We start from the raw sequence: 184,858 nt of genomic DNA, 5'->3' as shown, positions 1-184,858 counted from the left end.
ATGGTTGCGGGGCGCGCCAAATGGGCTTAGCCGCGCTGCCTCATGACGCATTCTGATCTTTCAGCGGTGGTGCTGGTATCGGGCGGCCTCGATTCGATGGTCGCAGCCGCGCGCGCGCGTGAAGCCGGGTTCCGGCTGCTCGCACTTTCGGTCGATTACAACCAGCGTCACCGGGTCGAGCTGGCGGCGGCAGCGCGCGTCGCCACGGCATTGGGTGCCGAGCGGCATGTCGTGCTGCCGCTCGATCTGTCGGCGTTCGGCGGTTCGGCGCTGACGGCCGACATTGCGGTGCCCAAGACCGGCGTCGAACCCGGCATCCCGGTTACCTATGTGCCCGCGCGCAACACGATTTTCCTGAGCCTCGCGCTCGGCTGGGCGGAGGCGGCGGGCGCGCGCGACCTGTTCATCGGGGTCAACGCGCTCGATTATTCGGGCTATCCCGATTGCCGCCCCGAATTCATCGCGGCGTTCGAGGGGCTGGCGGAACTTGCGACCAAAGCGGGTGTCGAAGGCGCGCCGTTCCGCATCCACGCCCCGCTCCAGCATATGACCAAGGCAGACATCGTCCGCGAGGCCGCGCGGCTCGGGCTCGACGCCGGGATCAGCTGGTCCTGCTATGATCCAACCCCGGACGGCCTGCACTGCGGGCTGTGCGATAGCTGCCGCCTGCGCCAGCGTGGGTTCGAAGAGGCAGGCATTGCCGACCCAACGCTCTATGCGACGCGGCCATGAGCTATGCCGTCAAGGAAATGTTCCTGACCTTGCAAGGCGAGGGCGTTCACGCTGGGCGCCGCGCGGTGTTCATCCGTTTCGCCGGGTGCAATTTGTGGAGCGGGCGCGAGGCTGACCGCCCGACAGCGATCTGCCGCTTCTGCGATACCGATTTTGTCGGCACCGACGGCGATGGTGGCGGCAAGTTCGCCGATGCGGCGGCAGTTGCTGAGGCAGCAGCCGCGCTGTGGGGGCAGGGCGAGGGCGCCTTCGCTGTGCTGACCGGCGGCGAGCCGATGCTGCAGGTCGACGATGCACTGATCGACGCGCTCCACGCGGCGGGTTTCACGATCGCGATCGAGACCAACGGGACTTTGCCGGTCCACCCCGGCATCGATTGGGTGTGCGTCAGCCCCAAGGCCGGGAGCGACATTGTTCAGCGCAAGGGCGATGAGGTGAAGCTCGTCTGGCCGCAACCGGGCAGCGACATCGACGCAATCGAGGCTTGGGATTTCCGTCACTGGCTGATCCAACCGATGGACAGCGCCGATACCGCCGCCAACACGCAAGCGGCGATTGATTTCGTGCTGGCGCGCCCGCGCTGGCGGCTATCGCTGCAGACGCACAAGCTGCTTGGCTTGCGCTGAGCGGCTTAGAAAGGCCCGCAGGCGCGGTAGTCGTAGTAATTCTGCTTGGTCCAGCACCGCGGATCAAAGCGCGGGAAGCGTGTGCGGCTCATGTCGAGCGCCCGCCGCCCGCCAAAGGCCTGCTCGCCGAGCAACTGCATCCCGTTACGCAGCTCGCGCATGCGGGTCTCGGCAACGACATAGAGCTTGCCGCGCGGTGCGATGATCGCCGCATAGCCGATGTCAGCGGCGGTCTGACAGAACAAATATTGCGAGCCGACATTGGAGAACATCGAATAAAGCCGTGTGCCATATTGATCGAGCCCCGCCACTCCGGATCGGCTGGACTTGGCTTTTGCCTTGGTCTTCGCGTTCGCCATCCGGTTGAAATATTTGCTGAGCGTATCGAGCGATTCCTTCAATTCGGCCTGATGGTCGAGTAGCATAGCGTTATATTTGGGCACGCTGAGCAAGGTCGGCTCGAACTGGCAGCGCAGCGCGGCGATGTTGAGTGCCGCGCGCAGCGACCACACCAGGCCGGCGCGCAACTCTACCGGGGTCGCGCCGGGGAGGGGAGTTGTGAGGCCGGGTTCGTTGCCGACCACCGGCGCTCCCGCCAGATCGGGGCTTTTGAAGAAGAACTGGGCGGAGGCGGGCGCGGCCGTGATCGCCGTCATCATCGCCAGCAACCCGCAAATGAACCGCGCTACCATTTTCGTCACATTCCCATCCCCGTCCACAGCCCGCGCTTCTCGCGCAGGACGCGCGGGTTTTCAACCGTGGGAGTCGATCGAACCGGCGCGTTGTCGAGGCAACCCGACTCGATTTGTGTCCACAAACCGCGCCTGCACGAAAAAGGCCGCCCGGAAACCCGAACGGCCTTTTCCTGATTGCTTGGCTGCCCGATTGAGGCAGCCGGCTTTCGAAAGAAGATTACTTCTTCTTTTCGGTGGCCATCGCGTCGTTCGACGACATCATGGCGTCGTTCGACGCCATCGCATCGCCCATGCCCATGGCGTCGTTCGACGACATCATGGCGTCGTTCGAAGCCATCGCGCCGTCGGTCGCCGTCATGTTGTCCGAAGCCATCGCGTCGGTTTCGTTGGTGGTTTCCGTCGCCATTGCGTCGTTACCGGCCGTCGGTTCGGTCTTGGCGCAAGCCGAGATCAACAGCGCCGCGCTGGCGATCATCGAACCCGTCACGACCTTGGAAATGAGTGCACGCATTTGAAGCTCCCTAGATAATGGTTTTGGTTGGCTTGACCGCCTTTAATCCCCAAACCGCAGTGGACATTAGTCGGATATCGTCTCGCCCTCAAGCCTCGTTTTCGATAGACAAAGAAAGACTATCGAGAAAATGCCCGAGTCTCGACACGAGCGCTGTGTCGAATGCCTTGAAATCGCCCCCTTTGCCAAGCTTTTTTACGCTGGTGACCGGAAATTCTGGCAGGCCGCAGGGGACTATGCCTGCGAAATCAGACAGTTCCGTTGCAATGTTCACGGAAAATCCGTGCATCGTTACCCAGCGGCGCACGCGCACACCAATCGCGCCGATTTTGGCCTCCGTACCGTTTTCGGACGTCCAGATACCCACCCGGCCGGGCACCGCATAGGCCGCGACATCGATCAGACCGAGCGCTTCGATCAGCCAATTCTCCAGTGATCCGATGAAGTTACGAATGTCGCGGCCGCGCTTGGCCAGATCAAGCACCAGATAGCCGACGCGCTGCCCTGGCCCATGATAGGTATAGCGACCACCGCGTCCGGTCGCGAAGACTGGGAAACGCGGGTCGATCAACTCTGCGGGGTCGGCGCTCGTTCCCGCCGTGTAGATCGGTGGATGTTCGAGCAGCCAGATCAGCTCGCGCGCGCTGCCCGCCGCCACCGCAGCCGCGCGCGCCTCCATCATGGCGAGCGCTTCGGGATAGGGGACGGGATCGGTGCTGATCCGCCATTCGATGTCGTCGCCGCCGTCAGTATCGGGGTCGGTGCGCGGGCTGGTCATGGTCGATCACATGCGGTCGCCGGGCGGCGCGCGCAAGCATTGGCATGCGCGCGCCGCTTGCGCTAAGCGCGCAGTCCACGGACAAGGCCGAACATTGGGACGCGCGGGAGTTAGGCGATGAGCAGGGTCGACATCAGCGCGGTCTGGGACCGGGCAACCGAATTTCTGGGCGATAATCTGGCAACGCTGATCCCGGTGGCGGTGCCGTGGATCTATCTGCCGCTGGTCGTCCAGAGTGCGCTGGCACCGCTTGCCAAGACGCCGGGGCCGCTCGCGATCGGGGTGCAAGTCGCGGCCTTTGGATTGACGCTGGTCGGGATATGGGGCCAGCTCCAGGTGCTGGCATTGGCGATCGATCCGGCGCGCGGCGCCGGCAGTGCGCGAGCGCAGGCGACGGCGGGCATATTGCCTGTGTTGGTCATCACGCTGGTGTTGGGCATCGGCGCGATCCTGCTCGCGACCCCCATCGGCATCGCGCTTGGCGTCGCCGGTGTCGATTTGCAGGCCCTCATGCGCGCGAGCGAGACCGGCGCGACGATTCCGCCGCCCGCTGGCATGACGCCGGCGATTGCGATCTTCATGCTGGTCTATGTGGTGGTGCTGCTCGTCGCGCTGCTGTGGCTGACGGCGCGGCTTTTGCTCGTGAACGCGGTGCTGCTGGCGGAGGGCAGCTGGTTCGCCGCGATCGGCCGCTCGTTCGCGCTGACGCGGGGGCGCGTGCTGGCGCTGATCGGGGTGCTGCTGTTGTTCGCGATCGTCAGCTTCGTCGCGACGCTGGCGGCGCAGACGGTGTTCGGTGCCATCTTTGCGCTGATCCTCGGCGGCGAGGGGCCAGTGACGATCGCGTCGGTGCTCGCCGCAGCCCTCGTCGCGATCGTGTCGACTGCATTCACTTTGTTATCCGCCGCGTTCATCGGCAAATTTTATGTCGCGGCGCGCGCACAGGAAGCCATCGGCACCGCATGACGATTGATTTGGGCGGCACCGCTGCCGATGCCTGGGCGCTGTGGCGGCGCGACCGCATAGTGCTGTTGCCGCTGGCGGGGCTGTTCCTGTTCGTGCCGACGCTCGCGCTGCTGTTGCTGGTCACGCCGCTGACCGTGCCCGCCGACACGGTGATCCGCCCGGGCACCGCCGAAACGGCGGCGTTTCTCGCGCAATATCGCGCCTGGATCGGCGCCAATGCCGGTTACTTCATCACGGTGAGCATCGTTTCGGCCTATGGAGCGCTGGCGATTTTCGCCTTCTACTTCGACCGGACCGCCGACACACTGCGCGACGCGTTGATCGGTGCGTTGGCGCTGCTGCCGCGCTATCTGCTCGCGGGCATCATCGGCACGGTCCTGACGATGGTCGGCTTTGCGCTGTTTTTCCTGCCGGGCATTTATCTCGCTGGGCGGCTGTTGCTGCTGGGGCCAGTACTGGTCGCCGAAGCGCCGCTGTCGGCGATCGATTCGCTGGTGCGGAGCTTCGGCATAACCCGCCGTCATGGCTGGATATTGGCCGGCGTGATGGTGATCGCGTTCGTTGCCGATGTGGTGCTGCCCGCGCCATTCCAGAATCTCGATGCGACGCTGCGCGGTCTCCGCGCGGCCAATCCGGTGGTGATCGTCGTGGTCGATGCCATGGCGGCAGCAATCGCGACGGCGGTTGCTCTGGGCCTGCTGCTGTTCAAAGTCGCGCTATACCGGCGGCTGGCCTAGAGCATCGGAATCTGCGGCGCGGCGTCGCGCGGCAGCAGCCCGCTCGCGCGCGGATCAGGGAAAGTCTCGATCGTCCGCATCACGGACTCGAACCCCTGCGCGCGGTAGAAATTGAGCGCCGAGGGGTGATCGAGCGTGCAGGTGTTGACCCGCACCAGCGCGACGCCCGGCCGCCACATCATGGCGAGCGCCAGACTCATCAGCCAGCGGCCATGCCCTTTGCCCGCCAGCTCAGGCACCAGCCCGAAGTAATCGAGCGCGCACCAATCGGCGGCGGGGTGGGTGAATTCGAGCAGCCCGACTTCGATCCCCGCGCGGTCGATCACCGCGTGGACCTGCGTCTCGGGCCGGTCGATCGCTGCGGCGAGCGAGGCATCATCCAGCGTGAGCCGCGAATACCAGAGCCACGGCGCGCCGACGCGGGCGAACAGGGCGCGATATTTGTCGGGCTGCGGTCGCGCCCAGCGCACCAGCCTTAGCGGGCTGTCGGGCAAGGGCCGCGCAGGCGGGCGCCGCCGCATTTCGAGCGTGGTGACGATCGTCGCGATTTCGCCCGGCGCGACCCGCGTCAGGGCCACCGCGTCAAGCCCAGGTGGCGCGCGGCGGCAGGCTCATCAGGATCGCGTCGATATTGCCGCCGGTCTTCAGCCCGAACAAAGTCCCGCGATCATAAACGAGATTGAACTCGGCATAGCGCCCGCGCCATTCGAGCATCCGGGCTTCGTCTTCGGGGGTGAAGGCGTCATGCATCCGCCGCCGGACGATTCTCGCGAAACTGTCGAGGAACTGGCGACCGATATCCTGAATGAACGCGAAATTGGCGTCGAAATCGCCTTCGAGATGGTCGCAGAAAATGCCGCCGACGCCGCGATGCACCTTGCGGTGCGGGATGTAGAAATAATCGTCGGCCCATTTCTTGTACCGGTCGTGATAATCGGCGCCGTGCGGGTCGCAGGCGGCCTTCATCGCCGCGTGGAAATCGGCCGTGTCCTCCTCGAACGGGATCGGCGGGTTCAGGTCCGCGCCGCCGCCGAACCAGCGCTTGGTGGTGACCAGGAAGCGCGTGTTCATGTGCACCGCGGGCACCATCGGGTTGGCCATATGCGCGACCAGGCTGATGCCGGTCGCGAAGAAGCGCGGGTCGTCGGCGGCGCCATTGATCGTCTTGCCGAATTCGCCTTCGAACGTGCCGCCAACGGTCGAGACGTTGACGCCGACCTTTTCGAACACTTTGCCCTTCATCACGCCGCGCACGCCGCCGCCGCCGGGCTCTCCTGAAGGGTCGATGCGGTCCCAAGCCGTATAGTCGAACGCGGCGTCGGAGCCGGCTTCGCGCTCGATCGCTTCGAATTCGGCGCAGATCAGGTCGCGCAGCTTTTCGAACCAGGTCCGTGCCGTCTGCTGTTCGGTATCGAGTTCCATCATCCCCCCGTGCTACACTCGCGTCTTAGCTGGCCGCGTCGGGCCATCCTTTGATCTGGCGCAAAGCCTCGCCCGTGGCGATGGCGGCTGCGACCGCGACATTCAACGATCGCCGCCCCGGCACAAGCGGAATTGTAAGGCGCAGGTCGGCCCGGTCGTGAACATCATCGGGCACACCGCTCGACTCTGCGCCGAACAGCAACACATCATCGGGGGCAAAGGCAGCGGCGTCGATGCGCACGGCGCCGCGCGTCGACAGCAGGACGATTCGCCCGGTCACCGTGCGTTCGAATGCTGCCCAATCCATGTGGCGCGTCACATCGGCCTGCGCCAGATAATCCATGCCTGCCCGCGCCAGCTTGCGGTCGCTCCACGCAAAGCCCATTGGCTCGATCAGATCGACCGCCAGATCGAAGCACGCGGCCAGCCGCAAAATCGTGCCGACGTTGCCCGCAATATCGGGCTGATAAAGTGCGAGACGGATTTGCGCGGGGCTTGCCATGCGGATAGGGCTTAATGCGGTATGGCCGCATTGGTCAAAATGCTGTTGGCAAATCGCATGGCCTGTGTCTATCAGGCCGCGAGTTTGCGTCCAAGCGACGCGCTAAGACGGCCAGTGGGTGCCCATTGCAGCGCCCTCTGGCACGGAAATGACTGACAAAGTTCGACACAAGGTTCGACAAGGGCAAGTGAATGGCAACCGTTGATACCCCGATTGCAGCCGGTGATGGCGCCCCGCACGGCGAAGACGGCGACTATCGCCGCCGCGACTTCCTCAGCATTGCTGCCGTCGCTTTTGGCGGCGTGGGCGTCGCGGGCATTCTCGTGCCGCTGATCAGCCAGATGGCGCCATCCGCCGACGTGCTCGCCGATTCGACCACCGAGCTTGACCTGAGCGCGATCGCGCCGGGGCAGGCGATCAAGGCATCGTTCCGCAAACAGCCGCTGTTCGTGCGCAACCTGACCCCGGAAGAAATCACCGAGGCGAACAAGGTGCCGGTCGCCTCGCTGCGTGACCCCGAAACACTCGCCCAGCGCACCAAGGAAGGCCACACCAACTGGCTCGTGACGATGGGCGTCTGCACGCACCTCGGCTGCGTGCCGCTTGGTGCGGGCGAAGGCGAAGTGAAGGGCGAATTTGGCGGCTATTTCTGCCCGTGCCACGGTTCGGTCTACGACACCGCCGCACGCATCCGCAAAGGCCCGGCGCCGAAGAATCTGATGGTGCCGCCGTACAAATTTTCCACCCCCACCACCATTGTGATCGGTTGAGGACAGCAGCATGAGCTTTCCCTGGGCAAAGCATTACGAGCCGAAAGCGCCACTGATGAAGTGGATCGACGAGCGGCTGCCGCTCCCGCGCTTCGTCTATAGCGCGGTTGGCGCGGGCTATCCGGTGCCGCGCAACCTGAATTATTTTTGGAACTTCGGCGTGCTCGCTGGCGTCGCTTTGATGTGCCAGATCGTCACCGGCATCGTGCTGGCGATGCACTTTGCAGCCGATGCGGGCCTCGCGTTCGACTCGGTCGAACACATCATGCGCGACGTCAATTTCGGCTGGCTGCTGCGCTATGCCCACGCCAATGGCGCGTCGATGTTCCTGCTGGTCGTCTACATCCACATCGGCCGCGGCCTCTACTACGGGTCGTACAAGGCGCCGCGCGAGATGATCTGGCTGCTCGGCGTGGTCATCTTCCTGCTGATGATGGCCACCGCGTTCATGGGCTATGTGCTTCCGTGGGGCCAGATGAGCTTCTGGGGCGCGCAGGTGATCACCGGCTTCTTCTCGGCGATCCCGCTGGTGGGCGAAAGCATCCGCATCTGGCTGCTCGGTGGTTTCGCGCCCGACGATGCCGCGCTCAACCGCTTCTTCTCGCTCCATTATCTGCTGCCGTTCGTCACATTGGGCGTGATCATCCTCCATGTCTGGGCGCTGCACATTCCGGGGTCGAGCAACCCGACCGGCGTCGAAGTGAAGGGCGAACAGGACACCGTGCCGTTCCACCCCTATTACACCGCGAAAGACGGCTTCGGGATCGGCGTGTTCATGCTGATCTATTGCGCGTTCATCTTCTTCATGCCCAACGCGCTTGGCCACCCGGACAATTATATCCCGGCGAACCCGCTTGCGACCCCCGCGCACATCGTGCCTGAGTGGTATTTCCTGCCCTTCTACGCGATCCTGAAGTCGTTCACGGCCGACTTTCTGTTCATCCAGGCGAAGCTGTGGGGCGTGCTCGCGATGTTCGGGTCGATCCTGCTGCTGTTCTTCCTGCCCTGGCTCGACACGTCGCCGGTGCGCTCGGCCAGTTATCGCCCGCGCTACCGCATTTTCCTCGTTGTGCTGCTCGTTGATGTGCTGGTGCTCGGCTATATCGGCGGGGCCGAGGCGACCGCGCGCAACGTGATCATCGGCCAGATCGCGTCCGTCTATTATTTCGCGCATTTCCTCATCATCCTGCCGATCGTCGCTGCGACCGAGCGCCCGCGTCCGCTGCCGAACTCGATCACCGAATCGGTGCTCGGCAAGCATGGTGGCGCAACCGCCGCGTCGGGCCTGTCCGGCAACGCGCTTCCGGCCGAATAAGGGGTTTATCATGGTTCGCTATATTGCCGGTTTGGTCGGCGTCGGTTTCGTCGTCGCGCTGCTGGTGTCGCTGTTCGGCAGCGTGTCGGGGCTGATCAACGATCCGCAGCCCGAAAGCGCGGCGGCTTTCCTGTACAAGCATCCCAAGGAGCTCGCGCTCGACAGCGACGGCTTCATGGGCAAGATCAACGTGCGCCAGGCGCAGCGCGGCTTCCAAGTCTATAAGGAAGTCTGCGCCAACTGCCATTCGCTGTCGCTTGTCGCTTTCCGCGATCTGAAGAAGATCGGCTACACCGACGCCGAGGTGAAGAAGATCGCCGCCGATTGGGGCACCAAGCAGTCGGTGCAGGATCCCAAGACCGGCGACCGCACCGAACGCGCGAACGTGCCGGCCGATCACTTCCCCAAGGTCTATTACCCCGGCACGGGCGTGCCGCCCGATCTGTCGCTGATCACCAAGGCGCGGCATGAAGGCCCGGCCTATGTCTATTCGCTGCTGACCGGCTATGCCGAACAGACGCCCGAGCTGATCGCCAAGCACCCCGATGCGAAGACGCCGGATGGGTCTTATTACAACCCGTACTTCCCGACCCTGAACCTCGCGATGCCGCCACCGCTCGCGCAGGACGGGCAAGTCACCTATGCCGACGGCACCCCGTCGACGGTTGCGCAAAATGCCAAGGACGTGGCCGAATTCCTCGTCTGGACGGCCGAGCCCGAACTCAACGACCGCCATTCGCTTGGCCTCGCGGTACTCGGCTTCCTGTTCGTCGCGACGATCCTGGCCTATGGCGCCTATCAGTCGATCTGGCGGAATGTGAAGCATTGAGCATTGCGACGGGCGCCGCCGCCAACGACGATCTGAAGGCGCTGATCCGCACGATCCCCGACTTTCCGAAGCCGGGGATCATGTTTCGCGACATCACCACCTTGCTGCTCGACCCGCATGGGCTTGCCCAGACCGTAGAGCGTATGGTCGCGGCGGTCGATGGTCCGGTCGATCTGATCGCGGGCATCGAGGCGCGCGGGTTCCTGTTCGCCGCCGCGATTGCGGTGCCGCTCAACGCCGGTGTGCTGCTGATCCGCAAGGACGGCAAGCTGCCCGGCGTGACGATCGCTGAGGATTATGCGCTCGAATATGGCCAGGACCGGATCACGATGCACGAGGATGCGCTGGCCCCCGGCCAGCGCGTGCTGCTCGTCGATGATCTGATCGCCACCGGCGGCACCGCGCGGGCCGCAATCCGCCTGCTGCGCAAGGCGGGCGCGAATGTGACGCAAGCGCAGTTCGTCGTCGACCTGCCTGAACTGGGCGGTGCGGACGCGCTGCGCAGCGATGGCATCAACGTCACCGCGCTGCTCTCGTTCGAGGGCCATTAATCTTCGCTTAGGCAATACCATTCGGCGCCCCGCGTATTGGGGCCGGATGGAGGCGTAGCGATGATCGCATCTTTGACGAAAGTGGCGCTGGGCGCCGCGCTGCTGGCGGGCCTTGGCGCCTGTGCCGATGATTATGCCGGTGGCTATGGCCGGGGCTATTATGGCGCGGTTGCGCCCTATTATGGCTGGTACGGCGACTATTATTACCCCGGCACCGGCTATTACGTCTATGATCGCTACCGCGTCGCGCGGCGCTGGTCCGACCGCGACCGCGATTACTGGAACGGGCGCCGGAACGGCTGGCAAGGCGGCCCGGTCCGCGACAATTGGCGCGGGTTTCGCGGTCGCCGCTGGCGCTAGTGCATGATGGCTTGAGGCTGAATGACGCCCCTTCCGTTCGTGTCGAGCGAAGTCGAGACACCCCGCGCGCCGCTTGTGGCCTGTTTCTCGACGTCGCTCGAAACAAGCGGGTCAAGGGAGCGTCACGAGACGCTAGGCAGCAGGGCGCGTCGCGATCAGCCCGATCGCGATCGTCGTCATCACCGCGACGCCGTCCTGGTTGAGCACGGTGATGCGGCTGCGATAGCTGCCCATTTCCGGGCGGCTGGCCGAGGCGCGCTTGTCGAGCACTTCGACCGACAGCGACAGCGTGTCGCCGGGGTAGACGGGCTTCAACCAGCGCAGCTCGTCCTGGCCCGGCGAGCCGAGCCCGGCTTGCTTGGTGCGCGTCAGATTCTCGACCAGCATCGCCATCATCATCGCGCAGGTGTGCCAACCGCTCGCCGACAGCCGCCCGAAATGCGTTTTCGCCGCCGCTTCGTCGGACAGGTGGAAGGGCTGGGGGTCAAACTTCGTTGCGAAGTCGATCACCTCGTCGCGCGTGACGGCGTAGCTGCCGAAATGGCTGACCTTGCCGACCTCAATGTCCTCGAAATAAATCATGGAGTCGGTGTCGCGTGCTTCGCCCGCCTTGGCAAGCCTAGCGGTTCAGCGCACCCCGAAACGGCGCATCGCTGCCGTCGAGATCCTTGCCCGCTGCCAGCCCGAGCAGATCGCGCAGCAACGGCGCGACATCGACATTGTCGAACCCGGCGATCTTGCCTGCGGGCTTGATCGCCGGACCGCTCGCAATGAACAGCGCGGCCATTTGCGGATCGGTGGGATCAAAGCCATGCGTGCCGCGATATTTCTCGGCCATATCGGCGGCGGGGGGCTTGTCGAGGATCAGCCAGCCAGTCTCGGCGAGACACACATAGGCCGGAACGCGCGGATTGCGGCCATAATGGTACGCCACCGGTACCTGCGCCTTGGGCCAGCACTGCGCGTGCGGCACCGGCTTGACGATGGCGGCGGCAAGCGCGGCGTCCTTGCCCGGCATTGGCTCGATCCCGGCATAGGCGCCGGTGACGACGAAGCGATAGCTGCCCTCCGGCAGGCTCTGGTCGAGCCGCACCACACGATCCGGGCTGATCGCCGCCATGCCGTGATCGGCGACAATCACGAAATTGGCAGGCTGGCCCAGCGCCGCGAGTTCGCTGCGCAACCGCCCGATCGCCGCATCGACCTCACCGACGACGGCGGTCGTCTTGGGGCTGTCGGGGCCATTGGCGTGCCCGGCCGAATCGACCGCGTCGAAATAGAGCGTGAAGAAAGCAGGCCGCGTGTCGACCGGCCGCCGCAGCCAGTCGATGATCGCATCGACGCGCTGGCGATTGCTGACCTCATGGCCATATTGCTGCCAGTCCTGCGGGCGCTTGCCGTCGAAGGCGACATTGGCGCCGGGCCAGAACATCGTCGCCGAATGGATGCCGGCCTTCTCCGCCGTGATCCAGATCGGCTCGGCCTGCGCCCACCAGAACGGCTCTTCGCTCTGCATGTTGAAGGTCATGCCGGGGTGGCCGGGGTCCTCGATCTTGTTACCGACGATGCCGTTGCGATCAGGCCGCAGCCCGGTGACGATCGTCCAGTGATTGGGAAAGGTGATCGACGGAAACGACGGTCGCATCGCCGCGCTGATCCCCGCATCGGCGAGCGCGTTGAGATTGGGCGTCACCCCCCGCGCGAGATAGTCGGGCTTGAAGCCGTCGATCGAGATCAGGATCGTGACGGCTTTACGCGCTTCGGCGGGCGCCACGGCAACCGTCTTCGGCGCCTCAAGCGGCTGCGTCACGCACGCCTGGAGCCCGGCGGCAAGGAACGCGGCGAACAGGCGGGATGACAGGCGCATGCATGTCGCAGTGCCGGACGAAAGGGACAGCATGATGACAGTGCAGAACGACGATTGACTACAAACATAGTTATGTTTACACTAGTAGTCGTAATATCGGGAGGAGAAAATCATGAATTTTCGTTTCGCTGCGTTGGCGATGCCGATTGCGCTCTGTGGCGCCGCGCCTGAGCCGGATTTGTGCGCGCGCGTGACGGCGATCACGCCGCTCGCGTGCGCTCAATCCGCGCGTGGCATCGCGCTGGCGGTCGACGATGCAACCGCGCAGCGGCTGTTGGGCGATGCCGAAGCCGGCGCCGAGCGATTCATGTCGCGCTTCGGTGCGGCGCCTCCAGGGCTTTATGCAGTCTATCGGCCCGAGGAGTCGCTGCCTGACGGCACCAAGGTCCAAGCCTTGCGTACGGCAGGGTTCACCGCAATATTGCCTTGGATTTCACCGAAGTTCCGCCGCGCGCAGATCGAAACATCGGTTCGCGCCGGGGTCACTGCCCGGATGCCGGGGCAGCCGCCAGAGGCCATCGACGCTGCCGTGAAAGCGGATATTGCGAAGCTCACGCTGCTGTTCAGCGACGAAGCGCAGGTCAAGCTCGAAAAAACGACCATTCCCCATGAGCTTGGCCATATGTGGTACGGTCGGCTTTATTGGCCGAATGCCTCGATCGACGGGCCGAGCCATTATGGTGCTCCGGGACCCGATTGGCTCGATGAAACGGCGGCGATCTTGATGGAAGATGATGCCAGCTTGGCGAGCCGCACCGAGCAATTCGCCATGAACTACCGCCGTTATCGCGCGGACCCGGCCAAGGCGACGCCTGGGCTGCGGATGTTAGTCGATCTCCCTGCCTTTTTCGAGGAGAAGCATCCCGGCGCCGATCGAGTGCGCGAGTTGCTCGAAAAGCGCAAGCAGCAAGGCGCGCAAAATTCGCCGGTAATCGTGCTTGGCGGGGCTGAGATAAAGTCGGCCAATAACCTCGATGACCGTTTCATAGGCTTTTATCTGCAGGGGACCGTGGCGTCGTCCTATATGATCGAGCGATCGGGCGACCCGAAAATTTTTGGGCGCATCGGCGCCGCATTCGGCCGGGGTGAGACGATGGCGCAATGGCTGGCGAACGCCGAACCCAAGGGCAAGCTGCCGCGCGACCTGAAGGCGCTGCAAGCCGACTGGCTGAGCTGGCTCGACAAACGTTTCCCGGCCGAGCCTGCCAAGCCGGCCTAGCGCATGATCCCGGGCGGCGTCGTGATCAGACGTTGAAGCGGAACAGCATAACGTCGCCGTCGTGGACGAGATACTCCTTGCCCTCGGACCGCAGCTTGCCCGCGTCGCGCGCGCCGGCTTCGCCCTTGCACGCGACATAATCGGCAAAGGCGATCGTCTCGGCGCGGATGAAGCCTTTTTCGAAATCGGTGTGGATCGCGCCGGCCGCTTGCGGGGCCTTGGCGCCCGCTTCGACAGTCCAGGCGCGGGCTTCCTTGGGGCCGACGGTGAAGAAGGTCAGCAAGTGGAGCAATTTATACCCCGCCGTGATCACGCGGGCGAGGCCGGTTTCGGTGAGGCCGAGCTCGGCGAGGAATTCGCCGCGATCCTCGGGCGGCATCGTCGCAATTTCGGCCTCGATCGCCGCTGACACGACCACCGCTTCGGCGCCCTCGGCCTTGGCTTTCTCAAACACCCGCGCCGACAGCGCATTGCCGTTCGCGGCATCGCCTTCGTCGACATTGCAGACGTAGAGCACCGGCTTTGACGTGAGCAACTGCGCCTGCGCGAACACGCGGGCTTCTTCCTCGTCCTTGGGCTTGGTGAGCCGGGCGGGCTTGCCTTCGCGCAGCAGTTCGAGCGCTTGCCCCAGCACCGACACGCCGATCTTGGCTTCCTTGTCGCCCTGCGCTGCCTTCTTGGCGAGATTGGGAACGCGCTTCTCAAGGCTTTCGAGGTCCGACAGCATCAGCTCGGTCTCGACGGTTTCGGCGTCGGCGATCGGATCGACCTTGCCCTCGACATGCGTCACGTCGCCGTTCTCAAAGCAGCGCAGCACGTGGACGATCGCGTCGACCTCACGGATATTGCCGAGGAACTGGTTGCCAAGGCCCTCACCCTTCGACGCGCCGCGCACCAGGCCCGCGATGTCGACGAAGCCCAATTGCGTCTCGATGATCTTGGCCGACCCGGCAATCGCCGCAAGGCTGTCGAGCCGGGGATCGGGGACGGCGACATTGCCGACATTGGGCTCGATCGTGCAGAAAGGGTAATTCGCCGCCTGCGCCGCCGCCGTTTCGGTCAGCGCGTTGAACAGGGTGGACTTGCCCACGTTAGGCAGCCCGACGATACCACAGCGAAATCCCATTTTCCGTCCCGATCAAAAGCAATGGCGCGCCTTAGTCAGTCGGCCGCCAATTGGCCAGAGTGGGCCGTGCCCAGAATGCTTGCAATGTCGCGCTGCCCGCGCAAACATTGACGCCAAAGAGTGGAGGGAGTCGATCATGATCAAGCAGATAAGCGCCGTCCTGCTGGCGCTCGCAGCAACCGGCGCGGTGGCGCAGAGCGCGCCCGGCGGCCCGCTCGGCACGCTCCAATGCACCGGCAAGCCCGTCACGATCCGGCTGAGCATCATCAAGCCCGGCCAGCTCGCGCTGTTCAAGAAGGCCGTTGCCGATCACCAGGCCTGGTATGCCAAGAACGGCAACGGCACCAAGGTCACGCTGGTGCGCGTCACCAAGCGCGGCGCGGGCGGGGCGCTCAGCTACGACGACAGCGCCGCGATGACGGTGGTGACCTATGACGCAAAGCCGCAACCGGCGCGGGATGCGGGTTATGCCGCGTTCGTGAAGGAATATCAGGACAGCTCGACCGTGAAGGACGAACATCGCGGGTGTTTGGGGTAGGGCCGCTGTGATCCGCCCCGACCGAGATTGGTGGGCAGCGGTCGGGCAGCCTCAATCCGCATATGTGCCTGACTCATTCCTTTCCTTTTGGTTCGTCGCCCCGTGCTTGACACGGGGCTTGGCTTTTCTTTTGCGCCGCCGCTTGCGATAACACGACATGGCGAAGGGCGGTTGGGTCTACAGTACCGCGGACCGCTATCGCGGGGGCATGTACGTCGGCGTGTCAGCCGACATCATCAGGCGCGTCTATCAGCATCGCGAAGGAACCGGGTCGGCGCATGTGCGCGACTTCGGCAAGACGCGGGTCGTCTATGTCGAGTACCACGCCGACATCGGGGCTGCGATCGTTCGCGAAAAACTGCTCAAAAAATGGCGGCGTGAATGGAAGTTCGCGCTGATCGAGGCGGACAATCCGGCGTGGCTCGACCTATGGGACCAATGGTTCACGGGTGGCGTCGACGAGAAAAGCCCAGCCCCGTGTCAAGCACGGGGCGACGGTGAACTTTGAGAGTCGTTCCGTACTCAACCAACGACCGTAACTGGAGCGCAAGTCGTTACCACCGATAATTAAAACTCACGCTCATCCGCTCGTCCTTCCCCGCATGCGGCATCACTTCATGCCGCAGCCAGCTTTCCCATAGCAGCAGCGTCCCCGGCGCGGGGTCGACGTAGATGAAGCGGCGCAATTCCTCGGCCGCGTCGTCGCGGCGTGACGGCGCTGCCATCATCAGGCCTAACCGGGGGTCCTCGAAGCGGATCGCGCCTGCGCCCGGCGGCACCGCGATATAGACCGTCCCCGACACCACGCTATGCGGGTGGATATGCCCGCTGTGCGTCGCCCCCGGCTTCATGACATTGACCCACAGGCTGTCGAGCTTGAGCTTGCGCCCTGCCAGATCGAACGCGCAAGCCTCGGCAAAGGCGGCGACATGACGGTTGAGCAGTTTGACCAGATCGCCGATGGCCGGATCGCGCTGCGGCAGATCGTTCAGCGACGCATAGGAGGTATAGCCGCGATAGCCTTGCGCCTTGCTCCACGCGCGGCCCGCGCGATCTTCCTCGGCCAGCATGCGGCACGACTGGTCGAGCTCGGCGATCAACGCTGCGTCGTCCAGCGCGCCCTGGTATAACCGGGTGGCGAACAGCGAGCGGATGGTCATGGTTGCAGCCTCAGCGCCACGTCGTTCATGAAGCGGACGTCATCGCCCTCGGCCAGCCACCGCGCTTCAGCGGCGACCGCGCCGAGCATGTCGGACAGCGGGTCCATCTCGGCCTTGGCGAAATTGCCGAGCACATGGCCGGTCACCTTGTCCTTGTGGCCCGGATGGCCAATGCCGAGCCGGACGCGGCGGAAATCCTCGCCGATATGCGCCACGGTCGAGCGCACGCCATTATGCCCGGCAGCACCGCCGCCGCGCTTCACCTTGACCTTGAACGGGGCCAGATCGAGCTCGTCGTAGAAGACGGTCACGTCCTCGGGTGCGAGCTTGTAGAAGCGCATCGCCTCGCCGATCGACTGGCCGCTGTCGTTCATGAAGGTGGCGGGTTTCAGAAGTAGCAGCTTCTCGCTGCCCAGCCGTGCCTCGATCGCCCAGCCGAGGAAGCGTTTCTTCGGCGCCTCGAAATCATGGAGCGCGGCAAGGGCGTCGATCGCCATGAAGCCAACATTGTGGCGGTGGAGCGCATAGTGCGCACCCGGATTGCCGAGCCCTGCCCAGAGTTGCATCAATTTTCTCCCTCCCCTTCAGGGGAGGGCCGGGGTGGGGCCTGTCCTTAGGCAGCATCGCTTGCGGCGCGGCCCCACCCCCAACCCCTCCCCTGAAGGGGAGGGGCTTGGCCCTCAACTATTACGCCGCAGCGTCGTCGGCTTCGCCGCCTTCGCTCGACTTGAGCGCCGACGGGGCGACGATCGTTGCGATCGTGAAGTCGCGGTCGTCGATCGCGCTCGACGCGCCCTTGGGCAGCGTCACGCTCGAGATGTGGATCGAATCGCCCACGTCAAAGCCCTTCAGTGAAACCTCGACATCGTCGGGGATTTCGGCGGCATCGACGATCAGTTCGAGCTCGTGGCGCACGACGTTGAGCACGCCGCCGCGCTTGATGCCCGGCGATGCGGCTTCATCGGTGAAGCGCACCGGCACCTGAACGGTGACGGTCGCATGTTCGGAGATGCGCAGGAAATCGACATGGACCGGACGATCGCTGACGGGATCGAAGGCCACGTCCTTGGGCAGCGTGCGCACGGTCTGGCCGTCAACCTCGATCATCACGACCGAATTCATGAAATGGCCGGTCATGAGGAGGCGGTACAGCGCCTTTTCCTCAACGTGGATCGCGGCGGGGTCTTGCTTGTTGCCGTAAATAACGGCGGGTACGCGGCCTTCGCGACGCAGCAAACGGGAGGCTCCCTTGCCAACCTGTTCGCGAGTCTCGGCCGCGAGCGTCAGTGCTTCGCTCATGCCAATCTCCGAAATATTCTGGTGTAACGGTGTGTTCCCCGGCCAAGCCTCCAGGGATGACCCTGGCCGGAAGCGGGTGCCCATAGCCGAACAGGGCCGCAGGAGCAAGCGGGCACTTGGTTTGCGAAACATCGACGATTTTTTGCGAATCTTGCGATCATCGGTTCCGGGGCGGCATTTTTTACGCCCTTCGCCAAGTGCCTATGCCGTATCGTTCGCGCGACCAAAGGCCATCGGGGCGCAAGGGAGCGAGTCAGATCATGCAGTCCGCCAGCACATCGACCGGCAAAATCCTGACAGGCATCGCGATCGCCGCATTGGTCGCCATCGGCGCCCGGGTTGCGGCCCAGGCGCTTCCCGAGGTCCATCCGGAGACCCCGGAGGCCAAGGCAGTCACGGTGGGCGTGGGCAGCCCGACGGCACATATCGAATGGGGCTATACCGGTCCGACCGGCCCGGAGCATTGGTCGGCGCTCAGCAAGGATTATGCGATCTGCAACGGCGGCCAGCAGGAAAGTCCCATCGATCTGAAGGATGCGATTGCCGCTGATCTGGGGGTGCTGGCAATTGCGTGGAAACCGCTGGCCATCAAGGCGACCAATAACGGCCATACGGTGCAATATGATGCACCCCCCGGCAGCAGCTTTGCCGTCGGCGGCAAAACCTATGCGCTCGCGCAATTCCACATCCACCACCCGAGCGAGCATTTGCTGAACGGGCGGCGCTTTCCGCTCGAAATCCATTTCGTCCATAAGCTCGCCGATGGCAGCTTTGGCGTGGTGGGGGTGCTGGTCGCGAACGGGGCGGGCAATCCGACGCTGCAAAAGATGATTGCCGCGATTCCCGCCGAACGTGGCGCGACGGCAACCGGCCCGATGATCGACCCGCGTGCCCTGCTGCCCGTCGCGCGCGGTTTTGATCGTTACGAAGGATCGCTGACGACGCCGCCCTGCGCCGAAGCGGTCGACTGGGTGGTGTTGCGCACGCCGATCACCGCGTCGACCGCGCAGATCGAAAAGTTCGCGGCATATTTTCCGTTCAACGCCCGCCCGATCCAGCCGCTCGACCGGCGGTTCCTGCTCGCGAGCCGATAAACATGCGGCGAAGCTTGCGGATCGCGGCGCTGACGCTGGCGGTCGGCGTGGCAGCGCCCGCCGTCGCCGAGGACCCGCCGACGCTTTACAAGGTGCTTGGATCACCGGAAAATCTGAAGATCGCCGGCAGTACGCGCGTCCGTTTTGAAGCGCTCGACGGTCAGGCGCGGCCCGGCTTTGACAATGCGTCGGAACTGGTCAGCCTGCGGACCACGCTGTTCGTCGAATATGATTTCAACCCGATCCGCATTGGTGGCGAAATTCGCGATGCCCGCGTTTATGATTCGGGGCCGCGCACACCGATTTCCACGAGCGAAGTCAACGCGGTCGAACCAGTGCAGGCCTATATCGCCGCCGATCTGGGCGGCGTGCTGGGCAAGGGAAGCACAACCTCGCTGCAGGCCGGACGGATGATCATATCGCTCGGGTCGTCTCGACTGGTGACGTCGGAGGAATTCCGCAACACCGCCAATGGCTATACCGGCCTGCGGTTCGATTATAAGGCCAGGTCGGGGGCGACCGCGACGGCGTTTTGGGTCCTCCCGCAGACCCGGTTGCCCAGCGACCGGGCCGGGCTTGCCGCCAATCGGGTCGAACTCGACCGCGAAAGCATCGACCTGGTGTTGTGGGGCGCCTATGTGGTGACGCCCAAGCTGGTCGCGGGCGGCAAGATCGATGTCGGTTACTTCCGGCTCGCCGAGCACGACAGCCGCACGCTTCAAACCCTTGACCGCAATCTCCACACGATTGACCTGCGCTTCTATCGCGATCCTGCGCCGGGCAAGCTCGACTGGGAAGCCGAAGGCGCTTTCCAATATGGCCGGATCTCGTCAAGCCTTGCCGCCAATGCGCCAACGCGTCCGGTGGCAGCAACATTCTATCACTTGCGCATCGGCCACAGTTTCAAGGGGCGGTGGGCGCCGCGCCTGTCGATCGAATATGATTATGCCAGCGGCACGCGATCAACCGGCAGTTTTGGCCGCTTCGATACCTTGTTCGGCGGGCGGCGGGCCGATTTTTCGCCGAGCGGCATCTATAACGAAATCAACCGCACCAATATCTCGTCACCGGGTGTCCGGCTTGAAGTGACGCCGACCAAACGCTGGGACGGCATGTTCGAAGCGCGCGCGTTGTTCGTGCCCGAAATCACCGATGTCTTTGCCACCACCGGGGTGCGCGATCCGCTGGGGCGGTCGGGCAATTATGCCGGCGACCAATTTGACATTCGCGCGCGCTATTGGCTGATTCCCAAAGTTTTGCGCGGCGAGGTGGACTTCACCTATCTGCGCAAAGGACCGTTTCTGCGCCAGGCGCCCAACGCCCCACGCAACGGCGATACCCGGTTCGCCGCGGTCAGCCTGATCGCCTATTTCTGACATCATTGCACGCGGCGGACCTTCCACCCGGCCGCGCGCAGCCGCGCGATCACTGATTTCGGCCCGGCGAGATGCCCCGCGCCGACCGCGACCAGCACGCGGCCGGGTGCTGCCATCCGCGCGCCGATCCACGCTGCCCAGCGCGCGTTGCGGCGGGTGAGCAACACCGCTTCGATCACCGGCGCATCGGCGAAGGGGTGCGCGACGAGCGCCGCGATGCGCGCTTCATCGCCCTTCGCCCAGGCGTCGAGTGTGGCCCGGTAGTTGCCGTCACCCGCAACCGCATCCGCGAGCAGCCGCCGCTGATCATCCTCGGTCAGCGCGTCGAACAGCCCGAGCTGGCCGGATAGCGTCTCAAGCCCGATGCGTGTTTTGCCCGCCAGCCGCTGGCCGATCACCGCATCGACGCCGTTCATCGCCGTCGCATCGCTGTCAGCCCCAGCGGTGGCGGCGCTCAATGTCAGCGCGGCGGCCCAGCTTTTCATGCCGCTCAAATCATCGAGCGATAGCTGCACGCGCGCCGCGAGCGCCTCAAGCTTCGGGCGGAGCGCGGGCGGCACGCGCTCGATAATCGGCGGCAATCCCGCGCCCTTGCCGATCCGCGCAAAAGTCTCGCTCGCGACATGCGGGTCAATCGCGGGCAATTCGGTCACCAGCGTATCGGCAGCGCGTTCGGCCTCGACAATCGCCGGAGTCTCCCACTGCACCCGCTCGGGCAGGACGTGCACCGTGCCCAGCAGCCAGATCACCGTATCGGCGTCTTGCAGCCGGTACAGCGCCGGCCGCGCCTCAATCGGGCGCGGTCGGTCGCAACTGGCGGGGAGGGCGGCGAGCCCGATCAAGACCCACCGCCACCGCGTCATTATCAGTACTTCACGCGCGTCGCGGTGATGCCATAGCGCTTGAGCTGGTGCTGCACGCTGGCGTTGCCCGCCAGATGCCCGGCGCCCACCGCGATGAAGGTCGTGCCGGGGCGCGTGAGCAGATCATCGATCACCACCGCCCAGCGCTTGTTGCGATCCGCCAGCAGCAGCTTGCCGAGCTCGGGCTGCGCATCGAGCCCTTCGTTCAATGTCTTGGCGAGCGCGTCGGGATCGCCAGCGGCCCATTCGGCGACCATCGTGTCGATCGTCGCGCCGGCCTTGGGCAGATCCTTCACGGTTTCGCCGAGATATTTGATCTGCAACCTCTCGGGCATCGTGTCGAAATAGCCGAGCTGTTGTTCGAGCGATTCCAAACCGGCGACGGGCTTCTTCACCTTTTTGGCGGCGGCAAGCAGCGTCTTTTCGGCGCCGCTGTTGGGATCATAGCCGAGCTTGAGCAGCGGGATCAGGCCCAGGTTGATCGCGGCGAACCACGGCTCGAACTTGTCGAAAGCAGCCGTCGGGATGCCGAGGCCGGTCAGCGCCTTTTCATAGGCAGCGCGGTCGGCAGCGGGCAGCTTTTGTGTCAGTGGCACGCCGCTGGTGTCGGTCGCGAGCTTCAGCACCAGCGGCTGGCTGGCGGCTTCGTCGACATCGGGCAGTTCGAGGATCAGCCGGTCGCTGCGGTCGAACGCGGCCTTCACTTCCTCGTCGAACCAGCTCAGGCCGGGCTTCAGCACATGAACCGTGCCGAACAGATAGACCGTCGCATCGCCCTTCTTGATCACCCACAGCGCGGGGTCGGCATCGACGGTCACCGCAGCGGCGGCGGTGGCTGGGGCGGTTTGTGCGGCGGCGGGGGCGGTGAGGAGGAGGGCGGCGCCACTCAGCAAAAGGCCCAATCGGTTCGTGCGCATGATTTATCGTCCTTTTCTTCGAGGGTTACTGGATGCGCCGTTAGCGAAATTTGCGCCACAGCCACACGGCGAGAAAGATATAGTTGAAGGCGAGAAAGATGATGGTGCCGTTCGCCGCCGGTGCCAGTCCGGCGCGCCCGAGGATCCACCAACACGGTGCCCCAATCAGCAGGGCATAGGCCGCCACCACAGCGCCGTCGCGATAGGCCTCGCGCTCATGCTCGTCGATCGAGCGATGCCATTGCCAACTCAGCCAGGGCAAGAACCCTGCCAGAACCAGGACGAACGCCAAGGCAATTGCCGGGTGCACCGGGCCGCTGATCAGCTCGGCGCCGATGTTGTGGCGGCCCGAACGGGTCAACATCAAAGGTATCGCCATGATCGCACCCATAGCACCGCCCAGCAGCATGGCGGCCAGGATGATCCTTTGGGCGCGCTGCTCGCGCGGCGCGATTAACGGATCGCGCGCAAGCAGCTTGCGACCGTGCCGGACGGCAAGCCCAAGCATCGCAATGCCGAGCACCACGAGGATCGCCGCAAGCGTCAATTGCAGGGCGGTGGGCGCCTTGTTTGCCGATACATTGTGCAGCAGACCCGCCAAAAAACCGCAAATCGCCGTGAGGCCCAGCAGCCAGGTAATCATCAACCCGGTAAGCCGCCAATCGTGGCCGCCGCCGCGCTCAGTCATGCGGCCCTCCAACAAAGCCATCGTCAAAAACCTCCTCAATGCGCATTTCGAAAAGCCGCGCGATGCGGAAGGCCAGCGTCAGCGAGGGATCGTGTTTGCCGGTCTCGACCGCGTTGACGGCCTGGCGCGAAACATTGAGTGCCAGCGCCAGCTCGGCCTGGCTCCAGTCGCGTTCGGCGCGCAGCACTTTGAGCCGGTTCTTCACGGCTCGGCTTAATGCGCCAAAATCGACGCGAGCGAAATCGCCATCGCCACCAGCGCGCCAAAGATCGCGACCCAATCGTCGCGGCTTGCGTCTGTCGAACGGGAACACATGGACTTCTCCGTCAGGGGTGCCTAACGAAATGTAAGGCACGCATGACTAAATGACAGCGAGTCGCGACTTTGTCAAGATGACCTGACTTATGGTCACTCTCGCCTGACTTTGACCCCGCAACAGCCATTGACCCGCCCCGACGCGCGCGCCAAAGGAAGGCAGATTTTACCGCATCTGCGAAAGACCGTCAGCCTTGGCCGCCCAGCCACTCAGTTTCCAGCGCATGATCCTGAAACTCCATGATTATTGGAGCGAACAGGGCTGCGTGATCCTGCAGCCTTACGATATGGAAATGGGGGCGGGGACGTTCCATACCGCAACGACGCTCCGCGCGCTCGGCCCCGATCCGTGGAACGCCGCCTTCGTCCAGCCGTGCCGCCGCCCGACCGACGGCCGCTATGGTGAGAACCCGAATCGGCTCCAGCATTATTACCAATATCAGGTGATCCTGAAGCCCAGCCCGCCCGATTTGCAGGCGCTCTATCTCGGCTCGCTGGCGGCAATCGGCATCGATTTTGGCCACCACGACATCCGCTTCGTCGAGGATGACTGGGAAAGCCCGACGCTCGGCGCGTGGGGGCTGGGCTGGGAAGTGTGGTGCGACGGGATGGAAGTGACGCAGTTCACCTATTTCCAGCAAATGGGCGGCTTCGACTGCAAGCCGGTCGCGGGCGAGCTGACCTACGGCCTCGAACGGCTCGCGATGTATATCCAGAACAAGGACAGCATCTACGACCTCGCGTTCAACGATGCCGGCGTCAGCTACGGCGACGTGTTCCTCGAAAACGAACGCGAGATGAGCGCGTGGAACTTCGAGGTCGCGAATACGGAGTCGCTGTTCGACCAGTTCCGCAAGCACACCGCGGAATGCGAAAATTCGCTCGCGGCGGGATTGCCGATCCCCGCCTATGAACAGGCGATCAAGGCGAGCCACGTCTTCAACCTGCTCCAGGCGCGCGGCGTCATCTCGGTGCAGGAGCGCGCAAGCTACATGGGCCAGGTCCGCGATCTGGCGAAAGGCGCGTGCGCGGCATGGATGGAGAAGCACGGATGGTCGTGATGCTCCCAAGCGCCGCAGGCACCAATGCTCTTCTTCGCGCCCTTCGCGACCCTTCGCGCACTTCGCGTGAACCACTTTTCTTATTTCACGCGAAGAGCGCGAAGAAGAAGGACGCGAAGCTCGCGAAGTCAGCAGTCCTTCTTCGCGCCTTCGTGGCTTTGTGTGAGGTAATTTTTCTCACACAAAGACGCAAAGCCACGAAGTCGCTGGCGAGTGCGACGGCATGAGCGATTTTCTGCTTGAGCTTCGCTCGGAAGAAATCCCCGCGCGGATGCAGGCCAAGGCGCGTGAGGAACTGGCGAAGTTGTTCGTCGCCGAACTCGCCAAGGGCGGGATTACCGCCAGCGACATCATCACCTACGCCACGCCACGCCGCCTCGCGCTGATCGCGCGGCGGTTGCCGATGCAGACGGCGGCGGTGTCGGAGGAGACCAAGGGGCCAAAGACTGGCGCGCCGCCGCAAGCGCTCGAAGGCTTCCTCCGCAAAACCGGCCTCACGCAGGACCAGCTCGTCGAGCGCGATGGGGTCTATTTCGCGGTGATCGAAAAACCCGGCCGCGCGACCGCCGATGTGCTCGCCGAAGCGATCCCCGCGATCATCCGCGCGTTCCCCTGGCCCAAATCGATGCGCTGGGGCGCCGCCTCGCTGTCCACCGAGAGCTTGCGCTGGGTGCGGCCCCTGCAAGGCATTGTCGCGCTGCTGGACGGTGTTCCGGTGCCGTGCGAGGTCGCTGGGATCGCCAGCGGGCGCAACACGCTCGGCCACCGCTTCATGTCGAGCGGGCCGATCAGCATCGACAGTGCCGCGAGCTATGTCGATCAACTCCGCGACGGCCATGTCATCGTCGATCAGGACGAGCGCGCCAACATCATCGCGCTCGGCGCGAAGATGGCGGCGCGCAAAGCCGGCCTCACGCTGATCGAGGACGCCGGGCTGCTCGCGGAAAATGCCGGGCTCACCGAATGGCCGGTGCCGCTGCTCGGCCGCTTCGACGAAGCTTTCTTGAGCGTCCCGCCCGAAGTGATCCAGCTGACGGCGCGGGTGAACCAGAAATATTTCGTCTGCACCGATGGGGCGGGGAAACTGGCCAACGCCTTCATCTGCACCGCCAACATCGATGCCGAGGACGGCGGCGAGCGCATCGTCGAGGGCAACCGCAAGGTGCTCGCCGCAAGGTTGAGCGATGCTGCCCACTTTTTCGAGGAAGATCAGTGGCATCACGATCCGGTCACGCGGCAGCGCACGGATCGCAAGACACTTGACGAGCATGCGACGCGTCTCGCGGATATCGTTTTCCACGAAAAGTTGGGGACGGTGGCGGACAAGGTCGATCGCGTGGCGAAACTCGCGCGCTGGTTGTGCGAGGAGGAAATCATCAAGCCCCTCCCCTTTAGGGGAGGGGTTGGGGTGGGGACTGTCCCCACAACCCAAGCTTTCGGTGAGACTGACACGCCCCACCCCAACCCCTCCCCTGAAGGGGAGGGGCTTAGCAAGCAACAACTCGCAGACCTCGCCGAACGCGCCGCGCGCCTGTGCAAGGCCGATCTCGTCACCGGCATGGTCGGCGAATTCCCCGAGCTGCAGGGGCTGATGGGCGGCTATTACGCCGCCGCGCAGGGTAAGGCTTTGGGCGAAGACCCCCGCGTCGCCGCCGCGATCCGCGATCACTACAAGCCGGTGGGGCAGGGCGACGACGTGCCGACCGATCCGGTGACGGTGGCGGTGTCGCTGGCGGATAAGCTGGATACGCTAATTTCGTTTTTCTTTATCGACGAGGCGCCAACCGGGTCGAAAGACCCCTTCGCGCTTCGGAGGGCGACGCTTGCGGTTAACCAGATCACGGCGACCAATAATCTTCGATTCTCCATTTCGCGAATAATGAAGGCGGCAGGGGCGCTGCTGGTCTTTAGAGCTTGGCTAGCCAATCAGCGCGACCCGAGGTTCCGCTCCATTCTGGACATCGCTTGGCCTGCCTTCCCTGAATGGGAGGATATGGACGCCGTTGATAAGAGGCTGGCGCAAATATGGGCTGAACCTCAAACGATCGAGGCAGCATTTGTTCGGTCTATGCGTTCGATTTTGCAAGAAGAGCGCGATCGGCATGCGTTGATGAGCGATATTGCGGAGACGATGCCCCGCTACTTCGCCGACCGCCTCAAAGTCCAGCAACGCGAGGCTGGCGTCCGCCACGACCTGATCGATGCCGTATTCGCGCTCGGCGGGGAGGATGATCTCGTCCGCCTCCTCGCGCGGGTGCGGGCGTTGCAGGCGTTTATCGGCACCGAGGATGGGGCGAATTTGCTCGCAGGCTATAAGCGCGCGGCGAATATTTTGAAGAAGGAGGGGGTTGCCTCCACCCCCACCGTCACCCCGGCCGCCGTGCCGGGGTCCACCGCGCCACCCGCGACGGCTTCCGAGGGGGCGCCGTGGGCCCCGGAACAAGTCCGGGGTGACGATGGGGCGGGGGAAGGCGCAATCACCACCGCACTCCCCTACACCCCCGAACCCGCCGAGGCGGCGCTGATCGCTGCGCTCGATGTCGCCGCCCCCGCCGCAGCCGCCGCCGTCGCCGCTGAAGACTTCGAAGCCGCGATGGCCGCACTTGCCCAACTCCGCGCCCCGATCGACGCGTTTTTCGAGCGCGTCACCGTCAACGATCCCGATCCCGCCAAGCGCGCCGCGCGGCTTTCATTGTTGGAAAAAGTGCGCGATGCCGTGCACGGCGTCGCCGACTTCTCGAAGATCGAGGGCTGAGTATTTTTTCCATATAGGTAATAACTTTTATCACCTTTGAACCACTTTCCGCATTGGCGGAGCAGACGGGAACGATTGATGAGCAGATATGTCTACCGCTTCGGCGGCGGGGTTTCGGACGGGCGCGGCGCCGATGGCAAGACGCTCGGCAAGGAACTGCTCGGCGGCAAGGGCGCCAATCTCGACGGCATGGCCTCGATCGGCCTGCCCGTGCCCCCCGGCTTCACGATCAGCACCGAAATGTGCACCCGCTATCTGAACGAAGGCCAGATCTTCCCTGACAGCCTGAAGGCCGAAGTCGCCGAAGGCCTCGCGCATATCGAGGGGATCACCGGCAAACGCTTCGGCGATGCCGCCGATCCGCTGCTGGTGTCGGTCCGCTCGGGCGCGCGCGTGTCGATGCCCGGCATGATGGACACCGTGCTCAATTTGGGCCTCAACGACGACACCGTCGTTGGCCTCGCCGCCACCAGCGGTGACGAGCGCTTCGCCTGGGACAGCTATCGCCGCTTCATCCAGATGTATTCGGACGTCGTGCTCGAACTCGATCATGGCGCGTTCGAGGAAGCGCTCGAAATCGCCAAGGAAGACCAGGGCTATTTCCTCGACACCGAGATGACCGCCAAGGACTGGCAGGCACTCGTCGCCGAATACAAGGCGCTGGTCGAAAAACTGTGGGACAAGCCGTTCCCGCAGGATGTCCATGATCAGCTATGGGGCGCGATCGGCGCGGTGTTCGGGTCGTGGCAGTCGGAGCGCGCGAAAGTCTATCGCAAGCTGAACGCGATCCCCGGCGACTGGGGCACGGCGGTCAATGTGCAGGCAATGGTGTTCGGCAATATGGGCGACACCTCGGCGACGGGCGTTGCCTTCACGCGCGATCCGGCGAAGGGCGACCGCGCTTATTACGGCGAATTCCTGATCAACGCGCAGGGCGAAGACGTGGTCGCGGGCATCCGCACGCCGCAATATCTGACGCTTGCCGCGCGTGAAGCGGCGGGTGCCAAGCCGCTCAGCATGGAAGAGGCGATGCCGGAGACTTACGCCGAGCTGGCGAAGGTGTTCGACCTGCTCGAAGTCCATTACCGCGATATGCAGGACATTGAATTCACCGTCGAACGCGGCAAGCTCTGGATGCTCCAGACCCGCTCGGGCAAGCGCACCGCGAGCGCCGCGCTCAAGATCGCGGTCGATATGGCCAATGAAGGGCTGATCACGCAAGAGGAAGCCGTGGCGCGGGTCGATCCCGCCGCGCTCGACCAATTGCTCCACCCGACACTCGATCCCAAGGCACCGCGCGACGTGCTGACCAAGGGGCTGCCTGCCTCGCCGGGGGCGGCATCGGGCGTGGTGGTGTTCGACAGCGAAACCGCCGAGCGCCGGGCAGGACTCGGCGATGCGGTGATCCTTGTCCGCATCGAAACCTCGCCCGAAGACATTCACGGCATGCACGCGGCGCGCGGCATTCTGACGGCGCGCGGCGGGATGACCAGCCACGCGGCGGTGGTCGCACGCGGCATGGGCCGCCCGTGCGTGTCGGGTGCAGGCACGATCTCGATCGACGCCAAGGCGCGGGTGATGCGCGTGACGATCGCCGGACAGGCGCGCGAAGTCCGTGAAGGCGACACGATCACGATCGACGGCGCGAGCGGTGAAGTCATGCTCGGCGAAGTGCCGACCGTGCAGCCGGTGCTGGCGGGCGATTTCGGCGTGCTGATGGGCTGGGCCGACCAGGTCCGCCGCATGAAAGTGCGCACCAACGCCGAAACGCCGCTCGATTGCCGCGTCGCGCGTGAATTCGGCGCCGAAGGCATCGGGCTGTGCCGCACCGAACATATGTTCTTCGACAGCACCCGGATCACGGCGGTGCGCCAGATGATCCTCGCCGATAGCGAAGCCGGACGCCGCGCGGCGCTGGAAAAATTGCTTCCCGAACAGCGCGCCGACTTTACCGAGATTTTCGAAGTGATGGCGGGCCTGCCGGTGACGATCCGGCTGCTCGATCCGCCGCTGCACGAATTCCTGCCGCACGCCGAAAGCGAATTCGCCGATGTGGCGGAGGCAACCGGCATTGGCATCGAGGCGCTGCGGCGCCGCGCGGGGGAACTGCACGAATTCAACCCGATGCTCGGGCACCGTGGGTGTCGGCTGGGCGTGACCTATCCCGAAATCTACGAAATGCAGGCGCGCGCGATCTTTGAGGCGGCAATCGATGTCGCCGAAAAGACCGGCGCGGCACCCATCCCCGAAGTGATGATCCCGCTCGTCGCCACCCGCCGCGAGCTGGAACTGATGAAGGCGGTGGTCGATGCGCAGGCCGAAGCGGTGTTTGCCGAGCGCGGCCAGCGGATCGACTATCTGGTCGGCACGATGATCGAACTGCCGCGCGCCGCGATCATGGCCGGGCAGATTGCCGAGGTCGGCGCGTTTTTCAGCTTCGGCACTAATGACTTGACGCAGACGACCTTGGGCGTGTCGCGCGACGACGCCGGGCGCTTCCTGACGACCTATGTCGACAAGGGCATTTACGCGACCGATCCGTTTGTCAGCCTCGATGTGGAAGGTGTCGGCGCGCTGATCGAAATGGCCGCCGAGCGGGGCAGGGCAACACGCCCCGACATCAAGCTCGGCATCTGCGGCGAACATGGCGGCGACCCCGCCTCGATCGCCTTTTGCGAGCAAATCGGCCTCGATTACGTCTCGGCGTCGCCCTATCGCGTCCCGATTGCGCGGCTCGCGGCGGCACAGTCGGCATTGCGCGAGCGCGGGTGACCGGTTTATGACGCCCCCGTGACAGCGTGAGCGCGTGACAGCGGGGGAGCGGGTGTGAGGAACTGGCAGCGCGTGGCGATCTGCGCGATCGTCGGGCTCGTCATTGGCGGCGGCGGCGCGGTGCTGAGCGTGCGCGCGGGCGCGCTGGGGACGCAGAACATGATCGGCCCCTGGGTGACGGGTCGGGACTTCGGCACCGAAGCGGCCAGCCGCTACACCCGCGCCGTGGTCGCGCTGCGCGGACTGCTCGCGCTCCCGGCGACCGAGGCGCGCTATTACACTGCCGCCACCGACGACAGCGGCGCCCCGCTCGACGGCGCGTGCCGCTACATCGTCACCGGCGGCACATTGCCTGCGAAATGGTGGAGCCTGACGCTCTATGATCGCGCGGGCTATCTCGTGCCCAATGATGCCGGCATCTATTCGGTCGGCAGCGCGGGACTGCCAGCGGCTGAGGCGGCGAACTGGCGGGTGATGATCGCGCCGAAGGCAGCGGCGGGGCATTGGTTGCCGACCGGGCGCATTGCCCGCTTCGAACTGACCTTGCGCGCCTATCTGCCCGCCGATCGCGGCACCGGCGATTTCTCGGCGGGGCAACTGCCGCGCATCGCCAAGGCGGGCTGCGCATGATTCGGCGGTGGATCGGCGCGGCGATGTTCGGCCTGCTCTGCGGGCTGCTGGCGTGGCAAGTGGCGCTCGCCAATTTCCCGACGGTGCTGATGCGCCTCGCCGTCGGGCGGATCGCCAGCCAGGGCGGCGCGATCAACGCGTTCGTGCACGCGCCGCTGGTGACCGCGAAGTCGCGTGCGATCGTGCGGCCGAGCCCCGATCTGCTCTATTCGTCGTGCCCTTATGATGTGTCGAGCGCGCCGCTGCTGATTGACGCCGTGCCGGTCGACGCGCCTTATTGGTCGCTCTCGATCTTCGACGCGCAGACCAATGCGGTGTTCGTGCGCAACAATCAGGGCGGGCTGGCGCCGCTGAAAGTCGCGGTGATCGGCCCGGGGCAGGCGGCACCGGCGGGCTATCGTTCGGTACCGGTCAAGGGCGCACGCGGTGTCGCGCTGATCCGCATCCTGATTGATCGTGGCGCCCCGATCACCGCGATCGACGCCGCGCGGCGGGCCACGCGCTGTCGGCTAGCGGGCTAGCGCAGCCGGACCCGAATCGAGCAACTGCGCCTGCGACCGCCACTGGTCGCGCGCGATTGTGCCCGCGTTCAGCCCGAGCCGCAGCTCAAGCGCCAACTCGTCCTCCAGGGTCAGCGTCGCAATGTCACGGATGGTGGTGACGCCCAGCGCTTCGAGCCGTTCGGCGAGCGGCGGATCGATGCCGATGATATGCGTAATCTCGCGGCCCGACTCCCGCTTGTCGATCGGCAGCGGTGGCTGAGGCGCGGGGTCGGCTTCGCGCGCCAGCGGCAGGGGCTCAGCCGCCGCGCGACCGGCGATCAACCGCGCATGCCGCGCTTCGCTGCGCGCGCGGTAATCGGCATAATGATCGCGCTCATCCTCGAACCGGCGGCGCCAGACGGCGGCGCGGTCGCTCCCGAAATAGCCAATCGCGATCCCGACGAGCAGAATCACCGCAGCAATCGCAATCAACGGAACCATCGTCAGCGGCATGGCCATCCTCAAGCCGGGAAGCGTGCTCCGGGCTTGTGCGACGGGCGCGTGCGGCGATCAAGCGCCCCGCGTGCGGCGGCGTGCGGGCACCTGTACCATTACTGAGCGCTTAGATGCCGCCCTTGAACGCGTCGGAGATTGAGCAAGCCGCTGGCCCCAGAATGACGACGAACAGCGTCGGCAGAATGAACAGGATCAGCGGGATCGTCATGATTGCAGGCAGGCGTGCGGCCTTTTCCTCGGCGCGCATCATGCGTTCATTGCGGAATTCAGCCGACAGCACGCGCAAAGCGCTGGCGAGCGGGGTGCCATATTTCTCGGTCTGGATCATCGTGGTCACGACGCCTTTGACGGCATCAAGCGCCACGCGCCGAGCGAGATTTTCAAAAGCCTGCCGCCGTTCGGCGAGGAAGCCTAGCTCGATTGCGGTCAGGGTGAATTCGTCGCCGAGCTCGGGATAGGCACGACCCAGCTCGCGCGCCACGCGCCCAAAGGCGGCATCGACGGTAAGGCCGGCTTCGGCGCAGATCACCAGCAGGTCGAGCGCGTCGGGCAAACCCTTTTGGATCGCCTTTGACCGATTATCGATCTTGTTCTTCAGATAAAGATCGGGCGCCTTGTAGGACAGGATGAAGCTGCCCGCGACAAGGCCATAAGCCTTGAGTGGCGACCAATCCGAAAACATGTCAGTGCCATAGACGAGATAGAGCATCAGCCCGCCGAACACGACGGGCAGCACCATCCGGCCAAAAATGACCGCAACAGCATATTCCTTCGATCGGATACCCGCTTGGAGCAGCTTGATCTGCGCCTGTTTGACCTGGCTGTCCTGCAAAACCTTCAGCGATTGCAGCATGCCGCGGATCACGTCGGTGGTCTGGTTCTGGCGCACCAGCTTTGCGCGTCGCTTCGATGTCGACGCGGTGATGCCGGCCTTCAGCTGTTCGCGGCGATCGTTGAGCGCCTTGACGCGCTTCGCCATCGGATCGCGCACCGTCGTTGCGGCATAGATCGCAAGCAGCACCATGAAGGCGGCGATGCCCGAAAGAAGTGTGGCCAGGGCAATCACGTCGACGCCCAGGATCTTGGGGCCGCCGCTGGCGGCGATGCTGGCAAGAAAGAACATGCGCGCGCCCCCTAAATCTCGAAGTTGACCATGCGCGCCATGATGAACGCACCGATCCCCATCCAGCCCATGCCACCCAGTCCGGCAACCATCAGCCGCTGGTCGGTGAAGAAGCCGTACATATAGCTCGCGTTGATCGCCCAGATCATGCCGAACACGATGAACGGCAGCGAGCCGACGATGTAAGCCGATGCTTTCGATTCGGACGACATCGCCTTGATCTTCAGCTTCATCTGGCCGCGCTGACGCAGCACGTTCGCCAGATTGGCCAGCGTTTCGGCGAGGTTGCCGCCGGTTTCGCGCTGGATCGCAATGGTGATGACGAAAAACTGGAATTCGGGCGTGCCGAGCCGGTCAGCCGTGTCCTGCAGCGCCGCGTCCATCGTGCGGCCGATCTTCATCTTGTCGGTAATCGCGCGGAACTCGACGCCCACCGGGCCGTCGACTTCGGCGCCGACGACCGCCATCGTCTCGCCAATTGGCAGACCCGAGCGCAGACCGCGCACGAGCAATTCGATTGCGTCGGGAAATTTGGCGGTAAACTGCTTGATCCGGCGGCCAACGAAGAAGCCGACCGTCAAATGCGGCAACCCGGCGCCGACAATCACGCCAAGCCCGAGCGCGAGCAGGATCGGCCCGCCGCGCAACCACACCAGCAGCGCAATGACGACGAACAGCCCCAGCGTCGCCATGCCATATTGGCCGACGGTCCAGGTCTTGCCGGTCTGCGACAGCCGTTTGCGCAGCAGCGCGGGATTGGGCAGGAAGCTGGAAAAGGCGGTTTCGACGCGGGTCGCGCGATTGGCGGTGATGCGGCGAAGCTGTGCTTCGACGACCGCGCCGGACGACCCATTGTGTCGATTGGCGACAGACTTCAGGCGGCGTGTTTTCGCGCGCTCGGGCGATGGGCCGGTAAAGGCGAAGACGAGCATCAGGAGCACCACCAGTGCTCCCGCTCCCATCATGGCGACCGTCAACAGCGGCACATCGACACTCCTACCTGTGCCCGCGCCTGCAGCCGCGGGCCAACCAACGTCACTTCGTCTTCGCAGCCCGCTTGGGCATCAGCGACTTGAGATCGCCGAACTTGCCCATCAGCGAACTCGATCTGCCTTCGGCCTTGGCGGGCTTGGCGCCTGCCTTGGCCTTGCCCTTGGCGACGGGCTCGGCGCCGCCATCGGCGATGGCGAGCAGGCGCGTTGCCAGTTCAGCGAGCGGGGCGATCGTCTTCGATCCCTTGCCGACTTCGGCCATCGGCTTGCCGAGCTTGGCGGCCTGCGACGCGAGCTTCTGGTCAAATGCGAGCGCGACATCGACCTTGCGCTCGATCGAGCCTTCAAAGTCCTTGCGATTGATTTCGAGCGGGGCGTTGGCATGCACCTTGTTCGCCACGACGAAGACCTGGGTCTGCGGCGCGTTCGACTTGAGCCACGACAGAATGCGAATCGTGTCGCGTGCCGCGGCCAGCGTGAATTCGGTGACGACCACTGCGGTTTGGACGTCGCTCATCAGATGCGGATGGTTAACCAGCATCGCGCGCGGCAGATCGGTGATCGTGCATTCGAACGCGGCGCGCATTTCTTCTTGCAACTGGTAGAAGGCCGAGCCATCGCTGATGATCGGTGCGTTGATCGGCGCTTCCGCCGACAGGATCGACAGGCGTTCGCTCGACTTCACCATCGCGCGTTCGATGAACAGGCCGTCGATGCGGCTGGGATTTTCGATCGCGTCGGTCAGGCCCCGGCCGGGCTCAAGGTCAAGCGCGAGTGCTGCCGTCCCGAAGTGCACGTCGAGATCGAGCAATGCGGTGGTCCGCGTTGCCTTGTCGCTCGTCAGCCACGCGATCGAGGTTGCAATCGACGAGGCGCCGACGCCGCCGCGCGTGCCGATCACCGCGACCGAGCAATGCGGGCGCTCTTCGCCCTGTTCGACCTGCTTGGGCGCGTTGAGCAGCGCCTGCGCAGTCGCAAAGGCTTCGCGCAGCATGTCGGGATTGAGCGGCTTCAGCAGATAGTCCTGGATGCCGCTCGCCACCAGATCGCGGTAGAGGCGGACATCATTGACCTGACCCGCTGCGATCACGACGGTGCCGGGTTCGCAGACTTCGGCGAGCGCGTTGATGTCGTTGAGCGGATCGCCGCTTTCGGAGAGGTCGACGAACAGCACATGCGGGCTGGCGGACACCGACAGCGTCTGCACAGCGTTGCGCAAACCGCCCTTGTTGACCTTTTCAGGCGCCCAGCCGAGCTCGATCGCGATCGGACGAATCGCCTCGGCGGTCGTCTCGTCGCAGACAAAGCCGACGAAGGGCTCGCGGGTGCCAGGGCGATTGGTCCAGGGTGCGTTCATTATTTGCCTCCGGTGCTTTCGGACTTGAGGCCATTGGCCCCGGTGTTGGTGGACCGGCGCAGCAGCTGGACCGCCTTGCTGCTCGTAACGGGATCGGCAACGCCGTTGCCCGACCGGCCCTGCACCAGATCTTCGGGCTGGGCGATCATCGCGGCGAGGTTTGAATTGATTGCGCAGCCGTGGTTGGACGATGTGTTGCCTTTGAATTCGGCATTGCCGTTACGGCTGAAGTCGGGGCAGCCAGGCACGCTGGCGACGGCGCGGGTGATGACGACGCGAATCGCGCCGGGTGTCATCGCTGCCGCCGTAATCGGCGCGTGGTCTTCGAGGAACAGGCCATAGCGTGCGACGAGCGTGCCGATTTGCGCGCGTGCGCCGGCCGACGTGCCGCTCGGATCGTCGACGGCGACGCGATCACCATAGCCGACGCGCAGCGCCGCCATCCAGCCAACCAGCCGCTGAAGTTCAGCGGGCGAGGCCTGGCCGCCATCGACCACGACGTCGAACACATAGTCAGTACGCGAGACGACCGGCTGGTGCACCGTTTCCAGGCCGCGGTTGGGCGTGCCCGCACAACCGGCGACCATCAGCGCGGGCGCGGCGAACAGGATCATCGAAAGACGGGGGCGCATGGCTTTCTCCTGAGGACGACGGGCGATCATTGCAGGTTGAATCCGGGGGCAGCGCTGGGCGACTTGCGCGGCTCAGGCAGCACGGCCTTTTCCTCGCGCCGAGCCGGCGTCGCCGGCGGCGCTTGCGGCGCAGGGGCGGTTTCGGGCACGGCGGCGACGCCGAGCGAGGGCGCAACAACGGTCCGCGGCGGCGCCATCGAAGGCTTCGGCCGTTCACCACCGCTCGTCCCGCCGCCCAACTGGCCCAGGAAAACGCGGCCAAGATCGGTCGGCGCCTTATAGCCATCGGTCGGCAGGGCGATGTCGTTGCCGTTGACCGGCTTCACCAGATAGGGGGTGATCACGATCACCAGCTCGGTTTCGTTGCGCTGGAAGCCGTTCGAACGGAACAGCGCGCCGACCACCGGGATATTGCCCAGGCCCGGGGTCTGTTCGATCGAATTATTGTGATCGTTCTGGAGCAGACCGGCAATCATCATGCTCTGGCCCGAGCCGAGCTCGACGGTCGTTTCCGCGCGGCGTGTGCTGAGCGCGGGGATCGTCGTGCCGTTGATCTGCACCGCGCCCGAACTCGTCAGCTGCGACACTTCGGGACGCACGCGCAGGCTGATCCGCCCGTCCGAAAGCACGGTCGGCGTATAGGCGAGGCTGATGCCATATTGCTTATATTCGATCGATACCGCACCCAGCCCCTGGCTGACCGGGATCGGGAACTCGCCACCCGCCAGGAACGAGCTGGTTTCGCCCGACAGTGCGGTCAGGTTGGGTTCGGCGAGCGTCGAGACCTGGCCGTTACGCTCACCCAGATCGATCGCCTGAAGAATATCGAGCCCGAACAGCTTGCCCGCAAGGCCAAGCGTGGTGAAGCCCGTCGCGCTCTTGGCGATTTCCGAAATGCTCGATCCACGCGGATTGATGAACTGGCCGGTCGAAGGGTCATAGGGGCCGGTGATCGTGCCGCCGTTCGCGGTCGGAATCGTCGCCGTCGGATAAGTGGCCAGATCGGACTGTGTCACCGCACCCGGCGAACGGCCCGAGCCGACACCGAACGAGAAACCGCCTGTCGCATCCCTGGTCGCGATGTTGCTGCTGATGTTCTTGACGAAGGTGCGGCTGACTTCGGCGATCTTGACGTGCAATTGCACCTGCAGCGGCGTTGCGGTTCGCAGCCGGTTGATGACGACAACCTTAAGCGCCACACCGGGGGCGCTGACGTCGATACCGGGATTGAGCAACGATGCGGCAAGCGCCTGCGCCTCTGAGATGTCGTCGGGCGTGCGGACGGTGCCGGTCAGCACCGCAATCTGGCCAACGGTGTTGATGCGGATGTCGGCATCGGGCATCGCGAGCTTCATCATCCGATCGATCGAGGTCAGATTCTGGCTGACGCGCACGCTGGCGGCATAAACGACCTGGCCATCGCCGGCGGTCGCGAAGATCGTTGCTTCGCCGGTATCCTTGCCGAACAGGTTCAGCTGGCGCGCGCTGCGGACATAGACGTCGGCGACGGTCGGGTTGGAAATCCAGACGTCGGTCGCGGCCGATGGCAGCGTGATCAGCTCGCCTTCGCCGATCGACAGCTTGACTTCGTTGGTCGGGCGCTGAACGCCGGCGGGCAACTGCGAATAGTGGGTCGCCATCGGCCGGGGCTGCACCGGACGTGCGTGAGGCCGGGTCGGCGTGGCGGGGCGCGGGCGCACCGTCTGCGCCCACAGCGACAACGGCGTGCTGATGATCAGCGCCGTTGCCACGGTCGTCCGCAGCGTGCGTTGCAGGATGGTCGGACGCATCTCAGTTCTTCCCCCCAATCGGAACTTCGGTCACATTATTGCCCCGCGTCACACGAATGACCGGACCTTTGGGCGCGCCAGCGCCGGGATAAGGTGCAGTGGCGGCGGGCGGCGGCGTCACCGGGCCGCCAAGTGCGTTGATGCCGCCGGCAGGCTTGCCGGGCACCGTCGAACGCTGGAAGCGCGAGACATCGGCGCCGGTTGCGTAGCTGGTCTTGCTCGCCGTGCCTTCGCCTTCAACCTTGTCCATCATCGCGCGCTCGGCCTTGGGATCATTGCCGGCGGGCACCGATACGGCGCCCGATGCAATGGCTTCTTCGAGTTCGGCGGCATTGTCGGCGATCGAGCGGAGCGCGACGGTGAGCGTGCCGCCCAGATTCTGGGAGACCGCAATCTTTTCAGCGAGCTTGGGCGTCGCTTCGACCGTGACGGTCGAATAGGTGCGCACCACCGTCTTGCCATTGTCGTCGACAGTGTTGTCGGTGCGCTGGTCGGTGGCGAGCACGCGCAGGTTCTTGAGCACCGTCTCGGTCACCTTCAGCGGCGGGCCATCGCCGCCACCGGGAACCGATTGCGTCAGCATCAGATCGATCCGGTCGCCCGGGAACACGAAACCGGCGACGGCCGACTGGGTCGACACCGGCACCGTGACCGCGCGCATGCCCGGTCCGAGCGCGGCGGCAAGGAAGCCACGGTCGCCCGGCTTCACCAGCGCACCCTGCGTCAGCGGCTGACCGGCAGTGATCGCGAAGCGCACCACCGTGCCCTGCAATTTCTTGAGATCGGTTTCGCCCTGACCTTTGACGAAATAAGCCTTGGGATCGACGAGTTCCTGCGGCCAGGGCTGGAACTTCACCGCCGTCGCATCAAGGATGGTGCCGATCGGCAGCGCGCGAGTCGCGACGAGGACCTCGGGGCCGTTGACCTGCGGCGCAGGCGCCCCCATTGCACTGGCGCCCGGTGCGCCGGTACCGACGATCAGGCTCCGCGCCATGAACGCGGTTACCGCAGCGACGAGCAATGCGCCTACGAGCAATATGATCTTGCGAACATCCATGACGTCTTGCACCCCTGTGGACGCGGATCACATGATCCTTCGTCTAGCCTTCACGTAAATTGGTTAAGAAGCGGTTCACGCACCGCCATCAGTCCGGCGATAGCAATCGCCACACCGTAAGGAACTTCGACCGGTCCATCGGCCTTTCGCCACCATCGCTCGACCGCAACGATGACCGTCAGGACGCCGCCGATCATCGACATCACCATCAGCAGCCCGAGCAGCGGCTGCCACGGGAACCACAGCGCCAGCGCGCCGATCAACTTCACATCGCCGCCGCCCATCTGGCCGATGGAGAACACGCCGACGAACAAGCCAAAAGCCAGCGACGCGACGCCGATCTGCAAGGCAACATCTGGCCATAGCGCCAGCCCCGTCGCCCACCACCACAGCGGCGCCAATGCGGCGATCGCTGCATTCTTCCAGTCGGCGATCGTGCGCTGGCGCGCGTCCTCGATCCCGCAGGAAAGAAGCAGCGCGGCCAGCACGACCGGCAGGATCACAGACAGATTGCCCCACATCATCGGATTACGTGCTAGACGACAGGGCTTTCCAAAAAGTAACCAACGACCATGGCCTCATCCGCGCTGTACCGCCGAGCGATTCCCGCTGCGGCGCGATTCACCCCCTGGACGGCGGCCGATGGCTGGCCGCTGCGCCGCTTCGACTGGCCTGCCGAGGGCAGGCCACGAGGGCGGATTTTGTTTCAGGGCGGGCGCGGCGACATCCCCGAAAAATATCTTGAGCTGTTCGCGCATTGGCACGCACAAGGCTGGTCGATCACCTCGTTCGATTGGCGCGGGCAGGGTGGGTCGGGGCGCTTGTCGCCCGATCCGCGGGTCGGCCATGTCGACGATTTCGCACTTTTTATCCGCGATCTTGCCGATTTTTGGGCGGCGTGGACGGCCGAAGGCGCTGGCCCGACCGTCGTGATGGGCCATTCGATGGGCGGTCATCTGATCTTGCGCGGGCTGGTCGAAGGCGTGGTGCGGCCTGATGCGGCGGTGCTTGTTGCGCCGATGCTGGGGCTCAAAAGCGCCTTCGGCCCTTGGCTCGGCGCGCGCATCGCGGGCATCATCGGCGGCATCGGCAATGGTGCGCGGGCCGCGTGGCGCGAGAATGAGAAGCCCGGCGCCACCGAAACGCGCCAGAACCTGCTGACGCATGATGTTGATCGCTATGCCGATGAACTGTGGTGGCAGCATGCCAATCCCGAGCTCGTGCTGGGGCCACCGAGCTGGCGCTGGGTGATCGCTGCCTTTGCCTCGACGCGGGCAGTGCGCGAGGATCCACGCCTGAAGACGCTGGCGGTGCCGCTGCTCGTGCTGGCGCCGATGGCCGATGCGCTGGTCGATGCGCGCGTCGCGGTTGCGGTGGCGGGGCAGTTGCCCGACGCTCGGCTGGTGCGCTTCGGCGACGAGGCCGCGCACGAAGTGCTGCGCGAAGTCGATCCGGTTCGCAACCGGGCGATCGCCGAAATCGATCTGTTCCTCGCCGCGCGCGTCCCCGCCGCATGAAGCGCTTCGATGTGGCAATCGTCGGCGCCGGGATTGCTGGTGCCAGCCTTGCGGCCGAACTCGCCGCGCACGCCAGCGTCCTGCTGATCGAGGCCGAGGATACCCCGGGCTATCATGCGACCGGTCGCTCGGCCGCGTTCTGGTCGGAAACCTATGGCGGGCCGGGGGTGCAGCCCCTCACGAGCGCGTCGGGGGCTTATCTGACGCAACATGGCTTTCTGGAACCGCTCGGCTCGCTGCACATCGGCCGCGCCGAAGACGCCGCCGCCGCCGATGCCTTCATCGCTGAATTTGCGACGAGCGGGATTACGCTCGACCGCGTCGACCCGCGCGCGATTGTGCCGGGGCTGCGCGCCGATTGGTCGATCGGTATCAACGAGCCGAGCTGCGCCTATATCGACGTCGCGGGTCTGCATCAGCATTATCTCGCGCGTGCCCGCCGAGCGGGTGCCGCAATCGTCCTGTGCGCCGGGTTGGTCGCGGCGTCGCGCGTCGGTGGTGACTGGCAGATTGAGACACCCGGTGGAAGCTGGCAGGCGGGTATCATCGCCAATGCGGCAGGTGCCTGGGCCGACGACGTCGCGCGCATCGCGGGCATCGCGCCGCTGGGTCTTGCTGCCTTCCGTCGCACGATGGCGCAGCTGCGCACCGACCCGGCTGCGCCCGACGGGATGCCGCATGTCGGCCACATCGGTGGCAGCTTTTACTTCAAGCCCGAGCCGGGCGGGCGGCTGTGGCTCAGCCCGCATGACGAAATCCCCTCGCCACCGTGCGACGCGGCGCCCGAGGAAATCGACGTCGCCATCGCGATCGATCGATTCGAACAGGTCGTCGACTGGCGGGTGGCAGCGGTCGAGCGGCGTTGGGCAGGTCTGCGGACCTTTGCACCTGATCGGCTGCCAGTGATCGGCTTTGACGGCGGCGCGGACGACTTCTTCTGGTTCGCGGGGCAAGGCGGCTTCGGGATACAGACTGCGCCCGCCGCTGCGATGCTCGCCGCGAGCCTGTTGCGCCGTGTCACGCCGCCGGACGCAGTCGCCGCGATCGACAGCGCGCGTTATGCGCCGACCCGTTTCGGCTGACCGCCAAGCCCCGACTGGCGCCGGACAAATCGCTGCGCTAACCTCGCCAAGCTCAAAACAACCGAGGGGAGCACAAAATGGCGCACAAATTCGTGATCGAAAAGAACAAGGCCGGCGAGTTCGTCGCAAAGTTTAAATATAACAGCGAGTTGATGTTCTGGACCGAAGGCTATTCGAGCAAGGCGTCAGCGATCAACGCCATCGAATCGATCAAGAAGAACGGCCCCGGCGCCGAGACCGAAGAGCATCTGGACTGATCATCGCGGTCGATCTGCCGACGCTGGTGCCTGACACGGGATCGCTTGCCCGCCGCCGCATGATGGCGGCGGGCTGAAGGCGCGAAGCACGTGGCACAAACCGGTTATTTCGGTTGGATCGGCGGCCTGTTCGGCGGGCAGGGCCTTGCGTGGCGCTTGCGCCAGCGCCCGCGCGGCGGCCAGCGGCGCGGCTGGCGCGGGCTGTTCGGGCGGCAGAGCGACGACCGGCTCGCCCCGAAAATCATCAGTTCACCCGCTGTTGCGCGGCCGCTTGGGACGACATCGCGTGCGCGGCGCGACGATCAGGCGTCAGCGGACACGCTCGCGCGGATCAAGCGGATGCGGCGGCGCGCGGTCGTCGACATGTTCGATCAGGTCGGGCTCGAACCCTTTCCCGGTCAGCTCTGGCGCTTCGTTGATGCCGAGCGTGATCCCTATCACGGCGTCACGACATTCCTGCAGGCGATCGGCATCGATCCCGAAGGGATCAGGCGCCGCGATCCGGCCGAAATCGAGCGCGCAAACACCGTGCTCGACCTGCTGTTTTCGATCGATCACGTGTTCGACCGGGTCGATCCCGAAGTCGCGGTCGCGCTTGAGGCACGGCTGTGCTCGGGCGATTACCGCGCGGTGCGGCTTGCGGCGCAGGTCATTGAAACTTTTGAAAAAATTGCGCGAATCGATGCGCGCTGGCCGTCCGATCAACGGCTCGCGGTGTTTGATGCGTTCATTCGAGACATGCGCGCAGGTGTCGCCAATCCGCTCGCGGTGCCAGCCGAGATCGCCGCCAATGCCGAACGCATCGCCGATGGGCTGAGCCAGCATATGCTGGCGTTTGATGCGGGCTGGGGCGAGCATCGACGGCTGGCGGCACTGCTTGAAGCGCGCTGGCCGCCGGTATGGAGTGCCGGACCGCAAGGCCAGCGACGGATGCAGGCAATGGCCGAGGCGGCTGGCGTCCGGCGCGCGCTGATGGGCAATCCTGCGCTGCGGGCGAGCGACGTCGATCGGCTGCTCGCGCGGCTCACCAAGGCCAACCAGAGCCTGTTCAGCTTGGCCGATGCGATCGAGGGCGCGTCGCGCGGTCGCGATTGGCGCGCGCGCGCGGTGGGTCCGCGATCGGACTACGACCGGGCGTTGCTGTTCTTCGGCTGGACAATCGACGAGCGGCCCGATGCGGTCGCGCTGCGTCGGCGTTTCCGTGAGCTTGCACGGACCGCCCACCCTGATGCGGCACAGGCGGACCCCGTTTCCCAAGCCGCCGCGCACCAGCGGTTCGTCGAGCTCAACCGCTATCACGACGTGCTGAAACTGCGGGTTTAGCGCGCCTCGCGGCGGCGCAGGCGCACTTCGATGCGGCGGCGCGATTCGTCGGCAGCCACGTCATCCGCCGTGATCACGCTATCGTCGGGCTTCAGGAACGGTCCCGCCGACAGCGGCACGAGGATAAAATCGCGCAACCCCGCGCCGCGCATGAAGCGCGCGACCGAAACGGCGCGGGCCATCCCCAATCCGGCGTTATCGACCGCCTCGGGCGCGACCGTTTCCTTGCCGAGCAGCAGTGGCACCAGTACGGCATCGAGATTGCTGCGGCCCGACCCGCTCTTGCGCGGGACCGCGTCGGTGTGGCCGATGACTTCGATCACCGACGCCTGATATTGCTGCCCGATCTGGCGGATGCGTGGGATGACCGAGCGTCGCAGCCGATCCTCAAAGCCCGGCGTCAGCGCGGCCGATCCGGCGGCGAACGAGAATCCCTGCGCTTCGGGCAGCACGATGATCGGCGGGTCCTCGCGTGGTTTGGCGCGCGCAATCGCGAGCAGATAGCCGCCGAGGATGATCGTCGTGAACATCGTCACAGCGAGCAGCAGGTAGATGGTTTCCTGCCCCATCTGCATGTGCAGCGTGCTGCGTGGCGAGCCCTTGCTCATGCGGGGCTCATTCGGCGTCGGCAGTCGGTTTGACGAAGCGTTCGACCGATTCGATCAAATCGCCCAGCGCGTGCAGCATCGTGCTTGCCTCGGTCGCGGTGGCGTTGAGCTTCGCGGTCTCGGTCGCCAGCCGGGCGACTTCGGCGCTGCTCGTCTCCGCCGAGATTCCCAGCAATTTGAGCTGCATTTCGCCCGCTTCAAAGGCGCGCGACAATTTGCCGGCATCGCCGCGCACTTCGTTCGCGAGCAGATGCGTCGCCATGGTCGCATCCTGTGCCGATTCCTGGAGCTGGCGGATCGCCTTGAACGCGGCGCGGACTTCGCGGGTCAGGTCGCGCGTCGCCGTCGCGAGATTGGACATATCGACGCTGGTGTCGAACGACGTCTCGACCTCATGCGCCTCAATCCGCAGCAGCACCGCGAAGAAGGGGGCGAGGCCTGCGGTCGCAAGCCCTTCGAGGAAGGGGACGGCGAGCGTCGCCAGCGCCGACAGATCGTCAACGCGCAAGCTGACGCTGCCCAAAAACAGCGGCAGGACCGCGCTGGTGATGCCCAGAATCAGCGACAGCACGCCAAAGGCTACCATCATTTCGGCGGCGATCACGGCGTCGAAATCGGCCCGGCCGCTGCGCATATAGCGCGTCGCGCGCGCGCGCAGATAGAAGAGCGCGGCGATGTTGACGATGAACAGCAGCGGATATGTCGTCTGGGTGACGATCTGGAGCAGATGCACGGCGATGCTGACTGCGAGGACCTGCAGCCCGAACTGGCTATAGGCGACGCGGCGCGTCCCCGAAGCGCGGCGGCGTGGCATCATGGACATCGCGCGTTCGATCCCTTTTTCGACTGCGGCGGGGACGCTATGTCCGATTCGCGCGGCGGACGCTAGGCGCCACGGCTTGCTGCCACCGCGGCATCGCTGGCGAGCTTGTCGGCGCGCTCATTTTCGGGGTGGCCGGCATGTCCCTTGACCCATTGCCACGCGATCTTGTGCGGCTTGGCGGCGGCGAGCAGTTCCTGCCACAGATCGGCATTCTTGACCGGCTTCTTGTCGGCGGTCCTCCAGCCGTTTTTCTGCCAGCCGTGGATCCATTTGGTCAGGCCGTCCATGACGTAGCGGCTGTCGGTCGACAGCGTGACGGCGCAGGGGCGCTTGAGGGCCGTGAGCGCCTGCACCACCGCCATCATTTCCATGCGGTTGTTGGTGGTGAGCTTTTCGCCGCCCGACAATTCCTTCTCGACAGCACCCATCCGCAGCACTGCGCCCCAGCCGCCGGGGCCGGGATTGCCCTTGCAGGCACCGTCGGTGAAGATTTCGACCTTGGGGAGTTCGGTCATGCGAAGGCGCCCTCCGACGCATAATGATGATAGCGGCGCAGATAGGCGAGCGGGTCCTTGCGCGTCACCAGCGCGTCGGCGGGGGTGTTCAGCCAATCCCATGCGCGGCTGAGGAAAAAGCGCAGACAGGCGCCGCGCGCGAGCGCGGGCAGGGCGGCTATTTCCGCTTCGGTCAGCGCGACTTCCGTCCGATAGCCGTCGATCAGGGCGCGCCCGATGGCGTCGCCATAACGTTCGCCGGTCGCGTCGAACGCCCAGGCGCTGTGCATCACTGCCAGATCAAAGCTGCGAAAATCGGTGCACGCGAAATAGAAGTCGATCAGCCCGGTCACCTTATCGCCGAGCATTAGCATGTTGTCGGGAAAAAGATCGGCGTGGATCGCGCCGCGCGGCAGGACGTCGTCGGCTGGCCAGGCGGCAAGCACGTTGTCGAGCATCCGGCCCGCATCATCATGAAGTCCGGGCGCGATCCGATCGAGGTTGGAGCCGCAGCGATCGAACAACGGTGCCCAGCTGTCGACGCCCATCGAATTCGTCCGAAGCAGCGCAAAATCGGAGACCGCTTGGTGCATCTGCCCGAGCGCGGCGCCCGCCGCACGGGCCTGTGCCGGGGTCGGGTGCGACGGCGACACCCCGGGCAGGAACTTGATGAGGCATGCGGGCCGCCCTGCCAGTTCATGAATCTCGACGCCGTCGCGGTCCTTGATCGCGGGCGGCACCGGCAAACCCTTCGCCGCGAGATGATCGAGCAGCGCCATGAAAAAGGGAAGGTCGCCCGCATCGACGCGCTTTTCGTACAGTGTAAGGAAAAAGCGCCCGCCGGTCGTGTCGACCATGTAATTGCTGTTCTCGACCCCCTCGGCGATGCCCTTGGCCGATACCAGATCGCCAACATCGAACCGCGTCAGGAAATCGGCCAATGCCTCGGCCGATACATGCGTATAGACCGCCAAATGCCTAGACGGTGGCGGCTTCGAGGCCGCGCGGCAGCTTGAACGAAATCGTCTCGCGCGTCGTTTCTTCTTCACGCTCGGTGATCGTGAAATGCTCGGCGAGCCGATTGACGAGTTCGCGCACAAGGATTTCAGGGGCGGACGCACCCGCCGTGATGCCCAGCGTGCGGATACCATTGAGCCACGCCAGATCGAGGTCGCTGGCGCGCTGGATCAGCCGCGCGGGGATACCGTGCCGCTCGGCGACTTCAACCAGCCGCAGCGAGTTCGACGAATTGGTCGCGCCAATCACGAGCATCGCATCGCAATGGTCGGCAATTGCCTTCACCGCCGCCTGCCGATTCGAGGTGGCGTAGCAAATATCCTCGCCGCGCGGCGCTTTGATCTCGGGGAAGCGGCGCTGGAGCACCGCGACGATATCCGCAGTGTCGTCGACCGACAGGGTGGTCTGTGTCAGGAAAGCGATGTTGCCCGGGTCGTCGACCACGACGGTTTCGGCATCTTCCGCCGTTTCGACCAAGGTCATCGCGCCATTGGGCACCTGGCCAAAGGTACCGATCACTTCGGGATGGCCGGCATGGCCGACGAAAATGATGTGGCGGCCCTGCTCGACCAAACGCTCGGCCTGGCGGTGGACCTTTGACACCAGCGGGCAGGTCGCATCGAGATAGGCAAGGCCGCGCGTTTCGGCCTCGACCGGCACCGATTTGGGCACGCCGTGCGCGGAAAATACCACGGGCACGCCGTCGGGCACTTCCTCAAGTTCCTCGACGAAGATCGCGCCCTTGGCCCGCAAACTGTCAACGACATATTTGTTGTGGACGATCTCGTGCCGGACATAGACCGGCGCGCCATATTTCTCGATCGCGAGTTCGACGATGTGGATAGCGCGGTCGACACCGGCGCAAAAGCCACGCGGGGCGGCGATCAACAGGTCGAGCGCCGGCTTTTCAGTGATAGTCATGGTCATGGTCTCTACGCGATTGCTTGCGCGTGCGAAAGCCGGTTCCTATGGTGCGTCGTATTGACGGGCGGCGCGCTACATCCCCGGTGGCGGCCCCAGTGTATGACAAAAGGTGCCCAGCGTGAACGCCGCGAAATCGATTCTCTCCATCACGCTCGGCCTGATGGCCGCAGGCTGCGCGACCAAGACCGGCGAAATCTCGGCTGAAGGGATCACCGCGATTCGCACGGCCTGCCCAACGGTCGCGGTGCCGGCAGCGACCGGCGACATCACCTTGTTCAACCCGCCGACGAGCGAAGACCAGAGCGCGCTCGACGTTTCGGCAACGCTCACCCGCGTGCGGTCGACGTGCAGCGATGTTGGCGATGATGTGTCGACCGCAATTACCTTCGACGTGCAGGCACGCCGCGCCAATGTGCAGGGCGCGCGCGACGTCGTGATTCCCTATTTTGTGACCGTGCTTCAGGGTGGAACGGTGGTAGTCTCGAAGCGGATCAGCCGGGTTTCGGTACATTTCGACGATGGCCAGGCGCGCGCTTCGACGAGCGGCCAGGCAACCGCCAATGTGCTGCGCTCGGCGGCGACGCTACCGCCCGACATCCGCAAACAGCTCACCCGCCCGCGCAAGGCGGGGAATGAGGATGCCGCGATCGACCCGCTCGCGCGCCCCAACATCCGCGCCGCCGTGCAACGCGCGACGTTTGAGGCGCTGGTCGGTTTCCAGCTCACCACCGAGCAGCTGAAGTATAACGCCACGCGATAGCCAAAGCGGCGTTGACTCGCTTGCTGCGGCGCGTCAAAGCTCGGCGCGTCGAAGGCTTTTAGCCTTGAGCATGTGCGGGAGAGTGTGGCTCCGAGCCACCGCCGAAGGAGCAACCGCCCCGGAATCTCTCAGGCAACCGGACCGCACGCGCCAAGACACTCTGGAAAGCGGCTGCGCGCACGTTTTGCGTGGCCCACCGAAGGGGTAAGCCGATTCGCATCAGGCGTGCGGCGAAAGCTCTCAGGTTCCGTGACAGAGGGGGCGGCTGACCAGTGCCGGGCGACCGGAATGGCATGCCGTCACCCATGCGAACGGAAGGCCTGCGATGAGCGACCAAATCGACTTCATCGATACGATCGAAAACCTGCCGCTCGACGCATGGCACCGGGCGCGCGGCGCGCGGATGGTCGAATTCGCCGACTATTACATGCCGATCCAATATGAAGGGATCATGGCCGAGCATCTGTGGACGCGCGCGCAGGCGGGCCTGTTCGATGTCAGCCACATGGGCCAGTTGCAGATCTCTGGCGATGGACTCGACGACGCGCTCGAAGTGTTGATGCCGGCTGATGTGAAGGGGCTGAAGCTCGGCGCGCAGCGTTACTCGCTGCTGCTCGACGAAAATGGCGGCATTCTTGACGACCTGATGTTCGCGCGCTGGCCCGACAGCATCTACATCGTCGTCAATGGTGCGGTGAAATATGACGACATTGCCCATCTGCGCGAAAACCTGCCCGATTCGGTGACGATCAACCATCTCGACGACCGCGCGCTCTTGGCGTTGCAGGGGCCGAAGGCTTTCGAGGTACTGAAGCGCCATACGGCGGGCGAATGGCCGCTCGATGCGCTGGTGTTCATGCGCGGCGGCAATTTCCAGATCGCCGGCGTCGATGCCTGGATCAGCCGCTCGGGCTATACCGGCGAGGACGGCTTCGAGATTTCGATCCCCGCCGAGTCGGCCGAGGTGATCGCCGACCTGCTGTGCGCCGAATCTGAAGTGAAGCCGATTGGCCTCGGCGCGCGTGATTCGCTGCGGCTCGAGGCGGGGTTGCCGCTCTATGGCCACGACCTCGATCCGGAAACGACGCCGATCATGGCCGATCTCGGCTTCGCGTTGTCGAAGCGGCGGCGCGAGGAAGGTAATTTCCCCGGCGCCGCGCGCATCCTCGCCGAGCGCGAGAACGGCCCGGTGCTCAAGCGGGTTGGCCTGTTGGTTGATGGCAAGCAGCCGGTGCGCGAAGGTGCGGCGGTGCTCGATGCCAGCGGCGCCGAGGTCGGCAAGGTCACGTCGGGCGGCTTTGCCCCCAGCGTCGGCGCGCCGATTGCGATGGCCTATGTCCCGCTCGCGCTGGCCGCGCCCGGCACCAAGATCACCCTTGCCCAGCGCGGCAAGGCGCACACCGGCATCGTCACCGCGATGCCTTTCGTCCCCCACCGCTACGTACGCTAACAGGAGGCCTTCATGAGCCGCTATTTTACCGAAGACCATGAATGGGTTGAACTCGACGGCGAGATCGGCACCGTCGGCATCACCGAATATGCGCAAGGTCAACTCGGCGACATCGTGTTCGTCGACGTGCCCGAAGAAGGCAAAGAAGTGACCAAGGGCGATGAGGCCGCGGTGGTCGAATCGGTCAAGGCCGCGTCCGACGTCTATTCGCCGGTGTCGGGGACGGTGATCGAGGGCAATGCCGCGCTCGCCGACACACCGGGCCTCGTCAACGAAGACCCCGAAGGCGATGGCTGGTTCTTCAAGCTGACCTTGTCCGACCCGACCGAGGTCGAGGGCATGATGGACGAGACCGCCTACGAAGCGTTCGTCGCGAAGCTTTAGCCAGTTTAGCCCCTCCCCTTCAGGGGAGGGGTTGGGGTGGGGACTCTCCGCAAGCGTACGGCTCGATGAGACATCCCCCACCCCCTACCGAGTGCAGGGTGAAATTGCCCCCGGCAATTTCAGTCTGTGCTGGGAGCACGGACGGCCCTGCACTCCTGAAGGGGAGGGGCTTGGAGAAAATGAATGCGTTACCTGCCGCTCACCCAGACCGATCGCACCACGATGCTCGCCACGATCGGCGCGTCGTCGATCGACGACCTGTTCGTCGATGTGCCCGAGGAAGCTCGCCTCGACGGGCCGATCCACGACTTGCCGATGCACGCCAGCGAAATGGCGGTCGAGCGGCACATGCGGGCGCTCGCCCGCAAGAATACCGTCGCGGGGGACGTGCCGTTCTTCCTCGGCTGCGGGGCGTACAAGCATCATGTGCCTGCCAGCGTCGACCATCTGATCCAGCGCGGCGAGTTTCTGACCGCCTATACGCCGTACCAGCCCGAAATCGCGCAGGGCACGCTGCAAATGCTGTTCGAGTTCCAAAGCCAGGTCGCGCAGCTGCTCGGCACCGATGTGGCCAATGCGTCGATGTACGACGGCTCGACCGCGTGCTGGGAAGCGATCGGCATGGCGCGGCGCATCACCAAGCGCGGCAAGGCGATCCTGTCGGGCGGGCTGCATCCGCATTATGTGTCGGTCGCCAGGACGATGGCGAAGTACACCGGCGATTTGCTCGAAACCTCGCTGCCGAGCTTGACCGCCGAGACCGACATCGACGCGCTGATCGCGGGCATCGATAGCGACACCTCGTGCGTCGTCGTCCAGTACCCGGACATCCTCGGTCGCATTGCCGATCTGAAACCGCTCGCGGACGCTTGCCACGCGCAAAAGGCGCTGCTGATCGCGGTCGTGACCGAGCCGGTCGCGCTCGGCGCGATCAAGTCGCCCGGTGAGATGGATGCCGATATCGTCGTCGGTGAAGGCCAGTCGATCGGCGTCGGCTTGCAATTCGGCGGGCCCTATGTCGGGTTGTTCGGCTGCAAGGAGAAATACCTGCGCCAGATGCCGGGTCGGCTGTGCGGCGAAACCGTCGACGCGACCGGCAAGCGCGGTTTCGTGCTGACGCTCAGCACGCGTGAGCAGCATATCCGGCGCGAGAAGGCCACGTCGAACATCTGCACCAACTCGGGGCTTTGCGCGCTGGCGTTCTCGATCCACATGACCTTGCTCGGCGAGGCGGGGCTGCGCAAGCTGGCGGGTGTCAACCACGCGCTGGCGGTGACGGCGGCGGCGCGGCTGGCGAAGGTGCCGGGCGTCACCGTGGTCAATGACAGCTTCTTCAACGAATTCACGCTGGTGCTGCCCAAAACGGCGCGCCCTATCGTGCGGCAACTGGCCGATCGGCAGATTCTCGCGGGTGTGTCGCTGGGGCGGCTTTATCCCGGCTCGGTCGAACTTGACCACGGCCTGGTGGTCGCCGTCACCGAAACGACGACACTCGAAGACATCGAAACACTCGCAACTGCGCTCGAAGAGGTGCTGGCATGACGATCAACGCAAGCGGCTGGCGGCCCGAAATCGGCGGCAGCAAGACCGAAGGCGCCGCGACCTTCACCGGCAACAAGGGGTTGATGCTCGAAGAAGCGCTGATCTTCGAGATCGGCGATACCGAGACGACCGGTGTCGACATTGCAGACACAGCACCCGCTGCCAGCCGCCTCGGTGGACTTGCGCGCGAACGCTCGATCGGCCTCCCCGGGCTGTCGGAACCCGAAACGGTGCGCCACTACACCCGCCTCTCGCGCCAGAACTACGGGATTGACCTCGGCTTCTTCCCGCTCGGCAGCTGCACGATGAAGCATAACCCGCGCTTGAACGAAAAAATGGCCCGGCTGCCCGGCTTTGCCGACATCCACCCGCTTCAGCCGGTCGATACGGTGCAAGGCGCGCTCGGCGTGATCAACGAACTCGCGGTGTGGCTGATCAAGCTCACCGGCATGCACGGCGTCGCGATGAGCCCCAAGGCGGGCGCCCATGGCGAGCTGTGCGGCATCCTGTGCATCAAGGCGGCGCTCGACGCGCGTGGCGAGGGGCATCGCAAGGTCATCCTCGTCCCCGAATCGGCGCATGGCACCAATCCCGCGACGGCGGCGTTCGCGGGTTACCAAGTTGAGGATATCCCCGCGACACCTGAAGGTCGCGTCGATACCGCCGCGCTGAAGGCTAGACTGGGACCCGACGTGGCGGGGGTGATGATCACCAACCCCAACACCTGCGGCTTGTTCGAGCGCGACCTGAAGGAAATCTCGGACGCGGTGCATGCCGTCGGCGGCTATGTCTATTGCGACGGCGCGAACTTCAACGCGATCGTCGGGCGCGTGCGACCGGGCGATCTCGGCATCGATGCGATGCACATCAACCTCCACAAGACCTTCTCGACCCCGCACGGCGGCGGCGGCCCCGGCTCCGGCCCGGTGGTGCTGTCGGAAGCGCTGTCGCCGTTCGGTCCGCTGCCGTTCACCGAACGCTATGAAGACGGCCACATCACCCTCGTCGAGGAAGAATCGGTCGGCGATCGCCATCCCGACAGCTTCGGGCGGATGACCGCGTTCCACGGCCAGATGGGCATGTTCACACGCGCGCTCACCTATATCCTCAGCCACGGCGCCGATGGTTTGCGTCAGGTCGCCGAGGATGCGGTGCTCAACGCCAACTACGTCCTGCGCAGCCTCGAGGACGTGCTCGACGCGCCGTTCGCGCACAGCGGCCCGTGCATGCACGAGGCGCTGTTCAGCGATAACGGTATGGCCGAAGGCTTTACCACGCTGGATATCGCCAAGGGGCTGATTGACGAAGGCTTCCACCCGATGACGGTGTATTTCCCGCTCGTCGTCCACGGCGCGATGCTCGTTGAGCCGACCGAGACCGAGAGCAAAGCCGCGCTCGACCAGTTCATCGGTGCGCTGCGATCGGTCGCCGAACGCGGCAAGGCGGGCGACCCGAGCCTGAAATCGGCGCCGCATTTCGCCCCCCGCGCGCGGCTCGACGAGACGCTCGCCGCGCGCAAGCCGGTGCTGACGTGGAAAGCGCCCGGCCTGCCCGTCGCGGCCGAATAGCATGAGCTGGGGCGGTCTCTTCCAGATCGTCAACACGGTTGCGCTGCTGCTGTGGCTGGTGCTGATCCTCGCGCCGCGCTGGACCGGTGCGATCGGGCAGTTGCGGATCGCGGGGGCAGGGGGCTTGAGCCTGTTCTACGTCGTGCTGGTGGGCACTGCGCTGACGGTCGGGTTCGGAGACGCGCCCGGCAAGGCGCCGGACTTCTCGACAATCGCCGGTATCCGCGCGATCTTTGCGACCGACGGCGGCGTGGTGACGGGCTGGACGCACTATCTCGCGCTCGACCTTTTCGCCGGGCTTTGGATTGCCGAGGACAGCGACGGACGGCGGATCAATCGCTTCGTGCAGGCGCCGGTGCTGCTGCTGACTTTCCTCGCGGGGCCTGCTGGCTTGTTCCTCCACCTGCTGCTCACGCGCGGGTTAAGGCTGGGCACGCACCCGGCCTGACATGACCGACCCAGCGCATCCCCATGGCTTTGTCGGCACGATCTTTCTGATCGCGTTCATTGCGTTCGTGCTGGCGATGCGGCTGCGGCGGATGCAGCGCGGGCGGCGGTTGCGGCTCGAATGGCTGTGGGTGGTGCCCGCGCTTTACGGCGCGCTGGCGGCGTCGCTGCTCTATGTGTCATCGCCCACAGCGGCGATCTGGGGGGCATGCGCGGTGGCGCTGCTGGTCGGCGCCGCGCTCGGTTGGCAGCGCGCGCGGTTCGTGACGCTGTCGATCGACCCTGACAGCCACGCGCTCAGCCAGCGCGAATCGCCGTTCGCAATATTGTTCATCCTGCTGCTGATCGCCATCCGCTTCGGCGTGCGCGCGCTGGGGGAGGCCGAAGCGGCGGCGTGGCACGTCAGTGTTATGGCGATCACCGACATACTGGTGGTATTCGCATTGGGCCTGTTCGCCGCGCAGCGCATCGAGCTTTGGCGGCGCGGGAGCGCGCTGCTCGCCGAAGCACGCGGCGGCTAAATCCAGCGTCGCACGCGCGCTTTATGGTCGAGATAGGCCGTGCCGAACTTCGCTTCCAGATAGCGTTCCTCGCGCGCGATCACTTGGGTGCGGATGATAGTCACCGCGATCGGCCAAAGCAGCAGCGCACCCAGGCTGTGGAGCAGGATCGCAAGGCCGGGATAGGCAATCGACATGCCCAGATACATCGGGTTGCGCGTGAGGGCGTAGATGCCGGTGTCGATGATGCCGCCGGTCACCGTCGCCGGATTGGGGTTCTCGCCGCGCCGCCGGAACAGGCCGATCGCGATGCCGATCAGGATGAAACCGGGAAACAGGAACAGCGCGCTGAAACCGCCCGGAATCAGGAGCGGCGTCAATCCCAGCAGCCTGTCGAGCACCGGCCCCAGCAGCCACAGCCCGAGATAGACGAACGGCGGCGGAAACATCACGCCCGCGCCCCGGTCGGTCTCGGCCATTGCTCGACTCCTGTCTGTTGTATCGCGTCCGAACCGTTTAGCGCTGCGCTCAGCAACACGCGAGGACGATGATGGCCGACCCGACCCCCTGGATTGCCGCCGAAGACCACGGCGACGTCCGCAAACATGCCCCCGCGACGCTGCGCAATCGTGGGGCGATTGCCGAGAGTCTGCGCGGCATTCTGCCACCCTCCGGCCTCGTTCTGGAAATCGCGAGCGGCAGCGGCGAGCATGCTGCCTATTTCGCCGAGGAATTTCCAACGATCGACTGGCAACCGAGCGATCCCGATCCGACCGCACTGGTCTCGATCGCGGCGTGGACCGAGGGACTGGCGAATGTCCGCGCGCCGGTGATGCTCGATGCCGCTGCCGACAGTTGGCCGGTCGTACGCGCGGAGGCGGTGCTGTGCATCAACATGGTCCATATCGCGCCCTGGGAAGCGACGCTGGGGTTGATGGCGGGCGCGGCGAAGCTGCTGGCATCGGGTGCGCCATTGATCCTCTACGGCCCCTATCGCCGCGCGGGCGTTCCAACGGCGGAGAGCAACGAAGCGTTCGATCAGTCGCTCAAGGCACGCGATCCGCGCTGGGGCCTGCGCGATGTCGACGCGGTGACGGCGGTCGCGACCGGCTTTGCGCTCGATCGGCTGATCGAAATGCCGGCGAATAACTTGATCCTGGTCTACCGGCGGACCTAGCCCGTTGTGCCCACCTCGACCCGTTCGTTTCGAGCGAAGTCGAGAAACAAGCCACAGGGGTTGCGCCTTAAGCCGACACCGCCTCATCGGTCATCGGCCGTCGCCGCACATGCTCGCGCCAGACGATGTAGAGCCCGCTCGCGATGATGATCGGCGCGCCGATCCAGGTCGCGGGCGTCGGCAACACCTTGAACAGCAGCCAGCCGAACAAGGTCGCCCAGAGCAGCGACGAATAGTCCATCGGCACCACCAGCGAGACCGGGCCGTGGCGGATCGACGAGGTCATGAAGATCTGGGCGATCCCGCCAAGCACGCCAATGGCTATCAGCGCCCCCCAGCCAAACGCGGTGTGCGCCTGCGCCACAAACAAATAGACAATGCCGAGCGGCAGCACCGACAGCGCGGAAAACCAGAACACCGTCGTCATCGTCGCTTCGGTCCTGGCGATCTGACGCAGCAGGATCGACACGCTCGCGGTCATCAACGCTGCCGCCAAGCCGCTGAGCGCACCCCAGAGCGGAAAATGCCCGCTCCCCGGCTGCGCGACGATCAATACCCCGACAAAGCCAGCAACCACCGCGACCCAGCGGTGCCAGCCGGTCGGCTCGCGCAGCACGATCGCGCCCAGAATCGTCGCGAAGATCGGCATGGTGAAGGCGATCGTCGTCGATTCGGCGAGCGGCAGTGCGAGGACTGCGGTGAAAGTCAGCACCATCGCCGTCAGCCCCATCACCGCGCGCAGCACATGCGCGCCGAAGCGTTCGGTGCGGACCGACGCCAGACCGGGGCCGCGCATGATCACCAGGGTGATCAGGCACGCCGCGCCGAACTGGCGGTAGAACAGGATTTCGCCAAGCGTCGCGCCGCTCGCCTCGGCAAGCTTGATCGCGCTGTTCATGCACTGGAACCCAAATACCGATCCCAGCCGCAGCGCGACGGCGAACAGGATGCGATCGGCGGTTGCGTCGGCCATAGCTGTCCTTGCGGCATGCTGCGTTGCGGGACAAGGCCAGTGTGAACACAGCGGGGTGACGCGCGAAATTTCCCACGCTATCGCCGGGGACATGATCAAACATGCTCTTTCCGTCACCCGCGAGGCCGATTTCGCTGCCTGGTATCAATCCGTCATCGCCGAGGCCGATCTCGCCGAGGAATCGGGCGTGCGCGGCTGCATGGTCATCCGGCCATGGGGCTATGGCATTTGGGAACGCATCCAGCGGCTGCTCGACGATCGCATCAAGGCGACGGGGCATGAGAATTGCTATTTCCCGCTGTTCATCCCCTTGAGCTATTTCGAAAAGGAAGCTGAGCATGTCGACGGGTTCGCCAAGGAAATGGCGGTCGTTACGCATCATCGGCTGATCGCGGATGGCAAGGGCGGGCTGGTGCCCGATCCGAGCGCCAAGCTGGAGGAGCCGCTGGTGGTGCGGCCGACGTCGGAGACGGTGATCGGCACGGCGTTCGCGCGCTGGGTGCAGAGCTGGCGTGACCTGCCGGTGCTGATCAATCAATGGGCCAATGTCGTGCGCTGGGAAATGCGCACGCGGATGTTCCTGCGCACCACCGAATTCCTCTGGCAGGAAGGGCATACCGCGCATGCGAGCGAGGCCGAGGCGCGCGAAGAGACGCTCAAAATGCTCGAAGTCTATCGCAGTTTCGCCGAGGATTGCGTGGCGCTGCCCGTCATCGCGGGCGAGAAGCCCGAAAATGAGCGCTTCCCCGGCGCGGTTGCGACCTATTCGATTGAAGCGATGATGCAGGACGGCAAGGCGCTGCAGGCGGGCACGTCGCATTTCCTCGGCACCAATTTCTCGCAAGCGCAGAATATCCGCTTCCAGAATGCCGAAGGGCAGCTTGAGCTCGCGCAGACGACGAGCTGGGGCATGTCGACGCGGATGATCGGCGGGCTGATCATGGTGCACGGCGACGACGATGGCCTGCGCGTGCCGCCGCGGGTAGCGCCGTGGCAGATCGTGATCGTGCCGATGCTGCGCGATGTGCCTGAAGATGAAGCTGTGGTCGATTACTGCAAGGCGCTTCAGACTGAACTCGCTGCGCTGTCGGCGTTCGGCGAGCCGGTGCGCGCTTTGCTGGATATGAAACCCGTCAAGGCCGCGACCAAGCGCTGGGGCTGGGTCAAGAAGGGCGCGCCGGTGATCGTCGAAGTCGGCGGGCGCGATGTCGCGGGCGGCAATGTGAGCGTGGTGCGCCGCGACCGGCTCTACCGCGAGGACGGCAAGCTCGATTCGGCCACCGTGGCACGGGGCGATTTCGTCGGCGGCGCGGCGGCACTGCTCGGCGAGGTTCAGGCTTCGCTGCACACCGAGGCACGCGTGCGGCTCGAGGCTAGCATCCGCCGCGACGTGACCGACTTCGCCGACCTCGAGGCCTATTTCGCGGAAAACGAGAGCAAGCCCGGTTGGCTCGAAATCCAGTGGGCCAAGCCCACCGGCGACGCGCTCGACAAGGTGGTCGAGCGGCTGAAGGCGCTGAAGCTGACCCTGCGCAATGTGCCGCTGGGTGCCGCTCCGGCGGATGGCGTCTGCATCTTCACCGGCGATGCTGCGGTCGAGCGGGTGCTCGTCGGGCGGAGTTACTAAGCGGCGGGGCGTGACGCCAGATACAGCCAGTCGCCCATGCCGACCCACGGGCCGATGATCGCCGTCGGCGCGAACAGGGCGGCATAGGCCAGCGACTTCGGGCTGATTTTCCACGCCGCGGGCGTGCCGAAGCTGTAATCAAGGCTGATCCGCGTCTGGTCCGCGCGGAAGGTGGTGTATCCCGCCTTCTCGGTCAACAAGCTGAGCGTGCGGCGGGAAAACTGGAACAGGTGGTATGGTGGCTCGGGATGGGGCCAGTAATCCAGGCGGTTCGCGAGCAGGAACGATAGCCGCGGAAACAGGCCGTCGATGTCGGGCGTCGATTGCAGCAGGATACCGCCCGGCTTCAGCAAGCGACGGATTGCCATCAGCTCGGCTTGCGGGTCGGCGAGGTGTTCGATGACGTCGAACAGCGTCACGACATCGAAGCTGTTATCGGGATATCCGGCGTCTCGCCAGTCGCCGACATGGACCGGCAGCCCGAAATGGGCGCGGGCGAATTCGCCGCTCTGGGGCGAGAGCTCCGCACCATGAACATCGAACCCGGCGGTTCGTGCCTCGTCAAGGAACAGGCCCGTCGAGCAGCCGATGTCTAGCAGCTTCAGCCCGTGCGGCACGGGCACGGCGCGCTTGAGGAAGCGCAGATGTTGTCGCGCGATGGCGCGCATCCGCCGCGCCTCTGGATCGGCCGGGTCGCGCAGCGCACCGTGATAGTCGTCGTCGCTGACATAGAGTGCAGCGATCGCGTCGCTGGAGGGCGGATTGGCGATATAGGCAAGGCGGCAGGACCGGCAGGCGACGAGCGCATAGCCCTTTTTGCGGAACAGGGGATCGTAGCGATCATCGCCACACAGCGCACAGCCGGGGCGAGCGTCGCTGGCGTCGGGAAGGTCCAGGGCGGGAGTCATGATTTGCCCTTATCCGCCAAGCGCTAAATGTCCGGTTAAGCCGGGGTTGCCTGCCGGTGAGGAGGCGTGCTTCGATCCCGATACTGCCTGCGACGGTGTTGATTTTGCTGGACCCGAGTGCGCCTTCACGGGCGCCCCGCTAGTTGAACGGGTACGGGTGGGGCGGCCTGCCGAGGCGGGTGCGGGCGTACCGACGGGGGACAGTTGTCCACCGCGCCGTGCGCCGCACCAATTGCTGCGGCGGTCTTTCGTTGCCAATGAAACAGATGTGGCGTGGCGAAGTAAACCAATCTGGCGATGGTGGCGCAGCCCGCTGTCGGGTGCGCTGCTGGCTGCCGTTCTCACGGCCAGTCCCGCTGGCGCGCAAACCGCGGCTCGCACGCCCGTCGACCCGCTGACCGTCGCCGACGCCGATTTCGCGCGAAACCGCGATCCGGCGATCTGGCGCGACCTCGCTGTCACGCGCCTCAGCGTCGAGGAAGGGCCGGTCAGCTGGCGGTTGTTCCGCATCGCGAGCCTCAGCAAGCCCGATGGGCCGCTGTGGGTGGTTACCCATGACAATGAGAATGCGACCTTCGCCGCGATGCTGGTCGCGATCAAAAGCTATGGCGGCGTCGCGATCATCGTCGATGGCGGCGCGCGCGACGATGACGATAGCGCCCGGTTCAACTGGTTCACCGGCGGACGTCCGATCGATCCCAACCGCCATTTTGACGACCGCCATCCGGGCTATACCGGCGCGGTCCTCGCCGATCTGGCCGGAACCCAGCGCCTGATCGTCGCGCTGCACACCAACGAACCCGATTTCGATCCCGGCCTGACGGGCTGCGGCGGCGTGCGGGGGCAGGGCGCGGGCAATATCTCGATCCGGCTGTGCTCGCAGCGCTGGCATCCGGTCGCAGCGCCCGTGCGCCGCTGGCCGTTCGACGATGACGACAGCGTTGCGCTGGTGCCCTATCTTGCGAGTCGGCCGCAGGCGAGCGCGATGTGTGGGACGGCGCTCGCGGCGGCCGGGTACAACGTCCTGTTCGAGCGGGTGGCGTCGAGCGATGGCTCGCTCTCCAACTATGCCGTCCAGCACGGCCTGCGCTACGTCAATGTCGAGACGCGCGAGCTAGGATCGAGCCCCGAAGGCATTGCCGCCGCACGCGACCGGCTCGTCGCGATGATCGACGGGGTGATCGAACGGTGCGACGCCTTTCCCGAGCTGCAGCTTCGGCTCGCGGTGCGCTGAGGCTATTGCGCGCTGCGCAGCCAGCCGGTGATCGAATAGCGGCGATAGGCAGCTGCACGCGTCACTTCGGAAACGCTGTGCACCTGCGGGACCGCGAACAGATTGAGCGTATTGAACGCAGGCGCATAGCCGTGAACCGCGTGCCCGTGAAACAGCAGCAGCCCGCCCCATTCGGTCCGCCACACCGGCGTCAGGCCGAATACATAGGCCGCATGACGGTGTTTCCCGACGACATCGTCATCGTGCCCGGTCAGGAAATCGCCGGGGGCATAGGCGGTCGCCTGGGCATCGGCGAAATCGATTCCGGCAGCCCCCGTCACCTGCCGCAGCAGATCGCGCGCCGCGCCGCTCGATAGCCAGGCCGCAAAGGCAGCGAGCGGATCATCGCTGGCTGCGCGGGCGGCGGCGGCATCGGGCACGCGGATGGTTTCATAGCGGTATTGGAAGCCGCTGCGGGCGCCGGCATAGACTGCGGTGTCGAGCGCCTCGCGCTGATCCGCCGACATCGCCGCCCGCGCAGGACGCGACAGTTCGAACGTCTTCTCGCCCGAATTGACGACGTGGACCCAATCGTCGCGCGCGCGCAGCATCGCGTGCAGCGCTTCCGCCGCGCGGATTTCGAGGAAATCGGCGATCTGGACGCGACCGTCGCGCGCAAATGCCTTTGCCAGCGCAGTTGCGTCGAGCGCCCGATTGAGGGCAAGGGGAATCGGGTCCGTCATCATCGTATGAGCGATCCTTGCCCAAGGCCCTGTTCACGATCAATCCCGCGCTTGACCGGGACGCGCTTGCGGCGCGTTTCGCGGCGGATCGGCGCGTGCAGATCCGCGACGTGCTGACCGACGAGGCCGCCCGCAACCTGCGCGACGTGATCGCAACAGCGACGCCGTGGGGCCTGGGCTGGCAGGCAGGCGCCGATGGCCCGCATGGCGTGACCGCCGCCGAGCTTGCGCGGATCGACCAGCGGCGGCGTGCCGAAATGAACGGCGGCATCATCCGCGCGATGCAGGGCAGCGATTATGGCTTTAGCTATGCCCGCTATCCGATTCTCGATGCCTATCTGCAGCGGTGGGCGCCGGGGGGCGCGCATGATCTCCTCCTCGAACATCTCAACGATCAGCCGTTCCTCGATCTGGTCCGCAGCGTCACGGCGATCCCCGAGCTGCTGAAGGCCGATGCACAAGCGACGCTGTTCGCACCCGGCCATTTCCTGGCGCGCCACGACGACAGCCATGTTGGCGAAGGCTGGCGAGTCGCTTATGTGCTAAGCCTGTGCGCGACCGATTGGCGACCCGACTGGGGCGGCTATCTGCTGTTTTACGACGCCGACGGTGATGTCGTCGCCGGTTATCGCCCGCGCTTCAATGCGCTCAGCCTGTTCGCAGTGCCGGCCTCGCATGCGGTGACGTTCGTGCCGCCGTTCGCGCCCGTTGCGCGCTATTCGATCACGGGGTGGCTGCGCGACCGTTGAGGGTCGAATACCGCGCCGACATGGGGTTCGCCGCGCGCTTGGGCGAGCTTGGCCTGGCGGTGGCGTTCGGCGTAGCTCGCGCGCTGTTCGGGGGTGCGGGTGCCGTGGCACACGGGGCAGGCGACGCCTTCTTCGTAGAGCGGCGACGCGCGGTCTTCGGGGCTGACGGGCATGCGGCAGGCCCGGCACAGTTCGTGACTGCCGGGGGACAAGCCGTGGCCGACCGCGACGCGTTCGTCGAACACGAAACATTCGCCGTGCCAGCGGCTCTCGGCCTGCGGCACCTCTTCCAGATATTTCAGGATGCCGCCTTTCAGGTGGAACACCTGCCCGCCATCGCCGCGCGCTGCTCGGCGGCCCAAGCGGGGAAGTCGCTGAACGCACGCGTGCCGGGGTCGATAGCGTGCTCGAGGCTGCCGATGCGGACCTCGTAATCGTTGCGGGTGTCGCCATAGCGCGGAATTCAGATCGCGCTCTTCATGGGTGCGTCATGCTCCAGCGCTTTGCCGCGCTCAACCGGGCTGATTTAGCGCATCGATATGCGCCAGTATAAAATCCACGCGCTGGGCTATGGCTAGCTTGGGAAGGTGGATCACCGTGTATCCCATGCGCGGATAAATGGCACTGAGCCGGGCATATTCGGTCACTGCCTGCGCAAAGTCGTGCGCGCGCTCGCTATCGCTGACATAGATTTCTGGCCACGGCGGCGCCAGAAAGACGTTGCTGTTATAGCGGAGCCCGCAGACCTGATCTGCCGCTGATGCGCCGGTTGCATGTTCAAGCGCGGCGATTGCATCAATCAGGCTGCGATCAAAAAACACAGGCCCTTCAAGTGTCTGTGCGGCTTGGTGATCGGATTTGGCCAGTGCGATGGCGCGGTCGGCAAATGCGGCAAGGTTGCGCCAGGGGAGCGCTTGGCCATCTCCAGCCGCTTCCGCGCGAACGATCCGACGGCCCGGTTCCTCGATCGTTGCATAGCCGCGCGCAGCAAGCGCCGCCACCAATGTCGATTTGCCGCCGCCTGAGCAGCCCGAAATCACAAAAAAGCGATCGGCGGGTGCACTACTCGTCATAAACCGCGCCGACATGGGGTTCGCCGCGCGCTTGGGCGAGCTTGGCCTGGCGGTGGCGTTCGGCGTAGCTCGCGCGTTGCTCGGGGGTGCGGGTGCCGTGGCACGCGGGGCAGGCGACGCCTTCTTCGTAGAACGGCGAGGTGCGGTCCTCGGGGCTGACGGGCATGCGGCAGGCCCGGCACAGTTCGTGACTGCCGGGGGACAAGCCGTGGCCGACCGCGACGCGTTCATCGAACACGAAACATTCGCCGTGCCAGCGGCTCTCGGCTTGCGGCACTTCTTCGAGATATTTCAGGATGCCGCCTTTCAGGTGGAACACCTGGTCGACGCCTTGCTCCTTCAGGAACGCGGTCGCCTTTTCGCAGCGAATGCCGCCGGTGCAGAACATCGCGACTTTCTTGCCCGCCATGCGTGCGCGCTGCTCGGCGGCCCAGGCGGGAAAGTCGCTGAAGGCACGTGTGCCGGGGTCGATCGCGCGCTCAAAGCTGCCGATGCGCACTTCGTAATCGTTGCGCGTGTCGATCATGATCGTGTCGGGATCGGCGATCAGCGCGTTCCAGTCGGCGGGGTCGACATAGGTGCCAACGATGCTCAGCGGATCGACGGGGACACCCATCGTCACGATTTCGCGCTTCAACCGGATTTTGAGCCGGTGGAACGGCATCGTGGCTGCCTGTGCATATTTGACGTCGAGCTCGGCGCAGTCGGGGAGGGCGCGGAGATGATCGATCAGCGCGGCAATGCCTTCGGGCGGTCCCGCGAGCGTGCCGTTCAGCCCTTCGGTCGCCAGCAGCAGCGTGCCCTTGATGCCGTGCGCGCGGCACAGCGCGTCGATCGGCTCGCGCAGTGCTGCGGGATCGGCAAAACGGGCGAAGCGATAAAGGGCGGCGACGGTGAGCATGTGATGTGGCTACTTACCTAACCCGTTCGGGCTGAGCCTGTCGAAGCCCTGTCCTTCTTCCGCCAGCGCTGGAAGAAGAAGGACGGCCCTTCGACAAGCTCAGGGCAAACGGGGAGTTGGGTCGGAAGTGTATGTCTTTACCCACCAGCTTTCAAAGGTGGCGCGTTCGTCGGTACTCAAATGCAACCCGATCTTGCTGCGGCGCATCAGCGCGTCGTCGGGCGAGCGCGCCCATTCGTGATCGCGCATCCAGCGCGCTTCGACCTCGGTGAAGCCTGCGCCGAACGCCAAGCCCATCGCCGCTTCATCCGAAATGTTGCGCAGCATTTCGTGCAGCATGGAACCATAAGCGCGCGCCATGCGCTCGCTGCGTACGTCGCCCAGGAACGGCCAGCGTGCTCGGATATCGGCCAGGAATGCCGCGAACCCGCCGATGTCGCCGCCCGGGAAAGCACGTTCGCGGGTTACCCGCTTGGCGGCGAAGCGCATCGGCCCCGCGAGCTTGCCGACGGCTTCCTCGGCGAGATGCCGTGCCGTCGTGATCTTGCCGCCGAACACGCTCAGCAACACCGGGCCGGTCGCATCAACCTCTAGCACATAGTCGCGGGTCACGGCCTTGGCCTCGCTCGCGCCGTCATCATAGAGCGGGCGCACCCCCGACCAGGTCGATCGCACATCGCCGGGGCTGATCTGCGCGGTGAAATGCCGGTTCACCGCCGCGCAGAGATAGGCGATTTCGTCCGCGTCGATCACCGCGTCCTCGGGTCGCTCGACGGGCACGTCGGTGGTCCCAATCTCGGTGAACTCCCCTTCATAAGGAATCGCGAACACGATCCGCCCGTCGGGCTGCTGGAGGATATAGGCCTGATCGCCCTCGAACAGTTTCGGGACGACGATGTGGCTGCCCTTGATCAGCCGCACGCCACTGCGGGCATTGACGCCGAGCAGCCCCAGCGTTTCTGCGACCCACGGCCCCGCCGCATTGACCAGCCCCCGCGCGGCCACTTCGCGCCCGTCCGACAGTGTCGCGCGCCACACATCGCCTTCGCGCCGGGCGGAGAGCAGCGCGGTGCGCGTCGCGATCTCCGCGCCATTTGCGGCCGCATCGAGCGCATTGAGCAGAGTCAGCCGCGAATCATCGACCCAGGCATCGGAATAGACAAAGCCCTTGGTCGCGCTCTTGAGCGGTGCGCGCAGATCGCTGTCGCTCGCCCGCAACCCCCGCGAACGCGGCAGCGACATCTTGCCGCCGAGCAGATCATAGAGGATCAGCCCCGCGCGCAAAAACCACCACGGGCGCGCTCCATCATGCGGGAGCACGAAACGCATCGGGTGAATGATGTGGGGTGCTGCATGCACCAGCCGCTCGCGCTCGCGCAGCGCTTCGGCGACCAGCTTGAACTCATAATATTCAAGGTAACGCAACCCGCCGTGGATCAGCTTGGTCGATGCCGATGAGGTATGGCTCGCCAGATCATCGCGCTCGACCAGCAGCAGCTTCAAGCCATTCAGCGCCGCTTCGCGTGCGATGGCCGCGCCATTGATGCCGCCGCCGATGATGAGCAGGTCATAGGTCACCGCTGCGCGATAGCCGCAGTGCAGCAATTTCGCTATCGCTGTTTGGGCGCTGTTTGGCATCCGACCGAAACCGCTTATGCGTTGGCGATGAAGAAGACGCCCGGCCTGCCCACGCCCAAACAGATTCTCGACTTCATTGCGTCGTCCGACACACCCGCCGGCAAGCGCGAGATTGCGCGCGCGTTCGGCCTGTCGGCGCAGGAGAAGATTGGCCTGAAGGCGCTGCTGAAAGACATGGCCGACGAAGGGCTGATCGATTCGGCCCCGGGTCGCGCGTTCCACAAAATGGGCGGCGTGCCGAAGGTCACGGTGCTGCGGATCGTCGACGTCACCGACGACGGCACCGTCTGGGGCAGCCCCGAAAGCTGGCACGCCGATGCGCCAGCGCCCCGGCTGCGCGTGCGTGAGCGGGGCAAGGGCGCGCTTGGGGTCGGCGACCGCGTGCTCGCGCGCACTGAAGAAGCGGGGAGCGGCCATATCGCCCACCCGATGAAGAAGCTCGCGCGCGGCGAGGAGCTCGTGCTGGGCGTGCTGCGCGAAGAAGGCGGCAAGCTCTGGCTGTCGGGTGTCGAGAAGAAGGAGCGGCGCGACTTTCCGGTGTCTGACGCGGGCGATGCCGCGCCGGGCGACTTGGTGCTGGCCGAAAAGACCGGTCGCGCGCCACGGATCACTGTGCGGGTGACCGAAAAGCTCGGCGATCCGTTCGCGCCGCGCAGCTTCTCGCTGATCGCGATCCACAAGCTCGGCATTCCGGTCGAGTTCAGTCCCGAAACCTTGGAGGAAGCGACCGACTCCGCGCGCCAGCCGCTGGGCGATGGGCGCGAGGACCTGCGCCACCTGCCGATCGTCGCGATCGACCCCGAGGATGCGCGCGACCATGACGATGCGGTCTGGGCCGCGCCCGACGACGATCCCGGCAATGCGGGCGGCTGGCGCGCGGTGGTGGCGATTGCCGATGTCAGCTTCTACGTCCGACCCGGATCGGCCATCGACAAGGATGCGCGGCGGCGGGGGAACAGTGTCTATTTCCCCGACCGGGTGGTGCCGATGTTGCCCGAAATCCTCTCAGCAGATGTCTGCTCGCTGAAGGCGGGCGCGGACCGCGCGGCGCTCGTGTGCCATTTGCAGATCGGCAAGGCGGGCGCGCTCAAAAGCTGGCGCTTTACGCGCGCGGTGGTGCGGATTCGCGCCAATATAGCTTATGAGGCAGCGCAGGCGGCGATCGACGGCGCGGCGGATGCAGCAAAACCCCTCCCCTTCAGGGGAGGGGAAGGGGGTGGGGGATGTCTCACCGAGCCTGCGCTTGGGGAACCCCCCCACCCCAACCCCACCCCAGAAGGGGAGGGGCGTGAGATTTTTAACGCCCACCACCCCCGCAGGGCCAGCTGGCGCGCGCTTTCCACCCCCCCCCCGCGCCGCAAAACGCTCGAACTCGACCTGCCCGAACGCCGGGTGATCCTTGATGAGAAGGGGCGGATCATGTCGGTTGCGCCGCGCGAGCGGCTCGATGCGCACAAGCTGATCGAGGAATATATGATCGCCGCCAATGTCGCCGCCGCCAAGGCGCTGGAGGGCAAGAAGGCGCCGGTGATGTACCGCGACCACGAACCGCCCGCGCGCGAAAAGCTCGTCGCGCTGAAGGATTATCTCAAGACCTTCGGGGTCGAGTTCGCGCTGGGACAGGTCATCCAGCCGCGCGTGTTCAACCAGCTGCTGGAGAAGGTCGGCGAGGTCGACCACCGCCCGCAGGTTATGGAGCAGGTTCTGCGCACCCAGACGCAAGCCTATTACGCGCCCGCCAACAGCGGCCATTTCGGGCTCGCGCTCGGCTCCTACGCGCATTTCACCTCGCCGATTCGCCGCTACGCCGATCTGATCGTTCACCGCTCGCTGGTCTCGGCATTCAAGCTCGGCCCCGGCGGGCTGACCGACGGCGAAGCAGCGGCGATGGAGCAGATCGGCACCTCGATCTCGATGTTGGAGCGCCGCGCAATGGAAGCCGAGCGCGACACGATCGACCGCTATGTCGCGGCCTTCCTGAGCGAAAAGGTCGGCGAAGTCCTCGATGCGCGAATTACGGGCGTGCAGAATTTCGGCTTCTTCGCGACGGTTGAGGGCGTGGGGGGCGACGGTCTCGTCCCCGCGCGCGATCTGGGTCGCGAATATTTCCGCTACGACGAAGCGGCCAAGGCGCTGGTCGGCGAGGAGACGGGCACCACCTACAGCTCGGGCATGCGGCTCAAGCTCCGGCTGGCCGAGGCGAACCCGGTGTCGGGGGCGCTTCGGTTCGAGCTGGCCGAGGGAAGCGGCGGAGGTGGCGGCGGCCATCGCGCGCCACCGCCTGATCGCGGCAAACGCGTGATCAAGCGTCGCGGACGCCCGGGCAATATCCGGCACCAAGGGCGGAAACGCTAAGGATTGACACTTGACCTTTGACCCGTTCGTTTCGAGCGAAGTCGAGAAACAGGCCTCAAGCGGTGCGCGGGGTGTCTCGACTTCGCTCGACACGAACGGTTTGGGATAGTTCGCAACGCAACAACCTGCGCTGCCCCAAAGGCTCAATTGCGATATGCTAATCGTCGTGCAACACTCAATTTCACAAAGGAGTCGAACATGGCCACAGCCGCTGCCGCCGTTGTCGCAAAAGCGCGACGCAACGTCATTTCGCATTTCATGTCGGCCAACGCCGTGTCGCCAGACAGCGCGGTCGCCTTTTCCTCCGGCCGCCGGATCGAGCGCCAGACTTTCGACCGCTTCGTCGCTGCCAAGGTGCTGCTGCCGACGCCCGATGGCCGCTATTATCTCGATGTGCCCGCGTGGGACGCCTATTCGAAGAGCCGCCGTCGCCGCGCTGGCATGCTGATCGGCGCGCTCGCTGTCGCGGCGGGTGCCGCCGTGGCGTTGCTGGGGTGATGCGATGAGCGTTCCGACCGTCAATCTCGATCCGCAGGATGGCGATGTCGCGGTCTTTGGCGATGTTCAAGCCGTGTTCGACTTGAAGCTCAGTCAAAGCGATGTCGCCGACTGGCGCACGGTTGGGGATATGCACCAGACGCTTATCAGGCGGCTGGCGGATCGGCAGGGTGGCGAAGCCTGCGCCACGGCAATGGTCTTCTACCGCCTCAGACGCGCGCTTGGCGGTCGCTCTCTCCACCTTGCTCCGAACACGCCGCTTGCGCCGCTCGTTGGTACGAACCCTCGGCAATGGCGTGACGACCTACAGCGGGCGTTGAGCTTGGATATGCCGAGTTTCTCTTGGACGACACAAGGCACGATCGGCTGCTATCTGAGTCTCGTGGCCGTGGTCTGCTTGGCGGGGGATTTGATCCTGAAAAGTGGCGTTGTTGCGATCTCCTCGATCGCTGCGCTGCTCATCGGCTGGGCGCTCGGACGCCTCGACCGATTAAGCCTGCCGGATGGCCTGATCACCGTCGGCGATCTCACGCGCGGGATCGCCGCGAGGAATGTCGGTGCTCTAGCGAGGCAGGGCGCGCGCTTGCGGGAGGCCGACATCTGGGATGCGATTTGTGCGCTCCTTTCTGACGAAACCGGCACCCCGCCCGATCAGATCGGCCCCGACAGCTATTTATTCGCGCATGTGCTCTACGCGGATCGGCAAGCTGCTTGAGGTCAGGCCAAAACCAGCATTTGGCAGTCGAAGGAACGGAAAATGCTCGCGCTGCTGCTCATCGCTCAGGCCCTACCCGCCGAGCCGAAGCCCGTCGCCGGACCCGATCGACCGCCATTTCCTGCGCCGCTCATCGCGCGCAAGCCCTGCCTTCCCAACGAGTCTGCGACTGAGATTGTCGTTTGCGGGTCGCGCAACGCCGAGGAACGCTATCGCCTCAAGCCGCTCAGCGATCGGTACGAGCCCAAGCCTGTGGTCGCGGTGACGCGCCTCAATGCGACCACTACGGCTTCGGTGACCGCCGAGCAGCGCGAAGTCGGTCCCGGAGGTACGACGCAGGCAATCATGCTCAACTTCAAATTCGCGTTCGGCGGGCCTAAAAAGCGGGCTAAGTAGCCGTACCAAATGGAATCGAGAGCGGCATGACGGCAGGACCAGTGGCGATCGAAGCGGCAATGGTCGGACGCGCACGCCAGCGCGTCGTCGCGGCGTTCCTCGCTGCACACGCCATCGACCGGGAGGATGCGATTGGTTTCGCCGCACGCTCGCCCGGTGAACAACGTGCCTTCGACCGGCTGCTCGCGCGGCAAGTCATCCTGCGCACCCGGGACGGTCGCTACTATCTCGACCGCACCGCAATGCGCGCCGACGCCGAGCAGCGGCGCCAGCGCGGCGCGGTGATCGGGATCCTCATCGCCCTCGCGCTGGCAGGCCTCGCGATGAGCTTTTTCGTCGACGCCGCGCACACTATCCAGCCGTAAAGGTCAGGCCCGCCTTCTCGATCAGCCGCTTGCGCAAAGGTGCGCCCATGATCGCGCCGGGGGTCCAGATGCCGCCCTTGGCGTCCGCCACATCCTCGACCAGGCAAAGCGCCGCCTCCGCGATCATCTTGCTGGTGGAGCCATAGCCGGGGTCGCGGTCGCCGGTTACCACTGCGTCGATGCGTTCCCCGCCGCCCATCTCGCCGACGAACAAAATGTCGTAATGGCCGGTTTCGCGCTCTTCCTTCGACGGGCCTTCGCCGGGTTTGGGGCCTTTGTCGCTCGCGAGCGGGTTGATCTTGGCAATCGCTTCCGCCGCGGCCTTGCCCATGTCGCCGAGCCCCGCGACCATCATCTCGTCATAGACGAAATCGGCGCCAAATGCTTCGCCGAGCAGGAAATTGGTGCGGTGGACGTTCTTGGTGTTGATCGGCGCCATGATGAAGGGCGCGGTCCATGCTTCGATCGTCCGGTCATATTCGGGCAGCAAGCCCGTCGGCTGGCTCGGCCCGGTAAAGCCTGGTGTCAGCGCGAAGGGATTGGTGAGCAGCGCGATGATCGACGGGTTGCGCGCAGCGGCGGCCAGCGTCGCTTTCAGGCTCGCGGCAGTACCGCCCGAAAAGCCGCCCTTCATCACCCGCACGCGACCCTTCACGCGCGGACAGGGGCGGCCGAAGCGTTCCTTGGCGGCTTCCTGCAAGGTCAGCACCCCTAGGTCGAAGGGGATCGAATCAAAGCCGCAGCTGAACACGATCCGCGCGCCGGTCGCCTGCGCGCGGGCGTGGTGCTTGTCGATCATCTCGCGCATCCACGCGGGCTCGCCGCACAGATCGACATAAGCGGTGCCGCTGTCGGCGCAGGCGGCGACAAGGTCGTTGCCGTAAAGCTGATAGGGGCCGACGGTCGTCAGCACGACGGTGGTGCGCTCACACAGTGCACGCAGGCTCGCGGGATCATCGGCATTGGCGGTCACGAGCGGGGTATCGGCAGGCGCGCCGATCAGGTCGCGCACTTCCTGCAGCTTGGTGAGCGACCGGCCTGCCATCGCCCAGCGCTTGGCACCGATCTGCACGAGATATTCGGCGACGAGGCGGCCGGTAAAGCCGGTCGCGCCATAAACGATGATGTCGAAGTCGCGGTCAGCCATGTCTCTCTCCGATTTTATAAGCGTGTCGGCATCGCAATCATGCGCCCCAGCACATATGTTCGTCCGAACCGAGTTCCCAGCTGTCACCCGTCCTCAGGTTTCTCGTACGATAGGTGATGCCGCGCAAGTCATGGGCCGGGCAATTTTGGGGAATCCAGACAACGCAAACGCGGACGGGGTCGCCGACACGACTGCGAACTAGCTGCACCGACGCCTTCCAGTCGAACTGTCGGATGCCGTTATCGTATAACGCCGCAACGCCCGCATATAATTGCTTGATCTTGGTGCGATAACAGGTGCCGATTTTCGGGAAATCACTCGGTATCGCGAACCGGTAATAGGATGCCCCAGCCGCCTCGACTTCTTCGCCCAAACAGTCCCGGCGACGTTCGGCCTCTGGCGGGTAGGGCCAATTATAGAAGGAGGGCGGCACGTTGCCCCCAGGATAAAATGCGGCAGGGGTGCATTTTGACCTGAGCTTGGTGGACCAGAAACGTCGATGCATCAAAGCTTGATTGTCGATGTCGTCCCACCCCAACGCCGGGTCGCCCGCAAAGGGATGCTCGTCTTCGACTGCCGAGGCGGTGTTGGCGTTGTCGGCGACTTTGCGGGGGGAGTCTTTGCGGTGGCTTGGCGCATGCGATTGTGGGCCGCAGGCGGCCAGAAGAATGCAAAAGAACGCGAACATTCTCACTTGCTTCCTCCCGATAGCGTCTAACGCTAAGCCGCCTCGCTAAACTGCAAGCTCGCCAGCCGCGCATACAGCCCGCCGGTGCCGATCAGCGCGCCGTGCGTGCCGCTTTCGACGATCCGGCCTTCGTCCATGACGATGATTCGTTGCGCTGCCCGCACCGTGGCGAGGCGGTGCGCGATCACGATCGTGGTACGATGAGCCATCAGTCTCTCGAGCGCCTGCTGCACCAGCCGCTCGCTTTCGGCGTCGAGCGCGCTGGTCGCCTCATCGAGCAGCAGGATCGGCGCATCGCGCAGCAGCGCGCGGGCAATCGCGACGCGTTGGCGCTGCCCGCCGGAGAGCCGTGCGCCGCCTTCGCCAAGGAAAGTGTCGAGCCCCTCGGGCAGCTTATGCAGGAATTCGGCGGCATTGGCGGCTTCAGCTGCGGCCCAGAGCCGGTCGTCGCTCGCCTCCCAATCGCCATAGCGCAGATTGTCGCGTGCCGACGCGCCAAAAATCACCGTTTCCTGCGGCACCATGGCGATGCGGCGGCGGATTTCGGCGGGGTCGGCGGCTGGCAGGGCCACGCCGTCGATCGACACCGTGCCTTCGCTCGGGTCGTAGAAGCGCTGGATCAGCTGGAACAAGGTCGATTTGCCCGCCCCCGAGGGGCCAACGACGGCGACCGTATCGCCCGGCGCCACATCGAGCGTGAAATCATCGAGCGCCGACACATCGGGCCGCGTCGGATAGCGGAAAGTGACATGGTCGAAGCGCACCGCGCCGCGCGCTGGTTGCGGCAGCGCAACCGGCGTCGCTGGTGCGCGAATCTCCGGCACTTGCGCGAGCAATTCGTTGAGCCGCCCGGCAGCGCCCGCACCACGCAGCAAATCGCCATAAACTTCGGTGAGCGCACCGAAGGCGCCCGCGACGATTCCGCCGGTCAGCACAAAAGCGGCGATGTCACCCCCGCTAATCCGTCCGGCGCCGACGTCGATCGCGCCTTCCCACAGCACCATCGTGATTGACCCGAAGATCAGCGCGATGACGATCGACGTCATCACCGACCGGAGCAGAATGCGGCGCTTGGCGGCGGCAAAGGTCGCGGCGACCGCATCAGAGAAGCGCCCGGCTTCGCGGTCTTCCTGGCCGAACGCCTGAACGATCTTCATCGCTGACAGCGTTTCCACCGCCATCGATCCGACATCGGCGACCCGGTCTTGCGACGTGCGCGAGAAATTGCGCACGCGCCGCCCCAGCAGCACGATCGGCAGAATCATCACCGGAATGCCGAGCATCAGCAGCCCCGCCAGCTTGGGCGAGATCGCGAACAGATAGAGCATGCCACCGATGCCCGTCAGCGCATTGCGCAGCGCGACCGATACAGTGGTGCCAACGACGACTTCGATCAGCGCGGTGTCGCTGGTCAGGCGGCTGGCGATCTCGGACGGGCGGTTCTCTTCGAAAAAGCGCGGTGCCATCGTCAGCAGATGGCGCTGCACCTGCGTGCGAATATCGGCGACGACGCGCTCGCCCAGCCACGACACGAAATAGAAGCGCACCGCCGTGCCGATCGCGAGCACGACGACAATCATCAGCAGATAATGGAATGACGTCGCCACTGCCTCGGCGCCGCCCACGCCGCTAAAGCCACGATCGATCACCCGCTTGAAGCCGTAGGGAATGGCAATCGTCGCCGCCGAGGTAACAAGCAGCGCCAGCGCGGCGAACGCGGTCTGGAGCGGATAATGGAGCACCCGCTGCCAGACGATGCGGAGACTTGCGAGGCGGCCCTTGGAAGCGGGCGCGGGGGTTTCTTCGGCCATGATCCAAAGCCCCTAGCAGGCGGCCCGCCCCCCCTCAACGCCTATCCCGAGGGAGGGTGCACCCGGATCGGGCACGTCATCTGCATTGCCAGCGCACGCTATGCTGCTATGCCGCACGATTGACGGGGCAGTAACTTTGTCAGGGTACAGGGGAACGCATGCTTTACAACGCCTATGAACTGCAAAAGTCGATGTTTGCCGGCGCGAGCGCGATGGCCAATTTCGGCGCAGGCGTGCTCCAGAATCCGGCGAACCCGTTCGCCTATTTCGGCGGCGGGCCGATCCTTGCCTCGGCGCTCGAAGTGTTCGCCCATGCATCCGCCCCGCGCGGCAAGCCCGAATTCGGGCTGGAAACCACCGAAATCGATGGCCGCGAGGTTATCGTGTCGGAGCAGATCGTGCTCCGCCGCCCGTTCGGCCAGTTGAAGCGTTTCGCACGCGAAGGCGTCGAAGGCGGGCCGAAGCTCCTGATCGTCGCGCCAATGTCGGGCCATTATGCCACGCTGCTGCGCGGCACGGTCGAGCGGATGCTGCCGTTCGCCGATGTTTACATCACCGACTGGCGCGATGCGAAGCTGGTGCCGCTGTCGGACGGCAAGTTCGATCTCGACGACTATATCGATTACATCGTCGATTATCTTGAGCATATCGGGCCGGGCGCGCACATGCTCGCGGTCTGCCAGCCGTCGGTGCCTTGCTATGCCGCCGCCTGCCTGATGAGCGCCGACAAGCACCCGTGCCGTCCCAAGACGCTGACGATGATGGGCGGGCCGATCGACACGCGCGAAGCGCCAACCGCCGTCAACACGCTCGCGACCAAGCGCCCGCATGCGTGGTTCGCGCAGAATGTGATCGCGACGGTGCCCATGACCTATTCGGGCGCCGGCCGCAAAGTCTATCCGGGCTTCCTCCAGCTCGCCGGATTCATGTCGATGAATCTCGGCAGCCACATGGTCTCGCACTGGGAAATGTTCAAACATCTGGTCCAGGGCGATGATGACAGCGCCGATCAGACCAAGGATTTCTACGAGGAATATCGCTCGGTCTGCGACATGACCGCCGAATTCTATCTACAGACGATCGAAGTCGTCTTCCAGAAACACGCGATTGCCAACGGGACCTACACGCACCGGGGTCGCGCGGTCGATCCGGGCGCCATCACCGACATCGCCCTGCTCGCGATCGAAGGCGAGCGCGACGATATTTCGGGCCTGGGCCAGACCAAGGCGGCGCTGTCGCTGGCGGCGAATTTGCCGGTGGCAAAGAAGCGCTACCTGATGGCCGAAGGCGCCGGGCACTACGGCATTTTCAACGGCAGCAAATGGCGCACGAAGATCGCCCCTGTCGTCGAGGAATGGATTTCGGCGCACGGGTGATTGGGCGGCACCTCCACTAATACGTCGGCTCTCGGGGGATGTGGCCAGCCGGCGTTGCGGTGGTGTCGCCGTGTTTTGCTACATGACCGACGAGGGGTCACGCACATAGCGGTCGAGAAAATCATCGAAGTTTTCTGCGACACGCGGGTTGGTCGTGCCGGTCAGCACGATAACTTTCCCACGATTGATGCCCTCCGAACAATCGATCGCCCAAGCAAAACACCAGATAAGATAGTCCGCAAAGACGATCACTTTATCGTCGTCCTGTAGGCCAGTGCCACCTTCCCAACCGGCGCATTCGTCGCGAGCTGATTTGAGGTCAGCGAGCGGCCACCAGTTCGTCCCTTCGGAATCCCACTCATTGCCCTTCGGCATGGTCGCGATGAGATAGGCGCGGAAATCGCCAGGGACACGAATCCCGTACCGCGCTTCAAGGGCATCCACGTCCGCGCCGGTGGCACCGGACGTGGCGTCGTCACCCCACCAATGGACCAGCCGCTGGAGCGGAGACAGCGCCGGATTGGCGAGCGCTTCCGTTCTGCGCGCCGCGCATGCCGCGATTTCCGCCGCTTGCTCCGGCGACAATTGAGTCGCGTTCACTCGGTCGTGACGCATATTGGTTGCGACGCGTGACAACCAACGAAGCGCCCTGCGGATCACTTTACATTACCTCAAGCGAGACAGCCGCATCCTGCTCGCTAGCTGGCGCGCTGTAGCTGACGATTTCATACTCGATGCCGTCGGGATCGAAAAAATAGAAGCGCTTACCCGGTTCATAATCGCCATGACCGAATGGTACCAATCCGTGCGCGAGAACACGGGCCTCGACAGCGCCCAACTCATCGACCTCCACGCCAACATGATTGAACGGCGCCCCCTTTTCGAAGCGGCCACCGCGATGCGTTCCTGGCGTGCCATGATAGGCGATATAGCTTCGCTCGTTGCCGACATGGATGGATAGGCCACCGTCTGCCGCCGCGCCGCGCCACCGCTCGGTCCAACCAAATAACGCGCTCGCCATTGCTGCGGCCCTGTCCGGGTCGCTGACGCTCAAGTTGATATGTTCGATGATTGCAGAGCCCATCGTGACGTCCCTCCATGCACCGATCGATCATCGATTCGGCTTGACGTAGTAGCTTGTGCGACCTCAACCTAAGTTGAGGTCAAGCAATTATTGGAGGAGGTCCGATGAAAGCAGGTGATGTCATCGCGATCGGCGACCTGGCGGCGCGCGCCGGTGTGTCTGTGTCAGCTATCCGCTTTTACGAGGCGCGCGGGCTGCTCAACCCGTTTCGCAACAGCGGCGGGCAGCGGCGGTTCTTGCGTTCGGACATAAGGCGGTTGAGCTTCATCCTGATCGCGCAGCAACTCGGGTTGTCGATCGAGGCAATTCGCACCGAACTCGCCAAATTGCCCGATGGCCGGACCCCGACGGCAAAGGACTGGACGCGGATGAGCCTTGGGATTCGCGCGATGATCGACGACCGGATCGCGACGCTGACGCGGACCCGCGATTTGCTGGAAGGGTGTATCGGCTGCGGCTGTCTCTCGCTGGAGCGCTGCAAGCTCTATAATCCCGGCGACCGCGCCGGAAAACGGGGCGCGGGGCCGCGCTATGTGCTGGGGGATGCGGTGGAGGCGGCGGACCGGGACATGCCCGGCCCGCCGACCCTGGCTTAAAGGACCTCGAACAACCCGGCAGCACCTTGCCCGCCGCCGACGCACATCGTGATCACGACATACTTCGCGCCGCGCCGCTTGCCTTCGATCAGCGCGTGGCCGGTCATGCGCGCGCCCGACATGCCATAAGGATGGCCGACCGAAATCGCGCCGCCGTTGACGTTGAGCAGCTCGTTCGGAATGCCGAGCTGATCGCGGCAATACAGCACCTGCACGGCGAAGGCTTCGTTCAGCTCCCAAAGGCCGATGTCGTCCATCTTCAGGTTGAAGCGTTCGAGCAGCTTGGGGATGGCATAGACCGGGCCGATGCCCATTTCGTCGGGCTTGGTGCCCGCCGACGCCATGCCGATGTAGCGGCCGAGCGGGGTAAGGCCGCGCTGTTCGGCGAGCTTTTCCTCCATCAGCACGCTGGCCGATGCGCCGTCCGACAGCTGGCTGGCATTGCCCGCTGTGATCGTCTTGTCGGGGCCAAGCACGGGCTTCAGGCCATTGAGCCCGATCAGCGTGGTGTCAGCGCGGTTGCCCTCGTCCTTGGTCACCGTCACTTCGTGATGCGTGACTTCCTTGGTTTCCTTGTTGGTCATTGCCATCGTCGCGGTGACCGGCACGATTTCGTCGTCGAACTTGCCCGCGGCCTGCGCGGCGGCGGTGCGCATTTGCGATTGATAGCCATATTCGTCCATCGCCTCACGGCTGATGTTGTAGCGCGCGGCGACGACTTCGGCGGTTTCGAGCATCGACATATAGACATCGGGGTACATGGCGACGAGCTCGGGGTCGCCTGCCACGCGCATCTGCGGCGTCTGCACCATCGAGATCGATTCGCAGCCGCCGCCGATCGCAACGTCCATATTGTCGACGATGATTTGCTTGGCGGCGGTGGCAATCGCCATCAACCCGCTCGCGCACTGGCGGTCGATCGACTGGCCGCCGACGCTGATCGGCAGCCCGGCGCGGAGCAGCGCGTTGCGGCCGATATTGCCGCCCTGCACGCCCTGCTGAAGGGCTGCACCCCACACGACGTCCTGCACTTCGGCGCCGTCGATCCCGGCGCGCTCGACAGCGGCCTTGATCGCATGGGCCGAGAGCGTCGGCGAGGGGAGGTTGTTGAACCCGCCGCGATAGGCGCGGCCAATCGGGGTGCGGGCAGTCGAGACGATGACGGCAGAGCGCATGGCTTATTCTCCTTCAGGCGGCGGGGAAACGGGCCGCAGTGGCTTCGAGGGGCAGGTCGAGCGCGCCGCAGATCAGCGACACACCGTGGTAAAATCCGACGAGCTGGATGATTTCGATCACTTGCGGCTCGTCGTAAGCAGCCCGCAGCGCGCTCCATTCGGCGTCGCTGAGCTTCTTGCGATCGATCAGCGCATCGACGGTCGCGATCAGCACCGCCTCGGCGGGGTCGGTCCACGCCGGATCACTCGCATCGCCGAGCACGGTTGCGCGGATCTGGTCGTCGGTCAGGGCGATGTGCGGCGCGAAGCCCGCGACATGGATGCCCCATTCATATTCATTGGCGCATTTGGCGCAGGTGCGGTCGATGACGATTTCGCGCACCCGCATCGACAGCGGCGATCCCTTGTCGAGCAGCGACCCGCCGCTGAACTTGGTCCAGGCGCGCTCGTTGGTGGCCAGCGTGGTGAACAGCACCAGCGGCTCGGCCCCGCGCATCAGCACTTTCATCCGCGCGTCGAATTCTTCCGGATAGGGTTTGGCGAGCGGGGCGATGCGGGTCATGCTGGAAAGCTTCCTTCTAAAGCCCCTGCCCTGAAGGGGAGGGGTTTTGCGGCCCTCAAACGAAAATCTGGCTGATCCATTCGGCGATCATCGCGGGCTTGTCCTCGCCCTCGATCTCAACCGTGAATTCGTTGGTCTGCTGCCACTGGCCGGGGCGCTTCTCGACGAGCTCCATCAGCTTGAACCGCCCGCGCACACGCTTGCCCGAGCGGACGGGCTGGAGGAAGCGGACTTTGTTGCCGCCGTAATTGACGCCCATCTTGACGCCTTCGATCTTGGGCGCGTCGGTGATTTTCGACGACAAGAGCGGCATCAGCGACAAGGTCAGAAACCCGTGCGCGATCGTGCCGCCGAACGGCGTCATCGCCGCCATCGCCGGGTTGACGTGGATGAACTGGTGGTCGCCGGTCGCGTCGGCGAACTTGTCGATCATTTCCTGGCTGACGTCGACCCAGTCGGAAACCTGCTCGGTGCCGACGCGCGTCGCCATTTCCTGTATCGTGATCGTGGTCACGGCATTCCCCTCCGGCCTGTTTGCTTGCATAGCGCGGCGCTGAGATAGGCCCGCAAGGCTGGTTCCCGCAAGCCTTGCAAGACCGGATGATGGAAGATGTTGGCTGACGTAGCGTCCACCCCGCGCGAAACCATGGCGAAGCTCCACCGCGCGAGCGAACCCGAAGTTCTAAAGGACCTGCTGGCGCGTGCCGCGACGACGCCCGACTCGCGCAACCGGATATTGGGGCACGCATCGGGGCTGCTGGCGGACCTGCGCGCGGCGCAAGGGAAGGGGTGGGTCAATCGCTTCCTGCAGGAATATCGGCTGAACTCGTCGGAGGGCGTGGCGCTGCTGTCGCTCGCCGAGGCGTTTCTGCGCGTGCCCGATCCCGAAACCGCCGATCTGCTGATCGCCGACAAATTGGGCGATGCGAACTGGCGCGCGCATACCGGTCAATCCTCGTCCGCGCTGGTCAACACCGCGACCTGGGGTCTGGTGATCGGTCGCGCGCTGGTGGGCGAAGGCGAGAAGCAATCGGCGCTGCGCCGCCTCATCGCGCGCGCGGGCGAGCCGTTCGTGCGCCAGGCCGTGGGCGCCGCGATGAAGATGATGGGCGAAATCTTCGTGATGGGCCGCAGCATTGATGAGGCGATGCGGCGGATGGCCAAACCCGAGCATGCGGGGTTCACCGCGAGCTTCGACATGCTCGGCGAGGCGGCACGCACCACGGCCGATGCCGAACGCTATTTCCAAAGCTATGTGCAGGCAATCGACGCGGTTGGCGGCAATGCGGCGGCGGGGCATTCGATCTCGGTCAAGCTGTCGGCGCTCCACCCCCGCTACGAAGTCGCGCGCTGGGACGATTGCGTGCCCGCGCTCACCGAAATGCTTGAGGCGCTGGCAGTGCAGGCAGCGGGGAAGGGGATCGCGCTGACGGTCGATGCCGAGGAGTCCGAGCGGCTCGAGATGAGCCTCGACATCATTGGCGCGGTGGCTGCGCTCCCGGCGCTGAAGGGTTGGGACGGTTTCGGCATGGCGGTGCAGGCTTACGGGAAGCGCGCGCGACCGGTGATCGCCTGGGCCAACGACCTTGGCCGCGTAATGAATGTGCGGCTGGTCAAGGGCGCCTATTGGGATTCGGAGATCAAGCGCACGCAGGTCGAGGGGCTGAGCGACTATCCGCTATTCACGCGCAAAGCCGCGACCGATGTGTCGTACCTCGCCTGCGCGCGCGACATGCTCGACGCCGAGCATATCCGCCCGGCGTTCGCGAGCCACAATGCGCTGACGGTGGCGACGATCATCGACTGGGCAGGCAACGCCCGTGATTTCGAATTCCAGCGGCTGCACGGGATGGGCGACGGCCTCTACGAGCGGCTGGTGCGCGAGCATGGTTACCATTGCCGCATCTATGCCCCCGTCGGCGGGCACCGTGATCTGCTGGCGTATCTCGTGCGGCGGCTGCTGGAAAATGGCGCCAATTCGAGCTTCGTTCACCAGCTTGCCGACGAGCGACTGAGCGAGGACGAAATCCTCGCCGATCCGGTCGAGAAGATCGCCGCTGTGGGCGGCACGCGGCATCCGAGCATTCCGCTGCCGGTCGATCTGTTCGGCGCGGACCGCAAGAATTCTGCCGGTATCGATCTACAAGACCGCCAGACCTTGCTCGATTTCGAGGCAAAGGTCGGCGCATACGGCGGTGTCTTAAGCTCGCCCCCACTGGTCGATGTCGCCAGCGCAGTGACCCGCGCCGCCGCTGCTTTTCCGGCTTGGTCCGCCACGCCAGTCGAAAAACGTGCCGCCTGCCTGGAATATGTCGCGAGCGTATTAGAAGAGACGCCGGAGGTTTTCATTCCGATCCTGCACGACGAAGGCAAAAAGACACTTGCCGACGCGGTGGGCGAAATTCGTGAAGCCGTCGATTTCTGTCGCTACTATGCGCAGCAGGCGCGGAATGGTCTCGCGCCGATCGAGCTTCCCGGGCCGACCGGCGAGCGGAATGTCCTGCGCTTCGAAGGGCGCGGCGTCTGGGCAACGATTGCGCCGTGGAATTTCCCGCTTGCGATTTTTCTGGGGCAGACCGTCGCCGCGCTGGTGGCGGGTAACACGGTGGTCGCTAAGCCTGCCCCGCAAACACCCTGTATAGCCGCAGAGGCGGTAGCGTTGTTGCATTCGGCTGGCGTGCCCGCAGACGCGCTGATCCTCGTCCCCGGCGGCCCCGAAGTCGGCGCGGCGCTCACCGCCGACCCGCGCGTGATGGGCGTGGCCTTCACCGGCTCGACCGCGACCGCGCGCAAGATCGCCCGCGCGCTGCTCGACGACGATAACCGCCCGATCGTGTCCCTGATCGCCGAGACCGGCGGCATCAACGCGATGATCGTCGATTCGACTGCGCTCCCCGAACAAGTCGTGCAGGACGTCGTCACCAGCGCCTTCCGCTCGGCCGGGCAGCGCTGCTCGGCGCTGCGGCTGCTGCTGTTGCAGGAGGAAATCGCCGACAGCGTCATCGAAATGCTGTCGGGCGCGATGGACCTGCTGATCCTCGGCGATCCCGCCGATCCGCGCACCGATGTCGGCCCGGTGATCGACCGCGCCGCCTATAACAAGCTGATGGCCTATCGCGCCGAGCAGGAAGCGCGCATCGTCAAGACGCTCGACGCGCCGACGACCGGGCTGTTCGTCCCGCCGACGCTGATCCGGCTCAAGTCGCCCGATGAGCTCACGCAGGAATGGTTCGGCCCGATCCTCCACGTCGCGACCTGGCCCGCAGGCAAGCTCGCCGAGACGATCGAGCGGGTGAACGCCAAGGGCTATGGCCTGACGATGGGTCTCCACAGCCGCATCGCCCGCGCAGGCGAGCTGGCGGAGGAACGCGCCAAGGTCGGCAATCTCTACATCAACCGCTCAATGATCGGCGCGGTCGTCGGCAGCCAGCCGTTCGGCGGCGAAGGGCTGTCAGGCACGGGGCCAAAAGCGGGCGGCCCGCATTACCTCTCCCGCTTCTGCGTCGAGCGGCTCACCTCGACCGACACCACCAGCGCGGGCGGCAATGCAACGCTGCTCAGCCTTGACGAAGGTGGAATCTAGCCCCGCTCCGGCGCGCTCGGCAGCGCATAGGGCATCACCATCGTCCCATCGGGTGCTGCCGTGAACGTGGTCTGCGTCGGATAGGCGAAGCAAATCCCCTCAGCGGCGAAGCGCTTCAGGATCGCGATCCCCACGTCATGCCGCGCCCGATACCAGGGGTCGAAGGCGGGGCTCGGCGTGTCATATTCGAGCTCGACGTCGAGACTGCTCGCGCCGAACGCGGCAAAGCCTGCCTGCACGAACACCTGCCCGCATGCCTCGACTTCCTCGCGCAAAATCGCGGGCAGGCGCGCGATGACATCGGGCGGTGTCTGCGAGACCAGGCCGAGCACGAACTTCTGCCGCCGATGCTCGCGCCGCGTGATGTTGCGGATTTCCTTTTCGAGCAGCTGCTTGTTGGCGATGATATGCTCTTCGCCTGTCGTTGGCCGCACGCGCGTCGATTTCAGCCCGATTTCCTCGACGGTGCCAGTGGTCTGATCGAAGCTGATCACGTCGCCGACGCGAAAAGGGCGGTCGAGGATGATCGCGATGGCCGCGAACAGATCGGCAAAAATGCCTTGCGCCGCCAGACCAATCGCGATGCCACCGACGCCCAGCCCGGCGATCAGCCCGGTGACGTTGACGCCGATATTGTCGAGCACGACCACCAGCGCGATCGCGAACACCGCGAAGGTCACGATGATGCGGATGATGTTGATCGCGCTCGACAGCGCTTCGCCATTGCTGCGCTCGGGACCGCTGTGATGTTCGACCGCGCCGATGATCAGCTCGCGCGCCCAGAGTGCCCCCTGGAAGACGGCAGCGACCGTGAACAGCGTCTTGATCACGGCCGCGACGCCACCCGGCGGCCCGGCGATCCCGCTCGCCAGTTCGATCCCGGTCATCACGATGAAGACATTGCCGGTGCGCGACAGCGTCCGCCCGGCCACCCGCCACCAGCCGACATCGCCCGGGCGGTCGCGGTTGCACATGCGCACGCCAAATCCACGGATGGCGCGCAGCACGATGACGGCCATCACCGCGACGCTCGCCGCGACGCCGATCAGCACCCAGTGATGCTCGATCCAGAACAGGCTGTCGGCATAGAGCTGCGCCAGGTCGAGATCGACCTCACGCATGTTGGTTGCGCGCGTCGGCGCGGGGGCGGAAGAAGTGGCCATGATGCTCCTCATCCGCATCGCTTACGGCGCCGACAGCCGGTCGGGAAGGGCTAGGCGGCGCTGTTTGGGGAAGGCGCGCGGACCTTCCAGCTGTTGAGCAAGCGCTGCGCAGGGCGTTCGACCCCGTGGAACAGCCAGACCGAACTCGCCAGCACCATCGCCAGATACAGCGCAATCAGCGCAAGCGGCACATCGCTCGCATCGCGCACGAATGCCAGCTTGAACGCGAAGAACAGCAGATAATGCGCCAGATAGGTCGAATAGCTGATCTGGCCGAGATAATGGAGCGCGCGCCCCTCAAGCGGATTGCCGCGCGCGCCCGACGTCAGCGCCAGCGCGAGCAGGGCAGCGGCGAACAGCAAGGGCACGGTCAGCGTCTCAGGCATGCCGAGCGCCCAACCGCTCGCGGCGCCAACCGTGACCAGCAGCGCCGCCACCACAGCGTCACGGCGGTCCTGCCACCGCTGCCACAGCGCCGCCACCGCAGTGCCTGCACCGAATTCGGCGAGGCACCGAACCACCCCGAAGCGCGTGATGCCGCTGCCAAGCATTGTCGCGCCACCCGCGTTCATGATCAGGTGCAGCAGCGTGATCATCCCCGCGACCGCGCCGACCACCGCCCAGGCCGGCAACCGCCGCCAATCGACCGCGAACACGGCCCAGGGAAAGACCAGATAGGCCGCCAGCTCACAACTGATCGACCACGCCGGATCATTCCAGCTCAGCGCCTGCGTGAACGCCCAATTCTGGAGCAGCAGCACATGCAGCGGCAGCTCGTCGAACGGGAAGCGCGCCGGATCGTGCCGCCCGGTCGCCGCCAGCAGCAGCGCGAGCGCGACGCCCGCGCCCAATATCACCAGATGCAGCGGCCAGATCCGCGCGATCCGCCGCCACAGGAAGCGCGGCACGCCCGCTGGCCCCTCCGCCCGCAACCGCTCGGCATAGGTCAGCCAGATCACGAAGCCCGACAGCAGGAAGAAGAAATCGACCGCCAGATAGCCCTTGGCGAGCAGCGCTTCGACGGCGCGCGGCAGTCCCGCGATGCTGCCCCGGATGTGGAACAGCACGACAAACCACGCCGCCAGCCCGCGCACGCTGGTCAGCGCGCGAAGTTCGGGCGCGGTCATGCCGCCGCGACCGGCGGTGCGGTCGGACGTTTGCGTCGGAACGGCTGCCACAATGTCTCCGCCCGTTTGCGTGCGAGATAGATATCGAGCCCGATTTGCGCGCCGATCAGCATGTAAATGAACGGCTGGAACGCGATGGCGACGAAGGCCGCGCCGAGCAGATAGACGATATGCGCGGTTTGCAGCGCGCTCGCCAATTGCACGGCCCAGGCGAGCTGTTCTTCCTTGCGATGGCGTTGCCGGATCACTTCCATCCGGAAGATGCCCGCAACATTGATCAGCAGCCACAGCCCGAGCCCGAAATAGCCCTGTTCGCCGAGCATTTCGAAATAGGCGCTGTGGTACGCGCGCGCCTTGTCGACTTCGAGCTTGCGCTGAAAGGCGATGTTATTGCCCTCGCCGGTGGCTTTCACTGTTTCGAAGCGCAGCTTGTTGCCGAGATAGGCCTCGAACCCCCCACCGAACGGGTGCGTCTTCACATAGTCGACCGTCCACACCCACACCGCGACTCGCGTTGAGGCCGATGTGTCGCCCTGATAGCCCTTGATCGTCTGCATCCGCTCGATGAACGACGGCGGCAAAAACGGGTAGACCACCGCCGGCGACGCCGCGATCAGTGCAAGATAGATCAGCCGGCGCTTGGCATCGCGCAGCATCAGCGCAGCCAGCAGCACGATGCACAGCAAGCCCGTTCGCGTCGATGTCCCGACCGGGATCAGCAGACAGGCGAACACCAGCGCGTAACAGAATAATGTCACTTTCCAGTTGGGCGGAAAGATCGTGCCGTGCCGCGTGAACCAGAGTATCAAGGGCACAATCGCGACGGCGATCGTCGAGATTGTGCTGCCTTCGTACAGTCCCGAATTGCTCGAGACCATCAAGTTGAGTGAGCCATAACCGCCACCGGAAAAAATTGTCTTGATGCCACCGACGATGATGATCGACGCCGCCGACAGGATCATGAACAGTAGCAAGGCTTCGATGCGCAGCTTCGTGCGCAACGTCAGCGGCAGGAAAATCGCGAACGCCAGCGCTTTCCAAACCCAGTCCCACTTGCCGACCGCGTCGATCGGGAAATCGGCGTTGCGGGTCGTGATCGCGCAATAGACGAGCAGCGCGAGCAACAGGAACTGACGCGGGGCAACGCGCGTGTCGCGCTTGTCGTCGGCGATCAACCAACCACCGACCGCGAATATGACCGCAATCAGCGAGATCGGCACCGAATTGAGCAGCAAATAGGTCAGTCGCTGCGGCGAGACGAGATCGATATAGACATAGACAAGCACGAACAGGAACGGCCGACGAAAGCCGAGGCCGAACAGTGCAAACAGGAAGCCGACAAAAGCGAAATCACGCACGCGTGTCGTCCTTGCGCGCCGGGTCTTCGCGATCGAGATCGCGGCGGCGCAGCAGGATGATGGCCGCGATCATCATCAGCAAATGGCTGAGTCCGAGCGCGAAATTGTCGATCATGGCCCTGCCTGTCGCCTGCGGACGGCCACCGTCGCCCGCCCTTTTTCCGGCATAGGCCCGGCCGGGTTGACGCGGCGTTAAACACTTGCGTGGCAAGGCGCTGGTCATGCGGATCCTGCATATTCTCGACCATGGTCTGCCGCTGCATAGCGGCTACACCTTTCGCACCCGTGCGATCCTGAAAGCGCAGATCGCGCGCGGCTGGCAGGTGGCGGCGGTCACCGGTCCGCGCCACGGCGACGCGCCCGCGTCGGCAGAAACGGTCGACGGTATCGATTTCCACCGGACCCGGCCTACGGTCCTGGCACGCGCACCGATTGGCGAGTGGCGCGAAATCAGTGCTTTTGCCGATCGCATTGGCGACGTGATCGCCGATTTTCGCCCCGACATCCTCCACGCGCATTCGCCCGTGCTCGATGCGCTGGCGGCGCTGCGCGCGCGCAAGCGGTTCGGCTTGCCTTTGGTCTATGAGATCCGCGCCTTTTGGGAGGATGCAGCGGTCGGCAATGAAACCGGCACCGAAGGATCGCTGCGCTACCGCGCGACGCGGCTGCTTGAGACCTGGGCCGTGCGCCGCGCCGATGCGGTTGCAGTGATCTGCGAAGGGCTCCGCGGCGACTTGGTCGCGCGCGGCATCGATCCGGCGAAGATCATGGTGTCGCCCAATGGCGTGGACCTGACGCTGTTCGGCGAACCCGCCGCATATGACACCGCGCTCGCAACCCAACTGGGGGTAACCGGTGACGAAGTGATGGGCTTTATCGGCAGCTTCTATGCCTATGAAGGGCTCGATGACCTGATTGCAGCGATGCCCGCGCTCGTCGCTGCACGGCCGCGCGCAAAGCTGGTGCTGGTCGGCGGCGGACCCTGCGAGGAGGCCTTGCGCGCGCAGGCGGCGGCGTCGCCGGTGGCTGCGCATATCCATTTCGTCGGGCGTGTGCCGCACCAGCAGGTCGAGCGCTATTACAGCATCATCGATGTGCTGGCGTATCCGCGCAAGAAAATGCGGCTCACCGACCTCGTCACGCCGCTCAAGCCGCTCGAAGCGATGGCGCAGGGCCGGTTGGTGGCGGCGTCCGACGTCGGCGGCCACCGCGAGCTGATCGAAGACGGCGTGACCGGCACCCTGTTCGCGCCCGATGATCCGGCTGCAATGGCAGCAGCGCTCGCCGCCTTGCTTGCTGATCGTGGCGGCTGGGACGCGCGCCGTGCACGCGGTCGTGCTTTCGTCGCTGCCGAGCGGAATTGGGCCGTCAATATCGGGCGTTATGAGCCTGTTTACCAAAAGCTAACCGAAAAAGCCGATACGCTGAAGCCATGGTCTCGTCCTTCCGCCGCTCGCGCCTGACGCTGCCCGTCGCGCCCACCGCCGCCGTCCTTACCGGTCTCGCCACCGCCGCGGGATTTGCGTTCATTCCGGGCGACATGCTCGAACGGCTGGTGAACGCAAGCGGGCTACCCGCCGTCGTCGCTGCGGCCGAACCGCCGCTGGGCGGCAACGCGAGGGCAGTGCTGATCATGCTCGGGGGCGGCTTTGTCGGCCTGCTCGTCTGGCTCGGCCTGTGGCCGCTGTTGGGCAGCCGGAGCATCACGTTGCGCTGGCCCGCCAAGCGGGAAGACGATGAGGCGGGCTTGCCGCCCGTGCCGGTCTTGCGCCGGGGTGATGCCCATCCCGACGCGCCGCCGCGCGCGCCGCTGTTCGCCCACCGCGAGCTTGGCACCCCCTTTCTCGATATCCACGCCCGGCTGGTGGCTGGCCCGCTCGACACCGCTGGTGATGCGGTTGCGGCGTCCGACGAAGAGCGCGAAGTCCCTGATGATCTCGACATGCCGCTCGCGGCGTTCGACCCGGCAGCCTTTGCGGCTGCCACGGGCGAGCCCGTGCCGCTGCCGCGCTTTGCCCCCGGCGAACGCATCGAAACTTTTGAGCTGACGCCGATCCGGCGCGATCCCGTGCCGATCTTCGCGCAACCGCTGTCGCGCGATGCCGATACACCGCGCCCCGCCGCGCGCGATACTGAAGCGACGATCACCGCGCTGCTCGAACGGCTCGAACGCGGCGTGTCGACGCGTTCGGATCGCTTGCCGCGCGCCAGTGCCGATGCGGCGCGGGGCGCGCTGCGGCGGATCGCCACCGGCGGCTAATCCGCTTCAACGGTCAGCACTTCCAGATCGACTTCGACGCGCTCAGGCGCGCGGCGTACGGCTGCCACGGTCAGGTCGGCGACGAGATGCCCCGGCATCGGCACATCCAAGTCGCCCAGCCGCGCAATCCAGTTCTCCAACGCGAGGGACGGCGATCCGGCGAACGACAAGTGGTGGCGTGCGCCGGAGAAGGTTGCGCTGGCCCAGCGCCGCCAGTCGTTAGCCGTTAGGTCGATTGAACATCCTGCATGCGCTGCTGTACCCGCCAGACTGCGTGTAAGCGCCGCCCCGACATCGCGCGCCATTACCCTTGCTCCGCGATAAAGGCTTCAATTCGGGCAATCGTCGGGGGGCGCAGCGCGCGTCCGCGCCGCAGATCGGGCACCAGGCTCGCATCATTGACGGCGAGCCGCCCGAATCGCGCCGCGCTCATCCCGCTTGCCCGCAAAAACCGATCCACTTTCACCAACATCGCCATGTCTCACTCCCGACTCGCATCGATGTTCACTTTGTGTTCCCAAATTTCCGACTTGTCTAGGAAAAATCCTACGGCTAAGAAAGATCATGCAGAGCGATGATCCGCGCGCGGCCCTGAACACGCTGGCAGCCGAACGCGGCGCGAGCCTGGCGGCGCTGTCGCGGCTGATCGGGCGCAACGCGGCCTATCTTCAACAGTTCGTGCAGCGCGGGTCGCCGCGCCGCCTTGCCGAAGCCGACCGACGGCTGATCGCGGCCTATCTGGGGGTCGATGAAGCGTTGCTCGGCGGTGCTGATCGCCCGCCGCCGCTCGTGCGCGTGCCGCGAATCGATGCGGCGGCGTCGGCGGGGCCGGGCGCGCTGGTCGATGAGGATCGGGCGGCGGGCGGTGAAGCGATCGACCCCGCGCTGCTGCGGCGGCTCGGCGTGCGCGCGGAAAATCTGTCGATCGTGACGGCGCGCGGTGAGTCGATGCTGCCGACGATTGCCGATGGCGATGAATTGCTGGTCGACCGTGCCGATTGTGCGTTGGGCGCCGGTGGGCTGTTCGTCGCGCGGATCGACGGCGCGCTCGTCGTCAAGCGACTCGCCAAGGGGCCACAGGGCGTCGTGGTCAGCAGTGACAACCCGGCCTATCCGCCGCTTAGCGTCGCCGCACTGGAGGTCGTTGGCCGGGTGGTCAGGCTGACGCGACGCCTGAAGTAACCGCTCAGCGCGCGCGGTCGAGCAGCCAGATTCCAGTTGCCAGCACGATGCCAATGCCAAGGCCGATGAGGAAACCGATGCTCGGCTGGCCCCGGGTCGCACCGGCAAAGGCGCCGAAAACCGCGCCGATCGCGATCAGCACACCACCCGCCATCGAAGCGGGACGGGGGGAAGGGGTCGTCATAACGGCGCCCTGCCATGATCGCGCGGCGAGCGCCAGCCCGGCATTTGCGCCACGACATGGCTTTCGCGATGTTTACCAATACGCGTAATCGGAAGGTGGGAAGCTGTCGCTTAAGGCACGGCAATGATTGCCGATCCCTTCGATCCCTTTCCCGACGAATCGCGCCTCGCCTGTTACATCGCCGATCGCGCGACACTGGAGGCGGCGGTGACCCTGATGTCGGACCATGGGAATCTCGCCAGCCTTGAGGCGGCCGCGCGCGCCGATGCCAGCCGTAATCGCGGCAATGTCGCGGGCTTCTGCCGCTGGCGCCAGATCGAGCGATTGATCGAGACGCTTTCCGCACCGCGCGAGGGCACGCTGCACTGATCCTTCGGCGCCGCGCGAGGGCACGTTGCACTGATCCTTCGGCGCATTCAGCCGCGCCCGATCGTTGCACCACCGGGCCTGTTGCTGCGCGAACATGCCCGCTAGAGCGGGGCGCATGACAGGGCGCATCGGATGGCATGAGGGCCGTGGTTTGGCCGCGATGATGTTGGCGCTCGCCCTGCCGGAAGCCGCTTGGGCGCAGACCGCCCCGCCGCCCTCGCCACCGCCAACCGAACCCGCGCCGCCCCCGCCGGTGCCCGACTCGCCCCTGCTCGATCCCGATGCGCCGCTGGCGCCCCTGCCGGGATTGGGCGTCGACTGGCCCGATCTCAGCAAGATCGACGCGACGCGCGCCGAGGATATGACGGCCAAGACCGACATCACCGAACTGACCCGCTACGACTATCGGATCGAGGGGATCGACGGCATCACCGATGCGCTGTTCCTCCAGCGCTTCAACGGCCTGTCGGCGCTGAAAGCTCATGCCGGCGATCCGTCAAACGCCGCGCAGATCGATCGCCGTGCGCGCGAGGATTTGACGCTGCTCCAGACGTTGTTGCGCGGCATCGGCTATTATGACGCGCGGATCAGCAGCAGCATTGCAATCGAAAGCGGGAAGCCCCGCGTGACGTTGCTGGTCGAACCCGGCACCCAGTATAAGCTCGAAAGCGTCGCCGCGCCCGGCTTGGCGTCGGCGGGCGATCAGGCTTCGGCGCTGCGCGATGCCTTCGCCGTCGGGGTCAATGCCCCGGTCGATGCCGACAAGATCGCGGGGGGCACTGCCGACTTGCGCGCGCAGCTCGGCGAACGCGGTTTTCCGTTCGCGCAGGTCGAGGAGCCAAGCGTCGTCATCGATCACGCGACCGGCAAGGCAACGCTCACCATCGCCGTCGACCCAGGCGGCGCGCGCGTCTTCGGCCAAGTGATCACGCCGCCCAACAAGCTGTTCAACGCGCGCCACATCCAGCAGATCGCGCGCTTCAAACCCGGCCAGCCCTATAACACCACCGCGCTCGACGATTTGCGCCGTGCGCTGATCCAGACCGGCATCGTCTCGTCGGCGGAGGTCAAGCCGGTCGAGGGTGCGAAGCCGGGGACGGTCGATATCGCCGTCGCGCTCCAGCCCGCGCCGCCGCGCACAATTGCGGGTGAGCTCGGCTATGGCACGGGTGAGGGTATTCGCGCCGAAGTCGATTGGACCCACCGCAACCTGTTTCCGCCCGAAGGTGGGCTGACGCTGCGCGGGGTCGCCGGCACGCAGGAACAATCGGGGTCGGTGATCTTCCGCCGCAACAATTTCAACGGGCGCGACCGTATCCTGACCGCGCAGGTCGCGCTCGCCAATCTCAACCGACCGGCGTTTCGCGCGACGACCTTCTCGCTCTCGGGAAGGCTCGAGCGCCAGACGACGATCTTCTTCCAGAAGAAATGGACTTGGTCGCTGGGGGCTGAACTCGCGGCTTCCGACGAGCGCGACATCATCGAGGCGACCGGCGCGCCGCGGCGGCGGACCTTTTTCATCGGCGCGCTGCCGACCAGCCTGACCTATGACGGGTCTGACGATCTGCTCAACCCCACCAGGGGGTTTCGCCTGGGCGGGCGGCTGTCGCCCGAAGTGTCGCTGCAAGGGTCGACGTTCGGCTACGCCAGCATCCAATTGGACGCGAGCGCCTATAAATCGCTCGGCAGCCGGGTGGTGCTGGCCGGGCGGTTGCGGCTGGGCACGATCCTCGGCGCGCCGCGCGACGCCATCGCACCGTCGCGGCGCTTCTATGCCGGCGGCGGCGCCTCGGTGCGCGGCTATGGCTTTCAGGCGATCGGCCCGCGCGATCCCAATAATGATCCGATCGGCGGGCGCAGCTTGACCGAATTCTCGCTCGAAGCGCGGATCAAGGCGTTCGGCCCGTTCGGCATTGTCCCGTTCTTCGATGCGGGCAACATCTACACCGCCGATCTGCCCAAGTTCAGCGACTTGCAATATGGCGCCGGGGTTGGCTTGCGATATTATTCGAGCTTCGGGCCAATCCGCATCGACGTCGGCACGCCGATCAACCCGCAGCGCGGCGATCCGCGCGTCGCGGTCTATGTCTCGCTGGGGCAAGCATTTTGAGCGACGCGGCTCCGATAAAGCCACGCCGACGGTGGGGGCGCTGGGCCGCTGCGCTGGTCGCGCTGATGCTGGTGGCGGCGGGCGTCGGCGTCTGGTTGATCGACACCAGCATTGGCCACCGGCTGATCGCCGATCAAATCGCGGCGCAGCGCCCCGCGAGCGGCCTGCGCTTTTCGGTCGGGCGGATCACCGGGTCGGTGTGGTCGAAAGCAACGCTGAGCGACGTGCGTGTCAGCGATCCGCAGGGACCGGTGCTGGTCGTGCCGCGCGCTGAACTCGATTGGCGGCCGCTGGCGTGGCTGAACAACCGGCTCGACATCAACGCGCTCGACATCCCGACCGCCACGCTGATCAAGGCGCCAACGCTCAATCCCGGGCAGAGGCGCGGGCCTATCCTGCCCGGTTTCGACATCCGCACCGGGCGGCTGACGATCGACCGGCTGGTGGTCGGGCCGCGCGTGACCGGCACCCAGCGGGTCGGGCGCATCGTGGCGAGCGGCGATGTCCGCAACCGCCGCGCGCTGGTAAAGCTCGCCGCGCGGGTCGAAGGCAGTGACGAGCTGAAGCTGATGCTCGACGTCGCGCCTGATGCCGATCGATTCGACATTGATCTGCACGCGACCGGCGCCGCCAGTGGGCTGCTCGCCAAGCTCAGCGGCATCGGCAAGCCGCTGTCGCTCGTGGTGGCAGGCGACGGGCGCTGGGCGCGTTGGCGCGGCACCGCCAAGGGCCAAGTCGCGGGCGCCACCGCGCTCGACCTGACGCTTGGCAATGACGCGGGGCGCTACACGTTGGGCGGCACGTTGGGACTCGATGCACTCGTCGGGGGCAAGGCCGCCAAGATGTTCGCGCCGCGCGTGACGGTGCAAGGCGCGGGGACGCTGGCGGATCGCGTGCTCGACGGCAATCTCGCGCTGCGGTCGCGCGCGCTGGCGGTCGATACCACCGGCGCGATCGATCTTGCGACGAGCGGCTATCGCGATGTCCGCACGCGGGTGCGCGTGCTCGACCCCGCCAGCGTGATCGACCGCGCGAGTGGCCGCACTATCGAGCTGCGCGCGGTGCTCGACGGGACATTCGACAGTGCACGCTTTGACTATCGCCTGACCGCCGATCGCCTGCAATTCGGCGGCAAGGAGGGGTTCGAGGTCGTGCGCGCGAGCGGCGGCGGGCGGCTGTCGCCGCTGCCGATTACGGTGCCCGTCAAGCTTGAGGTCGCGCGCGTCACGGGCGTCGATGCGATGATCGGCGGCATCCTGCGCAACCTGTCGGCGCAAGGCGTGCTCCGCGCGAGCGCGAGCCAAATCACCGGCGACAATATCCCGTTCCGGTCGGACAAGCTGCGCGGCGGCATCAACCTGATCGTCGACCTGAAGGCGGGGCGCTTCAACATTGGCCTTACCGGCGCGCTCCAGAAGTTTTTGATCCCCGGGCTTGGTCTCGTCGATGTCGGCGCCAAGCTTCAGGTCGTGCCCGCGCCGGGCACGAAGGGCGCGCTGATCACCGGCACGGCGAGCGCGCAGCTCGCTCGGCTCGATAATGAGTTCTTCGCGTCGCTTGCCGGCGGGCTGCCGCGCGTGACCACCGCGCTGCGCCAATCAACTGACGGGATTTTGCATTTCAACGATCTGGTGCTGACCGCGCCCGACATCCGCATCACTGGCGATGGTTATCTGCGACGCGACGGCAGCGTTCATTTCGAAGGGGCTGGCTCGCAGCGCCAATATGGCCCGCTGACGCTGATGCTCGACGGGCGGATCGAACGCCCGACGGTCGATCTGAAATTCGCAAGCCCGAACGAAGCGATGGGCCTCAGCGATGTCACCGCGCATCTCGATCCGACGCCCGACGGCTTTGCCTTCACCACTAGCGGTGGATCGACGCTGGGCGCGTTCAATGGGCGCGGGGCGATCCTGCTGCCGAAGGGCGGGCAAGCGACGATTGCGATTGCCGCGCTCGATGTTGCCGACATGCACGCGAGCGGCAGTTTGCGCGCGGTCACCGGCGGTTTCGACGGACGGCTCGACGTCAACGGCGCGGCGCGCGGCACGCTCGCCTTCGCGCCGGTCGGCAAGATCCAGCGGATTGAAGCGCATCTCGAAGCGACCAATGCCCAAGTCACCGACGCCGCGCGACTGCGGCGCGGCAAGCTGGACCTCGTCGCGCTGCTTGACCCCGACGGCGTCTCGATCGAAGCGAAAGCCGATGGCGCGGGGTTGCGCCAGGGCAGCCTCGTGCTCGGCCGCTTCAACGTCGCCGCATCGCTGCGCGACGGCACCGGCAAGGTGACGGCGCAGCTCAGCGGCACACGCGGGCGCGCCTTCGACATCCGCCTTGCCGCCGATGCAACCCCCGATCGCTACACCATCACCGCGTCGGGCACGATCGACCGCCGCCCGGTCACTCTCCTATCGCCTGCCGTCGTGACGCGGGCCGGTGACGGCTGGCGGCTGGCGCCCGCGCGCCTCAATTTCGCGGGCGGCGAAAGCGAGCTCAGCGGCCACTATGCCAGCGACCGTCTCGCGGTTGATGCGACCCTCGCCCGCATGCCGCTATCGGTGCTCGACATTGGCTATCCCGGCCTCGGGCTGTCTGGCAGTGCCTCGGGCAAGTTCGCCTTTGCGCAAGGCGGCGGCGGCGCGCCGACCGGGCGGATCGACATGACGGTCAAGGGCTTGAGCCGCGCCGGCCTCGTGCTCACCTCGCAACCCGTCGACATGGGACTGGCGGGCGTGCTCGACGCCAACAGCGTGGGGCTGCGCGCGATCATGGCATCGGGCGGCAAGACGATCGGTCGCGCGCAGGCGCGCCTGTCGCCGCTGGGGTCAGGCGATCTCGTCAAGCGGCTCGCCAATGCCGGTCTCTTCGCGCAAGTGCGCTACGACGGCCCCGCCGACACGCTCTGGCGGCTGACCGGGATCGAGCTGTTCGACCTGTCCGGCCCCGTCGCGATCGGCGCGGACCTGACCGGCAAAGTCAACGACCCGCGCATCACCGGGGCGCTCCGGGCGAAGGGGGCAAGGCTCGAAAGCGCGCGCACCGGCACCGTGCTCACCAATGTGCAAGGGTCGGGCGTGTTCGCCGGCTCCGTGCTGCGGATCGATGATTTTACAGCGGACGCGGGCAAGGGGGGGCGCGTCGCGGGCAGCGGCGCGTTCGATTTCGCCGCCGTCCACGGTTTCGGCATCGACCTGAAGCTCCAGGCGGAGCGCGCGGTGATGATCAACCGCGACGATATCGGCGCGACCATCACCGGGCCGCTCACGATCCATTCCGACGGCGACGGCGGGCTGATCACCGGCGATGTGGTGTTGAGCGCCAGCCGATACCGGCTGGGTCAGGCGACGGCCGCCGCCGCCGTGCCCAAGCTCAACATCCGCGAAATCAACCTGCCCGGCGCGGAGGACGAAGCCGATACGCTGCCGATCAAGCCGTGGCGGCTCGATATCCGCGCCCGCGCGCCCGACAACCTCTCCGTGACGGGCCTCGGCCTCTCGAGCCGCTGGTCGGCGACGATGCAGCTGGGCGGCATCGTTGAGGAGCCGACGATCTCCGGCCGCGCCGACATCATCCTCGGCACGTATGAATTTTCGGGCCGCGCGTTCGCCATCAGCCGTGGGACAATCCGCTTCCCCGGCAATTCGCCCCCCGATCCGGTGATCGACATTGCCGCCAATGCCGACACCCCCGGCCTTAACGCGACGATTCGCGTCACCGGCCAGGCGACCAAGCCCGACATCGGCTTTTCGAGCACGCCTGCGCTACCGCAGGACGAACTGTTGTCGCGGCTGTTGTTCGGCACCTCGATCACCCAGCTTTCGGCGCCCGAAGCGCTCCAGCTCGCCTCTGCGGTGTCGGCACTCCAGGATGGCGGCAAGGGCCTGAATCCGATCAACACGCTGCGCCGCGTGGCAGGGCTCGACCGGTTGCGCATCCTGCCCGCCGACAAGACCGTGGGGCGCACCACCTCATATGCGGCGGGCAAATACATCACGCGGCGGCTCTATGCCGAGATCATCACCGACGGGCAGGGCTATTCGGCGACCCAAGTCGAATTCCAGATCACACGCTGGCTGTCGATCCTGTCGACGATTTCGACGCTGGGCCGCCAGAGCGCCAACATCCGGGTATCGAAGGATTATTGAGTCAGCCGCGCCACTACCGCGTCCGCCAGCTTGCCCGGCACATCCTCGCCGAAATCGATGTAGAGATCGGGCTCGATCGCTTCCAATTCCATCAGCGCGAGCGATCCGTCGGGCAGGCGGATGAGGTCGACGCGGGCGTAGAGTGGCGCGACCGATAGCGCCGCCAGCGCCTTTGCCGCGACCGCATGCGCCTCCGGGTCGGCCAAGATTGCGGTCGTTACGCCGCCGAACTGCGGCTGGATGCGGAAGTCGCCGCCTTGCGCGACTTTGCGTATCGCATGGCTGAAGACGCCGCCGATGAAGAGCAGCGAGAGTTCGCCTTCCGCGCCCACGGCGGGCAGGAAGGGCTGGATGATCGCGTCGGCGAGCGGCTCGACGGGGTCGCCGCGCCGGACGCGATCGGTACGATAGCTGCCGCCCGAAATCTGCGGCTTCACCACCAGCGTATCGACCCCGAAGCGGTCGAACGCCGCCGCGACACTCGCCGCATCGGCATCGCCGAACCAGCTCGGCACGATCGGCACGCCCGCCTTCTCAAGCTCGGCGAGGTAGGTCTTGCGCATGTTCCAGCGCAGCAGCGCGGGCGGGTTGAACAGCGGCACGCCGTCCGGCCAACCCGCCAGCACCGCCGCCCAACGCCTTGGATCGACGTGATACCCCCAGGCGAACAGCGCGAGCGCCGCCACGCCGCCACCCGGCCCCTCGGTCCAGGGCCGGGGCGCCAGCGCCAAGCCGCGCGCGGCAAAGGCTGGCCGATAATCCTCAACCATGTCCGCCGCTTCAGCCGCATAATTGCTGTCGGCGGCGGGCATCAGCACATCGATGGTGCGCATCGGATCAGGCAGGCGCGCCGACAATCGTCTTCACTTCCATGAAATCGGTGAGGCCGTATTTGCCATTCTCGCGCCCATTGCCCGATTGTTTGTAGCCGCCGAAGGGCGCCGCGCCATCGGGGCTCCAGCCGTTGATCGTCACCAGCCCGGCGCGCAGTCGCGGCGCAACCTTCGCCGCTTCCGCCGCATCGCCCGAGATCGTCGCCGACAGCCCGTAAGGCGTGTCATTGGCGATCCGCACGCCTTCGTCGAGGCTGTCATAGCGGGTGATCGTCGCGACCGGGCCGAAGGTTTCCTCCTGCGAGATCCGCATGTCGGGTGTCACATCGGCGAAGACCGTCGGCTTGATGTAATAGCCCGAATTGCGGCCATCGGGGCGGCCCACGCCGCCCGTCACCAAGGTCGCGCCTTCGTCGATCGCCGACTGGATCAGCCCCTGAATCTTGTCGAACTGCGCCTTGTTGACGACCGGGCCGATATGCACGCCCATCTCCGCCGGATCGCCGACCTGCGCGCCTTCAAACATCGCCTTCGCCACCGCCGTTGCGGCTTCGACCTGCGAGCTGTGGACGAGCAGCCGCGTCGGCGCGATGCAGCTTTGGCCGCTGTTGGCGAGCACGCCCATTAGCGTCGGCGGCAGCACCGCTTGCAAATCGGCGCCTTCGAGCACGAGGTTCGGCGCCTTGCCGCCCAATTCCTGATGCACGCGCTTGACCGTCGCAGCGGCGGCCTGCGCGACCGCGATTCCGGCGCGCGTCGAGCCGGTGAAGCTCACCATATCGACGTCGCGGTGGCTGGAGAGCGCCGCGCCGACGCCGGGGCCATCGCCGTTGACGAGGTTGAACACGCCCGCCGGCACGCCCGCTTCATGCAGGATTTCGGCGAGGATCACCGCGCAGCTCGGCGCTTCTTCCGACGGCTTCAGGATCATCGCATTGCCTGCCGCGATGGCGGGCGCGACCTTCGCGGTGATCTGGTTGAGCGGCCAGTTCCACGGCGTGATCATCGCGACCACGCCCAAGGGCTCATGCACCACCTTCGCGCGGCCGAGCTTTTCCTCGAACGGGAAATCGCCCAGCGCCTTCAAGGTCGAGATGAAATGGCCCAGCCCCGCAGGAACTTGCGCGGCGCTGGCAAAACCGATCGGCGCGCCCATTTCCTCGCTCACCGCCTTGGCGAGATCGGGCATGCGCGCCTTGTACACCTCGATGATGCGCGTCAGCAGCGCGCTGCGTTCCTCGATGCTCGTTTGCGACCAGCTTTCGAACGCCCGGCGCGCGGCGGCGACGGCCTTGTCGACATCTGCTTGCGATCCCAGCGTGATTTCGGTGCAGGGCGCTTCGGTGGCGGGATTGATGACGTGGTGGCGGGTGCCGCCCTCGCTATCGACCCATGCGCCGTCGATATAATGTTGCAGATAGCTGTTCATCGCCTTGCTCTCCATCTGGGCCTCGGGTTTTTCGAGGTCACGGTATGGAGGATAGATGGCGGGGGGCGGGGCCGGTTGCAAGGCGAAACCGTTAGGACGTGGCGCGGTTGCACGCGGTACGGGATGGCCGAGGCAGCAGCCGTTGCAGGCTGCTGCCTCGGGAGACTCAGGCTGCTCGCCGTACCCCGCGCGCGGGCATCATGTGGCGCTCGTCCTCTAAATCGGTGCCCTGGTCGAAGCGGAAGCGGCGCGTCAGCGCGCTCAGGCGCTTGATGTCGGTGGCGAGCGATTGGGTTGCCGCGCTCGACTGTTCGGCCATTGCGGCATTTTGCTGGGTGACGCCGTCAATGTTGCGGATCGCGACGTTGACGGTGTTGATCGCTTCCGCCTGCGCGTCGGTTGAACCAGCGATGTCGGCGATATGGCTGCGCACTTCGGCAAAGCGATCGACGATGCCGCGTACCGTCGCACCAGCGCGTTCGACAAGCTCAACCCCGCGGTCAATCTGGTCGGCGCTGGCGCCGATCAGTTTCTTGATCTCGGCGGCTGCCATGCCGGCCTTTTCGGCGAGCGCACGCACTTCTGTTGCGACCACCGCAAAGCCGCGCCCGGCATCGCCGGAACGCGCGGCTTCAACGCCCGCATTGAGCGCCAGCAGCGTCGTTTGAAAGGCGATGCCGTCGATCAAGCCGACAATATCGCCGATTGCGTCCGAGGAACGCGCGATTTCGGACATTGCGGCCTTCGCGTCTGAGACGATCTTGTCGCCATTTTCGGCTGCGGCAAAGGCCACACCGAACAGCCGCTCGCTTTCGGCAGCGCGGACCGCGACGTCCTTGACGGCGCTGCTCGATCGGCTTGCGGCGGCTGCGGTGTGTTCGAGCGTGGCGGCCTCTCGCTCGGTGCGGCTGGCAAGGTCGCCGGCGGCCTGGGTAATTTCGATCGTGGTCCCACCGATCCGGTCCACCGATTCGACGAGCGCGCGCATCATCGCTTCAAGCTCGGTGACGGCGTCGTTGAAATCGAGCCGCAGCGGTTCTTGTTCGGCATCGAATTCAGTCTCGATGCGCACGGTAAGGTCGCCGTCGGACAGCCGGGCAAAGGCCGCGCGCACATTGTCAATGACCAGCCGGTTGCGGTCCTGTTGAACGTCCGACGCTGCCTGAAGTGCAGCTGCGGCGTCGACTGCGCTTTGGGATTGACCGATCAGGAAGACGAGCTGATTGGCGGTCCACATCAGCACACCCGCTTCGACCAACACGATAACCGCATGCAGCACGACGCGGCCGAGGCCAGGGTCAGCGCCGAACACGAACACGGGTGCCGCAAAATTGAGGATCAGGTGGTGCAGCGCGGTCACCAGCGTGCCCGCCAGGATCGCGCGCCAATCGCACAGCGCCACCAACACGGCGAGCATTGCAAAGAACGCCATGTGGATGTCGATCTGCCACGGATGGCCCGAAAGCACCGCCAGCAACGCGGCGGGGATGAGCGGCGCGGTAATGCCCATCACGATGCGGGCGCCGGCATCGATGCGCCGCTGGATCACCTGCCACAACGGCAACGCCAGCACGACGACGCACATGATCATCGCGGGTATCGTCGCCGGACTACCGGTCGCCAGCCCGGCGGCAAGCGTGGCCAGCGCGCCTGCGGCCATCACCCCCACCAGCAATCGCGCCCCGACCAGTCGGATTGCATCCAATGTGGCCGTCTTCGCTTCAGTCATTCAGTTGATTCCCTGTCGAACAAGAAGTTGCGTCGCTGCGCACCAGAAGAATGCCGTGCGACAGCGCGCGCCAGAATATCCCCGGATCACCGCTGCGGATGACCAGGCTATGCGCAAGCGGCCCCGGCCCGAGCAGCTGGACATCCCCGTCCAGCAGCGTCGCCGCCGATGTCGCGCCGGTCGGAATCGCCAGCATCGGTGCGCGCATCGCCGGTGCGATCGCAAACACCACAATGGCAGCCACCACCAGCACAGCCTGGACCATGACGGGCCATCGCATCCGGAGTTCCTCGTTATATCATAATGGTTTGATGTGTATTTGACCGACCTTGAGATTAGCGCTGCCTGGTAAAAAACGGCTTAACTCTGGTTCGGTCCCAATGATCGGTCGCGGCATCGTTGGGGGCGATTAACTCAATTGATACAGCGCATTAGCCATTCATCGATTGATTCCGGGGCGTGCGGTAAAGTCCACATCTGGTCGCTTGACATAAAGCGCCTGAAAAAGCGCCATCGCGACGGTGACCCGAGACAGAGCGCCGCAATCAAGGGGCTAGCCGAAGCGAGGGCGAGCCACTGCGCGGACCTCGGATCAGGCAGGCCCGTCCGGGCGTTCCGCTTCGGCGCGCGCGAGCCGGATCAGCGACCGGCCCCAGGTGAAGAACGCCGCACCAACCGCCATCGGCACGCCGCCAATGATGGCCGGGAACAGCGCCAGCCAAAGGTCGAACACCCCGCCTGTCGCGAAATAGCTGATCACCAGATAGCCCGTGCACAGGCCGCTCGTCGTCATCAACAGGATGCCCGTCGCGATCAGGATTCCGCCGAATAGCCGCTTCATAGTCTCTCTCCTGCCCGCACGCGCGCCAACACGCCTGCGCCTTCCGCGCCGGGGCGGTAGAAGCTGTTATAGGTGTCAAAGGGAATGATCGCGCCTTCGGGCGTGACGAAATGGACGCAACTGCGTTTCACCGTGCCGAGATCGAAGTTATAGCGATCGAGAAATTGCATGATCACGACGCGAAAGCTGTTCGCATAGCTCAGCTCGCCCGGCACCATGGCCTGGGGCAGGCAGCACATCAGGCCCGCCAGCTTGTCTTCGGTATTGGCTTGCGCGGTCGCAAGGCTCAGCAGGTCGTTCACGGCGGCGCGCAGCTTTGGATAGGCTTCGTAGCTGACGGTGTTGGGCCCTTCGAGGATGAGCTCGCGCGGCAGCAGTGCCGTGATCGGGGTGACATTCGGGCCATCGCGCAGGCCATAGCCGATGCAGATCTGGTCGGGATTGCAGGGCAGGGGGATCATATCGTCGAGCCCGAACACGCCCGCCTTGGCAACCTCGCGGCGGATCTGCGTCAGCAGCATGCGGTTGGCCTTGGCGTCGAAGCCGTCATTGCGTCCGGCATCCTGCACCGGCTGAAAGGTGACGCCGCGCACGCACCGCCATTGCAGCGCGTGCTCGACGATCGAGGCGATTTCGTGATCGTTGACGCCGCGCTTGATCACCGCAACGAGCGTCGTCGACAGCCCGACCCGCTCCAATTGTTCGAGCGCTTGCTGGCGGATGCGCGCGAGCCGCGCACCGCGCAGGTCCATCAGCGCATCGTCGTCGAGGCTGTCGAATTGCAGATAGACTTCGAGCGCGGGGGCATAGCTGGCGAGCCGATCGACGAAATCAGGATCCTGCGCGATCCGCACGCCATTGGTGTTGATCATGATGTGGCGGATCGGGCGCGTCTTTGCCGCTTCGAGAATCGCGAAGAAATCGGGGTGGATCGTCGGTTCGCCGCCCGACAATTGCACCAGATCGGGCTCGCCTTCGCTCGCCACCAGCGCGTCGAGCATCGTCTCGATTGTCGCGAGCGGCAGGTGGCTGCCATGCACGTCCTGCGCATCGGCAAAGCACACCGGGCACGCGAGATTGCACGCGGCATTGATCTCGATAATCGCGAGGCAACTATGCTGCTCGTGATCGGGACACAGCCCGCAATCGAACGGGCACCCATGTTCGGTCCGCGATTGGGTGTGCAGCGGCCGGTCGCCCGGCTTGAGCCACAGCTTCTGCTGCCGCCAATAGGGCACATCGTCGCTGATCAGCGTCTTCTGCACGCCGTGATCGCGGCAGCGCTTGAGGTAGAAGACCTGCTCATCCTCGATGATGATCTTGGCGGGCACCGTCACCAGGCACGTCTCGCACAGGCTCGTGGTCTGGCCGTGGAAGACATAGGGCGCGATCTTGCGCATGGCAGCCTCAGGCATGATCGCGTCAGGCATGTTCGTTTCAGGCATGTTCGTTTCAGGCAGGGGCGGGCTGGGGTGGCGCGGCGACGGGGCGAGCGATCCAGGTGACGGCATAAAGACCAAGTCCGATCATGAGCAGATGGAAGATGTTGAGCGGGCCGAGCAACGGCGGATAAGGCTTCAGAAATTCCCAGGCGAATCGCTGGACGGCATAAGCAAGCACGAACGCATGAAAGCCCTGCGACACCGCCCAGCGGCGCCCCCGCTCCAGCGCGGGCCAATAGACGAGCAGAAACAGCGCCATCGCGAGCGATTCATACACTTGCACCGGATGGCGCCCGATCCCGTCGCCGAGATCAACGGCCCAGGGCAGCGCGGTGGGTGTGCCATAGGTGTGGTCGGCGATCCCCGCGAACAAACACCCCCAGCGCCCGACGACAATGCCGATACACAGCGGCATGACGAAGGCGCCGCCGGTCGACCCGGTGATTTTCGCGCGCCATTTCCAGAGTTCCACGCCAAGAATGCCGCCCGCCAAGGCGCCCGCAATGCTGTGCGACACGCCCGGCGTCGACAGCCGCAGCGTGTTGAGCGACCCTGATAGCCAAGCGCCCGTGGCGGCCCCAAGCGCGAGCGCAACGAAATAGCCCGGCGCTGTCTGCTGCGCGAGCTGCGTCACGCTGGCGGGGCGATGCCGATACACCCACCGCCCGCCAAACGCTGCCGCTGTCCACGCCGCCAGATCAAACAGCGTGTGGAGCCAAGGCGCAGTCGGCACGTCGATCATGCACTGAGCATGACATTGGTCGCGCCGTGCGGCCAGCGCAAATTACGCTGAATTCTATACACAAAAACGGGCGCCCAGCATGCTGAACGCCCGTCTTGTATCGAGAATTGCAGCGATCAGCTCGAATAATACATATCGAACTCGACCGGGCTGGGGGTCATTTCCCAGCGGGCGACGTCTTCGAACTTCGGCCCAATAGAGCTTTCGATCTTCGCCGGGCGAACGCCTCGCCCACGGGCGCGACGCCATCGCTCTGCCGACGACATTGCATAAACATTTCACAAATGACATTCACGGAACAAGAGTGTAATATCGATCCATCAAAGGATATCGCCAATGGCCACAAACATCATCCCCTATCGCGAGACCGCCGTCTCGCGGCTGGTCGCAGAGTTAAAAGCAATGGGCGGCCTCAAAGGCCGTGATCTCGCCAATATGCTCGGCGTCTCCCCGCCCACCGTCACCCGCTGGAGCAAGGGCGAGGCGGAGCCGACGATCGACAAGCAGACGGCGATGGCGCAGTTGCGCTGGGTTGCTGATCGGCTCGCGGATTTCTACGAACCCGATGAAGTGCGGCTTTGGCTGCAATCGCCGCATCCGCAGCTTGGCGGCGCGCGCCCTTATGACCTGATCGTCGATGGGCGAACGCGCGATGTGCTCGAAGTGATCGAGCGGCTCGATCGCGGGGTCTATCTGTAAGTGGAGCGCCGCCGCGCGCTCGACGACCGGCTGCTCGATCTGGTCGGCGCGATCGAGGGGCAGTCCTTCGACGGCACGATGTGGCGAGTCGTCCGGCAGGGGCGGGACGTGCTCGATGGCTCGCGTGGATCGGGCCGGTGGAATACGGCGGACATGTCGGTCCTGTACGGCGCGGCCGAGCGCGACGGTGCGCTCGCTGAGATCAACTTTCACCTGAGCCGGGGGCAGTCGGTGTTTCCCTCGCGCATGCGGCATGATGTGTTCGAGCTGGCGGTGAAGGCGCGGCAGACTTTGGTGCTGGCGGATATGGCGCAGCTCAAGGCGCTCGGCGTCGAGGACAGCCGCTATCGGGAGATGCTGTACGACCGCACGCAGGAAATCGGCGCGGCGGCGGCGTTTTTGGGCTTTGACGGGCTGATCGTGCCTTCCGCGCGCTGGGCGTGCCAGAACATCGTCCTGTTCCTCGACGCGATCAATCTGGAGGAGGTGCGGACGGTGTCGTCCGAACCGGTCGATTGGCAGACTTGGCGGCGCGCGAATGTTTAGGGCCTAGACCAATCGCAAAACGCCCCGGGGTGTTCCCACCCCGGGCGGTAGTACTGCAGAGAATATCACGCCGTGGCAAAGCCACGTCGTCGGTCCTCGCTTTAGCGAGGCCGGCCGACAGCTCTTGTGCCGGGCGCGCTGCGCTCCCGGCAGCGGCTTGCAGCGACGCTGCAAGCCTCAATAGCTGTAATACATATCAAACTCGACCGGGCTCGGGGTCATTTCCCAGCGCGCCACGTCTTCCATCTTCAGCTCGATATAGCTTTCGATCTGGTCCTTCGAAAACACGTCGCCCTTCAGCAGGAAGTCGTGGTCGGCGGCGAGGCTTTCGAGCGCTTCACGCAAGCTACCGCACACCGTCGGCACTTCCTTCAGTTCCTCGGGCGGCAGGTCGTAGAGGTTCTTGTCCATTGCCTCACCCGGGTGGATGCGGTTCTGGATGCCGTCGAGACCGGCCATGAACAGCGCGGCATAGGCGAGATAGGGGTTCGCCATCGCGTCGGGGAAGCGGACTTCGACGCGCTTCGCCTTCGGCCCGGTGCCGTAAGGAATGCGGCACGATGCCGAGCGGTTGCGCGCCGAATAGGCCAGCAGCACCGGCGCTTCGTATCCGGGCACCAGGCGCTTGTAGCTGTTGGTGGTCGGGTTGGTGAAGGCATTCACCGCCTTCGCATGCTTGATGATGCCGCCGATGAAATAGAGGCACATGTCGCTAAGGCCTGCATAGCCGTTTCCCGCGAACAGCGGCGTGCCCTTGTCCCAGATCGACAAGTGCGTGTGCATGCCGGAGCCATTATCTTCCTTGATCGGCTTGGGCATGAACGTCGCGGTCTTGCCATAAGCATGCGCGACCTGGTGGACGACATATTTGTAGATCTGCATGCGGTCGGCAGTGGTGGTCAGCGTGCCGAAGGTCAGGCCGAGCTCGTGCTGGGCGGCGGCGACTTCGTGGTGGTGTTTGTCGCACGGCAGGCCCATTTCGAGCATCGTCGAGATCATCTCGCCGCGAATGTCGACACAGCTGTCGACCGGCGCGACGGGGAAGTAACCGCCCTTGGCGCGCGGGCGGTGGCCGAGGTTGCCGCCTTCATATTCGCGGCCGGTGTTGGTCGGCAGTTCGATATCGTCGATCTTGTAATAGCTCGTCGCATAGCTGGTTTCGAACTGGACATTGTCGAAGATGAAGAATTCGGCTTCGGGGCCGACGTACACGGTGTCGCCGATGCCGGTGTTCTTCAGATACGCCTCGGCGCGCTTGGCGGTGCTGCGCGGATCGCGCGAATAAAGTTCGCCGGTCGACGGTTCGACGATGTCGCAGAACAGGATCAGCATCGGGGTGGCGCTGAACGGATCGACATAGACCGCGTCGAGATCGGGCTTCAGGATCATGTCGCTTTCGTTGATCGCCTTCCACCCGGCGATCGACGAGCCGTCGAACATGAAGCCGTCGGTCAGCTCATCCTCGCCGACGACCGACGAGACCATGGTCAGGTGCTGCCATTTGCCCTTGGGATCGGTGAAGCGCAGGTCGACCCACTCAATCTCGTCGTCCTTGATCATCTGCAGGATAGTGCTGGGGTCGTTGGCCATGAAATGATCCTTTCAGCTGATGATAGTACCGAATCGGCGGATGCGACTCGGGTGCGCGTTCAAAACTCGCGCGCACTTTGGAAGAAAATGTTGCAGCGCGTCAAATCGCGTTTTCATCGCGCTCGCCGGTGCGGATGCGCAGAGCACTTTCGACCGGGATCACGAAGATCTTGCCGTCGCCGATGCGGCCCGTGTGCGCCGCCGCCGCAATAGCCTCGACGACGCGCGCAGCGAGCGCATCTTCGACCACGACTTCGAGCTTCACCTTGGGCAGGAAGTCGACGACATATTCGGCGCCGCGATAGAGTTCGGTATGGCCCTTCTGGCGGCCAAAGCCCTTGGCTTCGATGACCGTGATGCCCGACACGCCGACTTCGTGCAGCGCCTCTTTGACCTCGTCGAGCTTGAAGGGTTTGATGATCGCTTCGATCTTTTTCACTTCTGTCCCCCTCGCGCGGCGCGCGGCGCCGCTGCTTGATCTGTGACTGCTATCAATGATCGTGCCAGATGCATGCGCAGGCGGCAATGCGCCTGACGCAAAGGACGGCGGGGGATTGCGGTTGCTTAATTGTTGGGCAGCGTCGGGGGGAATGCCGCATTGCTGGGCGGTCGACGCACGTCCGGCGGCCAGTCAAGGCCGGCCGCCGGGTCCCGGTTATTTTCTCAGCACGGGGTAGCCCTCGACATAGGTCCAGTCGTTGGCCTTGGCGGGGAGGTGGCAGGTTTGGCAATCGGTCTTGTAATCGGTCGACGAGGTCTTGGTTGGCTTGTCCGCGTCGAACCACGACCAGCCCCAGCCATCGCCCCATAATTTGTTGCCGGGGTGGCTGTTCTTGCTGTCCTTGACCATGACGAACCAGCCCTTCAGCTTATCGCTATGGCTGACGGTGCCGGTGGTCATCGGCCCGGTGGTTGCCTCGAACACTTCCTTCACCAGCGTCGTGCCGTCGGGGAAATGGCCGGTCGCCCGATGCGCGGCGGCGGCGCCGGGCGAGGCATAGACGATGTGCAATTGCTGCGATCCCGGCGCCTTGTCGGCAGCAACTGCCCAGGTGCCGAGATACTGATAGCTGTCGCGATAATTGCCGGGAACGTGCATCTCGCCGGCAGGGTCGGCGCCACTGTCAGCAACCGGCGAGGAGCCGGTCGGCGAGCACGCCGCAACCAGCGCACCGAACGCGAGTGCCGCGACAAGCGGCGCAATCGGCTGGCGTTTCATCAATTGGTCTCCCTGGTTCGCACCCACACGCCAAGTCGGCGAGTCGGCACAGCGTTGAGTCCCGGCCCGCCGCATTCGTACATCATCGGGCGCGCGGCGGCGACTGGCCGCGTTCAATAGCCCGACGCCGACATGGGGCGTATGGCGGGTGGGATCATTTGTCAAGGCGCGGATAAAATTGCGTCCAGACCATGTCCTTCTTGGCGTTGGCGGTATGGCAATCGGCGCATTCAGCCGCTGTTTTTAACTTGCCGGTCGCGGCCTTGGGTTCGCTGTGGTTGAAGTTGAAATAGCCCCAGCCATGCGTCGCGGCAAAGCGTTTGCTGTCCTTGACCGAGACATCGGCGCCGTTGAGCTTGCCCGGAAAATAGCCGCGTCCCGATGGCTCGTCGCGTGATCCGTCCGGATGCTGCTGCGGCAGGGTCAGCTGCAATTCCTTGAACATGATCGTGCCTTCGGGAAAAACACCCGTTTTCAAATAGATGTCATAGGCGCCGGGCTCGATGTAAACATTGTGGAACTCGGGGAAATTGGCCTTGCCACCGTTGAGCGCGTTGGGCGTCAATGGCGAGCCGACATAGATCCAGCGTTCAAAGTTTTTGGGCAATATTAAATCACCGCTATCGGTAAATTCCGGCAGATACCGCGCCACAGATGATGTTAGCTCGGCGGATTTTGCTGATCCTTTAGCATCAAGGCTTGAATTACAGCCAACCAACAACGCGGCAGTTGACAAGGAAATGAGCATCTTCATCGATATTTTCATTGCCTTAGGATCCCTGTTGTTGACTTTGATTGAAAATTGCAAAATCGTTAAGCCCACCATTAAAACCGCTTATAACGTTGCGAGCAGCAACCGGGGGCCTTATTTCTTGTCCGAACGTCCAGAATTTACCGCCGCGCTCGAGCAGCTTTTCGACAGCTTGAAGGCAGACCCGATCGCTTTTTCCGAATGCGTCGTGGCGCCTGGCTGGCGCCTGGCCTTTACCGCGTCGCCGGCGGTCGGCCTTCATTATGTGACGAAGGGCAGCGGTTGGGTTTCAGTCGCAGGCGCGCCGCCAAAGGCCTTGGCCGTCGGCACCGTGCTGATCACGCCGCCCGGCCATGCCTGGCGAATCGAGCAGCCAGGGGAGCAAGGGGTCATCCCGGACAACCAGATTGTCGAGGTGACGCTGCCGCCATTACCGCTCGCGCACCGTGTGGATCGTTGGACGGCAGGCGAGGGTGCGTCGGCGATGGAATTGGTGTGCGGGCATTTTGTCGCGCTCGATCCCGCGCTGAAAGGGCTGTTTGCGGGATTGCGCACGGCAGCGGTCCAGCCCTTCGCGGGTGAATCGATGGCGGCATTGATGCGCTTGATGCTCAAGGAGTTCGCGGCGCCGGGTCTTGGCCGACGGGCGATGGTTCGTGCGCTGCTCCAGCAACTGCTGATCAGCTTGCTGCGCGAAGCGGTGGCGACTCAGGAAGACTGGGTCGATCGCGTGCGCGTCTTGCACGATGCGCAGGTGCTGCGCGCGTTTCGCGCGATGGTCACAACGATTGAGGCGCCGCACAGCCTGGCATCGCTTGCCGACATTGCCTGCCTCAGCCGATCGGCCTTTTCGAAGCGCTTCCGCGAAGCGCTGGGCGGTTCACCGATGGCCATTCTGCGCGAACTGCGCTTGTTACGCGCAGCCGAGCTGCTCCGCAGCGCCGCACAGCCCGTGCAGCGGGTTGTCACCGATGTCGGCTACAACAGTGCGAGCAGCTTTTCCCGCGCCTTCCGGTCGCGCTTTGGTTGCGAGCCTGCGGCTTATGCGGCGACGATCAGTCAACGCGCTCAATAAGGCGGCTTGTCCAGTCCCGTCGGGCTCGACGTGAAAATCTCACACCCGGTTTCGGTAATCCCGATCGAATGTTCGAACTGCGCCGACAGCGACCGGTCGCGCGTCACCGCCGTCCAGCCGTCGTCGAGCAGCTTCACATCGGGGCGGCCGATGTTGATCATCGGTTCGATCGTGAAGAACATGCCAGGGCGCAGTTCTGGCCCGGTGCCGGGGCGGCCGACATGGACGACTTCGGGCGCGTCGTGGAACAGGCGACCGACGCCGTGACCGCAGAAATCGCGCACCACGCCGTAGCGGTGGCGCTCGGCATGGTGCTGGATCGCATGGCTGATATCGCCCAGTTGATTGCCGGGGCGCGCGCGCTCGATGCCGAGCATCAGGCATTCATAGGTCACGTCGACCAGCCGCCGCGCCTTCAACGGCACATCGCCGACCAGATACATGCGGCTCGAATCGCCGTGCCAGCCGTCGAGGATCGGGGTCACATCGATGTTGACGATATCGCCCGACTTGAGCGACTTGTCACCCGGAATGCCGTGGCAGACGACATGGTTGATCGAAATGCAGCAGCTATGGGTATAGCCGCGATAGCCGAGCGTCGCGGGCACGCCGCCGTGATCGACGATGAAGCGGCGGATGATGTCGTCGAGCGCGCCGGTCGTCACGCCCGGCACGACATGCGGCACGATCATGTCGAGCGTTTCGGCGGCGAGCCGCCCGGCGGCGCGCATCCCGGCAAAGCCTTCCGGCCCGTGCAGCTTGATCGCGCCGGTGCGCGCCATCGGCGTGTCGGCGTTGGTGACGGTGAGATAGTCGGTCATCGCGGATACATAGCGAAGCGGCGGCGATTTTGCGAGGGGCCACCGCACAAGGTTCAGTCTAGGCGAAGGCGCACGTTGGCTCTATCGCAAGGCGCATGACCGAACGCATCTGGACTGCCGCTATCGTCGTCATCGGCGACGAAATCCTGTCGGGGCGTACCCAGGACAAGAATGTCGCGCAGATCGCGGTCTGGCTGAATGTTCAGGGGATTCGCCTCGCCGAAGTGCGCGTCGTGGCCGACCGCACCGACGCCATCGTCGAGGCGGTCAACATTTTGCGCGCGCGCAACGACTATCTGTTCACCACGGGCGGGATCGGGCCGACGCATGACGACATCACGGTCGATGCAATTGCCGAGGCTTTGGGGGTAGGGGTCGTCCACCATCCGCGCGCGCTGGCGGTGCTCGAACTTTATTATGAAACGCGTGGCGGCTTGAGTGAAGCGCGCAAGCGGATGGCGCGCGTGCCCGATGGTGCCGACCTGATCGAAAACCGCGTGTCGGGCGCGCCGGGTATTCGCATCGGCAACATCTTCATCATGGCGGGCGTGCCGCATATCACGGCGGGGATGCTCGACGCGCTGACGGGCACGCTTGAGGGTGGCAAGCCCGTGGTCTCGCGCACGATCGGCTGCTGGGTCGCCGAAAGCGAAGTTGCTGATCTGCTGCGCGAGGCCGAGCGCGCGCAGGAAGGCGTGGCGATCGGCAGCTATCCGTTTTTTCGCGACGGCAAGGTCGGCGCCAATTTCGTGGTGCGCGCGACTGACCCCGCGCTGGTCGATCAGGTCGTTGATCGGCTGATCGCCGATTTGAGCGCAACCGGGCGCGGCGTCGCTAATGGTGGCATTTAAGTCTCACTTGCCAGCGATTTGCGTATTTTATGGTAGCGCCCCTTGACCTGTTTGTCGCAGAAATTACGGATTGGCGTCTGACAATCTTTCAGCGCCGCCGCTGAAGGACATAAAAGGGATGTAACTCATGATCACCACTGCCGCCGCAGTCGCCCGGTTCCGCCCATATCTGCTCGCCAGCGCCGCCGGTATCGGTATCGCCATGGGCGGTGTCGCGCAGGCGCAGATTGCTGATTCGCCGGTGCCCAGCGCAGCCCCTGCATCCGACGATACCGGACGCGTCGATGTCGGCGGCGCCTTGCTCGAAGCGCACACCGATGGCCCGCGCGTCGATGTGGTGGTGCCCGATCCCTATCTGCAGATCGCCAATCCCGGCACGCCCACGACCGCGCGCGACCCCGTCAACATCACCGGCGTCGGCCAGATCGTCGTCGACACCGGCAATGGCAGTGGCGCGATCGGGCTGTGCACGGCATCGCTGATCAACCCGCGTACGGTGCTGTTTGCCGCGCACTGCGTCAATTCGGCGGCGGCGACCACTTATGGCCGCGCCGGGCCCGGTGGCACCGGTACTGCCGTCAGCATCGGTTTTTCGAACAACAACCTTTCGGCTTTGCAGCAATGGCTGTTCGCGGGCGCCAACCGTTATGCGAGCAATCCGGCAGCCTTTCTCTACAACCTGAATCAGGTGGTCTATAATCCGCGCTCGACCGAGCCGGGCAATGGCTTCCTCTACGCCGATATCGCGCTCGGCACGCTCGATCGTCCGGCGGTCGGCATCCCGACTTGGGCGCTGCTGCTCTCGCCGCTGCCTGCGCCGGCCACGATCGGCGCGGCGGGCACCGGCTATCACGTCAATATCACCGGCTATGGCAATAACGGCACCGGCGAAACCGGCGCCAATGGCGGTATCGATTTCCGCCGTCGCATCGCCGAAAACACGCTCGGCGGTCTTACCTCGCTCGACAGTTTCCAGAATTTCATTTTCGGCACGGCCACCGGGCCGCTGCCGCAGAATCTCTACTGGATCGATTTCGACGATCCCCGCCGTGGCACGGCGGCGGCGAGCCGATTCGATTTCAACAGCTTCCGCGACAATGCGCTGCCCAATGAAGGCGGCACCGCGCCGGGCGATTCGGGCGGCCCGCTGATCCTCGACCGCACTTTTGCGCGCCAAGTTGTGCTCGGCGTGCTGTCGGGCGGCTTCAGCCGCTTCTTCACTGGTCAGCCGGCTCAGGGCTATGGCTCCAACAGCTTCTATCAGCCGCTGTACCTCTATTGGGACTATATCGCGGCCAATAATCCGTACCGTTATGTTACTGCGCGGGCGGGCGATGGTAACTGGACCGATCCGACGCGTTGGGTCACCAGCCTCGATCCGAACTACCAGATCATTGGCCCCAATGGTCAGTTGATCAACGGCGTGCCCAACGATCTCGGCGGTGGCACCACGAACGTCAGCGGTGCGTTCGGCCAGATCTGCTTCCAGAACACGACGTTGAGCGACTGCCTTGATGTTCGCACCAATGTCGAGACGGTCAACAGCAACCCGATCGGCACCGACGATGTCGCCACCCTGACAAATGGCCGCGCCGATCTGACGCTTACGTCGCCGCTCAGCCAACCCGGCACCGGTGTACTCGGCGGCGGTAGCGACGCCGTGCTCGAAAGCCAGACAACCGGAACAGGCGCCGCGCTGCCACCCGCAACGATCGCCAACGGCCTGCCGGGCGCGACGAATTTCGTGCCCAACAACGTCGATCCGGTCCGCACTACGGGGGCACTCGGGCGGTATTTTGACGTGACGCTCGCCGCCAACGGCACCACCACGCTCAACACGGCGGTGACAATCGACCGGTTCACGCTCAACGGTGCGGGCGCGCGGCTCAACATCGACGCGGGTGGCTCGCTCACCAGCCTGATCGACGTGACGCAGACGATCGGCACGCTGCAAGTCAACGGCAGCCTGACAACGTCCGGCGATTATTTCCTGCGGGTCGGCGGCCTCAACGGCATCGGCACGATCACCACGCCCTTTTTTACCAGTGCGCTCGGCGTGATCTCGCCCGGCATGTCGGGCAACGCCGGGTCGTTCGGCACGCTCACGTTCCGCGGCAATGTCATCCTGACTTCGGGCAACAGCTATCTGGTCGATCTCGGCGGGAGCGGCATGTCTGACCGGATCGCCGTCGTGTCGAACGGTATCGCAGGCGATGGTATCGCCAATATTGGCGGCGCGGTGAACGTGAGCTTTTCGGCAACGACGCTGCGGGCGGGCAACAGCTATACGATCCTGACCGCTCAGAACGGCGTCACCAATCGATTTGCGACGCCGACAGCGCTCAGTGCGATCTTGACGCCGACGCTGACCTACACTGCCACCAGCGTCCAGCTCACGATTACGCCGGGGCTCTACCGCAACGTCGTTGACGGCTCGCCGGTGCAGCAAAGCTATGCGCAGCTGCTCGATCAGAACCGGGTGAATGCAGGCACGCTCGATGCGATCTACGGCCCGCTCGACTTGCAGAATGCGGCGACGATCCGGGCGACGCTCGATGGTCTCGCGCCGCGCAGCGAAGCGCTGCTCAGCGGCATGGCGACGACGGTCGTCGACAACAACGCGCGCTTCCACCGCGACCGGCTTGCACAGTTCGATCCGTCGGTGTCGCATGGCGGCACGATCGCGGTGATCGGTCAGCCGATTCAGGTCGCCGCCGCCAGCGCGGCGAGCCTCAATGGCGGCCAGCCCGTGCAGAGCGACAGCAATGAGACCCGCGTGCAAAAGGCCAATCTGCCCGATGACATCGGCGTCTATCTGGCCGGCGGCTATGTCGAAGGGTCGAGCGCACCGGGACGGCTGCTGACCCCCGTCGGCGCGCGTGATCGCTTCAATGGCTTTTTCATCGTCGGCGGTATCGAAAAGGACCTGGGCGACGGCATTATCGGCCTGTCGTTTGGTTACACCGAGCTGAGAGGCAATGTGACCGGCTTTGCCCAGAGCGCGCGCGGCAGCCTGTATCAGGGCACGCTCTATGCGCGGACCGAACTGGGCGGCGGCTGGTCAATGGACGGGCAAGTCAATGCCGGACTGTTCGATTCGACGACGATCCGCAACGTCGGCTTTGTTGGCACCAACTATCGGCTGGTCGCGAACAAGGCCGCGTTTGCGCTAGGCGGCGAAGTCGGGTTCCAGAACACGATCGCGCTCGGCTTCTTCAACGTCGCGCCGCGCGTGTCGGTGCGGTCGAACTTCATCGATTTCGGCAGGGTTGCCGAAACCGGTGGCGGCCCCGCGTTGGCCTTTACCCGCGCCGACCTGTCGTCGGTGCAGGGCCGCGCCGGCCTCAACTTCACCGGTTCCAAGGACAGCGCGTTCAAGCCGTTCGTGTCCGCCAATTATGTCCATGAATTTGATCAACAACGCCCGAACATCGTTTTCGCGAACTTCGTGGGCGGCAGCGGGCCGGATGCGCGCTTCCTGCTGGCAGGCATCGACCGCAACTGGTTCGAAGTGAGCGGTGGCATCACCTACACCGCCGGCAATATGGAGCTGTCGCTGTCAGCCGACACCACGGCAGCCCGCAGCGACGTGCAGAACCAGAGCTATCGCGGCGCGATCAAGCTGCGCTTCTGATCGCGGCAGGGACCGCCGCTTGCGCGTGGCAAGCGGCGGCCCACCCCGATTGACCCAGAGCGGGCGGATGTGCCAAAGGCGCTCGGCCAGTCCCGGGTCGATCCGCGCGCAAACGGTACCGGCGGGCTCTGGACATGCGGGTGTAGCTCAATGGCAGAGCAGAAGCTTCCCAAGCTTACGACGAGGGTTCGATTCCCTTCACCCGCTCCACATTTGCGCTGAACCCACATTTTTCCGCCATCGCGCGCGTCCGGTCGAGCCCGCGAGGCACACGGCTGTAGCACCAAGCAGTGCACCAGCCGCCGCACGTCCCCTCGCATCACCAGCTCGCCCGGGCGCGACGCCGGGGATCGAGCGTGGCGAAGACAAGCTATTTGTGCAGGCGTGGCGCGCGGTATCACTACCGCCGCCGCGTCTACGTGCGAAATTTGGTCAGCCGTCCTATAATCGTCCCTTTGGGAACAGCCGATCCCGTCGAGGCCCGCCGCCTCGCCGCCCGGCTGTCGGTAAGATGGGAGGCGACGACAATGATCACGAGCGTCCAGGCGAGCCGCGGGTATCTGACCGCCAGCGAAGCAGTCGCGGTGTTCCGGCGCGGCCTTGATCAAGAGCTGGGTTTGGCGACCGCCGCACGGTTCGACGGTGGCGACGTGGACGAGCGGACCCCCCGGGTATTCGAAGCCGCATATCGTATCGCTGCCCGCCTCGAGCCTGACGCAACTTGCGTTCCGGCAGATTTGCTGCACGCCCATACCAATGGCTTTTCCGACGAAGACCGTCGCGCCGTCGTGCTGATGCTCAAGGTCGTCGCGCCGCAGGCGACCGCAGAAACGGAGGCTGAAAAGGCGCTCACGGCGATCAACGCGCCGTTCAACGGCGGAACGATCCGCGATGCTCGCGTTCAGATCTTGCTTGCCAAGGCAGAAGCTCAAGCCAGAGCGCTGCTGATCGGCCATCCTTTGGCGACGTCCGCAGGCGACCCGCTGTCCCGTCTGCTTGATGATGACGCGGTCGTGGCGATGCGCGTCGCGCCGACTTCAGCCTCCAGTCCTAGTCCACCGACATCAACCGCCGACGTGGCTGACTGCCCTTATCTCACGATCGACACGCGGCGTTTCAGCGAGATCATCGAGCCGACGATCGCTGCGATCCAGCGGTCCGGCGATTGGAATGAGGATATGGCGCAGCGTCGCACGGCGATGCGGGCATTCGCCTGGATCGCGGGCGACAAACGGCTGTGCGACTATCGGCCGGCAGACGCCGAGCTATACGCCCAGACGCTTGCTCACCTGCCCAAGACGTTCAAGTGGGGCACGCCTAAAGCAGGTGCGATGAGCCGTCCATTTTCCGAGGTGCTGGCCGAAACGCCACCAGCTAAAGGCACCGAGAAGCGGTCGCCGCGCACCCTCAATCGCGACTTGACCACGATGTCGCGGGTGGCGGGTCAGCTTGCCAAGGTCGCCTGGAAGCCAAAGCTCGGAGGCGCACCCATCATGAATTTCAATGAGCATAGCGCCGGCGTGAGGGAAGATATCAATGACCCCGACCGTATGCCGTGGACCGAGGAGAACCTGCGCGCTGCCTTCTCCTCGCCGATCTATACCGGTGGCGGCGGTTGTATGAAGCGGTTCAAGGCGGCGCTGCTAGGCGGTGGCACGGTCTGGCAGGATGCAGCCTATTGGGCACCGCTGATCATGGCATTTACATTTGTTGCGCGCGAGGAAGCGTGCGGGCTGGAATGTGCGGACTTCGTTTTTGACGTTAAGGTCCCCTACGTCATCATCCGCGCAAACATGACCCGCAGCAAGGACGGCGAGACGCCGGGTGGCCTGAAACGGTCTTCAAGGATGCGTATGATACCCCTTCATTCCGAGTTGTTGCGCCTCGGCTTGCAGAGGTATGTTGAACGTATCGCCGCCGATGGACACGTGATGGTGTTCCCTGAACTCTATCAAGACGAACACACGAAGCAGGGCGGGAACCGCTTCTACGCCTGCGCTGGACGCTATCTTCTCGCCTATGTCGACGAGATCGAGCCGTTGCTGCGCACGCGAAAGGGCAAGCGCGCCGATCTGCACTCTATGCGCACTGCGGGCGGCAGCGCGCTCGAGGACAGCGACGCCAAACAGCTTCAGGTCGATGATATCATGGGGCACGCTCGCGAGGGCATGGGGCCGCGAAAGTATAGCAAGGCTTGGTATCAGAAGGGCGGTGAGGTGATCCTCGCCAAGCGACTGAAGTTGATGATCGAGGTCATGCCCGACGTCACGTCGCACCTTCATCCAGCCCCTCTGCAGCTGCTGCCATTGGCGGAGCGGTCGAGGACCGGATCGGCCAACGGCTGCGTGTCGCGGAAGAAGGCCTGAGATCAATCAGCGTGGCGGACAGCAGCGTTACGGTCAAGTATTGTCAAATCGCTACTTGGGCGATCCATTCCGCTTTGACAAACCAACGCCTGGTCGAACAATAAGGGTGTCAGGGGGTAGGTGTCGGTGACTAACAGTTTCTACGAACGTCCGATTCTGAACTCGCCTTACGAGCCGCCGGCGCTTTATCACCCGCTCGATGATACCGGCCAGCCGATCGAGGGCGAGCCGATCTCGGGACGGCGTCCGTCGAAGTTCATCGTGCCAGTGCCGGCCTCGCGGAAGAAGGCTGCTGCCGCGCAGGCGTCGCTTGATCTTGAGACCTACACCGAGAACGCGAAGATCAACGAGATCCGCGGCTATGTCGATGCGTGGCGCGCGATCCCCAACCCGGGCGATTGGGGCGTGACGCCCGCCACGCAGCGTTTGCTCGAACATTGGCGCCGGCCAGGAGAGCAATGGGCGGGACCTCACCCATTTTTCTGCCAGATCGAAGCGGTCGAGACGATGATCTGGCTGACGGAGGTCGCGCCGCGTCGCGCAGCGACGCGTGGTCTGCTCGACCAGATCGCCAAGGACAATGAGGAAGCCAATCCGGCGCTGTTCCGGCTGGCGATGAAGATGGCGACCGGCAGCGGCAAGACGACCGTCATGGCGATGCTGATCGCCTGGCAGGCGATTAACGCCGCGCGCAAGGAATCGAAGGATTTCTCACGCGCCTTTCTGATCGTGGCGCCGGGCATCACCATCAAGGACCGGCTGCGCGTCCTCCTCCCTAGCGAGCCGGGCAATTATTACGATACCCGCGAGATCGTGCCGCCGGAAATGCTGCTGGAGATCAAACGGGCCGAGATCGTCATCACCAATTACCATGCGTTTCAGCATCGCGAGACGCTGTCGATGCCGAAGGCGGCGCGCAGCTTCCTGCAGGGCAACGATCCAGAGCCCGTCAGGACCATCGAGACCGACGCCGCGATGCTGGAGCGCGCGTGCGACAAGCTCCTCCGGTTCGACCGCGTCAACGTCATCAATGACGAGGCGCACCATTGTTATCGTCACAAAGTCGGCGGCGACGCCGAGGACGCCCTGACCGGCGACGACAAGAAGGAAGCCGAACAGAACGAGGAAGCCGCGCGTCTGTGGATCAACGGCATCGAGGCGCTCGACCGGCAGCTCAAAAAGGGCAAGCGCAGCGGCGGCGTGCGCGCCGTCTACGATCTGTCGGCGACGCCGTTCTTCCTGCGCGGCTCCGGCTATAACGAGGGGACGCTGTTTCCTTGGGTGGTGTCCGACTTCAGCCTGATGGACGCGATCGAGAGCGGAATCGTCAAGCTGCCGCGCGTGCCGGTGACCGACAATCTCGTGCAGACCGACACGGTGGTCTACCGCGACCTGTGGAAACACATCGGCAAGTCGATGCCGAAATCCGCGGCGGGCGCCAACAAGCTCAGTCCGTTCGACCTCAACCCGCTGCTGCTCACCGCGCTCAATTCGCTCTACAGCCATTACGCTGGCGAATTCGAGCGCTGGCGGAAGGCCGGGATCGGCGTCCCGCCGGTGTTTATCGTCGTCTGTCAGAACACCGCCATATCTAAGCTGGTGTTCGAGTGGATCGCCGGCTTCGAGCGTGGCGATGCCGAGGCGGGCGAGCGTGCTGCCTTCCACGCAGGCCACCTCGAGCTCTTCCGCAACTATGACGAGCATGGCGGCCGGCTTCCCCGCCCGCGCACGCTCCTGATCGATTCCCGCCAGCTCGAAGCGGGCGAGGCGCTCGACAAGGGCTTCAAGGAGGCCGCGTCGGCCGAGATCGAGCAGTTCAAGCGCGAACTCGCTGCGCGCGAGGGCGCCGCCGCGGTCAAGGGCGAGGTCAATGAAAGCGACCTGCTGCGCGAGGTCATGAACACCGTTGGGCGCGAAGGTCGGCTCGGCGAACAGATCCGCTGCGTCGTGTCGGTCTCGATGCTGACCGAGGGGTGGGACACCAACACTGTCACCCATATCCTCGGAGTCCGCGCCTTCGGCACGCAATTGCTATGCGAACAGGTCGTCGGCCGCGGCCTTCGTCGTCAGTCCTACGAGCTCAACAAGGACGGGCTGTTCGACGTTGAATATGCCGATATCATGGGCATCCCGTTCGACTTTGCGCGCTCGCCCCAGAAGGTCGATCCCAAGCCGCCCAAGCCGGTCACCCGCGTCCATGCGATCGCTGAGCGCGCCGAACTTGAAATCCGTTTCCCGCGCGTCAGCGGCTATCGCCGCGAGCTGCCGTCAGAGCGGCTGGAGGCGCAGTTCGACGAAGACAGCCGCCTCGTCATCACGCCTGAGGACATTGGCCCGACCTCGGTGACGATGGAAGGCATCGTCGGCGCCGGTGTCATCATCACGCCCGATGTGCTGGCGCAGCTGCGCCCGTCGGAGATCAGCTTCAACCTTGCCAAGCATTTGCTCTACACGCATTTCCGCGACGAGGACGGATTTCCCAAGCAGCATCTTTTCCCGCAGATCCAGCGGCTCGCCCGCCGCTGGATCGACGAGGGGTATCTCGTCACGAAGGGCGTGCCGATCGGCGCGATCCTCTATCAGGAGCAGCTCGCCCGCGCGGCCGAGAAGATCGACATCGCGTGCACGCGCGGCGGCGGCGGCCATGTCGTCGCGGTGCTCGATCCCTACAACCCGAGCGGATCGACACGGCACGTCAATTTCATCACGACCAAGGAATGCTGGAAGACTGGCGCGCAGCCGCCACGCTCGCAGATCAGCCACGTCGTCAAGGATTCGAGCTGGGAGGTGGCGCTCGCTCAAGCGTTCGAGGGGCATCCTCGCGTGCTTGCCTATGCCAAGAACCAAGCGCTCGGTTTCGAAATCCCCTATCTCGATGGGGGCGTAATGAGGCGTTATGTGCCCGACTTCCTCGTGCGTCTCGACACCGGCGCGGGGCCATTGCACCTCGTGCTGGAGATGAAGGGCCAACGCGACGAAAGCGACAAGGCCAAGGCGCTGACGACGCGCGAGATGTGGGTGCCTGGTGTCAACGCGCTTGGTGGATATGGGCGTTGGGCGTTTGCTGAGTTCACCGATCCCTATACGACCGACGATGAATTCAAGCTGCTGGTCCAAAAGCTGATCAACGGGGTTGGCAAATGAGCGACGAACCTTTGTTCGCCACCTTAACCGACGTTGCGCTTCGTGATGCGTGGACGCATGAAGCTCATCGGTTCACGCCTTGGCTGGCAGCCAACCTCGACCGACTGGCCGACGTCATCGGCATGCCGCTTGAGCTGACTGGTACCGAAATGCGGGTCGGCACCTTTAGCGCCGACATTTTAGCTCGAAACGCTGCCGATGACAGCGTGGTGCTGATCGAAAATCAGCTGGAAGGATCGGACCACACGCATCTCGGCCAGATCATGACCTATCTCGCCGGGCTTGAAGCGCAGACGATGATCTGGGTCGCGCCATCATTCCGCGACGAGCATCTGTCGGCAATCCGCTGGCTGAACGAGCATACGGTCGATCCTTTTGCGTTCTTCGCGGTCCGCATCCGCGTCGTTCGGATTGCGGATTCTCCCTTCGCCCCGCTGTTCGAGGTGATTGAGCGGCCGAACAACTGGGATCGGCAGGTATCGGAGAAGAAGCGCGCGACCGAAGGCGATCGCTCGGAACTCGGCAAGCATCGCTTGGCGTTCTGGACCCATTTCTGCACACGTTATCCCGACCAGGGGACGCCCGGAGCAGCCAGCTCGCGCTGGGCGGCATTGCCCGGCACCGATCTTTTGCTCGTGCAATATCTGTCCCGCAACGGGGTCGGTGTGTTCGTCCGCCCGCCGCGCGGTGGGTCGGATGAGGAGCTCGAAGTCGCGGTGAGGCCGCATTTCGACACACTGGTTTCCGAACTGAATGCAAAGCTGGAAATTGCGTTGGGATCGCGGTTCGACACTGATCCTCACGATGTGGCGAACTGGGACCGTATGGCGGACTGGCTCGACCAGCAGACCAAAGCCTATCAGGCGGCATTCGCGCGCTTGAGGTCGCAATCTGCGACCTCAAAATGGGAGGTCGAGCCATGAGTGTCCCTGTGGCCGCCAACGATGACGTTGGCAAGATTCGGCACTTTCGCGGCATATCCGTGATCGTCGATGCCGATCTCGCGGCCGCATTGAGCATGGACACGAAACGGTTCAACGAACGGGTGAAGAAAAACGCCGACCTGCTCGATGATCGCCATCGGTTCCAGCTCACCAGGGCCGAGTTCGACAACTTGAGGTCGCAGGATCCGACCTCAAGATTGCAGCATGGCGGGCGCAGGTATGAGCCTTGGGTGTTTACCGAGCGCGGGGTTGCCCGCGTGGTCACCTTCATCAACACCCCTCAGGCGCTGCGCGCGGCAGACCTGATCATCGACACGTTCCTGATGGTGCAGAAGCAGATCGCCGCAGGGCAGCGCGAAATCACGGTGACCGATCCGATGCGCTACCATGCCGATCCGGCAATCGTGCAGCAGAGCAACGCCCTGCGCACCCAGATCATGTCGGCGCTCAGTGACTTGGTGAAAATGGTGATCGACATTCGCACCGGCGCGTCGGTCGGCGACACGGCCAAGGACATGACAGCGAGGTTTCTTGAGAATGTCCGCGAGCGCCTACGCGAAAAGGGACTGGAAAACTTGAAGCTCGAAGCCGAAATCCAGCTCGTCCTGCAAGAGGCCGAGAAGGTGGCGCAGGAAGTCGAGGGCAAGAAGCTGGAGAACCTCGAAAAGCGGATCGACCTCGTTCAGAAGCTCTGGCGAATGCAGCAGGAAATGGGTCCGGTTCAGGTGGTTCAGCTGATGCACCAGTTCGATGCGAGCCTCCGCATCGACGCAGCCCAACCGGCCCGACTGCCGCCGCCTGCCGCGGCGGGACATGTCGATGGGGATGTCGACTGATGGCCCGCAAGCCCGGCACCCCCAAATCGGTCGATGCGCTGAAGCATGATGCCGCCACGCGCCGCAATATCCCGACGGCGGAGATGGAAAGCTTTTTCCGGCGGGAGGAAGATTCAGCCCCGCTACCCCCCAAACATTATCCCCGCGCCCGGCCGCTCGCGCCGGGCACTACCCGCACCGAGGAGGAGCCGAGCGTGCCCGAGATCATCTGGAACGGGGCACGGATCACGATCACCGATGCCCAGGCCACCGAGCTTGCCGAGACCGGCACACTCACCCTGTCCGACGCGCAGCTCGTCTGGCGCGGCAAGGATCGACAGGACTGGTCCGATCTCGTCGTCAACGTGCCGCCGCTTTACATTCAGGAGAAGATCCACCCCAAGGCGATCATCGACGACCTGAAACGCCGCACAGCCGAGCGGCGCGAGGCGACCACCGACGCGCCCGACCTGTTCGCAGATTTCAATGGCATCGAGCCCGATCAGCGCGCCGAATTCTACCAGCACGATCAGCATTGGTCGAACCGCATGATCCTGGGCGACAGCCTACAGGTGATGGCCAGCCTGTCCGAGCGCGAGAGCCTGAAGGGCAAGGTTCAGTGCATTTATTTCGACCCGCCCTATGGCATCAAGTTCAACTCGAACTGGCAGGTCAGCACCCAATCGCGCGACGTGAAGGACGGCAAGCAGGCCGACATCAGCCGAGAGCCCGAGCAGGTGAAGGCGTTCCGCGACACCTGGAAGGACGGCATTCATAGCTACCTGACCTATCTGCGCGATCGCCTGACCGTCATGCGCGACCTGCTGACCGAGAGTGGATCGATCTTCGTGCAGATCGGCGACGAAAATGTGCATAGAGTTCGGACAGTAACGGATGAAGTTTTCGGCACCGATAATTTCGTCGCGAATATTGTGTTTAAGAAGACGGGTTCGATGTCCGGAGACTTCATTTCCGGAATTACGGATAATATTCTTTGGTATTGTAAGTATAAGAAGGTTGGTAAATTTCGCCGACTTTTGACCAATCGAAGCGATGCGGCAGTTGATTCCGGTTTTGGAAATATTGAATTGCCTGACGGCGTCTGTCGCGGAATTTCAAAAAAAGAACTTCGAGGAGAGGTTGATTTCCCTGACGGTCGCCGGTTTCAAATGTCCCCAATGATGTCTGATGGGGCGTCAAAAGAGGATCAGGCGTTCTCTTTCAACGGAATAATTTGTAGGCCAAGCAAAGGAAACCACTGGAAAGTATCTCTTCAATCGATGCCTAGAGTAGGTATTTCTGGCCGGCTTTATTTGGCGGGTAAAACGCTTACTTTCAAAAAATATCTCGATGAGAGCTCCTATACTCCGCTTACCCCGATCTGGCTCGACACAATGGAAAGCACGTTCGCGGTCGAACGGGTGTATGTAGTTCAAACAAGTTCGAAGGCCATCGAGCGTTGCATTCAAATGGTCACAGATCCCGGCGATCTCGTGCTCGACCCGACATGCGGCTCGGGAACTACTGCTATCGTTGCCGAGCAATGGGGCCGACGCTGGATCACGATAGACACCAGCCGCGTTGCGCTAGCGCTCGCCCGCACGCGGTTGATGGCGGCGCGCTATCCTTGGTATCTGCTCGCCGACAGCCGCGAGGGTCGCACTAAGGAAGCCGTGCTCACCCAAAGGGTGCCGCCCGAAACGCCGACCCACGACGATATCCGGCAAGGCTTCGTCTATGAGCGGGTGCCGCACATCACGCTCAAATCGATCGCCAACAACCCGCTGATCGACGACATCTGGGAGAAGTGGCAGGCGATGCTGGAACCGCTGCGCGCCGAGCTCAACGCCGCGGCCAGCGCAGACTGGGATGAATGGCAGATTCCGCGACAGCTGTCAGCCACCGCCCCGCCCAGCGCCACCGAGCCGCATACAAAATGGTGGGAAGCGCGCATCGCTCGGCAGCGTGAGATCGACGCCAGCATCGTCGCTCGCGCAGATGTCGAGTACCTTTACGATAAGCCCTACACCGATCCCGCTCGCGTCCGCGTCGCCGGGCCGTTCACGGTCGAAAGCCTGTCGCCGCACCGCGTCCTTCCGGCAAGCGAGCAGGAATTGATCGAAACGATCGACGCTGCCGACGGCAACCGCTCTGCCTCCGACGCTGATCTCGCCGGCACCGACTTCGCCGGGATCGTCATCGAATATCTCAAGGCAGAGGGCGTCAAGCAGCAGGCTAAAGGCGACCGCATCACCTTCGAGAGCATCGCGCCCTGGCCTGGCAATTTCATCGGCGCCGCCGCGACGTTCATCGAGGGCGAGGATGGACCCGAGCGCCGCGCCGCAATCCTGATTGGTCCTGAATACGGCACCGTAGGTCGGCAGGACCTGGTCGCTGCCGCGCGCGAGGCGGTGGACAACCGCTTCGACGTGCTGATCGCCTGCGCCTTCAACTTCGACGCCCATTCATCCGAGCTCGACAAGCTCGGCAGCCTCACCATCCTGAAGGCGCGGATCAACCCCGACATGCATATGTCAGAGGAACTCAAGAACACCGGCCGCGGCAACATGTTCGTCGTCTTTGGCGAGCCCGACGTCGACGTCATCGACGACGGCGGCACGACGATCCGCGTCAAGGTGAACGGCGTCGATGTGTTCGATCCCAACACCGGCGACATCCGCTCCAGCGACACGAAGGGCATCGCCGCCTGGTTCATCGACACCGATTACAACGAAGAGAGCTTCTTCGTCCGGCACGCCTATTTCCTGGGGGCGAACGACCCTTACAAAAGCCTCAAGACCGCGCTGCAGGCCGAGATCGACGAGGACGCCTGGGCGACGCTGTATGCGGACACATCAAGGCCATTCGACCGGCCGGCGGGCGGAAAAATCGCGGTGAAGGTCATCAATCACTTCGGCGATGAGGTGATGAAAGTGTTTGGGGTTTAGATGGGTAAAGGCTCCTATCTTGGCGGCTCGTCGGTCATTAGCTTTGCCGGCGCGTTCACGGGCGCGTCACCAAACAAGCTCACGCAGGCCACTAATGTGGACGCCCATTTGTCTCAGAAAGAAAAACGCGACCGAGCTCGAACCCTCGCCACGGGCGAGAAAAAGAAGCTCCAGATTTCCAACGCTGAAAAGAAGGCGGCGAAACGGGCACGCGAGAAATACAAACAGGCTGACAAAACGGTCGTCGTCGAACACAGGCGTGGTGGAGAGATCGTAGCTACGCGAACGATCAAGCAATCATGAACTTCCTCATCGCCGACACCTTCACCGCCGCATTCAGCCGCTTGTCCTCCCCGGATCAGAAGGCGGTCAAGGCGAGCGTGTTCGATCTGCAAATGGACCCGAGCGGCAACGGCCTTCAACTCCACCGCATCGACAAGAGCAAGGATCCGAACTTCTGGTCGGCGAGGGTCAATCGCGACGTGCGACTGATCGTCCACAGGACCGGCGAGTCGATGCTGGTCGCCTATGTCGATCATCACGACGATGCCTATGCTTGGGCAGAGAGGCGGCGAATCGAGGCACATCCGCGCACCGGTGCGGTCCAGATCGTCGAAGTGCGTGAGCGGGTGGAGGAGATCGCCCGCCCCGAATCGTTCGACTTCATCTATCCTGATGCCAACCCGGCCCCGGCTCAAACATCCCCCGCGCTGTTCGCGGCACTGGACGACGATGCGCTGCTGTCGATCGGCGTTCCTGCCGATTGGCTGGCCGATGTGCGTGCGGCGACCGAGGATGGTTTCTTCGCGCTTGCCGAGCACCTCCCCGCCGAGGCGTCCGAGGCGCTATTGGAATACGCCGCGACCGGCGCGCTACCGCTGCCCGCAGCAGTGCCGGCCACGGCAGACCCCTTCACGCATCCCGATGTGCTGCGTCGTATCCGGCCGATCGCTGACCATGACGAGCTCGAGCAGGCGCTGGCCTTTCCCTGGGAAAAGTGGGGCGTATTCCTCCACCCGTCTCAGCGTGATCTGGCCGACCGCAGCTTTGCCGGGCCCGCCCGCGTCGCTGGATCGGCGGGCACTGGCAAGACGATCGTCGCGATCCACCGGGCTGTGCGGTTGGCTCGCGAGAACCCCGATGCACGCATCCTGCTCGCGAGCTTCTCCCAGCCGCTTGCCAATGCCATGGCGAAGAAGCTGTTGGTGCTTGCGCCGGAAACGGGCGCCATCGTGCCACGAATTACGACCGCGTCGTTCCGCGACATCGCCGAGCAGATGTATCAGCTCGAGCATCGTGTCCGACCGCGTATCATTGCGGATATGGTGCTGCGCGATCGCTTGGGGGAGGCAGCGAAAGCAGTGCAACTCAAGGGCTTTTCGGACCGCTTCCTCCTTTCAGAATGGACGAACGTCATTGACGCGTGGGGGATTCCGACCTTCGACGCCTATGCGACTGTCCAACGTATGGGGCGCAAGAGCCGGCTCGGCCCGAACCAGCGCGAACGGCTATGGCCCGTGTTTGAGGCAGTGCGGTCGGCGCTAGTCGCGGAGCGATACACGACTTGGGCGCAAGTGTTCACCGAGCTGGCGGAGGTCCTGGCAGATCGACCGCACAAGCCATTCGACCATATCATCCTCGATGAGGCGCAGGATCTGGCACCGGCTGAGCTGCGCTTCTTCGCCGCCTTGGCACCCGCCGGGTCAGACGCGCTTTTCCTCGCTGGGGACATGGGCCAACGGATTTTCCAGCATCCCTTTTCGTGGTCGAGCCTGGGGGTGGACGTTCGGGGTCGGTCGCACACGCTCAAGGTGTGCTACCGCACCTCACAGCAGATCCGGGAGGCAGCCGACCACTTGTTGCCCGCCGTGCTGCGCGATGTCGATGGTATCGCGGATGAGCGGCGCGGCATTGTTTCGGTCTTCGACGGGCCAGCGCCGTTGGTTGAGAGCTTCGCTTCGGTGGAAGCCGAGCAGGACGCAGTGCGAGCGGCGGTGCGCGGATGGCTGGCTGACGGCATTGCAGCGCACGAGATCGGCATCTTCGTTAGAACGCCCGAACTCGTCACACGAGCACGTGCTGCAATGAGCGATCTGGAAGCTGCCGAACAATTGACGACGGTGCCGATGCATCTTGCGAAGGGATTGGAATTCAGGGCCGTCGTCGTCATGGCTTGCGACGAAGGCATCCTCCCCCTCGATGAGCGTGTCGCCGATGCCGCTGACGAGGCTGAGCTCGACGAGATATACGAGACCGAGCGACGCTTGCTCTACGTCGCTTGCACGCGTGCCCGCGAGCACCTTCTGCTCACCGGCGTGCGGCCAGCATCAGAGTATCTTGAAGATTTTCGTGGCATGTAAGCGCCAAGTTTCTGGCGGTGATCGTCCTTCGGCGATTGGCCTTAGCGCAGTCCGCGTATTGCTCCGCGCTGCTTGTTCTGGTAGTCATTTCTGGTCGATTGGCACATTCGAGTCAGACACCATGTCGGCTTTTGGCTTGCTGTGTCTTTTTGGTTTGTGCCTGTCGGCGTGCAGACGCCGGACGGTGGCCGACGCCTGCACGCTCAAATCAATCGGTCACCATATGTGCCGATTGAAACAATCTACCGGCTCGTGCATCGGCTTGATCAACGGGTGTATTGCCGTGAGCATGAGAATCTCGGCATCGAGATCCTTGGCCTCGACGTCGGTCCACCACACCCGGGCCTTCGCGTCCCATTTGTAGCCCGCCTCCTTGAGATCAGCGCGGCAGCCGAACGGCGCCCCAGCGGCGCGGACACGGTGGGTGATCCTGAAAGCGCCATCGACAAGGTTGGCGGCGACCGTGCGGCCGTCACGGGCTTGCGTGGCCAACAGGATCGCCAACGCCCAGGCGTCTGGTGCCGCGCGATGGCCCCCCCCGTAGAAAAAGCCTTTGGCTGCCAGCAATGCCGACTGCGACCGCTCGGCATGGCCTTGGGCATGCCAATCCAGATCCTTCTGCGCGCAGATCCATGGTTTCGTCAGCCATGGAAAGCGTACGCGCCAGAAGCGAGCATCGAAAACCGCATTGAAAGCGACGATCGCATCGACGTCGGCGAGCTGTTCCCGCAGGCCGTCGTCGTCGAAGCCCTGACCGGCCAGCATTGCGTCGTCGAGCCCGGTGATCGTGACGATCTCGGGGCGCAGCGGCGTGCCGGGGTCTTCCAGGCCGTCGATTGGGCCAGCGATATCACAAATCTGGCCATCGGCATCGAGCGCCATCTTCACCATTGCGAACTCGATCATCTTGTCGCCGTCACCAAGACCGGTCGTCTCGCTGTCGATGACCGCCAGCTGGATGGATCGCCCTTGCGCAGGCGTCGGCGCCACCCATAGCTCGTGGAGGTGCGGCACGCGCCGCAGGACGCGAAAGTCGCTTGATTGTTCGAGCTCACGCGCGCGCATTTCGAGGGCGGGATCGCCCTCGAATTCATAGAACTTCATGATGTTTCCTTTCAGGCTGCCACGACGGGCAGGGCTCAGGGGATCAGGCAGCGAGCCGGTCGTAACTGGACCGTGCCTCGGCAAGGGCTGCAGCGCGCAGACGATCGCGATAGGCGGCGAAATCGCTGGCGAACGGGCGATGCGTCATCTTGACCGCATAGCTGGCGATGCGGTCGCACATGGGGACAGTGCAGGACGGCATCGTGAGCCCAAGGTGGTGAGCCAGCACCAAGGCGGTGGTCAGAACGTCCGCCTCAGCCGTTGCCTTCACAAGCGACCACTTGCCTGCCTCGATATAGCCAGCCACTGCCGTCGGCGCGCCGACTGGCTTGACCGGGATGTCCATGGCGGCCGCCATCTCGGCCAGATGGACCCGCGCCGCGCCATGCGCCATCGCCAACATGAGATCGGTGTGGCACCGGCCCCGCATGTCGAAGGGCCGCGCGAACGGCTGCAGGCATTCTGGCAGCGTGATGCCATGCCTCGCCGCGGCCAGCAGGATTTGGGGGATATCGGTTGCAGCACCGCCCCAGGACACGAGGACCAACTGCACGACGCTGGAGACGTCAGCGAAAAAGCCGCGCAACATCTCGCCTTCGGTTTGCTCAGGGCTGCCGGCCGTCCGCATCGTCACAGGCGTGGGGATACCGTCCCCATCCGGCGCCAGGGTCATCCAGCTGATCGCCACAGGCCGACGGAAGGGCCAGCGCGGCGTAGCTCGGGGATCGCGGTCGGACAGATCCGGTGCGTCCGGCTCGGTGCGCTCGGCCGCGAGATAGCGGCCGTGCGCTTCGTGATCGACACGGTATTCGACGTCGAAGATGATGAACGTGGTCATGGCATTCTTTCCGATGCCGGAACCGGCCGGCGCCGGAGAAGTTCGGGCTTTTTTTCATTCACCCAAACTTCTCGCCAGAGCGTCAGCGAAGGTCACAGCGCCGCCGAAGGCTGGCGCAACCAGAGGACCGCAGGGCGGTCCGATCCGAGCCACGCAGGGGCGACACGCAGGACGACGACGTCGGCCTGCCGGCGGCCGGGACGGCCGGGCCTCCTGGAGCGAAGCGGAAGGGGCAGTAGTTGTGGGCTTAGCCCACAACTACGGTATTGCGCCTGAGCTAACAACGCGGGGCACCCGCGTTGTTAGCGGTATTGCGCCTGTAAAAAAGGGGGCCTGTAGGCACCCTTTATAGGCTGAATCGGCGCGATTGAGCCGGTGCGCCGATTTTTCATTGACGGATAAATCGAAGTCGGGAGTCTGAAGCCTGTTGCGATGCCAGTCAACACCGTGTATTTGAATCGAAGGGAAATGGAATCGATTTATCCGGGGTGACGATCTGCTTCGGACAGATCGAGCATGGGAAGTGGAAGTGAATTATGGGGAAGAACGCCACTTCATGGGTGCGAGGCAGAGGTAGGCCAAACAAAAGCCAAGGGATTCTTGCAAAAATGGTCGTCGCCCATGCCCCTGAGTTGGCAGGCCAAGCCCTGTTCGAGTCGGTAGACGGCCAGGCACTCCCGATCGAGGAGGAGGGGATCGGAGGCAAGCTCGACCGGATTTCCCGGATAATTAGCCGGGAACTTGGGAATGCGGTCTCCGGAGGCAAATCTGTCCTGGATTCGGAGGAGTCGAGCGAAGGTGACGACGACGGCCTCGAAGAGGCGTTCGCAGGCCTCCGGACGATGCTCAACAGCAAATCCCCGGAAAATGCGTTTTCATTCGCAGATAGCGCAGTATATGCGAATGACCGGGTTATTGCGACGCTCGTGCGCCATCTGGTCGAGCATGTGGTTATCGACCACGAGCTGCGGGCGATGGCCAACGATGCGAGGCGTCGCGCTGCTGATGAGCTCCGCAACATCCCGACGGCCATGGTCGATTTCGTCAACCGCCTGATGGCGTCAGGTGTGCTGGTAGACGACGTCCGGAACATGCCGAAGGCACGGCTTGCTTTGGTGGTGTCGGCGATCAAGGAGATGGGGCACCAGGAAGCGTTGGACGCGGTCCCCGATGCCCTCCCTCCATCGACATGGTCTGAAGCAGGGGATGGCTCGCCGACTGTCCCGCCAGACGAGGACGAGGGCGGCTTGGTCCAGCCGTCAGAAGGTTCGACGGATACTTCGCTGGCCATGACGACCGTCGCACTCGGCGGCATCTGGGGCGACATTGACGTGTCGCACACTGGGTATCGGATCGAGGAGCGCCTGATGAGTTCTGACGAGGACCTGGCGGTGACGCGGATGCAGCTTCCGCCTGATCGGTCGATGATGGCGCTAGCGCCACCGACAGGGATAGAAATGTCGTTTGCAGAGGGAGCGGAATCGGATCGGAATGGCTTGCTAGCTCAGCGTTTCCTGGACAAATACTGCACTCGGATGAAGGTGGGTATGACCGAGCAGGAGCGTCGACTGTGGCTTTTCCTGCTGTTCGAGGAGAGTACGCCGACGGTCGAGCTCCAAATGGGCCGGAATGGGTTCTTCGATGGTGTGATGATGCCAGGTCCGGAGGGTTCGTCGATAGTCCGCAGGCTGGTGGCGATCGATAGAAGCAAGTTGGACGATGCGCTTGACGCACGCGCGCTGGCAGAACCCGCGGTGCACGGGCGGTAGAAGTGGGTCTTCTTGAGCGACGAGCATCATCGCTCTCCGGCTATTGGGGACATGGTCATGTCGGCCGCGTCGCCTAGGCTCACGCGGCCGGTTCGAGCGTGACCGCCAGCACGGGGGGCGCAGCGTCAATGTGCCCGACGTTGTCGGCCTGGTTGACGTTGGCGAGCGGATGGTCTATACTGAAACTTGTTTGCGATCCGAATCATCGCCAGGCTGACACCGGCCTGCGCGAAGGCAATCTCGTGCGCGGTGCCGCGCCTACCAAAAAACCCCAATGTTAGGTGCAAAAAGGGGCTGTGGGACGGATTTGCGATTCAAAAACTCACCCATCAATCTAACATTGGGTTGCCGTAATGGTCAAAAATGGCTATATTGCGTGCTTTCCGGCGCTAAGGTCGGCACAGCGCGTATTTGAATGTTAGATAACATGTTAGATGAAGAGCAGTGGCATGGCGACGCCGGTTCAGAAGTCCGTCGGTGCATCAGCGTCCTCAGAAGGGCTGAGTATACGGTCGAACAGGTCAGTCGCGACCTGCATATCGCGGAAGCGGAGCGGGAGACGGCCAGACGAGATCTTGACGTCGCAAAGCGGGTCTATTTCGCCGGCCAGCGAGATAAGAGTCGCATTCATGCACCCCAGGTCACTCCACAGAAGCGGGCATGGCTGAAGGAGTTGGGCAGGCATGACGGGTTTGGCACGGCCGAGATGCGCTCTGCGGCGGCTTCGGTCGGTTGGGATCCGACCGACGGAGCGTTGCGCGGATTGGTATCGGCCTACCGGAAGGCAGGCTTCTTCATGAACGTCGGTCGCGGTTTCATGCGGTTTGATCGGCACTGTATCGCGAAGGCGTTGGGCGATGTCTTCGACGACGAGGTTGACCGCGATTCACAGCAAGCTGGGGTCGGTGTCACCGGTGACGATCCCTCGCCGGATACGGCTGATACAACGGATCTTCCCGACCTGTCAGGCATTCCGCCAGCGACAGCTCGCCGAAATGACGATTTCGATTATCGCGATGACGACTATGAGTAGTGCCCTCCTTACAGGCCCTAGGGTCGCGACAGTCGGCCAAGGGGTTTGCGCCGATGCGGCATGCCGGCCGATGGCGCCGACTGCCCCAGCCGCACGCCCAGTCATGGTCTGATTTCGGTGTGGATTGGCATTTCGCTGCCGTTTGCGCTCGCCGCGTCGAACGGCCGCAATTGTCAGGAAGAGACATTTGCGCATTCGCATGCCCGATGTCTTGCAGACGGCAAAACTTGAGCCGGTAGCAGACCGGCAGCTCACTTCGATGACGAACGAGATAGCTGTCCCTCTCTGCCAGGCCAAAGCTAGGTAGCTCCGCGGATCGTCGTCGGATATGTTTCCCGCAATTCGGCTTTGGGGGCGGGGCGGGAGCACGGAATGACCTTCGACGAATATCAGAGCGGAGGGATGGTCCTTTACGCCGAGTTTGCTGAGGCGGTAGCGGCGATCCTCGAAGCCGCGATCGCCGAGCAATGCGACCTTCGCCTGCAGAACATTCAGCGCCGGGCGAAGGAGCCGGTGTCGCTCGAGGCGAAGCTCGCCCGGGGCGGGGCAACCGCCGACACACCGATCGGCGACGTCGCCAAGGACGTCTCGGGCTGCCGCGTGATCTTCTACACCAACGGCGACGTCCAGCGGTTCGGACACAGCGGCATCCTGCGCGACAACTTCGACGTCGATTACGATCGCTCCAAGATGCACTACCCCGAGAGCAAAGAGGAGGGCGCCGAGTTCTTCATATCGGAGAACTGGGTGGTGAAGCTGAGCGAGAAGCGCTGCGCGCTTCCCGAATACCGCCGCTTTACCGGACTGCGCTGTGAAATCCAGGTCCAGACGATCCTTGACCACGCCTGGGCCGAGATGGCGCACGACACCATCTACAAGCCGATGACCGACGTGGGGTTCGGGGCCGCGAAGATCGAGGCGATGCGCAAGCGGTTGCGCAAGGTGATGCAGGAGCACCTCCAACCGGCTGGCTACGCCTTCGACAAGATCGCGAGCGACTATGCCCGCCTGCGGGACGGCAAGGAGATGTTCGACGGAGACGCCCTCGCGGCGATCCGCGCCTGCGAGGATCGCAACAGCCTCGAGGAGACGGTCGAGCGCTACTCGAACTTCGTGCTGCCCCACTTCGACGACTATGCCGCCGCCGCGCCCGACATCATCGACGCGATGTCCGACGCGGCGATGCGCGCGCCCGGGATGCCCGAGGTGCCGCTCAATTACTTCAACCGCGAGTACCCCGGCACCGAGAGCCACGCGGTCATCGTCAAGATCTGCCGGATCCTGCAAAGCGGGTATCTGCTCTATGCGGCGCCCGAGCGGATGTTCGACGCCGTGATCGCCATGCGCCGCGCTGTCGTCACGGACGACGAGCGCAAGCCTATCGACGATCTCGCCCGGCGGTTCGCCCAGTATGAGCTCCATGCCTGGAAACGGGTCGGGCCGGCGATCCAGCGGCTGATCGTCGACAGGTTCGCCGGGATGGACGACGCGCCACTGCTCGATGCCGCCGCAAACGCCACCATCATGCTAAAGGAAACCCTCTCGAGCACGGTGACCGGCACCAGCTGGAAGGCCGACGCGATGCTGCTCCACAATGGATCGGTCGTCGTCACCGGTGCGCTGAAGCAGATCCGCCGCGACGCGCTGGGGCAGCTCGAGCGCCTGCACGTGCTTCTCGCCAACGACAGGCTGAAGGGCAATGTGCGCCATGCCATGCTCGCTGCGGGCAGCACGCCGAACAACGCCGGCTACACCGATCAGCTGGGCGAAGTCATCATGGACGACCTCGCGCAGGTCATGGGGTTCTTCGCCGGGGTGATCCCCGGCCTCGGGCTCGAGGCGAGGCGTCATCTCGAGGTCGCCGTCCATCAGCGATACTACGCCTACCACGCGCTGCCGCCCGCCATGGCCGGGAACGCCGCGCTGGCGGCGGCGCAGGGGCGGCTGCTCGAGGCGTTCGCTGCCGTGCGTGCCGCGCTCGACGCCGATCCCGAACTGGGCCGCTACCGGTTACTCGTCGGTTACGACAGCGTCACCGCGAGCATGTGGGCGAAGCCGGGCTTCGACTACGAGGCGAGGAAGGAAGAGCAGTCCGCAGGCATCGACGCGCTGATCGCGGAAGTCACTGCCGACACATTGGACGAGTGGCTCGCGCGGCTCGAGCGCTTCGTCGAGACGCGCAGCAGCGACGGGGCGACGTTCGTGGGACTCCAGGACTTCATCAAGCGGCTCGCGACGAAGCAGCCCGACATCCTGCTGTCGTGGTTGCCCCGGCTCAGCGACCGCCTCGCCGCATGGCTGCCCGGCATGCTTCACGGGCTCTGGGAAGCCGGGCGCGGTCCGGATATAGACCGGCTGGTCGAAGGCTGGATCGGCGAGGACCGGCACCTGTCCTCGATTGCCTACTATCTGCAGTTCGCCGAGGCGTTCCGGTTCGACCTGCTGGCCACAATTACCGGCAAGGGGCTGGCCGCAGCGGACGACGCGATCCTGCACAACGCCGCCATCGCTGCGGCCCGTCAGTCGGCGAAGCATCCGTCGGGCCTGTTCGACGAGATCTACCTTCCGGCCGCGCGGTCCTTGGCGTCGCGCGGCGTCTTCAGCTGGACCGGCGGCATGTTCAACTGGGACCAGGTCGCGCTGCTCAAGGGACTCTCCCCCGAGCAGGTCGACCCGCTGCTCGGGCTGATGACCGACGTGCCGCGGCTAGGCAGCGACGGCGAGGCAATGCTCGCCGTCATCGCGGCGGAACACGTCCAGGCCGTCATCGACCTGATCGGCCGGCGCTTCCAGCACGACAGCAAGAGTGGGGACGTCAGATACGAGGACCTGCCGCACGGCCTCTACTACCTGCGCGCGCCGCTCGCGGCAGCCCCGGGCGAGATCGTGGCGGCGGCGAGGGCGTGGTTCGACGCCAATCCGGCGTTCTCGCAGTTCCACGGCGGCCGGCTCATCGCCGAGCTCTTCCCCGCACTGGAGCACCCGCTCTATGCGCTGCTCTACAGCCAACTCGAACAGGGGCGCGAGGGCATCGACTTCGTGCTCTCGGTGCTGAGGGCCTACGAGGGCGAGAAGTTCCTGCATCCGCTGCTGCGCGCCATCGTCGGCTTCCTGCCCGCAGACGACGAGCTGCTGAACATCGTCGACGTCGTCATCGACTCGAGCGGCGTTCTCGTCGGCGAATATGGCAGGGTCGAAGCGCAGGAGGCGCGGAAGGCCCTGGTCGCCGAATGGGAGGCCGACGAGAACCAGGCCGTTCGCGACTTCGCTGCGCGCTTCATCCGGTCGGCGGACAACCAGATGGCGATGGAGCGCCGCCGCGCCGACCGGACCATCGCGCTGCGCAACATCGAGTTTGACGGTTCCTAGCGAACAAGTCGCTGAAGCAATTCAGCCCAGCGAACTCAGATGCGGCCAAGGTCAGGGCCGCCCGCAAGAACCCAGGCTAACGACTGCTTTTTGGGTTAAGGCTATCTCAGCCCCATGGACTTCGAGAAGCAGGCTAACGTAGCCTCGCTTGGTCCCCGCAAAACTGGGTGCAGCTCAACCTGAATGTGCTATTCCAGTCAGCGAGGCGGCACTGACGACGAACGCAGAACAGGACAGAACTTGCAGCTGTTTAAGGTCATACAAGTCGGAGACGTCCATTACACGGACAAGGAGAACACAGCGTCCCCAGTGGATAACAAGGACCCCGGATTCCCGAAGACCCTGTCGGCCTCTATCGGGATGCCGCCCCTCCAGTCGATCTACCGGGCACTCGCGAAGAGCGTTGAGGAGGAGCGGCCTCAGCTCGTAGCCTTCATGGGCGACTTCACCAATCGGGGTGACCAGACCGGCCTCGACGAATGCCTGAGTTACCTGCGCAATCTCTTCCCGACTGACTGGTCCAGTGGCTCGGCACCGGACTGCCAGCTGCTGATCGGCAACCACGACGTCGACCGCCGAAAAGATCCCGAGACCGACCAGCGCTTCGACGACATCAATGCTTCGATCACCGGCGCGGGCTTCCCAGCCGCGAGCGTGCTCAACCCGGAGGTGCGGGTGTTCGGAGGGACCTCGCCCGCAGAGCTTCGCGTATACGGCGTCAACAGTTGCCGGGGCTGCGGCCAGATCCGCCTGCTTGGCGGCATCCTCGCAAAGCAGGCGGGTCCAGAGATTGAGCGCATCCTCCGCGATGGCGGCAGCGAGGCTGAACTAAATGAGATCTACGAGGGGATCGACACTCCGGCGATCGACGATGAGACAATGCGGCTCCTCCGGGAATCGATCTCGGCTCTGCCCGAGACGGCGATGCCGGTCGTCTGCGCGCACCACAACATCCTACCGCAGACTACTCCCCGCATCGCGCCTTACTCTGAACTCATCAACGCCGGTTCAGTCCGATCGGCGCTCTTGACCCTCAAGCGGCCAGTGATTTTCCTGCATGGCCACCTCCACGACGATCCGGTCGAGGTTGTGCGGTCGCCGAGCCATCCGGGCGGCGCAATCATCTCGATCTCCGCGCCGCTGCTGCGGGACGGCTTCAACGTCGTCAAGATCGCCTTCAACGAGGACGGCGTGCCGCTCGGCTGCCAAGTGGGCCGTCACCGGCGCAGCGGCAGCCATGTCGAGCGACTGACGTCGCAGTCGGTTCCGATTTGGGATGCTCGGGAGGGCCTCAACATGGTGAGCGCGAACGGCCGGGAGCTAATGCGGAAAATCGAGCCCGATCAAGTGAAGTATTCCGCCGAACTCTCGATCAGCACCGGCTGGGAGGCAGCCATGCTGCACGGTGTCATCGACGAACTCCGGTGGCTCGGGCTAGTCCACGTCCAGAACCCCGACAGGCCAAGCGCGCACTGGCGCATCTCGAGGGCGGTATGACCGAGATCAGGAACCCTTTCCGACCCACCCGCTTTGAGCACGAGCAGCATCCGTTGATCTGGATCTCGCCCGACGTGAGTAAGCTGGAAGGGACGAAGTCGGCCTACGTCGCCGGGACGCGCGGTAGCGGCAAGACCAGCCTGTTAAAGGCGGTGAACTGGAGAGAGCGGCTTCACAATCCCACGGTCCGCGATCAACTGGGGTCTGATGCGCCGGACTACCTGGCGGTCTACTTCCGGCTGCCCGACTACCTCGCGAGCGCAATAGGCCTCATCGACTGGTCAACGGCCTTCCCCGAGAGCCCAAGCGCCGAAGCGGTTGGGCATACTCTGTTTTCGCAGCTCATAGAATTCGTCGCCGCTCAGCTGATTTGCGAGGCGCTAGCATCGCTGCGCGCCGCCGGCCGCTTCCCCTACCCGTTCGAGCAGGAGGAACAGACCGTTCGCGGCCTAATGTCGCGATACCCGTCGCTCGACGTCAGGCGGACGGGGGTCTGCCGCAGCCTGGATGACTTGTCTGAACTTTTTCGCGAAGCCCACCAGCGCCTCAACGTGCTGATGACGCGAGGCATGCTGCGCCAGGCGCTGGACCATACCCTGCCGGTGCAGCCGGGTTTCTTCATTAACGACTTGGCTTCTGCGCTCAGATCGCTTGCCTGCTCGACCGACGGCGTCTGCTCGGCTGACTTCCACGTGAAAATCTGCATCGACGACTGCGAGACGCTCCGACCGCTCCAGCAGCGCTTCCTCAACACGATGGTCCGTAACTCGAGCCATCCACTGTTCTGGGTGATCAGCTTCGTGTCGGTCGACTACGACTCGACCAACACTATCCAGCACAACCAGACACTCAGCGACGCCGACCGCGCGCAACTCCACCTAGACGAGATCGACGGTAAGCACTTCTACCGGCTTTGCGAGAACGTCTCCCGACTTCGCATATACTATTCAGACATTAGCGGAGACCGTCCCCCGCCGGACCGGCTGCCGGCGAGATACTGCAATCTGCGCGACCTCCTCGGAAGCCTTAACGTGGACCAGGCGCTGTTGGAGGCGGCGCGGAACTCGCTCTCCTCGGACCTCGCTGCATTGGTTGAGAAGAGCCGGCGTTCGAGCTCCGCAACGCGCCGAAAGGCGCCGCCGATTTATGAGACCTACGTGCTCGAGAAGCTGGGCGAGCGACTGCGCGACACCCGGGACGAGAACGTGGATGCCTACATGCGCAGGAAGCAGTTCGCCGCGCTTCTTGCGATCTACTCCGAATTCCGGCTCAGCCGCATCCCCTACGTCGGCGCCCAGACGATCACCAACATGGGCGACACTTGCATACGCGACTATCTCGAGATTATGGGGGCGATCTTTGAACAGGCTGTCGCGCGCGGCGAGATCCGTTCAATCGCCGACCTTCAGCGAAGGGAGGAGCCGCTCTCGGCGGACACCCAGCTCGAGGGTGTCCGAGTGTCGAGCAAGGCCAAATACGACGGCATCCGCAATAACTTCGAACGCGACGGAGCCGAGGCCGAACGGGCGATGGAGTTCATCGGCAAGCTCACCGCGAGGTTGCAGTCGAACCATGCCTCGACCTCCACCCTCTCCACACCCGAGCGGGGCAACTTCCACTTCGATTTGGACACGCTCGGTCGGGGCCGCATGTCCACGCCGGACAGGAAGGCGTTCATCCTGCGTCTGCTCAGGCGATGCGAGGCGGACGGGCTGCTGCGCCCCCCGCGCCAGGGGCAGATTGGCGAAGGGCGTGAAGAGCCGGAACTGACCTTCCACTTGCACCGCCGCTTCGCCTCCTACTTCGGCTTCTCTCACCGTGGACCCTACGGGATCCTGCAGATGCCGATGGAGGAGTTCGCCGAGGTGTGCGACGCGGGATCCGATGTCCAGGTCGACGAGGCGGTGAGTCGGGCGTACGCCCGCATTCTGCGCGAGTCGCCGGACGAGCATCCGAGACTCCTCTGATGGTTAGCAACGCAACCTCGGCGGGGATGAATGACGTGATTTGGCGACGCGGACACGTCGAAATGCGGCAGGAGCGGCGCATCAGCGAAAGGATGGAGGCTGCGGGCGACCTGCTGGTTCTCACCTCGAGCTGGGAGCGAAGATGCATCGAGGTCGCCCGAGTGATGCACGGCCGCTACGCCGTGGCCACCGTGATAACTTTCGCCGAGGAAGGAACATCTGGACGCCGGGCTGATCACGACGCCGAACTGTGGCGCCTTGCGACCGAACATGCCGTGAGCGTAGCCGATCTCGGCCGTCAGTCCGTGTCGGATGTCGAGAGCTGGCGCGACGCAATCGCCGAGCTCGTCGCCCGAACGCGGATCGAGCTGGGAAGGCCGCTCGACATGGTCGTCGACGTTAGCTGCCTCCCAAAATACTATATGTTGACGCTTATGGGTTACTGCGTGTCGTCCGGATCGGTTCGGTCCTTACGGCTCCTGTATGCCGAGGGGCGCTACGCGCCTTCCGACGGGAACACGTCTCTCTCTCCGGACCATGCGTTCACCGAGGGGGCGTGGCGCTCGCTGCCGGTGCCCTACCTCGAGGGGCGGCTGTCACCCGACAAAAAGGTCGAGGTCATCGCCTCGATCGGCTTCGAGACGTTCCAGGCGAGGAAGCTGATCCGCGTCTACGAGGCCGAACGGCATTGCCTAGTGACGCCCTACCCGGGCTTCTCCCCAGAATACGGTGACCAAAGCGAGAAGGAGGCGAAAGCGCTCGCCACCAACCTCGACCTCGACGAGCGCGAGATCTTGAGGTGCCCGGCCGGGGACGCCGCAGCCGCCGCGGAAATCGTGATCGACGTCCTGGACCGCTGCGATAGGTTCAAAGAGGTCGGCCTCTGCCTCGGCACGAAGCCGCATGCGATAGGCTTCGGCATCGCCGCCTTAATCAGGCCAGACTTCACGCTGGTTTGCCGGATGCCCGACCGATACGTGGAAACCGAAACGCCGGCCACCGGGATCATGTGGTCCTACAAACTGCATGACTTGAGCGTCGCGACATCCCCAACGCACGGCGACGCCGACGCAATGGGACCGAACGCCGCACGAGAAGGCGATGGAAGTCCGGTTCCATCAGCGGCGACGTGACCCGACCTGAGCAAACGCTGGCTTACGGGATCAGTGATTGGCCCGGCGAACGACCGCGATAGGGTGCATTGCCGATGGTCTGCTTCTTCAGCGGCAAACGGCAGCTTATGCCGAGAAACTTCGTTTGGAGAGCGATGCCAAGATGATCATCATCAAATATGATCTCAAACGAGATCAGAATTTGATCGAATGGTTGAGACGCCCGCCGAGCTGCCGGTTGTCGCTTGAACTGCGCACCAACCTGTAGCACACACGATTTCGGACGAACTAAGAATCGCGGATTGCTGCGGGTTTCAGGACAGTCAAAATGTGGAGCAGATTCCCTTCACCCGCTCCACCCCTTGCGCGATAGGGCGTCGATCCGAAACTGATGACGCACCCTTCGCTCTCCTCGCGCGCGGCGCTGCTCGTCGCGATCGAAGGCGGCGATGGCGCGGGCAAGGCGACGGCGGCGGCCAATCTGGTCGCGCTGGCGCAAGCCGCAGGCCTGACGGCGACGGTGCTGTCCTTCCCGCGCTACGGCGATACTGTGGGAGGGCATGTGATCGGCGATTTTCTCGCCGGGCGCCTGCCGCGTGCACTGACGCCGCAAGCCGCCGCCGTGCTGTATGCGCTCGACCGGTTCGAATCGGCGGCGCATCTGGCCTCGCTGGCCGCCACGCATGATCTGGTGGTGCTCGATCGCTACATCGCGTCGAACATCGCCTATCAGGCCGCGAAGGTGCCGCCGGGCGAAGCGCCCGCGCTGATCGACTGGATCGTGCGGTTGGAGACCGGCCAGTTCGGCCTGCCTGCGCCGGGACTGACGATCTATCTCGACACCCCGCTGGAGGTCGCGCGCGACCTGATCCTGCGCAAGCGCCAGCGCAGCTACACCGATCGCAGCTATGACGAGCATGAAGCCGATCTCGCGCTGCAAGCACGCGTGCGGGAAAATTATGCGGCGATGGCGGCGGCCGGCGTGCTGGGCCGCTGGGTGACGGTGCGCACGGTCGCGGACGTCACAGGGGCCAACGGGGCGATGCGGACGCCCGAGGCGATCGCGGCGGAAATTGCGGCGGAAGTGCTGGCGGTGGTGGGGGTGGCGCTGCCCTGACCCGTAATCCTTGCGGCATTACACTCATGCGTCGTAAACCAGATGCCAGTTCACCAAAGCAGACATGGCGATCACGCAAATACCGACTCCGCCGATGGCGGACCACTTTAGACCAGGATGATCCGCGAAGCCAAAGACGTAAAGCAGCGAGATGGCAGTAATCAGGATGACGATTCGAACTTTTGGAATAACTTTCACGGTTCGAGCCATCATCGCTCCATAAACCTTTTCAACTTTCAGAATTTCAGCCTCGTTCGGAGGAGAATAACTGGCTCGAACTTCAATATATTTCTGCAGTCCGATCACAAAGGCTGGAACGAGAACAAGAACAAGGATGACGTCGGTGTTCATATTGATCAACCCTCTCCGATCACCCAGATTTCACCGGACAAATCGATCCCGTAGAAACCGCAAATGATTGACCACTCGAATGCAGAGCGTCTTGCGCTTTCTGTTTCCGATTCCACCTTTTCACAAATCGGCCATTTGCCCTCCGCCCCCAGTCAAAAGCAGCGCCGCCAACTTTGCGCGCGATCCTACCACCTGGCAAGTAACCAGCGGCGAAACTAGCTCCGTCTTCGATAAGACCGTGATTATCACCTATACTCCAATGAAGGAGCGCTGACCCCCCGATGCTCATATATTCTGCAGCGGTGCCAGCAACGGCAAGCGGAGCAAATCCTGTGTAGGTTCCCAAGACTTGCGCACCATCTCCTGGAATTACGGTGACAGTTTACTAAATGCACCACCCTTCCAATGTCGGAAATCTTCTGCAACGTTTGCCGCGCGCTCTTTGACAATCGAACCCGACTCGCCGCCCGCGCGGCACCGCGATGGCCTGACCCCCCTGGGATGGTCGTGACTTTTGTAACCTTTCGCGCGTGCGACCATAGTCGAGTGGGCGCTTTAGCCGGATCGTCGTGGTTATTTTTTGGTGAGGGCGCTGGCGCTTCCGTCACCGTGGCAGACTTCTTCGCCCGGGCGGGTGGATCGCTGGTGAGGTCGCTTCGCTTCCGTCACCAAAGCACAAATCATCCCCCGGATGATTTGAGTCTTTGGTGACCCCTACGGGATTCGAACCCGTATTTCAGCCGTGAAAGGGCCGCGTCCTAACCCTTAGACGAAGGGGCCAAACCGGAGCTTGAGCGGGCGCCCTAATCAAACCCAAGGCAGGGGTCAAGCGTCCGCGCCGACTTCGTGGTGGCAAACCGCTTGCAGCTTGTTGCCATCGGGATCGCGGACATAGGCGGCGTAATAATTGGCGTGGTAGTGCGGCCGCAGCCCGGGAATACCGGTGTCGGTGCCGCCATGCTGGAGGGCGGCGGTGTGAAACGCATGCACCGCCGCGCGCGACGGCGCGACCAGCGCGACGTGATTGCCATTGCCGCGCGCCGCCGGGCGGCCATCGAACGGTTCGAGGATGAACAGCTTCATGCCCGCCGCTTCGCCGAACACCAGCGCGCCGGTCATGTTGAACGGCTGGCCGATGCCGAGCGTCGCCATCACCGGTTCGTAAAAGGCGCGCGCGCGGTCCAGATCGCGGGTGCCCAGAGTGACATGGCTGAACATACACGCATCCTCAGTCGGCCCAGGCGGCATCGTCGAGGTGAATCTCGGCGGCGGGCTGGCTCCCCCAATCATCGATCTTCGCGCGCCCGGCAATCCACAAGCGCCGGTGCGACGGCGCCGACAGCAACGCTTGTCCCAAAAGGCTTTCGGCCTGTCGAAACGCCACTGTCTTCAACCGCGCGCCATCTTCGCCCGCCATGATGGCACGCACATGACCATTGCCGACAATATCGGCCTTGATCACGCGCACCGGCCCCGCCGCGACGCGCGGCGCGGGCCAGCCCATGCCGTAAGGGCCGCCGGCTTCGAGCGCATCGACCAACGCGGGCGAGACGCCACGCGGGGTGAGCAGCGCATCGACCAGCAGCGCGCGGTCGCCGATCGAACGGGTGACGCCCTCGGCAAGGCGCGCTTCGAGGAAGTCGCTGAAAGCGGCGATGTCACCTTCGGCGATCGTCAGCCCCGCCGCCATCGCGTGGCCGCCCCCCGCGACGAGCAGTCCGGCTTCCTTGGCCGCCAGCACCGCCTGGCCGAGATCGACGCCCGACACCGATCGCCCCGATCCCTTGCCGATGCCCTGCTCGTCGAGCGCGATGACGATCGCGGGCTTGCCGAATTTTTCCTTCAGCCGCCCGGCGACGATGCCGATGACGCCGGGGTGCCAGCCTTGGCCCGCGACGATCGTGACGGCGCGGTCGGGGCGGGCCATGGCCTCCGCACTCGCCTGGACATCGCCTTCGATCGTGCGGCGTTCCCCGTTCAGCCGGTCGAGCTCGGCGGCGATGACGCGGGCCTCTTCGGGGTCGTCGGTGGTGAGGAGGCGCACGCCGAGATCGGACTTTCCCACACGCCCGCCTGCATTGATGCGCGGCCCCAGCGCAAAGCCCAAATCGGTCGCGGTCGGCGCGCGGGTGAGGCGGGCCGCGTCGAGCAGCGCCGACAGGCCGATGTTGCGGCGCTGCGCCATCACTTTCAGCCCCTGCGCCACGAACGCGCGGTTGAGGCCCCGCAGCGCCGCCACGTCCGCGACCGTACCCAGCGCGACGATATCGAGCAGCTCGAGCAGCTTCGGCTCGGGGCGGCTCGCGAAATGGCCGCGCGTCCGCAGCGTACGGATCAGCGCCGCACCGAGCAGAAACGCCACGCCGACCGCCGCCAGATGCCCGTGCGCGGCGCCCTCGGCCTCGTCGAGCCGGTTGGGATTGACCAGCGCGTAAGCGACCGGGAGGGCAGGCGCGCATTTGTGGTGATCGACCACGATCACATCGACGCCGACCGCGCGCGCCATCGCCAGCGCTTCGAACGCCTGCGCGCCGCAATCGACCGTGACGATCAGGCTCGCGCCCTCACCCGCGAGCCGCACCAGCGCCTCGCCCGATGGGCCATAGCCCTCCATCAGCCGATCGGGGATATAGGCGACGGGATCGAGCCCGAGCGACCGCAACAGCCGGATCATCAGCGCGGCGGAGGTCGCGCCGTCGACATCATAATCGCCGAACACCGCAACGCGCTCCCCCGCGAGGACGGCGGTCGCGAGTCGCTCGGCAGCGCGGTCCATGTCGCGGAAGATCGAGGGGTCAGGCATGAAACCGCGAATGCTGGGCGCGCGGTGCGCCTCAAGCGTCTCGCGCGAACACCCGCGCGACAGGAGGAGCTGCGTGACGAGATCGTCGCCGGTGAGGTCGTGGCGCGCATCGGTTTCAAGCGCCCGCCACCGCCACGGCTGGCCGAGGATCGACTGGGTGATGTTGAGGACATGGGACATTGGGGAGGGTGTAGGGGAAAGGCGCGCGGGCGGGAATCGGTTTTGGTGGGCGGTGGACTGCGCCAAACGGATGCGCCGATGAAGCTCGCCCGACGAGCCATGCTCGCCGACATCACAATTGCACCGGCGCCCCGCGCAGCAGCTCAATAAAGCCGTGAGTGTTGGCCGCCCTGCACGGGGATTGCCGCGCCGCTGATGAAGCTCGATTGGTCGGAGAGCAGGAATTCGATCGCATCGGCGACAACGTGCGATTCACCGAGCTTGCCCGTTGCGGTGTAGCGTTCGAGCAGCTTTTCGAACAAAGCCGGTTCGGCCTCGGCATAGGGATCGACCATTTCCGAATGGCAATAGCCGGGGCAGATGGCGTTTACCCGAATGCCCCGACGAGCGTAATCAATCGCCGCAGTCTTGGTCAGGCCGATGACGCCCCATTTGCTGGTCACATAACCGCAATTGCCGATGTCGCCGCCAACGGTGCCGTAAATCGACGAAATGTTGACGATCGATCCGCCGCCACTGGCGAGCATGGCCGGAATCTGGGCGCGCATACTGGCGAACACGCCGGTCAGGTTGATGTCGATGACGCTGTGCCAATCTTCGTCGGTAAAGTCGGCGACCGGCTTGAACATCCCGCCGGTTATGCCTGCATTGTTGACCGCGCCGTCGAGCCGCCCAAAGCGATCAACCGCGCGCGCGACCATTGCATCGACATCGGCCTGCACCGTCACATCGGCCTTGATGAACATCCCTTCGCCGCCCGCCGCTTCCATCTGCGCCACGACGGCCCGGCCTTGCTCCTCGCGTCGCCCGGTGATGGCGACCTTCGCGCCTTTGCTCGCCAGCGAAACCGCCGCTGTCGCGCCAAGGCCGGATGTGGCGCCGGTGATGAGAATGACTTTGTTCTGGAAACTGCTCATTGGAGTTCTCCCGAAAATGAAAACTGGACCACAACATGTGCGATGCGCTGGTCAGAGCGAACAAAGGTGACACTGCGATGGACATAGCGACTCGCGCTGCGGCGCTTTCAAACGCAGCCTGAGCGGGAAGGGGCGCTTCTCCTTCCCGCTCCGTCAAGACTCAACGCTTACTGGAACCACTGGCCCGTGCCTGATGAGGCACTGCCCTTGGCGTGGTTTGTAATGGTTCCGCGCCGTCCAGCATAGGCCCCGCTGGTGCCGTACAATCCGCCGATGCAGCTGACTTCTTGGGTCGCTTGGTCGATGAACTGGCAGCCCATTGCCGCGCTATAGGCGCCATCACTGGCGGTGACGTCGCACAGCATATGGAACTCGAACAGCGAATCGCGGGGCGGCTGGGTCATCATGACGCAGCTGAAGCTGGCCTTGGTGGTCTGGCCGGTCGAGGTCTTGCCTACGCTGCTGCCGGTCCAGTGCATGCCCGAATATGGGACGCCGTTCTTTCCATTCCCGCCGACCGTGGTCGGGGCATTGCTCGTCGAGGTAAAGGTGAAGGTGGTGTCACCGCTTTGGGCAAAAGCGGGGGCGGCCATGCCGATCATTGAGAGTGCGGCGATCACGCCAGACAGGGTGGAATTAGGCTTCTTCATGACATTTCTCCTATGCCCCGCGCTTTCGGTCGCGCTTGTGGCACCCGCCCTCGCGAAGCGGAAACCGGAGAGCGGGTTTGTGGTTTTGAACGTAAGGGGAATACCGGTCGCCTGCACCCGCGCAAGGCGAGGCGAGGGGTGTGGGCGGGGTTTGATCCGAATGGTCATTCCAAACTAGATTTGGAATGACCATTCAGCTCGGGCGCACGGCTCTCTATCGCGTGGCCAAAGCCACCTGCACGGTACCCATGCTGCGCTGGTAGTAAGCGATAAAGCCACTGACCTGGGTCGCTGCAACGGCCTGAGCGACCAGGCTATCGCGGCATTCCCTTTGCGCATTGACCTTGCCGAGGGTCGAGACATCGCTGCACGCGCGCGCGGCGGTCAGCTTGAAAGCTTCATAATTGGCTTCAACCGAACGGGCAGGGCTATACCGGAAGGTGACGGATTCGGCTTCCTGAGCCACAGCGGCTGAAGCGGAAAGGATGGCGACAGCGCCGATGATGAAGGCTTTTGCAGTCCTTGACATGATGTGTCTCCTCAGTTGGGCTACCAACCATCGCTGGCTGTGCAGTCTTTCTGGAGGAGGCCCCTCGAAACGTCCTGTGGCCGGTATGATTTCGACATGATGGATTTATGATGGGACGTGATTGATAGTTTTTACAGAGACTTGAGCTGCAATTTTTCCGTTGGGCTTCGCACCGCAGCCTCCTGAACAGCAAAATAACCTATCCTTGACCCATCACCCGATTCCGGCCAGTCTCTCCCGGGCCTGAAAGACCTGTCGAGTGTGCGTTCTGCGTGGGTGGAGAGAGGACGCTGTTGTGACGAGGGGACGGGACGTCATGGCATTTGCTGGAGAGACTTTAGCCACAGGTTTTGAATTAGGGGCGTGCAGCGTCCATCCCAAGCGCAACCTGATCACATTTGGCGATGAGACGGCGAGCCTTGAACCCAAGGTTATGGATGTCTGTTGTCTGCTCGCCGCGCGCGGTGATGACGTCGTGTCGCGCGATGAGCTGATCGATCACGTGTGGGGGGTGAAGTTCGGCTCGGACGAAAGCCTGACCCGCGCAATCTATATCTTGCGCCGCGCTCTCGCCCACATGTCGGGTCATGAGAAACCGATCGAGACTGTGTCCAAGAAGGGCTACCGGCTCGCAGTCCCGGTCTCGCCGCTAAGGTCAGCAGCGCCAGAAGCAAGGCTTCCCGCTGCCGCCCCGGCCGAAACCTGCCCCTCAATCGCGGTGCTTGCCTTCGCCGACATGAGCGCCACCCAGGACCAGGGTTATTTCTCCGACGGCGTGGCCGAGGAAATCATCAACGCGCTGGTGCCCCTAAGCGGCATTCGAGTCGCGGGGCGGACATCCTCCTTTTCGTTCAAGGGCGAGAACAAACGCATCAGCGCAATTGGCGAGGCATTGGGCGTCGATCATGTCCTTGAAGGCTCGGTCCGCAAGCAAGGGGAGCAGCTCCGGATTGTCGCACAGCTGGTTGATGCGCGCAGCGATACCCACGTCTGGTCCCACACCTATCATGGCACGGTCGATTCGGTGTTTGATCTTCAGGATCAGATTGCCCGCTCGGTCTGCAATGAGTTACGGGTCATTTTCCACCTTGATGAGAATGAAGGGCGCCTTGCCCCTGCGCTCACGGCGAGCAAGGAAGCCTATGACCTGTTCCTTCAGGGACGGGCGCTGCGCGAGCGCATCTTTGGCGCGGGCGTTCTTGAGCAAGCCGAGGATTTCTTCAAACGCGCTATAGCGCTTGATCCTGAATTCGCCGAGGCTTGGGCGGAGCTTGGCTATGCACTGGCTCAGATGGCAGGCTATGTCGCGGCGGAGGACCGCAGATTGGTGCTCGCCAAGTCGTATGACGCCGCGCAAAAGGCAATCGATCTCAGGCCCGATTACGGCCTGCCCTGGATGGTTCGATCTTGGACTCCGCTGTCACAAGGTAGCTTTGCAGAGTCGATCCGGCTTGCGGACCGCGCCTGTCAGCTTTCGCCCGATGATCCCGATGTGCTCGTCCGCTACGGCTATTATCTGGCGGTCATCGGGCGCGTGAGGGATGCGCTCCCGCCGATCAGGAAGGCAGTTGAGCTGGACCCCATTCAGGGCCGCAATCATATGATCCTGTCCATGGCCCTGCTCGCCGCAGGGGATGTCGACGGGGCGGAGCATCACGGCCAGCTCGCCGTTGGTCTGCAATATCATGCGGCGAGCCTGCCTGTCCAACTGGCCGCCAAGGCCGCGGGCAACGCTGAACTCGCGATTGAGCGGATGGTCGCGGGTATCGAGACTTCAGCATCCCGTGCGTTCGTTTCCGAAGTCGCAACGCCGCAACTCTGGCGGATGGTCGGGACTATCGTTTTTGCCGGAACCGACGAGCAGCGGAAGGGCCTCATCGCGCAAATGCTGGCGATGATTCCCGAGCCAACCCGGCGGTCCGATGTTGCCTTCCTCCATATTCTCTTGTCTTGCGGCGGATATGACGCCTTTTTCGATGCGTTTGGGGACCGGGCTGAACCCGGAAACCACATCATCCTGTGCCTGCTCTGGTGCGGCTTTGCCCCTCAGCGCGGCTTGCGTGAACATCCGGACTTCCCGGCCTTTGCAGCGCGGATCGGCCTCAGAGCTGCGTGGGATGTGTACGGTTTGCCCGACTGCTTGGGCGATTGCGATACACTTTGACGAATGCGGCTGCCGCTGCAGTGCGCACCGTCCACGGGATTGTTTTGGCTAAGGCCTTCAGCTAGCCCTTGATTCTATGGTCGCGAAAAAGGCCGGGGGCAGCATCGCGGCTCAAGGTTCAGGGGGTAATGGGATGAAGCGGACAATCACTCTCACGATGATTGCGGGTGCAGTTGCGTTGATGCCACTGGCGGCGGCCGCGCAAGAAAAGCCCGTCGCTGCCCCGGCCCCCGCATCGGCTTTCCCGACAGCCATTGTCTTTTCGGAAAAGGGGCCCAACGGGGCGAGCGATCTGCCGATGGGCGTCCATCGCATCCCCGACAGCAACGTCGTCGTCTCGGGGTATCAGGGCGGCGGTGCGTTGGGGATTTTGTTCGGTGTGGTCGGCATGTTGGTGCAAAGCTCGATCAGCACCGAAACCACCACGGGCAAGGTTCGCAATGTCGAGGATGACCTGCGCTTCGACGTCCGGGCGCAGGCGATTGAAGTGACCAACAGGATCATGGCGAGCGACCAGTTCCGGACGGCCTATACGCTCACGCCCCAGCCGGGTGGAAGCACGATGACGGTGACACCCTATGTCGTGCTCACCTTCGTCAAAAAGACCAATGATGTTCGCCCGTTCGTCGTGCTGAAGACAAAGCTCGCGACTGGGACCGGCTCAGGCAAGACGATCAAATATTTCTGCTGCGAAGGGAAGGCGCTGCCGCTTGCGAGCCTGACCGAAAACGAAGGTGCCGGCCTGAAGGAATTGCTGACGAGTGAACTCGATACGGCCGTTAACGTGATGCTGCTGGATCGTTCGCAGCCTTTTCCCCGGAACGACGAAGCCAAGGTCGAGACCAACGGCTTGCTGCCGTTTGTCGGCAAGCCTTTGAAGTGGCGGGGGTTCGATTTGGGGCGTTACAAGGATTACAGTCTGATCGAGTTTCGCGGCGGGATATTCGTCTTCGGGGGCGTGAATATCGTCGAGCCGGGCGGGCTGGAAATCACGCCCGTGGTCAAGAAGTGAAAGCCGATATCGCGATGGGGTGATGGCTGATCGGCCAAGCGATCAATCAATTACCGGCCAGACAACACTCCAATATCGCGCAGCCATTGCCGCACTTGTCCCGGCCACTGCGTCGTGATCGGATTGGCCGTCGGGCGCATCCCGTATGCATGGCCGCCCCGCGCGTAGAGCCGCATGTCGACCGGCACGCCTGCGTCGTTCAGCGCCAGCGCATAGGCCATGGCTTCGCGGACATCGTCGACGGGGTCGTTCATCGCGTGGATGAACAAGGTCGGCGGGGCTTTGGGGCTGATCGTCACCCAGGGTTGCAGCGTCAGGTCGGTCTTGGCCCTGCTCGAGTCCCACAGCCGCCCGGTATAGGCGATGATCGCGAAGTCGGGGCGGGGGGATAGCGCATCGGCGGCGTCGGTGGGCGGATAGGTGCGCGCTTCGACGTTGCTGATGTTGGCGACCAGATAGGCGCCGGCGGAAAAGCCGATCACGCCGATCTTGTGCGGATCGATGCCGTAGCGGGCGGCGCGATGCCGCAGCAGCCCCATTGCGCGTTGAGCGTCTTCCAGCCCCAACAGGACCTTGGGCCGCTGCTGCCGCCCGTTCACCTTTGGCCAAACTTGCGGCGTGCGGTATTTGAGCACCACGCAGGTCATCCCCTGCCGGATCACCCAATCGCAGATTTCGGTGCCTTCGAGATCGGTCGCCACCGCGTAGAAGCCACCACCCGGCAGGACCAGCATCGTGGCACCGCTATTGCGTCCGATCGGGCGGTAGAGCGTCATCGTCGGGCGCGTGATATAGCTCGCCCAATACCATTTGCGCCCGCCCACCAGCGGCGAGCCATTGCCCGTTGCTTCGGGATGATCGCCGCTGTCGGGCTTGGCGAGCGCGACATTGGCGGGCCAGAGCGGGATCTGCGTCCCGCCCGGCGTCGGCTGCCACACGCCGGGCCGCTCGACCTTCGGGATCTCGACCGGGGCAGGGTCGTCGGCCGTGCTTGCCTGCGTACACGCCGGTCCCGCGATGCTGCCTGCGAAGAGGGCGAGGGCTAGCGTGGAAAACCGCGACCCGCGCTTCACCGCCGTGCGCGTTCGTCGTCGCGTTGGACGATGAGCTTGCGCACCCGGTCGATGCTCGCGTTGAAGTCGGCGGTGTCGCGTGGGCGGAGCGTTGCGGCGCGGCGATAGGCGTCGATCGCGGCTTCATACTCGCCGCGTGCCTCGGCGCAGATGCCGGTGTCATAGGCGAGCGCGAAATGCGGTGTCGCCTGGTCGAGCGCGGCGAGTTCAGTGCAGGCGCCGGTCAGGTCGCGCTGGGTGGCGCGCACGGCCGCCTTGAAGCGGTCGTGAAATTCCTTGGGCATCCCTTCGCGGCTTTCGTAGAAGCGCGGCGCATAGGTTTCGCTGTGCGGGCTGATTTCGCGCGCCACTTCCTCAGCAATGCTGTCGGTCAGCCCGCGCACCACACCGTCGACCGCGCCAGGGGCGCTCTCGCCGGGGCACCAGGTCACGGCATTCTGGCGCGGCTTGCGGGTCGAATAGACGACCCGCCCGTCGCTCGCGCGCGCGATCCGCAGGTCGGCGGACACGTCGATCGTGCGCTGGCGGCAATAGATTGTCTGCTTTTCCTTGCGGACGCATTTTTCGTTGCCCGATGGGTCCTTGGTCTTCTCGACGCAATTCTCGCGTTCCTGCGACACGCGCGCTTCGTTGATTTCGGTCGAAACGAAGCCCGATAGGATGCCGTCGACATCGGCTCCGCCCGCGACGACGCTATAATGGCCGCGATTGCCGATCGCGCGTTCGAGCGCATAGCCGAGCGCGCGGCCATCGGGGCCGTCGATGCGGTCGACGCCCATGCGCTTCAGAAAGCTCGGCTCGCGGTAATCGGCGGGGAAGCGCCCGGTGATCTTGACGCTTTCGGCCAGCGCGGCGCCACTCAGCGCCAGCGCGCCGACCGCCACGAGCTGCCACGACCGCAATCGACGCATGATGACCCCCATTTTCGAACCCGGCAGAAGATTAGCGCGGGCGCGCGCTACAGCCAACTGCGCTCGCGAAACCATTTGGTGATGATGTATTTGACGCCGCGCACCACCGGCATGCCTTCGTGCAGCGTCAGGGCGTTCGGGCTGCCGTCGAGCGTCATATTGTTCCACGCGAGCAGCAGGCCGCGTTTGGGCGCGACGCGGAAACCGGCCTGCGGGAACCAGGTTGCGCCGCCGTCCTCGACATCGTTGAGATAGACCATCGCGGTCCAGGTCCGCTGGCCGCCCTGCTCACGCACTTTTTGCCAATAGGATTGCGTCTCGAAGAAATAATCATGGTGCGCGCGGAAATGCTGACCCGGGGCATAGCGCTGGCCCTGGATCGTCTCGCCTTGTTCGGGCGGCTGGCCGAGCAGCGCGGCAATGCCCTCGTCGACCGGGCGGATATCATCGGCCCAGCGTTCGAGGTCGCAGCTTTCGCTGGTGCGGAAATTCTCCTCGGGGTGATCGCTCAGCAAGGTCGAGGGTCGCCGCCCCGCATCGATCCGCGCGATCAGCCGCGCGCAAGTGGCGGCATCGAGGAAATTCTCGACGCGATAGGCTTGCACGCCTTCGACACGAATCGGCGTCGCGCGCGGGTGGGCGGCCAGCGTCGCGGCAACCGAGGCGCCGATCCCGGCGCGTAGTGGCGAGGCCGGACCCGATTTTTTGAAGCGATTGAACACGCGGGCGACTCTGCCGCTGCTCATGCAAAAAGCAAGGCCCGGCGGGGGCGCCGCCGGGCCTTGTCCGTTCAGATCACGACGTCAGTAGAAGATGCCGTAAACCACATCGACCACTTCGCCCGTCTCGACATCGACGAGCAGCGCATCGCCATAATAGCGCACCCATTCATAGGGGTAATAGGCTTCGGGCAAGCGGTAATAATAGGGATCGCTGATCCAGTAACGCTGATCGAACAGGATGCTGTTCAGCGTGTAGCCGATCGAAAACCGCCGATAGCCATAGCTCCAGCCATAGGGTGCGTAATAGCGGGGCAGGCGGAAGATATCGCGGTTGAAGCTGCGATAGCTCTGCCAGTTCCAGCGATTGTCGCGCCGCCAGTCGCGGTTCCACGCACCGCGAAAGCCATTACCAAAGCGCCCGTCGCCGCGATAATTGGGCTGGTTGCGATAGGCGCCACGGAAATCCTGGCGGAAGTCTCCCCGGAAGCCCTGGCGGTTGTCACTCCGGAAATCCTGACGGAAACCGCCCTGGAATCCCTGACGATTATCGCCCCGGAAGTCGCGGCGGAAATCGTCGCGGAACCCCGGCCGATTGTCGCCGCGGAAGTCCGGGCGCTGATCGCGACGGAAATCCTGCCGGTCATCGCGGCGGTCGGCGCGGAAGTCCTGACGATCATCACGCCGGTCCGCGCGGAAGTCCGGTCGCTGGTCGCGGAATTGCGGCGCGGGTGGGGTGCCGCCGAAGGTGCCGCGATTCTGGCGGAAATCCTGCGGGTTGTCGCGCCGGTCACCCCGGAAATCGGGGCGATCACCGCGCACCTGACCCTGGAACCGGGGCTGCTGCTGGAACACGGGCGGCGTGGGCGGCTGCTGGCGCTGGTCGATGGTCACCTGCGGCACATCGGCGCGCGGTTGGTTGAAGCCACGGTCGGGCCGTTGGAACTGCGGCTGCTGCGGTTGGTTGAAGCCGCGATCGGGGCGCTGGAATTGCGGCTGCTGCGGCTGGTTGAAGCCACGGTCGGGCCGTTGGAATTGCGGCTGCTGCGGCTGGTTGAAGCCACGATCAGGCCGTTGAAACTGCGGCTGCGCTTGCGGCTGCTGGAACTGCGGCGGCGCGCGGAATTCGCGCTGCGGGCGCGACTCGGATGGCTGAAAGCGCGGGCCGCCTTCATTGAGCAGGCGCTGCACGGGCTCGAAGCGATCGCCCTCTTCCTGCGCAAGCGCCGCACCAGGGATCAACGCCACCGCAGCCAGCAGACCGACAAAAAACGACTTACGCATCATGTCCTCCAAACACGCGTCGATCCGAAAGGCCGGTGGCGACGATGACGTGCTTTTGCGCTTCACGCGATGAGCGGTTTCTGAATTGGCGTGACAGCTTATTGAAAGCTTAATTCTTCGGCGGGGTGAGCGCCGGGACGATGCGCGCGGCATCGGCGGGCTCGATGCCGGGGCGCGGCGGACCCGCGACCGTCTCGTCACCGCGCTGGATGCGCGCGGCGAGCTGCACCGCTTCGATCACGCGCGGATAGACGCCACAGCGGCAGATATTGGTGATCGCGGCTTCGATATCCTCTTCGGACGGATTGCGGTTGTTCTTGATCAGCACGGCGGCGGCCATGATCATGCCCGGAATGCAGAAGCCGCATTGCGGCACGTTCTTGGCGATCCACGCCTGCTGCACCGGATGTTCGCGTTCGCGCGACAGCCCTTCGATCGTCGTGACGAAGGTGCCTTCCAGACTGCCGATCGCGACCTGGCACGACCGCACGGCATTGCCATCGACATCGACCGTGCAGGCGCCGCAGTGCCCGGTGCCGCAGCCAAATTTGGTGCCGGTCAGGTTCGACGCATCGCGTAAAGCCCACAGCAGCGGCGTTTTGGGGTCCATCCGATAGTCGATCGGCTGGTTGTTGACGGTGAACTTGGTCATGCGGGCTCGGGGCGGGGCGGGCTGGCAGTGGCGGAGACCATGCGGTGGCCGTCGATGACGATCGGGCTGGCGACGCCGGGGATGCTGTCGCGCGCGATCTGCATCCCGCGTGCGATGACTTGCGGGTCGGCAAAGACTTCATCGACGCGGTTGATCGGCCCGGCGGGGACGCCAGCGGCTTCGAGCGCTTCGTAAAGATCGGCCTTGGCCCAGGTGACGATAACGGCGGTCAGTGCGGCAATCAGCGCAGCGCGGTTGCGGACGCGCTCAGGGTTGGTCGCAAAGCGCGGATCGTCGGCGAGGGGGAGCTTCAGCACCGCGCACAGCTTGCGGAACTGCCCGTCGTTGCCCACCGCGATGATCAAATTGCCATCGGCGCAGACGAACGACTGGTAAGGCGCGAGATTGGCGTGGCCATTGCCCATCCGATGCGGCACCACGCCCGATGCCATCCAGTTGAGCGCCTGGTTCGCCAGCACCGCCACCTGGGTGTCGAGCAGCGCCATGTCGATATGTGCGCCCTGTCCCGTGGCATCACGCTGGCGCAGCGCGGCGAGGATCGCCACTGCCGAATAGACGCCGGTGAAGATATCCGCATAGGCGATCCCGGACTTCTGCGGCGCGCCATCGGGCTCGCCGGTCATCGACATGATGCCGCCCATGCCCTGGATGATGAAGTCATAGCCCGCGCGGTGGGCATAGGGGCCGGTCTGGCCGAATCCGGTGATCGAGCAGGTGATCAGCCGAGGATAGGCGGCGCTGAGGCTCGCATGGTCGAGGCCGTACTTCGCCAGCCCGCCGACCTTGTAATTCTCGATCACGACATCGGCACCCGCGATCAACGCGCGGACCTGCGCTTGTCCCTCGGGCGTGGCGATGTCGATTGCGACCGAGGTCTTGCCGCGATTGGTCGAGTGGTAATAGGCGGCGTCGAGATTGGCGCCGTCGGGTCCGATCATGAACGGCGGGCCCCAGTGGCGGGTGTCGTCGCCCGCGCCGGGGCGCTCGACCTTGATCACCTCGGCGCCCAGATCGGCGAGCAATTGCCCGCACCACGGCCCCGCGAGGATGCGCGCCAGCTCGACCACCTTGATGCCGGAGAGCGGCCGCGCCGTCATGCGAGCGGCTGGCGGATCGCGTAGACGACGTGGCTGGTCGGCACGCCTGCCATGTCGAAGTCGATCGTGCGATCCGGCAGCAATGTGCCGCCGATCTTCTCCATCGCCCGGCGCGAGCGGACGTTCTCCGCGCCGACGTAGAACACCACCGCGTCGAACCAGCGCAGCGCGTGGCCGATCATCAGCGCCTTGACCTCGCGATTGGTGGTGCCGCCCCAATAAGCGCGCGCGAGGAACGTCCAGCCGATCTCGACTTCGCCGGGTTCGACGCGGGTGCGATCATAGCGGCTCGACCCGATCACCGCGCCGCTGGCGTTGTCGCGGATGATCAGCCCGCCGCCCGATCCCATCGCATTGGCGAAGAAGCGGCGGAACACCGGCTCCTGCCAGCGATCATGCGCCGGGTGGACTTCCCAGATCAGCCGATCAGATGCGACCGCGAACAGCGCGTCCCAATCCTCGTCCCGCAGCGGCGACAGCGTGACGGTCGCACCGACGAGCGTCGGCTGCGCATCGAATTCCGTCGTCTCAAGCATCAGAACGCCGCAATCCCGGTAATCGCCCGGCCGAGGATCAGCGCATGGACGTCATGCGCGCCTTCATAGGTGTTGACGGTCTCCAGGTTCATCAGGTGGCGCATCACCTGATATTCGCCCGAAATGCCATTGCCGCCATGCATGTCTCGCGACGCCCGCGCGATGTCGAGCGCCTTGCCGACATTGTTGCGCTTGACGATCGAGATCATCTCGGGCGCGAATTTATGCGCGTCCATCAGCCGCCCGACCCGCAAGCTGGCTTGCAAGCCCAGCGCGATTTCGCTCACCATGTCGGCGAGCTTCTTCTGGTAAAGCTGCGTCGCCGCCAGCGGCCGCCCGAACTGCTTGCGGTCGAGGCCATACTGCCGCGCAGCGTGGTAGCAGAATTCGGCGGCGCCCATCGCGCCCCATGAAATGCCGTAACGCGCGCGGTTGAGGCAGCCGAACGGCCCCTTCAGCCCCTGCACATTGGGCAGCAATGCGTCCTCGCCAACTTCGACGCCGTCCATCTGGATCATGCCGGTGATCGACGCCCGCAGGCTCAGCTTGCCTTTGATCTTGGGCGTGGCGAGGCCCTTCATGCCCTTTTCGAGAATGAAGCCACGAATGCCGCCGCCATGCGCGTCGCTCTTCGCCCAGACAACGAAAACATCGGCGATCGGTGAATTGGAAATCCAGGTCTTCGCGCCCGAAATCCGGTATCCGCCGTCGATCTTTTCGGCCTTGGTCAGCATGCCGCCGGGGTCCGAACCCGCATCGGGCTCGGTCAGGCCGAAACAGCCAATCCATTCGCCGCTCGCGAGCTTGGGCAGATACTTGTGACGCTGTTCCTCGGAGCCGTACTCGTAGATCGGGAACATCACGAGGCTCGACTGCACGCTCATCATCGAGCGGTACCCCGAGTCGATCCGCTCTACCTCGCGGGCGACAAGACCGTAGGCGACATAGGATGCACCGACGCCGCCATATTCCGCCGGGATCGTTGGCCCAAGCAGCCCAAGCGCGCCCATTTCGCGAAAGATATCGGGATCGGTGGTTTCGTGCTGGAACGCATCGATGATGCGCGGCGCCAGCTTGTCCTGCGCATAGGCAGCCGCGGTATCGCGGACGGCGCGTTCCTCGTCATCGAGCTGATCGTCGATGAAGAAGGGATCGGCCCAGTCGAACCTGCTCATGCCGGACATGTGATGTGCTCCTGAATGGTCGAAACCCGATTCCGCGCAACCGCGTGATTTGTCCAGCCCTGTCCTTTAGAAGGTGGTCATGACTCAGCCCATTCGCCCCTGCCGCTCGGCGCTGTACCTGCCCGCCTCGAACCCGCGCGCGATCGAGAAGGCGCGCGGGCTGCCGTGCGACGCGGTGATCCTCGACCTCGAAGACGCGGTCGCGCCCGAAGCCAAGGCCGAAGCGCGGGCGGCGGCGGTGGTCGCGTTCGATACCGGCGGGTTCGGCGAGCGGCTGACCGTGCTGCGGGTGAATGGCCTCGATACGGCGTGGGGTGAGGGTGATCTGGCCGCTGTCGCCGATATGGATGTCGACGCCGTGCTCGTCCCCAAAATCGCGACCGCCGCCGACGTGGCGCGCTACCGCGAGCGGCTGGGCGGGCAGAAGCTCTGGGTGATGATCGAAAGCGCGCGCGCGGTCGCGAACCTCCAGCCGATTGCCGATGCGGTGGGCGAGGGTGGCGCGTTCGTGATCGGCACCAACGACCTTGCGCTGGAGATGCGCTGCGCAGGCAGGGCGCCGTTGCTGCCGGTGCTGACCCTCGCGGTCGCCGCCGCACGGGCGAGCGGGCTGACCGTGCTCGACGGCGTGCGCAATGATTTCAGCGATGTCGAAGCCTTTCTCGCCGAGGCCGAGCAAGGGCGCGATCTGGGCTTCGACGGCAAGACCCTCATTCACCCCGCGCAGATCATCGCCTGCAACAGCGTTTTCACGCCGAGCGCGGACCAAGTCGCCCGCGCCGGCGCGATCGTCGCCGCATTCGACCTCCTCGAACATGCAGGCAAGGGCGCGATCCGGCTCGACGGGCGGATGGTCGAGCGGCTCCACCTCGCCGAAGCGCAGCGTACGCTCGCGCTTTTCGCCGCCGCCAATTCGGCCTATGCTGCGCACAAAGACGATTAGGAGAAGCCCCGATGGCCACTGCGCTCAAGCCCGCCGAAACACTCCGTGACCGCTGCTCGCCCGAAGAATGGCAAGCGCGCGTCGACCTTGCCGCCGCCTACCGGCTGGTCGCGATGTACGGCTGGGACGACCTGATCTTCACGCATCTGTCGGCGCGGGTGCCGGGGCCCGAGCATCATTTCCTGATCAATCCCTATACGCACATGTTCGAGGAAATGACCGCATCGGCGCTGGTCAAGATCGATGTCGACGGCAACAAGGTCGATGACACGCCCGCCCCGGTCAACCGTGCGGGCTTCGTGATCCATTCGGCGATCCACATGGCGCGCGAGGATGCGGCGTCGGTGATGCACCTGCATACGCCTTACGGTCAGGCCGTGTCGGCGATGGCCGAAGGGTTGATGCCGCACACCCAGACATCGATGATCGCCGGGCACGATGTCGCCTATCACGAATATGAAGGCATCGCGACCGAGCTCGAGGAGCGCGAGCGGCTGGTCGAGGATCTCGGCGAGAAGAACACGATGATCCTCCGCAACCACGGCACCTTGGCAGTGGGCGCGACGGTGGCGCAGGCGTTCCTGCGCCTCTATTTCCTCGAACGCGCGTGCGAAGCGCAGGTGCATATGCTGGCAGCGGGGCGGAACGGCCTCCACAACCCGCCACAGGGGGTTGAGGGCAAGGTCGAGGAACAATCGAGCGGCGCCGGGATGGCAATGCTCGCGCAAGGGCTGGCCTGGCCCGCGCTGCTGCGGAAGCTGGACCGGCATAATCCGGGCTATGCGGAATAGGGGCGGCTAAGCCCTCCACACCCTAACCGTCACCCCGGCCCTGTGCCGGGGCCCACGGTGCCGCAAGCGAAGCGGCTTGAGCGGAAAGTGCATCGCCTGACGCCCGGTAGGCCCCGGCACAAGGCCGGGGTTACGAGGGGGGACATGATGTCACCCGAGGCTGGAAGCGACTGGTCCAATTTGCTATATTGCGGTGATGGCAAGCAGCGCACCCACGACAACGACCACCACCGTACGGGACTCCAAGTCCGGTCGGCTGGTAACCGTGAAGGGTGCTGGCGCGCTTAGGGGCAAGCTGACGATCAGCAAGAAGGTCGATCTCACCAAGCCGATTTTCGCTGGCCCGACCAAGCGCTAGCCTTGCGAGGCATCCTGCTCGATACGCACGCGCTGTTTTGGCTCGTCAGCGGCGAAGACGTGCTTACCGAAGAGGCGCTCGTTGCAATCGGCGAGAATCAGGCGGCGGGGACGCTGTTCGTGTCGCCCATCACCGCGTGGGAATTGTCGATTGCGACGCAGAAGAACCGGGTCGCCGGCCGTCCGCATCTGGGCGACGAATCGCCCGCGCGCTGGTTTCGGCAGGCGGTTGCCGTCACCGAGGCAAAGGTGATCGCGATCAACCAACGGATTGCGTGCGAGGCGGCGGCGGTGGTGATCGCGACGAGGCATCGCGACCCCGGCGACTGCTTCTTGATGGCTACGGCGCGCGTGCGTAAACTCGGGCTTGTCACGCGGGACAGGATGATCCAGCAGATTGCCGATGCCGAGCCGGATTACCTAAACATCGTGTCATGCTGAACGGCTACTTTCCGCCAATTGCTGCAGTTCGGCGTTGCTGTAATAAGCTTGGCCATGCGCGCAATACTTGCCCTGTGCCTTTGCGGCATGATCATTCACGGATGCTCTTCGGGCCCGCCAGATACCGCCTCAAATTTGTCCAAGCCGCCGAAAGCGGTGGTGCTTGCCTCGACGTTTGACAGTCGTTCGCTCCGCCTGCCGCCACGATCCAAGGTGACAGCGTCGAAAGGCCTGATCGCTTACTCGCCGGACGGACCTCTCACGCTTCAAAGCCAAGACTGCGTCGGATCACCCTTTTGGATCGAAGTTAACGAAGAAGTGCTCGCTGGAATGGAGCGCATGCGTGTCGGGAAAACGCTGTACGGTATGAAGTTCTTTCGTGGTGATATTGTCGGAGTCACAGAAGACGACAGCGACGCTCCAGCTCGCGTCATTATCAGGGCAACGGTCGCAAACCTTCGTCCAACGAAGCCACCGCCTTGCGCCGATCCGGGAACGAACGTCAGCTAATCGCTAAAAGGCGCCCGCTCCCCACGCGCCCATCAAGGCACCAGCACCACCCGCCCGACCGCCTGCCGGCTCTCGATATACGCATGCGCTTCCGCCGCTTCCGATAGCGCGAAGCTCCGGTCGATCACCACTTCCAGCTTCCCCGCAGCGACATCCTCGATCAGCCCCTGGATCATGTCGTGCACCCGGTCGGTCATGATTTCGGCGCCGAGGAAAACGCCGCTCAGGCTCCGGTTGCCGCCCATCAGCGAGGCGACGTCGACCTTCATCGCCTCGCGCCCGGCCGCGCCCACCATCGACAACCGCCCGCGATAGGCGAGCGCGTCGATCGAGCCTTGGAGCGTCGTGCCGCCGACCGGATCGACCACCACATCGGCGCCCTTGCCGCCGGTCAGCCGCCGCACTTCGGCCGCCACCTCATCGCGCTTGTAATTGATGCCGTGGTCGAGGCCGTAGGCCTTCAACCGATCGAGCCGCTCGTCGCTCGATGCGGTGGCGAGCACCGTCGCCCCGGCCTGTTTCGCCAGCTGAATCGCGGCGATGCCGACGCCGCTTGCGCCCGCCTGGATCAGCGCGACTTCGCCGGCCTTCAGCCCACCGCGCCCGAACAGGCATTCATGCGCCGTCCCGAACGCGACCGGCACGACGGCGGCCTTGGCAGGATCAAGCCCGGCGGGGATCGGCCAGCAATTGCGCGCAGGCACCGGGCGCAGTTCGGCATGTGAGCCGAACGCGTCGACCGTCGCCACCCGGTCGCCAACCTTCAGATGCGTGACTTCGGCGCCGACTTCGATGATCTCGCCCGCCGCCTGATAGCCGACAATGTGCGGCGTGGTGACGAGCGGGCCGCGCCAGCGGTTGAGCGTGTCGCCGCCCTCGATGCTCACCGCTTCCACGCGGATCACGACGCCCTTGGGGTGGCAGACGGGATCGGCCACATCCTCATAAACAAGCACGCTGGGGTCGCCGTTGCTGTAATAGACTGCTGCTTTCATGCGTCCGCTCCTGTGCTTGGTTTGCGCGCATCTGCGCTTGGCGCGCGCGGTATGGCAAGCGTCAGCAGCCGAGTTGCGTCGCCAGATCAGTGATAGCGTTGGCGGACCACTCCCACGCCTGCGCGAAATGCGCGTCGGGGGCGGGGGCGCCGCCATATTCCATCGGGCGGGCGATGAAGGCGGTTTTTAACCCGGCGGCGCGGGCGGCGGCGAGGTCGCTGTGGTGCGCGGCGACGAGGCACAATTCCTCGGGCGCGATGCCGAGGATGTCGGCGGTGCCGAGGTACGCGCCCGGCAGCGGCTTGTAGATCCCCGTCGCTTCGGCGCCGAGGATTGCATCCCACGGCAGGCCCGCACGCCGCGCCATCTCCAGCGTCAGCGCGATATTGCCGTTCGACAGCGTCACGATGGGGAAATGCGCCCTGATCCGCGCGAGGCCCGCCACCGCATCGGGCCAAGGATCGAGCCGCCGCCACGCCATGGCGATATCGGCGCGGGTCGCTTCGTCCCAGTCAAGACCCAGCAAGCCGAGCAGATCGTCGAGCGTCTCGCGGTTGAGGATGTCGAGCCGCGTATAGGGCCGCGCCCCGCTGCGGCACGCCTCCATCGCGGGCTGATAGCGCGCGCGCCACGCATCGGCGAAGGCGCCCGGATCGATCGCATCGCCCACCAGCGGCGCGACCTCGCGCGCGATGCTGCTGCGCCAGTCGACGACGGTGCCGAACACATCGAACGCGAAAACCTTGACCTCGGGCATGATCGGCTCTCCAACTGCGCGGCAACGACCGTCGCTGCGATGCCTGATATGGTTAATGGGCGCGGTCAACGGGGGATGATGATGGCAAGGACACCGCGCGGCGGGTTGTGGATGGTGGTGCTGGGGCTGATCCTGGCAATCGGCGGCGCCTGGTGGGCATCGTCGGTGCAGACCAGCGGCGGCGTGTCGGTGCGCGACATCCGGTTCATTGGCGCGAGCGGCAAGACGATGAGCGCGCTGCTCTATGTGCCGCCGGGCGCGACCCCGCTGGCCAAGGCGCCCGGCATTCTCGCGGTCCACGGCTATATCAACTCGCGCGAGACGCAGGATGCGTTCGCGATCGAATTCGCGCGGCGCGGCTGTGTCGTGCTGGCGCTGGACCAGCGCGGGCACGGTTATAGCGATGGCCCGGCCTATGCCGATGGCTTTGGCGGGCCGGATGGGCTGAAATATCTGCGGTCGCTGCCGATGGTCGACACCGCCAATATCGGGCTGGAGGGGCACAGCATGGGCGGCTGGACCGTGCTCGCCGCCGCCGCCGCGATGCCCGATGCGTATAAGGCGATCGTGCTCGAAGGATCGTCGACCGGCGCGCCCTTCGCCAAGGAAGGCAGCCCGGTATGGCCACGCAATCTGGGGCTGGTGTTCAGCCAGTACGATGAATTCTCGAAACTGATGTGGGGCGTCGACAAGGCGCGTGACATCGGTACGTCCGCAAAGCTCAAAGCCGTGTTCGGTACCACCGAAACGATTCAGCCACGCAAGCTTTATGGATCGATCGCCGATGGCACCGCGCGCATTTTGGCGACGCCGGCGGTGACGCATCCGGGCGACCATATTTCGCCCGAAGCGGTGGCGCGCGCGATCGACTGGTTTTCGGTGACGCTCAAGGGCGGCAAGGCCATTCCGTCGAGCGACCAGATCTGGGTCGGCAAGGAAATCGGCACCGGCCTCGGGCTGATCGGCTTCGTGCTGGTGGTGCTCGGCACGTTCGATCTGCTCCTCGGCGTTTCCGCCTTTGCAGGGCTGCGGCGCGAGCCGGTTCCGGGCAGCGTGCGGCGTGACGGCAAATGGCGCACCGCTTTCCTGCAAACCGCCTTCCTGCCGATGCTGACCTTCTTCCCCTGCTTCATCGCCGTGTTTCTGCTGGTGCCGCCCAATCCGGTGCTGCCGCAGACGGTGAGCACGCAAGTGGCGCTGTGGCTGCTGGTGGGCGCGGCGATCAGTACCTGGATCGGGCGGGGGACGCGTGTCGGGCCGCAATCGGGCTGGGGCCAGTCGATCGCGATTGCGGCGCTCAGCACCGCTGCGGGCTATGCGCTGCTGGCGCTGGTCGACCGGGTCTTCGTCACCGATTTCCGGCTGTGGGTGGTCGGGATCAAGCTGCCGAGCGTGCAGCAACTGACGATCGCGGCGATCTATGTCGTGCCGATCACCTTCGGCTTTGTCGCGGCGATGCGGACGCTGACCGGGCGGCTGACGGTGAAAGGCGACGGCTGGCTGGCGCAATATGGCTGGGCGAAGGCGGCGATGGTGTTCGGCATCTTCGTGCTGCTCGCGGTTGATTACGGCGTGTTCTACCTGACCGGCCAATTGCCGACGGCGTTCGACCCCCTGACGACGGTGATCGCGATCCAGTTCATCGTGCTGCTGCCGGTGATCGCCGCGATCGGCATCTTCACCTGGCGGCGGACGGGGAGCCACCGGCCGGGGGCGATACTCGTCGGGCTGTTGGTGACGCTCTACACCGTGGCGGGGACGGCGACGCAGGGCTGGTAATCGCGAGGGGGTTTTGCCAAGGCGCAGCGCATGAACATTGCCTTGCCCGGAGTCGATCTCGACGCGTTCGTTGCGGCGACGCTGGCCGAGGATTTGGGGCAGGGGGGCGACATCACCGCCGCCGCCGTCATCCCCGCCGACGCGCGCTTCACCGGGGTGATGGACAGCCGCGACCCGATTGTGGTCGCGGGCTTGCCGATTGCCGAAGCCTTTTTCCGCGCGCTTGACCCCGAGGTGCGGATCGAGGCGCTGGTGGCGGACGGCGACAGCGTCGCGGCGAGCACCGATTTGCTGCGGCTCGAAGGGCGCGCGCGCGCGCTGCTGACGGCGGAACGGTCGGCGCTCAATACGGTTCAGCATCTGTCGGGCATCGCTACGATGACGCGCAGCTACGTGGATGCGATTGCGGGGACCGGTGCGACCTTGCTCGATACGCGCAAGACGATTCCCGGCCTGCGCATGCTCGAAAAATATGCGACGCGGATGGGCGGTGCCACCAATCACCGCATGGGCCTGTGGGACGCGGCGATGATCAAGGACAATCATGTCGCGGTTGCAGGGTCGGTCGGCGAAGCGGTGCGGCGCGCGGTCGGGGCGGGCATCGAGCGGATCATCGTCGAAGTCGACCGGATCGATCAGATCGCGCCCGCGCTGGCGGCGGGCGCCACGCACCTGCTGCTCGACAACATGCCGCCACCGATGCTGCGCGAGGCGGTCGCGCTCGTCGCCGGGCGCGTGCCGACCGAGGCTTCGGGCGGCGTCCGGCTCGACACGATCCGCGCGATTGCCGAGACGGGCGTGACCTTCATCAGCGTCGGGCGGCTGACGCAATCGGCGCCCGCTGCCGATATCGGTCTCGATTTTTCAGCCGCTTGAGCCGCGCCAGCCGGGCGCTATGATGACGCAACACCAAGGGGAATTGCCATGAACCGGCCCGCATCGATCGTTCGCTTCGAACAATTCTACCTCGGCCATATCATGGTCGGTCTGGTGGGGTCGTCGGTCGCCCTCTTCGGCAGCGACAATCCCGCGCTGGCGCAGGCCAATGAGACTGTCGGCCCATGGCTGCTGCCGTCGATGCTCGGGCTGGGGGTGCTGGCGCAGCTTCTGCTGTGGTATTTCATCAGCCGTAAAGGAGCAGTCGTCGCCAAATGGCTACTGGTGGCGCTCGCAGCGATCAATTTGCTCGGTGCGGCGTTTCTTTTGTTCGGGCTGGTGACCGGTTTTGGCGCTGAGTCGCGTAGTCTCGTGGGGTCGCTGTTCAGCCTTGGGGCGTCCGCGCTGCTGATGGCGGCTGTTAGCATGATGTTCCGGCCCGATACGCCGGCGTGGTTCGGCGAAACGGCGCGCGCGGCATGATCCGCCTTGCGCTGACGCTCGCCGCGCTCGCGCTGCCGACGCTCGCACAGGCGCAGGCTTATAGCTGCGCGGTCCCGGCCAAGCTGCCGCGCCCGCGCCCCGATCTGCCGACGCCCGCCCAGCCCAAGCGCGTGCTGCCGATCGGCGGCTATACGCTGGCGATCAGCTGGGCCGCGCAATATTGCCACAACAATGCCAGCGACGCGTCGGCCAAGTTCGAATGCGGCAGCGGCAATCGCTTCGGCTTCACGCTGCACGGGCTGTGGCCCGATGGCGAGGGGCCCGAATGGCCGCAATATTGCCGCGCGACGGGCATCGTCCCCGCGCCGGTTATTCGCGGCCAGCTCTGCGCGACCCCCTCGGCGCAGTTGATCCAGCATGAATGGGCCAAGCACGGCACCTGCATGAGCAGCCGCCCGGCCGATTATTTCGCCAAATCCTCCCGGCTCTATGCGGCCCTGCGCTATCCCGACATGAACGCGCTGTCGCGGCGTGACGGGCTGACGGCGGGCGACGTCGCGACGGCGATTGCGGGCGCCAATCGCGGCATCAATGCCGATATGATGCGGATCACGGCCAACAAATCGGGCTGGCTAGAGGAAGTGTGGCTCTGCCTCGACAAGCAATTCGCCTATGCGCGCTGCCCCGCGCATCAGGGCGGGCTGGCGGCGGACGCGCCGATCAAGATTTGGCGCGGGGCTTCGCGTCGATAAGCACGCTCGACGGGTGATGTTTGTCGAGGTGGCGCTTGATGATCTTCAGGTTGCGCGTGTTCGACCGGAAGAAGAAATCGGGGATCGCGCCGACAAAGGGGATCAGCCCCAGCCCGAAGTCGATGCCGACATTGGTCGCCATCCGCGTCATCTGCCAGCGCGACATGCCCAGATTGCGCGCTTCCCAGATCATATAGGCGCCCATTGCCGCCGCCACCGCATCGCCCGCAATCGGCACCAGATCGAGGATCACGTCGAGGCCGATTTTGCGGTTGATGCCGGGGAGCGTCACCAATCCTTCCATCAGATGTTCAAGCGCCTCGACCCGGCGCCGCACCGACGCCGGATCGTCCTTCAGCGCCAAGACTTCGGCGAACCGCGACACGGTCTCGGGATCGATACGGGAAGTGCGGCCAGCCATCATTGCCTCTCGTTACGCAGCGCATTCAACGAATGCCACGCGCGGGCGTTCCCCTGCCACCGGGCCAGCCGCAGCGCGACGAGGTTCCAGCGCAAGGGCCGCGCGATCGGGATATAGGCACCGTCCTCGGCCAGTGCCATATCCGCCTCGGCAAGGCGCGCCGCACGGCTGGCCATGTCGGGTGCTTCGCGCGCCGCATCGATCTTGGCAGCGACATCGGGGCTACAAAGCTGGCACGCGGTGCCGAGGTACCAGCGCGCGCTGTCATAGGGCGCAACCGCATCGATTAGCCGCAGGTCGGCGCTGGCGCCCATCGGCACGCGCTGCGGCTCGATACCGATCGCGCGGAGCGATGCGCCGACAAAGCCATAGAGGATCGTCGCGCCCGGCCCCTTGGGCAGCGCGATCCGCAGCACGGGCGCTGTGTCGTTGTCAGCCCGCCAGCGCGCGACGCGGGCGCGCGCGCCGTCGCGCCGCGCGGCGGGGTCGAGCCGGGTCCAGCTCGGCAGCACCGGCGGGCTGCTCGAATCGAGCTGATCGGGCAGCAGCCGTTCGTCGGCGGTCCAGCCCGGCGCATAAGCCGCGACGAGAGCGGTGCGGTCGATTGCCTGCGCGACCGCGAGCCGGTTCGCCGCATCGGCCAGGAAGCCGTCACGGTTGACGACAGCGAGCCCGAACAGCCCCGCGGCGGGATCGATCTTCAAATTGGCGGGGGCCACCTGCACGCCCGCGAGCAAAGGCCAGTCGACGAAGCTGCCCCCCGTTACCATGTCCGATTCGCGCGCGACGAAGCGCAGGATCGCGCGCGACGCGCGTTCGCCGTACAGCTGCACCGATTGCTCGGGGCCGGGCTCCTGCACATCTTCGGCGGCGGCGCGGACCGGATCAAAGGCGGGGCGCAGCATCACCCAGTTGCGCCCGCGCGCCTGCAGCCGGAACGGCCCGCTGCCCGCCGGTGGGCGCGCCTTGAACATCGCGAGTTCGGGTTGGGCGAACAGCTTCAGCAGATCGGGGCGGGGGCGTGACAGGCGAATCTCGACCACCTGCGGCGTCATTTCGACGACTTCGTCGATCGCTGTCAGGAAGGGGCGGAGCGGATTGCGCGACTCGCGCCCCAGTTCGCGGTTCAGCACCGCGACGACATCGGCGGCTTTCACCGCTTCGCCATCGCTCCATTCGGCATCGCGCAGCCGAAAAACATAGCTGAGCCCATTGTCGAGCACGGTCCAGCGTTCGGCGAGCCCCGGCGCGATCTGCCCGCTCGCGTCGAAGCGGACGAGCCCCTGCGCGACCGAATCGATCATCAGCCGCGCGGGCATGTCGGTCGCCCCGCGCGCGGGATCGACCAGCCCCGGCGTCTTGCCGATCGCGCTGACAATCACCGGGCCGCGATCGGCGCGGCGGTCACAACCGGCCAGCGCCAGCGCGGCGAAGGCAATCGAAAGGGCAGCTCGGAGTCGGCGCATGACAGCTCTTGTGCCACGCGGGCGGGCCGGGGGCTATGGTGCGGACGGCGGGACTTGAACCCGCATTTCCATAGGGAAGACAGATTTTAAGTGGGACGAGACTACCGTAAGCATTTGTAGAATATAACATTATTTTCCTTGGGTCAAGAACTGTGTAAGGTTTTGTGTAAATTTTCAGCGTCAATCAATGGAAATTATGGCTGCGACGACGCGGCAACTCCTCTTCATCCGGCGCCGCGTTAAACAATCTATGCGCAAGCATACGCTCGCGCGGCATGCCTGCTTTGCGGGGATTGAGGCAGCCGCCGTTCATCGCGTCGCTCTCCTGTCGTCCCGACCATATCGACGACTTGTAAGTCACGGAAATAACTCACAAAAACAGACCATTTTTGTCCTGTGCAGGAACAGTGTAGATTTTTTTGGGCTACCCCGAATGTGGCTTCGGATTTCTGCCAAGAATCAGCGTGGCCAGTTGGCGTGAAGATCGTCGATCAGATAGTCATGCACATGTCATGATTGCGACGTTGCATGGTCCAGCTTGTGCGGATGATTGCCGGATAGGTCTGGATCTAATGCTTGATCGCCTTTGGGTTTCGCGCAGGCCACAGCCGGAATGCGATGGCGACACCACACATCGCAAGTGCGGCCAACACGAATAACGCTGTTTGTTGTCCGAACCGCGCGCCGACTTGTCCGGCGAGCGGATAAGCGGTTAGCCAACAGGTATGACTCAGCGCCGATTACGCTGCGAAAAAAAGGCGGGGCGATCTTCCGCTTGCGCTGAACGTCGGATCATCTAGCTCGGACCAGGTATTAAGATTTCACTGGCTTAGGTAGCAAGGAACCGGAAAAGCGCAGGACCAAGACTGCGAGCAATGCACTCGCAAGAGAGCCGATGAGAACGCCAATTTTTGCCGCGTCGGCTTCCGGTTGATTCGGGAAGGCCAGCGCTCCTATGAACAGGCTCATCGTGAACCCGATGCCGCACAGCAGGCTCACGCCATAGATTTGTCGCCAGCTTGCCCCTGCTGGACGCTGTGCAATTCGCAGACGCACTGCCAGCGCGACCAAGCCAAAAACACCAAGTTGCTTGCCGATGAATAATCCCAGAGCAATGCCAAGCGGAAGCGGAGCCAACACTGTATCTAGCCCCAGACCATCGAGAGATACACCAGCATTGGCAAATCCGAAGATCGGGACGATGGCAAAGGCAACCCAGGGGTGCAGTCCGTGTTCAAGGCGGTGAAGCGTAGAGTCCGCGGCTTCCGGTGCGGCCGGTGTTGCGCGGAGCGGTACGGCGAATGCCGCCAGCACGCCGGCGATGGTTGCATGGACGCCAGAGACCAGCATGAAATACCACATCAATGCAAATCCAATCAGGTACCAGGCAGGATGCCGGGCGCCCCAGCGATTCAGCAGCAACAGAAGCGCAAAGACTGCGATAGCGGCGGCCAGCGCCCACAACGTGAGCGTCGATGTATAAAACAGGGCGATGATCGCCACCGCACCCATGTCATCGATAATCGCAACGGTTGTCAGAAAAAGCTTGAGCGAAGTCGGCACGCGCTTTCCGAGCATTGCGACGACCCCGAGCGCGAACGCGATGTCAGTCGCCGCCGGGATCGCCCAACCGCGGGTCAGGTCAGCATTGCCGGCAACAATGCTCAGATAAACGACGGCAGGAAAAGCCATGCCGCCGAGCGCGGCGACCAGCGGGAGGCGCCGGTCGGCCCAAGTCGTCAAATGACCATCAAGAAACTCGCGTTTTACCTCAAGGCCAACGACGTAAAAGAAAATGGCCATCAGGCCGTCGTTAATCCACAAATGAAGCGTCGTGGGACCGAGTTTTGGCGTAAATGTGGGTCCAATGGTCCAATCAAGTATTCCGAAATACGAGGATGCAAACGAAGAGTTCGCCATAATCATGGCAACAAAAGCCACGATCATTAAGATTATGCCCCCCGACGCCTCAGATTTGATGAAGTCACGCAGCATCGATTTTGGACGGTTAAGCATTTTCATCGCCATCCGATCCGGTTAGCATGATAGTTAAACGCGTCAGCAATATTCGTCTCTAGATCAGGTTCGCTTGATCGACCAGACGTAAACATGCGATGGACCAACGGGTTATCGGAACAATCCACAATAGCATCAAGATTGTGCGGTGCGAACGCGATTTTTCGGGCCAGCTGAGTGCTTGGCGACAATGGTACCGATATGGGATAGGGGATCGTGCGATGGACAAAATGTTGACAGTGCCTGCAAGAATATCATCGTCAGGCCCTTTTGGAACGCTCTTTCAAAGAGAGGTATCGGCAACAGCCGGATTCGGTTCCATCAAGCCTGCTCGGTGGCTTTTTTGCCTGAAGCAATGGCCAAGCCATAATCAGATTGGCGACACAATCGTGCTGCGCGAAAACGCTGCGTGATGGAGACGCAATATGGCATCCCCTATCTGCGCGAAGCCCTTATATTTCTTGCGATTGCCGGAATTGCGGTGCCTCTGCTCACCCGGGTGAAGGTCAGCCCCGTGCTCGGCTATCTGCTGATCGGCGGGCTGATCGGACCCTTCGGCATCGGTTTGCTGGTGGAACAATACCCGTTCCTGTCCGACATGGTGATATCCGATACTGCGGGCGTTCGCGCTTTCGCCGAGATCGGTGTGGTGTTCCTGATGTTCATGATCGGACTGGAGCTTTCACTTGATCGGCTGTGGTCGTCTCGCCGACTCGTTTTCGGGATGGGCGCGCTCCAGATCATCGTGACCACCGCACTCATAGCCTGGATCGCAACGGGCCTGGGTGCCGACAGCACCTCCGCCGTAATCATCGGCGCGGCGCTATCCTTATCGTCCACCGCCATCGTCATGCAGATGTTCATGCAAGGCCGCCTCCAGACCACGCCGGTCGGCCGGACGGGGTTCGCGATATTGTTGATGCAAGACCTTGCCGTCGTGCCGATACTTTTCATGGTGGGCGTTCTTGCGACGTCCGGCGACCAGAGTCCGATCGGCGGGCTGGCCCTTGCACTGGGCAAGGGCGTATTGGTCATCGTCGCCATATATGCAGCCGGGCGCGTGCTGCTCCGACCGCTCCTGCGTCAGGTCGCGCAAGTAAAAAACGCCGAGATGTTTACGGCTGCCGTATTGCTTGTAGCGGTCGGAGTATCCGCTCTCACTGCATCTTTCGGCCTTTCGATGGCGCTTGGTGCATTGCTTGCCGGCCTGCTGCTCGCTGAAACCGAATATCGTCACCAGATCGCAGTTGATATCGAACCGTTCAAGGGACTGCTTCTCGGCTTGTTCTTCATGTCTGTCGGCATGGGAATTGATTGGAGAGATGTGTTCTCCGATCCACTTGTCATTGGCGCGAGCGTCGCAGGACTGTGGTTCCTCAAGGCGTCGATCATAACTATATTGGCTTTGTTGTTTGGCAAGTCGCGCACGGTAGCAATCGAAACGGGCCTTCTGCTTGGCCAAGGCGGTGAATTCGCATTTGTCATCCTTGGCGCTGCGGCGAGCGTCGGCCTCATCGCCGGTGATATGCAACAGCGCATCTTGATCCTCGCGGGCGTGGGGATGCTGTTGACGCCAATTGTTGCGCAACTGGCACAAAAGCTCTCACGACAAATGGACCGCAAGAGTGCATCGATCGACGGGCAGGATGATGACGACGGTTTTCGCGATTGCGAGGGTCACGTTATTATTGCAGGCTTTGGCAGGGTCGGGCAGACGCTTTCTGAGACGTTAAGGGCCGAAGGGGTGGAATTTGTGGCGGTCGATGTCGACGCCGCGCTGATCGCCAGGCTCAGGGATCTTAAACTGCCCGTCTTTTATGGCGATGCTTCGGGGATCGACATTCTCGCCAAAGCCGGAATCGAGGAAGCAGCCGCAGTGGTCGTGACTATGAATGATGCGGTCGCCGCAAGCGGTATCGTGAGCGAGATACACCGCCGTTGGCCGATGGTCCCGATCCATGCCAGAGCCAGAGACGCCGAACACGCCCGTAGGCTAAAGGCGCTGGGCGCAACTTTCTGCACACCCGAAACCATTGATGCCAGTCTTCAGCTCGCGAGCAATGTGCTGCTAGAGATCGGCGTGGAACCAGACGCCGTAATGCGCCGCATCGTGAAACAACGATTGGTCGAAACCGGCTGAAATTTGCGAAGCTGAAAGCCGCTGATGCGGCGTTAGCGATCATGGATCGGTTCCGGCTGAAGGCGATGGGGACCGGCCTTCTTGGAGGCGGGGCGGCGCTTCCGTTTCCGAAACGGCAATTTCGTGCGCCACAGCGCCGCGCGTTTTCCAAAGTGAGTAGAAAACGCCGGTTGCGATGATCGAGAGCGTCACGCCGAGCGAGATTGACGGATCGACCTTGCCGACGATCTGGTTCCAGAAAATTTTGACCCCGATAAAGACGAGAACGATGGCAAGCGCGTATTTCAGATATTCGAAGCGATGCACCATTGCGGCCAACGCGAAATAAAGGGCGCGAAGACCGAGGATTGCCATGATATTGGCCGTGAATACGATATAGGTGTCAGTCGTGATGGCAAAGATCGCCGGCACGGAGTCCACCGCGAACACGAGATCGGCAATGTTGATTACGACGAGCGCGAGAAATAGTGGTGTCGCGAAACGGGCCAATTTTCCGGTCGCCGGGTCGAGCTTGCGGACGAAAAACAGCGGACCATGCAACTCGTCGGTGACGCGCATCCGCTTGGACAGGAAGCGCACGATCGGGTTCTTTGACACGTCCTGCGGGCTGTCTCCCATGACCAGCATCTTGACCCCTGTGGCGATCAGGAAGGCGCCAAAAATGTAGAGCACCCATTCATACTGCTGGACCAGAGCTGCACCGAGCCCGATCATGATGCCGCGCAGGATCAACACCGCCAGGATACCCCATAATAGGGCGCGATACTGGTATTTGGCAGGTATGGCGAAATAGCCGAAGATCAGCGAAATCACGAAGACATTGTCGATCGAAAGCGCCTTTTCGAGCGCATATCCGGTGAAATATTCCATCCCCGAGACCGGTCCCATCGACCACCACAGCCATGCACCGAACACCATCGCGATGGCGATATAGAACGCCGATAAAGCCAGGCTTTCCGCAACGCCCAGTTCCTTGTCATCCTTGTGCAGGACGCCAAGGTCGAACGCCAACAACGCCCCGACGATGATAAGGAATATGAACCAGAGCCAGGCAGGCTTGCCCAGGAAATCGTTATTCATAAATTCGACAATAAATTCCACGAGTAGTCCTTATTTCTTGGCCGACACTTTTGCATCGAGGGAGACGCCTTTCGGGGGCGCCATTGTTTTTTTGGTTGCGTCCGATTCAAATTCGTCACGGACTATGATATGGCAGCATCTCAATGCGACAGCAGCACCGGCAGTGGCGGGTTATCGAGGATGGTTGTTGTTGCGCCGCCCAGAATGAAATCACGCATGCGCGAATGACCGTATGCACCCATAACAAGCAGGTCGAATTGCTCGGAGACTGCGTAATCTGCCAATGCCTGCCCGATCGGACGGCCTGCGGCAGATTTCTCCTTCAGCACAACCTCAATTCCATGCCAAGCCAGATGCCTCGCCAGATCCGCGCCGGTGTGCTTTGTGTCCATCACCTTGTCTTGCGTGATGGTCAAAATTTGAACAGATTTGGCGCGCCGCAAAATGGGCATGGCATCCGCGATTGCGCGCGCTGCCGGTCGGCTAAAATCCCAAGCTACTCCGATGCTGCCGAACGAAGTAGAACTCTCGTTTGCTGACGCTTCCGGCAAAATCATAGTCGGTCGACCGGAACCAAATATGACGCTTTCGGCAACATATAGCTGCTGCGGCTGATCGCCGACCGGAATGATCGTGATGTCATGCATTCGGGCTTGAGCGGTAACGATCGCTGCGAGCTGCGAGCTTTGACACGCTCCGGGAATGTGATCATGTCCAACGCCGCGTTGTGTCGCAATGTCATCGAATGTCTTGATCAACTGCCGAGCATTCGCCGAACTTTTGCGTCTTTCGGCGGCGATCATGCCCTTGATATCGAGCATTGCGTTCGCGAGCGCATTGCCGGCATTTGGCATTTCTATTTCCAGCGCGAGCGCCGAAATGTGGGCACCCAGATTCTCGGCGATGCGGACCGCCTGATCGATTGCTTTGGCAGGGGTCGCTTCGGGGTAGCTGCTCAATTGGAGGAGAACATCCTTGAACGCCATTTTCATACCTCCTGAATTGCTTTTATGGTTCGCAAGTGCGGCATCACGCTATTGAGCTGGTGCTTGGTGATGTCGGCTCGCAGTCGGGTTGCTTCCTTGGTCGAAATTGAACTTTTCAATTGTCTGAGGGTCGGTCGCGCGCCATCTCGACGGCGAGGCCTCAGGCAGCATCGGCGAGGTCGAAATCTGCCGGGTCAAGCCCCAGCGCTTCGCATATCCGGACAGCGGCTGCGCGCTCATCGGCATCGAAACAACTGTCGGCGGATGCAATGGCGCAACAGGCTTCGACGAGTAGTGCAGCATTTCGACTTTCGCCGCTGAGTCGTGAAAGTATAGCCAGAGATTCGCGTTCACCTTTGTCGTGGTCATCGATGAAAATGGCGCTAATTTCTTCAAAATAGCCGTTGATGTCGTCCAGACCGAATACCGCAATCGGTTCGAAACGGCGGATCAACCCGAGCATGCGCCGACGCTCATCGTCGGTGACCCATCCGTCCGCATAGGCCATGATTGCACAACCAGCGACGACCCCTTCCAAAATACGCTGATTATATTGGGGCGGGGATTCGGCGATGAGTTCTTCCCAAGACTGCTTGGAAAAGCGCCTTGACGATGTGCGATTAGGCATTGTGGTGTTTCCATTCTAAAATCAGTGCATGCTCAGCGGAAATGAATGTGGCGGATATCGCTGATGATGCGGTGTGAGACATAGATGTCGTCGCCTTATCCATAGCGGCGTCAATTCAGCGATGTGGATGGAGAGCCGTCGCAAGCAGCGGACCAGATCAGTCGAATAGTTCCGACAAGAACGATTTCTTCCGTTTGCCACGGCGATATCGACCGTCATCATCATCAAAATGATCATAGCCAGTCGGACGCGACTCTCGACTTGGCGGTTCGGCCGAACGCCGGGCCGGTGCTGTATCTTCGACGCTGCGTTCGATGATCTTGTCCAATTCTCCTCGGTCCAGCCATACGCCCCGACAGGTGGGGCAATAGTCGATTTCGACGCCTTGGCGGTCGGATAAGCTAAGGCCGGTCTTGCAGACCGGACAGGGCATGACTGCGACAGTTTCTGCGGTTCGCATGGTTCATGCCTTTCCGGTTTGACGAACGAACGCAAGCCGGTGCATCCGATCCTTGATTGCGAGCCGCAGCTTCTTCAGCCGCAGCAACCGCAAGGGGTTCGGGAAGCGCCGCTGGTGCTCGCGACGCACCTCGGCATCTAGCTTGCTGTAAATCAGCAGCAGTCGATAACTAAGCCTGTTCATTGCCATATCTCCAATCAATGGTTCGGTCGGTCAGGCCAGCCACGATGCCATCCGAGGGGAGGAGGGAACGCATCGGGCCAGCCTGAGGCGGTCCGACATCGCAACTGTCAGGGAGAACAGCCACCAGAGGGGCCCGGTCCGCGAAATCTGATTTAGAGCTATATGCAATTAGAAGCTAATATGATCTTTCACGTAGAGTAATAGCTACAGACTATCACCGCCTCGAAGGCGGGTAAGCATTTTACCTGATCAGTTCCAGAGCCTCGATTTGTATCCGGTCAGCAATTGTCCGATGGACGCATAGCTGGCAGCGCCGGATTACCACATCGCGGCGGAGCGATCCGGCTGGCTTACTGTCGCTGGCTGAGAGCCGACATACTTCCGCCGCAGATCCAAATTTAGGAGGCCCACTCGGGGAACGATAACATCCAGCGAGTGAACGATAGCACTGTCAAGTGCAACATAAAGCGATAGATGCTATCTATCACTTTATGGTCAACCTTTCGAATAGACTTAACCACAAGTCCGAGGCATTGACTGATCGGCAAAAGACCCAACACTATGGTTTCGAGTGAAAGTAGGGCAGCTCAGTTTAGACGTATTCTGAAGCCAACTGATGTTCCTCGACGGGCAGGCGCCTCTTTAAATAATGGAGAATGAAAGTGGCAAACAGATTTGATCCCAGATCGTCAATCAGCCCGCAACTGGTAGGGGCTGGAGTCGGCCAAGAAAGCATCGCCTACCATGAGGGTCTTCGATCCTACATGCTGTCGGTCTACAATTACATGGCGTCTGGCGTGCTGCTGACCGGTATAGTTGCTCTGCTGTTTGCAAGCACCGGGGCGGCGGCGCAGGTTCTCGGCGGTCCAGGCATCCTCAAATATGTGATAATGCTTGCCCCCTTGGCGTTCGTGCTGGTGCTGAGCTTCGGCATCAATCGGCTTTCGACAGGAACCGCGCAACTGCTCTTCTGGGCATTCGCAACGGTGATGGGCCTGTCGATGGCATCGATCTTCCTAGTTTACACCGGCACCTCGATCGCCACCACCTTCTTCGCGGCGGCGGCGGCGTTCGCCGGCCTCAGCCTGTTCGGTTACACCACCAAGAAGGATCTGTCCGGCATGGGCACCTTCCTGATCATGGGCGTGGTCGGCTTGTTGGTGGCGATGATCATCAACATCTTCTTGCAATCGACCGCGATGCAAATGGCGATCAGCTTCATCGGCGTGCTGCTGTTCGCCGGCCTCACAGCCTACGACACGCAGCGGATCAAGAGCTTGTATTTCGAAGTGGCAGGCACCGACATGATGAGCAAAACCGTGATCATGGGCGCGCTGTCGCTTTATCTCGACTTCGTCAACATGTTCAGCTTCCTGCTTCAGTTCTTGGGCCAGCGCCGCTGAATCATCGCTACTGCCAGCGAGTGCTCAGGCGCGAGAGCTGCGCCCATGAGCACTTGCCGGTGAATCCCGGCTACCCGATGGCCACTGCATTAAGCGAGCCATTGCCCTGACCGGAGCAGCAGGAACGGCTCGGTCGTTCGATCTTGAGGACATGATAGCCGCCATGGATCTTTCGGCTTTCACCTTTGAGGCCTTGCTGCCCTTCATCGCAATCGGCTTTGCGGCGCAACTGTTGGATGGCGCGCTTGGCATGGCGTTCGGTGTCATCTCAAATACGTTACTAATCAGCATGGGCGTTCCTCCGGCCGCAGCCTCGGCCGGGGTCCATGCGGCCGAAAGCTTCACTACCGGCGCTTCGGGCATTAGCCACATCGCCCACCGCAATGTCGATTGGAAGCTCTTCCGGCGGTTGGTGATTCCCGGCGTGGCTGGCGGCGTTCTGGGTGCCTATATACTGTCCTCGGTCAATGCCGAAGCGGCTCGGCCATTCGTACTCGCATACTTGTGTGCCATTGGCCTGTATCTGCTGTGGCGGGGTATCAGATTTCATCCAACCGAAAAGACGCACAAGTTTGTTGCGCCGCTTGGGCTTGTCGGGGGCTTTCTGGATGCGGCAGGCGGCGGCGGCTGGGGTGCAGTGGTGACCAGCAACCTGCTGGTACAAGGCGGAAGCCCTCGAAAAGTGGTTGGCACCGTCAATACCGTCGAGTTCTTTTTGGCTGTGTCTATCTCCGCTACGTTCATTTTCACCCTCGGTCTCGCCGCATTCACCATCGCCACGGCTGGGTTGGTCATCGGCGGCGTCGTCGCTGCGCCGCTCGGGGCTTTGGTGACGAAGCGGGTTCCAGCCAAGCCGCTGCTAATTCTGGTCGGAATCGTGCTTACGATCACCAGCCTCTACGGAGTCGCGCGGGCAATGTTGTAGTCCTGATCGGGTTCACTCGACAGGTCCGATGACGCCTGCTCCCGCCTCTTGTCGAGCGTCATGTCAGTTCAAAAAGGCGGCAGGGTATTAGAATCGCGACCCACGAACAACATCAACGATGCCAATGAACAGAACCAGGCCGTGACTGTCGAGGATTGGAGCGATATCGTCTATGAACCGTTCGGTTTTTTCCTGCGATGTGACGCTAAGTAAAATGACCTTTGCCTGCGCTCCGCTAATTTCATCGTCCGTCCACGTCCCGCTATGGCCCGCCCCACTCTGTACTGGCAAGAGGGTATAGCCATTGATTCCGGCGCGAACAGTGGCATCTATCACAAGCGAAGCAAGCGGCCGATCAAGGAGAACTTCGATCCTGCGGCGCTGAACGACTTCAACTTTCATGTCCCAATCCTCGATGCCAGTGCGATATATACCGGTATGCCAAAAATTACATTGAATGGAAATGTTACGGCGAGCACCATTCCAAGCGAGATTCCAGGATCGGCCTGCGGGAGCGACATGCGCATTACGGCGGGAACAGCGATGTAGGATGCGCTGGCAGCGAGTATGCCCAGCGCGGCTGACGTGGCCGTATCCAGCCCGATCGCGTGGCCAGTGACAACGCCCAGAGCGCCTTGCGCAACGGGGATCGCGACACCCAAGGCAACCAGCCGCCAGGTCAGATTTCTCGTTTCTCTGAGCCTTCTCGCCGCAATGAGGCCCATGTCGAGCAGGAAAAGGCACAGAACGCCCCGGAAGCCCGCCTCGAAGAATGGCTGGACGGGGGCTGCTCCTTCCTTGCCAACCGCAAAGCCAATCGCAAGGCTGCCGACGAGCAAAACTACCGATCCGTTCAGCAATGTTTCATGCCAGATAGCAGGGCCAGGCGAGCGAGTTCCAGGGCTCATGGCGCTGCGCGCCAACAACAGTCCTGCAATAATCGCAGGCGTTTCCATGGCGGCCATAACGGCGACCATGAAACCGGCAGCAGGCATTTCCATCGCCGCTAGGATTTCTGATCCTGTCACGAAAGTGACGACACTGACCGAACCGTAATGAGCGGCAACAGCAGAGGCGTTCAGGCGATCAAGTCCGCCTGCTTTGCGTAGCAAGGCATAGACCGGAATCGGCAAAACCGCGCTCAAGGTAACGCCCGCCACGAGAGCAAGAACAAATTGAGAGGTAAGCCCGGTCTCGGCAATCTGGATGCCGCCCTTCAGGCCGATGGCAGCCATAAGGTATATCGACATTGCTTTTGCCAGCGCTTCCGGCACGGACAAGTCAGAGCGCACCAAACCTGCAAATCCGCCGAGCACAAAAAACAGGATCATAGGCGACAGCAGGGCGGTCATTCCAGTATCAATCATCATCGACATTGATCGGCCTCATTCACTTCAGAAGGCGTATTCGATGCCGATAAGCGGGGCGTGACCGACATCATCGGGAGCACCGCGTTCGAACTCCTGTTGTCGCAAGTAAGTACCGCTCAGGGTGAGGCGGTCGTTGATGTCGTAACTCACGCCCAGCTGCGTCCGCAGTCCGGTAAGGCCATTAGTCCCTCCGTCGCGCGTGCTCCGAAGCGTGAACATGAGCTCTGCATCGGTTCTGAGGGTCCAGCGTTTTTCCGTGTCGAGCGGCACTGCCACGCCAAGTCTTGGCCGCAAGCGAAATCCAACCTGGTCTGCATTGCCGACAAACCGATGTTCGAGCCGCAGCCGGGTGCGCAGAATACCGTGGCTGGTCGAAAGCTGCTGGATGAGGCGCGTTTCGTCATCGCCTCCATTGTTGATCCGTCGCTCGATCGCACCGCTAAGCGTGGCATTCTTGGAAATACTCTGGTTCAGCCAGATGCGTCCGAAATAGGTATCAACACGCCCGTCACCGGCATTGCGGAAACGCTGCGCAGTTTCAATTTCGATGCCCGTATCCGCGTCAAGGTCGAACGAAACCGACGGGTTGAACCACAACTCGGCGGAATCGTTGTTCGCCAGCGCCGGAACGGGTGCAAGCGCGAATCCGAGGCAGATGATTAGAGTGGCGTGAGTCTTCATTCGGTTGCTTCCTCGGGCGTCTGCATATCGACGTGATGTAATTGCACAGATTGATAGCTATCAATGCCAGGCTGTTCTGTAATTGAAACGGCCAAGACTATTTTTTGAATTACACTTTAACACATATAATCTTTAGCCCAGCCCAACCTTCGATCAACCAAGGAATGGTCTGCATGGGTCACGCTGTTAAATTCGTTTTCAGAACGGTTACTCGGGATCTGCTCGGGATGGCACGCCTCAAATTCCGCCGGACCGATGAAGTCGGCGGAATCTGAGGTTTTGCCCGTGAAATTGGCCATTCTAGGAACCAGCGGCAAGCTGCCCGCAAGCGGTACAACTTGGACAACTGAATGCGCCATCATAGCCGATCAAAAACGATACGCGAGTCCAGCACTGATCACCCAGGGATCAAGCCTGTGTTTCGTTTCGAGTAGCGTTGTGGTCCCTGCCCGAAAGCGAGCCGTGGTGTCGATAAAGTATCGTTTTGCATCAATGCTTAGCCCGAGGCCTTTGTCGTTCAGGGTGATATCGGCCCCTGCTTGCAGCGCAAAGCCCAAATCGTTCGAAAGGCTGGCACTCGTTGCGCCGAGCGCTTGCGCACTGTTGTCAACGTCTTCACCGAATATTACGAAGTAAGAAGGCCCCGCCCCGATGTAAGGCTTGAAGGCCGTGCCGGTATTCAGGTGATACTTCGCAGTGATCGTCGCGGGCAGAATTACCGCATTCTTGATCAAGTTCGCGCCCGCCAGAGCACCATTGCCACTCACATTATGCGACGTAATGCAGCAGATGGTCTCGACCGAAAAATTCGGACTCAGAAAATATTCGGCAGCGATAGTTGGAACCACGCTATTGTCAGCCTTAGTCTGTGAACCTGCGGGCAGCCCGATGGTATCGGTTCGAACGCTGGTAATGTTGCCTTCGGGCAGCACTGCCGTGCCTAGTAGTTTGACCTGGATCTGTCCGCCTTCGGGTTGTGCAAACGCGGTAACAGGCGTGACCGCAAGACATGCGGCAAGAGTGATTTGGACTGATAGATGTTTCATGATTTACCTCATACTGGGATTGGAACTGGATTGCGGGCGCGCACGACTCCCTGCGCCGTCTAACCACGACGGCACATCAGGTTTTCGCGGCAGGGATGGCCACATTCAGGTCGCCTGAGCAGAAGGCGGCGGCGACCTGAATGGGTGGACTAGCGAGAGCGTGTAGGCGACCTACTTCGCCGCATATGGCAGCGACGAATGGTGCAAAACGACCCTGAGCTTACCTTCGCCATCGCGGACAAAGCCCCAGGTCTTGTCGACCACGGTAACGTTGCCCTTGCTGTCGGTCAGCGTCACATTACCCATGGAGATTGCACTGTTGCCGGTAATCAGGATGCCAGCATTGTCGATTTTGTAGCTGCGCCAGCCCTTGAATGCGAACCCGCTGTCACCGGGAAACGCCCGGTTCCCGCCGACGAAATAGGCCAGCGCACCTTCACGAGTAGTGCGGAACGTCGTTGGCGCGGTCGTCAGCGTTGGCTTGAACAGCACCGGGCCCATATTGTAGCCATATGCTGTGTCGAGCACTTGTTCGGCGATGCGGGTGGCCGCAACCCTGCCGTTTCGGTCATATTCGGTTGCAATCGCAACCAGCGCCGTGCCCCATGCCTGTTGGGCGGCCTCAACTTCAGTGACCGTGATTGGCGCATAGACTGCCGTGGCTTTTTGCTCGGCTGTGTTTGTGGCGGTAACTGAAGTGTGGGCCAAGGCAGGCTGTGCGGCGGCAATGGCCAATCCAGCGAACACTGGTACTGAAAATGTAAAACGGTTCATGTATATTCCTTACTATTCTGTTGGTTAATGTAGGGGTCAGCGCGACGATGCCGCGCTGCGGGTTTTCCAGAGCGACCAGCCGATGCCGACTGCAAGGATTGCGAATGTGATTGCGAGTGAGACTGGCGGCGGAATCTTGGCGAGGCCTAACGCGTCGGCGACGAAGATTTTGGACCCGATAAAGACCAGCAGAACCGCAAGCGCATATTTAAGGTAATGGAAACGATCGACCATTGCCGCGAGAGCAAAGTACAAGGCGCGCAGACCCAGAATTGCGAAGATGTTCGACGTATAAACAATGAACGGATCGGTCGTGATCGCAAAAATTGCAGGCACGCTATCGACCGCAAACACCAGGTCGACGATCTCGATCATGATGAGCGCGAGGAACAATGGCGTCATGAACCACGCAAGTTTTCCCGTCTTCGGATCAGTCTGCTGCACCCAGAAGCGTTCGCCATGCAGCTCGTCGGTCACACGGTAACGGCGCTTGACATATTTCAGCACCGGGTTTGCAGACACGTCATATTGCTTGTCGGCGAACACCCACATCTTGATTCCGGTGAAGACCAGGAAGGCAGCGAAAACATAAAGAACCCAGCTGAACTGCTCGACCAGCGTGGCACCGAGGCCGATCATGATCGCTCTCAGCACAATGACACCCAGGATGCCCCAGAAAAGTACGCGATGCTGGTAAATCCGCGGAACCGCAAAATAGGTGAAAATCATGGCGATTACGAACACATTGTCCATCGCCAGACTCTTTTCGATAACAAAGCCGGTAAGATAGTTCATTCCGGCTGTGGCACCCATATACCACCACACCCAGCCGCCAAAAGCCAACCCGAGCATAATATAGACTGCCGAGGTAATCAGACTCTCGGCAACGCCGATCTCTTTCGATTTACGATGGACAACGCCAAGATCGATGACAAGCAGAACGACGACGATTGCGACGAAGCTCAACCAAAGCCAGGCAGGCTTGCCCAGAAAATCGAAAAAAAGCCATTCAGTCATGCTGCGATCCTGTCATTCAAATTTTCTGGCTCGTTGGCGCGCGGGTGGGTTAGGAAAACGGTCAATCGAACAGCTCGGAAAGAAAGGACTTGCGCTTCTTCCCGCGATAATGCGGGTCGCGGCTGTGGGCACGATCAGATGACGGTTGAAGTGTGTCGCCCTGGACTGGAGCTGCGGAACGCTCGATGATCTTGTCGAGTTCGCCCCGGTCGAGCCAAATGCCCCGGCATTGCGGGCAATAGTCAATCTCGATTCCTTGTCGCTCGCTCATTACCAGCGCAACATTGCAAGTCGGACAGGACATTACAACATTGGTTGTCATCATCTGTTCCTTTTCCGACACCTGCATCGGTACAAATAAAAAATGGGGCGGCGTTATGACTGGGGAATGGTCATCACGCCGCCCCGCAAGGCTGGATTTCTAAGGAGCAATCGACCTTTGCGAACGCAGCAATTGCGAAATCTTATCCTTCAACAGCAGTCTAAGGCGCTTCAGGGTTTTCATTTCATCCTGTTGCGCCGGGTTTCGGGTGTTATCGATCAGGCGGTTCAATCGGCGGTGACTTTGCTGCAGCTTCTTAAGCATCTGTTTCATATTGCATCTCCATGACAAACAAATAGCTGGATTGCAGTTATTGATCCAATCGAATTTCCATACCCGAAACGATAGGATGCGTCTATCGCATTAGCAATTCTTGAAGCGGGCATTGGGATATGTCGATACTGCGCAATGTGGCGTCAATGTGATAGCAAGACAGGCAGCATCGGCTGATCGAGCACCGAAGCCGTGGCACCACCAAGCAGGAACTCGCGCAGCCTAGAATGCCCGTATCCTCCCATAATGAGCAGGTCCGCCGAAAGATCGATTGCCGATTCTTGGATCGCTGACCCGATCGATCGACCGCCGAATGCGCGTCGCTCTATCGTTGCCTGCACATTGCGCATTTGCAGCGCACCGAGGACTTCGGCGTCGTCGAGGCTGGAGTCGATTGCCTTTTCTCCTCCAATAACCAGCAGGACAATTTCCTCTACGTCCGGGAACAGCAACAGCGCATCGTTGAGTGCGCGTGCGGCAGACCGACTATTGTCCCATGCGGCGACCATTCGGCGGCAGGAGAAGGTGGCGCTGAAGTGGGTCGGTGTCACCAGAACCGGGCGTCCCGTCGCGAACAAGAGATGCTCGGCGATGCTGCGATCACTGAGCATACCGTGACGATCGACGCCGGTAACGATCAGGTCGTACAAACGAGCCCGATCAGCCAGGCTCGCCACCACGCCGTGCGAATGAACGATGTTGGTGACAGCGCTGAAGCCGATACTCCGTCGTAGGGCTTCGGAGCGTAATGTTTCGACGTTCGCTAAATTGGCGGCTTCGCGGCGGTCAGAGAAAGCCTCAAGCTCAGCGCTATCGCGTCCCCATTTTGGCGGCGGCACATTGTTTTCCAAATTGTAGAATGTTGCCGTCAGGCAGGCTCCAATGGATTCGCAGACGTCAAGCGCCAGCCTGGGCCCGCCTTCCGTCATGGAAAATGTGTCGACGGTTCCATAGAGGAAAACGGATTTTCGGGCGGAGGTGAGCATAATTGTGTATCCTTTCGCTTTTTTCAAATCTTGATCGGCAGAATCGCGACCGCGTTATCAACGTCCGGACTTGCCACCGGAAACGTGCCGGTGGCGGTCAAGGGCGTGCTCAGCCGAGTCCTCTTCAAGTTCGCAGATTAACCGACCGCAGTGATTGTTCAAATTGAATTACCAACGCACTTGTGATAGGCAGTAACTATCAGGAGGTGTCATGAGTACAATTCGTCAATTCAGCTATCTCGTAGCGGTCGCTGATTATCACAATTTCCGGCGCGCAGCTGATGCCGTGAATGTTTCGCAACCAACGCTCAGCCAACAGTTGCGTGCGCTCGAATCAAGGCTTGGCGTCACGCTCGTCGAACGCAATGAAAGTCCCGTCCAGATGACGCCGATCGGGCGCGAAATCGTAACCCGTGCGCGCAAGATTCTGCTGGGCGTCAAAGACATTGAAGACCTCGCCCGTCGCGCAAAAGACGGCGTGGGCGGGACAATCCGCTTTGGAATCTCACCGACGATCGGTCCCTACTTGATGCCTGGCATCATCGCTTCTTTGCACAAGCGTTTCCCGGACATGCGCCTCCATATTCGTGAAGGCATTCCTGACGATCAGGCGCGTGAGCTGGCACGTGGGGAACTCGACATGCTGCTGTCTCCCCTGCCTATATCCGGGAGCAATCTGCATATCGAGCCACTCTTCCGGGAGCCGTTGCACATCGTTGCTCCGCCCGAACATGATCTTTCGCAAGCATCTGAGGTCGGCGTCCGGGATCTCGCCGGCATCGGCATTCTAAGTCTTGATCTGCGACACCACGCACACCGGCAGACGCTGACAATTTGCGCGGAGTTAGGGGCCGAATTGCTCGAAGATTATGAAGGAACCAGTCTCGACAGCCTTCGGCAAATGTGTGGGTCGGGCCTTGGTTTTGCTATCCTGCCTGAACTTTATCTGCTATCCGAGGTTGGCGGAGAGGAAATGGTAAAGCGGCTCACGGTTACTGATTGGGATGCCTCGCGCTCGATCGCCGCAGCTTGGCGAGAGGGCGTTGCGTTTTCGGATCATTATCGGACAATTGCGGCAGCGATTGGCGAGGAAGCACGTGCCATTCTGGCAACGTCATTTGATCGCTAACTGCTTCTGCCGCCTGCACGGTACAAGCGCCGTAAGAACAAGTGTGATTATGTCCGTTTCGACCATTGCGGCCTGATCGCGGAATCCGGGTGGCTTCGGCCAATGCCGATGGCAGAGGGACAGCCCGTCAACGAGCATGGCCAAACACCTACTTGAACGTCGATTTAGCAATCTGCTGATTTGGGCCATTTGAGTCAGCCCCCGCTGGGTTGAACTATAATTTGGGTAGGCGTCTGATGACCGGCGAGGATTGGATGATGGCTGTGTCGGTCGATGCGAACGGCACGAAACGATCAACCACGTTTTGGAGTTCGTGTTCGTCATTGACCACGACTTTAGCAATAAAGCAGTCTTGACCAGTCACCCGATCTGCTTCGACCACTTCTGGTGAATCGGCCAGCATCGTCTCCAATCTCGTCACTTGGCCAGGCATCGCGTTCAATCGCACATAAGCCGAAGTGCCAAGGCCGAACACCTTGGGGTCGATCAATACCCCATATCCCAGGATCGCGCCTGCATCTTTCAACTTGAGAATCCGCTCGCTCACGCTGGGACTGGACATATCAATTAGGATGGCAAGTTCGCGGATGGTCATGCGGCCATCTTCGGTCAATGCCACGATTATCGCTCGATCAGTCTTGTCGAGTTGCCGGATTACATAACGGCTTCGGTTCATAGTTAGCCCCTAGCTGGATGACGCCAGCGGGGCCTTGGGTTTGCGAAGGCGAATGTTCGATTTCGCCTTACTTGTGTGAACAGGCTTCAAGAATCGACCGTCAGCGAACCCACCTAGCGACGCAAGGCACACAGTCCGCAGGATCAAGAGTGAAGGTCAAAAGCCATTACGGCTTTCGACAGGCGAGCCGAAACGCCCGTAATGCCTTCGTGATTCCATAGCTGACCGTTTCGCCTGACGGCTATCAATAGTTCGATAGACAAACGGGACATTCTTTAACGAATTCAGCAAGTCGGGAGCGATGCACAATGAATGGGGGAGCGCGACCAAAGTTGGTCCTAAAGGCCGGGGGCGAAAGCGTGTAATGGCCCATTCAGCGGCGGCCATACTTGCCTTGGCGTCGCAATGCGCACCAACAGTTGCACCCGAAACGGTGCTTGCCATCATTCAAACAGAAAGCAGCGGCGAACAATTCGCCCTCAACGTCAACGGCGGGAGGCAGCCCGCGCGCCAAACCAGCGCAGCCGATGCCGCTGCAACTGCCCGGCTTTATGTAGCAGCAGGATATTCAGTCGATCTGGGGCTTGGTCAAATCAACTCGCGCAACATGCGCTGGCTCGGCCTCACATGGGAGACGGTGTTCGACCCCTGCACCAACGTCGCGGCTTTGGCTCGCGTCCTCACCACGAACTATAATTCGGTAAAAGCCGGTCGTGATCCGCAAACCGCCCTTCGGGTCGCGCTCTCGATGTATAACACGGGAAGCCAGACGCGCGGATTTCGGAATGGCTACGTAGCAAAGGTCGTTGGCAACGCTGGCGTGGTAAACGCAGCGCCACTTTATAGCGATCAGATTCCTGCGGTGACCATCGCCGCGCCCGCAAGCGGCGATTTGCGTGTGAACCTCGCTGCCGAAAATAGCGGGCTTGCGACACCCATTTTGCAAGCCCGCCCAGCGCCGCCGCCAAAATGGAATGTCTTCGAGCGCGCCGCTTACGAACGGGAGACGCAAATCCTCGCTGAAAACGAAAGGGGCAGCATATGAACGTCATCCTAAAGGTTGGGCGTGGTGTCGGAATGTGGCGAGCGAACATATCAGCCAGATTCAACGCCATGTCCAAAGTGCGGCAAAGAGCGATATTGTGGGGCATGGCACTGACTGCGGCGACCATCATTTCGCTAGCGATTCCAGA

The 184,858-nt window shown here is 63.7% G+C and carries 186 protein-coding genes, 2 tRNA genes, 2 pseudogenes and 1 riboswitch; of the genes and pseudogenes, 88 read left to right on the top strand and 102 right to left on the bottom strand.

Going from position 1 to position 184,858, the window contains the following annotated elements; all coding sequences use genetic code 11:
• Positions 1–42: 42 nt before the first annotated feature.
• Both queC and queE read left to right on the top strand, forming a co-directional pair.
• Entirely contained in the window at positions 43–732 is a 690-nt protein-coding gene (gene queC, locus K2W81_RS03055; protein WP_294101157.1) for a 7-cyano-7-deazaguanine synthase QueC, read from the top strand.
• The gene (queE, locus tag K2W81_RS03050) at positions 729–1,358 is read left to right on the top strand and encodes a 7-carboxy-7-deazaguanine synthase (RefSeq protein ID WP_294101154.1); all 630 of its coding nucleotides are present in this window, start codon (positions 729–731) and stop codon (positions 1,356–1,358) included. Before queC ends, queE begins: the two co-directional genes overlap by 4 nt.
• A 5-nt stretch (positions 1,359–1,363) precedes the next feature.
• Here queE and K2W81_RS03045 read toward each other — a convergent pair whose 3' ends face one another.
• The 3 genes from K2W81_RS03045 to lipB all read right to left on the bottom strand — a co-directional run bounded on the left by K2W81_RS03045 (position 1,364) and on the right by lipB (position 3,342).
• Entirely contained in the window at positions 1,364–2,050 is a 687-nt protein-coding gene (locus K2W81_RS03045) for a hypothetical protein (protein WP_294101172.1), read from the bottom strand.
• A gap of 220 nt (positions 2,051–2,270) precedes the next feature.
• A complete protein-coding gene (locus K2W81_RS03040; protein WP_294101151.1) occupies positions 2,271–2,564 on the bottom strand; it encodes a hypothetical protein in 294 nt (97 codons plus the stop codon).
• 88 nt (positions 2,565–2,652) lie between these two features.
• Positions 2,653–3,342 carry a lipoyl(octanoyl) transferase LipB gene (lipB, locus tag K2W81_RS03035; protein ID WP_294101148.1) on the bottom strand — a complete coding sequence of 230 codons (690 nt, stop codon included), beginning with the start codon at positions 3,340–3,342 and terminating at the stop codon, positions 2,653–2,655.
• A gap of 117 nt (positions 3,343–3,459) precedes the next feature.
• Here lipB and K2W81_RS03030 point away from each other — a divergent pair, with 117 nt between their 5' ends.
• The gene (locus K2W81_RS03030; RefSeq protein ID WP_294101145.1) at positions 3,460–4,308 is read left to right on the top strand and encodes a hypothetical protein; all 849 of its coding nucleotides are present in this window, start codon (positions 3,460–3,462) and stop codon (positions 4,306–4,308) included.
• Positions 4,305–5,045, top strand: a complete 741-nt coding sequence (locus tag K2W81_RS03025) for a hypothetical protein (protein ID WP_294101143.1) — start codon at positions 4,305–4,307, stop codon at positions 5,043–5,045. The genes K2W81_RS03030 and K2W81_RS03025 overlap by 4 nt, the downstream gene beginning before the upstream one ends.
• Here the strand turns inward: K2W81_RS03025 and K2W81_RS03020 are convergent.
• From K2W81_RS03020 to K2W81_RS03010, 3 genes are read right to left on the bottom strand one after another with little or no spacing between them, the layout of a single operon-like run.
• Positions 5,042–5,623: an N-acetyltransferase gene (locus K2W81_RS03020; RefSeq protein WP_294101141.1), complete on the bottom strand. Its 582-nt coding sequence runs from the start codon at positions 5,621–5,623 to the stop codon at positions 5,042–5,044. The two genes, K2W81_RS03025 and K2W81_RS03020, sit on opposite strands and share 4 nt — an antisense overlap.
• A gap of 4 nt (positions 5,624–5,627) precedes the next feature.
• Positions 5,628–6,470, bottom strand: coding sequence for an oxygen-dependent coproporphyrinogen oxidase (gene hemF, locus K2W81_RS03015; RefSeq protein ID WP_294101139.1), 843 nt, complete (start codon positions 6,468–6,470; stop codon positions 5,628–5,630).
• A 22-nt stretch (positions 6,471–6,492) separates the two neighbouring features.
• Positions 6,493–6,951: a tRNA (cytidine(34)-2'-O)-methyltransferase gene (locus K2W81_RS03010; protein WP_294101171.1), complete on the bottom strand. Its 459-nt coding sequence runs from the start codon at positions 6,949–6,951 to the stop codon at positions 6,493–6,495.
• A 209-nt stretch (positions 6,952–7,160) separates the two neighbouring features.
• Between K2W81_RS03010 and petA the strand changes: the two genes are divergently transcribed.
• Genes petA through K2W81_RS02985 form a run of 5 tightly spaced genes read left to right on the top strand, consistent with a single transcriptional unit; the run spans position 7,161 to position 10,794 of the window.
• Positions 7,161–7,739 (top strand): ubiquinol-cytochrome c reductase iron-sulfur subunit, encoded by a 579-nt coding sequence (petA, locus tag K2W81_RS03005; protein ID WP_294101137.1) that lies wholly within the window; start codon positions 7,161–7,163, stop codon positions 7,737–7,739.
• A gap of 10 nt (positions 7,740–7,749) precedes the next feature.
• On the top strand, positions 7,750–9,054 hold the full coding sequence (locus tag K2W81_RS03000; protein ID WP_294101135.1) for a cytochrome b/b6: 1,305 nt from the start codon (positions 7,750–7,752) through the stop codon (positions 9,052–9,054).
• Between the two features lie 10 nt (positions 9,055–9,064).
• Complete coding sequence (locus K2W81_RS02995) at positions 9,065–9,883, top strand: cytochrome c1 (protein WP_294101133.1); 819 nt, start codon at positions 9,065–9,067, stop codon at positions 9,881–9,883.
• Positions 9,880–10,434 carry an adenine phosphoribosyltransferase gene (locus K2W81_RS02990; protein ID WP_294101132.1) on the top strand — a complete coding sequence of 185 codons (555 nt, stop codon included), beginning with the start codon at positions 9,880–9,882 and terminating at the stop codon, positions 10,432–10,434. The genes K2W81_RS02995 and K2W81_RS02990 overlap by 4 nt, the downstream gene beginning before the upstream one ends.
• 60 nt (positions 10,435–10,494) lie before the next feature.
• Entirely contained in the window at positions 10,495–10,794 is a 300-nt protein-coding gene (locus K2W81_RS02985) for a hypothetical protein (RefSeq protein WP_294101131.1), read from the top strand.
• Between the two features lie 132 nt (positions 10,795–10,926).
• Here the strand turns inward: K2W81_RS02985 and K2W81_RS02980 are convergent, their stop codons facing one another.
• On the bottom strand, positions 10,927–11,376 hold the full coding sequence (locus tag K2W81_RS02980) for a MaoC family dehydratase (RefSeq protein WP_294101130.1): 450 nt from the start codon (positions 11,374–11,376) through the stop codon (positions 10,927–10,929).
• A 37-nt stretch (positions 11,377–11,413) separates the two neighbouring features.
• Entirely contained in the window at positions 11,414–12,661 is a 1,248-nt protein-coding gene (locus K2W81_RS02975; RefSeq protein WP_294101128.1) for an ectonucleotide pyrophosphatase/phosphodiesterase, read from the bottom strand.
• A gap of 112 nt (positions 12,662–12,773) precedes the next feature.
• Here K2W81_RS02975 and K2W81_RS02970 point away from each other — a divergent pair, with 112 nt between their 5' ends.
• A complete protein-coding gene (locus tag K2W81_RS02970) occupies positions 12,774–13,880 on the top strand; it encodes a hypothetical protein (RefSeq protein WP_294101126.1) in 1,107 nt (368 codons plus the stop codon).
• 25 nt (positions 13,881–13,905) lie between these two features.
• Here the strand turns inward: K2W81_RS02970 and ychF are convergent, their stop codons facing one another.
• On the bottom strand, positions 13,906–15,006 hold the full coding sequence (ychF, locus tag K2W81_RS02965; protein WP_294101124.1) for a redox-regulated ATPase YchF: 1,101 nt from the start codon (positions 15,004–15,006) through the stop codon (positions 13,906–13,908).
• Positions 15,007–15,142: 136 nt separating this feature from the next.
• Between ychF and K2W81_RS02960 the strand changes: the two genes are divergently transcribed.
• Both K2W81_RS02960 and K2W81_RS02955 read left to right on the top strand, forming a co-directional pair.
• A complete protein-coding gene (locus K2W81_RS02960; RefSeq protein ID WP_294101122.1) occupies positions 15,143–15,544 on the top strand; it encodes a hypothetical protein in 402 nt (133 codons plus the stop codon).
• A 157-nt stretch (positions 15,545–15,701) separates the two neighbouring features.
• A complete protein-coding gene (locus tag K2W81_RS02955) occupies positions 15,702–16,052 on the top strand; it encodes a GIY-YIG nuclease family protein (protein WP_366932199.1) in 351 nt (116 codons plus the stop codon).
• A 46-nt stretch (positions 16,053–16,098) separates the two neighbouring features.
• Here K2W81_RS02955 and K2W81_RS02950 read toward each other — a convergent pair whose 3' ends face one another.
• The 3 genes from K2W81_RS02950 to K2W81_RS02940 form a co-directional block, all read right to left on the bottom strand.
• Positions 16,099–16,704 (bottom strand): TIGR02466 family protein, encoded by a 606-nt coding sequence (locus K2W81_RS02950; protein ID WP_294101120.1) that lies wholly within the window; start codon positions 16,702–16,704, stop codon positions 16,099–16,101.
• Positions 16,701–17,270: an aminoacyl-tRNA hydrolase gene (pth, locus tag K2W81_RS02945; RefSeq protein ID WP_294101118.1), complete on the bottom strand. Its 570-nt coding sequence runs from the start codon at positions 17,268–17,270 to the stop codon at positions 16,701–16,703. Before pth ends, K2W81_RS02950 begins: the two co-directional genes overlap by 4 nt.
• A 121-nt stretch (positions 17,271–17,391) precedes the next feature.
• Positions 17,392–18,003, bottom strand: a complete 612-nt coding sequence (locus K2W81_RS02940; RefSeq protein WP_294101116.1) for a 50S ribosomal protein L25/general stress protein Ctc — start codon at positions 18,001–18,003, stop codon at positions 17,392–17,394.
• Positions 18,004–18,263: 260 nt separating this feature from the next.
• Here K2W81_RS02940 and K2W81_RS02935 point away from each other — a divergent pair, with 260 nt between their 5' ends.
• Both K2W81_RS02935 and K2W81_RS02930 read left to right on the top strand, forming a co-directional pair.
• Positions 18,264–19,097 (top strand): carbonic anhydrase family protein, encoded by an 834-nt coding sequence (locus K2W81_RS02935; RefSeq protein WP_294101114.1) that lies wholly within the window; start codon positions 18,264–18,266, stop codon positions 19,095–19,097.
• 2 nt (positions 19,098–19,099) lie between these two features.
• Positions 19,100–20,473 (top strand): alginate export family protein, encoded by a 1,374-nt coding sequence (locus tag K2W81_RS02930; RefSeq protein WP_294101112.1) that lies wholly within the window; start codon positions 19,100–19,102, stop codon positions 20,471–20,473.
• Between the two features lie 2 nt (positions 20,474–20,475).
• Here the strand turns inward: K2W81_RS02930 and K2W81_RS02925 are convergent, their stop codons facing one another.
• Genes K2W81_RS02925 through K2W81_RS02910 form a run of 4 tightly spaced genes read right to left on the bottom strand, consistent with a single transcriptional unit; the run spans position 20,476 to position 23,146 of the window.
• Positions 20,476–21,336 carry a TraB/GumN family protein gene (locus K2W81_RS02925; protein ID WP_294101109.1) on the bottom strand — a complete coding sequence of 287 codons (861 nt, stop codon included), beginning with the start codon at positions 21,334–21,336 and terminating at the stop codon, positions 20,476–20,478.
• 2 nt (positions 21,337–21,338) lie between these two features.
• Entirely contained in the window at positions 21,339–22,253 is a 915-nt protein-coding gene (locus K2W81_RS02920; protein WP_294101107.1) for a TraB/GumN family protein, read from the bottom strand.
• Positions 22,254–22,293: 40 nt separating this feature from the next.
• Positions 22,294–22,941, bottom strand: coding sequence for a hypothetical protein (locus tag K2W81_RS02915; RefSeq protein ID WP_294101104.1), 648 nt, complete (start codon positions 22,939–22,941; stop codon positions 22,294–22,296).
• Positions 22,934–23,146 (bottom strand): helix-turn-helix transcriptional regulator, encoded by a 213-nt coding sequence (locus K2W81_RS02910; protein WP_294101102.1) that lies wholly within the window; start codon positions 23,144–23,146, stop codon positions 22,934–22,936. The genes K2W81_RS02915 and K2W81_RS02910 overlap by 8 nt, the downstream gene beginning before the upstream one ends.
• A 334-nt stretch (positions 23,147–23,480) precedes the next feature.
• Between K2W81_RS02910 and K2W81_RS02905 the strand changes: the two genes are divergently transcribed.
• The 5 genes from K2W81_RS02905 (at position 23,481) to K2W81_RS02885 (ending at position 30,995) form a co-directional block, all read left to right on the top strand.
• Positions 23,481–24,317 carry a glycine--tRNA ligase subunit alpha gene (locus K2W81_RS02905; RefSeq protein WP_294101100.1) on the top strand — a complete coding sequence of 279 codons (837 nt, stop codon included), beginning with the start codon at positions 23,481–23,483 and terminating at the stop codon, positions 24,315–24,317.
• Between the two features lie 223 nt (positions 24,318–24,540).
• Positions 24,541–27,072, top strand: a complete 2,532-nt coding sequence (glyS, locus tag K2W81_RS02900) for a glycine--tRNA ligase subunit beta (RefSeq protein ID WP_294101098.1) — start codon at positions 24,541–24,543, stop codon at positions 27,070–27,072.
• A 78-nt stretch (positions 27,073–27,150) separates the two neighbouring features.
• The gene (gene ppdK, locus K2W81_RS02895; RefSeq protein WP_294101096.1) at positions 27,151–29,844 is read left to right on the top strand and encodes a pyruvate, phosphate dikinase; all 2,694 of its coding nucleotides are present in this window, start codon (positions 27,151–27,153) and stop codon (positions 29,842–29,844) included.
• Between the two features lie 54 nt (positions 29,845–29,898).
• Positions 29,899–30,474 (top strand): DUF1214 domain-containing protein, encoded by a 576-nt coding sequence (locus K2W81_RS02890; RefSeq protein ID WP_294101094.1) that lies wholly within the window; start codon positions 29,899–29,901, stop codon positions 30,472–30,474.
• Complete coding sequence (locus K2W81_RS02885; protein ID WP_294101093.1) at positions 30,471–30,995, top strand: DUF1254 domain-containing protein; 525 nt, start codon at positions 30,471–30,473, stop codon at positions 30,993–30,995. Before K2W81_RS02890 ends, K2W81_RS02885 begins: the two co-directional genes overlap by 4 nt.
• On the opposite strand, the gene K2W81_RS02880 is transcribed toward K2W81_RS02885, so the two are convergent.
• The 8 genes from K2W81_RS02880 to K2W81_RS02845 form a co-directional block, all read right to left on the bottom strand.
• Positions 30,984–31,475 (bottom strand): hypothetical protein, encoded by a 492-nt coding sequence (locus K2W81_RS02880; protein WP_294101092.1) that lies wholly within the window; start codon positions 31,473–31,475, stop codon positions 30,984–30,986. The genes K2W81_RS02885 and K2W81_RS02880 overlap by 12 nt on opposite strands.
• A 103-nt stretch (positions 31,476–31,578) precedes the next feature.
• On the bottom strand, positions 31,579–32,595 hold the full coding sequence (locus tag K2W81_RS02875; protein ID WP_294101091.1) for a type II secretion system F family protein: 1,017 nt from the start codon (positions 32,593–32,595) through the stop codon (positions 31,579–31,581).
• Between the two features lie 11 nt (positions 32,596–32,606).
• Positions 32,607–33,581, bottom strand: coding sequence for a type II secretion system F family protein (locus K2W81_RS02870; protein ID WP_294101090.1), 975 nt, complete (start codon positions 33,579–33,581; stop codon positions 32,607–32,609).
• A gap of 49 nt (positions 33,582–33,630) precedes the next feature.
• Positions 33,631–34,944 carry a pilus assembly protein CpaE gene (locus K2W81_RS02865; RefSeq protein ID WP_294101089.1) on the bottom strand — a complete coding sequence of 438 codons (1,314 nt, stop codon included), beginning with the start codon at positions 34,942–34,944 and terminating at the stop codon, positions 33,631–33,633.
• Positions 34,944–35,576, bottom strand: coding sequence for a CpaD family pilus assembly protein (locus K2W81_RS02860; protein ID WP_294101085.1), 633 nt, complete (start codon positions 35,574–35,576; stop codon positions 34,944–34,946). Before K2W81_RS02860 ends, K2W81_RS02865 begins: the two co-directional genes overlap by 1 nt.
• A 26-nt stretch (positions 35,577–35,602) precedes the next feature.
• Positions 35,603–37,366, bottom strand: a complete 1,764-nt coding sequence (locus tag K2W81_RS02855) for a type II and III secretion system protein family protein (RefSeq protein ID WP_294101083.1) — start codon at positions 37,364–37,366, stop codon at positions 35,603–35,605.
• A 1-nt stretch (position 37,367) separates the two neighbouring features.
• Positions 37,368–38,423: a Flp pilus assembly protein CpaB gene (gene cpaB / locus K2W81_RS02850; protein ID WP_294101082.1), complete on the bottom strand. Its 1,056-nt coding sequence runs from the start codon at positions 38,421–38,423 to the stop codon at positions 37,368–37,370.
• Positions 38,424–38,473: 50 nt separating this feature from the next.
• The gene (locus tag K2W81_RS02845) at positions 38,474–38,944 is read right to left on the bottom strand and encodes a prepilin peptidase (protein ID WP_294101080.1); all 471 of its coding nucleotides are present in this window, start codon (positions 38,942–38,944) and stop codon (positions 38,474–38,476) included.
• A gap of 51 nt (positions 38,945–38,995) precedes the next feature.
• On the opposite strand from K2W81_RS02845, the gene K2W81_RS02840 reads away from it, so the two are divergent.
• From K2W81_RS02840 to K2W81_RS02825, 4 genes are all read left to right on the top strand, one after another.
• Positions 38,996–39,940 (top strand): alpha/beta hydrolase, encoded by a 945-nt coding sequence (locus K2W81_RS02840; protein ID WP_294101078.1) that lies wholly within the window; start codon positions 38,996–38,998, stop codon positions 39,938–39,940.
• Positions 39,937–41,022, top strand: coding sequence for an FAD-binding oxidoreductase (locus K2W81_RS02835; RefSeq protein ID WP_294101076.1), 1,086 nt, complete (start codon positions 39,937–39,939; stop codon positions 41,020–41,022). Before K2W81_RS02840 ends, K2W81_RS02835 begins: the two co-directional genes overlap by 4 nt.
• Positions 41,023–41,099: 77 nt before the next feature.
• On the top strand, positions 41,100–41,279 hold the full coding sequence (locus K2W81_RS02830) for a DUF1508 domain-containing protein (protein ID WP_294101074.1): 180 nt from the start codon (positions 41,100–41,102) through the stop codon (positions 41,277–41,279).
• 90 nt (positions 41,280–41,369) lie between these two features.
• Positions 41,370–42,602, top strand: a complete 1,233-nt coding sequence (locus K2W81_RS02825; protein ID WP_294101072.1) for a hypothetical protein — start codon at positions 41,370–41,372, stop codon at positions 42,600–42,602.
• Here K2W81_RS02825 and K2W81_RS02820 read toward each other — a convergent pair.
• From K2W81_RS02820 to ispH, 5 genes are all read right to left on the bottom strand, one after another.
• Positions 42,599–43,210, bottom strand: a complete 612-nt coding sequence (locus K2W81_RS02820) for a hypothetical protein (RefSeq protein WP_294101070.1) — start codon at positions 43,208–43,210, stop codon at positions 42,599–42,601. The two genes, K2W81_RS02825 and K2W81_RS02820, sit on opposite strands and share 4 nt — an antisense overlap.
• Before the next feature lie 7 nt (positions 43,211–43,217).
• On the bottom strand, positions 43,218–44,033 hold the full coding sequence (locus K2W81_RS02815) for a hypothetical protein (protein ID WP_294101068.1): 816 nt from the start codon (positions 44,031–44,033) through the stop codon (positions 43,218–43,220).
• A 62-nt stretch (positions 44,034–44,095) separates the two neighbouring features.
• Positions 44,096–44,548, bottom strand: a complete 453-nt coding sequence (gene rnhA, locus K2W81_RS02810) for a ribonuclease HI (protein ID WP_294101066.1) — start codon at positions 44,546–44,548, stop codon at positions 44,096–44,098.
• Positions 44,545–45,501, bottom strand: a complete 957-nt coding sequence (gene thrB / locus K2W81_RS02805; protein ID WP_294101064.1) for a homoserine kinase — start codon at positions 45,499–45,501, stop codon at positions 44,545–44,547. Before thrB ends, rnhA begins: the two co-directional genes overlap by 4 nt.
• A 4-nt stretch (positions 45,502–45,505) precedes the next feature.
• On the bottom strand, positions 45,506–46,465 hold the full coding sequence (ispH, locus tag K2W81_RS02800; RefSeq protein WP_294101062.1) for a 4-hydroxy-3-methylbut-2-enyl diphosphate reductase: 960 nt from the start codon (positions 46,463–46,465) through the stop codon (positions 45,506–45,508).
• Between the two features lie 121 nt (positions 46,466–46,586).
• Here ispH and K2W81_RS02795 point away from each other — a divergent pair, with 121 nt between their 5' ends.
• The 7 genes from K2W81_RS02795 (at position 46,587) to K2W81_RS02765 (ending at position 53,140) form a co-directional block, all read left to right on the top strand.
• Positions 46,587–47,228 carry a hypothetical protein gene (locus K2W81_RS02795; RefSeq protein WP_366932198.1) on the top strand — a complete coding sequence of 214 codons (642 nt, stop codon included), beginning with the start codon at positions 46,587–46,589 and terminating at the stop codon, positions 47,226–47,228.
• A 65-nt stretch (positions 47,229–47,293) separates the two neighbouring features.
• Positions 47,294–47,382: riboswitch (glycine riboswitch) on the top strand.
• A gap of 171 nt (positions 47,383–47,553) precedes the next feature.
• Positions 47,554–48,678 (top strand): glycine cleavage system aminomethyltransferase GcvT, encoded by a 1,125-nt coding sequence (gene gcvT, locus K2W81_RS02790; RefSeq protein WP_294101061.1) that lies wholly within the window; start codon positions 47,554–47,556, stop codon positions 48,676–48,678.
• Positions 48,679–48,690: 12 nt separating this feature from the next.
• Complete coding sequence (gene gcvH, locus K2W81_RS02785) at positions 48,691–49,062, top strand: glycine cleavage system protein GcvH (protein ID WP_294101060.1); 372 nt, start codon at positions 48,691–48,693, stop codon at positions 49,060–49,062.
• A 183-nt stretch (positions 49,063–49,245) separates the two neighbouring features.
• Positions 49,246–50,604: an aminomethyl-transferring glycine dehydrogenase subunit GcvPA gene (gene gcvPA / locus K2W81_RS02780; protein WP_294101059.1), complete on the top strand. Its 1,359-nt coding sequence runs from the start codon at positions 49,246–49,248 to the stop codon at positions 50,602–50,604.
• The gene (gcvPB, locus tag K2W81_RS02775) at positions 50,601–52,172 is read left to right on the top strand and encodes an aminomethyl-transferring glycine dehydrogenase subunit GcvPB (protein WP_294101058.1); all 1,572 of its coding nucleotides are present in this window, start codon (positions 50,601–50,603) and stop codon (positions 52,170–52,172) included. The genes gcvPA and gcvPB overlap by 4 nt, the downstream gene beginning before the upstream one ends.
• A gap of 1 nt (position 52,173) precedes the next feature.
• On the top strand, positions 52,174–52,620 hold the full coding sequence (locus K2W81_RS02770; RefSeq protein WP_294101057.1) for an ABA4-like family protein: 447 nt from the start codon (positions 52,174–52,176) through the stop codon (positions 52,618–52,620).
• Position 52,621: 1 nt separating this feature from the next.
• A complete protein-coding gene (locus tag K2W81_RS02765) occupies positions 52,622–53,140 on the top strand; it encodes a CcdC protein domain-containing protein (protein WP_294101056.1) in 519 nt (172 codons plus the stop codon).
• Here the strand turns inward: K2W81_RS02765 and K2W81_RS02760 are convergent.
• Entirely contained in the window at positions 53,137–53,598 is a 462-nt protein-coding gene (locus K2W81_RS02760) for an isoprenylcysteine carboxylmethyltransferase family protein (protein ID WP_294101055.1), read from the bottom strand. The genes K2W81_RS02765 and K2W81_RS02760 overlap by 4 nt on opposite strands.
• Positions 53,599–53,669: 71 nt before the next feature.
• Here K2W81_RS02760 and K2W81_RS02755 point away from each other — a divergent pair, with 71 nt between their 5' ends.
• Entirely contained in the window at positions 53,670–54,296 is a 627-nt protein-coding gene (locus K2W81_RS02755; RefSeq protein WP_294101053.1) for a DUF938 domain-containing protein, read from the top strand.
• Positions 54,297–54,363: 67 nt separating this feature from the next.
• On the opposite strand, the gene K2W81_RS02750 is transcribed toward K2W81_RS02755, so the two are convergent.
• Positions 54,364–55,269, bottom strand: a complete 906-nt coding sequence (locus K2W81_RS02750) for a DMT family transporter (protein WP_294101051.1) — start codon at positions 55,267–55,269, stop codon at positions 54,364–54,366.
• A 91-nt stretch (positions 55,270–55,360) separates the two neighbouring features.
• Between K2W81_RS02750 and K2W81_RS02745 the strand changes: the two genes are divergently transcribed.
• The gene (locus tag K2W81_RS02745) at positions 55,361–56,896 is read left to right on the top strand and encodes an aminoacyl--tRNA ligase-related protein (protein ID WP_294101049.1); all 1,536 of its coding nucleotides are present in this window, start codon (positions 55,361–55,363) and stop codon (positions 56,894–56,896) included.
• On the opposite strand, the gene K2W81_RS02740 is transcribed toward K2W81_RS02745, so the two are convergent.
• Positions 56,893–57,804 carry a class I SAM-dependent methyltransferase gene (locus tag K2W81_RS02740; protein ID WP_294101048.1) on the bottom strand — a complete coding sequence of 304 codons (912 nt, stop codon included), beginning with the start codon at positions 57,802–57,804 and terminating at the stop codon, positions 56,893–56,895. The genes K2W81_RS02745 and K2W81_RS02740 overlap by 4 nt on opposite strands.
• A gap of 268 nt (positions 57,805–58,072) precedes the next feature.
• Here K2W81_RS02740 and K2W81_RS02735 point away from each other — a divergent pair, with 268 nt between their 5' ends.
• Complete coding sequence (locus K2W81_RS02735) at positions 58,073–59,038, top strand: hypothetical protein (protein WP_294101046.1); 966 nt, start codon at positions 58,073–58,075, stop codon at positions 59,036–59,038.
• A 2-nt stretch (positions 59,039–59,040) separates the two neighbouring features.
• Here the strand turns inward: K2W81_RS02735 and K2W81_RS02730 are convergent, their stop codons facing one another.
• On the bottom strand, positions 59,041–59,763 hold the full coding sequence (locus K2W81_RS02730) for a 2OG-Fe(II) oxygenase family protein (protein WP_294101045.1): 723 nt from the start codon (positions 59,761–59,763) through the stop codon (positions 59,041–59,043).
• Between the two features lie 14 nt (positions 59,764–59,777).
• Between K2W81_RS02730 and K2W81_RS02725 the strand changes: the two genes are divergently transcribed.
• Entirely contained in the window at positions 59,778–60,509 is a 732-nt protein-coding gene (locus K2W81_RS02725; RefSeq protein WP_294101044.1) for a 2OG-Fe(II) oxygenase family protein, read from the top strand.
• On the opposite strand, the pseudogene K2W81_RS02720 reads toward K2W81_RS02725, so the two are convergent.
• The 4 genes and pseudogenes from K2W81_RS02720 to glpD all read right to left on the bottom strand — a co-directional run.
• Positions 60,476–60,957 (bottom strand): annotated as a pseudogene (locus K2W81_RS02720) (hypothetical protein); the annotation flags it as partial. The gene K2W81_RS02725 and the pseudogene K2W81_RS02720 sit on opposite strands and share 34 nt — an antisense overlap.
• Before the next feature lie 64 nt (positions 60,958–61,021).
• The gene (locus K2W81_RS02715) at positions 61,022–61,582 is read right to left on the bottom strand and encodes an AAA family ATPase (protein ID WP_294101042.1); all 561 of its coding nucleotides are present in this window, start codon (positions 61,580–61,582) and stop codon (positions 61,022–61,024) included.
• The gene (locus tag K2W81_RS02710) at positions 61,572–62,483 is read right to left on the bottom strand and encodes a rhodanese-related sulfurtransferase (protein WP_294101040.1); all 912 of its coding nucleotides are present in this window, start codon (positions 62,481–62,483) and stop codon (positions 61,572–61,574) included. Before K2W81_RS02710 ends, K2W81_RS02715 begins: the two co-directional genes overlap by 11 nt.
• A 99-nt stretch (positions 62,484–62,582) precedes the next feature.
• Positions 62,583–64,061, bottom strand: a complete 1,479-nt coding sequence (gene glpD, locus K2W81_RS02705; protein ID WP_294101037.1) for a glycerol-3-phosphate dehydrogenase — start codon at positions 64,059–64,061, stop codon at positions 62,583–62,585.
• 87 nt (positions 64,062–64,148) lie between these two features.
• Between glpD and K2W81_RS02700 the strand changes: the two genes are divergently transcribed.
• From K2W81_RS02700 to K2W81_RS02680, 5 genes are all read left to right on the top strand, one after another.
• Positions 64,149–66,476: an RNB domain-containing ribonuclease gene (locus K2W81_RS02700; RefSeq protein WP_294101035.1), complete on the top strand. Its 2,328-nt coding sequence runs from the start codon at positions 64,149–64,151 to the stop codon at positions 66,474–66,476.
• A gap of 198 nt (positions 66,477–66,674) precedes the next feature.
• Positions 66,675–66,974, top strand: coding sequence for a hypothetical protein (locus K2W81_RS02695; RefSeq protein WP_294101033.1), 300 nt, complete (start codon positions 66,675–66,677; stop codon positions 66,972–66,974).
• A gap of 4 nt (positions 66,975–66,978) precedes the next feature.
• A complete protein-coding gene (locus K2W81_RS02690; RefSeq protein ID WP_294101031.1) occupies positions 66,979–67,689 on the top strand; it encodes a hypothetical protein in 711 nt (236 codons plus the stop codon).
• 42 nt (positions 67,690–67,731) lie between these two features.
• A complete protein-coding gene (locus K2W81_RS02685) occupies positions 67,732–68,085 on the top strand; it encodes a hypothetical protein (protein WP_294101029.1) in 354 nt (117 codons plus the stop codon).
• Positions 68,086–68,111: 26 nt separating this feature from the next.
• Entirely contained in the window at positions 68,112–68,450 is a 339-nt protein-coding gene (locus tag K2W81_RS02680; protein ID WP_294101027.1) for a hypothetical protein, read from the top strand.
• Here the strand turns inward: K2W81_RS02680 and K2W81_RS02675 are convergent.
• Genes K2W81_RS02675 through K2W81_RS02665 form a run of 3 tightly spaced genes read right to left on the bottom strand, consistent with a single transcriptional unit; the run spans position 68,437 to position 72,096 of the window.
• Positions 68,437–69,597: a saccharopine dehydrogenase NADP-binding domain-containing protein gene (locus tag K2W81_RS02675; RefSeq protein ID WP_294101026.1), complete on the bottom strand. Its 1,161-nt coding sequence runs from the start codon at positions 69,595–69,597 to the stop codon at positions 68,437–68,439. The two genes, K2W81_RS02680 and K2W81_RS02675, sit on opposite strands and share 14 nt — an antisense overlap.
• A gap of 37 nt (positions 69,598–69,634) precedes the next feature.
• Complete coding sequence (locus tag K2W81_RS02670; RefSeq protein ID WP_294101025.1) at positions 69,635–70,285, bottom strand: hypothetical protein; 651 nt, start codon at positions 70,283–70,285, stop codon at positions 69,635–69,637.
• Positions 70,286–70,317: 32 nt separating this feature from the next.
• Positions 70,318–72,096: an ABC transporter transmembrane domain-containing protein gene (locus tag K2W81_RS02665; RefSeq protein WP_294101023.1), complete on the bottom strand. Its 1,779-nt coding sequence runs from the start codon at positions 72,094–72,096 to the stop codon at positions 70,318–70,320.
• Positions 72,097–72,254: 158 nt separating this feature from the next.
• On the opposite strand from K2W81_RS02665, the gene phaZ reads away from it, so the two are divergent.
• Complete coding sequence (gene phaZ, locus K2W81_RS02660; protein WP_294101022.1) at positions 72,255–73,472, top strand: polyhydroxyalkanoate depolymerase; 1,218 nt, start codon at positions 72,255–72,257, stop codon at positions 73,470–73,472.
• Positions 73,473–73,550: 78 nt separating this feature from the next.
• Here the strand turns inward: phaZ and K2W81_RS02655 are convergent, their stop codons facing one another.
• Positions 73,551–74,072, bottom strand: coding sequence for an SMI1/KNR4 family protein (locus K2W81_RS02655; protein WP_294101020.1), 522 nt, complete (start codon positions 74,070–74,072; stop codon positions 73,551–73,553).
• Between the two features lie 61 nt (positions 74,073–74,133).
• A complete protein-coding gene (locus K2W81_RS02650; RefSeq protein WP_294101019.1) occupies positions 74,134–74,556 on the bottom strand; it encodes a VOC family protein in 423 nt (140 codons plus the stop codon).
• Between the two features lie 104 nt (positions 74,557–74,660).
• Here K2W81_RS02650 and soxR point away from each other — a divergent pair, with 104 nt between their 5' ends.
• Positions 74,661–75,152, top strand: a complete 492-nt coding sequence (soxR, locus tag K2W81_RS02645) for a redox-sensitive transcriptional activator SoxR (RefSeq protein ID WP_294101018.1) — start codon at positions 74,661–74,663, stop codon at positions 75,150–75,152.
• Here soxR and K2W81_RS02640 read toward each other — a convergent pair.
• The 3 genes from K2W81_RS02640 to K2W81_RS02630 are packed head-to-tail and all read right to left on the bottom strand — an operon-like array spanning position 75,149 to position 77,379.
• The gene (locus K2W81_RS02640; protein ID WP_294101017.1) at positions 75,149–76,327 is read right to left on the bottom strand and encodes an acetyl-CoA C-acyltransferase; all 1,179 of its coding nucleotides are present in this window, start codon (positions 76,325–76,327) and stop codon (positions 75,149–75,151) included. The genes soxR and K2W81_RS02640 overlap by 4 nt on opposite strands.
• Positions 76,328–76,340: 13 nt before the next feature.
• Entirely contained in the window at positions 76,341–76,889 is a 549-nt protein-coding gene (locus K2W81_RS02635; RefSeq protein WP_294101016.1) for a carboxymuconolactone decarboxylase family protein, read from the bottom strand.
• Between the two features lie 55 nt (positions 76,890–76,944).
• On the bottom strand, positions 76,945–77,379 hold the full coding sequence (locus K2W81_RS02630) for a MaoC family dehydratase (protein ID WP_294101168.1): 435 nt from the start codon (positions 77,377–77,379) through the stop codon (positions 76,945–76,947).
• 120 nt (positions 77,380–77,499) lie between these two features.
• On the opposite strand from K2W81_RS02630, the gene K2W81_RS02625 reads away from it, so the two are divergent.
• Positions 77,500–80,472, top strand: a complete 2,973-nt coding sequence (locus tag K2W81_RS02625) for an L-glutamate gamma-semialdehyde dehydrogenase (protein ID WP_294101015.1) — start codon at positions 77,500–77,502, stop codon at positions 80,470–80,472.
• On the opposite strand, the gene K2W81_RS02620 is transcribed toward K2W81_RS02625, so the two are convergent.
• Genes K2W81_RS02620 through K2W81_RS02605 form a run of 4 tightly spaced genes read right to left on the bottom strand, consistent with a single transcriptional unit; the run spans position 80,469 to position 84,343 of the window.
• On the bottom strand, positions 80,469–81,635 hold the full coding sequence (locus K2W81_RS02620) for a mechanosensitive ion channel family protein (RefSeq protein ID WP_294101014.1): 1,167 nt from the start codon (positions 81,633–81,635) through the stop codon (positions 80,469–80,471). The two genes, K2W81_RS02625 and K2W81_RS02620, sit on opposite strands and share 4 nt — an antisense overlap.
• A 50-nt stretch (positions 81,636–81,685) precedes the next feature.
• Positions 81,686–82,813, bottom strand: a complete 1,128-nt coding sequence (locus K2W81_RS02615) for an acyltransferase (protein ID WP_366932197.1) — start codon at positions 82,811–82,813, stop codon at positions 81,686–81,688.
• Positions 82,759–84,120: a putative O-glycosylation ligase, exosortase A system-associated gene (locus K2W81_RS02610; protein WP_294101013.1), complete on the bottom strand. Its 1,362-nt coding sequence runs from the start codon at positions 84,118–84,120 to the stop codon at positions 82,759–82,761. The genes K2W81_RS02615 and K2W81_RS02610 overlap by 55 nt, the downstream gene beginning before the upstream one ends.
• Positions 84,113–84,343: a hypothetical protein gene (locus K2W81_RS02605; protein WP_294101012.1), complete on the bottom strand. Its 231-nt coding sequence runs from the start codon at positions 84,341–84,343 to the stop codon at positions 84,113–84,115. Before K2W81_RS02605 ends, K2W81_RS02610 begins: the two co-directional genes overlap by 8 nt.
• Between K2W81_RS02605 and K2W81_RS02600 the strand changes: the two genes are divergently transcribed.
• Positions 84,342–85,583 (top strand): TIGR04063 family PEP-CTERM/XrtA system glycosyltransferase, encoded by a 1,242-nt coding sequence (locus K2W81_RS02600; protein WP_294101010.1) that lies wholly within the window; start codon positions 84,342–84,344, stop codon positions 85,581–85,583. The two genes, K2W81_RS02605 and K2W81_RS02600, sit on opposite strands and share 2 nt — an antisense overlap.
• Complete coding sequence (locus K2W81_RS02595; RefSeq protein ID WP_294101008.1) at positions 85,553–86,380, top strand: hypothetical protein; 828 nt, start codon at positions 85,553–85,555, stop codon at positions 86,378–86,380. Before K2W81_RS02600 ends, K2W81_RS02595 begins: the two co-directional genes overlap by 31 nt.
• Here K2W81_RS02595 and K2W81_RS02590 read toward each other — a convergent pair.
• Positions 86,377–86,685 (bottom strand): hypothetical protein, encoded by a 309-nt coding sequence (locus K2W81_RS02590; protein WP_294101006.1) that lies wholly within the window; start codon positions 86,683–86,685, stop codon positions 86,377–86,379. The two genes, K2W81_RS02595 and K2W81_RS02590, sit on opposite strands and share 4 nt — an antisense overlap.
• Positions 86,685–86,813 (bottom strand): hypothetical protein, encoded by a 129-nt coding sequence (locus K2W81_RS02585; protein ID WP_294101005.1) that lies wholly within the window; start codon positions 86,811–86,813, stop codon positions 86,685–86,687. Before K2W81_RS02585 ends, K2W81_RS02590 begins: the two co-directional genes overlap by 1 nt.
• 131 nt (positions 86,814–86,944) lie before the next feature.
• On the opposite strand from K2W81_RS02585, the gene K2W81_RS02580 reads away from it, so the two are divergent.
• Complete coding sequence (locus K2W81_RS02580) at positions 86,945–87,562, top strand: LexA family transcriptional regulator (RefSeq protein ID WP_294101004.1); 618 nt, start codon at positions 86,945–86,947, stop codon at positions 87,560–87,562.
• Positions 87,563–87,566: 4 nt separating this feature from the next.
• Here the strand turns inward: K2W81_RS02580 and K2W81_RS02575 are convergent, their stop codons facing one another.
• Positions 87,567–87,746, bottom strand: coding sequence for a hypothetical protein (locus tag K2W81_RS02575; RefSeq protein WP_294101002.1), 180 nt, complete (start codon positions 87,744–87,746; stop codon positions 87,567–87,569).
• Positions 87,747–87,869: 123 nt separating this feature from the next.
• On the opposite strand from K2W81_RS02575, the gene K2W81_RS02570 reads away from it, so the two are divergent.
• From K2W81_RS02570 to K2W81_RS02560, 3 genes are all read left to right on the top strand, one after another.
• Entirely contained in the window at positions 87,870–88,115 is a 246-nt protein-coding gene (locus tag K2W81_RS02570) for a hypothetical protein (RefSeq protein WP_294101000.1), read from the top strand.
• A 115-nt stretch (positions 88,116–88,230) separates the two neighbouring features.
• The gene (locus tag K2W81_RS02565) at positions 88,231–90,225 is read left to right on the top strand and encodes an autotransporter assembly complex family protein (RefSeq protein ID WP_294100997.1); all 1,995 of its coding nucleotides are present in this window, start codon (positions 88,231–88,233) and stop codon (positions 90,223–90,225) included.
• Positions 90,222–94,370, top strand: coding sequence for a translocation/assembly module TamB domain-containing protein (locus K2W81_RS02560; RefSeq protein ID WP_294100996.1), 4,149 nt, complete (start codon positions 90,222–90,224; stop codon positions 94,368–94,370). The genes K2W81_RS02565 and K2W81_RS02560 overlap by 4 nt, the downstream gene beginning before the upstream one ends.
• Here the strand turns inward: K2W81_RS02560 and K2W81_RS02555 are convergent.
• The 7 genes from K2W81_RS02555 to K2W81_RS02525 all read right to left on the bottom strand — a co-directional run bounded on the left by K2W81_RS02555 (position 94,364) and on the right by K2W81_RS02525 (position 101,386).
• On the bottom strand, positions 94,364–95,203 hold the full coding sequence (locus K2W81_RS02555) for a hypothetical protein (protein ID WP_294100994.1): 840 nt from the start codon (positions 95,201–95,203) through the stop codon (positions 94,364–94,366). The two genes, K2W81_RS02560 and K2W81_RS02555, sit on opposite strands and share 7 nt — an antisense overlap.
• Before the next feature lie 4 nt (positions 95,204–95,207).
• Positions 95,208–96,632 (bottom strand): aldehyde dehydrogenase family protein, encoded by a 1,425-nt coding sequence (locus K2W81_RS02550; protein WP_294100992.1) that lies wholly within the window; start codon positions 96,630–96,632, stop codon positions 95,208–95,210.
• Positions 96,633–96,798: 166 nt separating this feature from the next.
• The gene (locus K2W81_RS02545) at positions 96,799–98,361 is read right to left on the bottom strand and encodes a methyl-accepting chemotaxis protein (RefSeq protein ID WP_294100991.1); all 1,563 of its coding nucleotides are present in this window, start codon (positions 98,359–98,361) and stop codon (positions 96,799–96,801) included.
• Entirely contained in the window at positions 98,354–98,641 is a 288-nt protein-coding gene (locus K2W81_RS02540; RefSeq protein ID WP_294100989.1) for a hypothetical protein, read from the bottom strand. The genes K2W81_RS02545 and K2W81_RS02540 overlap by 8 nt, the downstream gene beginning before the upstream one ends.
• Before the next feature lie 312 nt (positions 98,642–98,953).
• Positions 98,954–99,202: a hypothetical protein gene (locus tag K2W81_RS02535; RefSeq protein WP_294100987.1), complete on the bottom strand. Its 249-nt coding sequence runs from the start codon at positions 99,200–99,202 to the stop codon at positions 98,954–98,956.
• Positions 99,199–100,647, bottom strand: coding sequence for a radical SAM protein (locus K2W81_RS02530; protein ID WP_294100985.1), 1,449 nt, complete (start codon positions 100,645–100,647; stop codon positions 99,199–99,201). Before K2W81_RS02530 ends, K2W81_RS02535 begins: the two co-directional genes overlap by 4 nt.
• A 7-nt stretch (positions 100,648–100,654) precedes the next feature.
• Positions 100,655–101,386: a prolipoprotein diacylglyceryl transferase family protein gene (locus K2W81_RS02525; protein WP_294100983.1), complete on the bottom strand. Its 732-nt coding sequence runs from the start codon at positions 101,384–101,386 to the stop codon at positions 100,655–100,657.
• A 336-nt stretch (positions 101,387–101,722) separates the two neighbouring features.
• Here K2W81_RS02525 and K2W81_RS02520 point away from each other — a divergent pair, with 336 nt between their 5' ends.
• Together K2W81_RS02520 and K2W81_RS02515 are read left to right on the top strand one after the other, a co-directional pair.
• Positions 101,723–102,085 carry an antitoxin Xre/MbcA/ParS toxin-binding domain-containing protein gene (locus K2W81_RS02520; protein ID WP_294100981.1) on the top strand — a complete coding sequence of 121 codons (363 nt, stop codon included), beginning with the start codon at positions 101,723–101,725 and terminating at the stop codon, positions 102,083–102,085.
• On the top strand, positions 102,086–102,631 hold the full coding sequence (locus K2W81_RS02515) for an RES family NAD+ phosphorylase (RefSeq protein ID WP_294100980.1): 546 nt from the start codon (positions 102,086–102,088) through the stop codon (positions 102,629–102,631).
• Between the two features lie 177 nt (positions 102,632–102,808).
• Here K2W81_RS02515 and glnA read toward each other — a convergent pair whose 3' ends face one another.
• The 4 genes from glnA to K2W81_RS02495 all read right to left on the bottom strand — a co-directional run bounded on the left by glnA (position 102,809) and on the right by K2W81_RS02495 (position 106,194).
• Positions 102,809–104,221, bottom strand: a complete 1,413-nt coding sequence (gene glnA / locus K2W81_RS02510) for a type I glutamate--ammonia ligase (RefSeq protein ID WP_294100979.1) — start codon at positions 104,219–104,221, stop codon at positions 102,809–102,811.
• A gap of 100 nt (positions 104,222–104,321) precedes the next feature.
• Positions 104,322–104,660 (bottom strand): P-II family nitrogen regulator, encoded by a 339-nt coding sequence (locus tag K2W81_RS02505; protein ID WP_294100978.1) that lies wholly within the window; start codon positions 104,658–104,660, stop codon positions 104,322–104,324.
• 216 nt (positions 104,661–104,876) lie between these two features.
• The gene (locus K2W81_RS02500; RefSeq protein ID WP_294100976.1) at positions 104,877–105,440 is read right to left on the bottom strand and encodes a cytochrome P460 family protein; all 564 of its coding nucleotides are present in this window, start codon (positions 105,438–105,440) and stop codon (positions 104,877–104,879) included.
• A gap of 154 nt (positions 105,441–105,594) precedes the next feature.
• Positions 105,595–106,194, bottom strand: coding sequence for a cytochrome P460 family protein (locus K2W81_RS02495; protein ID WP_294100975.1), 600 nt, complete (start codon positions 106,192–106,194; stop codon positions 105,595–105,597).
• Between K2W81_RS02495 and K2W81_RS02490 the strand changes: the two genes are divergently transcribed.
• Positions 106,181–107,266: an AraC family transcriptional regulator gene (locus tag K2W81_RS02490; RefSeq protein ID WP_294100974.1), complete on the top strand. Its 1,086-nt coding sequence runs from the start codon at positions 106,181–106,183 to the stop codon at positions 107,264–107,266. The two genes, K2W81_RS02495 and K2W81_RS02490, sit on opposite strands and share 14 nt — an antisense overlap.
• Here K2W81_RS02490 and map read toward each other — a convergent pair.
• On the bottom strand, positions 107,260–108,087 hold the full coding sequence (map, locus tag K2W81_RS02485) for a type I methionyl aminopeptidase (RefSeq protein ID WP_294100973.1): 828 nt from the start codon (positions 108,085–108,087) through the stop codon (positions 107,260–107,262). The genes K2W81_RS02490 and map overlap by 7 nt on opposite strands.
• A 95-nt stretch (positions 108,088–108,182) precedes the next feature.
• Here map and K2W81_RS02480 point away from each other — a divergent pair, with 95 nt between their 5' ends.
• The 11 genes and pseudogenes from K2W81_RS02480 (at position 108,183) to K2W81_RS02435 (ending at position 125,149) form a co-directional block, all read left to right on the top strand.
• Entirely contained in the window at positions 108,183–108,938 is a 756-nt protein-coding gene (locus K2W81_RS02480) for a molybdopterin-binding protein (RefSeq protein ID WP_294100972.1), read from the top strand.
• A gap of 127 nt (positions 108,939–109,065) precedes the next feature.
• Positions 109,066–112,572: an autotransporter domain-containing protein gene (locus K2W81_RS02475; RefSeq protein WP_294100971.1), complete on the top strand. Its 3,507-nt coding sequence runs from the start codon at positions 109,066–109,068 to the stop codon at positions 112,570–112,572.
• Between the two features lie 136 nt (positions 112,573–112,708).
• Positions 112,709–112,782, top strand: a tRNA-Gly gene (locus K2W81_RS02470).
• Between the two features lie 80 nt (positions 112,783–112,862).
• Positions 112,863–113,081: pseudogene (locus K2W81_RS16445) on the top strand (DUF6538 domain-containing protein); the annotation flags it as partial.
• A gap of 18 nt (positions 113,082–113,099) precedes the next feature.
• On the top strand, positions 113,100–114,938 hold the full coding sequence (locus tag K2W81_RS02465) for a hypothetical protein (RefSeq protein WP_294100969.1): 1,839 nt from the start codon (positions 113,100–113,102) through the stop codon (positions 114,936–114,938).
• A gap of 126 nt (positions 114,939–115,064) precedes the next feature.
• Entirely contained in the window at positions 115,065–118,082 is a 3,018-nt protein-coding gene (locus K2W81_RS02460; RefSeq protein WP_294100967.1) for a BPTD_3080 family restriction endonuclease, read from the top strand.
• Entirely contained in the window at positions 118,079–119,005 is a 927-nt protein-coding gene (locus K2W81_RS02455; RefSeq protein ID WP_294100966.1) for a hypothetical protein, read from the top strand. The genes K2W81_RS02460 and K2W81_RS02455 overlap by 4 nt, the downstream gene beginning before the upstream one ends.
• Complete coding sequence (locus K2W81_RS02450) at positions 119,002–119,862, top strand: ORF6N domain-containing protein (RefSeq protein ID WP_294100965.1); 861 nt, start codon at positions 119,002–119,004, stop codon at positions 119,860–119,862. The genes K2W81_RS02455 and K2W81_RS02450 overlap by 4 nt, the downstream gene beginning before the upstream one ends.
• Positions 119,862–122,789, top strand: coding sequence for a site-specific DNA-methyltransferase (locus K2W81_RS02445; protein ID WP_294100964.1), 2,928 nt, complete (start codon positions 119,862–119,864; stop codon positions 122,787–122,789). The genes K2W81_RS02450 and K2W81_RS02445 overlap by 1 nt, the downstream gene beginning before the upstream one ends.
• Entirely contained in the window at positions 122,790–123,092 is a 303-nt protein-coding gene (locus K2W81_RS02440) for a hypothetical protein (RefSeq protein ID WP_294100962.1), read from the top strand. It begins immediately after the preceding gene.
• Positions 123,089–125,149: a UvrD-helicase domain-containing protein gene (locus tag K2W81_RS02435; protein WP_294100960.1), complete on the top strand. Its 2,061-nt coding sequence runs from the start codon at positions 123,089–123,091 to the stop codon at positions 125,147–125,149. The genes K2W81_RS02440 and K2W81_RS02435 overlap by 4 nt, the downstream gene beginning before the upstream one ends.
• Before the next feature lie 216 nt (positions 125,150–125,365).
• On the opposite strand, the gene K2W81_RS02430 is transcribed toward K2W81_RS02435, so the two are convergent.
• Complete coding sequence (locus K2W81_RS02430) at positions 125,366–126,139, bottom strand: exonuclease domain-containing protein (RefSeq protein ID WP_294100957.1); 774 nt, start codon at positions 126,137–126,139, stop codon at positions 125,366–125,368.
• A 157-nt stretch (positions 126,140–126,296) separates the two neighbouring features.
• Positions 126,297–127,091: a hypothetical protein gene (locus tag K2W81_RS02425; RefSeq protein ID WP_294100955.1), complete on the bottom strand. Its 795-nt coding sequence runs from the start codon at positions 127,089–127,091 to the stop codon at positions 126,297–126,299.
• A gap of 608 nt (positions 127,092–127,699) precedes the next feature.
• On the opposite strand from K2W81_RS02425, the gene K2W81_RS02420 reads away from it, so the two are divergent.
• The 9 genes from K2W81_RS02420 (at position 127,700) to K2W81_RS02380 (ending at position 138,955) form a co-directional block, all read left to right on the top strand.
• Positions 127,700–128,860, top strand: coding sequence for a hypothetical protein (locus tag K2W81_RS02420; RefSeq protein ID WP_294100950.1), 1,161 nt, complete (start codon positions 127,700–127,702; stop codon positions 128,858–128,860).
• A gap of 415 nt (positions 128,861–129,275) precedes the next feature.
• On the top strand, positions 129,276–129,893 hold the full coding sequence (locus K2W81_RS02415; RefSeq protein ID WP_294100948.1) for a hypothetical protein: 618 nt from the start codon (positions 129,276–129,278) through the stop codon (positions 129,891–129,893).
• A gap of 60 nt (positions 129,894–129,953) precedes the next feature.
• Positions 129,954–130,124: a hypothetical protein gene (locus K2W81_RS02410; RefSeq protein ID WP_294100946.1), complete on the top strand. Its 171-nt coding sequence runs from the start codon at positions 129,954–129,956 to the stop codon at positions 130,122–130,124.
• A gap of 141 nt (positions 130,125–130,265) precedes the next feature.
• On the top strand, positions 130,266–133,262 hold the full coding sequence (locus K2W81_RS02405; protein ID WP_294100944.1) for a RelA/SpoT domain-containing protein: 2,997 nt from the start codon (positions 130,266–130,268) through the stop codon (positions 133,260–133,262).
• Between the two features lie 183 nt (positions 133,263–133,445).
• On the top strand, positions 133,446–134,759 hold the full coding sequence (locus K2W81_RS02400; RefSeq protein ID WP_294100942.1) for a metallophosphoesterase: 1,314 nt from the start codon (positions 133,446–133,448) through the stop codon (positions 134,757–134,759).
• The gene (locus K2W81_RS02395; RefSeq protein WP_294100941.1) at positions 134,756–136,726 is read left to right on the top strand and encodes a hypothetical protein; all 1,971 of its coding nucleotides are present in this window, start codon (positions 134,756–134,758) and stop codon (positions 136,724–136,726) included. Before K2W81_RS02400 ends, K2W81_RS02395 begins: the two co-directional genes overlap by 4 nt.
• A gap of 26 nt (positions 136,727–136,752) precedes the next feature.
• Positions 136,753–137,859: a hypothetical protein gene (locus K2W81_RS02390; protein ID WP_294100940.1), complete on the top strand. Its 1,107-nt coding sequence runs from the start codon at positions 136,753–136,755 to the stop codon at positions 137,857–137,859.
• Positions 137,860–137,896: 37 nt separating this feature from the next.
• Complete coding sequence (locus tag K2W81_RS02385) at positions 137,897–138,106, top strand: hypothetical protein (protein ID WP_294100938.1); 210 nt, start codon at positions 137,897–137,899, stop codon at positions 138,104–138,106.
• Between the two features lie 123 nt (positions 138,107–138,229).
• A complete protein-coding gene (locus K2W81_RS02380) occupies positions 138,230–138,955 on the top strand; it encodes a dTMP kinase (protein ID WP_294100937.1) in 726 nt (241 codons plus the stop codon).
• Between the two features lie 24 nt (positions 138,956–138,979).
• On the opposite strand, the gene K2W81_RS02375 is transcribed toward K2W81_RS02380, so the two are convergent.
• The 7 genes from K2W81_RS02375 to K2W81_RS02345 all read right to left on the bottom strand — a co-directional run bounded on the left by K2W81_RS02375 (position 138,980) and on the right by K2W81_RS02345 (position 144,385).
• On the bottom strand, positions 138,980–139,306 hold the full coding sequence (locus K2W81_RS02375; RefSeq protein ID WP_294100936.1) for a hypothetical protein: 327 nt from the start codon (positions 139,304–139,306) through the stop codon (positions 138,980–138,982).
• Between the two features lie 705 nt (positions 139,307–140,011).
• Positions 140,012–140,086: transfer RNA gene (locus tag K2W81_RS02370), tRNA-Glu, on the bottom strand.
• A gap of 45 nt (positions 140,087–140,131) precedes the next feature.
• On the bottom strand, positions 140,132–140,524 hold the full coding sequence (locus tag K2W81_RS02365) for a VOC family protein (protein ID WP_294100935.1): 393 nt from the start codon (positions 140,522–140,524) through the stop codon (positions 140,132–140,134).
• A gap of 10 nt (positions 140,525–140,534) precedes the next feature.
• Entirely contained in the window at positions 140,535–142,289 is a 1,755-nt protein-coding gene (recJ, locus tag K2W81_RS02360; RefSeq protein ID WP_294100934.1) for a single-stranded-DNA-specific exonuclease RecJ, read from the bottom strand.
• A 143-nt stretch (positions 142,290–142,432) separates the two neighbouring features.
• Positions 142,433–143,206 (bottom strand): SDR family NAD(P)-dependent oxidoreductase, encoded by a 774-nt coding sequence (locus K2W81_RS02355; RefSeq protein WP_294100933.1) that lies wholly within the window; start codon positions 143,204–143,206, stop codon positions 142,433–142,435.
• 167 nt (positions 143,207–143,373) lie between these two features.
• Positions 143,374–143,856, bottom strand: a complete 483-nt coding sequence (locus tag K2W81_RS02350; protein ID WP_294100932.1) for a hypothetical protein — start codon at positions 143,854–143,856, stop codon at positions 143,374–143,376.
• A gap of 214 nt (positions 143,857–144,070) precedes the next feature.
• Positions 144,071–144,385 (bottom strand): hypothetical protein, encoded by a 315-nt coding sequence (locus tag K2W81_RS02345; RefSeq protein WP_294100931.1) that lies wholly within the window; start codon positions 144,383–144,385, stop codon positions 144,071–144,073.
• Positions 144,386–144,701: 316 nt separating this feature from the next.
• Here K2W81_RS02345 and K2W81_RS02340 point away from each other — a divergent pair, with 316 nt between their 5' ends.
• Both K2W81_RS02340 and K2W81_RS02335 read left to right on the top strand, forming a co-directional pair.
• Positions 144,702–146,549: a winged helix-turn-helix domain-containing protein gene (locus K2W81_RS02340; protein WP_294100930.1), complete on the top strand. Its 1,848-nt coding sequence runs from the start codon at positions 144,702–144,704 to the stop codon at positions 146,547–146,549.
• A gap of 133 nt (positions 146,550–146,682) precedes the next feature.
• Positions 146,683–147,561 (top strand): hypothetical protein, encoded by an 879-nt coding sequence (locus tag K2W81_RS02335; protein WP_294100929.1) that lies wholly within the window; start codon positions 146,683–146,685, stop codon positions 147,559–147,561.
• Positions 147,562–147,611: 50 nt separating this feature from the next.
• Here K2W81_RS02335 and K2W81_RS02330 read toward each other — a convergent pair whose 3' ends face one another.
• The 4 genes from K2W81_RS02330 to K2W81_RS02315 are packed head-to-tail and all read right to left on the bottom strand — an operon-like array spanning position 147,612 to position 151,167.
• On the bottom strand, positions 147,612–148,634 hold the full coding sequence (locus tag K2W81_RS02330) for an alpha/beta hydrolase (RefSeq protein WP_294100928.1): 1,023 nt from the start codon (positions 148,632–148,634) through the stop codon (positions 147,612–147,614).
• Positions 148,631–149,545, bottom strand: a complete 915-nt coding sequence (locus K2W81_RS02325) for a hypothetical protein (protein ID WP_294100927.1) — start codon at positions 149,543–149,545, stop codon at positions 148,631–148,633. Before K2W81_RS02325 ends, K2W81_RS02330 begins: the two co-directional genes overlap by 4 nt.
• 47 nt (positions 149,546–149,592) lie before the next feature.
• On the bottom strand, positions 149,593–150,291 hold the full coding sequence (locus K2W81_RS02320; protein ID WP_294100926.1) for a 2OG-Fe(II) oxygenase: 699 nt from the start codon (positions 150,289–150,291) through the stop codon (positions 149,593–149,595).
• 57 nt (positions 150,292–150,348) lie between these two features.
• Positions 150,349–151,167 carry an RcnB family protein gene (locus K2W81_RS02315; RefSeq protein ID WP_294100925.1) on the bottom strand — a complete coding sequence of 273 codons (819 nt, stop codon included), beginning with the start codon at positions 151,165–151,167 and terminating at the stop codon, positions 150,349–150,351.
• A gap of 36 nt (positions 151,168–151,203) precedes the next feature.
• On the opposite strand from K2W81_RS02315, the gene K2W81_RS02310 reads away from it, so the two are divergent.
• Positions 151,204–151,596: a hypothetical protein gene (locus K2W81_RS02310; protein ID WP_294100924.1), complete on the top strand. Its 393-nt coding sequence runs from the start codon at positions 151,204–151,206 to the stop codon at positions 151,594–151,596.
• 61 nt (positions 151,597–151,657) lie between these two features.
• On the opposite strand, the gene K2W81_RS02305 is transcribed toward K2W81_RS02310, so the two are convergent.
• Genes K2W81_RS02305 through K2W81_RS02290 form a run of 4 tightly spaced genes read right to left on the bottom strand, consistent with a single transcriptional unit; the run spans position 151,658 to position 155,038 of the window.
• Positions 151,658–152,200 (bottom strand): (2Fe-2S)-binding protein, encoded by a 543-nt coding sequence (locus K2W81_RS02305; RefSeq protein WP_294100923.1) that lies wholly within the window; start codon positions 152,198–152,200, stop codon positions 151,658–151,660.
• Positions 152,197–153,318: a CaiB/BaiF CoA-transferase family protein gene (locus K2W81_RS02300; protein ID WP_294100922.1), complete on the bottom strand. Its 1,122-nt coding sequence runs from the start codon at positions 153,316–153,318 to the stop codon at positions 152,197–152,199. Before K2W81_RS02300 ends, K2W81_RS02305 begins: the two co-directional genes overlap by 4 nt.
• A complete protein-coding gene (locus tag K2W81_RS02295; RefSeq protein ID WP_294100921.1) occupies positions 153,315–153,854 on the bottom strand; it encodes a GNAT family N-acetyltransferase in 540 nt (179 codons plus the stop codon). Before K2W81_RS02295 ends, K2W81_RS02300 begins: the two co-directional genes overlap by 4 nt.
• Entirely contained in the window at positions 153,854–155,038 is a 1,185-nt protein-coding gene (locus K2W81_RS02290; RefSeq protein ID WP_294100920.1) for an acyl-CoA dehydrogenase, read from the bottom strand. Before K2W81_RS02290 ends, K2W81_RS02295 begins: the two co-directional genes overlap by 1 nt.
• A 79-nt stretch (positions 155,039–155,117) precedes the next feature.
• On the opposite strand from K2W81_RS02290, the gene K2W81_RS02285 reads away from it, so the two are divergent.
• The 5 genes from K2W81_RS02285 to K2W81_RS02265 all read left to right on the top strand — a co-directional run bounded on the left by K2W81_RS02285 (position 155,118) and on the right by K2W81_RS02265 (position 158,080).
• Positions 155,118–155,981, top strand: a complete 864-nt coding sequence (locus tag K2W81_RS02285) for a CoA ester lyase (RefSeq protein ID WP_294100919.1) — start codon at positions 155,118–155,120, stop codon at positions 155,979–155,981.
• 11 nt (positions 155,982–155,992) lie between these two features.
• Positions 155,993–156,772 (top strand): class II aldolase/adducin family protein, encoded by a 780-nt coding sequence (locus K2W81_RS02280; protein WP_294100918.1) that lies wholly within the window; start codon positions 155,993–155,995, stop codon positions 156,770–156,772.
• Between the two features lie 196 nt (positions 156,773–156,968).
• Positions 156,969–157,130 carry a hypothetical protein gene (locus K2W81_RS02275; protein ID WP_294100917.1) on the top strand — a complete coding sequence of 54 codons (162 nt, stop codon included), beginning with the start codon at positions 156,969–156,971 and terminating at the stop codon, positions 157,128–157,130.
• Between the two features lie 2 nt (positions 157,131–157,132).
• Positions 157,133–157,570: a type II toxin-antitoxin system VapC family toxin gene (locus K2W81_RS02270; protein WP_294100916.1), complete on the top strand. Its 438-nt coding sequence runs from the start codon at positions 157,133–157,135 to the stop codon at positions 157,568–157,570.
• A gap of 87 nt (positions 157,571–157,657) precedes the next feature.
• Positions 157,658–158,080 (top strand): hypothetical protein, encoded by a 423-nt coding sequence (locus K2W81_RS02265; RefSeq protein ID WP_294100915.1) that lies wholly within the window; start codon positions 157,658–157,660, stop codon positions 158,078–158,080.
• Positions 158,081–158,112: 32 nt separating this feature from the next.
• Here K2W81_RS02265 and K2W81_RS02260 read toward each other — a convergent pair whose 3' ends face one another.
• Positions 158,113–159,075 carry a zinc-binding alcohol dehydrogenase family protein gene (locus K2W81_RS02260; RefSeq protein ID WP_294100914.1) on the bottom strand — a complete coding sequence of 321 codons (963 nt, stop codon included), beginning with the start codon at positions 159,073–159,075 and terminating at the stop codon, positions 158,113–158,115.
• A 61-nt stretch (positions 159,076–159,136) separates the two neighbouring features.
• Positions 159,137–159,832: a haloacid dehalogenase type II gene (locus tag K2W81_RS02255; protein ID WP_294100913.1), complete on the bottom strand. Its 696-nt coding sequence runs from the start codon at positions 159,830–159,832 to the stop codon at positions 159,137–159,139.
• 81 nt (positions 159,833–159,913) lie between these two features.
• On the opposite strand from K2W81_RS02255, the gene K2W81_RS02250 reads away from it, so the two are divergent.
• Genes K2W81_RS02250 through K2W81_RS02235 form a run of 4 tightly spaced genes read left to right on the top strand, consistent with a single transcriptional unit; the run spans position 159,914 to position 163,683 of the window.
• Complete coding sequence (locus tag K2W81_RS02250; RefSeq protein ID WP_294100912.1) at positions 159,914–161,611, top strand: alpha/beta fold hydrolase; 1,698 nt, start codon at positions 159,914–159,916, stop codon at positions 161,609–161,611.
• Between the two features lie 30 nt (positions 161,612–161,641).
• The gene (gene nadC, locus K2W81_RS02245) at positions 161,642–162,487 is read left to right on the top strand and encodes a carboxylating nicotinate-nucleotide diphosphorylase (protein ID WP_294100911.1); all 846 of its coding nucleotides are present in this window, start codon (positions 161,642–161,644) and stop codon (positions 162,485–162,487) included.
• Between the two features lie 48 nt (positions 162,488–162,535).
• Entirely contained in the window at positions 162,536–162,970 is a 435-nt protein-coding gene (locus K2W81_RS02240) for a hypothetical protein (RefSeq protein ID WP_294100910.1), read from the top strand.
• Entirely contained in the window at positions 162,967–163,683 is a 717-nt protein-coding gene (locus tag K2W81_RS02235) for a ribonuclease T (RefSeq protein WP_294100909.1), read from the top strand. Before K2W81_RS02240 ends, K2W81_RS02235 begins: the two co-directional genes overlap by 4 nt.
• Here the strand turns inward: K2W81_RS02235 and K2W81_RS02230 are convergent.
• The 3 genes from K2W81_RS02230 to nhaA form a co-directional block, all read right to left on the bottom strand.
• Entirely contained in the window at positions 163,652–164,104 is a 453-nt protein-coding gene (locus K2W81_RS02230; RefSeq protein ID WP_294100908.1) for a DUF4112 domain-containing protein, read from the bottom strand. The two genes, K2W81_RS02235 and K2W81_RS02230, sit on opposite strands and share 32 nt — an antisense overlap.
• Complete coding sequence (locus tag K2W81_RS02225; protein ID WP_294100906.1) at positions 164,104–165,570, bottom strand: ABC transporter substrate-binding protein; 1,467 nt, start codon at positions 165,568–165,570, stop codon at positions 164,104–164,106. Before K2W81_RS02225 ends, K2W81_RS02230 begins: the two co-directional genes overlap by 1 nt.
• An 813-nt stretch (positions 165,571–166,383) precedes the next feature.
• A complete protein-coding gene (gene nhaA / locus K2W81_RS02220) occupies positions 166,384–167,592 on the bottom strand; it encodes a Na+/H+ antiporter NhaA (RefSeq protein ID WP_294101165.1) in 1,209 nt (402 codons plus the stop codon).
• A gap of 406 nt (positions 167,593–167,998) precedes the next feature.
• On the opposite strand from nhaA, the gene K2W81_RS02215 reads away from it, so the two are divergent.
• Entirely contained in the window at positions 167,999–169,726 is a 1,728-nt protein-coding gene (locus K2W81_RS02215) for a cation:proton antiporter (RefSeq protein WP_294100904.1), read from the top strand.
• A 39-nt stretch (positions 169,727–169,765) separates the two neighbouring features.
• On the opposite strand, the gene K2W81_RS02210 is transcribed toward K2W81_RS02215, so the two are convergent.
• The 5 genes from K2W81_RS02210 to K2W81_RS02190 all read right to left on the bottom strand — a co-directional run bounded on the left by K2W81_RS02210 (position 169,766) and on the right by K2W81_RS02190 (position 173,069).
• Positions 169,766–170,806: a TerC family protein gene (locus K2W81_RS02210; protein ID WP_294101163.1), complete on the bottom strand. Its 1,041-nt coding sequence runs from the start codon at positions 170,804–170,806 to the stop codon at positions 169,766–169,768.
• Between the two features lie 140 nt (positions 170,807–170,946).
• The gene (locus K2W81_RS02205; RefSeq protein ID WP_294100903.1) at positions 170,947–171,792 is read right to left on the bottom strand and encodes a universal stress protein; all 846 of its coding nucleotides are present in this window, start codon (positions 171,790–171,792) and stop codon (positions 170,947–170,949) included.
• Positions 171,793–171,952: 160 nt separating this feature from the next.
• Positions 171,953–172,420 (bottom strand): TerB family tellurite resistance protein, encoded by a 468-nt coding sequence (locus K2W81_RS02200; RefSeq protein WP_294100902.1) that lies wholly within the window; start codon positions 172,418–172,420, stop codon positions 171,953–171,955.
• A 157-nt stretch (positions 172,421–172,577) separates the two neighbouring features.
• A complete protein-coding gene (locus K2W81_RS02195) occupies positions 172,578–172,880 on the bottom strand; it encodes a zf-TFIIB domain-containing protein (RefSeq protein ID WP_294100900.1) in 303 nt (100 codons plus the stop codon).
• Positions 172,881–172,883: 3 nt separating this feature from the next.
• Positions 172,884–173,069 (bottom strand): DUF465 domain-containing protein, encoded by a 186-nt coding sequence (locus K2W81_RS02190; RefSeq protein WP_294100898.1) that lies wholly within the window; start codon positions 173,067–173,069, stop codon positions 172,884–172,886.
• A gap of 656 nt (positions 173,070–173,725) precedes the next feature.
• On the opposite strand from K2W81_RS02190, the gene K2W81_RS02185 reads away from it, so the two are divergent.
• Together K2W81_RS02185 and K2W81_RS02180 are read left to right on the top strand one after the other, a co-directional pair.
• Entirely contained in the window at positions 173,726–174,466 is a 741-nt protein-coding gene (locus K2W81_RS02185; RefSeq protein ID WP_294101160.1) for a Bax inhibitor-1/YccA family protein, read from the top strand.
• Positions 174,467–174,629: 163 nt separating this feature from the next.
• Positions 174,630–175,391, top strand: coding sequence for a sulfite exporter TauE/SafE family protein (locus K2W81_RS02180; RefSeq protein WP_294100896.1), 762 nt, complete (start codon positions 174,630–174,632; stop codon positions 175,389–175,391).
• Between the two features lie 87 nt (positions 175,392–175,478).
• Here the strand turns inward: K2W81_RS02180 and K2W81_RS02175 are convergent, their stop codons facing one another.
• The 10 genes from K2W81_RS02175 to K2W81_RS02130 all read right to left on the bottom strand — a co-directional run bounded on the left by K2W81_RS02175 (position 175,479) and on the right by K2W81_RS02130 (position 181,887).
• Complete coding sequence (locus K2W81_RS02175; protein WP_294100895.1) at positions 175,479–175,793, bottom strand: hypothetical protein; 315 nt, start codon at positions 175,791–175,793, stop codon at positions 175,479–175,481.
• Complete coding sequence (locus K2W81_RS02170; protein WP_294100893.1) at positions 175,790–176,767, bottom strand: sodium-dependent bicarbonate transport family permease; 978 nt, start codon at positions 176,765–176,767, stop codon at positions 175,790–175,792. Before K2W81_RS02170 ends, K2W81_RS02175 begins: the two co-directional genes overlap by 4 nt.
• Before the next feature lie 18 nt (positions 176,768–176,785).
• Positions 176,786–177,442, bottom strand: coding sequence for a DUF2490 domain-containing protein (locus K2W81_RS02165; RefSeq protein WP_294100889.1), 657 nt, complete (start codon positions 177,440–177,442; stop codon positions 176,786–176,788).
• A gap of 116 nt (positions 177,443–177,558) precedes the next feature.
• Entirely contained in the window at positions 177,559–177,741 is a 183-nt protein-coding gene (locus K2W81_RS02160; RefSeq protein WP_294100887.1) for a hypothetical protein, read from the bottom strand.
• 69 nt (positions 177,742–177,810) lie between these two features.
• Entirely contained in the window at positions 177,811–178,488 is a 678-nt protein-coding gene (locus K2W81_RS02155) for an OmpW family outer membrane protein (protein ID WP_294100885.1), read from the bottom strand.
• A gap of 171 nt (positions 178,489–178,659) precedes the next feature.
• Positions 178,660–179,262 carry a hypothetical protein gene (locus K2W81_RS02150; RefSeq protein ID WP_294100883.1) on the bottom strand — a complete coding sequence of 201 codons (603 nt, stop codon included), beginning with the start codon at positions 179,260–179,262 and terminating at the stop codon, positions 178,660–178,662.
• A gap of 36 nt (positions 179,263–179,298) precedes the next feature.
• On the bottom strand, positions 179,299–180,279 hold the full coding sequence (locus tag K2W81_RS02145) for a TerC family protein (RefSeq protein WP_294100881.1): 981 nt from the start codon (positions 180,277–180,279) through the stop codon (positions 179,299–179,301).
• 61 nt (positions 180,280–180,340) lie between these two features.
• Positions 180,341–180,601, bottom strand: a complete 261-nt coding sequence (locus tag K2W81_RS02140) for a zf-TFIIB domain-containing protein (RefSeq protein WP_294100880.1) — start codon at positions 180,599–180,601, stop codon at positions 180,341–180,343.
• A gap of 99 nt (positions 180,602–180,700) precedes the next feature.
• A complete protein-coding gene (locus K2W81_RS02135) occupies positions 180,701–180,874 on the bottom strand; it encodes a DUF465 domain-containing protein (RefSeq protein WP_294100879.1) in 174 nt (57 codons plus the stop codon).
• Between the two features lie 143 nt (positions 180,875–181,017).
• A complete protein-coding gene (locus K2W81_RS02130; RefSeq protein WP_294100877.1) occupies positions 181,018–181,887 on the bottom strand; it encodes a universal stress protein in 870 nt (289 codons plus the stop codon).
• A 184-nt stretch (positions 181,888–182,071) separates the two neighbouring features.
• On the opposite strand from K2W81_RS02130, the gene K2W81_RS02125 reads away from it, so the two are divergent.
• Positions 182,072–182,989, top strand: a complete 918-nt coding sequence (locus K2W81_RS02125; protein WP_294100875.1) for a hydrogen peroxide-inducible genes activator — start codon at positions 182,072–182,074, stop codon at positions 182,987–182,989.
• A gap of 214 nt (positions 182,990–183,203) precedes the next feature.
• Here K2W81_RS02125 and K2W81_RS02120 read toward each other — a convergent pair whose 3' ends face one another.
• Positions 183,204–183,665, bottom strand: a complete 462-nt coding sequence (locus tag K2W81_RS02120) for an Lrp/AsnC family transcriptional regulator (protein WP_294100873.1) — start codon at positions 183,663–183,665, stop codon at positions 183,204–183,206.
• A gap of 364 nt (positions 183,666–184,029) precedes the next feature.
• Here K2W81_RS02120 and K2W81_RS02115 point away from each other — a divergent pair, with 364 nt between their 5' ends.
• Positions 184,030–184,710, top strand: coding sequence for a lytic transglycosylase domain-containing protein (locus K2W81_RS02115; RefSeq protein ID WP_294100872.1), 681 nt, complete (start codon positions 184,030–184,032; stop codon positions 184,708–184,710).
• Positions 184,711–184,858: the final 148 nt, after the last annotated feature.

It is taken from the genome of Sphingomonas sp. (assembly GCF_019749955.1).
Classification (GTDB): domain Bacteria; phylum Pseudomonadota; class Alphaproteobacteria; order Sphingomonadales; family Sphingomonadaceae; genus Sphingomonas.
This window is presented reverse-complemented; position numbering and strand designations above follow the sequence as displayed.

Bases quoted from the DNA above. Each gene is read 5' to 3' on its own strand.
- queC (WP_294101157.1), top strand. From the start codon at position 43: ATGACGCATTCTGATCTTTCAGCGGTGGTGCTGGTATCGGGCGGCCTC.
- queE (WP_294101154.1), top strand. From the start codon at position 729: ATGAGCTATGCCGTCAAGGAAATGTTCCTGACCTTGCAAGGCGAGGGC.
- K2W81_RS03045 (WP_294101172.1), bottom strand. From the start codon at position 2,050: ATGGTAGCGCGGTTCATTTGCGGGTTGCTGGCGATGATGACGGCGATC.
- K2W81_RS03040 (WP_294101151.1), bottom strand. From the start codon at position 2,564: ATGCGTGCACTCATTTCCAAGGTCGTGACGGGTTCGATGATCGCCAGC.
- lipB (WP_294101148.1), bottom strand. From the start codon at position 3,342: ATGACCAGCCCGCGCACCGACCCCGATACTGACGGCGGCGACGACATC.
- K2W81_RS03030 (WP_294101145.1), top strand. From the start codon at position 3,460: ATGAGCAGGGTCGACATCAGCGCGGTCTGGGACCGGGCAACCGAATTT.
- K2W81_RS03025 (WP_294101143.1), top strand. From the start codon at position 4,305: ATGACGATTGATTTGGGCGGCACCGCTGCCGATGCCTGGGCGCTGTGG.
- hemF (WP_294101139.1), bottom strand. From the start codon at position 6,470: ATGATGGAACTCGATACCGAACAGCAGACGGCACGGACCTGGTTCGAA.
- petA (WP_294101137.1), top strand. From the start codon at position 7,161: ATGGCAACCGTTGATACCCCGATTGCAGCCGGTGATGGCGCCCCGCAC.
- K2W81_RS03000 (WP_294101135.1), top strand. From the start codon at position 7,750: ATGAGCTTTCCCTGGGCAAAGCATTACGAGCCGAAAGCGCCACTGATG.
- K2W81_RS02995 (WP_294101133.1), top strand. From the start codon at position 9,065: ATGGTTCGCTATATTGCCGGTTTGGTCGGCGTCGGTTTCGTCGTCGCG.
- K2W81_RS02985 (WP_294101131.1), top strand. From the start codon at position 10,495: ATGATCGCATCTTTGACGAAAGTGGCGCTGGGCGCCGCGCTGCTGGCG.
- K2W81_RS02980 (WP_294101130.1), bottom strand. From the start codon at position 11,376: ATGATTTATTTCGAGGACATTGAGGTCGGCAAGGTCAGCCATTTCGGC.
- K2W81_RS02975 (WP_294101128.1), bottom strand. From the start codon at position 12,661: ATGCGCCTGTCATCCCGCCTGTTCGCCGCGTTCCTTGCCGCCGGGCTC.
- K2W81_RS02970 (WP_294101126.1), top strand. From the start codon at position 12,774: ATGAATTTTCGTTTCGCTGCGTTGGCGATGCCGATTGCGCTCTGTGGC.
- ychF (WP_294101124.1), bottom strand. From the start codon at position 15,006: ATGGGATTTCGCTGTGGTATCGTCGGGCTGCCTAACGTGGGCAAGTCC.
- K2W81_RS02960 (WP_294101122.1), top strand. From the start codon at position 15,143: ATGATCAAGCAGATAAGCGCCGTCCTGCTGGCGCTCGCAGCAACCGGC.
- K2W81_RS02955 (WP_366932199.1), top strand. From the start codon at position 15,702: ATGGCGAAGGGCGGTTGGGTCTACAGTACCGCGGACCGCTATCGCGGG.
- K2W81_RS02950 (WP_294101120.1), bottom strand. From the start codon at position 16,704: ATGACCATCCGCTCGCTGTTCGCCACCCGGTTATACCAGGGCGCGCTG.
- pth (WP_294101118.1), bottom strand. From the start codon at position 17,270: ATGCAACTCTGGGCAGGGCTCGGCAATCCGGGTGCGCACTATGCGCTC.
- K2W81_RS02940 (WP_294101116.1), bottom strand. From the start codon at position 18,003: ATGAGCGAAGCACTGACGCTCGCGGCCGAGACTCGCGAACAGGTTGGC.
- K2W81_RS02935 (WP_294101114.1), top strand. From the start codon at position 18,264: ATGCAGTCCGCCAGCACATCGACCGGCAAAATCCTGACAGGCATCGCG.
- K2W81_RS02930 (WP_294101112.1), top strand. From the start codon at position 19,100: ATGCGGCGAAGCTTGCGGATCGCGGCGCTGACGCTGGCGGTCGGCGTG.
- K2W81_RS02925 (WP_294101109.1), bottom strand. From the start codon at position 21,336: ATGACGCGGTGGCGGTGGGTCTTGATCGGGCTCGCCGCCCTCCCCGCC.
- K2W81_RS02920 (WP_294101107.1), bottom strand. From the start codon at position 22,253: ATGCGCACGAACCGATTGGGCCTTTTGCTGAGTGGCGCCGCCCTCCTC.
- K2W81_RS02915 (WP_294101104.1), bottom strand. From the start codon at position 22,941: ATGACTGAGCGCGGCGGCGGCCACGATTGGCGGCTTACCGGGTTGATG.
- K2W81_RS02905 (WP_294101100.1), top strand. From the start codon at position 23,481: ATGATCCTGAAACTCCATGATTATTGGAGCGAACAGGGCTGCGTGATC.
- glyS (WP_294101098.1), top strand. From the start codon at position 24,541: ATGAGCGATTTTCTGCTTGAGCTTCGCTCGGAAGAAATCCCCGCGCGG.
- ppdK (WP_294101096.1), top strand. From the start codon at position 27,151: ATGAGCAGATATGTCTACCGCTTCGGCGGCGGGGTTTCGGACGGGCGC.
- K2W81_RS02885 (WP_294101093.1), top strand. From the start codon at position 30,471: ATGATTCGGCGGTGGATCGGCGCGGCGATGTTCGGCCTGCTCTGCGGG.
- K2W81_RS02880 (WP_294101092.1), bottom strand. From the start codon at position 31,475: ATGGCCATGCCGCTGACGATGGTTCCGTTGATTGCGATTGCTGCGGTG.
- K2W81_RS02875 (WP_294101091.1), bottom strand. From the start codon at position 32,595: ATGTTCTTTCTTGCCAGCATCGCCGCCAGCGGCGGCCCCAAGATCCTG.
- K2W81_RS02865 (WP_294101089.1), bottom strand. From the start codon at position 34,944: ATGAACGCACCCTGGACCAATCGCCCTGGCACCCGCGAGCCCTTCGTC.
- K2W81_RS02860 (WP_294101085.1), bottom strand. From the start codon at position 35,576: ATGCGCCCCCGTCTTTCGATGATCCTGTTCGCCGCGCCCGCGCTGATG.
- K2W81_RS02855 (WP_294101083.1), bottom strand. From the start codon at position 37,366: ATGCGTCCGACCATCCTGCAACGCACGCTGCGGACGACCGTGGCAACG.
- cpaB (WP_294101082.1), bottom strand. From the start codon at position 38,423: ATGGATGTTCGCAAGATCATATTGCTCGTAGGCGCATTGCTCGTCGCT.
- K2W81_RS02845 (WP_294101080.1), bottom strand. From the start codon at position 38,944: ATGTGGGGCAATCTGTCTGTGATCCTGCCGGTCGTGCTGGCCGCGCTG.
- K2W81_RS02840 (WP_294101078.1), top strand. From the start codon at position 38,996: ATGGCCTCATCCGCGCTGTACCGCCGAGCGATTCCCGCTGCGGCGCGA.
- K2W81_RS02835 (WP_294101076.1), top strand. From the start codon at position 39,937: ATGAAGCGCTTCGATGTGGCAATCGTCGGCGCCGGGATTGCTGGTGCC.
- K2W81_RS02830 (WP_294101074.1), top strand. From the start codon at position 41,100: ATGGCGCACAAATTCGTGATCGAAAAGAACAAGGCCGGCGAGTTCGTC.
- K2W81_RS02820 (WP_294101070.1), bottom strand. From the start codon at position 43,210: ATGAGCAAGGGCTCGCCACGCAGCACGCTGCACATGCAGATGGGGCAG.
- K2W81_RS02815 (WP_294101068.1), bottom strand. From the start codon at position 44,033: ATGTCCATGATGCCACGCCGCCGCGCTTCGGGGACGCGCCGCGTCGCC.
- rnhA (WP_294101066.1), bottom strand. From the start codon at position 44,548: ATGACCGAACTCCCCAAGGTCGAAATCTTCACCGACGGTGCCTGCAAG.
- ispH (WP_294101062.1), bottom strand. From the start codon at position 46,465: ATGACTATCACTGAAAAGCCGGCGCTCGACCTGTTGATCGCCGCCCCG.
- gcvT (WP_294101061.1), top strand. From the start codon at position 47,554: ATGAGCGACCAAATCGACTTCATCGATACGATCGAAAACCTGCCGCTC.
- gcvH (WP_294101060.1), top strand. From the start codon at position 48,691: ATGAGCCGCTATTTTACCGAAGACCATGAATGGGTTGAACTCGACGGC.
- gcvPA (WP_294101059.1), top strand. From the start codon at position 49,246: ATGCGTTACCTGCCGCTCACCCAGACCGATCGCACCACGATGCTCGCC.
- gcvPB (WP_294101058.1), top strand. From the start codon at position 50,601: ATGACGATCAACGCAAGCGGCTGGCGGCCCGAAATCGGCGGCAGCAAG.
- K2W81_RS02770 (WP_294101057.1), top strand. From the start codon at position 52,174: ATGAGCTGGGGCGGTCTCTTCCAGATCGTCAACACGGTTGCGCTGCTG.
- K2W81_RS02765 (WP_294101056.1), top strand. From the start codon at position 52,622: ATGACCGACCCAGCGCATCCCCATGGCTTTGTCGGCACGATCTTTCTG.
- K2W81_RS02760 (WP_294101055.1), bottom strand. From the start codon at position 53,598: ATGGCCGAGACCGACCGGGGCGCGGGCGTGATGTTTCCGCCGCCGTTC.
- K2W81_RS02755 (WP_294101053.1), top strand. From the start codon at position 53,670: ATGGCCGACCCGACCCCCTGGATTGCCGCCGAAGACCACGGCGACGTC.
- K2W81_RS02750 (WP_294101051.1), bottom strand. From the start codon at position 55,269: ATGGCCGACGCAACCGCCGATCGCATCCTGTTCGCCGTCGCGCTGCGG.
- K2W81_RS02745 (WP_294101049.1), top strand. From the start codon at position 55,361: ATGATCAAACATGCTCTTTCCGTCACCCGCGAGGCCGATTTCGCTGCC.
- K2W81_RS02740 (WP_294101048.1), bottom strand. From the start codon at position 57,804: ATGACTCCCGCCCTGGACCTTCCCGACGCCAGCGACGCTCGCCCCGGC.
- K2W81_RS02730 (WP_294101045.1), bottom strand. From the start codon at position 59,763: ATGATGACGGACCCGATTCCCCTTGCCCTCAATCGGGCGCTCGACGCA.
- K2W81_RS02715 (WP_294101042.1), bottom strand. From the start codon at position 61,582: ATGACGAGTAGTGCACCCGCCGATCGCTTTTTTGTGATTTCGGGCTGC.
- K2W81_RS02710 (WP_294101040.1), bottom strand. From the start codon at position 62,483: ATGCTCACCGTCGCCGCCCTTTATCGCTTCGCCCGTTTTGCCGATCCC.
- K2W81_RS02700 (WP_294101035.1), top strand. From the start codon at position 64,149: ATGAAGAAGACGCCCGGCCTGCCCACGCCCAAACAGATTCTCGACTTC.
- K2W81_RS02695 (WP_294101033.1), top strand. From the start codon at position 66,675: ATGGCCACAGCCGCTGCCGCCGTTGTCGCAAAAGCGCGACGCAACGTC.
- K2W81_RS02690 (WP_294101031.1), top strand. From the start codon at position 66,979: ATGAGCGTTCCGACCGTCAATCTCGATCCGCAGGATGGCGATGTCGCG.
- K2W81_RS02685 (WP_294101029.1), top strand. From the start codon at position 67,732: ATGCTCGCGCTGCTGCTCATCGCTCAGGCCCTACCCGCCGAGCCGAAG.
- K2W81_RS02680 (WP_294101027.1), top strand. From the start codon at position 68,112: ATGACGGCAGGACCAGTGGCGATCGAAGCGGCAATGGTCGGACGCGCA.
- K2W81_RS02675 (WP_294101026.1), bottom strand. From the start codon at position 69,597: ATGGCTGACCGCGACTTCGACATCATCGTTTATGGCGCGACCGGCTTT.
- K2W81_RS02670 (WP_294101025.1), bottom strand. From the start codon at position 70,285: ATGTTCGCGTTCTTTTGCATTCTTCTGGCCGCCTGCGGCCCACAATCG.
- K2W81_RS02665 (WP_294101023.1), bottom strand. From the start codon at position 72,096: ATGGCCGAAGAAACCCCCGCGCCCGCTTCCAAGGGCCGCCTCGCAAGT.
- phaZ (WP_294101022.1), top strand. From the start codon at position 72,255: ATGCTTTACAACGCCTATGAACTGCAAAAGTCGATGTTTGCCGGCGCG.
- K2W81_RS02650 (WP_294101019.1), bottom strand. From the start codon at position 74,556: ATGGGCTCTGCAATCATCGAACATATCAACTTGAGCGTCAGCGACCCG.
- soxR (WP_294101018.1), top strand. From the start codon at position 74,661: ATGAAAGCAGGTGATGTCATCGCGATCGGCGACCTGGCGGCGCGCGCC.
- K2W81_RS02640 (WP_294101017.1), bottom strand. From the start codon at position 76,327: ATGCGCTCTGCCGTCATCGTCTCGACTGCCCGCACCCCGATTGGCCGC.
- K2W81_RS02635 (WP_294101016.1), bottom strand. From the start codon at position 76,889: ATGACCCGCATCGCCCCGCTCGCCAAACCCTATCCGGAAGAATTCGAC.
- K2W81_RS02630 (WP_294101168.1), bottom strand. From the start codon at position 77,379: ATGGCGACGCGCGTCGGCACCGAGCAGGTTTCCGACTGGGTCGACGTC.
- K2W81_RS02625 (WP_294101015.1), top strand. From the start codon at position 77,500: ATGTTGGCTGACGTAGCGTCCACCCCGCGCGAAACCATGGCGAAGCTC.
- K2W81_RS02620 (WP_294101014.1), bottom strand. From the start codon at position 81,635: ATGGCCACTTCTTCCGCCCCCGCGCCGACGCGCGCAACCAACATGCGT.
- K2W81_RS02600 (WP_294101010.1), top strand. From the start codon at position 84,342: ATGCGGATCCTGCATATTCTCGACCATGGTCTGCCGCTGCATAGCGGC.
- K2W81_RS02605 (WP_294101012.1), bottom strand. From the start codon at position 84,343: ATGACCAGCGCCTTGCCACGCAAGTGTTTAACGCCGCGTCAACCCGGC.
- K2W81_RS02595 (WP_294101008.1), top strand. From the start codon at position 85,553: ATGGTCTCGTCCTTCCGCCGCTCGCGCCTGACGCTGCCCGTCGCGCCC.
- K2W81_RS02590 (WP_294101006.1), bottom strand. From the start codon at position 86,685: ATGGCGCGCGATGTCGGGGCGGCGCTTACACGCAGTCTGGCGGGTACA.
- K2W81_RS02585 (WP_294101005.1), bottom strand. From the start codon at position 86,813: ATGAGCGCGGCGCGATTCGGGCGGCTCGCCGTCAATGATGCGAGCCTG.
- K2W81_RS02580 (WP_294101004.1), top strand. From the start codon at position 86,945: ATGCAGAGCGATGATCCGCGCGCGGCCCTGAACACGCTGGCAGCCGAA.
- K2W81_RS02575 (WP_294101002.1), bottom strand. From the start codon at position 87,746: ATGACGACCCCTTCCCCCCGTCCCGCTTCGATGGCGGGTGGTGTGCTG.
- K2W81_RS02570 (WP_294101000.1), top strand. From the start codon at position 87,870: ATGATTGCCGATCCCTTCGATCCCTTTCCCGACGAATCGCGCCTCGCC.
- K2W81_RS02565 (WP_294100997.1), top strand. From the start codon at position 88,231: ATGACAGGGCGCATCGGATGGCATGAGGGCCGTGGTTTGGCCGCGATG.
- K2W81_RS02555 (WP_294100994.1), bottom strand. From the start codon at position 95,203: ATGCGCACCATCGATGTGCTGATGCCCGCCGCCGACAGCAATTATGCG.
- K2W81_RS02550 (WP_294100992.1), bottom strand. From the start codon at position 96,632: ATGAACAGCTATCTGCAACATTATATCGACGGCGCATGGGTCGATAGC.
- K2W81_RS02545 (WP_294100991.1), bottom strand. From the start codon at position 98,361: ATGACTGAAGCGAAGACGGCCACATTGGATGCAATCCGACTGGTCGGG.
- K2W81_RS02540 (WP_294100989.1), bottom strand. From the start codon at position 98,641: ATGCGATGGCCCGTCATGGTCCAGGCTGTGCTGGTGGTGGCTGCCATT.
- K2W81_RS02535 (WP_294100987.1), bottom strand. From the start codon at position 99,202: ATGAAGCGGCTATTCGGCGGAATCCTGATCGCGACGGGCATCCTGTTG.
- K2W81_RS02530 (WP_294100985.1), bottom strand. From the start codon at position 100,647: ATGCCTGAAACGAACATGCCTGACGCGATCATGCCTGAGGCTGCCATG.
- K2W81_RS02525 (WP_294100983.1), bottom strand. From the start codon at position 101,386: ATGATCGACGTGCCGACTGCGCCTTGGCTCCACACGCTGTTTGATCTG.
- K2W81_RS02520 (WP_294100981.1), top strand. From the start codon at position 101,723: ATGGCCACAAACATCATCCCCTATCGCGAGACCGCCGTCTCGCGGCTG.
- glnA (WP_294100979.1), bottom strand. From the start codon at position 104,221: ATGGCCAACGACCCCAGCACTATCCTGCAGATGATCAAGGACGACGAG.
- K2W81_RS02500 (WP_294100976.1), bottom strand. From the start codon at position 105,440: ATGAAACGCCAGCCGATTGCGCCGCTTGTCGCGGCACTCGCGTTCGGT.
- K2W81_RS02490 (WP_294100974.1), top strand. From the start codon at position 106,181: ATGAGCATCTTCATCGATATTTTCATTGCCTTAGGATCCCTGTTGTTG.
- K2W81_RS02495 (WP_294100975.1), bottom strand. From the start codon at position 106,194: ATGAAGATGCTCATTTCCTTGTCAACTGCCGCGTTGTTGGTTGGCTGT.
- map (WP_294100973.1), bottom strand. From the start codon at position 108,087: ATGACCGACTATCTCACCGTCACCAACGCCGACACGCCGATGGCGCGC.
- K2W81_RS02480 (WP_294100972.1), top strand. From the start codon at position 108,183: ATGACCGAACGCATCTGGACTGCCGCTATCGTCGTCATCGGCGACGAA.
- K2W81_RS02475 (WP_294100971.1), top strand. From the start codon at position 109,066: ATGATCACCACTGCCGCCGCAGTCGCCCGGTTCCGCCCATATCTGCTC.
- K2W81_RS02465 (WP_294100969.1), top strand. From the start codon at position 113,100: ATGATCACGAGCGTCCAGGCGAGCCGCGGGTATCTGACCGCCAGCGAA.
- K2W81_RS02455 (WP_294100966.1), top strand. From the start codon at position 118,079: ATGAGCGACGAACCTTTGTTCGCCACCTTAACCGACGTTGCGCTTCGT.
- K2W81_RS02450 (WP_294100965.1), top strand. From the start codon at position 119,002: ATGAGTGTCCCTGTGGCCGCCAACGATGACGTTGGCAAGATTCGGCAC.
- K2W81_RS02445 (WP_294100964.1), top strand. From the start codon at position 119,862: ATGGCCCGCAAGCCCGGCACCCCCAAATCGGTCGATGCGCTGAAGCAT.
- K2W81_RS02440 (WP_294100962.1), top strand. From the start codon at position 122,790: ATGGGTAAAGGCTCCTATCTTGGCGGCTCGTCGGTCATTAGCTTTGCC.
- K2W81_RS02435 (WP_294100960.1), top strand. From the start codon at position 123,089: ATGAACTTCCTCATCGCCGACACCTTCACCGCCGCATTCAGCCGCTTG.
- K2W81_RS02425 (WP_294100955.1), bottom strand. From the start codon at position 127,091: ATGACCACGTTCATCATCTTCGACGTCGAATACCGTGTCGATCACGAA.
- K2W81_RS02420 (WP_294100950.1), top strand. From the start codon at position 127,700: ATGGTCGTCGCCCATGCCCCTGAGTTGGCAGGCCAAGCCCTGTTCGAG.
- K2W81_RS02415 (WP_294100948.1), top strand. From the start codon at position 129,276: ATGTTAGATAACATGTTAGATGAAGAGCAGTGGCATGGCGACGCCGGT.
- K2W81_RS02410 (WP_294100946.1), top strand. From the start codon at position 129,954: ATGCCGGCCGATGGCGCCGACTGCCCCAGCCGCACGCCCAGTCATGGT.
- K2W81_RS02405 (WP_294100944.1), top strand. From the start codon at position 130,266: ATGACCTTCGACGAATATCAGAGCGGAGGGATGGTCCTTTACGCCGAG.
- K2W81_RS02400 (WP_294100942.1), top strand. From the start codon at position 133,446: ATGTGCTATTCCAGTCAGCGAGGCGGCACTGACGACGAACGCAGAACA.
- K2W81_RS02395 (WP_294100941.1), top strand. From the start codon at position 134,756: ATGACCGAGATCAGGAACCCTTTCCGACCCACCCGCTTTGAGCACGAG.
- K2W81_RS02390 (WP_294100940.1), top strand. From the start codon at position 136,753: ATGAATGACGTGATTTGGCGACGCGGACACGTCGAAATGCGGCAGGAG.
- K2W81_RS02380 (WP_294100937.1), top strand. From the start codon at position 138,230: ATGACGCACCCTTCGCTCTCCTCGCGCGCGGCGCTGCTCGTCGCGATC.
- K2W81_RS02375 (WP_294100936.1), bottom strand. From the start codon at position 139,306: ATGAACACCGACGTCATCCTTGTTCTTGTTCTCGTTCCAGCCTTTGTG.
- K2W81_RS02365 (WP_294100935.1), bottom strand. From the start codon at position 140,524: ATGTTCAGCCATGTCACTCTGGGCACCCGCGATCTGGACCGCGCGCGC.
- recJ (WP_294100934.1), bottom strand. From the start codon at position 142,289: ATGTCCCATGTCCTCAACATCACCCAGTCGATCCTCGGCCAGCCGTGG.
- K2W81_RS02355 (WP_294100933.1), bottom strand. From the start codon at position 143,206: ATGAGCAGTTTCCAGAACAAAGTCATTCTCATCACCGGCGCCACATCC.
- K2W81_RS02350 (WP_294100932.1), bottom strand. From the start codon at position 143,856: ATGAAGAAGCCTAATTCCACCCTGTCTGGCGTGATCGCCGCACTCTCA.
- K2W81_RS02345 (WP_294100931.1), bottom strand. From the start codon at position 144,385: ATGTCAAGGACTGCAAAAGCCTTCATCATCGGCGCTGTCGCCATCCTT.
- K2W81_RS02340 (WP_294100930.1), top strand. From the start codon at position 144,702: ATGGCATTTGCTGGAGAGACTTTAGCCACAGGTTTTGAATTAGGGGCG.
- K2W81_RS02335 (WP_294100929.1), top strand. From the start codon at position 146,683: ATGAAGCGGACAATCACTCTCACGATGATTGCGGGTGCAGTTGCGTTG.
- K2W81_RS02325 (WP_294100927.1), bottom strand. From the start codon at position 149,545: ATGCGTCGATTGCGGTCGTGGCAGCTCGTGGCGGTCGGCGCGCTGGCG.
- K2W81_RS02320 (WP_294100926.1), bottom strand. From the start codon at position 150,291: ATGAGCAGCGGCAGAGTCGCCCGCGTGTTCAATCGCTTCAAAAAATCG.
- K2W81_RS02305 (WP_294100923.1), bottom strand. From the start codon at position 152,200: ATGACCAAGTTCACCGTCAACAACCAGCCGATCGACTATCGGATGGAC.
- K2W81_RS02300 (WP_294100922.1), bottom strand. From the start codon at position 153,318: ATGACGGCGCGGCCGCTCTCCGGCATCAAGGTGGTCGAGCTGGCGCGC.
- K2W81_RS02295 (WP_294100921.1), bottom strand. From the start codon at position 153,854: ATGCTTGAGACGACGGAATTCGATGCGCAGCCGACGCTCGTCGGTGCG.
- K2W81_RS02290 (WP_294100920.1), bottom strand. From the start codon at position 155,038: ATGTCCGGCATGAGCAGGTTCGACTGGGCCGATCCCTTCTTCATCGAC.
- K2W81_RS02285 (WP_294100919.1), top strand. From the start codon at position 155,118: ATGACTCAGCCCATTCGCCCCTGCCGCTCGGCGCTGTACCTGCCCGCC.
- K2W81_RS02280 (WP_294100918.1), top strand. From the start codon at position 155,993: ATGGCCACTGCGCTCAAGCCCGCCGAAACACTCCGTGACCGCTGCTCG.
- K2W81_RS02275 (WP_294100917.1), top strand. From the start codon at position 156,969: ATGGCAAGCAGCGCACCCACGACAACGACCACCACCGTACGGGACTCC.
- K2W81_RS02265 (WP_294100915.1), top strand. From the start codon at position 157,658: ATGATCATTCACGGATGCTCTTCGGGCCCGCCAGATACCGCCTCAAAT.
- K2W81_RS02260 (WP_294100914.1), bottom strand. From the start codon at position 159,075: ATGAAAGCAGCAGTCTATTACAGCAACGGCGACCCCAGCGTGCTTGTT.
- K2W81_RS02255 (WP_294100913.1), bottom strand. From the start codon at position 159,832: ATGCCCGAGGTCAAGGTTTTCGCGTTCGATGTGTTCGGCACCGTCGTC.
- K2W81_RS02250 (WP_294100912.1), top strand. From the start codon at position 159,914: ATGGCAAGGACACCGCGCGGCGGGTTGTGGATGGTGGTGCTGGGGCTG.
- nadC (WP_294100911.1), top strand. From the start codon at position 161,642: ATGAACATTGCCTTGCCCGGAGTCGATCTCGACGCGTTCGTTGCGGCG.
- K2W81_RS02240 (WP_294100910.1), top strand. From the start codon at position 162,536: ATGAACCGGCCCGCATCGATCGTTCGCTTCGAACAATTCTACCTCGGC.
- K2W81_RS02235 (WP_294100909.1), top strand. From the start codon at position 162,967: ATGATCCGCCTTGCGCTGACGCTCGCCGCGCTCGCGCTGCCGACGCTC.
- K2W81_RS02230 (WP_294100908.1), bottom strand. From the start codon at position 164,104: ATGGCTGGCCGCACTTCCCGTATCGATCCCGAGACCGTGTCGCGGTTC.
- K2W81_RS02225 (WP_294100906.1), bottom strand. From the start codon at position 165,570: ATGCGCCGACTCCGAGCTGCCCTTTCGATTGCCTTCGCCGCGCTGGCG.
- nhaA (WP_294101165.1), bottom strand. From the start codon at position 167,592: ATGAAAATGCTTAACCGTCCAAAATCGATGCTGCGTGACTTCATCAAA.
- K2W81_RS02215 (WP_294100904.1), top strand. From the start codon at position 167,999: ATGGAGACGCAATATGGCATCCCCTATCTGCGCGAAGCCCTTATATTT.
- K2W81_RS02210 (WP_294101163.1), bottom strand. From the start codon at position 170,806: ATGAATAACGATTTCCTGGGCAAGCCTGCCTGGCTCTGGTTCATATTC.
- K2W81_RS02205 (WP_294100903.1), bottom strand. From the start codon at position 171,792: ATGGCGTTCAAGGATGTTCTCCTCCAATTGAGCAGCTACCCCGAAGCG.
- K2W81_RS02200 (WP_294100902.1), bottom strand. From the start codon at position 172,420: ATGCCTAATCGCACATCGTCAAGGCGCTTTTCCAAGCAGTCTTGGGAA.
- K2W81_RS02195 (WP_294100900.1), bottom strand. From the start codon at position 172,880: ATGCGAACCGCAGAAACTGTCGCAGTCATGCCCTGTCCGGTCTGCAAG.
- K2W81_RS02190 (WP_294100898.1), bottom strand. From the start codon at position 173,069: ATGGCAATGAACAGGCTTAGTTATCGACTGCTGCTGATTTACAGCAAG.
- K2W81_RS02180 (WP_294100896.1), top strand. From the start codon at position 174,630: ATGGATCTTTCGGCTTTCACCTTTGAGGCCTTGCTGCCCTTCATCGCA.
- K2W81_RS02175 (WP_294100895.1), bottom strand. From the start codon at position 175,793: ATGAAAGTTGAAGTCGTTCAGCGCCGCAGGATCGAAGTTCTCCTTGAT.
- K2W81_RS02170 (WP_294100893.1), bottom strand. From the start codon at position 176,767: ATGTCGATGATGATTGATACTGGAATGACCGCCCTGCTGTCGCCTATG.
- K2W81_RS02165 (WP_294100889.1), bottom strand. From the start codon at position 177,442: ATGAAGACTCACGCCACTCTAATCATCTGCCTCGGATTCGCGCTTGCA.
- K2W81_RS02160 (WP_294100887.1), bottom strand. From the start codon at position 177,741: ATGGCCAATTTCACGGGCAAAACCTCAGATTCCGCCGACTTCATCGGT.
- K2W81_RS02155 (WP_294100885.1), bottom strand. From the start codon at position 178,488: ATGAAACATCTATCAGTCCAAATCACTCTTGCCGCATGTCTTGCGGTC.
- K2W81_RS02150 (WP_294100883.1), bottom strand. From the start codon at position 179,262: ATGAACCGTTTTACATTTTCAGTACCAGTGTTCGCTGGATTGGCCATT.
- K2W81_RS02145 (WP_294100881.1), bottom strand. From the start codon at position 180,279: ATGACTGAATGGCTTTTTTTCGATTTTCTGGGCAAGCCTGCCTGGCTT.
- K2W81_RS02140 (WP_294100880.1), bottom strand. From the start codon at position 180,601: ATGACAACCAATGTTGTAATGTCCTGTCCGACTTGCAATGTTGCGCTG.
- K2W81_RS02135 (WP_294100879.1), bottom strand. From the start codon at position 180,874: ATGAAACAGATGCTTAAGAAGCTGCAGCAAAGTCACCGCCGATTGAAC.
- K2W81_RS02125 (WP_294100875.1), top strand. From the start codon at position 182,072: ATGAGTACAATTCGTCAATTCAGCTATCTCGTAGCGGTCGCTGATTAT.
- K2W81_RS02120 (WP_294100873.1), bottom strand. From the start codon at position 183,665: ATGAACCGAAGCCGTTATGTAATCCGGCAACTCGACAAGACTGATCGA.
- K2W81_RS02115 (WP_294100872.1), top strand. From the start codon at position 184,030: ATGGCCCATTCAGCGGCGGCCATACTTGCCTTGGCGTCGCAATGCGCA.